Source organism: Pandoraea sp. ISTKB (assembly GCF_001721285.1).
Taxonomy (GTDB): domain Bacteria; phylum Pseudomonadota; class Gammaproteobacteria; order Burkholderiales; family Burkholderiaceae; genus Pandoraea; species Pandoraea capi.
The window spans coordinates 1-191930 of sequence record NZ_MAOS01000083.1; the positions used below are offsets into that span (position 1 = coordinate 1).

Annotated in this window: 149 protein-coding genes, 2 tRNA genes, 1 pseudogene and 3 riboswitches; of the genes and pseudogenes, 75 read left to right on the plus strand and 77 right to left on the minus strand. The window is 64.0% G+C overall.

Annotated elements, in window-relative coordinates:
- Positions 1 to 101: 101 nt before the first annotated feature.
- The 3 genes from A9762_RS25155 to A9762_RS25165 form a co-directional block, all read right to left on the minus strand.
- Positions 102 to 1886 carry a penicillin-binding protein 2 gene (locus tag A9762_RS25155; protein WP_069344712.1) on the minus strand — a complete coding sequence of 595 codons (1785 nt, stop codon included), beginning with the start codon at positions 1884 to 1886 and terminating at the stop codon, positions 102 to 104.
- Positions 1887 to 2118: 232 nt separating this feature from the next.
- A complete protein-coding gene (locus A9762_RS25160; RefSeq protein ID WP_240493712.1) occupies positions 2119 to 2970 on the minus strand; it encodes a DUF3047 domain-containing protein in 852 nt (283 codons plus the stop codon).
- 95 nt (positions 2971 to 3065) lie between these two features.
- Positions 3066 to 3692 (minus strand): LysE family translocator, encoded by a 627-nt coding sequence (locus tag A9762_RS25165; protein ID WP_069344713.1) that lies wholly within the window; start codon positions 3690 to 3692, stop codon positions 3066 to 3068.
- A gap of 209 nt (positions 3693 to 3901) precedes the next feature.
- Here A9762_RS25165 and A9762_RS25170 point away from each other — a divergent pair, with 209 nt between their 5' ends.
- Positions 3902 to 5257: a hypothetical protein gene (locus A9762_RS25170; protein WP_069344714.1), complete on the plus strand. Its 1356-nt coding sequence runs from the start codon at positions 3902 to 3904 to the stop codon at positions 5255 to 5257.
- 14 nt (positions 5258 to 5271) lie between these two features.
- Here A9762_RS25170 and A9762_RS25175 read toward each other — a convergent pair whose 3' ends face one another.
- Positions 5272 to 5802 (minus strand): chromate transporter, encoded by a 531-nt coding sequence (locus A9762_RS25175; protein ID WP_069344715.1) that lies wholly within the window; start codon positions 5800 to 5802, stop codon positions 5272 to 5274.
- On the minus strand, positions 5799 to 6425 hold the full coding sequence (locus tag A9762_RS25180; RefSeq protein WP_371443348.1) for a chromate transporter: 627 nt from the start codon (positions 6423 to 6425) through the stop codon (positions 5799 to 5801). Before A9762_RS25180 ends, A9762_RS25175 begins: the two co-directional genes overlap by 4 nt.
- Before the next feature lie 158 nt (positions 6426 to 6583).
- Here A9762_RS25180 and A9762_RS25190 point away from each other — a divergent pair, with 158 nt between their 5' ends.
- The gene (locus A9762_RS25190) at positions 6584 to 7528 is read left to right on the plus strand and encodes a LysR family transcriptional regulator (RefSeq protein ID WP_069344718.1); all 945 of its coding nucleotides are present in this window, start codon (positions 6584 to 6586) and stop codon (positions 7526 to 7528) included.
- A gap of 64 nt (positions 7529 to 7592) precedes the next feature.
- On the opposite strand, the gene A9762_RS25195 is transcribed toward A9762_RS25190, so the two are convergent.
- Both A9762_RS25195 and A9762_RS25200 read right to left on the minus strand, forming a co-directional pair.
- Positions 7593 to 8192, minus strand: a complete 600-nt coding sequence (locus tag A9762_RS25195; RefSeq protein ID WP_069344719.1) for a TlpA disulfide reductase family protein — start codon at positions 8190 to 8192, stop codon at positions 7593 to 7595.
- A gap of 67 nt (positions 8193 to 8259) precedes the next feature.
- Positions 8260 to 9405, minus strand: a complete 1146-nt coding sequence (locus A9762_RS25200) for a transglutaminase-like domain-containing protein (RefSeq protein ID WP_069344720.1) — start codon at positions 9403 to 9405, stop codon at positions 8260 to 8262.
- A gap of 213 nt (positions 9406 to 9618) precedes the next feature.
- Here A9762_RS25200 and selD point away from each other — a divergent pair, with 213 nt between their 5' ends.
- Positions 9619 to 10719, plus strand: a complete 1101-nt coding sequence (gene selD / locus A9762_RS25205) for a selenide, water dikinase SelD (protein ID WP_069344721.1) — start codon at positions 9619 to 9621, stop codon at positions 10717 to 10719.
- Between the two features lie 9 nt (positions 10720 to 10728).
- Here the strand turns inward: selD and A9762_RS25210 are convergent, their stop codons facing one another.
- The 4 genes from A9762_RS25210 to A9762_RS25225 form a co-directional block, all read right to left on the minus strand.
- Positions 10729 to 11550 (minus strand): alpha/beta fold hydrolase, encoded by an 822-nt coding sequence (locus A9762_RS25210; RefSeq protein WP_069344722.1) that lies wholly within the window; start codon positions 11548 to 11550, stop codon positions 10729 to 10731.
- A 14-nt stretch (positions 11551 to 11564) separates the two neighbouring features.
- Positions 11565 to 13145: a benzoate-CoA ligase family protein gene (locus A9762_RS25215; protein ID WP_069344723.1), complete on the minus strand. Its 1581-nt coding sequence runs from the start codon at positions 13143 to 13145 to the stop codon at positions 11565 to 11567.
- Between the two features lie 171 nt (positions 13146 to 13316).
- Positions 13317 to 14900, minus strand: coding sequence for a 3,4-dehydroadipyl-CoA semialdehyde dehydrogenase (locus A9762_RS25220; RefSeq protein ID WP_069344724.1), 1584 nt, complete (start codon positions 14898 to 14900; stop codon positions 13317 to 13319).
- A gap of 68 nt (positions 14901 to 14968) precedes the next feature.
- Entirely contained in the window at positions 14969 to 15439 is a 471-nt protein-coding gene (locus tag A9762_RS25225) for a DUF4863 family protein (RefSeq protein ID WP_069344725.1), read from the minus strand.
- Between the two features lie 281 nt (positions 15440 to 15720).
- On the opposite strand from A9762_RS25225, the gene A9762_RS25230 reads away from it, so the two are divergent.
- The 6 genes from A9762_RS25230 (at position 15721) to A9762_RS25255 (ending at position 23879) form a co-directional block, all read left to right on the plus strand.
- The gene (locus A9762_RS25230; protein ID WP_069344726.1) at positions 15721 to 16635 is read left to right on the plus strand and encodes a helix-turn-helix transcriptional regulator; all 915 of its coding nucleotides are present in this window, start codon (positions 15721 to 15723) and stop codon (positions 16633 to 16635) included.
- A 112-nt stretch (positions 16636 to 16747) separates the two neighbouring features.
- A complete protein-coding gene (gene boxC / locus A9762_RS25235) occupies positions 16748 to 18403 on the plus strand; it encodes a 2,3-epoxybenzoyl-CoA dihydrolase (RefSeq protein ID WP_069344727.1) in 1656 nt (551 codons plus the stop codon).
- Positions 18404 to 18518: 115 nt separating this feature from the next.
- Positions 18519 to 19946, plus strand: a complete 1428-nt coding sequence (gene boxB, locus A9762_RS25240; RefSeq protein WP_069344728.1) for a benzoyl-CoA 2,3-epoxidase subunit BoxB — start codon at positions 18519 to 18521, stop codon at positions 19944 to 19946.
- Between the two features lie 37 nt (positions 19947 to 19983).
- Positions 19984 to 21249, plus strand: coding sequence for a benzoyl-CoA 2,3-epoxidase subunit BoxA (gene boxA / locus A9762_RS25245; protein WP_069344729.1), 1266 nt, complete (start codon positions 19984 to 19986; stop codon positions 21247 to 21249).
- A 375-nt stretch (positions 21250 to 21624) separates the two neighbouring features.
- On the plus strand, positions 21625 to 22206 hold the full coding sequence (locus tag A9762_RS25250) for a DJ-1/PfpI family protein (RefSeq protein ID WP_069344730.1): 582 nt from the start codon (positions 21625 to 21627) through the stop codon (positions 22204 to 22206).
- A gap of 161 nt (positions 22207 to 22367) precedes the next feature.
- Positions 22368 to 23879: a hypothetical protein gene (locus A9762_RS25255; protein ID WP_139133397.1), complete on the plus strand. Its 1512-nt coding sequence runs from the start codon at positions 22368 to 22370 to the stop codon at positions 23877 to 23879.
- Between the two features lie 39 nt (positions 23880 to 23918).
- Here A9762_RS25255 and A9762_RS25260 read toward each other — a convergent pair whose 3' ends face one another.
- Positions 23919 to 24833 (minus strand): LysR family transcriptional regulator, encoded by a 915-nt coding sequence (locus A9762_RS25260; protein ID WP_069344732.1) that lies wholly within the window; start codon positions 24831 to 24833, stop codon positions 23919 to 23921.
- A 128-nt stretch (positions 24834 to 24961) separates the two neighbouring features.
- On the opposite strand from A9762_RS25260, the gene A9762_RS25265 reads away from it, so the two are divergent.
- From A9762_RS25265 to A9762_RS25280, 4 genes are all read left to right on the plus strand, one after another.
- The gene (locus A9762_RS25265; RefSeq protein ID WP_069344836.1) at positions 24962 to 25972 is read left to right on the plus strand and encodes an NAD(P)-dependent alcohol dehydrogenase; all 1011 of its coding nucleotides are present in this window, start codon (positions 24962 to 24964) and stop codon (positions 25970 to 25972) included.
- A gap of 31 nt (positions 25973 to 26003) precedes the next feature.
- Positions 26004 to 26111, plus strand: a riboswitch (ZMP/ZTP riboswitch).
- A gap of 98 nt (positions 26112 to 26209) precedes the next feature.
- Positions 26210 to 27457 (plus strand): serine hydroxymethyltransferase, encoded by a 1248-nt coding sequence (gene glyA, locus A9762_RS25270; protein WP_069344733.1) that lies wholly within the window; start codon positions 26210 to 26212, stop codon positions 27455 to 27457.
- A gap of 18 nt (positions 27458 to 27475) precedes the next feature.
- Entirely contained in the window at positions 27476 to 27958 is a 483-nt protein-coding gene (gene nrdR / locus A9762_RS25275) for a transcriptional regulator NrdR (protein ID WP_069344734.1), read from the plus strand.
- A gap of 817 nt (positions 27959 to 28775) precedes the next feature.
- Complete coding sequence (locus A9762_RS25280; RefSeq protein ID WP_170836324.1) at positions 28776 to 32036, plus strand: autotransporter outer membrane beta-barrel domain-containing protein; 3261 nt, start codon at positions 28776 to 28778, stop codon at positions 32034 to 32036.
- A 473-nt stretch (positions 32037 to 32509) separates the two neighbouring features.
- On the opposite strand, the gene A9762_RS29020 is transcribed toward A9762_RS25280, so the two are convergent.
- Positions 32510 to 32698: a hypothetical protein gene (locus tag A9762_RS29020; protein ID WP_170836325.1), complete on the minus strand. Its 189-nt coding sequence runs from the start codon at positions 32696 to 32698 to the stop codon at positions 32510 to 32512.
- 330 nt (positions 32699 to 33028) lie between these two features.
- On the opposite strand from A9762_RS29020, the gene A9762_RS25285 reads away from it, so the two are divergent.
- A complete protein-coding gene (locus A9762_RS25285; protein WP_170836326.1) occupies positions 33029 to 35791 on the plus strand; it encodes an autotransporter outer membrane beta-barrel domain-containing protein in 2763 nt (920 codons plus the stop codon).
- 94 nt (positions 35792 to 35885) lie between these two features.
- On the opposite strand, the gene A9762_RS25290 is transcribed toward A9762_RS25285, so the two are convergent.
- Complete coding sequence (locus A9762_RS25290) at positions 35886 to 36950, minus strand: porin (protein WP_069344737.1); 1065 nt, start codon at positions 36948 to 36950, stop codon at positions 35886 to 35888.
- A gap of 652 nt (positions 36951 to 37602) precedes the next feature.
- Positions 37603 to 38655 (minus strand): LysR family transcriptional regulator, encoded by a 1053-nt coding sequence (locus A9762_RS29255; protein ID WP_240493713.1) that lies wholly within the window; start codon positions 38653 to 38655, stop codon positions 37603 to 37605.
- 288 nt (positions 38656 to 38943) lie between these two features.
- Between A9762_RS29255 and A9762_RS25305 the strand changes: the two genes are divergently transcribed.
- From A9762_RS25305 to A9762_RS25335, 7 genes are all read left to right on the plus strand, one after another.
- A complete protein-coding gene (locus A9762_RS25305; protein WP_069344738.1) occupies positions 38944 to 39843 on the plus strand; it encodes a VOC family protein in 900 nt (299 codons plus the stop codon).
- Positions 39744 to 40847: an NAD(P)-dependent oxidoreductase gene (locus A9762_RS25310; protein ID WP_256388791.1), complete on the plus strand. Its 1104-nt coding sequence runs from the start codon at positions 39744 to 39746 to the stop codon at positions 40845 to 40847. The genes A9762_RS25305 and A9762_RS25310 overlap by 100 nt, the downstream gene beginning before the upstream one ends.
- Positions 40848 to 40964: 117 nt before the next feature.
- Entirely contained in the window at positions 40965 to 42479 is a 1515-nt protein-coding gene (locus A9762_RS25315) for an aldehyde dehydrogenase family protein (protein ID WP_069344740.1), read from the plus strand.
- Between the two features lie 440 nt (positions 42480 to 42919).
- Positions 42920 to 44287, plus strand: coding sequence for a DUF3100 domain-containing protein (locus A9762_RS25320; RefSeq protein WP_139133398.1), 1368 nt, complete (start codon positions 42920 to 42922; stop codon positions 44285 to 44287).
- Positions 44288 to 44526: 239 nt separating this feature from the next.
- The gene (locus tag A9762_RS25325) at positions 44527 to 45222 is read left to right on the plus strand and encodes a GntR family transcriptional regulator (RefSeq protein WP_069344838.1); all 696 of its coding nucleotides are present in this window, start codon (positions 44527 to 44529) and stop codon (positions 45220 to 45222) included.
- Positions 45219 to 45866 carry a polysaccharide deacetylase family protein gene (locus A9762_RS25330; protein ID WP_069344741.1) on the plus strand — a complete coding sequence of 216 codons (648 nt, stop codon included), beginning with the start codon at positions 45219 to 45221 and terminating at the stop codon, positions 45864 to 45866. The genes A9762_RS25325 and A9762_RS25330 overlap by 4 nt, the downstream gene beginning before the upstream one ends.
- Before the next feature lie 143 nt (positions 45867 to 46009).
- A complete protein-coding gene (locus tag A9762_RS25335; RefSeq protein WP_069344742.1) occupies positions 46010 to 46492 on the plus strand; it encodes a cupin domain-containing protein in 483 nt (160 codons plus the stop codon).
- Positions 46493 to 46599: 107 nt separating this feature from the next.
- Here A9762_RS25335 and A9762_RS25340 read toward each other — a convergent pair whose 3' ends face one another.
- The 3 genes from A9762_RS25340 to A9762_RS28305 all read right to left on the minus strand — a co-directional run bounded on the left by A9762_RS25340 (position 46600) and on the right by A9762_RS28305 (position 48049).
- A complete protein-coding gene (locus A9762_RS25340; RefSeq protein WP_069344743.1) occupies positions 46600 to 47196 on the minus strand; it encodes an EF-hand domain-containing protein in 597 nt (198 codons plus the stop codon).
- A gap of 16 nt (positions 47197 to 47212) precedes the next feature.
- A complete protein-coding gene (locus tag A9762_RS25345; RefSeq protein WP_083254285.1) occupies positions 47213 to 47488 on the minus strand; it encodes a glycine zipper 2TM domain-containing protein in 276 nt (91 codons plus the stop codon).
- A 123-nt stretch (positions 47489 to 47611) separates the two neighbouring features.
- Positions 47612 to 48049 carry a hypothetical protein gene (locus A9762_RS28305; RefSeq protein ID WP_139133399.1) on the minus strand — a complete coding sequence of 146 codons (438 nt, stop codon included), beginning with the start codon at positions 48047 to 48049 and terminating at the stop codon, positions 47612 to 47614.
- A gap of 706 nt (positions 48050 to 48755) precedes the next feature.
- On the opposite strand from A9762_RS28305, the gene A9762_RS25350 reads away from it, so the two are divergent.
- Together A9762_RS25350 and A9762_RS25355 are read left to right on the plus strand one after the other, a co-directional pair.
- Positions 48756 to 49403 (plus strand): TetR/AcrR family transcriptional regulator, encoded by a 648-nt coding sequence (locus tag A9762_RS25350; protein WP_069344744.1) that lies wholly within the window; start codon positions 48756 to 48758, stop codon positions 49401 to 49403.
- Between the two features lie 10 nt (positions 49404 to 49413).
- Complete coding sequence (locus A9762_RS25355; RefSeq protein WP_069344745.1) at positions 49414 to 50370, plus strand: LysR substrate-binding domain-containing protein; 957 nt, start codon at positions 49414 to 49416, stop codon at positions 50368 to 50370.
- Between the two features lie 121 nt (positions 50371 to 50491).
- Here A9762_RS25355 and A9762_RS25360 read toward each other — a convergent pair whose 3' ends face one another.
- From A9762_RS25360 to A9762_RS25410, 11 genes are all read right to left on the minus strand, one after another.
- On the minus strand, positions 50492 to 50851 hold the full coding sequence (locus A9762_RS25360) for a DNA-binding transcriptional regulator (protein WP_017234237.1): 360 nt from the start codon (positions 50849 to 50851) through the stop codon (positions 50492 to 50494).
- A gap of 207 nt (positions 50852 to 51058) precedes the next feature.
- Entirely contained in the window at positions 51059 to 51769 is a 711-nt protein-coding gene (locus tag A9762_RS25365) for an ABC transporter ATP-binding protein (protein ID WP_069344746.1), read from the minus strand.
- Positions 51766 to 52536, minus strand: coding sequence for an ABC transporter ATP-binding protein (locus A9762_RS25370; protein ID WP_069344747.1), 771 nt, complete (start codon positions 52534 to 52536; stop codon positions 51766 to 51768). The genes A9762_RS25365 and A9762_RS25370 overlap by 4 nt, the downstream gene beginning before the upstream one ends.
- The gene (locus A9762_RS25375; protein ID WP_069344840.1) at positions 52533 to 53507 is read right to left on the minus strand and encodes a branched-chain amino acid ABC transporter permease; all 975 of its coding nucleotides are present in this window, start codon (positions 53505 to 53507) and stop codon (positions 52533 to 52535) included. The genes A9762_RS25370 and A9762_RS25375 overlap by 4 nt, the downstream gene beginning before the upstream one ends.
- A gap of 29 nt (positions 53508 to 53536) precedes the next feature.
- Positions 53537 to 54457, minus strand: a complete 921-nt coding sequence (locus tag A9762_RS25380; protein WP_069344748.1) for a branched-chain amino acid ABC transporter permease — start codon at positions 54455 to 54457, stop codon at positions 53537 to 53539.
- The gene (locus A9762_RS25385; RefSeq protein ID WP_069344749.1) at positions 54454 to 55326 is read right to left on the minus strand and encodes an alpha/beta hydrolase; all 873 of its coding nucleotides are present in this window, start codon (positions 55324 to 55326) and stop codon (positions 54454 to 54456) included. Before A9762_RS25385 ends, A9762_RS25380 begins: the two co-directional genes overlap by 4 nt.
- A 71-nt stretch (positions 55327 to 55397) precedes the next feature.
- A complete protein-coding gene (locus tag A9762_RS25390) occupies positions 55398 to 56591 on the minus strand; it encodes an ABC transporter substrate-binding protein (RefSeq protein WP_069344750.1) in 1194 nt (397 codons plus the stop codon).
- 213 nt (positions 56592 to 56804) lie between these two features.
- Complete coding sequence (locus tag A9762_RS25395; protein WP_069344841.1) at positions 56805 to 57800, minus strand: amidohydrolase family protein; 996 nt, start codon at positions 57798 to 57800, stop codon at positions 56805 to 56807.
- 64 nt (positions 57801 to 57864) lie between these two features.
- Complete coding sequence (locus tag A9762_RS25400; RefSeq protein WP_069344751.1) at positions 57865 to 58413, minus strand: 3-hydroxyanthranilate 3,4-dioxygenase; 549 nt, start codon at positions 58411 to 58413, stop codon at positions 57865 to 57867.
- Positions 58414 to 58497: 84 nt separating this feature from the next.
- On the minus strand, positions 58498 to 58938 hold the full coding sequence (locus tag A9762_RS25405; RefSeq protein ID WP_069344752.1) for a RidA family protein: 441 nt from the start codon (positions 58936 to 58938) through the stop codon (positions 58498 to 58500).
- A gap of 3 nt (positions 58939 to 58941) precedes the next feature.
- Positions 58942 to 60414: a 2-hydroxymuconic semialdehyde dehydrogenase gene (locus tag A9762_RS25410; protein ID WP_069344753.1), complete on the minus strand. Its 1473-nt coding sequence runs from the start codon at positions 60412 to 60414 to the stop codon at positions 58942 to 58944.
- Positions 60415 to 60765: 351 nt separating this feature from the next.
- Here A9762_RS25410 and A9762_RS25415 point away from each other — a divergent pair, with 351 nt between their 5' ends.
- Positions 60766 to 61761, plus strand: a complete 996-nt coding sequence (locus tag A9762_RS25415; RefSeq protein WP_069344754.1) for a hypothetical protein — start codon at positions 60766 to 60768, stop codon at positions 61759 to 61761.
- A gap of 104 nt (positions 61762 to 61865) precedes the next feature.
- On the opposite strand, the gene A9762_RS25420 is transcribed toward A9762_RS25415, so the two are convergent.
- Positions 61866 to 62432: an SRPBCC family protein gene (locus A9762_RS25420; RefSeq protein WP_069344755.1), complete on the minus strand. Its 567-nt coding sequence runs from the start codon at positions 62430 to 62432 to the stop codon at positions 61866 to 61868.
- Between the two features lie 221 nt (positions 62433 to 62653).
- On the opposite strand from A9762_RS25420, the gene A9762_RS25425 reads away from it, so the two are divergent.
- The 8 genes from A9762_RS25425 to A9762_RS25460 all read left to right on the plus strand — a co-directional run bounded on the left by A9762_RS25425 (position 62654) and on the right by A9762_RS25460 (position 71116).
- Complete coding sequence (locus A9762_RS25425) at positions 62654 to 63583, plus strand: hypothetical protein (protein ID WP_139133400.1); 930 nt, start codon at positions 62654 to 62656, stop codon at positions 63581 to 63583.
- 284 nt (positions 63584 to 63867) lie between these two features.
- Positions 63868 to 64851 carry a hypothetical protein gene (locus tag A9762_RS25430; protein ID WP_069344757.1) on the plus strand — a complete coding sequence of 328 codons (984 nt, stop codon included), beginning with the start codon at positions 63868 to 63870 and terminating at the stop codon, positions 64849 to 64851.
- Between the two features lie 311 nt (positions 64852 to 65162).
- Positions 65163 to 66215 carry a LacI family DNA-binding transcriptional regulator gene (locus A9762_RS25435; protein WP_069344758.1) on the plus strand — a complete coding sequence of 351 codons (1053 nt, stop codon included), beginning with the start codon at positions 65163 to 65165 and terminating at the stop codon, positions 66213 to 66215.
- A 265-nt stretch (positions 66216 to 66480) separates the two neighbouring features.
- Positions 66481 to 67494, plus strand: a complete 1014-nt coding sequence (locus tag A9762_RS25440) for an extracellular solute-binding protein (RefSeq protein WP_069344759.1) — start codon at positions 66481 to 66483, stop codon at positions 67492 to 67494.
- A gap of 49 nt (positions 67495 to 67543) precedes the next feature.
- A complete protein-coding gene (locus tag A9762_RS25445; protein ID WP_069344760.1) occupies positions 67544 to 68368 on the plus strand; it encodes an ABC transporter permease in 825 nt (274 codons plus the stop codon).
- A gap of 5 nt (positions 68369 to 68373) precedes the next feature.
- The gene (locus tag A9762_RS25450; RefSeq protein ID WP_069344761.1) at positions 68374 to 69177 is read left to right on the plus strand and encodes an ABC transporter permease; all 804 of its coding nucleotides are present in this window, start codon (positions 68374 to 68376) and stop codon (positions 69175 to 69177) included.
- 60 nt (positions 69178 to 69237) lie between these two features.
- The gene (locus A9762_RS25455) at positions 69238 to 70281 is read left to right on the plus strand and encodes an ABC transporter ATP-binding protein (RefSeq protein ID WP_069344762.1); all 1044 of its coding nucleotides are present in this window, start codon (positions 69238 to 69240) and stop codon (positions 70279 to 70281) included.
- A gap of 7 nt (positions 70282 to 70288) precedes the next feature.
- Complete coding sequence (locus A9762_RS25460) at positions 70289 to 71116, plus strand: phosphodiesterase (RefSeq protein ID WP_069344763.1); 828 nt, start codon at positions 70289 to 70291, stop codon at positions 71114 to 71116.
- Positions 71117 to 71222: 106 nt separating this feature from the next.
- Here A9762_RS25460 and A9762_RS25465 read toward each other — a convergent pair whose 3' ends face one another.
- The 3 genes from A9762_RS25465 to A9762_RS25475 form a co-directional block, all read right to left on the minus strand.
- Entirely contained in the window at positions 71223 to 72425 is a 1203-nt protein-coding gene (locus A9762_RS25465; RefSeq protein ID WP_069344764.1) for a globin domain-containing protein, read from the minus strand.
- Between the two features lie 199 nt (positions 72426 to 72624).
- The gene (locus tag A9762_RS25470; protein ID WP_139133401.1) at positions 72625 to 74475 is read right to left on the minus strand and encodes a hypothetical protein; all 1851 of its coding nucleotides are present in this window, start codon (positions 74473 to 74475) and stop codon (positions 72625 to 72627) included.
- Positions 74476 to 74668: 193 nt separating this feature from the next.
- Complete coding sequence (locus tag A9762_RS25475) at positions 74669 to 75841, minus strand: hypothetical protein (protein WP_139133402.1); 1173 nt, start codon at positions 75839 to 75841, stop codon at positions 74669 to 74671.
- 226 nt (positions 75842 to 76067) lie between these two features.
- Here A9762_RS25475 and A9762_RS25480 point away from each other — a divergent pair, with 226 nt between their 5' ends.
- On the plus strand, positions 76068 to 76691 hold the full coding sequence (locus A9762_RS25480; RefSeq protein ID WP_069344842.1) for a DUF1415 domain-containing protein: 624 nt from the start codon (positions 76068 to 76070) through the stop codon (positions 76689 to 76691).
- A 224-nt stretch (positions 76692 to 76915) separates the two neighbouring features.
- Here the strand turns inward: A9762_RS25480 and A9762_RS25485 are convergent.
- From A9762_RS25485 to A9762_RS25495, 3 genes are all read right to left on the minus strand, one after another.
- Positions 76916 to 76991, minus strand: a tRNA-Thr gene (locus A9762_RS25485).
- Between the two features lie 177 nt (positions 76992 to 77168).
- Positions 77169 to 78182, minus strand: a complete 1014-nt coding sequence (locus A9762_RS25490) for a class 1 fructose-bisphosphatase (RefSeq protein WP_069344767.1) — start codon at positions 78180 to 78182, stop codon at positions 77169 to 77171.
- A 153-nt stretch (positions 78183 to 78335) separates the two neighbouring features.
- A complete protein-coding gene (locus A9762_RS25495) occupies positions 78336 to 79619 on the minus strand; it encodes an aspartate carbamoyltransferase (protein ID WP_039402605.1) in 1284 nt (427 codons plus the stop codon).
- A 135-nt stretch (positions 79620 to 79754) separates the two neighbouring features.
- On the opposite strand from A9762_RS25495, the gene A9762_RS25500 reads away from it, so the two are divergent.
- From A9762_RS25500 to A9762_RS25520, 5 genes are all read left to right on the plus strand, one after another.
- Entirely contained in the window at positions 79755 to 80726 is a 972-nt protein-coding gene (locus tag A9762_RS25500; protein ID WP_069344768.1) for a LysR family transcriptional regulator, read from the plus strand.
- A gap of 158 nt (positions 80727 to 80884) precedes the next feature.
- Positions 80885 to 82843: an aconitase family protein gene (locus A9762_RS25505; protein WP_069344769.1), complete on the plus strand. Its 1959-nt coding sequence runs from the start codon at positions 80885 to 80887 to the stop codon at positions 82841 to 82843.
- A gap of 271 nt (positions 82844 to 83114) precedes the next feature.
- Positions 83115 to 84554, plus strand: coding sequence for an MFS transporter (locus tag A9762_RS25510; RefSeq protein WP_083254299.1), 1440 nt, complete (start codon positions 83115 to 83117; stop codon positions 84552 to 84554).
- A 64-nt stretch (positions 84555 to 84618) separates the two neighbouring features.
- Positions 84619 to 85212 carry a bifunctional 2-polyprenyl-6-hydroxyphenol methylase/3-demethylubiquinol 3-O-methyltransferase UbiG gene (locus tag A9762_RS25515; RefSeq protein WP_069344771.1) on the plus strand — a complete coding sequence of 198 codons (594 nt, stop codon included), beginning with the start codon at positions 84619 to 84621 and terminating at the stop codon, positions 85210 to 85212.
- Between the two features lie 328 nt (positions 85213 to 85540).
- The gene (locus A9762_RS25520) at positions 85541 to 86137 is read left to right on the plus strand and encodes a hypothetical protein (protein WP_069344772.1); all 597 of its coding nucleotides are present in this window, start codon (positions 85541 to 85543) and stop codon (positions 86135 to 86137) included.
- 64 nt (positions 86138 to 86201) lie between these two features.
- On the opposite strand, the gene pepN is transcribed toward A9762_RS25520, so the two are convergent.
- Complete coding sequence (pepN, locus tag A9762_RS25525) at positions 86202 to 88913, minus strand: aminopeptidase N (RefSeq protein ID WP_069344773.1); 2712 nt, start codon at positions 88911 to 88913, stop codon at positions 86202 to 86204.
- 224 nt (positions 88914 to 89137) lie between these two features.
- On the opposite strand from pepN, the gene A9762_RS25530 reads away from it, so the two are divergent.
- Complete coding sequence (locus A9762_RS25530) at positions 89138 to 89746, plus strand: DUF4136 domain-containing protein (RefSeq protein ID WP_083254287.1); 609 nt, start codon at positions 89138 to 89140, stop codon at positions 89744 to 89746.
- 134 nt (positions 89747 to 89880) lie between these two features.
- On the opposite strand, the gene A9762_RS25535 is transcribed toward A9762_RS25530, so the two are convergent.
- From A9762_RS25535 to xdhA, 7 genes are all read right to left on the minus strand, one after another.
- A complete protein-coding gene (locus tag A9762_RS25535; protein WP_240493714.1) occupies positions 89881 to 90438 on the minus strand; it encodes a TMEM165/GDT1 family protein in 558 nt (185 codons plus the stop codon).
- A gap of 14 nt (positions 90439 to 90452) precedes the next feature.
- Positions 90453 to 90636, minus strand: a riboswitch (yybP-ykoY riboswitch).
- Between the two features lie 208 nt (positions 90637 to 90844).
- Positions 90845 to 92191 (minus strand): guanine deaminase, encoded by a 1347-nt coding sequence (gene guaD, locus A9762_RS25540; protein ID WP_083254289.1) that lies wholly within the window; start codon positions 92189 to 92191, stop codon positions 90845 to 90847.
- A gap of 19 nt (positions 92192 to 92210) precedes the next feature.
- Positions 92211 to 93677: an NCS2 family permease gene (locus A9762_RS25545; protein WP_240493715.1), complete on the minus strand. Its 1467-nt coding sequence runs from the start codon at positions 93675 to 93677 to the stop codon at positions 92211 to 92213.
- 254 nt (positions 93678 to 93931) lie between these two features.
- Positions 93932 to 94981: an adenosine deaminase gene (locus A9762_RS25550; RefSeq protein WP_069344775.1), complete on the minus strand. Its 1050-nt coding sequence runs from the start codon at positions 94979 to 94981 to the stop codon at positions 93932 to 93934.
- A gap of 106 nt (positions 94982 to 95087) precedes the next feature.
- Positions 95088 to 96176: a xanthine dehydrogenase accessory protein XdhC gene (xdhC, locus tag A9762_RS25555; RefSeq protein WP_069344776.1), complete on the minus strand. Its 1089-nt coding sequence runs from the start codon at positions 96174 to 96176 to the stop codon at positions 95088 to 95090.
- A complete protein-coding gene (xdhB, locus tag A9762_RS25560; RefSeq protein WP_069344777.1) occupies positions 96176 to 98515 on the minus strand; it encodes a xanthine dehydrogenase molybdopterin binding subunit in 2340 nt (779 codons plus the stop codon). Before xdhB ends, xdhC begins: the two co-directional genes overlap by 1 nt.
- 12 nt (positions 98516 to 98527) lie before the next feature.
- Positions 98528 to 100000: a xanthine dehydrogenase small subunit gene (xdhA, locus tag A9762_RS25565; protein ID WP_069344778.1), complete on the minus strand. Its 1473-nt coding sequence runs from the start codon at positions 99998 to 100000 to the stop codon at positions 98528 to 98530.
- 258 nt (positions 100001 to 100258) lie between these two features.
- Between xdhA and A9762_RS25570 the strand changes: the two genes are divergently transcribed.
- Positions 100259 to 101233, plus strand: a complete 975-nt coding sequence (locus A9762_RS25570; RefSeq protein WP_069344779.1) for a LysR substrate-binding domain-containing protein — start codon at positions 100259 to 100261, stop codon at positions 101231 to 101233.
- Positions 101234 to 101360: 127 nt separating this feature from the next.
- Here the strand turns inward: A9762_RS25570 and A9762_RS25575 are convergent, their stop codons facing one another.
- From A9762_RS25575 to A9762_RS25590, 4 genes are all read right to left on the minus strand, one after another.
- Positions 101361 to 101873: a disulfide bond formation protein B gene (locus tag A9762_RS25575; protein WP_069344780.1), complete on the minus strand. Its 513-nt coding sequence runs from the start codon at positions 101871 to 101873 to the stop codon at positions 101361 to 101363.
- A gap of 253 nt (positions 101874 to 102126) precedes the next feature.
- Positions 102127 to 103512 (minus strand): amidase, encoded by a 1386-nt coding sequence (locus A9762_RS25580; protein ID WP_069344781.1) that lies wholly within the window; start codon positions 103510 to 103512, stop codon positions 102127 to 102129.
- 2 nt (positions 103513 to 103514) lie between these two features.
- Positions 103515 to 104243, minus strand: a complete 729-nt coding sequence (locus A9762_RS25585; RefSeq protein WP_083254290.1) for a GntR family transcriptional regulator — start codon at positions 104241 to 104243, stop codon at positions 103515 to 103517.
- A gap of 13 nt (positions 104244 to 104256) precedes the next feature.
- On the minus strand, positions 104257 to 104943 hold the full coding sequence (locus A9762_RS25590) for a DUF2848 domain-containing protein (RefSeq protein ID WP_069344782.1): 687 nt from the start codon (positions 104941 to 104943) through the stop codon (positions 104257 to 104259).
- Between the two features lie 530 nt (positions 104944 to 105473).
- Between A9762_RS25590 and A9762_RS25595 the strand changes: the two genes are divergently transcribed.
- Complete coding sequence (locus A9762_RS25595) at positions 105474 to 107258, plus strand: cation:proton antiporter (RefSeq protein ID WP_069344783.1); 1785 nt, start codon at positions 105474 to 105476, stop codon at positions 107256 to 107258.
- A 151-nt stretch (positions 107259 to 107409) separates the two neighbouring features.
- Here the strand turns inward: A9762_RS25595 and A9762_RS25600 are convergent, their stop codons facing one another.
- The 3 genes from A9762_RS25600 to A9762_RS25610 form a co-directional block, all read right to left on the minus strand.
- Positions 107410 to 107988, minus strand: coding sequence for a PaaI family thioesterase (locus tag A9762_RS25600; RefSeq protein WP_069344784.1), 579 nt, complete (start codon positions 107986 to 107988; stop codon positions 107410 to 107412).
- 367 nt (positions 107989 to 108355) lie between these two features.
- The gene (gene ribB / locus A9762_RS25605; RefSeq protein WP_240493716.1) at positions 108356 to 109072 is read right to left on the minus strand and encodes a 3,4-dihydroxy-2-butanone-4-phosphate synthase; all 717 of its coding nucleotides are present in this window, start codon (positions 109070 to 109072) and stop codon (positions 108356 to 108358) included.
- Positions 109073 to 109168: 96 nt separating this feature from the next.
- A riboswitch (FMN riboswitch) is annotated at positions 109169 to 109345 on the minus strand.
- Positions 109346 to 109592: 247 nt separating this feature from the next.
- Positions 109593 to 109793, minus strand: a complete 201-nt coding sequence (locus A9762_RS25610; protein ID WP_069344848.1) for a heavy-metal-associated domain-containing protein — start codon at positions 109791 to 109793, stop codon at positions 109593 to 109595.
- Positions 109794 to 110070: 277 nt separating this feature from the next.
- Here A9762_RS25610 and A9762_RS25615 point away from each other — a divergent pair, with 277 nt between their 5' ends.
- From A9762_RS25615 to A9762_RS25630, 5 genes and pseudogenes are all read left to right on the plus strand, one after another.
- Complete coding sequence (locus A9762_RS25615) at positions 110071 to 112629, plus strand: heavy metal translocating P-type ATPase (protein WP_069344785.1); 2559 nt, start codon at positions 110071 to 110073, stop codon at positions 112627 to 112629.
- Between the two features lie 175 nt (positions 112630 to 112804).
- Positions 112805 to 113611, plus strand: a complete 807-nt coding sequence (locus A9762_RS25620; RefSeq protein ID WP_083254300.1) for an endonuclease/exonuclease/phosphatase family protein — start codon at positions 112805 to 112807, stop codon at positions 113609 to 113611.
- A 7-nt stretch (positions 113612 to 113618) separates the two neighbouring features.
- A pseudogene (gene cueR / locus A9762_RS25625) lies at positions 113619 to 114008 on the plus strand (Cu(I)-responsive transcriptional regulator); the annotation flags it as partial.
- Between the two features lie 498 nt (positions 114009 to 114506).
- On the plus strand, positions 114507 to 114647 hold the full coding sequence (locus tag A9762_RS28310) for a DUF3563 family protein (RefSeq protein ID WP_072617503.1): 141 nt from the start codon (positions 114507 to 114509) through the stop codon (positions 114645 to 114647).
- A 628-nt stretch (positions 114648 to 115275) separates the two neighbouring features.
- A complete protein-coding gene (locus A9762_RS25630; protein ID WP_069344787.1) occupies positions 115276 to 117492 on the plus strand; it encodes a TonB-dependent siderophore receptor in 2217 nt (738 codons plus the stop codon).
- Between the two features lie 218 nt (positions 117493 to 117710).
- Here the strand turns inward: A9762_RS25630 and A9762_RS25635 are convergent, their stop codons facing one another.
- From A9762_RS25635 to A9762_RS25655, 5 genes are all read right to left on the minus strand, one after another.
- Positions 117711 to 118295, minus strand: a complete 585-nt coding sequence (locus tag A9762_RS25635) for a DUF995 domain-containing protein (protein ID WP_069344788.1) — start codon at positions 118293 to 118295, stop codon at positions 117711 to 117713.
- 347 nt (positions 118296 to 118642) lie between these two features.
- Positions 118643 to 119308 carry a DUF799 domain-containing protein gene (locus A9762_RS25640; RefSeq protein ID WP_069344789.1) on the minus strand — a complete coding sequence of 222 codons (666 nt, stop codon included), beginning with the start codon at positions 119306 to 119308 and terminating at the stop codon, positions 118643 to 118645.
- Entirely contained in the window at positions 119305 to 119754 is a 450-nt protein-coding gene (locus A9762_RS25645; RefSeq protein ID WP_083254301.1) for a DUF4810 domain-containing protein, read from the minus strand. The genes A9762_RS25640 and A9762_RS25645 overlap by 4 nt, the downstream gene beginning before the upstream one ends.
- Before the next feature lie 138 nt (positions 119755 to 119892).
- The gene (locus A9762_RS25650) at positions 119893 to 120534 is read right to left on the minus strand and encodes a CsgG/HfaB family protein (protein ID WP_069344850.1); all 642 of its coding nucleotides are present in this window, start codon (positions 120532 to 120534) and stop codon (positions 119893 to 119895) included.
- 249 nt (positions 120535 to 120783) lie between these two features.
- The gene (locus A9762_RS25655; RefSeq protein ID WP_069344790.1) at positions 120784 to 122094 is read right to left on the minus strand and encodes an Nramp family divalent metal transporter; all 1311 of its coding nucleotides are present in this window, start codon (positions 122092 to 122094) and stop codon (positions 120784 to 120786) included.
- Positions 122095 to 122281: 187 nt separating this feature from the next.
- Here A9762_RS25655 and imuA point away from each other — a divergent pair, with 187 nt between their 5' ends.
- Genes imuA through A9762_RS25670 form a run of 3 tightly spaced genes read left to right on the plus strand, consistent with a single transcriptional unit; the run spans position 122282 to position 128391 of the window.
- On the plus strand, positions 122282 to 123160 hold the full coding sequence (gene imuA, locus A9762_RS25660; RefSeq protein ID WP_069344791.1) for a translesion DNA synthesis-associated protein ImuA: 879 nt from the start codon (positions 122282 to 122284) through the stop codon (positions 123158 to 123160).
- Complete coding sequence (locus tag A9762_RS25665) at positions 123117 to 124895, plus strand: DNA polymerase Y family protein (protein ID WP_069344792.1); 1779 nt, start codon at positions 123117 to 123119, stop codon at positions 124893 to 124895. The genes imuA and A9762_RS25665 overlap by 44 nt, the downstream gene beginning before the upstream one ends.
- 31 nt (positions 124896 to 124926) lie before the next feature.
- Positions 124927 to 128391 carry an error-prone DNA polymerase gene (locus tag A9762_RS25670; protein ID WP_083254292.1) on the plus strand — a complete coding sequence of 1155 codons (3465 nt, stop codon included), beginning with the start codon at positions 124927 to 124929 and terminating at the stop codon, positions 128389 to 128391.
- Between the two features lie 191 nt (positions 128392 to 128582).
- Here A9762_RS25670 and A9762_RS29025 read toward each other — a convergent pair whose 3' ends face one another.
- On the minus strand, positions 128583 to 128936 hold the full coding sequence (locus A9762_RS29025) for a hypothetical protein (RefSeq protein WP_170836327.1): 354 nt from the start codon (positions 128934 to 128936) through the stop codon (positions 128583 to 128585).
- A gap of 4 nt (positions 128937 to 128940) precedes the next feature.
- Here A9762_RS29025 and A9762_RS25680 point away from each other — a divergent pair, with 4 nt between their 5' ends.
- Positions 128941 to 129906 (plus strand): hypothetical protein, encoded by a 966-nt coding sequence (locus A9762_RS25680; protein WP_170836328.1) that lies wholly within the window; start codon positions 128941 to 128943, stop codon positions 129904 to 129906.
- A 58-nt stretch (positions 129907 to 129964) separates the two neighbouring features.
- Here the strand turns inward: A9762_RS25680 and A9762_RS25685 are convergent, their stop codons facing one another.
- From A9762_RS25685 to A9762_RS25710, 6 genes are all read right to left on the minus strand, one after another.
- On the minus strand, positions 129965 to 131335 hold the full coding sequence (locus A9762_RS25685) for a nucleobase:cation symporter-2 family protein (RefSeq protein WP_069344795.1): 1371 nt from the start codon (positions 131333 to 131335) through the stop codon (positions 129965 to 129967).
- Positions 131336 to 131831: 496 nt separating this feature from the next.
- Positions 131832 to 133331, minus strand: coding sequence for an HDOD domain-containing protein (locus tag A9762_RS25690; RefSeq protein WP_069344796.1), 1500 nt, complete (start codon positions 133329 to 133331; stop codon positions 131832 to 131834).
- 18 nt (positions 133332 to 133349) lie between these two features.
- Entirely contained in the window at positions 133350 to 135092 is a 1743-nt protein-coding gene (locus A9762_RS25695; RefSeq protein WP_206093622.1) for a bifunctional diguanylate cyclase/phosphodiesterase, read from the minus strand.
- 559 nt (positions 135093 to 135651) lie between these two features.
- Entirely contained in the window at positions 135652 to 136380 is a 729-nt protein-coding gene (locus A9762_RS25700) for an aspartate/glutamate racemase family protein (RefSeq protein ID WP_069344797.1), read from the minus strand.
- An 85-nt stretch (positions 136381 to 136465) separates the two neighbouring features.
- Positions 136466 to 137368, minus strand: a complete 903-nt coding sequence (locus A9762_RS25705) for a transporter substrate-binding domain-containing protein (protein WP_069344798.1) — start codon at positions 137366 to 137368, stop codon at positions 136466 to 136468.
- 160 nt (positions 137369 to 137528) lie between these two features.
- Positions 137529 to 138794 (minus strand): D-amino acid dehydrogenase, encoded by a 1266-nt coding sequence (locus tag A9762_RS25710; protein ID WP_069344799.1) that lies wholly within the window; start codon positions 138792 to 138794, stop codon positions 137529 to 137531.
- 170 nt (positions 138795 to 138964) lie between these two features.
- On the opposite strand from A9762_RS25710, the gene A9762_RS25715 reads away from it, so the two are divergent.
- The gene (locus tag A9762_RS25715; RefSeq protein WP_069344800.1) at positions 138965 to 139993 is read left to right on the plus strand and encodes a LysR family transcriptional regulator; all 1029 of its coding nucleotides are present in this window, start codon (positions 138965 to 138967) and stop codon (positions 139991 to 139993) included.
- Between the two features lie 93 nt (positions 139994 to 140086).
- Here the strand turns inward: A9762_RS25715 and A9762_RS25720 are convergent, their stop codons facing one another.
- Positions 140087 to 140689, minus strand: coding sequence for a hypothetical protein (locus A9762_RS25720; RefSeq protein ID WP_069344801.1), 603 nt, complete (start codon positions 140687 to 140689; stop codon positions 140087 to 140089).
- An 86-nt stretch (positions 140690 to 140775) separates the two neighbouring features.
- Positions 140776 to 142218 carry an ATP-dependent RNA helicase DbpA gene (gene dbpA, locus A9762_RS25725; RefSeq protein WP_069344802.1) on the minus strand — a complete coding sequence of 481 codons (1443 nt, stop codon included), beginning with the start codon at positions 142216 to 142218 and terminating at the stop codon, positions 140776 to 140778.
- A gap of 283 nt (positions 142219 to 142501) precedes the next feature.
- Here dbpA and A9762_RS25730 point away from each other — a divergent pair, with 283 nt between their 5' ends.
- Positions 142502 to 147571, plus strand: coding sequence for an NAD-glutamate dehydrogenase (locus A9762_RS25730; RefSeq protein ID WP_069344803.1), 5070 nt, complete (start codon positions 142502 to 142504; stop codon positions 147569 to 147571).
- Positions 147572 to 147816: 245 nt separating this feature from the next.
- Positions 147817 to 149061, plus strand: coding sequence for an MFS transporter (locus tag A9762_RS25735; protein WP_069344804.1), 1245 nt, complete (start codon positions 147817 to 147819; stop codon positions 149059 to 149061).
- Here the strand turns inward: A9762_RS25735 and A9762_RS28735 are convergent.
- Both A9762_RS28735 and A9762_RS25745 read right to left on the minus strand, forming a co-directional pair.
- Positions 149010 to 149423 carry a hypothetical protein gene (locus tag A9762_RS28735; protein WP_139133405.1) on the minus strand — a complete coding sequence of 138 codons (414 nt, stop codon included), beginning with the start codon at positions 149421 to 149423 and terminating at the stop codon, positions 149010 to 149012. The two genes, A9762_RS25735 and A9762_RS28735, sit on opposite strands and share 52 nt — an antisense overlap.
- 38 nt (positions 149424 to 149461) lie before the next feature.
- The gene (locus A9762_RS25745; RefSeq protein ID WP_069344806.1) at positions 149462 to 151042 is read right to left on the minus strand and encodes a PLP-dependent aminotransferase family protein; all 1581 of its coding nucleotides are present in this window, start codon (positions 151040 to 151042) and stop codon (positions 149462 to 149464) included.
- 103 nt (positions 151043 to 151145) lie between these two features.
- Here A9762_RS25745 and A9762_RS25750 point away from each other — a divergent pair, with 103 nt between their 5' ends.
- A complete protein-coding gene (locus A9762_RS25750; protein WP_069344807.1) occupies positions 151146 to 151871 on the plus strand; it encodes a GNAT family N-acetyltransferase in 726 nt (241 codons plus the stop codon).
- A gap of 144 nt (positions 151872 to 152015) precedes the next feature.
- Here the strand turns inward: A9762_RS25750 and A9762_RS25755 are convergent, their stop codons facing one another.
- The 3 genes from A9762_RS25755 to A9762_RS25765 form a co-directional block, all read right to left on the minus strand.
- Positions 152016 to 153308: an NCS2 family permease gene (locus A9762_RS25755; RefSeq protein WP_069344808.1), complete on the minus strand. Its 1293-nt coding sequence runs from the start codon at positions 153306 to 153308 to the stop codon at positions 152016 to 152018.
- A gap of 104 nt (positions 153309 to 153412) precedes the next feature.
- Positions 153413 to 154453: a porin gene (locus A9762_RS25760; protein WP_069344809.1), complete on the minus strand. Its 1041-nt coding sequence runs from the start codon at positions 154451 to 154453 to the stop codon at positions 153413 to 153415.
- A 430-nt stretch (positions 154454 to 154883) separates the two neighbouring features.
- Positions 154884 to 155723, minus strand: a complete 840-nt coding sequence (locus A9762_RS25765; RefSeq protein WP_069344853.1) for a metal-dependent hydrolase — start codon at positions 155721 to 155723, stop codon at positions 154884 to 154886.
- A gap of 177 nt (positions 155724 to 155900) precedes the next feature.
- Between A9762_RS25765 and A9762_RS25770 the strand changes: the two genes are divergently transcribed.
- The 4 genes from A9762_RS25770 to A9762_RS25785 all read left to right on the plus strand — a co-directional run bounded on the left by A9762_RS25770 (position 155901) and on the right by A9762_RS25785 (position 161622).
- Entirely contained in the window at positions 155901 to 156506 is a 606-nt protein-coding gene (locus A9762_RS25770; RefSeq protein WP_240493717.1) for a TetR/AcrR family transcriptional regulator, read from the plus strand.
- Positions 156507 to 156649: 143 nt separating this feature from the next.
- Positions 156650 to 158257, plus strand: a complete 1608-nt coding sequence (locus A9762_RS25775) for a Na/Pi cotransporter family protein (RefSeq protein ID WP_069344811.1) — start codon at positions 156650 to 156652, stop codon at positions 158255 to 158257.
- Positions 158258 to 158718: 461 nt separating this feature from the next.
- Positions 158719 to 159921 carry an arabinose transporter gene (locus tag A9762_RS25780; protein ID WP_069344812.1) on the plus strand — a complete coding sequence of 401 codons (1203 nt, stop codon included), beginning with the start codon at positions 158719 to 158721 and terminating at the stop codon, positions 159919 to 159921.
- Positions 159922 to 160311: 390 nt separating this feature from the next.
- Complete coding sequence (locus A9762_RS25785) at positions 160312 to 161622, plus strand: MFS transporter (RefSeq protein ID WP_069344813.1); 1311 nt, start codon at positions 160312 to 160314, stop codon at positions 161620 to 161622.
- Positions 161623 to 161772: 150 nt separating this feature from the next.
- Here A9762_RS25785 and A9762_RS25790 read toward each other — a convergent pair whose 3' ends face one another.
- The 5 genes from A9762_RS25790 to A9762_RS25810 form a co-directional block, all read right to left on the minus strand.
- On the minus strand, positions 161773 to 164013 hold the full coding sequence (locus A9762_RS25790; protein WP_069344814.1) for an NADP-dependent isocitrate dehydrogenase: 2241 nt from the start codon (positions 164011 to 164013) through the stop codon (positions 161773 to 161775).
- A 564-nt stretch (positions 164014 to 164577) separates the two neighbouring features.
- Positions 164578 to 164652, minus strand: a tRNA-Val gene (locus A9762_RS25795).
- Positions 164653 to 164918: 266 nt separating this feature from the next.
- Positions 164919 to 165659, minus strand: coding sequence for a DNA polymerase III subunit epsilon (gene dnaQ / locus A9762_RS25800; protein ID WP_069344815.1), 741 nt, complete (start codon positions 165657 to 165659; stop codon positions 164919 to 164921).
- Between the two features lie 176 nt (positions 165660 to 165835).
- The gene (gene rnhA, locus A9762_RS25805; protein ID WP_069344816.1) at positions 165836 to 166282 is read right to left on the minus strand and encodes a ribonuclease HI; all 447 of its coding nucleotides are present in this window, start codon (positions 166280 to 166282) and stop codon (positions 165836 to 165838) included.
- 11 nt (positions 166283 to 166293) lie between these two features.
- Positions 166294 to 167154 (minus strand): methyltransferase domain-containing protein, encoded by an 861-nt coding sequence (locus A9762_RS25810; protein WP_069344817.1) that lies wholly within the window; start codon positions 167152 to 167154, stop codon positions 166294 to 166296.
- A gap of 14 nt (positions 167155 to 167168) precedes the next feature.
- Between A9762_RS25810 and gloB the strand changes: the two genes are divergently transcribed.
- The 8 genes from gloB to mdtD all read left to right on the plus strand — a co-directional run bounded on the left by gloB (position 167169) and on the right by mdtD (position 178723).
- Positions 167169 to 167996 (plus strand): hydroxyacylglutathione hydrolase, encoded by an 828-nt coding sequence (gloB, locus tag A9762_RS25815; RefSeq protein WP_069344818.1) that lies wholly within the window; start codon positions 167169 to 167171, stop codon positions 167994 to 167996.
- A 360-nt stretch (positions 167997 to 168356) separates the two neighbouring features.
- Positions 168357 to 170042 (plus strand): transglycosylase SLT domain-containing protein, encoded by a 1686-nt coding sequence (locus A9762_RS25820; RefSeq protein ID WP_069344819.1) that lies wholly within the window; start codon positions 168357 to 168359, stop codon positions 170040 to 170042.
- Between the two features lie 245 nt (positions 170043 to 170287).
- Positions 170288 to 170470, plus strand: a complete 183-nt coding sequence (locus A9762_RS25825; RefSeq protein WP_069344820.1) for a hypothetical protein — start codon at positions 170288 to 170290, stop codon at positions 170468 to 170470.
- Between the two features lie 13 nt (positions 170471 to 170483).
- Entirely contained in the window at positions 170484 to 171224 is a 741-nt protein-coding gene (locus tag A9762_RS25830; RefSeq protein ID WP_170836329.1) for a lasso peptide biosynthesis B2 protein, read from the plus strand.
- 31 nt (positions 171225 to 171255) lie between these two features.
- Entirely contained in the window at positions 171256 to 173061 is a 1806-nt protein-coding gene (locus tag A9762_RS25835) for an asparagine synthase-related protein (RefSeq protein ID WP_069344822.1), read from the plus strand.
- Positions 173058 to 174956, plus strand: a complete 1899-nt coding sequence (locus tag A9762_RS25840) for an ABC transporter ATP-binding protein (RefSeq protein WP_170836330.1) — start codon at positions 173058 to 173060, stop codon at positions 174954 to 174956. The genes A9762_RS25835 and A9762_RS25840 overlap by 4 nt, the downstream gene beginning before the upstream one ends.
- A 170-nt stretch (positions 174957 to 175126) precedes the next feature.
- Entirely contained in the window at positions 175127 to 177028 is a 1902-nt protein-coding gene (locus tag A9762_RS25845; RefSeq protein ID WP_069344824.1) for a propionate--CoA ligase, read from the plus strand.
- A gap of 237 nt (positions 177029 to 177265) precedes the next feature.
- Complete coding sequence (mdtD, locus tag A9762_RS25850) at positions 177266 to 178723, plus strand: multidrug transporter subunit MdtD (protein ID WP_083254296.1); 1458 nt, start codon at positions 177266 to 177268, stop codon at positions 178721 to 178723.
- Between the two features lie 36 nt (positions 178724 to 178759).
- Here the strand turns inward: mdtD and A9762_RS25855 are convergent, their stop codons facing one another.
- A complete protein-coding gene (locus tag A9762_RS25855; protein ID WP_069344826.1) occupies positions 178760 to 179677 on the minus strand; it encodes a LysR family transcriptional regulator in 918 nt (305 codons plus the stop codon).
- 243 nt (positions 179678 to 179920) lie between these two features.
- Between A9762_RS25855 and A9762_RS25860 the strand changes: the two genes are divergently transcribed.
- Positions 179921 to 181318 (plus strand): M20 family metallopeptidase, encoded by a 1398-nt coding sequence (locus A9762_RS25860; RefSeq protein WP_069344827.1) that lies wholly within the window; start codon positions 179921 to 179923, stop codon positions 181316 to 181318.
- Complete coding sequence (locus A9762_RS25865; protein WP_240493718.1) at positions 181315 to 182676, plus strand: MFS transporter; 1362 nt, start codon at positions 181315 to 181317, stop codon at positions 182674 to 182676. The genes A9762_RS25860 and A9762_RS25865 overlap by 4 nt, the downstream gene beginning before the upstream one ends.
- Positions 182677 to 182706: 30 nt before the next feature.
- Here A9762_RS25865 and A9762_RS25870 read toward each other — a convergent pair whose 3' ends face one another.
- Entirely contained in the window at positions 182707 to 183021 is a 315-nt protein-coding gene (locus A9762_RS25870; protein ID WP_069344828.1) for a DUF5076 domain-containing protein, read from the minus strand.
- Between the two features lie 382 nt (positions 183022 to 183403).
- Between A9762_RS25870 and A9762_RS25875 the strand changes: the two genes are divergently transcribed.
- From A9762_RS25875 to A9762_RS25905, 7 genes are all read left to right on the plus strand, one after another.
- Positions 183404 to 185746 (plus strand): bifunctional salicylyl-CoA 5-hydroxylase/oxidoreductase, encoded by a 2343-nt coding sequence (locus tag A9762_RS25875; protein WP_069344829.1) that lies wholly within the window; start codon positions 183404 to 183406, stop codon positions 185744 to 185746.
- A 9-nt stretch (positions 185747 to 185755) separates the two neighbouring features.
- Positions 185756 to 186568, plus strand: coding sequence for an SDR family NAD(P)-dependent oxidoreductase (locus A9762_RS25880; protein WP_069344830.1), 813 nt, complete (start codon positions 185756 to 185758; stop codon positions 186566 to 186568).
- A 160-nt stretch (positions 186569 to 186728) separates the two neighbouring features.
- Positions 186729 to 187592, plus strand: coding sequence for an enoyl-CoA hydratase family protein (locus tag A9762_RS25885; protein ID WP_069344831.1), 864 nt, complete (start codon positions 186729 to 186731; stop codon positions 187590 to 187592).
- A 4-nt stretch (positions 187593 to 187596) separates the two neighbouring features.
- The gene (locus A9762_RS25890) at positions 187597 to 188781 is read left to right on the plus strand and encodes an acyl-CoA dehydrogenase family protein (protein ID WP_069344832.1); all 1185 of its coding nucleotides are present in this window, start codon (positions 187597 to 187599) and stop codon (positions 188779 to 188781) included.
- A 221-nt stretch (positions 188782 to 189002) separates the two neighbouring features.
- Positions 189003 to 190646, plus strand: coding sequence for an AMP-binding protein (locus A9762_RS25895; RefSeq protein WP_069344833.1), 1644 nt, complete (start codon positions 189003 to 189005; stop codon positions 190644 to 190646).
- Positions 190647 to 190714: 68 nt separating this feature from the next.
- Positions 190715 to 191185 carry a thioesterase family protein gene (locus A9762_RS25900; RefSeq protein WP_069344834.1) on the plus strand — a complete coding sequence of 157 codons (471 nt, stop codon included), beginning with the start codon at positions 190715 to 190717 and terminating at the stop codon, positions 191183 to 191185.
- 2 nt (positions 191186 to 191187) lie between these two features.
- A complete protein-coding gene (locus A9762_RS25905) occupies positions 191188 to 191595 on the plus strand; it encodes a RidA family protein (RefSeq protein ID WP_069344855.1) in 408 nt (135 codons plus the stop codon).
- The last annotated feature ends 335 nt before the right edge of the window (positions 191596 to 191930 follow it).

Genomic DNA, 191930 nt, shown 5'->3' on the forward strand with positions numbered 1-191930 from the left:
GCGGTGCGACTTAACAGGCATTGGAGCGCCGCGGGCGGCCCCCACCCCGATCTGCCGCTAACGCTGGACGTGGGTGAGGCCCTTTTTAAGGCACTGCGGTATCAACCGTGTGACCCCTTGTCATCCGGCGGCGTGTCCGAAGTCGGCGCCGCCAGAATCACGCCAGGACGTACCGGCAGATCTGGTCGAATCCCCAGCAACGGCAACGCTTGCGACGCAATCTCCGCAAACGCCGGACCTGCCGCCTGACCGCCAAAGTGCTGCGACGCCTTCGGCTCGTCCACCGACACCGCAATCACCAGACGCGGTGACGACAACGGCGCAATCCCCACGAACGACGCCCGATACTTCGAGTGGTCGTAGCCGTGAGCGCCTGCCTTGTAGGCCGTCCCTGTCTTCCCGCCAATGCTGTATCCGGCCACCTGCGCTGTCGTGGCCGTTCCGCCCGTATCCACCACGCCAGCCAGCATCTTGCGCATTTCGGCCGCCGTACGCGCATCGATGACACGCACGCCCTCAGGCTGCACCGGTGTGTCCGGCTTGATGATCGAGATGGGCACGAGTACGCCGTCGTTCGCGAAGATCGTGTAGGCGCGCGCCAGTTGGAAGAGCGACGCCGAAATGCCATACCCATACGCCATCGTGGCCTGCTCGATGCGTCGCCACGATTTGTACGGACGCAAACGCCCGGACACCGCGCCCGGGAAGCCCAGCTTCGGCTGCTGACCCAGCCCGATTTCAGTGAACATGTCCCACATTTCTTCGGCACGCAGCATCGTCGACACTTTGGTCATGCCGATGTTGCTCGACTTCTGAATCACACCCGCCGCCGTCAGCACGCCGTTCGCCGAGTCGTCAGAAATGGTCGCGCCTTCGAAGACGTATCGGCCCGGGCCGGTGTCGATGGTCGTGGTCGGTGTCAGACGGTGCAGATCCAGCGCCAGCGCCATCGTGAACGGCTTGAGAATGGAACCCGGCTCGAAGACGTCGGTGAACACTCGGTTGCGCAATTGCTCGCCCGTCAGATGCTCGCGATCGTTCGGGTTGTAGGTCGGCAAGTTGGCCAGTGCCAGCACCTGGCCGCTCTTGGCGTCGATGACGACCGCCATGGCCGCCTTCGCACCGGTGCGGTCCACCGCATTCTTCAAGGCTTCATAGGCGATGTACTGCACGCGAGTGTCGAGCGTCAGACGAATGTCCTTGCCGTCGCGCGGCGGGCTGGAATCGTCGAGATCCTGAATGGTGCGCCCGATACGGTCCTTGATGACGCGCCGCACGCCGGCCGTCCCTTCAAGCAGCGGCTCTTCGCCCAGCTCCATGCCTTCCTGACCCTTGTCCTCGACGTTCGTGAACCCCACGACGTGCGCGGCCACTTCGCCTTCGGGGTAGAAGCGCTTGAATTCGCTGCTCTCATAAACGCCGGGAATGCCCAGCGCCTCGACCTGCTTGCCGATCTCCGGCGACACCTGACGCTTCACATAGACGAATTTCTTCTCGCCGATGAGCTTGGTGCGCAATTCCTTGGTGGGGATGTCGAGCAGTTTGCTCGCTTTCTGGATGTCGCTATCGGACAGGTCGTCCGGGACTTCGGCAGGCACGGCCCAGACGGTACGCATCGGCAGACTGGTGGCGAGCACACGGCCGTCGCGGTCTTCGATCTTGCCGCGCACGCCCGGCATGACGATGGCGTGCTCATAACGCTTTTCGCCCTGCGCGATGTAGAAGCTGTTGCCCGGTCCGGCAATCCAGAACGCCCGCACCACGAGACCGATGAAGGCCAGCGTAATGACGATGACGACGAGCTTGGAGCGCCACAACGACATGCGCGATTGCAAGACAGGACTGGCGGCGAACGTGACGTCCTTGGGCTGGCGATTCTTTTGCATGGCGCTCGCGGGGCGTTGAGAGACTCGATACAGCCAATCGCCAGCAACGGATCGCAATGTATCCGTGCACTGACTCTGGCTCAAATTCTAGGCGAGATAGCGTAGCACGCAAGCGACTGTTGTAATAGCGCGAAAGCCCCGTCAGACGGGGCTTTCAGGGTTTATTTCGATGTATTGGATGCGACTTTTCGTATGGGTGTCGGCTGGTGAAACCGGAAGTCAATCCCGGACACTATTTGCCTGCATCGAAACGCACGTCGCCATACCAGGCATGTGCACTCGCATGGGTGTTGTCGCTGTCGGTGAAGACACCGTAACCGAGCAGCTTGCCCGGCTTTTCTTTGTAGACACGCTCGTAATCGGCGGCAAGGTTGCGCGAGAACGTCTGCCATTTGCCGAGCGACGCATCGCCTCCCGCCACCACGAGCATCTGGACCCGATCGGTGTGCGGGTTCTGAATGACACCGCCTACGGGCGCATCGTTGGACCAGATGTACATGAGCGTGGCGTACGGCAGGTCTTCGCCCCCCGCCTTGGCCAGCGTCATGGCCGCCCGGTCACCGAACGAGAGCTGCGACTTGTCGCCGTCGAAGAAGAAAACCAGCCGCGCGGGCGCATCTTCTTTGTCGCTCGCCCGGTTGTCGGCGCCGGGAATGGCCTTGTCGACCTTCCAGCGCCATGCGACGACCGGCGTCGCGTTCAGGTCGATGCCATCCCCCTTGGCCATGAGCGCCGACGCTGAATCGGTCGAGTTCGCTTCGATGACGTTGCGCTTGCCGTCGGCCACCACGGTGTAGACCGTGAGCTTTTTGCCGCTCACGACCGGCAGGTTCTGCCAGCCCGTGGGCAAGGCGCTACCCGGACTGGCTTTGGAAAAGGGCACGGCGGGACCCGCTGCCGACGCAGTACCGGTCGCCGGATCTGCCGCAAAGGCCTGCGAGACCGAAAGCCATGTCACCGCCAGACAGACGGTCATCGCGACGGCCGCGACCGTCAGACGGGCGTGAGACCGGTGACGCCGGTGAGGTTGATGACCCTGATAGAGAAAAGCGCGTGAACGAAGCGTCGAGACAATGCGTTGCATGGCGAACGACTCCTGCGTTGGGACACGACTGACGACGAGGGATGACTGCGGGGCTAACTGCGAGGGACGGCTGCGACGCCACCGTCCAGACCGGCTCAGCGCTGCTGCATGGCGACGCGCAGGCCCAGACCGATGAAGATGGTGCCGATGATTTTCCCCTGCCAGCGCAGCAGCCAGGTGAAGCGTCCTACGAACTTGCCGAGCGGACGCACCGACAAGGCGATAGCCGCCGTGTAAAGCGCGCTCATCGCCACGAACACCAGGCCCAATACGAGGAACTGCACGAAGACGTTGCCCTCGCTGGCGTGCACGAACTGCGGCATGAAGGCGAGGAAGAACAGCGCCGTTTTCGGATTGAGCACTTCGGTCGCCACGGCCTGCGCAAACGCACGACCCGGCGAGACCTGAGGCGCGACAGGCAACTGCGGATCGGACGGCCGCTCGCGCAACGCCTTGATCCCGAGGTAAATCAGGTAAGCCGCGCCGACGTATTTGACGACATCGAAAGCCAGCGCCGAAGTCATCAGCACCGCCGACAGTCCGACCGCCGCGAACAGCGTGTGGATCAGATCGCCGAACGCAATCCCCATGCCGGTCATGACGCCAGCGCGGCGTCCGCCCTGCACGGTACGCGTGATGGTGAGCAACACCGCCGGTCCCGGAATCAGAAAGAGCCCGAGAACGACGGCGACGAACGTGGCAAGCGTGGCAAAAGTCGGCATAAGGGCTCCGGTCGGATGGGGACGGGATCAGGACGGTCAGGTGACGGCTAAAGGGCGGTCAGGGCGACGCTATGGCGACATCATCCCAGATTCTGCGAGAGGACGCCCGAAAGGGCCGCGAGCGAATCCTGAAGCCGCTGTTACCGCGGTAGCAGACCATGCCCGCTGCTTCGACTTCCGTCGATGTCCCTTTCCAAGGAGCTTGCGCCATGTCATTCGCGTCCGATGCGATCGTCACCTCTCTTTCCTCACGCACGCCCCCGAGCGTCGATACGCTGTTTCAGCTCGGGAAAGCGGCCGTGAACTGCGCCTTCGAGGGCTTCCGGGGCGATTTCTCCGGCGCGGCCGCATGCCTGCGCGAGAACGGCCTGCGCGATTGGCTTGCCGACGCCTGGCATCAGGCGTCGCAGCGCTTCGCTCGGCATGCGGCGTCGCACCCGGGCGCGGTGGACGTCGGTTTCGCCTGCGCGCTGAGCGCACTGACCGTCGGTGCCACCTGCACGTATCTCTGGCCGGAACTCAAGGCGCTGGAGCAAGCCATCGGCGCGGGCGACGAGGCGCAGCGCCAGTGGGCCTTGCAGACGGATTCGCAATTACGCCGACGAACGCTGGCGGACGTGACGGCCATGCGCCAGTGTCTGGCCGTCTTCGATGCCACGCTCGACGCTGCGAGGGCGCAGCGCGATGGCGCCACGCTGCCGCGTCATGCGCTGGCGGAAATGCGCATCGCCGAAGCGCTGCTGCTCCACCTCGCCGACACCCCACAATCCGATCTTGCGCGCAGCGATCGCGTGGCCGGGCTTTGCCAGCTCATGTCGCACGGACTGGGGTTCAGGTTGCCCAGGGCCATGCGCGAGGCCCTGCACATCTGCGATGAACGCCCCTCGCTGATTCGCGACGACAACGCCTTTGCATTGCTTCAATCGCGGCTGGAGCCCGACTGGCGTCGTGACGAAGCGGGGTCGCCGACGTTCACGGTCCATCCCATCGACGTGCAGATCTTCGATCCTGCCGAGACGACCGACGACCTGTCCGCGAAAACGCGACACGAGCGCCGTTTGCTCACGGATGCCAAGGCGCTGCGTCGGGTACGCGCCCGCGTCGTCGAGCTATTCGCCGCCAGCGTGCGGCACGATTGCGGCGGCACGGGCGACTGGCGTCACCTCTCGGAGCGCGCCCTGACGGCGGCGGCTCAGCATGGCATGACGTGCGAGCAGGTGCTCACGGCGCTGGGCGTTGCCACGCGTGCAGGCGTCAGCGCGCGTTACGCCTGGCGGTGGTCCGACGAACCGGTGCCGCGCCCCGGCGAGACAGTCCGCCCCACGATTGCGCTGGATGTCGCCAAATGGATCGCGCGAATCATGATCGTGGCAGGCAGGCCGGAAGCGACGGGGCGCGACGCGCAGTGCCCGCCACGGCTCGCCGCACTGGTGCGCGGCGACACGCCGCCTTCGCTGAAAATTGGCAGCGACGACTGGATGCATCTCATCGATGGGATCGACGTACTTCGACGCGACCATTGGCACACCTCATTCGCGCAGGTCTGTGAGGCCGGCAAACGCTGAAGATGGGGAATCGCTTACAGGTACGCGCCGCCGAGCAGCCCGGCGACGCTGCCCGCCGCGAGCCACCACAAGGGATGCACCTTGGTACGGATGGCCAGCACCGCAACGCTCGCGGTGATACCGGCGAGCAACCACGAGGTTGCTGAGGCTTCGGCAATCAGTGCAGCACTCGCTGCGACAAGCCCGGCGGTCATCGGCATCAGACCGGCCTGTACGATGCGTCGCCACGGCCGGTCCTTGAAGCGTTCCCACAAATGCAGGACGCCGACCGTGATGAGCGACGACGGCCCGAATTTCGCGATCGACGTGACGAGCATGCCCTGCCAGCCGGCCACGTGCCAGCCGACGAGCGTCACGATCATGAGATTCGGCCCCGGTGCGGCTTGCCCAAGTGCGAACAGCGCACTGAATTCTTCCGACGTCATCCAGTGATGCAGATCGACGACCTGACGCTCCATCTCCGGCAGGATGGTGTTGCCGCCACCGAAGGCGAGCACCGACAACTGCGTGAAGATGAGCGCGAGCGAGATGAGCGTGCCGGTCATTGCGACACCCGCCACGTGGCATAGATGGAGATCGGTGTCATGACGAGCATGGTGAGCACGAGCGGCACGCGCAGCACGGCAATCGCAATGAAACACGCGAGCGCCACACCGCCGAGCGCGAGCGATTTGCGCAGCGGCCACGACACTTTCCATGCCATCTGAATCAGCAAGCCAGCCGCCGCTGCGGCCAACCCGGCGAAGAGATGCTTCACGTGCGGATCGTTCTGGAAATGCTGGTAGATCGTGCCCAGCACGATGACCACGGCAGACGGTGCCGCAATCAACCCGAGAATCGACGCCAGCGCGCCGCGCCAGCCATGAAAGCGCATGCCGAGCGCAACCGACAGATTGATGATGTTGCCGCCCGGCAGAAACTGACACAGACCGAGCAAGTCGGTGAATTCGGCAGACGTGACCCAGCGACGCTTCTCGACGATCATGCGCCGCGCCAGCGGCAAGGCCCCGCCGAACGCGGTCATCCCGAGACCGAGAAAGCCGAGGAAGAGGGCGCGCACGCTTGGGGTATCGGTCGCAGGCGTGTTGGGAATCACGGGGACATCGGAGGCAACCGGGGCCATGGGCGTGGCGGCAGTCGCGGACGTGGGTGGAGCCGGTGTGTTCATGGCGGACAAGTTCAGCAAAATCGGTATTGCGGTGGGGCCGCCCGGCAGGAAGTGTCATGAGGGAGAGGGCACGGATGCCGCGCGGGACCCCTTGAGAGTAGGCCGATTGCGCTATATTGTCCAATATATGGAAGTGGCTTGAATCATATCGAACTCATATGGCAAACATCGACGTGCGCTTGCTGCGCTATTTCATTGCGGTGGCCGAAGCCGGACACATGACGCGTGCGGCCGAGCGTCTGGGTATCGGGCAGCCGCCGCTCTCGCAACAGATCCGGGTGCTGGAAACGCAGTTGGGCGTCACGCTGTTCGAACGGCTGCCGCGCGGCATGGCGCTTACCGACGCCGGTCAGGCGTTTCTCGCCGATGCCTATGAGGTCGTGCGCAAGCTCGATCAGGCGGTGGACGACGTGCGGCGCGTTGCCGCCGGTGTTAAAGGCCGCCTGTCGGTCGGCTTCACCAGCTCGGCCGCGTTGCATCCGTTCGTGCCCACGGTGATCCGCGCGTTTCGCAGCGACGCGCCGTCGGTCTCACTGATGCTCGACGAGGCGAGCACCGGCGAGTTGCTCGACGGCTTGCGTGACGGACACATCGACGTCGCGTTCATCCGGCAGCCACAGGGCAACACCGGAGAGGTCACCGTCTTGCAGGTGCTGGAAGAACCGATGGTGCTCGCCGTGCCGTCCGCGCATCCGCTGGCGCGCACCGGGAAGTCGGGGAAATCCGGCAAAGCCGCCGCCGTCCCCATGACCGCCATCGCGGCCGAGAAGCTGATTCTCTATCGTCGACGCGCAGGGCAGGGACTCTACGACGCCATCATCGCCGCCTGTCACGGCGCAGGTTTCAGCCCGGCCATCGAGCAGGAAGCGCCGCGCCTGCTCACCACGCTGTCGCTCGTTGCCGCAGGACTTGGGGTATCGGTGGTGCCGGCGTCGCTCATGCGCATGCAGATCGAAGGGATCGTCTACCGGCCGCTCGCACCGCCACCGCGCGCGCCGCTGTGCTGTGCCTACCGGGAGGGCGTGCTCGCCGGGCCGATGGCCAAGCTGATGGCACATGTTCGTGCCGCCACTGAGGAGAATGCGAAGGAAGGTGCCGCTTGAACTGACGCTGCGCACCGGGCAGGCTGTGCTGCCCGGTCAGTGGACGTTCGTTCAGGCGAAACGCTCAGGCCGTTGCGCCGCCCTTTTGCGCAATCAGGGCTTCGATGTGCCCGTGCAACCCGACATCGCTCCAGTCGAGTTCGCCCATGCGCCAGAAACGTGCATTGCCCGCGCGGTCGACGAGATACGTCGCAGGCAGGCCGAGCGAACCGAAGCGCTTGTAGACAGCGCCGTCGGTGTCGAGCAGGACGGTGCCGTCGATGGGCAACTTGTCGACGAAGGGCTTCACCGTCGCCAGCGGCTCCTTGTAGTTCACGGCGAGCAGGTCGAGCCCGCGCTGACGGTACTGCCGAACTACCGCCCCCATCGCGGGAATCTCTTCACGGCACGGGCCGCACCACGTCGCCCAGAAGTTCAGGATGACCACGCGTCCGCGATATTCCGACAACGCGTGTGTCTTGCCGTCCAGGCTCTGTAGCGAAAAAGCCGGTGTCGCGCCGCGCCATGCCGACAGCGTGCCGCCGGACGTGCCGGCCAGCGCGCTGTCGTCGACTTCTGCGCCACCCTTCGTCGGTCCCGCAGCCCACGCCGGCGCACCGGTTCCGCTCAGCGCGCCCGCGGCGCCAAGCGCCCCGAGAGTATGAAGAAAGTGACGACGTTGCATGGCGATGCGCTCCTTCGTGAAGGGTTCCGGAGAGGTGAATGACGATGTTTCAGCGGTATCGGGGAGATCAGGTCGTGATTTCCCGTGCGTTCATGCGATAGCGGAAGGTGTCCGGATCGAGGCTGTCGAGTCGGGCGTTCGCCACTTCGCCGTTCGGGTACATGAGGAACGGCACCGTGGTCTTCGGCGCGCCTTGCGCACCCGGCAGCGGAATGTCCGCCCCGTGATTGAACGCCACCCAGTTCATTTCCCACTGGCCGAAGAGCATCGCGCGCGCCGCGCGAACGCGCAGATCGTCGACCGGCAGTCCGCCCGGAACCTCTTCGAGCACGACCTTGCGCACGTCCGCCGGGTCGACCGGGATCCATCCGTAGCCCGCTGCGTAGAATTCGGCGCGGCAATGCTGGGCGCGCGTGACGTCCCCCGCTTTGCCCAGACTGTTGAACCCGTGACGCGATGTTGCCACCCGCACGCCGTAAGCGTCGCGCGCCGGAATCCCGACCGAGCGCGCCAGTGCCGTGAAGAGGGCGTTGATGTCGGCACACTTGCCCGCGAGGTCGCCCGTGGTGAGCATGTAGCGCACGTCGCCGGTGCCGCAACCGCGCACCGATCCTTCGCGACGACAGTTCTCCACGATCCATTGATAGATCGCACGGGCTTTCTCGACGTCGCCCTTCTCGCCGCGCGTGATCTTCTCGGCGGTTTCGCGCACCAGACCGTCGGTCGGTTGCAGTTCAGTCGGACGCAGGTACTGACGCAGCACCGCTTCGGACTCGCGCGGTGCCTGCGCCGACGGCGGCTGCGACAGGTCGACGCGGCGGTCGCGCGTGGCGAACGTGTTCGTGAGCGTGACGGTGCGCGCGCCCGGTGTGGCTCCCTCGGGCCATGCCACGGCCAGCATCGGCACCCCGATGCCGGACGCCCCGCGCACCATGCGCAACTCGGCCTTGGCGCCGGGCGCTTCCCAGTGGGTGCCCAGGGCGGTCTGATATGCCCCGGACGGCGACGTCGCGACCGGCAGCCAGACGTTCGCCGGACCGCTTCCCGCAGGCAGCTCGACCTGAGTGGTCAGTTCAAACGTGCGCCAGCCATCGGCGGCGCTCGGCGCTGGCGTCGTCGATGCGGCGCGCGCGGCGGCAGGCACCAGCGAGGAAGAGAGCAGGGAGGCGGGCAGGGCGTAAGCGCCCAGAGACAGGAAGCGGCGGCGTTGCATGGTGGTCCCCTTGTGCGTCAGCGCTCACGGCGCATGGTGGGTAGGGTGAATCGACGACGTCCCGCAATGCAGGGACGATGTGAAACGGTAGCATGGCGGTGTCGACCATCGTGAGGCCGTCATTTCGAGACATGGCTGGACATGGCCGGACGTCGCGACACGCCAAAGCTGCTTCATAATACGTCGACTTACGGAAAACGAACACTGACGACCATGACCGCAAACGATGGAAATCAAGCGGGCGCTTCACCCGCTGCCACTGGCACCCCGGCGGCTGCGCCGCGTCTGACTTCGCTCTCTCACGGTGGCGGCTGCGGCTGCAAGATCGCCCCGGGCGTGCTGTCCGAACTGCTCGCGCGCAACGACGCGCCGCTGCCTGCCCCGGCCGCCCTGCTCGTGGGCACGGAGACGTCCGACGATGCCGCCGTCTACCAGCTCAACGACGAGCAGGCCATCATCGCGACGACTGACTTCTTCATGCCCATCGTCGACGATCCGTTCGACTTCGGCCGTATCGCGGCGACCAACGCGCTCTCCGACATCTACGCGATGGGCGGCAAGCCGATCTTCGCGCTGGCCATCGTCGGCATGCCGATCAACGTGCTGCCACGCGAAACGATTCGCGAGATCCTGCGTGGCGGCGAGTCGGTCTGCGCCGAGGCGGGCATTCCGATTGCGGGCGGTCATAGCATCGACTCCGTCGAGCCGATCTACGGTCTGGCGGCGCTGGGTGTGGTGCATCCGAAGCGTCTCAAGCGCAACGCCGATGCGGTGGCGGGCGACGTGCTCGTGCTCGGCAAGCCGCTGGGTGTCGGCGTCATGTCGGCCGCCCTCAAGAAGAATCAGCTCGACGATGCCGGGTATCGCCGCATGATCGATGCGACCACGCGCCTGAACCGCGTTGGCCCGGCGCTCGCGGCGCTGCCCGGTGTGCACGCGCTGACCGACGTGACCGGCTTCGGTTTGCTCGGCCACACGCTGGAGATGTGCCGTGGTGCGAACCTCGCGGCCTATCTGCGTATGTCCGATGTGCCGCTGTTCGACGGCGTACGCGAGTTGGCGGACAAGGGATGCATTACCGGTGCGTCCGGCCGCAATTGGGCGTCTTATGGATCGTCCGTGGAATTGGGCGAGCGTCTCACGGAGCGTGACCGCGATTTGCTGTGCGATCCGCAAACGGCAGGTGGCTTGCTGGTGTCGTGCGCACCCGGCGCGGTCGACGACGTGCTCGCCGTCTTCCGTGCCGATGGTTTCATCGAAGCCGCCATCGTCGGTGCGATGCGTCCGGGTACGCCGGGCGTGCGCGTGATCTGACGCCCGGAATCAAGCGGCCTGCCGCCGCGCATGCGCACCGATAAACGCGACGATGGCTTCGCCGAGCGGTGCGGGCGCATCGCGATGCGGCGAGTGCCCGCAGTCGGGCAGCTTCACCACCTTCGCGTGCGGCACGTGCGCGGCAATGCTGTCCATTTGCGCCATCGTGCCGTACTCGTCGTCCTCGCCCTGAATCGCGAGCAGCGGCGTCTCGATCGTGGCGACGGCACCGACCAGATTCCAGTCGCGAAACGCCGGGTTCAGCCAGATGTCGTTCCAGCCCCAGAAGGCTGAATCGACATCGTCGTGATAGCGGCCGAGCTTGGCGCGCAGGTCGGTCGTCTCGTAGACGGTCTTCGTCTTCGCGATGCTCTCGACCGACACGTCCTCGACGAACAGGTGCGGTGCAAGCACCACCGCACCGGCGAGCCGGTCGGGAAACGCGGCCGAGAACAGCAACGCGATGGAGCCGCCGTCGCTGTGTCCGACGAGCCAGACGCGGTCTGCCTGATCGGCGCCGACACCGACCGCGTCGAGAAACGCGGGCAGCACCTCGCGCGCCTGGCGGTGCATGAAGTCGACGGGCCACTTCTCGTCATGCGGGCGTGGCGTCGAGCGGCCGTAGCCGTTGCGCGAATACACGAGGCCACGGTAGCCGCCAGCGTCGCACAACTGCTGCGGCCAGTCTTTCCACATGGCGATGGAGCCGAGTCCTTCGTGCAGGAAAACCAGCAGCGGCGCGCTGGTGCGCTCGCGGTTGATCCATCGATATTCCAGCGAGAGCGCGCCGTGCGAGGGCGTCTCGATGCTGGCGAACTGTACGTCTGACATGCTTCGGTTGTCTCCTAAAGCAACTCGCGCAGCTTGAAGCGTTGCACCTTGCCCGTGGCCGTCTTCGGCAGATCGTCGACGAACACCAGCTCGCGCGGATATTTGTGTGGCGCCAGACGCGCCTTGACGAAGGCCTTCAACTCGCTGGCCATCTCGTCGGTGGCGACGATTCCCGGCTTGAGGACGACGAACGCCTGTGTCTTGGTCAGGCCGTTGTCGTCGCGTCCCACGACCCCCGCCTCGAGCACTGCATCGTGCTGCATCAACACCATCTCGACTTCGATGGGCGAGACGTACTGGCCGCTGACCTTGAGCATATCGTCACTGCGTCCCGCATAGACGTAATACCCACTGGGCAGACGCTGGTACTTGTCGCCGCTCTTGAGCCAGTCGCCGAGGAACGTCGAGCGCGACTTTTCCCGATTGCACCAGTACATGAGCGCCGCGCTCGGCCCCTTGATGTACAGGTCGCCGATCTCGCCATCGGGCACCGGCTGGCCGTTTTCGTCGCGCAACTCCACCGCGTAGCCGGGCACCGGTTCGCCGGTCGTGCCGTAGGCCACCTGTCCCGAGCGGTTCGACAGGAAGATGTGAAGCATCTCGGTCGAGCCGATGCCGTCGAGAATTTCCGCGCCGAAGTGCTTCGTGAAACGCTCGCCGATCTCGCGCGGCAACGCTTCGCCGGCCGACGTGCACAGACGCAGCGACACCTCCTCGCGCGCCGGCAGATGCGGCGAGGCGAGCAGCGTGGCGTAGAGCGTGGGCACGCCGTAGAAGATCGTCGGTCGATGCCGGCGAAGGCGCTGGGCCACGGCTTCCGCCGTGGGGCGCTCGGCCATCAGCACGACGGTGGCGCCGACCGACAGCGGGAACGTCAGCCCGTTGCCGAGACCGTAGGCGAAGAAGAGCTTGGCGGCGGAGAAGACGATATCGTCCTCGCGAATGCCGAGCACGTTGCGACCGTAGGTTTCCGCTGTCCAGTACAGGTTGGCGTGCGTGTGTACGGTGCCCTTGGGCTTGCCGGTCGAGCCGGACGAGTAAAGCCAGAACGCGATGTCGTCGGCAGCGGTGTCGGCAGGTAGCGCGCTCGGCGGGCCGTCGAGCAGGGCGTCGAACGTAGCCTGTGCGGCAGACGCCGCGTCGGTCTCGCCCGCGACCGGCTGCGAGACGATGCACGGCGGCGGCGCGGCGCCCGTCGTTTGAGCGACCTTGGCGAGTGCGGCCTGCACTGTCGGCATGAGCGCGCCCGACGCGATCACGAGCTGCGCCTTGCTGTGCGAGATCATGTACGCGTAGTCGTCGGCCGTGAGCAGCGTGTTGACGACCACCGGGACGACCCCGGCGTACAACGCGCCGAGAAACGCCACCGGCAAATCGACGGTGTCGAGCATGACCAGCAAGATGCGCTCTTCGCGATGCACGCCCGCGCGCGCAAGACCCGTGGCAAAGCGTCGGCTTTGCTCGGCCAGTTCGCCGTAGGTGAGGGCTCGCGTGTCGTCGAGATAAGCAGTCTTGGCAGTGCGCTCGCGACCGAGCGCCTCCAGATGCGCGGCGAAGTTGAAGTTCGCCGGCGGTGGGGTGAGTACGGCTTCCATGTTGCCTCCGGTGGATCACCACGCGTGCCTCGTCCACCAACGGGCGGGCATGCGTGGCGTGAGTTCTTTTCAGCGCTCTGATGGCGCCTGTCTGAATCACCTTGACTGCGACGGCTTGCGGCTACTGCTGGATCAAACGTTGGATACGGTGTTGTGCGGGTGCTGCGGACTTCACTTCGGCAGTTCGACGGCATCCTGCGTCAGCGCTTCGACGAGCGCGGTCGGTCCCTGCACGGCGGCGCGCACGTGATAGAAGCGCAGTGCGCGCAGGCCGCCGAGTTCCTCGCCGCCGCCCGCGCGGCCCGGGCCGCCGTGCAGCGACTGCGGCATGACGTTGCCGTGGCCTGTCTGTGTTTTCGCGACCGACGGATCGACAGCGTGCACGCGGCCATGGGCGTCTGCCAGCGCCAGCGCAGGCACGCGCATGGCAACGGCATCGTTGCTATAGAGGGAGACGACGAGCGAGCCTTGCCCACGCCTGGCGAGCGCTACCGCCTCAATGAGATCGCGATAGCCGACGAGCGTGGCGACGGGGCCGAAGACTTCCGTGTCGTGCACGCGCTGGCCCGCTGCACCATCGCGCAGGCCGAGCAGCACGGGCGCGACGCACGCACTGTTGGCGTCGGCATCGACGAACGTCGCATCCACATTGCCGTCATAGAGCGTCTCGGCTTCCGTCTGCAATTGCGCGATGCCTTCGAGCACGGCGCGCTTTTGCACGAGATTCACGAGCGATCCCATCTTCACGGATTCGTTGCGCGGATTGCCGACCACCGTCTTCGCCAGACGCTCGGCAATCGCGACGGCGGCCGCGTCGAAGTGCTCGACGGGCACCATCGCGCGACGAATCGCGGTGCATTTCTGCCCCGACTTCACGGTCATCTCGCGCGCCACTTCCCGCACGAACTGATCGAAGGCCGGTGTGCCCGGTGCAGCATCGGGTAGCAGGATGGCGCTGTTCAGGCTGTCCGCTTCCACGTTGATGCGTGCGGAGCGCTCGGTGAACGCGGCATGAGCGCGCAGCGTCGCAGCCGTGTCGGCAGAACCGGTGAAGGAGACGACATCGAACGGCCCGATGTGATCGAGCAAACCGGCGGCGCTGCCGCAGATCACCGACAGACTGCCCGGCGGCAGTATCCCGGCCGCGACGACATCGGCGACCATGCGTTGCGTGAGCCACGCGGTGGACGTTGCCGGCTTGACGATGACAGGCACACCGGCGAGCAAGGCGCCGGCGGCCTTCTCCCACAGCCCCCACGAGGGGAAGTTGAAAGCGTTGATGAACAGCGCGACTCCCGGTGTGGGGCGGAAAACGTGACGCACGGCAAACGAGGCATCTTTGGCGAGCGGGACTGCTGCGCCATCGAGCAACGTGTGCGCGTCGCCCAGCGATGCGCCGAGCTTGGCGTACGTGGACAGCGTGTAGATCGCCCCGTCGATATCGACGGCGGAGTCGATGGCGACCGTTCCCGAATTCGCCGTGGCGATAGCGTAGTAGTTATCGCGATTCGCCTGCAACGTCGCAACGATTTGCGAGAGGCGTTGCGCGCGTTCGCCATAAGACAAGGCGCGCAGGGCCGGACCGGCCGTCTCGCGCGCAAAGGTGAAGGCGGCGTCGAGATCGAGCCCGGCGCTCGACACGTAAGCCAGCGTGTCGCCCGTGACGGGGTCGATCAGTGCGGTGCGTTCTCCGTTGCCGGCGACCCATTGGCCGGCGATGTAGTTTTCCAGCAAGGCAGGGGTAGTCATGTCCATCAACCGAGGGGGAGTCGAACTAAAGTCGAACGTAAGTCATGCAAGTCAGGCCGAAGGCGACGCGCGCGTCAGGCGCTGCGCGTGAACTCGATCGCGCCTTCTGGCAACAGGTACAGCACGAGGGCACGACCGCTCGCGACCGTCGGACGATGCGCGCTGCCCGGGCCATACACGCACCAACCGGCGGGGTGACCGTCGAAGGTCGCCCCCGGCGTGAGCGGCATGATCAGATCGATTTCGCCATTGGGATGCACGTGGTGCGGTCCGGCCAGATCGGCCATGTCCACGACGTCGACGGAAAAGCCGTGCGTGTCGGGCGTGGGTTTGATGACGCGTCCGTAACGAATGCCGCCGCCTTCGCGGTTGCACAGCCAGCCCTCGGCCACGCCGGTGCGGCAGGCGTCGGCCAGCGTCTCGAAACCCGGGGAGCCCGCGCCGTAATGCGCGTTGAGCCAGTCGGCGAGCGATGCGTCGAGTGGGCGACCGTCAAGCTGACGTGTCACGTCGGCGATCAGCGCCTGAAATTGGGGCACATCCATCCATGTCTCCTGGGGACGTCGCAGTCGCTGCACCGTGCGCGCCGACACGAAACACCTGAATTCGTCCAGGTTGGCATCGTCAGTGCAATGCCGTATTTCATCGTGTCGCTGGCGCGCCGTCGGGTCTGCGCACTGTCTGTTGATATGACGTCGATCAATAACGGTGCACAGCGTGTCTGGCCCGCGTTTGCTTTTTTACCGACGCATGGTGAAAATTAGAGCATGCAAATTTGGCTGTCAAGCAATATATTACATGTTACCTGCTTCGAGGATCTCGTCCGATGAATAAGAGTGCGCAAGCCGATGGGGTGCCGACGGCGCGAGGCGCCGGTGATAAAGACCCGTTCCTGGTCGCGCTGGGCGAGCGGGTTCGGACGCTACGTGCGCGTCGCGGCTTGACACGCAAGGCGCTGGCGCTCGATGCGGGCGTGTCGGAGCGTCACGTGGCCAATCTGGAGTCGGGCGTCGGCAACGCGTCCGTGCTGTTCCTGCGCCAGCTGGCACAGGCACTAAATTGCACATTGGCGGAAATCGTCGGCGACGAAACGACGTCGTCTGCCGAATGGCTGCTGATCCGTGAAATCCTGCACGGTCGCGACGGCGAGGCGCTCACCCGGGCGCGTCAGGCGCTCAGCGAGTTGTTCGCGGGCAGCGAGCGTGATCCGGACCGGCGCGGGCGTATCGCGCTCATCGGCCTGCGCGGCGCGGGCAAGTCGACGCTGGGTCGCATGCTTGCCGACGACATGCACGTTCCGTTCGTGGAACTCAACCGCGTGATCGAGCAACTGGCCGGCTGCCCGCCGTCGGAGATCTATTCGCTGTACGGTGCGACGGCCTACCGCCGTTACGAGCTGCGCGCGCTGGAAGCCGTGGTGGCCGAGCATCCGCGGGCGGTGATCGCCTCGCCGGGCGGTATCGTCAGCGACGCCGCTACGTTCAACTTCCTGCTCACCCACTGCTATACGGTGTGGCTGCAAGCCTCGCCCGAAGAGCATATGAAGCGTGTCGTGGCGCAGGGCGATCTGCGTCCCATGTCGGGCAACGCGGAAGCCATGGACGACCTCAAGCGCATTCTGGCAGGCCGCACGGACTTCTACGCCAAGGCCGACATGAGCTTCGACACCGGCGGACGGGCGCTTGCCGACGCCTATCTGCAACTGCGTGGACGCCTGGCAGTGCAGTTGTCGTCGGACTGAGTGTCGTCATTCTGCAAAATAATTCATTTTTCTTTGGGTAAACGGTTGACGGTGGGTTTTTGCTGCACTATATTGCAATTCAACAAGATCATTATTCGAGTTGGAGGCAATCATGTTCGGCAAACCCCACGTCGACTACCGTACGGACCCTACGCAGTACAAGCACTGGAAGCTGAGCTTCGACGGCTCGGTCGCAACGCTCGCCATCGATATCGCGGAAGACGGCGGCATTCGCGAGGGCTACAAGCTCAAGCTCAATTCGTACGATCTCGGCGTGGACATCGAACTGCACGATGCCGTCCAGCGCATCCGCTTCGAGCATCCCGAAGTCAAGACGGTGGTGGTCACGAGCGCCAAGGACCGCGTGTTCTGCTCGGGCGCGAACATCTTCATGCTCGGCCTCTCCTCGCATGCGTGGAAGGTCAACTTCTGCAAATTCACCAACGAAACGCGTAACGGTCTCGAAGACTCCAGCCGTCACTCCGGCCTGAAGTTCATTGCCGCCGTCAACGGCGCCTGCGCAGGCGGGGGATATGAACTCGCGCTGGCTTGCGACGAGATCTATCTGGTGGACGACCGTTCGTCGTCGGTCGCGCTGCCGGAAGTGCCGCTGCTGGGCGTGTTGCCGGGCACGGGCGGCCTGACGCGTCTGACCGACAAGCGCCACGTGCGCAACGATCGCGCCGACATCTTCTGCACCATCGTCGAAGGCATTCGCGGCGAGCGCGCCAAGCAGTGGCGTCTCGTGGATGAAGTGGTCAAGCCGGCGCAATTCGCGCAGTCCGTGGCGGCACGTGCGCAGGAACTGGCACAGGGCAGCGACCGTCCGGGCGGCAAGGGCGTGACGCTCACGCGTATCGAGCGCACCGATGAACCGGACGCCATTCGCTATGAATTCGTCGACGTCGAAATCGATCGTGCCAACCGCACCGCCAGCCTGACCGTGAAGGCGCCGAAGTCCGCGCCTCCGGCAGACATCGCGGGCATCGAAGCCGCCGGTATCAACTGGTGGCCGCTGAAGATGGCGCGCGAACTCGACGACGCCATCCTCAATCTCCGTACCAACGAACTCGACATCGGCACGTGGCTGCTGCGCACGGAAGGCGACGCAAAGCATGTGCTCGCGGCCGACGCCTCGCTGCTCGCGCATCAGGATCACTGGTTCGTGCGCGAAACCCTCGGCATGCTGCGCCGCACGTTCGCCCGTATCGATGTGTCGTCGCGCTCGCTGTTCGCGCTGATCGAACCGGATTCGTGCTTCACCGGCACGCTCGCCGAATTCGCGTTTGCCGCTGACCGTACGTATATGGCGGCACTGCCCGCGAGCGAGGAAGACGAACCGGCGATCACGCTGAGCGAAGTCAACTTCGGCTTGCTGCCGATGGTCACCGATCAGTCGCGTCTGGCACGTCGTTTCTATGAAGACACTGCCGAGCTGGAGGCCGTACGCGCCACTATCGGCCGCCCGGTGCGTCCGGACGAAGCGGAGCGTCTCGGTCTGGTGACCGCTGCCGTCGACGATCTCGACTGGCCTGACGAAATCCGTATCGCCATCGAAGAGCGCGCCGCCATGTCGCCCGATGCGCTGACCGGCATGGAAGCCAACCTGCGCTTCAACGGTAAAGAAACGATGAATACGCGCATCTTCGGCCGTCTGTCTGCATGGCAGAACTGGATCTTCATTCGTCCGAACGCCGTGGGCGAGAAGGGCGCACTGAAGGTCTACGGCAAGGGCAACAAGGCGCAGTTCGATCTGAACCGCGTCTGACGAATACAACGCGCTGCCGCCCCCGAGCCAACACGGGCGGCGCGCGCGGCACCCACCGGACGAGACGTCTTACACAAGCGACGCACGAGATTCATAAGACACGAGGATTCCCACGATGGCTTCGATCAATTACAGCGAGAAGATCCCCAATAACGTCAACCTGTCGGACGACCGCACGCTGCAACGCGCGCTCGAACAGTGGCAGCCGAACTTCCTGTCCTGGTGGGGCGACATGGGCCCGGAAGGCTCGCATGGGTTTGACGTCTATCTGCGTACGGCGGTGAGCGTCGATCCGAGTGGCTGGGCGCACTTCGATCACGTGAAGATGCCGGACTATCGTTGGGGCATCTTCCTCACGCCGGGCGAAGCCGATCGCAAGATTCACTTTGGCGAGCACAAGGGCGAGGCCGCATGGCAGGACGTGCCGGGCGAGCATCGTGCGAACCTGCGCCGCATCATCGTCACGCAAGGCGACACGGAACCGGCATCGGTCGAGCAACAGCGTCACCTCGGGCTGACCGCGCCGTCGATGTACGACCTGCGTAACCTGTTCCAGGTGAACGTGGAAGAAGGCCGCCACCTGTGGGCGATGGTCTATCTGCTGCATCGCTACTTCGGTCGCGACGGTCGGGAAGAAGCCGAAGCGCTGCTCGGCCGCCGCTCGGGCGACGACGACAATCCCCGCATTCTCGGCGCGTTCAACGAGAAGACGCCGGACTGGCTCGCGTTCTACATGTTCACGTACTTCACGGATCGCGACGGCAAGTTCCAGTTGTCCGCGCTGGCCGAGTCGGGCTTCGATCCGCTCGCACGCACCACGAAGTTCATGCTGACCGAAGAAGCGCATCACATGTTCGTGGGCGAGTCGGGGGTATCGCGTGTGATCGCCCGTACGGCGCAGGTGATGAACGAACTGAAGACCGACGACGTCTCGAAGCTGCGCGCTGCCGGTGTGATCGATCTGCCGACGATCCAGCGTTACATCAACTTCCACTACTCCGTGACGATCGATCTGTTCGGTGCGGACCAGTCGTCCAACGCGGCGATCTTCTACAGCTCGGGTCTGAAGGGCCGCTACGAAGAGAGCAAGCGCGACGACGACCATCAATTGAACGGCCAGATGTATCGCCTGCTGGACGTGGACAACGGCAAGCTTGTCGAGCGCGAAGTGCCGATGCTCAACGCGATGAACGAAGTGCTACGCGACGACTACATCAAGGACTCCGTGGCCGGGGTGAACCGCTGGAACAAGGTGCTGGAGAAGGCGGGTATCGACTTCCGTCTGACGGTGCCGCACAAGGCGTTCAATCGTCAGATCGGTACGTTTGCCGGTGTGCGTGTCTCGCCGGACGGCCGTGTCGTGAGCGAGACGGAATGGGCCGCGCATGAGCGTGAGTGGCTGCCGTCGTCGGAAGACCGTGCGTATGTGGCGTCGCTCATGGGCCGCGTGACGGAGCCGGGCAAGTTCGCGAACTGGATTGCGCCGCCTCCGTTGGGTATCAATCGCCAGCCGATCGATTTCGAGTACGTGCGTTTCAACTGAGCGGCCGCAAGAGCCATCCCCACAAGGAGACAGCATCATGAACGGCCCCGTTCCGGTCGAAGTTCTGAAGCAGCATCTGATCGATCCGGAGATCTGCATTCGCTGCAATACCTGCGAGGAGACGTGCCCGATCGACGCGATCACGCACGACGAGAACAACTACGTTGTGCGCGCGGACACGTGCAATGGGTGCATGGCGTGTATCTCGCCGTGCCCGACGGGGGCTATCGACAACTGGCGCGACGTGCTCAGGGCCGAGGCCTACCCCGTCGACGAGCAGCTCACGTGGGACGAACTGCCCGTGCAGGACGATGCGCTGGCCGGGCAGGGTTCGATCGGTGAGGCGACTGAGGGCGCTGCCGGCGGCGGGGCGGCGGGGGCTACCGAGTCTGCTGAGCCGGTGATCGGGGGTTCGGACCTTGTGCGCGGGTCGGTCGTCCCGCCGTGGTCGGCCGCCAAGCCGTACGTCAATCTGTACAACCACAAGGCCCCGGTGCAGGCCACGGTGGTCGGCAACTATCGCGTGACGGACGCGAGCACCGAGAGCGACATCCATCACATCGTGCTCGACTTCGGCAAGCAGCCGTTCCCGGTGCTCGAAGGGCAATCCATCGGCATCATTCCACCGGGCACCATGGCCGACGGGCGGGCGCATCATGCGCGTCAGTACTCGATCGCGTCGCCGCGCGACGGCGAGCGCCCCGGGTATAACAACCTGGCGCTCACGGTCAAACGCGTGACGAAAGATCATCACGAGCAGGCGGTCGGCGGGGTGTGCTCGAATTACCTTTGCGACCTGAAGAAGGGGGATGTGGTGAACGTGATGGGGCCGTTCGGCAGCACGTTCCTCATGCCCAATCATGCCGATTCGCATCTGCTGATGATCTGCACCGGCACGGGCGCGGCGCCGATGCGCGCGATGACGGAGTATCGCCGTCGCCGCCGCATGAAGGGCGCGACCGGCAAGCTGATGCTGTTCTTCGGTGCGCGCACGCAAGGCGAGTTGCCGTACTTCGGGCCGCTGCTCAATCTGCCGAAGGACTTCATCGACACCAATCTCGCGTTCTCGCGCACCCCGGGGCAGCCCAAGCGTTACGTGCAGGACGCGATGCGCGAGCGGGCGGCCGATGTGGCGGCACTGCTGCGTCACGATCACACGTACATCTACGTGTGCGGGCTGAAGGGCATGGAGGACGGCGTGCTGCAAGTGTTGCAGACCATCGCAGGCGAGGCCGGACTCGACTGGCCATCACTCTGGCAACGGATGAAGACGGAAGGGCGTCTGCATCTGGAGACTTATTGATGTTCGGCGTGTGTGCCGGGTGTGGGGATGGAAGGGCGGCGTTGAATCACATGGCGCAGTGCCTGACGATGGAAGGACGGCGTTGAATTTTTAAGTCTTAGAAGGGCTGCGTTGGATCGCATGACGCAGTGCCTGACGATGGAAGGGCGGCGTTGAATTTTTAAGTCTTAGAGGGACGGCGTTGGACCACATGACGCAGTGCCTGACGATTGACCGACGGCGTTTTGCGCCGACTTGACACCGCGTGCTTCGGCACGCGGTTTTTTTTGTCCGGATGTTTGAGTGTGCTGTTACCCCTGTCCCGGAGACGTCACTGGAATTGAGTAATATGGAGGGGCTGTTTCCCTTCCATTTTTTCTCTGAACGGAGAGTCACATGGGCAAGAAGCGGATTCTGGTGCTGGCGGGCGATTACGTCGAAGACTACGAACTGATGGTGCCGGTGCAGGCACTGATGGCCGTGGGACATCGCGTGGAAGTCGTCTGTCCCGGCAAGAAAGCGGGCGATAAGGTGCGCACCGCGATTCACGATTTCGAAGGCGATCAGACGTACAGCGAAAAGCGCGGTCACGATTTTACGCTGAATGCCACGTTCGACGGCCTGTCGCCGTCCGACTTCGACGCGCTGGTCATCCCCGGCGGACGCGCGCCGGAGTACCTGCGTCTGAACGAAGCGGTGCTCGCCGCCGTTCGTCACTTTGCCGAAAACGACAAGCCGATCGCCGCCATCTGCCATGGCGCGCAGTTGCTCGCGGCCGCGGGCGTGATCGAAGGGCGCGAATGCTCGGCGTACCCGGCATGTGCGCCGGAAGTGCGGCTGGCCGGCGGCAAGTACATGGAAATCGCCATCGACGATGCCCATACCGACGGCAAACTCGTCACCGCACCAGCGTGGCCGGCGCATCCCGCATGGATCGCGCAGTTCCTCGCGGTGCTGGGCACGAAGATCGAGTTGTAAGACGTAGCGCCTCGACACGCAGGGCGTTGAGGCGGAATTATCCGATGTTGCCCTATTTTCGAAAGCTGGCCGTTCGGTACCGCAGCAAGATTTGCCGATCTTAATCGGGAGACCGCTGCCGCATATGCGCACCGGTCTCCGTGCTACGACCAAGGAGCGTCGTGATGCACGTCAATGCGGGTATCGGTCAGGGACACACACGGTTCGACTGGAGGAGAGACGACATCGGGCAGCGCGCCGACGCGCTACCCGAAGCCGGCACGTTCGGCGTATTCGGCGCGGTCGTCGGACACGATGGTAGCGGGGCGCCGTTGCCGGACATCGGTCCCTACGATTTTTCATCGGCGACACGGGTGTGCGCCGCTGCGCCCATGGGAAGTGCCGGGTCCGCCATCCGCATGTCGCTTTCGACGCACGGCGTGTCGGCGGCATCCCTTTCACACACATCCCCCACCTCGCACCTTGCGCAGGCGGGCGCACCGCACTACGTCGTGAAGGCGTGTCCGAGCGCGGGGCATGCGGCGCAGGCCTGGCTGGCATCGCGGCTTTTCGGTGCGCTCGGGCTCGCCACACCGACGGCCATTCTGGTGCGGGGCTGTTCACAGGCGTTCGATGGCACGCAGGCCCCCGAACGTCTCTATCTGGCGACGACGTTTCTCGAGACGTACCGCAATCTCGGCGACTGGCTCGAGAGCGACGATGCGTGGCGCGTCATCGGCGGTGCACATCCTCCCGATGTCGAGACACTGCAACACGCAAGGGGACAGGCGCGCGCCGCAGGGCAACGCATGGCGCAGGCGGTGGAGACGGCGGGCGGTCTACCGTTCTATCACCTCGACGGTGAAATGGCGCAGGTTCATGCCGAAGCACTCGGGCACCGTATTGCCATGCGTCGCCTGCTTTGCCACGCACTCCCGGACGTCTACCAATGTGCACTGGAGCGTCATTACATTGCAGCGCTCTGGCTCGGTAACTGGGATCTCTGCAACGTGTTCATGGAGAACATCGGAGTCTGGCGCGACAAGAACGACCTGCCTTACGTGATGTCGCTGGATTTCGATGCATGCCTCGATCTGGCGTTTCAGCACACGCGCAAGGTCGACGGGTACGACGTGGCGGTCAACCAGCGCAAGACGTTGACGTCGCTCCCGCCGCTGACGTCGACGTTTCGCCGGGAGGCGGCGAGCTTCGCGGCCACGCTACCTGATGATGCACTGGCCGATCTCACGCAATTCCCCTATGGAGAACATTACGCGCCCTTTGTGCGGCGACTTGCCGGGCTGCGCGGCGGGGCGTGCGATGTGACGGGCAAAGCGATGTCGGAGGCGTTGCGGAACCCCAACGGCGTACGCGCACTGGCTGCGGAAATGGCGTATCGGCTCGGGCGGATTTCGTCGCAGGAAATGCGGCGATGGGCGACACGTGCCCATGAGGTGGCATACGTGTCGCAGAGTGCGCAAACGTCTCAGGCAACGGGCCAGACGTCGTGCGACACGATGATGGAACTTCGCGATCCGGAGGCGCTGGTCGTGCATCTCCTGACGCGGCGAGACAGCCTCGTGCGATTGCTGGGTGGCACGTGGGCCGCGCAGACATGGGCGCGCATGTATCCGATGCGCGCGCAGGCGATCGATGCGCAGCAGGAGCCGTTTGGTTGTCCGCGAGGTGTCTGACTATCGACGAATATCAGAGGACGTCGATGGATTCGCCGGTCACGTCCACGTCGGCGCCGAGGCCAACAGTGCGTCGATGGCCGCGCGCAGTTTGGGGGACGGGTGCCGCGTGTCGGGCCAGACCAGATGCAATGGCGTGCCCGGGGCATAGGTCTGCGGCAGGAGATGCACGAGCGTTCCCGCATCCAGTGATTGCATCGCGACCCAGCGAGGAACGTAGGCGATACCGAGGCCCTGCTCGGCCGCGGTCACGAGCGCGACGAGATCGTCGAGGACGAAGCGCGGTGCACGCGGCGTGAGCTCGGGCGGCATCGCGAGTGCGGGCCATTGATAGAGATTGCCGCCGCGTCCGTACATCAGACGTTCATGGCGGGCGAGATCGGCCGTCGTCTGCGGTGTGCCATGTTCGGCGAGATAGGCGGGCGACGCACACAACAGCATCATCTGTTCGGCAAGCGGGCGCGCCTTGAGCCCGGGGGTGTCGTCGAGACGTCCACTGCGCACGGCCAGATCGTAGCCCTCTTCGATCAGATCGACGCGACGGTCGCTGAACGACATCTCCAGCCGCAACTGCGAATGCGCTTTCGCGAGCGTCAGCAGCACCGGCGCGATGCATTGCCGCCCGATCTGCACCGGCATCGTCACACGCAGCTTGCCCATCGGTGTTTGCGATCCGGCGCTTAACTCATCTTCCGCCTCGGACAGTTCCGAGAGCACCTTCGTGCAACGCTGATAAAACGTCTGCCCTTCGTCAGTCAGGTGCTGGCTGCGGGTGGTGCGATGGAACAGCCGGACACCCAGTCGTGCCTCCAGTCGGGCGATCCGTTTGGCGACCGCCGAACGGGTCAGATGCAATCGCTCGGCCGCACCGGCGAAGCTGCCCGCGTCGACCGCCGCCACGAACGCCGAAATGCCGGAGAGGCGATCTGGCGTGTAGGTGTCATTGGTTCTCATATGTCGCCAATCAGTGGATAAATTGCCATCACTGCCGCGAAGTATTCTCCAATAAGCTAACCCTGTCCACCCGGCCTGCCGGGATCTCCGATTGAGAAACCATGAACAGAGGTATAGCAATGACGACGATGCAACAGTGGCAAATGGCAACGCTTGGCGACGCGGCACTCGATCTCGCGACGGTGGCCGTGCCGACACCCGGTCCGGGGGAAGTGCTGGTCAGGGTGAACGCGGTGGCGCTCAATTACCGCGATGCGCTCATGATCGACACCGGCATGGGCTTGCCGGTGAAATTCCCGTTCGTGCCCGGTTCCGACATGGCCGGGGAGGTCGTGGCGGTGGGCGACGGGGTCACGCGCGTGGCGGTGGGTGAGCGCGTCGTCAATACGTTCTGGGACCGCTGGGTCGATGGCGAACAGGCGCCGGCCGGGCTCAAAGTGTTTGGTGGCACGTTGCAGGGCGTGCTTCGTGAATATGCGGTGTTCGACGAGGCGTCGCTGGTGCGTGCGCCGTTCACCCTCGACGATGTGGCGGCGTCGACGCTGACCTGCGCCGGGCTGACGGCCTGGCACGCGCTGTTCGGCACGGGCCGCAAGCTCGTACCGGGCGAGACGGTTCTGATGATCGGGACGGGTGGGGTCGCGCTGTTCGGGGCGCAACTGGCCACGGCGCACGGTGCAAAGTCCATCGTCGTGAGCGGGAGCGAAGACAAGCTGCGCCGGGCGGCGGCGCTCGGTGTCACGCATGGTGTCCTACGCCGGGAAGGTTGGGCGGACGAAGTCCGCCAGTTGACCGAAGGGCGCGGCGTCGAGCAGGTGCTGGAACTGGCCGGGGGCGACATGCGCGAGACGCTGGCGGCGCTCGCGCCGGGCGGGAAGGTGTCGGTCATTGGCACGCTGGGCGGGGACACCCTGCAAGTCCCGGTGTACCCGGTGCTGCTCAAGCGGGTGCATGTGCAGGGTATCGGTGTGGGCCATCGGCAGGGGCTGGAGGCATTGGTGACGGCTGTCGACCGGCATGGGATCGTGCCTCAGGTGGATGCCGTCTACGATTTCGCGGACTTCCGGCAGGCGTTGTCCCACCTGCGCCGCGGGGCGTTCGGCAAGGTCGTGGTACGAGTTTCCGGGCCGGTTGCCTAACGTCTCAACCTCGCATAAACTGTCGACGCCACAAACCCCGCGTGACTGGCGATTAGGGCGCACAGCCTTGTGTGCCCGAGGTGGAGCAACCCACCGGGAAGCGCCGGGGTCTTATTTGCCGTTCGCCTGGGCAGCCGTGATGGTTGGTGCTGCCCTGTCTATCGTCTTCCGAAGCACAAAGGAAGGCGCGCCGCAGCATCCCCTCCCGGAAAACCTGTTCAATTCAACGGAACCGCCATGTTCGACAAATCGAAATCTACCGTTGCCTCCGTCGATCCCGACGTCTGGGCCGCGATTCAGAAGGAAAACCAGCGTCAGGAAGATCACATCGAACTGATCGCTTCGGAAAACTACACCAGCCCGGCCGTGATGGAAGCGCAGGGCTCGCAACTGACCAACAAGTATGCGGAAGGTTATCCGGGCAAGCGCTATTACGGCGGTTGCGAGTACGTCGACATTGTCGAACAACTGGCGATCGACCGTGTGAAGGCACTGTTCGGTGCAGAAGCCGCCAACGTGCAGCCGAACTCCGGTTCGCAGGCTAACCAGGGCGTGTACTTCGCCATGCTCAAGCCGGGCGACACGATCATGGGCATGAGCCTCGCGCACGGTGGTCACCTGACGCACGGTTCGCCGGTCAACATGTCGGGCAAGTGGTTCAATGTCGTGAGCTACGGCCTGAACGAAGCCGAAGACATCGATTACGACGCCGCCCAGAAGCTGGCAGAGCAACACAAGCCGAAGATGATCGTGGCTGGCGCCTCGGCCTTCGCGCTGAAGATCGATTTCGAGCGCATGTCGCAGATCGCCAAGTCGGTCGGCGCCTATTTCATGGTCGACATGGCGCACTACGCCGGTCTGATCGCCGCAGGCGTGTACCCGAACCCGGTGCCGCATGCCGACTTCGTCACCACGACCACGCACAAGAGCCTGCGCGGCCCGCGCGGCGGCGTGATCCTGATGAAGGCGGAATTCGAGAAGGCCATCAACTCGGCGATTTTCCCGGGTATCCAGGGCGGCCCGCTCATGCACGTGATCGCCGGCAAGGCCGTCGCGTTCAAGGAAGCCGCATCGCCGGAATTCAAGGAATACCAACAGCAAGTCGCGAAGAACGCCCGCGTGATGGCCGAGACGCTGGTCAAGCGAGGTCTGCGCATCGTGTCGGGCCGTACGGAATCGCACGTGATGCTGGTCGACCTGCGTGCCAAGAACATCACCGGTAAGGCCGCTGAGGCCGCACTGGGCGAAGCGCACATCACCGTCAACAAGAACGCCATTCCGAACGATCCGGAAAAGCCGTTCGTGACGAGCGGCGTGCGTCTGGGCTCGCCGGCCATGACCACGCGTGGTTTCAAGGAAGCCGAAGCCGAACTGGTCGGCAACCTGATCGCCGACGTGCTCGAGAATCCGGAAGACGCAGAAAACCTGGCCCGCGTGCGCGCACAAGTGGCCGAGTTGACCAAGCGTTTCCCGGTCTACGGCTAAGCCACAGGCGTCGCACGCATGCGCTGCCCGTTCTGCCGGCACGACGACACGCAGGTCATCGACTCGCGTGAAGCGGAAGACGGCGCTGCCATTCGGCGGCGCCGGAAATGCCCGTCGTGCGATAAGCGATTCACCACGTACGAGCGTGTCGAACTCACCATGCCGGCCGTCGTCAAGAAAGACGGCAGCCGCGCCGAGTACGACCGTGCGAAAGTGCGCGCCAGCATGCAGCTGGCGATTCGCAAGCGCCCCGTCAGCGCCGAAGCGATGGATGCCGCCATTGCGCGCATCGAGTACAAGCTACTGGCGGGGGCCGAGCGCGAAGTGATGAGCCAGCGCGTCGGTGAACTGGTGATGCGCGAGCTGAAGCGGCTGGACAAGATCGCCTATATCCGCTTCGCCTCGGTGTATCGAAGCTTCGAGGACATTGCGGAATTCCGCGACGTGCTCGAAGAAATCGACAGCACCGATATCAAGCCCAAGCGCAAGCCGGTGGCGTGATGTCGCGTAGCGCGTCAGCGCGCATGTGATGACTGTGTGCACGGCTGTGGTGGTCTGAGGGCCGCCACAGTCGTGAGAATGACGGAAAACCCGTCGCACCCGAAAGGGGGCGGCGGGTTTTTTTATGGCCTTGCGAGCCGCCGAGGACGTGCGGACACGTCGGGCAGGGGAGCGCTCGCCGTCGCAATCGCAGCTCGCGACGTCAGAAATATCGCGGTGGGATGTGACTGAAAGGCACTGATGCGGCGTTGCGCGGGCGCCGCACGTATCCATGACTTTGGGTGAATAAGAAGAGTTATCTTTATTATTTTGGGATGATCCTTCAAATCAATAACTTAATGCTTTATGGATCATCCTAATCTTCGATTTTGATGTAATTGTGGGGTAAGTACCAAAAGCTCCGGGTTTTGATTAGATTTCGATAGGTCGTCTCTAGAATTCGCAGCCTTGACGGTGGCAAGTATGCCGCTGTTGTGGTGACGGTGAATGAATTCCATCGTCTATTGCGTATTCAATTGAGATTTATCGAATGCAAAAGATTAGTCCGAACTCGAAAGTCCTGCGTCAGACCACGATCTGCATGGCCGCTGCGGCGGTCGTCGCGACAGCTGCGTTGCCCATGAATGTGATGGCGTCGGCAGTCCCCCAGCCGACCGCTCAGTGGGAAAATGACCGAAATTCCAGAATTGCCGAGATTAAAAACGAAATTAAAGCGATCGCGCCGAATTTGGAGAAGCTGGTTGCAACACGGCAATTTGCAGAAACGGTGGATGAGCATAAAGCTTCCATTCTGGCGGCAATCTCTAATCAGGCTAATTTGGAAAAAGATGATAGCGATGCACTGCTTCTTCTTCTCAATGCGACGTTCGGCGAAATTCTGAATATCGACGACCAGAAGTTGTCGTCCGCGGGTGTCGCAAAGAAAAAATCGCTCGAAGGCCTGAAAAAGAAACTCGATGCGGCGGCGGCTGCGACCAGCAAGGACGATAAGGCGCTGACAAAGGCGCTGGGTGATTTGGGCAAGGAGGTCGGGAACCACGCGTCCTTTGTCGGGGAAAGTCAGGCGGCGCTGGCTCCCGTTCAGCGTCAGGCCGACCGGCTGGCGATGAAGGAAGCGCGCGTGACCGGTGCGAAATCAAAAAGTGCGCTTGCAGCGCTCAAGGCCACTCGCCAGCTCGATGCGACCACGCCGAACGCCACGAAGCACGACGGCGCGCTGACCTGGAGCGACAAGCATCTGACGAACTTCATGGGCGCAGAAGCGGTTTCCGATACGCACGCCGTCATCACGAAGGACACCACGCTGGAACTGACCTCGGCCTCGGGCGATCGGTCCGACGCGCTGGCCGGCGCTACGGGCAAAAAGCGTGAGATTGGCACCCTTCGCGCGTTGGACGATGCCGCGCATCTGGTGACGGTGACCGACGGGACGCTCAACGTGCATCAGGGCATCGAAGGTCAGGGGGAACTGACCATTGCCGTCAGTACCGACGGTCAACTGAATTTCAAGGGGGGCGCAGGCATTGCCCATGACATGGAAACGGTGTCGCTGAGCGCGGGCCGAGGTGTCGGCAATACCGGTAAGGGCGGAGAGATCGTGTTTGGCGAGGGCACCAACGCCGGGCATGCCGTGATCGACGTGTTCGACCACGGGAAACTGACTTTCGCAAAGGGCGCCAACGCGGGACGCAGTGATATTGGCGTGCGCGACGGGGGCGAAGTGCGTTTCGACGAAGCGGACGCCGCCGTATCGAATGTTTCCAATCAAGGAGGAACGGTCGAGTTCAAGAACTCGAAGCTCGCGCAGGCCGAAATTGCCAACGATCGCACGTCGCTAGTCGGTTTCGTCGATTCCGCACTGGACACCTCGGAAGTCGTCAACCTCGGGACCGCTGTCATCAACGGTTCGCGAGGGGGGGAGGCACACATCATCAACGGCGCCGGCGGAAAACTTTACATCAAGGACAGCGAGCTTGAAGCACTGTCCCTGGTGAACGTCGGGACGGCCGAAATGTCGGGCAATACCACGGCGCATTCCGCGAAGATCGACATGTTCGGCGGTACGCTGGATATCTCGAAGGTCACGGCTGCCGCGCCGGGACGCAAGGCGGAAAAGACGCTGTCCATCGGCGCGTTGTCAGGGGTCGGCGATGTGGTGACCGGCGACACGAAGCTCGTGCTCGGTGAGCGCAACGAAGACGACCGCTTCGAAGGCTCGATCAAGCGTGATGCCGTCGCGTCGAATACCGCGTCGAAGGCCTCCGGCATCCTTCGTGCGAACCCGACGGCGCCGCAGGTCGGCGCGAAGCCAGCCGGCTCGGAAGTGGTCAAGGTCGGCGTCGGTAATCTGACGCTGGCGGGTGACCAGCGTGGCATCACGAGCCTGCGCGTCGAGGGTGGTACGGTGTCCGCTGCTCACGTCAATGCGCTCGGCACCGGTACGGTCACTGTTGCTGAGAAGGGCGCGGTCTCGCTGTTGTCCGGCGTCGCGGGCGTCGGCCATTTCGATAACGCTGGCAAGGTGGATCTCGGCACGCACAAGCTCGCCGTGGAGAAGTACACGTCGAAGCCCGGGGCGAAAATCCAGTCGCGGGTGGAAAAGGTGGGCGGTCAGGTGACCGGCGGTGCGATTCAGGTGTCCCAGGACAGCGATTTCACGCAGACGGAAATCAAGGTGAGCGTGGCTGACGACATCGCACTCGCCGACGTTCAGGACAAGCTCGGTGTCGTGAGCGTTGCCGAAGGCAAAACGGCGACGCTGGGCAAGGTCACCGTGGGTAGCATCACCGGCGGCAAGACAACCAAGCCGACCGATCCCGATGGCCCGGACACGAACAACCCGGACGATCCGAACAATCCCGACACGACGAAGCCCGTCGATCCGAACAATCCAACGGGACTCATCACCAGTGAGAACGTCGTGCGCTATCTGGCGGCGGATGCCGGCTACCGTGCCAACGAAAAAGCGGTGCTCGCTTCGGTCGACGGCGTCACGGTGGGCGAGCTGACCTCCGGCAAGATCGGCGGCAAGGTGCTTTCCGAGATGGCGCTGCAAACGGCGGGCTCCGCGGAGCAACGTCGCTCGGCCAGCCTGCTGTCGGGCGAGTCGCTACTGAACAACGCCACCGCGGCGCAGGGGGCCACCACGGCATTCCAGCGCGGCATGCAGTCGCGCATGGTCGCCGGGGGCGCGATGCTCGACGACAAGACGGCTAACGGCGTGCGTACGGACGACTCGGGTATCGCTGGCTGGGCATCGTTCGCCGGTGGCAATGCGACGCAACGTGGCGACGCGCTGTCGTTCGACGTTCGCGGTATCGATGGCGCCATCGGTGTCGACAAGCGTGTCGGTCGCGGCACCGTCGTCGGGGCATCCATCGGCATGGGCAACCAGAACGTGAAGGCTGACGGCATGCCGGGCGAATCGAAGATCAACAGCGTCAGCGTGGGTCTGTACGGCTCGCATCTGAACGATGCCAATCTGTTCGTGAACGGCGGTGTTTCGTACACGAATCACAGTGTCACGACCGACCGTACCGTCGCGGCGCGCAATGCCTCGGCGCGTCTGTCGGGCAAGACCGGCGGCAACACGTTCGGTGCATTCGGCGAGATCGGCAAGCGCTTCGACGTGGCGGGGTTCCGTGTCGATCCGTCGGTGGGCATGCGTATCGCGTCGACGAAGCTGAATGCGTTCGACGAGACGAATCGCGACGGCACTGCCGGCAACGATGGCCTGAAGGTCGGCGCACAGTCGCAGACGTCGGCCCGCAGCGTGCTGGGCGTGCGCTTCTCGCGTGACGTGTTCAATTTCGATGGCGGCAAGCTCACGCCGTCGCTGCGTCTGGCCTACGAGCACGAGTTCGGTAACACGCAAAGCAGTCTGACCAACACGATCTACGGCGCACCGCGCGCGTTCAACGTGAAGGGCCCGAAGCTGGGCCGCGAAGTCTTCACGGCCGATTTCGGCGTCGATCTCCAGCTCAAGAAGCGGCTCGACGTGCATCTGGGCGGCAACGTCAGCGTGCGTAAGGGGGAGAGCGCCCTGGCCGGTGGCATTTCAGCGAAGTACCGCTTCTAAGCGTTGCTGATCGGTTTGCGTGGGTCACAGGCTCACGCGACCGACACGGATGGGAAAGGAAACCCGTCACGTCCGCAGGGGCGTGGCGGGTTTTTTGTTCAAAAAATGCACGAGGGAAATACCTCCTTTTTCGCCGGAACGTGTGGCGTCAGGACATCACATGCGCATGAATTTGGGTGCTTGAAGTATTGATTCGGTGTGACGGTGAGCGATTGTTGGAAAATAAAATGAATTAAATTGGGATTTGACGTTTATTCGATGAATATCGTGATCTTGGGTTAAGTATCAAACCCGTAGAGTAGTCAGCCGATTCGGAGAAATCGACTCCTAGAATTTGCCGGAACGATGGCGGCCACCAAGCCACTGTCTGAAGCGTGATGAGGGAAATCATCATTTGAGGCGAATTGAAAAGGAGTTGTCGAATGCGAGGGAATCGTCCGAAGTCTAATGCGCGTGGTCAGACAAGGGTTTGCTTAGCGGTGGCGGCCGCCTTGGTTGCAATGGGCGGCGTGCCATCGGCGTTTGCGGCGAGCCCGGCCGGCAATAGCGTGAAAGAAGATCGCATCAAAGAATTGACGGCGCTGGCGGAGAAAGCAAAAGACGATCTCGATAAGAAAGTCGGCGCTGAAGCGGATGATAGATTTGTTGCAGATGCGGGTCATTCATTGCACACACCGTTAAAAGACATTACGGATATCAAGGACGTCGATAAGTTAAAAAGTGCGCTGAATAAATCGGCGACGGAAATTCAGGGGGAGATCGACAAGATTAAAGCCAGTGTTCCGCCATCGGGAATCACGCCATCGCAGCAATTCCGGCTGGACGCACTGACGGCGCTGAAAAAAGACGTCGAGGCGCTTGAGGCGTTGGCGAACCCCATAGACCCGACCTCTCAGGAACGACAAGCGCTGGATAAACGCCTGGAAGGTGCGATCAGGAAGTGGATCTCCTCATTGCAGGACCTCAATCAGGCGCAGCGGTTGGATGAGTCAGTGCACTACAAAAAGGCCCGATGGGAGCAGGCGGCCGAGGGGGCTGAAGCCGAACGGTTGGCGAAGACGCGTGAATTAGCCCCGCGCGTCGCGTCGGACGATCCGGCCAAGCCTGTCACATGGAACGATCAACACCTGATCGATTTCATGTCCGACACAGACCGGCCGGCTGCCGGCGAGACGCTCATCACCAAAGACACGACGCTGGAAATATCGCAGCGCTCCGGGTTGGTGTCTGATGCGATCGAAGGGGCCAACAATCGCGAGCGCGACGTCGGCCTGATTCGCGCCATGGATGGCGCGAATCACACGGTGCTGGTCAATAAGGGCACGTTGGGCGTCCATGAAGGCATCGATGGTCCGGGGCGGCTCGATGTGGATGTCGGCAGCGACGGCGTTCTGAAATTCGTGAGCGGCCCCGGTATCGACAACACGTCCAAGCACATCAGCCTTGTTGCAGGAGTCTCGCAGGGCGCGCAGCCGGATGAGGCGGGTGGTGTCATCGAGTTCGATGCCGGTACGGGCGCCGGTGGGGCGACGATCGATATCAAGGACAAAGGGCAATTGCGGTTCCTCAAGGACACCCACGCCGGTTCGAGCTACATCATGATCGAGCAGGGTGGTCAGGGGCTTTTCGACAAAGGGTCGAGCGCCGAGAAGGCGACGATTCGCAACAGCGGTCATCTGGAATTCATTGGCGCCAAAGGCGGTGACGCCCATCTGGAAAACACGTCCAAAGTCGCGGTGTCGATGGAAGACACGCAACTGGAACGGATGAGCATCGTCAATAGCGGCATGCTCGACCTGAGCGGTCAGACGACGGCGGATGCGGCCTCGATCGAGCTGAACGGCGGTTATCTCAACCTGACGGAAATCAAGGCTGAGAGCGTGAAAGATGGGGTGAAAGACGGTGAGAAAGCGGGCACGGATGCCCCCACGCTGACGATCGGCTCCTTGAGCGGAAATGGCCATGTCGGTACCGGAGATACGCATCTCAAACTGGGTGCGCTCGGACGAGACGAATCGTTCGCGGGGGAAATCGGCAAAGACGTGTTGGGATCGCACGGCGCTCACGTCACCAAGGTTGGCACCGGGCATCTCACGTTCAGCGGCGACCAAAGCGGCATCGAAACACTGAACGTTGAAAACGGCACACTGCTTGCGGCGCATCGCAACGCCCTGGGCACGGGCTTGCTGACCATCTCCGAGCCCGGGACCATTGCGCTCGCCAACGACGTCTACGACGTCAAGAAATTCGAGAACGCCGGTACGCTCAAGCTGCACGGCTACCGGCTTGTGATCGACTCCTACGAGTCGAAGGGCGACAAGGCGAAAATCGAGTCGGACGCGAAGAAAGACGCCGACGGCATCCATCGCGGCACGCTCGAAGTGAACAAGGACGGCGATTTCACCAAGACCAAGGTCGTGCTGCGCCCCATCGACAATTCCGTCTCGCCCAGGGAACTGCTCGAGAAGAAGATTCAGGTCATCGTGCCCGGCCCCAACGCCAAGGTGAAACTCGGCGAGGTCGAGTACGGCAGCATCCCGACCAACCCCGACGACGGTGGCGACGACGGCTCGGTCATCATCGATCCCAACAAGGGCATTGCGTTCCTCGACCCCAACGCGCCGTATTCGGGCAACGAGCAGGGCGTGCTGGCATCGCTCCAGGGGGTGACGCTCGACGACATCGTGTCGGGCCGCGTCGGCGGCAGCGTGCTCGGTCAACTGGTGCTGTTGCCCGCCGGTTCGGCGGAGCAGCGCCGCGCCGCGCGCATGCTCTCCGGCGAGTCGCTCGCGAACAATGCCGCCGCAGCGTACAGCGCGGCCGACACGTTCCGCAGCAGCATGCAGACCCGCATGCTCGCCGGCGGCTCATTGCCCGACTGCAATGCGACGAACGGTCAGCGTGCAGGGGAAAACGGAACGGCCGTCTGGGGTTCGTTCAAAGGGACGGGGGCGAGACAGGAGAGCGACGACATGAGCTTTTCCACGAAGGGGATCGACGGCGCGTTCGGGGTCGACAGACGCTTCAATCGCAACGCCCTGGTGGGCGCGGCGTTCGGTATCGGCACCCGCTCCTCGGTGGCCAGCGACCTGCCGGGTTCGTCCGACGTCAGAAGCGCCAGTGTCGGCCTCTACGGCTCGTATCTGAGCGATACGCGCTGGTTTGCCAATGGCGGCGTGTTCTACACCAATCACAACGTGTCGACCGAGCGAACCGTCGCGGCCCGCGACGTGTCGGCGCGCGTCTCGGGCAAGACCGGCGGTCGCACGCTCGGCTTGTTCGGCGAAGTCGGCCAGCGGGTGCTGGCGGGGGGCGTGAACGTCGATCCGTTCCTCGGTATACGAATCGCCAACACGCGCCTGAACGGCTATGACGAAACGGATCGCGATGCCGGTCAGGGCAACAACGGGCTGCACGTCGGCCCGCAAACCAGCAACTCGCGGCGCGTCATCGCCGGGGTGCGACTCTGGCGCGAACTGGTCAACACGGCAGGCGGCAGCGTGATCCCGTCGTTGCGTCTGGCTTACGAGCACGAGTTCGGCGACACGCAGGGCAGCCTGACGAACGCGATCTTCGGTGCGCCGCGCTCGTTCACCGTCAGCGGTGTGAAGCTCGGGCGCGACATCTTCACCGCCGACCTCGGCGCCGACATCCGCGTCACCCGACAACTCAACGTGCATGTCGGTGGCGATCTCAGCCTGCGTGCCGGCGAGAAGGCGGTGGCCGGTGGCGTGAGTGCGAAGTACCGCTTCTGACAGACGCTAACCCGCAACGTGTTAACGGCAAAGCCCCCGGCCAGTGACGTCACTGGCCGGGGGCTTTGTGCTTGCGGCGAAACGTCGTGCGACGTCAGAACGAGTGCGAGATCCCGAAGTAGGCACCGGTCTGGCTCTTGCCCGCCGGCGGATTGTCGAGCGAATCGCTCGGAATCGCGGCGACCGAGAAGCTCTGGTTCGCGCTGTTCTTCACGTACGCGATGGTGCCGTACAGGAACGTGCGCTTCGAGAGGTTGTAGGTCGTGCCCAGTTCGAACATCGTCGCGTGTCCGAACCCCCCCGGCACGTTCACGTGATAGACCGCAGCGTTTGCCGCCCACACGGGCGTCGCCTGATACTTCACGCCCGCCCAGTAATGATCGGCGCGGGTGGCGAAGTCGGGCGCCGGGGCGTCGGGGGCCGACATGTGCGTGTAGCCCAGCGAAATCGTGAAGCGGTTCAGGAAGACGTTGGCGCCGGCGAAGTATTCGCGCGAAGTGGCGAACACGTCGGTGAAGCGTCCGTTGGTGTCGCGGATTTCGTCGTACAACGCGCGCAACTGGAAGCGGTCGTGCGTGTAGGTCAATTGCGCGCCCATGCCTCGCCCGTTGTTGAACTGGCCGGCGATGTTGGAGAAAGCGTACTGACCCGCGACGTCGAAGCCGTACCAGTTCGGACTCTGATAGTTGACGGTGTTGCTCGCCTGCGGCCAGTTACGACCCCGCACGAGCGACGCCGACGAGAAGGCCTGCTGCTGGAACGGATCGAAGTCCCAGACCCCGTTGCTGATGAACAGGTTGCGCCCGAGCGTGAGTTGCCCCCACGAGCGCGAGTTGAAACCGACCAGCGCGCGACGGTCGAAGATCGATCCCGAGCCGTTGTTGTTGAAGCCGTTCATCAACTGGAATCCGCCTTCCAGATTGAATACCGCATGCAATCCCTGCCCAAGATCCTCGTAGCCGCGCAGGCCGAACAGGCTCGTGCCGTAATCGCCGCCCTGCGCACTCCAGCGCGAGGCGGTGCCGCCGTTGCCGTCCTGCAAATTGTTCATGAACTGAAAGCCGCCATCGACGCGGCCGTAGAGTTGCACGCTAGTTTGCGCGTGCGCGAACGTACCGATGCCGCACAGCAGGCTGGCTGCAATGAGCTTCTTTTTCATGATCTGCTCCCCAGGTTGCGATATTGCGTTGCGCCCCGCACCTCTTTCGCGTGGTTATGACCGTCGTCGTCGTAGCGCGCCCGAGCGGGAGCGGTCTGCGACATCGTCGGAAAAGCCTGAAATTTCGTTACGAGTGACGAGAAATCGGCAATCGGGAACGCCTGGGCAACGGGCGCCGCATGGGGGAACGCGGCCGGTTGCGAGTGATGCCGGTACGACAGTCACGCTCTGGTTTTCACAGGTCGTCGTCATGGCGGTCCACTGGCGTAAGGTCGGCGGCAACGCGCACACGCGCATTGCCATGCGACCGGAATGAGTGGCGGGAACGGGCGGACTTTTTTGTCTCGTAGTGCGACGTAAGTACGACGCCACTCGTACGACACGATTCGTACGACGTCATCCGGATGACGAAGACGCACCCGTTTCCCTGATTGGCTTCTTTATATCCGAATTTTCCGGTACGCAATATAAGGGAAAGGCTTAGGGCGTCGAGTGTTGCGTGCCAGCAACCGAAACGGCGTTGCGCATTCCTTTGCGTATCGAAAGATTCGGTCGGACGCTTTCAGTCAGCCGTTTCATGTCGTTGATGCATGGCTATGACGCATGCCCTTGCCCCATGCCTCTGCCATACGGCGTCGGCGCGCTTCGTGCGTCAACCCGGAGCGCCGAAGGCTTCCATCTTGCTCGCGAGGTGGGTGAGCAGGCGGTTGGCCGCGCCGGACAGGCGGCGCCCGGCACGCGTGATCAGGTGAGCCTCGGCGCTGTTGAGAATCGGATGGTCGATAGGCACGGCGCACAGCACCCCCGCCTCGATCTCCTGCGAGACGGCGAACGTCGGCAGAAAGGTCGCGCCCAGCCCTGCGCGCACGAAGTGCTTGAGTACGGAAATCGAGTTCGTGGTGACCGTGGGCGTGAGCCGGTGCTTTTCGGACTGTTCGGCCAACTCCATCAACTGCCGCGTGCCGTAGGCGCCGTGCATGAGCGCGAGCGGCACATCGTAGAGGGCGTCGAGCGTGAGGGCGCCGGGCTGGTGTCTCCCGTTTGCATGGGCGGTGTCTGCTGCCTGGATGGCCTTGGTGGCTTTCGTCGCTCCCGTCGCCTTCGTCGCCCCCGTCGCCCTCATCGCTTCGGCGGCCTGGGTCGCGGCGGCGTTCGCCGCTTGCGCGATCAGCGGGGAGCCGGGCGCGACGATAGCGTGCACCGGCTGCGCCATCTGGGCGCGCGAGACGATCTTGGGTTCGGCGGGCGGGTTGTAGACCAGTCCGATATCGGCGTCGTCTTCGGCGACCAGACGCATGACCTCGTTGGTGCCGGCCAGATCCAGCGTGAGCGTGATGTCCGGATAACGTTTGCAGAAATATTGCAGCGGCGCCCCCATCAGGTCGCTGACGAAGCCTTCGCCGACCGCCAGCCGGATGTGCCCGCGCCGCAACCCGCGCACTTCCTGAAGCTTGGCCAGCAGGTCCTCCTGGTGCGCGCGCTGCTCCCGGTAGTACTCCATGAGCAGACGGCCGGCCTGCGTCAGATGCACGCCGCGTTTGTGACGCTCGATGAGCGGCAGGGCCAGTTCGGCTTCCAGTAAGGCAATCTGACGGCTGACGGCGGAGGGGGCGATGTCGAGTCTGTCGGCGGCGGCGCGCACCGTGCCGCACTGGACGGCCTCGTACAGATAGGACAAACGGCTTTCGTTGATGGCAGGTGTCATACCCTAAAGACTAATAATTAGAACAAAAATCTTCAAGCGTTGTCATTGAGCGTCATTTTTTTTCAATCCACACTGCGACTCATGCGGATCGGCCCCGACGCCGGGCAACGAACCCAGGCGAGGCCCGGTGTCGGCGGCCCGATTCCGCGCCAGTTTCGATGTGATTGGATGTGACGACATAGTCGGGTGTCAGGGTGAGCGATCCTGCGGGATGACGCGCGGCCCCGGCCCGGTATCACTCACAAACGGTCGCGCCGCGTGAGCCCCCGAGCCCTTCGGAGACACTTGATGATTCCTCCGCGCAATACGCGATTCGGCATCGATCATCCGCTGGTCACTGTGCATGACCACCCGCGGCGGCTGGCGCATTACGCGCGCATGGGCTTCGCCCCGTCACCGGTGTCGTATCACCCGTGGGGCACCGTCACGTCGCTCATGATGTTCGGCGACAACTTCATCGAGCTGATCGGCGTGGACAACGCCAGCAAGTTCGGCACGAATGCCGTAGGCGATTTCTGCTTCGGACGCTATCTCGGCGACTTCCTCGTACGCGAAGAAGGCGTATCGCTCGTCGCACTTCACAGCAAGGACGCCCGCGCCGACCACTCCCGGCTGGCGCAGGCGGGGCTCGAATCGCAGGGCATGCTCGATTTCCGCCGCGCGATGCGCAAACCCGATGGCACGCCCGACGAGGTCGTGGTCACGCTGGGGCTGTTCATCGACGACGCGCTCGGCGACGTCTCCAATTTCATCTGTCACCAGCATCGCCCGGAGTTGATCTGGGTGCCGGAGTGGCAGAACCACGCGAACGGGGTGACAAACATCGTTGGTGTCACTTATGTGACGCCCGACGCGGTGTCGCTGCGCACGCTCGCCACGCGCTGGCAGCGCATGTACGGCGCGCGGCACGTCGATCTCTATGAGGGCGGGGCGGTCGCCGACACCGGCTGCGGTCATCTGCGCGCCATGTCGCCACAGCGGGCCGAGGCGCGTTACGCAGCGGTCGGGTTGCCGATGGCGCAGGGCGTGCGCACCCATGCCGTTGCGATCACGCTGCTCACGCCGGACCTGGCCCACGTCGAAGCGCTGTGGCGCGAGAACGGCGTGCCCTACGGCTACAACGAGCACGGGCTGGTGGTGGAGCCCGAGTTCGCCGGCAACGTCGTGCTGGAGTTCGTGAACCACTAGCGCGGCGGTTTCCTGCCGCTTTCTATCCGTTTTCCAAGCGTCGGCCGGAGATCCCGGCGGGCGGAGCAACGCGGCGCGGCCCGTGCGGGCGGCGTCATCTTCGCAGTCAATCTGGAGTCAACATGAAAATCATCGGAGTGGTCGGACTGGGCAATATGGGACGCGGCATGGCGCTGTCGTTGCAGCGCGGCGGTTTCACGGTGCTCGGTTTCGATCCGTCGCCGGCAGCCGGTGCCGCGCTGGCCGACGCAGGCATTGGCCTGCGCGCTTCGGTCGCGGAACTGGCACGCGAGGCCGACGCGCTCGTGCTGTCGCTGCCGACGTCGCAAGTCGTCGAAGCCGTGGTGAACGGTGCCGACGGCATTGCCGCGAACGGGCGCGAAGGCCTGATCGTGGTCGACACGTCGACAGCCGATCCGGAAAGCACCCGCAAGCTGGCCGTCACGCTGCGCGAGAAGGGCATCGCTCTGGTCGACGCACCGGTCTCCGGCGGCCCGAAGGGCGCGTTGAACGGCGCACTCACGATGGTGCTGGGCGGCTCGGCGGACGACATCGCCCGGATCGAGCCGGCGCTCGCCGCCATGTCGGCCAAGCGCGTGCATATCGGTGATGTGGGTGCCGGTCACGTGACCAAGCTCATCAATAACCTGATGTGCGCGGCGCATCTGGTCGTGGCGGGCGAGGCGATGCGTCTGGCGAAGGCCGCCGGTGTGGCCCCGGAACAGGTGCTCGAAGGCCTGAATGCCGGCTCGGGCCGCAGCGGCATCACGCAAACCAACTACCCGACGTGGATCCTCAACGACGCCTTCGACTCGGGCTTCACGATGAAGCTCATGCGCAAGGACGTGCGTCTGGCCATGGCGCTGGCCGAGCAGACGGGCACGCTCGCCACCGGGCCGCTGTCGGCCGAAGTGGGGCGTCTGTGGGCGGCGAGTGCCGCGACCGTGGGCGACGACGAGGATTTCAACCGCATCGTGCAGTTCATCGAGCCGGGCCGCGCCTAATCGATGGTCTTGCCGCTGTCATCGACGGCTGTCATCGCCCCTGTCAGCGGCCCCTGAGAGTCTTATTTCTATTTGACGACACGATGCGCGTCCGAGCGCATCGCACGGAGTTTTCACATGCCAGACCAACAAGCCGCCGCTTTGCTCGGCGCATTCGCCAAGTTCTTCCCTAACGCCGGCACCATCGGTTCGTTCGTCAACGGCGAACTGCTCGAAGGCCGTGGCGAGACCACCATCGACATCGTCAACCCGGCGACCGGCCAGACGGTGCTCACCTATCGCGACGCCGGTGCCGATGTCGTGGCGCAAGCGGCCGCCGCCGCACAGGCCGCACAAAAGACCTGGTGGGCCCTCACGCACGCTGCCCGCGGTCGTGTGATGCAGGCCGTCGGCGCGAAGATTCGCGAAAATGCCGAAGCCCTCGCACAACTCGAATCCATCGGCGCCGGCAAGCCGATCCGCGACTGTCGTGGCGAAGTCGGCAAAGTGGCCGAGATGTTCGAGTACTACGCCGGCTGGACGGACAAGTTCTTCGGCGACGTCATCCCGGTGCCGAGCACGCACCTGAACTACACCCGCCGCGAAGCCATGGGCGTGGTGTTGCAGATCACGCCGTGGAATGCACCGGTCTTCACCTGCGGCTGGCAACTCGCCCCGGCCATCGCCATGGGCAACGGGGTGCTGCTCAAGCCGTCGGAACTCACGCCGGCCAGCTCGCTTGTGGTCGCCGCACTCGCCGAGCAGGCCGGTGTGCCGCGCGGTCTGATCAACGTGCTCGCCGGTTTCGGTCACACGACAGGGCAAGCCGCCATTTCGCATCCGGTCATCAAGAAGGTCGTGTTCGTCGGCTCGCCGGCGACCGGCAGCAAGATCGCCACGGCCGCTGCGCAGCGCCTGCTGCCGAGCGTGCTGGAGCTGGGCGGCAAGTCCGCCAACATCGTGTTCGACGATGCGGATCTCAAGCGCGCCTGCCTTGGCGCACAGGCCGCGATCTTCTCGAGCGCCGGACAAAGCTGCGTGGCAGGCTCGCGTCTGCTGGTGCAGCGCGGCGTGTACGACCAGATGGTCGAGATGCTGGCGCGCGGCGCCGAAAAGATTCGCGTGGGCGAGCCGCTGGACGATACGACCGAAGTCGGCCCGATCTGCAATCGCACGCAGTATCAGCACGTGATGAACATGATCGACGCGGGCGTCGAAGGCGGGGCGCGTCTGGCGGCCGGTTCGCAGCAGCGTAGCGACGGCGGCTTCTTCGTGCGTCCGACGGTGCTGGCCGACGCGAACAACACCATGGGCGTGGCCCGCACGGAAATCTTCGGCCCGGTGGTCGTGGCGATCCCGTTCGACACGGAAGAAGAAGCGCTCGCGATCGCCAACGACAGCGAGTTCGGTCTGGCCGGTGCGGTCTGGACGCAGGATGTCGCGCGCGCGCACCGTGTGGCTTCGCAGGTCAACGCCGGCACGTTCTGGATCAACGGCTACAAGACGATCAACGTCGCCTCGCCGTTCGGCGGCTACAACCATAGCGGTTACGGCCGTTCCAGCGGTGTGGAAGCGCTCTACGAGTACACGCAGACGAAGAGCGTCTGGGTCGAGACGGCGGCCAACCCGGCCACGCCGTTCGGCTACGTCTGATCCGGGTGTGACGGTTTGCCGGTCGGCATGAGGCCGGCAAGCCGTGAGGTCGTGCTGTCATCGTGCGTTCACTTACCGGCAATGGGGTGCGAACGCGACGTAAAAGTGCAGAAAGTGTGCCGGGCGCCGGTCGTGAGACGTCGTCCGGTATGCGACCGTTTCAGCCTGCGGGACACGGGGCCGAAACGGGGTTTTTGACCGCGTATAATGCCGCCCTCGGGCGGTTCGGCGCGGGAACGCTGTTGCTGTCACCAAGGCGTGCCAACATGGCGGGCGTTCACGCACCGCCATGCCGAAAAGTCCGCCGGTTTTGCGACCGGACGGGCGGCGTGCCGAACGTCCTTAATCACCGACATGTTCGTCGACCCGCCGCATCGTCGCCAAAAGCGACGGGCGAACGGCACCGGACCGGTTCAATAGCAAGTGCAGTGGAGACCCAGATGGCAGTCATGGAACAAAACGCGGCAAAGCCGCAGGGAGGCGCCTTCAGCGATGGCGTGCGCCTGTATGTGTGGGCAATCGTGATCCTCGTGATCGCGGAGCTGATCGGTGCGATCAGTATCACTGCCGGTCACGGCAAGATCGTGTTGTTGCCGATGGTCTGGGCGTTGCTGCTCGGCGCGGCGTTGGGCCTGTCGCAATCGCGTTTGCCGCGTTTCGCGCAGATCGATCTGTCGATGCAACACAAGGCAGCGGCCATTCTGCAACCGGCGCTGCTGCTGTTCGTCGCCAAGCTGGGCCTGCTCGTGGGCGGCTCGCTGCCCAAGCTCGTGGCTGCCGGCTGGGCGCTGGTGTTCCAGGAGTTCGGCCACTTCGTGGGCACGATCATTCTGGGCCTGCCGGTCGCGCTGATGCTCGGTATCAAGCGCGAAGCCATCGGTGCGACCTTCTCGGTCGGCCGTGAGCCGAGCCTCGCCATCATCGGCGAAAAGTACGGCTTCGACTCGCCGGAAGGCCGTGGCGTGCTGGCCGAATACCTGACGGGTACGATCTTCGGTGCCGTGTTCATCTCGCTGTTCGCGGGCTTCGTCGCCAGCCTGAACCTGTTCCATCCGCACTCGCTCGCCATGGGCGCCGGTGTGGGCTCGGGTTCGATGATGGCCGCCGCTGCCGGTGCCATCGCTGCCCAGCAGACGCCGGAAGTCGCCAAGGAAGTGGCGACGTTCGCTGCGGCGTCGAACCTGATCACGACGACCATCGGTACGTACTTCACCCTGTTCATCTCGCTGCCGCTCGCCGTGTGGGGCTACCGCGTGATGGAGCCGGTGCTGGGCCGCATGAGCAAGCGCGGTCGTGCCAATGCCGAAGCCGCTGCCGTGGCCGACGCAGACGCCGCCAAGGAACTGAAGCAAGCCAGCAAGGCCCACACCGTCGAGATGAACTTCGGTGCGCGTCTGTTTGCGTGGGTCTTCTCGGGGGCGCTGGCGCTGGTCGGTAACAGCATGGCCTTCAAGACGCCGTTCCTCGACGGCGTGCCGGGCATGCTGATCATCATCGCTGCCGTGATCGTCGGCGAAGCGCTGTACTTCATCACGCGCCGCAAGGTGCCGGCCGTGTGCTGGGTGTCGCTGATCGCGATGTTCCTGACCTCGCCTGCCTTCCCGTTCGCGCCGGTCGTCGAGCAGTTCACGGGCAAGATCAACTTCCTGTCGCTCGTCACGCCGATGCTGACGTACGCGGGTCTGTCGGTCGCCAAGGACGTGCCTGCCTTCCGTCGTCTGGGCTGGCGCATCGTGGTTGTGTCGTTCCTCGCGAACGCCGGCACGTTCCTCGGTGCCGCGATCATTGCCGAATTCTTCCACGTGTAATGCGTGATCGCGGCGGCGTGACGGTGACAGGTCGCGCACGCTGCGGAGATCGGTGTCGAAACGTAGGTGAATGACGCCCGCCGGACCGGCGGGAGGCTGAAAAACGAAGGGCTGGATCCTGTAACGAACAGGCTCCGGCCCTTTTCGTTTGTGCGATTGCCTTTCCATAAAGCCGCGCGGTAATGTCCACAAAAGTCGAAAAAGTCGACATTTCAGAGTTCGCCACCTCGCTGTCATTTATGATCCAGATTGCCCCGCCCGCCCAGAAGAGTCAGAGTCTGACCGTCGCCATTGCGGTGCGGGAAGACATTCTCGAGGCCCGACTCGAACCGGGCAGCCGGTTGCATGTGGCGTCGCTCGTCGAGCGGTTCGGGGTCAGTCAGGGCGCGGTGCGCGAAGCGTTGTCCCGGTTGGTGGCCGACGGTCTGGCCGTGGCCCTCGATCAGAAGGGGTTTCGTGTCGCCGACGTTTCCATCGAAGACCTGCGCGATCTCACCGAGGCGCGCATCGAACTTGAAGTCGTGGCGCTGCGCCGTGCGATTGCGCGCGGCGACGCCGCCTGGGAGGGCCGCATTCTGGCGGCTTATCACGAGTTGTCGAAAGCCACGCCGGCGGCAGTCGAACAATTGCGCGGCGAGATGGTGGCGTGGGGCGTGTTGCACCGCCGCTTTCACGATGCGCTGGTCAGTGCCGCCGGATCGGACTGGCTCGCGCGTTTTCGCGAGACGCTGGCCGCGCAGTCGGAGCGCTATCGCAAACTGGCGGTGGTGCGCCCTGACGGGCCGCGCGATGTCGATGGGGAGCATCGGGGACTGATGGACGCTGTGCTCGCGCGTGACGCCGATCGCTGCGCCGTCCTCATCGAGGCGCACTTCCGTGCCACGACGCAGACCGTGACGCTGGCGTTCGAAAAGCGCGAGGGCGCGGCGACGTGAATCCCATCACACTGACCTTCGATAACGGTCCGACGAAGGACGTCACGCCGTACGTGCTCGATGTGCTCGCCCGGTACGACATCCGCAGCACGTTCTTCGTGCTCGGGCGAAACCTGATGGATGCACCGAGCCGGGCGTTGATGCAGCGCGCGGCAGACGAGGGGCACTGGATCGGCAATCACACGTACATGCACGACGTGCCGCTCGGGCTGAGCACGGATCCGGACGCGCCCGAGCGTGAGATCGGCCGCACGCAGGCGTTGATCGGCGACGCGGCGCATCCGGACAGGTTCTTCCGCCCGTTCGGCGGTGGCGGTGAGTTGGGCCCGTTGCTGCTCAACCCGCTGGCGGTCGACTACCTGCGTCGGCATCGATACTCCTGCGTGCTGTGGAACTCGATTCCGCGTGACTGGGACGATCCGGACGGTTGGGTCGCGACCGCGCTGCGGCAGTGTGCGCAGGAAGACTGGGCGCTCACTGTGCTGCACGACATTGCGTCGGGGGCGATGCGTCGTCTCGAGACCTTCATTCAGAAAGCGCTGGACGCCGGTCACACGTTCCGACAGGAATTTCCACGCGCGTGTGTCCCGATGCTTCGGGGCACCCCCGTGCGCTCCATGCGCGCCTTGATTTCGCCGTCGTAGCGTCGTGGGGCGAGACCCCCCCCTTCGCTTGCCATGACGTCTTAACGTCATCGAGGAATCGCTATCCCCATCCCTCTGCCTGGGATCCGCTGGCCGCGCAGCACGCGGCGAACACGCAGCACAGACATCACGGAAATACGTCAATGACCCCGCATCAAGCCAACCCGCAAGGCGTTATCGTGACGCCCGATGAGGCCAAGGCCATCAAGCCCTTCGGACTCGACATGCAGATCCTGCTGAGTTCCGAGGCGACCGCCGGCAAGCTCTCCGTCATCATTGCCTGTCACAAACCCGGCGAAGGCCCGCCGCCTCATCTGCACCACAGTCAGGACGAATGCTTCTACATCGTGGAGGGCACTTACGAACTGAGCGCCGGGGACGTGACCCGCACGGTGGGCGCGGGCACGGTCGTCTACCTGCCGCGCGGCGTGGTCCACAGCTTCCGGAACGTGGGCGAGACCACGGGCCGGATGCTCGACTGGACGCTGCCGGGCGGTCAAGATCGCTACTTTGAAGAGATTGCCGCGCTGGCCGGGACGAGCTTCACCGGGGAGCAGGTCAAGGCGATCAGCGAGCGGCATGACACGAATTTCCCGGCGGCAGCGTCGGGCGCCGGTGGTCATTGACGATGGGGTGAAGGACGAGCCTTACCGTCAATAGGAAAGCCCCCGCGGCGGTATCGACCGGCGCGGGGGCTTTTTCGTGGTGGTGAAGGTCGTGACGACGCGACTGCTTACGGTTTCGTTGTGGCGGCGTCGGCCTGCGCACGGTCGTGGTAGTACCGGCGGAAGAAGCTGCGAATTTCGGCCGGCGAGAGCTTGCCGTCGTGGTTGACGTCGATTTCGTCGAAATGCTGGTAGAGGAACGGCTCCGACGCGGCGGCTTCATCGCGGCTCAGGTAGCCGTCGCCGTCCTTGTCGGCTGCCTTGAAGTAGCGCTCAAACGTAGCGCGACGCGCCTGCAACTGGCTGCGTTGATAGGCCGACCATTCGTTGCGGTCGATCTTGCCGTCGTGGTTGGTGTCGATGGCGTCGAACGAACGTTGCAGGTACAGGCCCAGCGCGGCGTTCTGATCGGCGGCGTCGCCGTAATCGGGACCATTCGCGGGACCATTCGCGGGACCACCAACGGGCGGTGGCGGCGGCGCTGGCGTTGTCGGCACGACGCCATTGATGGGGGGAGGCGCCGACTGCGCAAAGCTGGGCATGGCGGCCAGCGACAGCACGGCGGCGCCGGCGCACAGCGCCACGGCGGCGAGGGCCCGGCGTGCATGGCGTCGCGTCTTGAGGGTATGAAGCGTTCGTTGGCGAACGATGTCTCGGGATGTCATGTCTCGCGTCTCCTTATCAGCGGCGACGGCGGTCGTCGGTGATCACGTTACCGATCACGCCGCCGACGACGGCACCGCCGACGGTCGTACCGAGGTCGCCACCGGAAATCAGGGCGCCGCCGAGTGCGCCGACACCGGCACCCACAGCGGTATTACGCGATTCGCGCGGTGTCATGCCGCCGCATCCGGCAAGCGTGCCGATGAGCGCGGCACCGACCAGTATCGGGGCCGCCGAGCGCGAAAGGCGCGAAAGGCGGGAAACACGCGAGACCCATCGTTGTGTGGTTTTCATGACGTATGGCTCCTTCAACGGGGCGAGGCACCCCAGGTGTCGGCAGGCCGTCAGGTACCTCGTGGCATCGCAGTTGCGGGGCACGTGGGACGACAGCGGTCTGCCGTTTCGTTAATCGTTCGTTCAATGGGCCGTTGCCGACCCGTTTTCCGGCACCCCTACCCCGGTGGCAGGGTTCGACTCGCGATAAGCCGGGGGTGGGGGAGGCGGCGGATACGGACGACCCTGTGCATCGGTCGGATAGGGGCGGCCATACGCGTCGGTCGGCGGATAGGGGCGCCCGTAAGCATCCGTGTTCGGCACAGGCGCCGGCGGCGCTGCGTAGGGACTGCATGCCGAACCCGGCGCATAAGGCGGCGGCCCGCAGTTCGGTTGGTACGCAGGGTTGGTACTCTCCGGTCCTCGATACGGCAGGCGAGGTTGCGGCGGCGCTTCGTACGCACAGCCGGCCAGCGTGAGGACGACGGCTGCCAGTCCGATTGCCGAGGACACCTTCGCAATGCGTGTCTTCGAGACGTGTACCGACATTGCGTCAAGCGCTTGTTCAACGTTTCTTCTCATCATGACCTCCTTGCGAGAGCGGTGTTGATCCCCGCCCGTCGTCATCATGGATTGACGGTAGTTGGACGCAATTTGCGGTATTTGGATCGGTCGATCTTGTAAATCTTTGTAATTGCTTTTGGATGCACCGTATCGCGGGCGTTTGCGGTCGATGCGTATCGAACATGTCATCGAATCAATGCGATGGAGTCCGAATCAATGTAGGAATTCGCTGACGGATGTCACCTACACGACCTCGCTATCGATGAGGCGAGGAGACATTGCGATCCCACAATCGGGGCGGAAGGTTTTCATGGATGCAGGTACGCATAGTGCGTACTCGCGAATGGGGGAGCACGCATGCGTCCCGGTATTCGCGCGCATATACGACGGTGGCTACGATGCGGAACACGTTGCAGCACCGGAAAAACATGACATCAAGATTGTTCGATTTTGAAATATCTTGCCGCTAACCCCTTGATAGAAGGTGTCGCGCACCGTTGTGCGTGGAATCTGCGCCGGGACGGCGCATTACGCGATGTCTGTCATCGCAGATCACGTTGCGTGCGTTGAAATATCGGGAAAGTCCGGGGGAGTGTTTGCGCTTAGTTTTCGCCGCAAGCTGCGTTTGCGCTGGCATACTGTGCGCGCTGACACTCGGTATCGGCGCTGGTAGCAGTTGAGAATTTACGATCGAGGTGCCCGGCCTATCCGGGCAGGCTCACATATGCCACAAGTCAAGAAAGAAGACATCCGTCTCGCCATTCTCGAAGCATCGCATGCCCTGTTTCTCGAAAAAGGGTATGTCGACACCACAATGGTGCAGATCGCCAAGCGCGCCGGCATTTCGCACGCGAACATCTACAGCTACTTCACCGCGAAGCTGCAAGTCTTCTTCTGCGTCTACGAGAAATGGTTCAAGGCGCGTATCTCCGCACTGGAAACCGAAGTGATGTCGGCGCACGGCGCGCATGCCCGCATGCGGACGCTGCTCGCCGGCCTGCTCGTCGAGACACCGCGACTCGATAACGGTTTTTCACACAATCTGGTGCAGGCGCTGGCGACCGTCAGCCCGGGAGATCCGTACGATCCGTCATTGCTTCAGTGGTTTCGGGAGCGTCTGTCGGCCATGCTGGCGGCCAGCGCGCCGAGTCTCGCGCGTGACAGCGTGCGTCGGGCGCGTCTCATCGACATGCTCGTACTGACCTTCGACGGCTGTCTCGTCAACTATCACGTGAACCCGGCGTCGTTGCCGGACGTCGCCATGCTTGAAGAGTACGTGGCGGCGTTTCTCAGCGCAGAGCCTGCGGAAGCGGCATCGGTGCCGCAGGGGATGGACCCGGTGAGCGCGTCCGGCTCTGCTGCGGCGGCCTGACGGGACGCCGATGCGATCACTCCCCTGGACAGCGCTCAACCTCGGACGAAAGCTCAAGTTTCACCAGCTTCAGGTCTTCGACCGCGTGTTGGAGACGGGGTCGCTCGTGCGCGCCGCGAACGAAACCGGCCTCACCCAGCCAGCGGTGAGCAAGATCGTGCATGAGTTGGAGGCCTGCTTCGAAGGGCCGCTTTTCGTGCGCAGCAATCGCGGTATGCAGCCCACGGAACTCGGCGAGTTGCTCGGCCATCGCGTGAAATCGCTCATGGCCGAATTGCGATACCTGACAGACGAGGTAAATGCGTTCAGCGCAGGCACGAGCGGTCACGTGATCGTCGGCACACTCATCTCGGCGGCCGCCGATCTGCTGCCGCGTACCATTGCTATGCTCAAGGAGCGCACGCCGGGCGTGCTCGTCACCGTGCGCGAGGCCACCACGGCACAACTGTTCCCGGCGCTGGCCAGCGGCGATCTGGATATCGTCGTGGGGCGTTTGCCTGAGCGTTCGCTGCCGGTGGCCAACGCCTTTGCGCTGACGCATGAAATTCTCTTTAACGAATCGCTCAGCGTGATCGGGGGCAAGCGCCACTGGTCGCATTTTCCCGAGCGTGTGCCGCTTGCCGAACTGCGTGAGCAGGCGTGGATTCTGCCGGTGCCGGAATCGCCCTCGCGACTGGCGGCGGAACGACTGTTCCACGACGCCGGTCTCGCGTTGCCCGAAGATGTCGTGGAATCGCTGTCCGTGCTCACGAACATCGGCCTGATGCTCGAGACGCCTCGCGTGGCGCTGATGCCGCGCGCGGCCGCTACGCCGTTCGTGGAGTCGGGGCTGCTGCGGGTGCTGGCCGACACCATGCCGGGCAGCTTTGGCGACGTCGGTTATTCGCTGCGCTCGGACAAGTCGCCGAGCCCGGCCTGTGCCCGATTCGTGGCGTGTCTGCGAGAGGCTTGTGGTCTCAAACCATAACGCCCGACGCACATCTCCATCGATATAAAGAAAGGGGGCGTACCGACGGATCGGTACGCCCCTTTTCAACGTGGCCGGCGCATGAGCCGGGCCACGGTCCTTCCCCCCACCCAAAAGCGATTCAGAGACGCGCCAGCGACGAAACCAACCCCGGGTTCTGTTGCACGAGCCGGATCAGGCAGGCCGCCTGAGCGTTCGGACGCGCGCGCCCTTGCTCCCAGTTCTCCAGCGTGCGGGGATTGGTGCGCAGGTAATGCGCGAAGACATTGCGCGACATGCCGAGGTGCTTTCGCAGGGCGAGCAACTCGTCGGGAAACACTTCCAGTTTGGGAAGTGGCGTGCGCGGCAACTCCTTGATGTTGAGCGGAAGATCCGCAGGAAGACCGTTCTTGACGTGCGCCGGCTCGGCCGGTGGCGGTGCACCGGTGTCCTGTGAAAGCAGCCAGCGGAAGGGATTCGAAGGCGTGTTCGAGTAAGCCATAGTCCTGACCGGTGTCGTGAGTTGTTGATCGGGAGCGCTTGCAAAGTCAATCAAGCGGAGCCGATTGCACCACATAGTTTTGCTGGGTGCTTTCACAAAACACTCCCGATTTTTGCGTCTGACACCTATCGAGCACTACGCACCTCGTGGAGTCGAGGTGCCGTAGAGTGTACGCAGAAATGTGGCTTACGCTGTCTGGCAGGCGAATCAGACGCCCAGATAGGCCTGCAATTCGGGCAGCGACCGGCGCAGCTTCGATGAGTCGCCCTGCCACGCCACACGGCCCTTGTCGACGATGTAGTGCTGGTCGCCAAGCTCCAGCATCGGCGCCAGATTCTTGTCGATGCAGAGAATCGACAGGCCGCTGCCTTTAAGTTGCTTCAGGCACTGCCAGATTTCACCGCGAATGAGCGGCGCGAGGCCTTCCGTCGCTTCGTCGAGAATGAGTAATTTCGGATTCGTCATCAAGGCGCGGCCGATGGCGAGCATTTGCTGCTCGCCGCCGGACAGATTGCTGCCGAGGTTTTTCTCACGCTCGCGCAGGCGCGGGAACAAGCCGTAGATGCGTTCGAGCGTCCACGGTGAACTTGCGCCGTGACGATTCCCCGCCGTGGCGACGAGGTTCTCGCGCACCGTCAGCGTCGGGAAAATCTGCCGCCCCTCGGGCACCAGCCCCATGCCCGCGCGCGCGATGCGATGCGAAGGGCTTGCGTGCACCGGCTGTCCGTCGAACACGATCTCGCCGCGCGCGGGACGCATCAGCCCCGTCATCGATTTGACGGTGGTCGACTTGCCCATGCCATTGCGCCCGAGCAGTGTGACGAACGCGCCGCGCTCGATTTCCAGATGCATGCCGAACAGCGCCTGACTCGCGCCGTAATAGGACTCGACGCCGGATAAAGACAACAAGGTGCTCATGCCGTCGCTCCCAGCATTTCGTTGCGGGTTTCGTCCCCGAGATAGGCTTCGCGCACGCCCGCATCGTTGCGGATGGTGTCGGCGGTGCCGCAGGCGATGGCGCGTCCGTAGACGAGTACGGTGATGCGGTCGGCCAGTGCGAACACGGCGTCCATGTCGTGTTCCACGAGCACGATCGCGTAATCGCCCTTGAGTTCGGCGAGCAGATGCGTCATCTGTTCGGACTCGGCTTGCGACATGCCCGCCATCGGCTCGTCGAGCAGCAGCAGTTTCGGCTGCCCCGCGAGCGCCATCGCGAGTTCCAGTTGACGATGCTCGCCGTGCGCCAGCGCGCTGGCCGGCACGTTCATGCGTGCGGCCAGACCGGTGCGCGCGAGAATCTCCCGCGCGGGCTCGACGAGCGCGGCTTCGCGAATGGCCGGACGCCAGAACCCGAAACTGTGCCCCTGCATTGCCTGCACGGCCACGAGCACGTTCTCCAGCGCGGTGAACTCGCGAAACACCGACGTGATCTGGTACGAGCGCGCCAGCCCCGAGCGGGCGCGTTGCTCGATGGGCATGGACGTGATGTCCTGCCCGTCGAAATGAATGCTGCCTTCGTCGGAGCGAAGCTCGCCGGCCAGTTGGCCGATAAGCGTGCTCTTGCCCGCGCCGTTCGGCCCGATGATGGCGTGCAGCTCACCCGGCGCGACGTCGAGACAGAAGTGATCGGTGGCCGTCAGACCGCCGTAACGTTTGACCAGTTGGTCGACACGAAGCAGGCTCATGCTTTGCCCTCCACGGTGCGCGCACGGCGCGAGAGGCGCACTTGCAGGTCGCCGAGCAGGCCGTAGAGGCCGCGGCGCGAGACGAGCACGGCCACGACGATGAGCGGCCCGAAGACAATCATCCAGTGCTCCGTCATGCCCTTGAGCCATTCCTCGATCAGCAGCATGGCGGTGCTGCCCAGTACCGGCCCGAAGAAGGAGCCCAGCCCGCCGAGCACGACCATCACGATCAGTTCGCCCGATGCCGTCCACGCCATGTAGGCGGGGGAGACGAAGTGCGTCAGGTTGGCGTACAGCATGCCGGCGACGCCGCAGACCATGGCGCTGATGACGTAGGCGACGAGCTTGTAGCGCAGCGTCGGGTAGCCGAGCGCGCGCATGCGACGGTCGTTCTGACGGGCGCCGCGAATCACCATGCCGAAGCGGGCTTCGACCAGTCGGCGACCGGCCCACACGCACAGGCAAAGCACGGCAAAGGCCACGTAGTACAGCACGGCCGGGTCGTCCAGCGAGACGCTGCCGAAGCGGCTGCCCGCCGACACCGGCAGGCCGTCGTCGCCACCGTATTGCTTCAGGCTGACGGCGAGGAAGTAGAACATCTGCGCAAACGCCAGCGTGATCATGATGAAGGCGATGCCGGTCGTGCGCAGCGAAAGCAGGCCCGTGACGGCGCCCACGATCGCACACAGCAGCAGCGTTGCACCGAGATGCAAGAAGCCATTGTCGATGCCGTGAAAGCTCATGATGCCCACGACATAAGCGCCGAGGCCGAGATACAGCGCGTGGCCGAAGCTGACCATACCGCCGTAGCCGAGAATCAGATCGAGCGAGACGGCCGCGATCGCGAACACGACGATGCGCCCGAAGAGCGTGAGGAAGAACGGTTGCTGGGCAAACGTCGCGTAAATGGGCACCAGCGCCAGCAGAACCAGCAGCAGTATCGGCACGGCGGTGCGTAGATTGAGTTTCATTTCCATCGTTTCCATCGTCAGCCGTGTAATCACCCGTGTTTGACCGGGAAGAGCCCTTGCGGACGTACGGCGAGCACTGCCGCCATCACCAGGTAAATCAGCATCGACGCGAGCGCGGGGCCGGCCGTGTCCGCCGTGCTGCGCTCCATCAGGCTGCGCAGCAGCGTGGGCAGTGCGGTGCGGCCCACGGTGTCGACCACGCCCACGATGAGCGCGGCGAGAAACGCCCCGCGTACCGATCCGATGCCGCCGATCACGATCACGACCATCGTCAGAATCAGGATCGGCTCGCCCATGCCCGGCTGCACCGACAGAATCGGGCCCGCCATGAGCCCGGCGATACCGGCGAGAATGGCGCCCAGACCGAACAGCAGCGAGTTGAGCAGCACGATGTTCACGCCGAGCGCGCCGACCATCTGACGATGGGTGGAGCCCGCGCGAATCAACATGCCGATGCGCGTGCGGTGAATCAGCAGATAGCAGCCAAGCGCGACGACGAGGCCCACGACGATGATGAGAAAGCGATACGCCGGGTAATCGAGGCCGAAGAGACTGACGGTGCCGGAGAGCCAGTCGGGCACTTCCATGTAGTACGGCGACGGCCCCCAGATGATGCGGGCCAGCTCGTTGAAGAACAGGATCAGCCCGAAGGTGGCGAGCACCTGATCGAGGTGATCGCGGTCATAGAGCGTCTTGAGGGCGACGAACTCGACGAGTATCCCGAGCACCAGCATCGCGGGAACGATGGCAAGCGCAGCCAGCGCGAACGATCCGGTGTGGTTGTAGACGGTGGCGGCGATGAACGCGCCCATCATGTAGAGCGAGCCGTGCGCGAGGTTCACGAAGTTCATGATGCCGAACACGAGCGTGAGCCCGGCGGCCATCAGGAACAGCAGGACCCCCAGTTGCAGCCCGTTCAGGCACTGCATGATGAAGAGGGTGAGGCTCATGTCGACTCCCCTGCCAGGCCCATCTGACGGAAGATGGCCTGCGTGAGCGGGCGGGACGCATCGTTCAGCGTGAGCACGATGTCGAAGTGATTGGTCCCTGGCATCGGCACATACTCGCCGTCGAAACCTTTTTCACGCCACGCGGCGAGATAGTCGTCGGACTGGCGCTTGAACTCAGCCGTCTCGGTCTCGCCGTAGGACACGACGATCGGGCAGCCCTGTGCCGGCAACTGGAAGTGGGGGCTGTTACGGCGCGCATCGTCGGCGGAGAGCTTCATCCATTCGTTGATGTGCGTGAACGGAATCGGCGTGAGGTCGAACAGGCCGGACAGCGGGGCAGCCCCGGCAATCACGTTCTCGGGCACGCCATACCCGGCATGCCAGCCCGTCGCGAGCAGCATGCCCACGAGATGACCGCCGGCGGAACTGCCGCACACGTGAATGCGGCTCGGGTCGCCGTGATGCTCGCCGATGTGGCGGTGCACCCAGGCCAGCGCACGCCGCGTCTGATCGACGATGGTGTCGAGCGATGCGCCGGGGGCGAGCGAATAGTTGATGGTGACGACCGTGGCGCCGGCCTGCGTGAAAGCGGGCGCCATATTGCTCGAATCGCGCTTGTTCAGGGCGCGCCAGTAGCCGCCGTGAACGAAGAAGAACACCGGGGCGCCGGGCGTGGGCGCGGGGAAGATGTCGAGCGTTTCGTCGGGATGATCCCCGTAGGCGACGTCGAGGACACAGGGCACGGTGGCGCGCGCATGCGCGCTGTGCTCAGCGTATTGCGTCAGGATGTCGAGCACGTTGGGGGTGGTGGCGCGAGCGTTGTACTGAACGTCCAGCTCGGCGTCGTCGAAATTGCGGTAGCGCTTCATAAAACCTCGATGGTGCTCAAAGACAGCGGGGGCAGGCCGCCCCCGCTCGGCAAGTCCGCCGATTGACAACGTTACGAACGGATCTTGCACATCGACGCCAGATTGGCGCGCGTCTTGATATCGATCTTTCCCTTGTTCGCGAACGCAGCACCGCTGCTGTCCTTCACGACGTCCACCCGATAGAACGGGGCGATGGGGAACTGGTTGCTCGCGAACTTGAACGACCCGCGAACCGACTGGAAGTCGGCGGCCTTGAGTGCCGCACGCAGCGCTTCGCGATCGGCCACGCTGCCCTTGGTCTTGGCGAGGGCCGAGTCGATCAGGTTGGCGGCGTCGTACGACTGCGCGGCGTACATCGACGGCACGCGGTTGTACTTCTTCTGGAAGGCCGCGACGAACTGCTTGTTCTGCGCGTTGTCGAGGTCGGGCGAATACGGCGCGCTGGTAATGCTGCCGACCGCCTGTTCCTTCAGGGCGGGCAGGGTCGAGCCGTCGATGGTCGACACGGAGATCAGCGGAATCTTGCCGAGCAGGCCGGCCTGACGGTACTGCTTGACGAAGTTCACGCCCATGCCGCCCGGGTAGAACACGTAGACGGCGTCGGGCTTGGCGGCCTGCAACTGCGCGATTTCGGCCGAGTAGTCCGGCTGGTTGACCTGCGTGTAGACCTCATCGACGATCTGGCCCTTGAAGTCGCGCTTGAAGCCGTTCACGGCGTCGCGTCCGGCCTGATAGTTCGGGGCCATCACGTACATCTTCTTGTAGCCCAGATCGGTCGAGAGCTGACCGCCGGCTTCGTGCAGTTCGTCGTTGTCCCACGACGTGGAGAAGAAGTTCGGCGAGCACTGCTCACCCGCGATCGGTGCCGGGCCGGCGTTCGAGCCGACCATCACCACGCCCGCGTTCGTCACGTTCTTGTGGATGGCCATCATGACGTTCGAGAACGTCACGCCGGTGATGAGCTGCACCTTGTCGCGCTCCACCAGTTTTTGCGCCGCCTGCACGCCGACGTCCGGCTTGAGCTGGTCGTCTTCCTTGATCACCTGCACCGGCACGCCACCGAGCTTGCCGCCCTTTTGCTCGATGGCGAGCATGAAGGCGTCGTACTGATCCTGGCCGAGCGCGCCGCCCGGGCCGGACAGCGTGCCGATGAAGCCGATCTTCACCTGGGCCTGCGCACCGCCCGATGCGAACATCGCCGCTGCGGCGGCGATAGCGCCCAGAACAGCGATGGCTTTGCGTTGCGTGGTCTTCGTTCCCGTCATCATGGTCTCCAAACTATGAATTCAAGCACCGTCTATCTGCGGACTCGCGCCGGGATACCTGACCGCTTCTTCACGTCGGTCATCGTTGGCCAGGCGCGTCAGACTATGTCAAAACCTACAGAATTGTTTAAGCATCAAGTATTTCATCGCCCAGCCTAAACGACGCCTTTTGCGTAGGCAAGCGTTTTTAAAAACACTCCGGGAAAGCACCAGTTACAGGCCGAAGAATTCAATGGCGTTCCCGGCGAGAATGCGGTGCCGGCCGGCGTCGTCCAGCTCCGGCTGATCGGCGACCAGACGGCCGATGTCCTGTTCGCCGAGGGGGAACGGGTGGTCGGAGCCGAGCATGATGCGCTCCACGCCCATCGTGTCGACGAGCAGACGCAGCGCGCGCGGGTCGAACACCGCGCTGTCGACGTAGAACCGGTCCAGATAGTGCGAGGGCGGGTGCGGGCTGTCGGCGCGCACGATGTCGCGGCAATGCCAGGCGTTCTCGGCACGGCCCAGCAGGTACGGGAAGGCGCCGCCGCCGTGGGCGAAGCACAGCTTGAGCGAGCGTGGCAGCCGCTCGAACGCGCCGGAGAGGATCAGCGACAGGATGGAGAGCTGCGTCTCGGCGGGCATGGCGACGAGCCACGGCATCATCCACTTCTTCATGCGACCGTCGGTCATCATGTCCCAGGGGTGCACGAGCACCGGGATATGTTCGTTGCCGCAGTGCCGCAAAAACGCGACGAGTTGTTCGTCATCCAGATCTTTTTCGCCCAGATGGTTGCCGATCTGTACGCCCACATGACCGGTGGCCTTGGCGCGCGACGCCTCGGCGCAGGCCAGATCGAGGTCTTGCAGCGGCACTTGCGCCATGGCTTTCAGACGCGCGGGGGCGTAGGCGCAATGTTCCAGCGCGAGGTCGTTCATGCGCTGTACCCAGTCCATGACGGCGTGGCCGTCGTAGCGGTAGCCGAACATGATCGGCGTGGCGCACACGACTTGCAGGTCCACGCCGTGGCGGTCGAGTTCTTCGACGCGCAGCGCGGGATCCCACAGCGCGCGGTAGACCGGGCGAAAGGCGCGGTTGTCGAGCATGATGTTGCCGGTCTCGCCGCCTTCGTCGATACGCAGCCACGGGGCGGTGGCGGCGTCCAGGCGGGCCGCTTCTTCCTGCGTGATGCGCGGGAAGAAGTGGGCGTGCATGTCGATTTTCTTCATGACGTGACGTGTGATGTGCTGAGTGCTGCTGTGTTTATTGTTCAAGGGCGCGGCTCAGTGTGGATCAGGCCGACGCCGGGGTCCTGGGTTGTGCCGCGCGGCCCGGGTGGATCTCGCCGCAACCGGGACATCGACGCAGCGATTCGTTGCCGTAGAACGCTTCGAACAGCGGCGGCAGATCGGTCACGATGCTCTTCAACTGGACTTCCACGCGATGCACCTGCGTGCCGCAGTTCAGGCAGTACCACTCGAAGCCGTCGAGCAGACCGGCCGGGCGCTGACGCTCGATCACGAGACACAGGCTGCCTTCCTCCGGACGCTGCGGCGAGTGGCGCACGTGCGGCGGCAGCAGGAAGATGTCGCCCTCCTTGAGGTCGACGCGTTCGGCCCGCCCGTCGATCCACAGATTGACCCAGGCGTTGCCCTTGAACTGATAGAAAAACTCTTCGAGCGGATCGTCGTGGTAATCGGTGCGGTGGTTCGGTCCGCCCACGACCGTCACGATGAAGTCGCTGTCCTGCCAGACCTGCTGATTGCCCACGGGCGGTTTGAGCAGATGCGCGTGATCGTCGATCCAGCGCTGGAAATTGAAAGGCTTGCCATACGTCAACATGCTGTCTCCCGGGTCATGCCGATTCAGAGGTATGGGTGTCGGTATCGTTATCGGTATCGATGGCGCGTCGAGCGTCTTGTGACGTTACCGTGCGCGCGGCGCGTAGGCCACGCATTTGATTTCGATGAGCAGCAACGGGTGCGGCAACTGATGCACGGCGACCGTCGTGCGCGTGGGGCCATTCTCGTCGAAGTACTCGCCGTACACCTCGTTATAGCCGCCGAAGTCGTTCATGTTCACAAGGAACGAACCGACTTCGACGACGTCGGCCAGCGTGGCGCCTTCGCTCGCGAGAATGTCGCGAATGTTCTCGATCACGGCGCGCGTCTGCTCGCGGATGTCGAGTTGCGTGACGCCCAGCGCATCGACCTGTGCGCCGGCGTAGGAGTTATCGGGGCGGCGCGAACTGGTGCCCGAGACGAACAGGAAGTCGCCCGCGCGTTTGATGTGCGGAAACTTGCCGCGCGGCTTGGCTTTGCCTTCGACGACCCGGGCCTGCGTGTTCTGGTTTTGCGGAGTGGACATGGTTCAGAGCTTGATGCAGATGTTGGTAATTTCGGAATAGAAGTCGAGCGAGTGACGTCCGCCTTCCCGACCCAGCCCGGAGAGCTTCACGCCGCCGAACGGCGTGCGCAAGTCGCGCAGGAACCACGTATTGACCCACACCAGCCCGGTCTGGAACTGACGCGCCACGCGATGCGCACGTGACAGGTTCGTCGTCCACACGCAGCCCGCCAGACCATAGTCGCTATCGTTCACCCGGCGAATCACTTCGTCTTCGCTGTCGAACGGCGCCACGTGGCACACCGGGCCGAAGATCTCCTCACGCACGCAGCGAGCGGTATCCGGCAGGCCGGTCCACACCGTCGGCTGCACGAAAGCGCCTTCGTCGCGGACATCGCCGAAGCTCGGCACGCCGCCGCCGGTCACCACCGTCGCCCCTTCTTCGACGGCCAGACGATAGTAAGAGAGCACCTTCTCGCGATGCTTGCGGGAAACGAGCGGACCCATTTGCACGCCGTCGGCGTCGGGAGCGTCGATACGCAGGGCGGCGGCTCGCTTGGCCAGCTCGGCGACGAACCGGTCGAAGATCGGACGCTCGACATAAACACGCTCCGAGCACAGGCAGACCTGTCCGGCGTTGGTGAACGACGAGCGCACCACGCCGTCGACAGCCTTCTCGAAATCGGCGTCGGCGAACACCACAGCGGCGTTCTTGCCGCCCAGTTCGAACGAGATTTCCTTCACGCCGTCGGCAACCGCTTTCATGATGGCGCTGCCCGTGCGGGATTCACCGGTGAAAGTGATGGCGGCCACGTCCGGGTGCTTGGTCAGGAATTCGCCGGCGGAGTCCGGGCCGAAGCCGTGCACGAGGTTGAAGACGCCGGGCGGTACGCCGGCGGCGTCCATGACTTCGGCGAGCAGCGTGGCGGACGACGGGGTTTCCTCCGACGGCTTGGCGACCACGCAATTCCCCATCGCCAAAGCCGGAGCGACTTTCCACGTGAAGAGCAGCAGCGGCAGGTTCCACGGCGAGATGATGCCGATCACGCCGAGCGGTTTGCGGGTGACGTAGTTCATGACGTCGCCGCCGTCGGCGGCGCGCATCTCGTACATTTCGCTGCCGGTGGTCTTGATCAGGTCCGCGAACATGCGGAAGTTGGCGATGCCCCGGGCGATGTCCAGCGTACGGGCCTGCTCCACGGGACGGCCGGTATCGGCGACTTCGGCGGCGACGAAGTCGTCGAAGCGCGCCTGAATGCCGTCGGCGATGCGGTGCAGCACCGCGGCGCGCTCGGCAGGCGTGGTCTTGCCCCACGGGCCGTTGTGCAGCGCGCGGCGCGCGGCGCTCACGGCACGGTCGACGGTGGCCGCGTCGGCTTCGCAGACCTTCGCGACGAGCCGCCCGTCCACCGGGCTGAGGTTATCGAACTGACGGTCGGTGGCGACGAAGGCGCCATCCACGTAATGCCGCAGCAGCGGCGCAGTCGCAAGGCTCACGAGGTCTCCTGGAGCTGAATGTCTTGTGGGGCGGCAGAGGTCAGTGGCGGCGAACGCCACGGCATGACCGCCGGATGTCCACAAGTCTAGGCATCCGTCGATATAAAAAATAATGAAATGTGCGGGATCGTGTATTCCGGAATGGAATAGCGGTGTTGGCGAGTCGGCGACGCAGGCTTAGGCGAGCCGTTTCGCGGTGCGCGTTTCGGGGAATATCTCGCCCGATGACTGGGACTACGCCATGACTGACATCGACTGTGATTCGAAATCCGAAAGATGGCCGACGTCTCTTAAAGTGATGTGCCGCATTGCGACCAAGATGGAATCTCCCTTACCCGATGGAGAGCCATCATGATTGAGAGTTCAACGTATGCCCCGATAGTCACCGCACCGGTCGATCCGACGCTACCGACGGCGCAGGCTCAGGACAATCGTCCGGGACACTTCGCGAGCACCTTCGACGGTGCACGACTTCAGGCGCCGCCGCAGGTGTCGACGCGCAACGCATGGCAGGATTTCGACGAAAACTGGTTGCCGTCGGATGACATCAAATGGGACGATCGTCTCGCCAGCGCGCCGTCGGGCCCTGCGCAGTGGCAGAACAGCACGCGCGCGACGTTTTCAGTGCAAGGGAACGCGACGCTCGCCTTCGAGCTCCGGACTGACGGGGCACGTTCGGGGGCGTATCCATCGTCTCTCAATGGTGTGCCTGGCGCGAGGGTGGCCCCCGCGCCGACGGCCCCGGGCGTTTCCTATGCGGCAGGTACGGGCGTTCGATCAGAGCAACTGCCATCATGGCAACGGCCGGTCCAAAGGTTGGATGGAGGCGACCCATTCAGAGCCCGCCTGTCCAAAGTCGACCTGAAGTCGCAGCCGCCGCAAACGCGTAGTATTTTCGACAGCATTCTCAATCAGATCATCGGCGGGGCAACCAAGGGCAAGCTGATCGTGAAGGACGGCATGCTGCAAGGCGCGCGTCAGGCGACGATCCCGGCGGCGGGCATGCTGGAATCCGTGCCCTCACGCGGCAACCTGATCGATGAGTGGTCAAGGACCGCACAGAATGGCGACGCCGACTGGAATGTCTTCATGAATGAGAAAGTCGCGGCGGCCCTCGACTCGGTGAAAACTTATGTCATCGCTGGTCTCATGTCGGAATTCGTCGGGAAACTGCGCTTACTGCCCGACGCCGACAAACTGCCGGCCCTCAAGTGCATTCTTAGAGACCCGGCGCGCAACGGTGTCGACGCGGTGCAGGGCTGGGCGGACGAGATCGAATCGTTCTTCCCGGAAGACCAGCGAGACGCGTTGAAGTCGTTGCTTCGTGACTACAAGATCATCGCGTGATATCGAGATCGCCGTGGCGTGATGCGGCAACGTCAGCGCAGGGGCGGTTGACATCGTCCATGCGCTGGCCGTTAGTGCCGCATTTGTGTCGTGTCAGTGCCGCATTAGTGCCGCGGATCGTGACTGACCCGGGCTCTGGCTTCGCGCAGTTCGCGCGGGTCGCGTTCCTTGCCGATGGCGGCGGGCGGCAGGTCCGTGTCGAGGCACTCGACCAGATGGGCATTGAGCGTCGCGGCCAGACCTTCGCCGCCCCGACGCATCACATAGTTGTGATTCCAGCGGAACAGTGGGCGGGCGAGCGGCGCGAGCTTGTTCATCCATTCCCGTTTGGTGTGGACGTCCCACGCATAGCGAACGACAGTAATCGAGCCTTCTGTATCGAAACGCCAGACACCGGTGCCTTCGGCTTCGCCGGTGGCGACGGTGCGCACTTCGCGCATCGGGTCGACGTGCGTGACGCGGGTCTCGATGGTGAGCGAGTAGGGGAGCGCGCCGTGCCACGTCAGTTGGCGCACGGCGCCGACGCCGTCGGCGTCGCCGGGATCGAGCGTACGGACGTCTCGCACGCACGGCCACCAGCGCGCCCAGTGGTCGACATCGCGCAGGGTGTCCCAGACTTCATCGAGCGGCGCCGTGAGCCGCCACAAGGTGAGGAAGTGATAGTCGTTCATGGCCTTTCCCGGTCGTGAATGGAAGGGGCTGCCGTGATATCCCCCGTTAGAGCCGTTGCGAGGGGGAATTTCAGTATAGGCGGCATCCTGCCGGTTCGTTGGGATGACGCTTAACCTTTCCGGGCCACGTTCCGAAAGCCGAAGCGGCGCGGCCGTCTATTAAAGTGGTGTGACGTATCGCGACCAAGATGGGGCCTCCACCCACCCGATGGAGAGCCTTCATGATCTCGAATCAAGCACTTCATGCCGTTGTTACCCCGGCATCGACTGCCCCAGCCCAACCGTCGCAGCCGCAACCAGAGAATCCGCGCGGTGAATTTGCCGACACCTTTGAGGGGGCGGGCCATAGCCCCACATCGGGGCAAAGACCGAGTGGCACGCGTGTGGCGTTGACTGTGAACGGCGATGCAACCGTGAATATTGTGTTGACGACCGGCTCAGATGACTCTCGCATGTGGGAGTTGCGTTCCGGCGCGCCTGCTCAGGTTGTGAACGACCCGGGGCGCTTGACGACCTGTGATCCCAATGCCGTACCCAACTGCGCCACCGGTACTGCCACTGCCAATGCCAAGGCCGATACGCAGCGCCTGCAAAGTCCGATCGACAAAATCGGAGAAGGGGTGCCGTTGCGCATTAGCTCGTTATCCAAACAGGAAGTGAAGTCCCTGCCACCGCAAACGCTCAGCGTTCTGGATTGGTTGGGCAGCGAGATGATCGGATCGGCATGCGGGGATGAGATCGTCGTGAAAGCCGGTACGATCGTGAAGCGAGGCAAGGGGCCTGCCGATGAAAAAATGCCCGAAACTCTGCTCAAAGCCGCGCATCCCGATACCGATTTGATCAAACCATTGGCGGCAATGGCAAAAATGGGCCCTGCGCCGTGGAACGCGACCTTCAATCACTATGTGACCAACATTATCAATGCGCTGAAGCCGTACATTGAAGCGCAGGTCATGTCGGCGTATGTCGGCATGCTGGGGGCGCTGCGCGATGAAGACAAGCTCCTGACGCTGAGGAGCATTCTGAGCGACGAGCAGCACGGTGGCATGAAAATGGTCCGATATTGTACGGACGAGCTGGAAGCCATTTTTCCGGAGCATCAGCAAGGTGATTTAAAGCAGTTGCTGCGCGAGTGCAAAGTCATCGAGTAAGCCTTTGGGGCGACGCCACGCGCATGGCTCGCGCACCGCCCGTTTGATTGCGTCAGCGGTGCGAGTCGTGGCTGACCCTGGCCCGCGCTTCCCTCAGTTCGCGCGGGTCGCGTTCCGTGCCGCTGGCGACGGTGCGCTATAGGCGGCATCCTGCCCGTTCGTTGGGATGACGCTTCACCTGCCAGGGCCACGTTCCGAAAGCCGAAGCGGCGCGGCTGTCTATTAAAGTGGTGTGACGTATCGCGACCAAGATGGAATCTCCACCCACCCGATGGAGAGCCATCATGATGAAGATTGATTCCCCCACGATTCAAACGCCGCCGCTGGTTGTCGAAACACCCCCGCAAGCGCAAGCATCGAATCCGGAAGGTTTCGCGCATACGTTTTCCAGCGCCGAGCAACGTGCAGCAGAGCCTGAGATGTGTCCGTACGACGACTTCGACGAATTCATGCAGTGGTTCGGAGGCGGTGATGACTACGTCGATCCCGACGAGCTCGGCTATCCCTATGCCGCGCGAGCTGGCGCAATTCACGGCGATCAGGCGGTCCGAGGCGTATTCACAGTGCAAGGCAATGCAACGCTGCGTCTGGAACTCACTTCGGGCGCACCGCAGCCCCGTCGACTCCACAATCGCAACTTCGGTCAACCCGTGACAATGGCTGCGGCAGCGCCCGTTGGCCATTCCTATACCGCGGGTAGCGGCGCCCTGCGCAACGCGCGCTCGCAGCACGTCGCGTTTCAGACGCCAGCCGCCGGTCAAGTCCGGCGGGCTCCGGCCGTTCCTGAGATGGCGAGTGCATGGAGGCAGGCCGTATCCGCGGGCGACGACGCATGGCGAACCTTCGTCAACGACTATGTCGTCGAGGTCGCAAAAGACAACAATTTGGCCGATCTGGACTACGTCAAGCAGGCGGTACTGGGACAGTTCATCACGAGCTTGTCATGCCTCAGGTCAGAGGAGGTCGTGCCGGCGTTGCGATGCATCCTGAATGACAAGCCTTACGGTGTCGCTATCGTTCAGGACTACGCGTCGATAATCGATCAATTCGTCCCAAGCGAACGCGTCGGTGAAGTCAGGGTTCTGCTATTGGAGTACGACGTCACCGATTCTGAGTTACGTACGGCGCGAGCCTCCGTCGGCGGGTCCGTACGCCGGGCGCCATCGGCGCCGGCCGGCAACACGGTCACCGCATTGAAACCCGGAAGCCTACCCGGCAAGCCGGCGGATAAGACCGCAGCGTCTTCTCAACAACCCCCGGCCGTGTAATCGCGGGTATCCGTCGGGGGGGATAGGCTATGCATCGCCAACGCCCCCCGACGGCGCCATCTCGCTTACCCCCATCCAATTCATCGCCGGATATCGGCCGATTCAGCGAACCTCGCGCCTGTGAGGGGGCGGTGCACCTGCGTCCCGCCTTATCCCGTCGACCGTTGTGCGTGCGCATCGACGAGTTTCCTGTCACGAATTCATCACAAAGCCTCCATACAATCCCTAAATGAAAACGTTTTCGTAAACGTTTACATTTGCGTAAAATCCGTCAACGTCAAAAATGACGGTCCAGACAAGAGGAGTGGGGTGTGGCTGATATTCGGGATGTGGCACAGCGTGCAGGATGTTCGATCGCGACCGTGTCGCGCGCGCTCAATTCGCCGCATCTCGTGCGCCCCGAGACGCTTGCCAAGGTGCATGCGGCGGCCGCCGAGCTGAAATTCCGTCCCAACGCCCTCGGCCGTCAACTGCGCGGCGAACGCACCGGCCTGATCGGCGTCATGCTGCCCACGCTCGGCAACCCGGTGTTTGCCGACTGCCTCGAAGGCATCGAGGCGGCCATCGACGGGACCGGGCACCGCCTGCTGCTCGTCACCACCCAATACGATCCCGAGCGCGAGCGCAACGCCATCGAAACCCTGCTGCAACAGCGGGTGGACGGTCTGCTGCTCACCCTCGCCGACGCCGAACACAGCGCGCTCATCGACGATCTCGCCGCTGAAGGGGTGGCCTGCCAACTCGTCTACAACGACGCGCCGGACCGTCCATGCGTCTCCGTCGATAACCGTGCTGCGGCAGCGCAGGGCGTTGCCATGCTGATCGAGGCTGGGCATCGCGACATCGTCATGGTGACGGGGGCGCTGCACGCGTCGGACCGTGCCAAGCGTCGCTATCTCGGCTATGGGGACGCCATGCAAGCCGCCGGCCTCACGCCGCTGCCGGCCTTCGAAATCGATTTCAACAGTGGAGCACGCGGTGAGCGGGTTCGCGAGTGGCTGGCGCAGCGCGAGCGCGACGGCGCGCGTCCCACGGCCCTGTTCTGCTCCAACGATCTGCTCGCCCTCGGCGTGATGCGCGCGCTGCGCGAAGCCGGCCTGCGCGTGCCGGACGATATCTCTGTGCTCGGCTTCGACGGCCTCGCCGTGGGCGAACTGCTCTCGCCCACGCTCGCCACGGTCGTGCAACCGAGCGTGGACATCGGACGTCACGCCGCGCAACGTCTGCTCGCGCAGATCGACGGACGGGTGGGTGCCGCTGGCGTGAGCGCCCCGCATGACGCGGCGCTCAGCCACGCCCTGATCCTGCCGCACGAAGTGCGCCGGGGCGGCACGGTGGCGTCGCCGCCGGGCAAGCGCGGGTGACGCCGTCGCAAGACGCAGGCGGCAGCGCAGTGCCGCAACGATTTTGAAGCATCGAAGTAAATAGCAAGAAAGCAGCACGAAATAGCAGCAAGAAAGCAAGGAAGCGGCCGACGACTGACTCCGTCAAGAGAGCGCAGCGACGGCCAAGGCAATCAGGCATCCGGCCGCAAGGCCCGTATCAGACAGTCGGACCGTCCCGGACTGTAGAGAACGCAACCTGAGGCAGCCATGTGCTGCCCACGCTCAGACTTTCAGGAGCCCAGAAATGAAGCTTTGGATCACCCGCGCCGCTCGCACGCTGGCGTTGTTCACCTTGCTCGGCGCTGGCGCCGCGCATGCCCAGCAGACCGCGATCTGCTACAACTGCCCGCCGGAATGGGCGGACTGGGCCGGTCAGGTCAAGTCGATTGCGCAGGACACCGGTATCCGCGTGCCGCTCGACAACAAGAACTCGGGCCAGGCGGTCGCACAATTGATCGCCGAACAGAAGGCGCCGGTCGCCGATATCGTCTATCTGGGCATCACGTCGGCCATCGAAGCCGCGAAGAAGGGCCTGCTCGCCCCGTACAAGCCGGCTAACTGGGATCAGGTGCCGGCCAACCTGAAGGATCCGAACGGCATGTGGACGACCATCCACTCGGGCACGGTCGGCTTCTTCGTGAACCGCGACGCCCTGGAAGGCAAGCCGGTGCCGCGTTCGTGGGCCGACCTGCTCAAGCCGGAATACAAGGGCATGGTGGGTTATCTGGACCCGAGCAGCGCGTTCGCCGGCTACGCCGCCGCGATTGCCGCCAACCAGGCGCTCGGCGGTTCGATGGAGAACTTCGGCCCGGCCATCAGCTTCTTCCAGAAGCTCAAGGCCAACGCCCCGATCGTGCCGAAGCAAACGGCCTACGCGCGCGTGCTCTCGGGTGAGATTCCTATCCTGATCGACTTCGATTTCAACGCCTACCGCGCCATCTACAAGGACCGCGCCAACGTGCAGTTCGTGATTCCGATGGAAGGCACGGTGTCGCTGCCGTACGTGATCGCGCTCGTGAAGAACGCACCGCATAGCGACAACGGCAAGAAGGTGATCGACTACACGCTGTCCGACAAGGGGCAGGCTCACTGGGCGCAAGCATTCCTGCGTCCGGTGCGTGCCAGCACCATGCCGGCTGACGTGGCTGCCAAGTTCCTGCCGTCGACCGACTACGCTCGCGTGAAGCCCGTCGACCTGCAAAAGCTCGCCGCGCAGCAGGACGCGTTCGGTCAGCAGTATCTGAAGAACGTGCGCTAAGACATCTGCGTACGGTAACGACCAACGAGGAAGAGGAGCAAAGCAAGCGATGCGTGACCTGACTTTGCCGCGCGGCTGGCGCGTGGCACTTCTGCTACCGGCACTGGCGGTCTTTCTGGCGTTCTGGCTGTTGCCGATGGCCGCACTTGTGCAGGTCAGCGGCGACGGTCACGCGTTCGAGACTTATCGCGCGATTCTCACCAACGCGCGTTATCTCGACAGCCTCTGGCAGACCGTGGTGCTTTCGGCACTCGTCACTCTGGCCACTCTGGCGCTATCGCTTGTGGCGGGCCTCTTCCTCACCCGTCATGACTTTCCGGGGAAATCGGCACTCGTGTCGATGCTTACCCTGCCGCTGGCGTTCCCCGGCGTGGTGGTCGGTTTCATGGTCATCATGCTCGCGGGACGCCAGGGTCTGATCGGCGATCTGACGTTGAAGCTCGTCGGTCACAAGCTCGTGTTTGCGTACTCGCTCGCCGGGCTGTTTCTGGGTTACCTGTATTTCTCGATTCCGCGTGTGATTCTGGCCGTGATGGCCGCAGCGGAATCGCTCGATCATTCGCTCACGGAAGCGGCGGCCTCGCTGGGCGCCGGTCCGTTTGCCATCGCGCGCGACGTCACGCTGCCCGCGCTCGCCCCCGCGCTGATCGCCTCGGGCGCGATGTGTTTCGCGACCTCGGTCGGTGCGTTCGGCACGGCCTTTACGCTGGCCACCGACATCGACGTGCTGCCGATGACCATCTACACCGAGTTCACGCTCAACGCCAATGTGGCGACGGCGGCGGCACTCTCGGTGATTCTCGGCATCGTCACCTGGGCGGTGCTGATGCTGGCCCGCAATTTCACTGGGCAGGCTGTCGCCGCCGGAGGTTGATCCGCATGCTCAAGAAAACCCTTTTCACGCTGCAACTGCTGCTCACGCTGCTGATGTGCGCGTTCCTGCTGATTCCGGTCGGGATGTCGATTCTCGCCGGCCTGTCGGTGAATTATTTCCGTGGTCCGTCTGCCGGCCTCACGTTCAAGTGGGTGATTCAGGTCTGGCAGGACTATCACGACGCGATTCTGAATTCGCTCTACGTCGGCGCCGCCACGCTGGTGCTCGTCGCGTTGCTCGGTGTACCCGCCGGTTACGTGCTCGCCCGCTGGCAGAGCCGTTTCGCGCGCTGGATCGAAGAACTGCTTACGCTGCCCATCGCGCTGCCGGGGCTGGCGAGTGCGCTGGCGCTGATCAGCGTGTATGGCGGCATGCGCGGCTTTCGCGAAAGTCTGGCGTTCATCATCGTCGGCCACGTGATCTTCACGCTGCCGTTCATGGTGCGTGCCGTGGCGGCTGCCTGCGCCGACTCGCGCATCAAGCTGATGGAGGAGGGCGCCGCGAGTCTCGGCGCGAGCTTCCTGCGACGCTTCATGACCGTGGTGCTGCCCAACATCCGCAGCGAGATCGTTGCCGCTGCGCTCATCGTCGTGACGCTCTCGCTCGGCGAATTCAACCTCACGTGGATGTTGCACACGCCCGACACCAAGACGCTGCCGGTTGGACTGGCCGACGCTTACGCGTCGCTGCGTCTGGAGATCGGCAGCGCCTACACGGCGGTGTTCTTCGTATTGATCGTGCCGCTGCTCATCGTCATGCAGATGACGGCGCAACGCGCGAAAGTTCGCAACGCGCGCGGGCGCACCTGAGCCGAGTGCTCCTGACTTAGCGATTGCGCCGCGCGCACACCGAATGCCAAGGATTTGACGATGAAACTGACTTCCATCCCCATTCACCTCGAACGCTGTGCCAAGACGTTTCACGGCAACACCGTTCTGCAACCGCTCGATCTGACGATCGGCGCGGGCGAGACGCTGGTGCTGCTCGGCCCGTCGGGTTGCGGCAAGACCACGACGCTGCGCATGATCGCGGGCCTTGAGCGCCCGGACGCTGGCGGTCGCGTTCGCTTCGGCGACGAAGACGTCACGCGTCTGCCGATCGAGAAGCGTCGTGTCGGCATGGTCTTCCAGAACTACGCCCTGTTTCCGAACTTCACCGTGCGCGGCAACGTCGCGTACGGTCTCAAGTTGCGCGGTCTGCCCTCGGCGCAGATCGACAAGCGTGTGGACGAGTTGCTCGATCTGGTGCATCTCACGCCTTACGCAGACCGCGCCATCGCACAACTCTCCGGCGGTCAGAAGCAGCGTGTGGCGCTGGCCCGCGCGCTTGCGCCGGAGCCGCGTGTGCTGCTGCTCGACGAACCGCTCACGGCGCTGGACGCCAAGTTGCGCGAGACTGTGCGCGCCGATATGGACCGCCTGCTGCGGGGGCTCGGCGTGACGACGGTGTACGTCACGCACGATCAGGACGAAGCGATGGCGCTGGGCGACCGTATCGTGGTGATGAGCGCCGGTCGTATCGAACAGATCGGTGCGCCGCGCGATATCTACTATCAACCGGCGTCGCGTCATGTGGCGAACTTCGTCGGCACGCTCAATCGTCTGGCCGGTGTGTGGCGCGACGGTCACTTCCATCTGGAAGGCGGTCACCTGGCGTGTCCGAATGTACGCGCCGACGTCGAGGAGCTTTACTTCCGCCCGGAAGACGCCATCGTGGTGCCTGCCGGCGATGCCGCGCTCACGGGCCAGATCGAGGAAGTGCAGTTCCTTGGCGACCGCACGCGCCTGACGCTCAGCGGCGTGTCTGCCGCCGGCTCGGTGCTGGTCGAAGTTTCCAGCCGCCGCGAGTGCCGCGTCGGCGACAAGGTGGGCCTGTCGCTGCCCGCCGCCCATGTCTTTTCGCTTCACGGATAATTCGCTCATGCTGTTCGCGCAAATCAGCGACCTTCACATCAAACGCCCCGGCAAGCTGGCCTATCGTCGTGTCGATACCGCCGCTTATCTCGAACGCTGCGTGGCGCGTCTCAATACGCTGGAGCCGCGTCCCGACTTCGTGGTGCTCACGGGCGATCTCGTCGATTTCGGCGCGCGCGAGGAGTACGAGCACCTGCGACGTCTGCTCACGCCGCTGCAAATCCCGTACTACCTCGTCATCGGCAATCACGACGGACGCGACGCCTTGCGAGAAGTGTTCCCGGAGCATACGTACCTCGGCAAGCCGGGTGACTTCGTTCAGTACACGGCGATGTTCGGGCCGATGCGACTCGTCGCGCTCGATACGCAGGATCCGCCCAATGGCGGCGGCAAGTTGTGCGACGAGCGTCTCGACTGGCTCGAAGCGACGCTGGCCAGCGATACCGGAACGCCGACGGTGATTGCGATGCACCATCCGCCGTTTGCGTGCGGCATCGAACACATGGACATTCAGGCGCTCGATCCGGCGGCGGCCGTCAAGCTGGCCGCCATCGTGAAGCGTTTCGACAATGTGGAGCGAGTGATCTGCGGTCACGTGCATCGTCCGATTCACACGCGCTTCGCGGGCACCGTGGCGAGCGTGTGTCCGTCGCCTGCGCACCAGGTTGCCCTCGATCTGCGTGAGGGCGGGCCGTCCGCCTGGGTGCTCGATCCCCCCGCGTTCCAGTTGCATCGTTTCACGCCGCAGACGGGCCTCGTCTCCCATCTCGCGTTTGTCGACGATGCGGGCGGCTCGCATCCGTTCTACGACGCTACTGGTGCGCTGATCGACTGATCCGGTTCGTGGCGGTGGCGGCAGCGCAAGCCGCACGGCAAGCACAGACAGCACAAGGCCTCCGAGGGTGACTCGGGGGCCTTGTGCGTTTACCAGGATCGGGTGATTACAGCAGGTGATCCAGTGCGTCCGGGCCGAAGACTTCGCGATGCATGCGCTCGGCGGGTACGCCCGCGTCGCGCAGCGCGCGCCATTGCGTCTGCATGAACGGCGACGGGCCGCACATCAGGTAGTCGGCATCGACGGGCAGGGTGAGACGCGAGAGGTCCATGCGTCCGGCAAACGTGTAATCCACGCCCTCACGCTCGGTCGGCAGCGGCGTTTCGAAGAACGTTGCCACGCGCAAGTGCGGCAATTGCGTCTTTGCGAACGCCAGTTGTCGGCGCAGGGCGACGTGCGAGCCGTTGCGACCGGCATGTGCGAACAGAATTTCGCGACGCGACCCCTGCGCTGCCAGGGCGGCCACCATCGACACCATCGGCGTGATCCCCACGCCCGCGCTGAGCAGCACCAGCGCTCGTGTGTCGTGCTGCGGCAGCGTGAACTCACCGTATGCCGGGCCGACCCGCAGACGGTCGCCCGCCTTCACGTTGGCATGCAACCAGTTCGAGACCTGACCGGCGGGCTTCGCATCGCCCGCGTCTTCGCGCTTGACGGTGATGCGCCAGTGCGGGGCTTCGGGGGCATCGGAGAGGCTGTACTGGCGGCGCTGTTGCAGACCGTCCGGCAGCGTGACGCCGACACTCACATACTGACCCGGCACGAACTCGCCCGGCGAGCCGCCCTCGGGCGTGCGCAGGTAGTACGACACGACATGTTCGGTTTCACGGTCGACGTCGGTCACGATCAACTCGCGCAGCGTGCCTAACGGCGCGCGGGATTTCTCGGACAGACGCGCTTCCGCCGCGATCAACTCGCCAGCCAGCAACCAGTAGGCTTCGTCCCAGGCGGCGATCAGCTCGGGCGTGGCGGCGTCACCCAGCACGTCCTTGATGGCGCCGAGCAGATGGCGTCCGACGATCGGGTAGTGCGCCGGCGTGATGCCGACCGACACGTGCTTGTGAACGATACGTTCGAGCACCGGCGTGAGGGCTGCGGCGTTGTCGATGTTCGCGGCGTACGCGAACACGGCCGAGGCGAGCGATTGTTGTTGTGCGCCGCTCGCCTGATTGCCCATGTTGAACAGATTGCGCAGCTCGGGATGCGCCTCGAACATGCTCGCGTAGAAGTGACGCGTGATCGCGAGACCGTGTTCGCGCAGGACCGGAACGCTGGCGTCGATATACGGGCGGGAAGCGGCGGAAAGCATGGCAAGACTCCTGAATTTATAAGATGCAAACAAAATGCATCTTTTTGGTCGTACTTGTGGGTGTTTCTCGAGCCCCGTGGCATCTCGTTACGAAAGTGTCACGGCGCGGCATTCGGTCGCCGGTCCCCCGAGGCTCAAATCACGACAACAACATTCAGGGGGCCGGCGGAGTGATTATAAGATGTAAATAAAATGCATGTTATAGGTCTGCGGCGGAATGTCGCAAGGGCTTCATGGCGGTCAGGGAGGTCGCGGGCGTCTGACGGTCCTGATGGTCCTGACGACTAGCGCTGCTGGCGCGGCTGGCCAGCAGCGTTGCGCGCAGAAGTGGATTGCGACGGTTCTCGACCGTCTGTGCGGAGCGTTTGCGCGTTTGTGTGACGAACGACAGGCCGGCGCGCAGGAAGCGGATACGTTCGGACGTCAGCGAGGTGATCGCCGAATGCCCCGCGTTGTTACAAACGGTCGGATCGCCGCCATAGCGCAGTGCCGTATTGAGCATGTAATCCGCGTAGATGGCGTCGCCCGGATGACGTGTGGCGACGGCCAGGAAGTGCATCAGCGTATTGCCTTCGAACTGGGGCGCGTTGCAGTCCGGCGTCAGCGCGAGCAACACTTCGGCCGCACCGCAGTACCCTCGCAATGCAAGCCACAGGATGGGCGGGGAGCCGTCTTGATGCGACTGGGCGATATCGACGCCTTGCTGCTTCAGTGATGTGGCCAGCAACAGCAGCGAAGCGTGCGGCAGCAGAGGATCTTGCCCGGCATCGCAGAGCCGTTTGGCTTCGGCCATGAGTGCAGCGCTGACGGCGGGCAACGTTCCGTTCGTTTCCTCGGCCGACTTCGGTCTCGGATTGGCGATGACGTGCAAGGCTCGTTCGCGTGCCTGGATGTTCATCTTCTGGCTTAGTCGAACGTATTGCGACAGGCTGTCCGGAAGCAGTGAAATAGCCTTGACGCCCGTATCGTTGGGCAAGTCGGGATCGCCGCCGTAACGCAAGGCGAGAATGAAGAGGAAGAAGGCCGTGAATGAATAATTCTTGTGCTGTGTGGCCGAGGCAAGCTGATGCATCAGCGTGTTTCCGCCCCGGTTGGTCGAAGCGGTGTTGCATGTCGCCCCCAGTCCGAGCAGGACTTCGGCGGCGGCACAGTAACCATTGAGCGCGAGCAGCATGATCGGCGGTGAGCCGCTGTGGGACGGCGCGGTGAGGCTGGCGCCGAGGGCATGGAGTGTCTTGCCAAGACGGTAAAGCGATTCATGGGCAATCAGCAGATCGTGCCCCTGCGCGTGAAGGCGGTCGGCCTGCGCCGCCATGGCCGATGCGATGAGCGGCACACCGCTTGCCGTCACTTGATTGGGGTTCGCGCCGAACTTCAGCAACGATGGCAACCATTGCCAGGCGACGTGGCCGCACAGGTGCGAGAGCGGCAACTGAACGTCGCCGGGCATCTCGGAGATGGGCACGTCGTTGGTGGTGTCCCTTCCGCAGGCGATCAGTACGCGCAAGGCCCGGGCGATCGCTGGCGGTGGTTCCGCAGCAAAGCTGCCATTCATGATCGCGTCGACGAAGAGGGTCGGGTACGCGGACGGGGATGCGGCATATCGCAACCAGAGCTGGAGTCCCTCATCGCACATCAGGAGCGTGGCGTCTTCGGGGGCGAGTCGCGCGTATCGGGAGCGGTCGATGAAGATGCCGGCGTTGTCCAGATCGGAGAGCGTACGACGCCGCTCGGGCGTGCTGAACAGCGATGCCATTGAAAAGGCCAGGCCTGCGGCATCCGCCGGATTGGCGATCAGACAACTGTCACGTAGCTCACGACCTGCGACGGTTGCGAGACTCATCAGCGTGTCCCAGGTGGTTTGCGACGAGCAGCGCCCGTCCCGATGTGCGGTGAGAAGATCGTCGAGCGCGATGTCCGATAGCCGGATCTGCGCGAGAGATGGCGTGAGAGATGGCGCGACGCGCAGCCCCGAGGCGCACGGCACGATGGGCGGGGCAAAGCCTGACGCAGGCGTCGGGGCTGGGGCAGGCGCCAATGGAATTGACACAGTCAGGGGCATGGAAGGCATGAAGGCGCGGGCGGTAGACGCCGGGAAAAAAGTGGCTTGAGGCTTGAGGCGTGCGGCGGGCGGTGAGCGCGCCGCCGCGAGGGGGCATGTCCGTCATGAGCATGACGGCGCGCAGAGGCCCAGCGACGTGGTGGCATGGTGGCGTGGCATGCGCTGCGACAGGCGGGCAGACTCAGCAGAGCGCCTTGATTCGCCGGAAGGCCGTTGCACGTACGGTGCCGATAAACGCATCGTCGACGCGCGCATCAAGCGGTAGCGACGCCGGCAACCATTCCCGCGCCGTATGCCCATTGCCGTTCACACGGGTGAGGTCGCCGCCGTACCGCGATGCGACGATCAGCAGGTAATGCGCAAGCCTGGCGTTATCGCTGTGTGTGGGGTCATCTTGCAGACGCGCCGCATGGGTGAGGTGGTGCATCAGCGTATTGCCGTGGGCATCGGCTGCGTTCGGATCGGCGCCTGACGCGAGCAGTGCTTCGGCGGCACCGCATAGTCCGTGGAACGTGAGCAGTGCGACGGCGGGCACGCCACGCCGATTCGGCGCCATCAGATCGCCGCCATACCGTTTGAGCAGGTTGGCCAGCGCGTGCAGCGACGCATGGGCGTGCATGACGTCCTGCCCTCCGTTATGCAGACGCAGTGCTTCGGCGCGCATGGCTGCGACAGTCAGTGGCATGCCGCGCTGGTTACGTTGATTGGGATTGGCGCCGATGTCGAGCAGGCGAGCCAGCCAGTGTGGCGCGACCTGACTGCATAGATGGACGAGCGGGTTGAGCGGGGCGGTCTCGACCATGATGGACGGGGCAGCGTCGGTGCGATCGCGTGCACTTGCCACCAGAACCCGAAGAATCTTGTCGATGCGCGTGTGGTCGTTAGCGCAGGCTGTGCCGAAGATGTCGGCGCCGTCGAAGACATTCAGATAGCCCGTGGGAGTGGCTGCGTAGCGCAGCCAGAGTCCGAGACCTTCGTTGCTCCGTAATAGCGCTGTGTGGTCCGGGCGCAAACTTCTGGCGGGATCGGGGGCGAGAAAGATGCCTGCGTCGGACAGTCGATCCAGTGTGCGATCGCTTTCCGGCATGGTCAGCAACGCCACCATCTCGAGAAACAATGGGCCGTTGCGCGACGCCAGATCGCAGGCGTCTCGCAATTCCCGGCCTGCACAGGTTTGCGCGTTGACAAGCGTGTTCCACATGTCCTGTGGGCGGTAGAACGGCGTGCGTTGGACGTCGAGCAATTCACTTAAAGGCATGGCGGCCAGATGTGCGCTGTCGGCCATCCGGGTCGACGCTGCTGACCCTTCGCTGGTGCTGTGGGCGCAGGTGGTGATGGGCGGGGATCCGGGCATGATGATGAGGCGCCAGGTGGCGCGTTGCGTTGGAAAGGCCGAATGGTTGCGCATTCGCCAACGCTGCGTTTTGGCATTCACCCCCTGAAGCTATCGAGCACGGACCCGCCATCGGGAGCGATCCGGGAACTACAATGCGATATTCATGAATCATCGCTATGTTTTTGGTATGCCGGAGAAAACCCATTCCCCCGTCGCGCCCGTGACCGAATCGTCAACGGCATTGATGCAGACGCAGGACAACGAGGCCGTGATCGCCGCGACGCGCCACTGGCTCACGCGCGCCGTGATCGGACTGAACCTCTGTCCGTTTGCGAAGGCGGTACACGTCAAGGATCAGATTCGTTACGAGGTGAGCGCAGCGCGCGACATGGAGGGTGCGCTGCTCGATCTGGAGAAGGCGTTGCAGTGGCTGGCGCAGGCCGATCCACTGGTCGTCGACACAACGCTGCTGATTTTGCCCGACGCCTTGCTCGACTTTCATGAGTACAACGACGCGCTGTTTTTCGCCGAACGCCTGCTCAAGCAGTTGCATCTCGAAGGCGAACTCCAGATTGCGAGCTTCCATCCGGACTATCAGTTCGAAGGCACGGCGCCGGACGACGTCGAGAACTTCACGAACCGCTCCCCGTATCCGATCCTGCATCTGCTGCGTGAGGCGAGTCTCGACCGCGCTGTGGAGGCTTTCCCCGAAGCCGAGACCATCTACGAACGCAATGAAGCGCTGATGCGCAAGATGGGCGCTGCGGGGTACCACGCATGGATGGCGCAGCCTGCGGAGGATGAGGATGGCGCGAACGATAACGCCATCGGTGACGATGCGAATGACGCGAACGACGGCAAGCGATGACGATGGATCAGGCGAGTGATGCACCGAAGCGGGCATCGCTCCCATTCCAGGAGAAGATGGGGCACGCCGACCCGGCAGCACACGGGCGGGGAGGCGAGACCTCTCTCCGTAATCCAATTCCCGGACGACAAAAACAAAAAAGCCGCACGACTGATTCGGGCGGCTTTTTTGCTGACTGCTTAGACTTCGTCTTGCTTGCATCACCAAGGACTCTGACGAGTCGCTGGTGCCGGAGAGAGGAATCGAACCCCCGACCTTCTCATTACGAATGAGCTGCTCTACCGACTGAGCTACTCCGGCGCTGCGAAGAAGTGAGATATTAGCAGACTTTCCGGATTTGTCACTACCTTTTTTCAAGATTTTTGATGATGCTTGCGTGCATCACGCGTAAATCATTGAAATTCCAGAGATCCTGCGCTTTCGTCGTCGCGAGAATTTTTTGCCGTTAAGCCAGACTGCGACGACGACCTTCCCGACTTACTTCGTGCCGGCTTCGTTGTGATAGCCGGTGACGCGTTCGACTTCGTTCTTCGAGCCGAGGAACACTGCCACGCGCTCATGCAACTTCTGCGGCTGGATGTCCAGAATGCGCTGCGTGCCGTTCGTGGCGGCGCCGCCGGCTTGCTCCACGAGGAAGCTCATCGGGTTGGCTTCGTACATGATGCGCAGCTTGCCCGGCTTGTCCGGATCGCGCTTGTCGGCCGGGTACATGAACACGCCACCGCGCGTCAGAATGCGATGCACGTCTGCCACCATCGACGCAATCCAGCGCATGTTGAAGTCCTTGCCGCGCGCGCCTTCCTTGCCTTGCAGCAGCTCGCCGATGTAACGCTGCACCGGCGGATACCAGTGGCGCTCGTTCGACATGTTGATCGCGAATTCCTTGGTGTCTTCCGGAATGCGCATGCCTTCCTGCGTGAGCACCCACGATCCCATCTCGCGGTCCAGCGTGAAGCAGTTCACGCCATGTCCCGTCGTGAGCACGAGCACCGTTTGCGGACCGTACACCGCATAACCGGCCGCGACCTGTTGCGTACCCGGTTGCAGGAAGTCCTTTTCGGTCGGGTCCGTCACGCCGTCCGGGCAACGCAGCACCGAGAAGATCGTGCCGATCGACACGTTCACGTCGATGTTCGACGAGCCATCGAGCGGATCGAACATCAGCAGGTATTCGCCCTGCGGGTAGCGGTTCGGAATGTGGAAGACGTCTTCCATCTCTTCCGATGCCATGGCCGCCAGATGGCCGCCCCATTCGTTCGCTTCGAGCATGATCTCGTTCGAGATCACGTCGAGCTTCTTCTGCACTTCGCCCTGCACGTTTTCGCTACCGGCGCTGCCCAGCACGCCGCCGAGCGCGCCCTTGGACACGGCATGGCTGATGGACTTGCACGCGCGTGCGACGACTTCGATCAGCAGACGCAACTCGGCGGGAATGTTGTTGTATTCCCGCTGCTGTTCGATGAGATATTGGGTAAGGGTCTTGCGCCGCATGTGGGCCTCCGGAAAAGCGTACCGATTCGAGATGGACGCAATTTTACTCGTAAAGCGACACTGCCCCCGCGAAAAATCCTTGGGGGCAGTGCAGTATCGGACGGGCGCGGTGCGTATCTCGGAAATATCCGAGACCGTCGCCGCGCGGGACGATCAGTCGAGTCCGTCGAACAGCGCGTCGTCCGGACCGATGTGCGACGGCGAGCGCCATGCGGCGTCACGCATGCTGTGCTGGACTTGCTTGTCCACGCCGAGCAGGATCGCGAAGATCGCCATACGCACCGGAATGCCGTTGTCCGTCTGACGGAAGATCGCCAGACGCGGATCGTGATTCAGATCGGTCGACAGATCGTTCGCACCCGGACGGCTGTCGCGCGGCAGCGGGTGCATGATGATGGTGCGGCTGTCGCAGTACTGGTTGATCAGCGCTTCGTTGATCTGGAAGTCCGGCGTGTAACCCTCGATCGCTTCGTCGGCGAAGCGCTCCTTCTGAATGCGCGTCGCGTAGACCACGTCGGCACCGGCCAGATCGGCGAGCGAATTGCTCTGTACGATCACGTGGCCGTTCTGCGAAATCTGATCGAGAATGTACGTCGGCATTTCCAGCGACGGCGGCGAGATCAGCGTGAACTTCAGGCCGCGATACAGCGCGAGCAGCTTGATCAGCGAGTGCACCGTGCGGCCGTAGCGCAGGTCGCCGACCATCGCCACGTGCGCACCGTCGACCAGCTTGCCCAGACGCGAGAACTCGCGGCCGATCGTGTACAGGTCGAGAATGGCCTGGCTCGGGTGTTCGCCCGGGCCGTCGCCGCCGTTGATGACGGGGATGTTCGTGGCGCGAGCGAATTCGGCGACCGACCCCTTTTCCGGGTGGCGCACGACGAGCGCGTCGACATAGCCGCTCATCACGCGGCTCGTGTCGTAGATCGATTCGCCCTTGGCCATCGACGAGAACGTGAAGCCGGTCGTGTCGCACACCGAGCCGCCGAGGCGGCAGAAGGCGGAGCCGAAGCTCACGCGGGTGCGGGTGCTGGCTTCGAAGAACAGATTGCCGAGCACGGCGCCTTCGAGCACGCGGGAAATCTTCTGACGGCGCGCGATCGGTTGCATGATGTCGGCGACGTGGAACAATTCTTCGAGCGAGTCACGCGAGAACTGGTCGACGGAGATCAGGTGCGGCTTGCCGTCGAGACCCATGCGTTCGCGCAACGGCTTGTGTGCGCTTTGCGTAGATTCTGCGGACGGGGCTTCGCGACCGAGGATTTCGCCGACGAATTTCTCCACGATGCTCGGCATCGTGCGATATTCGCTCGAATCCTCCGGCAGCAGCCAGGTGTCGAGGGCGCGCCGGCGAACGCCGATGCGCTCGGCGAAGGTGTCGCGGGTCATGTTCAGGCGACGCATCGCGTCGCGCAGGAAAGTCTGCTGTGCACTCATGGTCGGGTCGGCAGGTCTGTGTACGCGATGCGTATAATAGGCGTCGATTCGTTGTTTGTCCAGCAAAAGACGTGCCCCTCGCGGGGCCGCGCCAGCCGGGCGTTTCCGGCATTTCCGGTGTATTGCCGTACGGGTATGGAAAACCTTCTCCGCAAGCTTGACCTCACTTCTTTGCGTCTTTTCGTGGCTGTCTGCCAGGAGCGGAGCATGGCGCGTGCCGCCGAGCGCGAATTCATCGCGCCGTCGGCCATCAGCCGTCGCATTGCCGACATCGAAGCCATTGTCGGACTCCCGCTCATCCAGCGTCATCAGCGCGGCATCACCGTCACGCCGGTCGGCGAGACGGTGCGCCGCTATGCCGAACGTATTTTAGGCACGATCGAATCGCTGGGCGCCGAGTTGTCCCAATTTCACGAGGGCGCCCGTGGCAGCGTGCGGATTGCGGCGAACCTGTCGGCCATCGTGCAGTTCCTGCCGGAGGATCTGGCCGCCTTCGGGCGGGTGTTCTCGGCTGTGGATGTCGAACTCGACGAGCAGCACAGCAACGAAGTGCTCCAGCGCGTGGCCGAGCGGGCCGTGGATGTGGGCATCTGCAACACTGTCGAAGGGATCGAAGCCTTCACGATGGTGCCGTACCGTCGTGACCGGCTTGCGGTGATTCTGCCCGCAGGGCATCCGCTGGCCGCGCGCACGGGCGAGATTCCGTTCTCGGCCTGTGTCGGGGAGACGCTGGTGGGCCTTCAGGGCAACAGTGCGCTTACGCAGATGTTGCGGCAGCAGGCGAGCGCAGCGGGAGAACAGTTGCGCATCAAGATTCGTGTGTCCAGCCTCGACGCCCTGTGCCGCATGGCGCATGCCGGGCTGGGCATCGCCATCGCGCCCGAGCAGGTCGGGCAGTTGTATGTCGGCAAGCTCGATATCGTCGTGCGTCCGCTCACCGACGAGTGGGCGCACCGGCAACTGTGGCTCGTCTTCCCCTCGCGCGAGCAACTGAGTGCGACGGCGTCTGCGGTCGTGAATTTCCTCGCCCAGGGACAGCAAGGTCAGGCGCACGGCGCGCCCGACGCTCCCCGTGTGCCTGCCTCGCCTCGTCCGACCGACGGCTGAGCCGTCCCCGTGCGCGGGCGGCACGGCAACGTCCTGAGCGCGTGCTTCGCGCACGAGCCTTCACGATCGCCCTTCGCAATCGATCACGCCCGGCTTGCCGAGACGGCACGGCAGGGCGATGACGCGGCCGCTATGCTGTCTTCCGGAGGTAATGCCGCATGGAAGACACCATTCGTTTCGACGGCCGCGTGCTGTTTCTGTCCGACGACCCGGCCATCGTGCGCCGTCAGTTGTCTGGCGAGTCCATCACGCGCGCGCAAGCCGGTGCGCTGCGCGACAACGTTTCGACGGATGAAATCACGCCGGTGACCGTCATGCTCACGTATGACGAGCGACTTGGCCGCTACCCCTACGTCGGTTTCAAAGCGGGAAACGAGATGCCCATCGGCGAGCACGACGTGCGTCGCGGTGGCTTTCAGGTCACCGTGGCAGGCAAGAGATACGGCAAGGGATCGTCGCGTGAATCGAGCCCGCTCGCCGAGTTGTCGGCGGGGATCCGACTGATCGTCGCCGAGAGCTTCGAGCGCATCTATCAGCAGAACTGCGACAACATCGGCATTCTGACGACGACCGACTTCGGTGTGCTCGACCGTATTCTTGCCGGCGAGTCCATTCCGATCACCGAATTTCTCAAGGGGCGCGACGCCCTCACGCAGCAAATCATCCGCAGCGGCGGCCTGCTCGCCTACAGCAAGTTCGCCGAGTGGCCTGCACCGTTGGCCCCCGTCGAGGCAGCCGATGCCACGCCCCGTACGCTCGTCGAGAAGATCATGGCGCGGCGTCTGCATCCGGCCACGCCGGGCACAGCGCATGGCGACGGCGTATTCCTGCGCGTCGACTGGCGCTTCTCGCACGATTACTTCACCGGAATGTGCGCCCATCTGATGCATCGCGCGTTCGGCGAGCCGGCGGCGCTGCACGATCCCGCTCGTATCATCGCGTTTCAGGACCATCTGGTGCTCGCGGCGCAGAGCTTTCCGCACGTCTCGCAAGGCTTGTTGCCGGGCGTGGCCAATCTGACGAGCGGCCATCGCGAATTCGTCGCGCGCTATCCCGTGCTGGCGCATGGGCAACTGGCGCAGGACGGCGAGCCGGGCGCGGCCGGTGCCGACGGCATCTGCCACGCACTGATGGCCGAGCGCTATGCGTTACCGGGGCAGATCGTGATCGGCACCGACTCGCACACGCCGCACGCGGGCGCGCTGGGCTGCCTCGCGTTCGGCGCAGGCGCCACGGACATTGCGAACAGTTGGGTAACGGGCTACGTACGCTGCAAGGTGCCGCAGACGCTGCGCATCGAGATCGACGGCCGACTCGCGCCGGGCGTCACCGCCAAGGACGTCGTGCTGCATCTGCTGCGTCTCGACGCGATTCGCAGTGGCGACGCCATCGGCCTCGTCTTCGAATATGCGGGCAGCGCCGTGCGGGCCATGTCGGTCGACGAGCGTGCCACGCTGACCAATATGGTGGCGGAGTTGGGCGGCTTCACCGGCATCGTCGAACCCGACGAGAAGACGGTGGCGTTCCTCAAGGCACGGCGCGGCATCGACTTCACGCTGGAACCGTGGGTGACGAGCGACCCCGGCGCGAGCTATCGCGACGTGATTCGCATCGACGCCGCGTCGCTCACGCCCATGCTGGCGCGTCCCGGCGACCCGGGCAACGGCGTTGCGCTCGCGGAGCTCGACGCGCCGGTGGCCATCGATATTGCCTACGGCGGCTCGTGCACGGCCGGCAAGCGCGACGACTTCGACGCCTATCACGACGTGCTCGCCTGGGGCGTCGCGAAGGGCCTTCGGGTCGCACAGGGCCGCTCGCTGTTCCTGCAATTCGGCACGATGGATGTGCATGCCTACTGCGAGGCGCAGGGGTATCTGAAGACGTTTGAAGCGGCGGGCGTCACGCTCATCTCGCCGGGATGCGGCGCATGCGCCAACTGCGGGCCGGGACAGTCGACGTCGGCAGAGCAGGTCACGATCAGCGCCATCAACCGCAATTTTCCCGGACGCTCGGGGCCGGGCAGTGTGTGGCTCGCGAGTCCTTACACGGTCGCGGCGAGCGCGCTTGCCGGTCGCATCGTCAGCTTCGACGAATTGAAGGCGACGGTGGCGTCGTAGCGCAGCATCGGGTTTCGACAGGCGCGACGCATGCCGCCGGTCTCGCGCAATCCGCGAGGATGTGCTGCCGGTGGCGAATGTTGTGGCGCACTGTGCTGTTGTTGGTGAACATCGCAATTTTTCGTAGTACGTGGCAAAGGTGACTGGCGCGGTGCTATTCGTGGCACAATTTCGGCCTCGCGCCTGTCGATTCATGGTGTATCCGACGTCCGGAGAGATGTCGGCCAGTGAGCAGTTCGGCCATGACCGAACAGGCCCGGAGACGATTTTCATGCCATCCCCCGACGTATCGATGCCTTCCATGCCCCACGCCGCGCAAGCAACGACTGCGGCCACGCGCCTCACCGCAGGCGACATTTCCGCCCGACTCGACCGATTGCCGCCCACCCGCACCGTCTGGAAGCTGGTGGTGTTGCTCAGTCTCGGTTTCTTCTTCGAACTCTACGATCTGCTCTATACCGGCTATATCGCCCCGGGCCTCGTGAAGAGCGGCATTCTGACGCCCACGACGCCGGGTCTGTTCGGCACCACCGGCGTGGCGAGTTTCATCGCAGCGCTATTCTCGGGGCTGTTCATCGGCACCATCGCGTGCGGTTTTCTCGCCGACCGCTTCGGACGCCGCGCCGTGTTCACGGGCTCGCTGCTCTGGTACACGGTCGCCAACGTCATCATGGCGTTTCAGGAGACGGCCACGGGCGTGAACTTCTGGCGCTTCGTCGTGGGGCTGGGCATCGGTGTCGAACTCGTGACGATCGGCACCTACATCGCGGAACTTGTCCCGAAGCAGATTCGCGGCCGTGCGTTCGCGTGCGAGCAGGCGGTCGGTTTCACGGCGGTGCCGGTTGTCGCGTTGCTCTCGTACTGGCTCGTGCCTCGTGAGTTGTTCGGTCTGGAAGGCTGGCGTTGGGTCGTGCTCATCGGTGCACATGGCGCCGTGTTCGTCTGGTGGATTCGCCGCGCGTTGCCGGAAAGCCCGCGCTGGCTCGCCCAGAAGGGGCGTCTCGACGAAGCCGAGCGCGTGCTCTCGGCGCTCGAAGCGCGTGTCGAGCGCGAATACGGCAAGCCGCTGCCGCCGCCGGGCGTGCCTGAGCCGGTCGCGCCGAAGAGCGCGTTTCGCGACATGTGGGTGCCGCCGTATCGCAAGCGCGCGATCATGATGATTCTCTTCAACATCTTCCAGACGGTGGGCTTTTACGGCTTCGCCAACTGGGTGCCGACGCTGCTCATCAAGCAAGGCATCACGGTGACGACGAGTCTCGCCTATTCGAGCGTGATTGCGCTCGCGGCGCCGGTCGGGCCGCTGATCGGGCTGTGGATGGCCGACAAGGTCGAGCGTAAGCACGCCATCGTGTGGACCGCCGGGATCGGCATCGTGTGCGGGATGGTGTTCTCGCAAGTCACCTCGTCGGTCCTGTTGATTGCGATGGGCATCGGTCTCACGCTCGCGAACAACATCATGTCGTACAGCTACCACGCCTATCAGACGGAACTGTTCCCCACGGGCATTCGTGCGCGCGCGGTGGGCTTCGTCTATTCGTGGAGCCGCTTCTCGGCGATCTTCACGGCGTTTCTGATTGCATCGGTATTGCGCAATTTCGGCGTGACGGGCGTGTTTGCATTCATCTCGTGCGCCATGCTGATCGTGATGCTTTCTATCGGTCTGATGGGGCCGCGCACCCGGGATATCGCGCTCGAGAAGATTTCCCAATAGTTGGTTAAGCTGGAGACTCGCGAAAGCTTTCGAGGGCTTTCGAGCCCTCCCGGAGATTCCCATCATGGCGGACTTGCAGACCGAAGCGGCCTATGAGGCCAATGCCCGGCGTTACGGCGAGGAGTGGCTCAACCAGCCGCCGCCCGACGATATGTACGCACTGCTCGTGCGGCACTTCGTTCCGGGCGGGCGGACCATCGATGTGGGATGCGGCAACGGGCGCGACGCTGCGTGGCTCTCGCAAGAGGGGTTCGACGTCACCGGTTACGACGCCTCCCCCGCACTGGTGGCACTGGCGCGCGAATCCTTCCCGTGGGTGACGTTTCACCTCGACCGGTTGCCGATGCTCGACACCGTGATGGCGCAGTTCGACAACGTGCTGTGCGAGACGGTGCTGATGCATCTGCCCGCCGACGAAGTTGCACAGGCCGCCGACCGCCTCTGGACGCTCGTGCGCCCGGGCGGCGTGCTGTACGTGTCGTGGCGCGTGACCGAGGGTGCCGATCATCGGCATGAAGATGGTCGTCTCTACAGCGCCTTCGAGCCAGCCGTCGTGCGCGCCGCGTTGCATGACGGCATCGTGTTGCACGAAGAAGACGTCACAAGTGCCAGCTCTGGCAAGCGTGTTTGCCGGATCATCGTGCGACGGCCTGCCTGACGAGCGCTGCCCGGTCGACGTCATTGGCCATCCCGGGCCAGACCGGGCGGGCCCGGATGGCTGAATCATTCCCCCGGGTGCTGACACGCATCGGCCGCACCTTTCATCATGGACGCAGAATTCGGGACGGCGCACCTGTCAGGGTTGACAGGTGCGCAAACGCGTTCGGTTGACTAGACTCCGCTGCAAATAGCACGCACACGATCAATCACAAGCAAGCGGCGTGCCTTATGCGAGTTGCGATGCAGTGGTGGGAGCATTGGCAAGGCGGGAAAGCGCACTCGCGGCAACGACTCAGGTTTGTAGAGCAGAAGTCGGGAGGTAGCGCATGGAAGAGTTCGTTCTACTTTCGCGCGGTGATCTCGTGCCGCCAGTTTCCGTCGACACTCGTTATCCACGCGTCACGATCGATGAACAGGGCGCACCGGAACGCGGGGCGTTGCATTACGACGGGTGTATGCGCGCGTGGTGCTACGACGGCGAGGAGAAGAAGCGGTTTCTGCCCGTCGACGTTAAGCTCGAAGCGATCGACGGCTCACCGTTCTGGTGGAGCGTGCGGGGGGAAGTCCGTTCGCCCGTCGCGTCTCATGCCGCCTTCGACGAGGCGCTGCGCCTGACATTTCGCTCCAGTCTGCTCAACGGGACTTACGAGGTGGAGAGTCCGCCGGATGCGCGCGTCATGATGATCTATCAACTGACGTTCCGCGATCCGCCGAACTATCCGGGGCAGGACGTGCATCTGACCATCAGCGCCATGAGCGGAAAGGTCACGCTGTGTAACGATCCTGTGAATCACCTGATGGCAGGGGCGTTCGACGAGGTTGTCATTCCGGTGCCGGCGCTACGGCCGTTGATTGGCGTCGGGCCGCGCTGGCCCTACAAGCTTTACATCAGATGCGGATACTTCGAAGTCATGCAGCCGTGATGACGGGTGTCGTCACGGCTGCATGACCCGCTCGCCCGAAAGCGGCGGGTCTGACGATCTGCGATCAGGCGAGCGCCTTCTCGACGATCTCGCGCACGTCCTTCGACAGCGCCGAGTGCTTTGCCACTTGCTCCAGTGCTTCACGCATGCGCTCGCGCAATGCCGGCGTGTACTTGCGCCAGCGGTCGAGCACGCGTGCCAGTCGCGCCGCGACTTGCGGGTTGAGCGCGTCGAGCGTGAGGACCTGTTCGGCCCAGAACTGGTAACCCGAGCCGTCTGCCGCGTGGAACTGCGCCGGATTGCCGCTACAGAAGCTGAAAATCAGCGAGCGCGCGCGATTCGGGTTCTTCAGCGTGAATGCCGGATGACGCATCAGCGCGCGTACCGCATCGATCACGCAATGGCTACCGTCACCGCGCTGCATCGCTTGCAGGGCAAACCACTTGTCGATGGCGAGCGGCTCGTTCTCGAAGCGCTGATAGAAGTCGACCAGCGCATCGGCGGCATGGTTCTGACCGTGCGCCGCATCGCCTTCACGCGCTGCGCCGCCACGCTGCACGAGCGCCGTGAGCGCTGCGAAACGGTCGGTCATGTTGTCGGCGGTGTCGTATTGCGTATGGGCGGTTTGCGCGATGCCAGCGTCCGACAACTCCATCAGGTACGACAGGGCGAGGTTCTTTAGCGCCCGCTCGCCGCTCGATGCGGCGTCCGGCTGGTACGGGCCTGGCACACGATGGTTGTGATACGCCGCGAGCCACTCGGTGTGCAGCGACGCCGCCAGACGCTGGCGCAGATACTGACGTGCGGCATGAATCGCCGCCGGGTCGATCTCCGTCATCTGTTCGCCGAGATACGATTCGGCCGGCAGCGTGAGCGCCTGCGCACGGAAGGCCGGATCGAGCGTTTCGTCGCGCAGCACTTGCCGGAAGGCTTCGAGCACGTAGCTGTCCACGCTCGGCAACTGGCCCATCTGAATCGATTCGACGAGCGCGAGCAATTGACGCGTGGCCAGTCGCTGACCCGCTTCCCAGCGGTTGAACGGGTCGCTGTCGTGCGCCATCAGGAAGGCGAGTTCGTCGATGGTGTATTCGTGTTCGACGATGACCGGTGCCGAGAAGCCGCGCAGCAGCGAGGGCATGGGCGAGTGTTCCACGTCGACGAAGGTGAAGCTCTGACGCTCCTGCGTGAAGTCGAGCACGCGCGTGGTCGACGCCGGTGCATCGGCGGCTTCGCCTTGCAGGCGCAGCACCATGTCGCGGCCGTCGCGATCGAGCAGGCCGACAGCGAACGGAATATGGAACGGTTGCTTGACGAGCGTTTCGTCCTGCAATTCGACGCCGACCTTCGGGCAGCGCTGCGTGAGTGTGAGCGTGTAGGTGCGCGCCGATTCGTCGTAAGCGGCATCGACCGTCACACGCGGGGTGCCGGCCTGGCTGTACCAGCGGCCGAACTGCGTGAGGTCGCGACCGTTGGCGTCTGCCATGGCGGCGCGGAAGTCGTCGCAGGTCACGGCCTGACCGTCATGGCGCTCGAAATACAGGTCCATGCCGCGACGGAAGCCGTCCCGGCCGAGCAGCGTCTGATACATGCGCACGACTTCGGCGCCTTTCTCGTAGACGGTGACCGTATAGAAGTTGTTGATTTCGACGTAGCTCTCCGGGCGCACCGGATGCGCCATCGGACCGGCGTCTTCGGGGAACTGCGCCTGACGCAGCACGCGCACGTCGTCGATGCGCTTGACCGCGCGGCCCGACTCGGAGCCCATCATGTCGGCGGAGAATTCCTGATCGCGGAACACCGTCAAGCCTTCCTTCAGGCTCAACTGGAACCAGTCGCGGCAGGTCACGCGGTTGCCGGTCCAGTTGTGGAAGTACTCGTGGCCCACGACCGCTTCGATATTGCCGAAGTCGTCGTCGGTGGCCGTGGCGGCATCCGCCAGCACGTACTTCGTGTTGAAGATGTTCAGGCCCTTGTTCTCCATCGCGCCCATGTTGAAGTCGCTCACGGCGACGATCATGAAGCGATCGAGATCGAGCACGCGGCCGAAGCGCTCCTCGTCCCAGCGGATCGAGTTGATGAGCGAGTGCATGGCATGCTCGGTCTTCTCCAGATCCTGCGGCTGCACCCACACCTGAAGCAGCTTCTCGCGGCCGTCGCCGGCCACGATGCGTTCCTCACGGCACACCAGACGGCCTGCAACGAGCGCGAACAGATAGCTGGGTTTCTTGAACGGGTCGTCCCACACGGCGAAATGGCGGCCGTCGGGCAGGTCGCCCTTGTCGATCAGATTGCCGTTGGCCAGCAGCACCGGATACGCTTCGCGGTCGGCGCGCAGCGTGACGGTGTACGTCGCCATGACATCGGGACGATCGAGGAAGTAGGTGATCTTGCGAAAGCCCTCGGCTTCGCACTGGGTGAAGAAGTTGCCGCCGGAGACGTACAGCCCCATGAGCGACGTGTTCTCCTGCGGGCGGCAGCGGGTCACGAGCGTGAGTTCGAACGCTTGCGGCGGCGCCTGCACGGTGAGCGTCTCGTCGCCGGTGCGGTAGCCGGACCACGGCTTGCCGTCGATTTCGAGGCTGACCAGTTGCAGCCCTTGCCCCACGAGTTCAAGGTCGCCGCCTGCGCCGGCCGGGTTGCGGTGCAAGCGCAATCGGCTGGTCACGGTGGTCACATCGGGGGCGAGATCGAAGTCGAGTTGGACGGTGTCGATTAGATACGCCGGCGGCGTATAGTCGGAACGTTGGATGACACCTGCGAGGTCGGTTCTGAGCATGGACGGTAATGTGCGGACGGCCAAGGATTCACAAATTGTAACGGAGTGGCGCAACCTTGGCGTCCAAGCCGCAAATTTGCTGAATTTTCGTTCAACGCTTCCGTCAAATGACTCGGATGTGCGCGAGGCGCCGTCCTATGCTTAAATCGTCGCAGGTTACCGGCCATGGAAGGGCAATTGCCGCACGCCCGGCCGGTCTTGGGTTATCTCGGGAGTTGTGAATCATGTGGAAACGATGGGGAATGGCGACGTTGGCCGTCGCCAGCGTCTTGCTGTCCGGATGTGCCAGCACGGTCACCAGTCAGGTTACCGCGTTCGGCGATTCGCCGGGTTTCGACGGGCCGCGCACTTACGCGCTCACGCGCACGCCCGAGCAGCAGAACAATCAGGAACACGCCACCTACGAGCAGTGGTTGCGTACGCGTTTGTCGGGGGATGGTTTCACTGAGCAAAGTGCGTCGAGTGCGCACTATCTGGTCGGCATGACCTACGGTATTCAGCAGCAGGTGATGCGCGTGACTGAACCGGCCTACGATCCGATGTTCGCGCCCGGCCCTTGGGGGCCGTGGGGCCGTCCGTGGGGCTGGTACGGCTATCCCTACGGGGCGCCGCCTGCCTATGTCCAGCGCGATTATCCCTACGCGCTTGCCGGTTTGCAGTTGCGTTTCACCGATCGTGCCAGCGGCAAGGAGGTGTACCGCGTGCAGGCCGATACGAGCGACGCCGGCACCTCGATGGCTTCCGCGATGCCTTTCCTGATCGACGCGGCACTCAAGCAGTTGCCGTTCCCGAGCGGACGCACGGTCAGCGTGCAGCAGCAGGTCGGCAAGTAAGACGGCATGCGCCGGCGGCGACGTCAGCCGAAACCCGGCAGCGGAACCCCGGCAACGGATCCGGGCGATGCCACAAAAGCGCCGGAGTCAACGCCCGCGTCTGACGACGCATGGCCTGGCTCCGGCGTTTTGCATTACTGCATTAGCGTAATCACGCCGAGCACCAGGAAGATGACGGCGGCCACGGCGTGCACCGCACGCGTGGGCAGGCGTCCCGAGAACTTGTGACCGACGAGCACGGCGGGCACGTTGGCGAGCATCATGCCGAGCGTCGTGCCGGCCACCACACCGAAGAAATCCTGATAGCGTGCCGCGAGCATGACCGTGGCGATCTGCGTCTTGTCGCCCATCTCGGCAATGAAGAACGTGATGACGGTCGACACGAACACCCCGAACTTGCGGCGGGTGTTGGATTCCTCGTCATCGAGCTTGTCGGGCACGAGAATCCAGATCGCCATGCCGATGAACGACGCGACGACGGCCCATTTCATGATGGCGGGACTGATGGCGGTCGACAGCCATTCACCGACGGCGCCGGCGAAGGCGTGGTTGATCAGCGTGGCGACGAAAATGCCGAGAATGATCGGCACGGGCTTCTTGAAGCGCGCAGCGAGCACAAGGGACAACAGTTGGGTTTTATCGCCGATTTCGGCAAGCGCGACCACACCGGTCGATACGAGGAATGGGGACACCTTATTTTTCTCCGCCGGGCCGTGTAATTGCGAGCCAATGACAATGCATCCCGGCCCGGGTGGCGGAAGCATCGTCATCGGTCTCGCCAGGCCCGAGGGCTGCGCACGCCATAGCCGGAACCGGCCAAGTTTGTTGACGTACGCCCCTGCCGAAGACAGATGTCTATGACAGGGCGGCTACTCCCCAATGAATCGAGGCGGATTATAGCATCCGCTCGTTGATGTGCAAAATGCAAAAAAGGGCGGCCGAAGCCGCCCAAGGAGATCCCCGGCCGCATGCCCCTTGCGCGCGGCCGGCGACTGCGGGGAAACGGTCACCGCGCCAAGGCAGCGGCGGCCGTTTCCTCGCAAAGACAGCTGTCGTGTCGTCATCCCGACGCCCCGCAAAGAGGCGTCATCTCACCGCTCAGTGCGCCGCGCGGCGATGCACCGGCTTGCCTGCCGCGTAGGTCGTGGCGATGGCGCGGTCGTCGCCCAGCATCGCGAACGCGAAGAGCAGTTCCTCCAGCGATTCAGCCAGTGCGGTACGACGCGCGAGCAGCGGCGTGGCCTTCGGATCGAGCACCACGAAGTCGGCTTCTGCGCCCACGGCCAGCGTGCCGATCGTGCCGTGCAGGTCCAGCGCGTGCGCCGCGCCCTCGGTGGCGAGATAGAACATGCGTTCGGCCGAGAGGTGATAGCCCGACAGACGCGCCACCTTGTGCGCCTCGTTCATCGTCTGCAACATCGAGAAGGTCGAACCGCCGCCCACGTCCGTGGCGAGCGTGACCGGCATGCGCGTCGCTTCGGCGGCGGCGAAGTCGAACAGCCCGCTGCCGAGGAACTGGTTCGATGTGGGGCAATGCGCCGCGACGGTGCCCGTCTCGAACATGCGTCGGCGATCGTGCTCGTCGAGCCAGATGCAGTGCCCGTACACGGCGCGCTTGCGCAGCAGCTTGTAATGGTCGTAGACGTCGAGATAGCTGCGATGCCCCGGAAACAGCGAGCGCACCCATTCGACCTCGTCGGTGTTCTCCGCCACGTGGCTCTGGATGAACACGTCCTGATACTGCTCGGCGAGTTCACCGCACACGCCGAGCTGGGCTTCGGTCGACGTCGGTGCGAAGCGCGGCGTGAGCGCGTAGAGCTGACGTCCCTTGTTATGCCAGCGCTGGATCAACGTCTCGCTGTCGCGCGCGCCGCTCTCGGCCGTGTCGCGCAGGAAGTCCGGGCAGTTGCGATCCATCATCACCTTGCCCGCGATCATGCGCAGATTGCGCGAGTCGCTTTCCTTGAAGAAGGCGTCTGCCGAACCCGGGTGCACGGTGCAGTACACCAGCGCGCTCGTGGTGCCGCCGCGCAGCAGTTCGTCGAGGAAGAACTGGGCGACGTCGGCCGCGTATTCCGGATTCTCGAAGCGGCGCTCGGTCGGGAACGTGTATTTCTCCAGCCACGGCAGCAGGCCCGGCGCGGGCGACGCGATCATATCCGTTTGCGGATAGTGGATGTGCGTGTCGATGAAGCCCGGGGTGATGACCTTGCCGCGCAGGTCTTCGATGGGCGTGCCCGCCGGGAGCGTCGGCGCCACCTTGGCATAGTCGCCTACGGCGGTGATGCGGCCGTTGGCGAACGCGACGATGCCGTCCGTGTGATGCACGGTGCCGGGCGTGCCGTCGAGATAGGCGCGCGCGGGATCGTGGGTGAAGTAGACCAGTTGGGCACGCACGGCGCGAAGCTCGCCGGTGGCCATCGTGGTGGGGTTTGCGGTGGACATGAGTGGGGTCCTTCTGTCTTTACATTTGCGTGAGCAGCAGCACGGCCAGCGCTGCCACGACCCACATCGCGGGCTTGATCTCCTTCACGCGTCCCGTGAACAGCTTGAGAACGACGAAGGCGAGGAAGCTGTAGGCGATGCCGTCGGTGATCGAATACGAAATCGGAATCATCACGAGCGCGATGAAACTCGGGATGGCTTCATCCATGCGATGCCACTCGATGCGCGCGACCGACTCCATCATAAACACACCGACGAGGATCAGCGCCGGGGCCGTGGCGATCGCCGGCACGAGCGAGAGCATCGGCGAGAGGAACAGGAACGGCAGGAACAGCAGCGCGCAGACCACGGCGGTCAGGCCGGTGCGGCCGCCCTGGGCGATACCGGCGGCCGATTCGATGTAGGCGTTCGCCGGGCTCGTGCCGAGCGGGCCGGAGATGAGCACCGAGAACGAGTCGACGATCATCGCCTGACGCATGTTGCGCGGATTGCCGTCGCGATCCTTCATGTTGCCGGCCTCGGCAATGCTCATGAAGGTCGAGAGGGTATCAAAGAACGCGGTGAAGAGCATCACGAAGATGAACGGCAGGTAAGCCACCTTGAGCGCGCCCATCAGATCCAGTTGACCGATGCCCGAGAAGTCCGGCGCGGCGAAGAATCCCTGGAAGTTCACCAGCGTGGCCGTGGCGATTTCCTTGGGGAAGTAGCCGCTGCCGTCGCCCCAGAGACGCCCGATGGGCACGGCCATGAGCGTGGTGACGACGATACCGATCATCAGCGCGCCGTTCACGCGACGTGCGACGAGCACGGTCGTGAGCGCAAGCCCGATGAGGAACGTGACGGTCGGCGGCGACAGATGCGCGAGACGCACGACCGTGACCGGATCGCTCACCACGAGCTTGGCGTTGACCAGTCCGATCACGGTGATGAACAGGCCGATGCCGCACGAGATGGCGTAACGCAGGTTCGCGGGAATCGCTTCGACGACGAAGCGTCGCACGTTCAGCGCGGCGAGCAAGGCGAACAGAATGCCCGACCAGAACACGCAGCCCAGTGCGGTCTGCCACGGCATGCCGACGCCATGCACCATCGTGAACGCGAACAGCGCGTTCAGGCCCATGCCCGGCGCGACGAGCACCGGATTGCGCGCGTAAAGCCCCATCGCGCAACTGCCGAAGAAGCTGATGAGCACCGTGGCGGTCAGTGCCGCCGGGAAGGCCATGCCGGTCTTGGACAGAATGGCCGGATTCACGACGATGATGTACATCGCCGCGAGGAAAGTCGTGATACCCGCTATCACTTCGGTGCGGAACGTGGAGCCGAGCGCCGTGATACCGAAATAACGATCGAGCGGGGATGCCGGTTGCGCGCCCGCCACGCGCGTGCCGTCGTTCGTCGCAGTCGTTGCCGCCGGCGCCTTGTCGATGGTGGCATCGAGTGCGACGTCAAGCGTATGACTCGCCGGGGGGCTGAGCGATGAGTCCATGGGGTGTTGTCTCCGATATGTTCTATGTGGAGTGCGCCTTGCGTCGAGGGTGTGGGGGCACCTTTGGCACGTATCAGGGCACGCTCGAAAAATAGCATCGGGTCCCGGTGAAAATATTCCTCATGCGGAATGTTCCACATCATCGGCAGGTAATGTGGCGACGCGCGCGGTACCGCCATTACGGATCGCGTGCACATAAAAAAACGCCCGAATGATTCGGGCGTTTGATTGGCCGGGGCGTCAGCGGTGGCGGATTACGCCGAGTGCGCCGTGTGCGCCGCGCGGAATTGCTCAAGTTCACCGACCAGACGGCGCTTCTCGCTGTCATCGATGAACGAGGCTTCGAAGCTATTCCTTGCCATCGTGTAAGCGTCGTCGAGCGTCATGTCGAGTGCGTCGAACGTCGCGAGGAAGTTCTCGTTCAGATAGCCGCCGAAGTAGGCCGGGTCGTCCGAGTTGATCGTCACTGCCAGACCGCGTTTGAGCAACTGGTGCAGCGTGTGCTGTCCCATGTCGTCGAACACTTTGAGACGCACGTTCGACAGCGGGCACACCGTCAGCGCGATTTTCTCGCGCGCGAGACGATCCAGCAGCGCCTCGTCTTCGATGGCGCGCACGCCGTGATCGACGCGCTCCACGCGCAGCATGTCGAGCGCTTCGTGAATGTACTCGGGCGGGCCTTCCTCACCGGCGTGCGCCACGATGCGCAGGCCGAGCGCGCGGCAGCGCTCGAACACCCGTGCGAACTTGTTGGGCGGATGCCCCTGTTCCGATGAGTCGAGCCCCACGCCCACGAGACGATGCCCGTGGCTGTTGAAATACGGCAGCGCCGTTTCCAGCGTTTGCAGGGCGTCTTCCTCGGGAAGATGGCGCAGGAAGCACAGGATCAGACGGCTCGTAATGCCATGCTGTGCCTCGGCTTCGGCGAGCGCGCGTTCGATGCCGTTGACAACTGTGGCCATCGATACGCCGCGCGAGGTGTGCGTTTGCGGATCGAAGAAAATTTCGGTGTGGCGGATGTTGTCGGCGGCGGCGCGCGTCATGTAGGCACGCGTCATGTCGTAGAAATCGTCTTCGGTGAGCAGCACGCTTGCGCCCGCGTAGTAGATGTCCAGGAACGACTGGAGATCGGTGAAGGCGTACGCGTCGCGCAGGGCTTCCACGCTGGGATAGGGCAGCGTGACGCCATTGCGCCCGGCGAGCCGGAAGATCAGCTCAGGCTCCAGTGTGCCCTCGATGTGCAGATGCAGCTCCGCCTTGGGCATGGCGCAAAGGGTCTTGGCGAGTTCTGGCGTGAGTGGCATGGGGTGTCTTGTGTGAGGGGGATGGGCGGGATTCTACCGTCGGAGACCCTCGCCGGTCTCGTGGGCGAGTGCTCGCACGCGATGTCGACGGTATTTCGCGAGATCGTCAGGCCGAAATGCCGGTGTCCTGCATCGCCGTCTGAGCGGTCTGCGCCATCTGATGCATCTGCTGTTCGCGCACGCGCAGCAACTGCGCCGTGACGGCAATCGCAATCGTCGCGGGGGCTTTGCCGCTGATCCCGGCCACGCCGATGGGGCAGATCATCTGTTCGAAACGTTCGGGCGGCACGCCGCGATCGCGAAGGCGGTGCTCGAACTGACGACGCTTGGTCATCGACCCGATCAACCCGAAATAGGCGAAATCGTTGCGCTTGAAGATTTCCTCGCACAGGCGCTGATCCAAAGCATGGTTGTGCGTCATGACGAGGAAATACGCCCCCGGGGGCGCTTCGGTCACCACGGCCTCCGGCGTGTCGGTCGACTCCACGACGGTATTGGGCGGCACCGATTCGGGGAACGTCTCGGTGCGCTCGTCGGCCCATGTGACGCGGCACGGCAGCGTGGCGAGCACTTGCACGATGGCCTGCCCGACGTGGCCCGCGCCGAACAGCACGATATGAAAGTCGCTCGGCGCGAGGCGCTCGGTGAGCCACAGCCAGCCGTCGCTGCCTTGCCAGAACGAGCAGGCGGCATCGTCGGCATCGCGAGTGAGCGTATGCGGTTGGGCGAGCGGTTCGCTGGCGTCGAGTGCCGTCAGCAGTACGGGGCCGCCTTGCTGCTGACTTGCGGCAGCGTCTGCCCCCGGCGCGCCGAACGCCACACTGCGCAGGCTCGCCTGACCGGCGGCCAGACGCTTGTGCAAGGCGCTCACCCACGCCAGATCGGCCAGCGTGAGCACTTCGAAGGCAAGGGTGACGGCGCCGCCGCAGCACTGACCGAGGCTCGGGCCGAGCGCAAAACGCTCGACGTGGCGCGCGCCTTGCTGCCCGTACTGACGCAGCAACTGGCGCGCGACGTCCATCGCCCGCCATTCGAGATGGCCGCCGCCGATCGTCTCCCACACGTGCTCACGCGTGACGAGCAGGTGGGTGCCTGCCTCACGCGGCGCAGAGCCTTCCACGCGCGCGATCGTGACCAGTACGGCCGCTTCGCCGCGCGCGAGCAGCTTGTGGGCGACGTCGACCCAGCGATGCATCAGGCGGCGCTCCGGGTGCGCAACTCGGTGATCGCCATGAGCAGCGCTTCGGAGGTGGCCGGTGCGTTGAGCACCGGCTCGTCGCGATAGTCGTTCACGCTGGCCACCGCGTCGCGCAGGGCGTTGAACACCGAGAACGGCAGCAGCAGCGGCGGCTCGCCCACGGCTTTTGAGCGATGGATCGAGTCCATCACGTTGGTGTTGTCGAACAGCGCCACGCGGAAGTCCGTCGGGCAATCACTGATGCCGGGAATCTTGTACGTGGAGGGGGCGTGCGTCATGAGCTTGCCGTCCTTGTTCCACCACAGTTCTTCCGTCGTCAGCCAGCCCATGCCCTGAATGAACGCGCCTTCGACCTGACCGATGTCGAGCGCCGGGTTGATCGACTTGCCGGCGTCGTGCAGCACGTCGGCGCGCAGCAGACGCCATTCGCCGGTGAGCGTGTCGAGGATCACTTCCGAGACAGCCGCGCCGTAGGCGAAGTAGTAGAACGGGTTGCCGTTCATCGCCTTGGCATCCCACGAGAGTCCCGGCGTGGCGTAGAAGCCGTCCGACCAGAGTTGCACGCGTGCCCAGTACGCCGCTTCCACGAGGTCGGGGAAGGGGATGTCGTTGCCGTTCGCGCTGACGATGTCGTCGGCGAAGCGCACGTCGTCCGCCGAGCCGCCGTACTTCTGCGCGGCGAATGCGGCCAGACGCTGACGAATCTGCCATGCGGCGTTCTGTGCGGCCTTGCCGTTCAGGTCGGCCCCGGTCGATGCGGCCGTGGCCGACGTGTTCGCTACCTTGCTCGTGTCGGTGGCCGTCACCCGCACGTGGGAGAGGTCGACGCCGAGTTCGTGGGCCACCACCTGTGCGACTTTGGTGTTGAGCCCCTGACCCATCTCGGTGCCGCCGTGGTTCACGAGCATCGAGCCGTCACGGTAGACGTGCACCAGCGCGCCGGCCTGGTTGAACGCCTGCACGTTGAACGAGATGCCGAACTTGAGCGGCGTGAGCGCCAGCCCCTTGCGCAGCACCGGGCTCGTGCGGTTGAACGCGCGCACGGCTTCGCGGCGGGCGCGGTAGTCGCTCGTGCGCTCCAGTTCCGCGACCAGCTCGTGGATGATGTTGTCCTTGACGAGCTGTCCGTACGGCGTGACGTTGCGCTCGGTCTTGCCGTAGAAGTTCACGCGACGCACGTCCAGTGCATCCTTGCCCAGACGTCGTGCGATGGCGTCTTGCAGCACTTCCATGATGAGCGCGCCTTGCGGGCCGCCGAAGCCACGGAACGCCGTGTTCGATTGCGTGTTCGTCTTGCCGCACAGGGCGCGCAGATCGGCGTCCGGCACGAAGTAGGCGTTGTCGAAGTGGCAGATGGCGCGCGTGGCGACCGGGCCCGACAGGTCGGCCGAGAAGCCGGCACGCAGCGTCATGTCGACTTTCGCGCCGGTGATGCGGCCGTCGTCGTCGAAACCGACGTCGTACTCGAAGTAGAAGCCGTGACGCTTGCCCGTCATCATGAAGTCGTCGTCACGATCCAGACGCAGCTTCACCGGGCGCTTGAGCTTTGAGGCACACAGCGCCGCGACGCACGCGAACAGGCCCGATTGCGATTCCTTGCCACCGAAACCCCCGCCCATGCGACGGCATTCGACCTGCACCTGATGGCTGTGCCAGCCCAGCGCATGGGAGACGAGCGCCTGCATTTCGCTCGGGTGTTGCGTCGAGCAGTAGACGTGGATGCCGTCGTTTTCCTTGGGGATGGCGTACGAAATCTGGCCTTCGAGGTAGAACTGCTCCTGCCCGTTGCATTCGAACGTGCCGCTCAGGCGGTTCGGCGACGCTTGCAGCGCGGCATCGGCATCGCCCCGGCGCAATTGCATCGGCGGAAGTACGCCGGCGCCCGCGGCCTTGGCGGCCTGCGGCGTGAGAATGGCGGGCAAGTCTTCGTATTCGCCCTTGCCCAGACGGGCGGCGCGACGGGCGGCGTCGTGGGATTCGGCCACCACGGCGAACATCGGCTGGCCGATGTACTGCACGACACCGTCTGCGAAAATCGGGTCGTCGTGAATGACCGGGCCACAATCGTTCACACCGGGAATGTCGGCGGCGGTGAGCACGGCGATCACGCCCGGGGCGCGGCGTACGGCGTCGAGATCGAGCGAGAGGATGCGCGCGTGCGCCTTGGGCGACGGGCCGAGCGCGCAGTGCAGCGTGCCTTGCAGCTCGGGAATGTCATCGGTGTACGTGGCCTCGCCGGCCACGTGAAGCTCGGCCGACTCGTGCGGGCGCGAGCGGCCAACCTGGGCGGCAGTCTGTGCGGTCTGCGTCATGAAGCCTTCGACTTGCGTGTTCATGGGCAACTCCGGTTAGACGTTGGCAAACGCGTTGACTTCATGCGCCGCAAGCGGCGCGTCGGTGCGCGTTTCCAGGAAAAAACGATACAGCAGATTCTGCGCACCGGCCAGACGATACGCGCTCGTCGCGCGCATGTCGGACAGCGGCTGATAGTCCGTCGGCAGGGCGGCCATGGCGGCGCGCACATTGGCTTCCGTCCACGGCTGGCCGTTCAGTGCCGCCTCGATGGCGCTGCCGCGCTTGGGCGTGGCGGCCATGCCGCCGAAGGCGATGCGCGCCGAGCGCACGGTGTCGCCGTCGAGTTCGACGGCAAATGCGGCGCAAACGGCCGAGATGTCCTGATCGAAGCGTTTCGCGAGCTTGTAGGTACGAAAGCGTTGCGCAGTGCCCGGCAGCGGCACGCGAATGCCCTGCACGAACTCGCCCGCTTCGAGGGCGTTCTTCTGATACGCAATGTAGAAGTCTTCGAGCGGCATTTCACGCACCACGCCTTCGCGGTGCAGCACGATGCGGGTGCCGAGCACGATCAGCGCGGGCATCGAGTCCCCGATGGGCGAGCCGTTGGCGACGTTGCCGCCGAGTGTGCCGGCATTGCGGATCGGGAACGAGGCGAAGCGCTGACGCAGTTCGGCCAGATCCGGATAGTGATTGACGAGCGCATCGAACGCATCGTTAAGCAAGGCCCCCGCACCGATGTAGATGCCGTTCGGACCTTCGGAAATCTCGCGCAGTTCCGCCACCTGACCGATGTAGATGAGGTGCTTCAGCTCGCGGAATTGCTTCGTCACCCACAGGCCCACGTCGGTGCTGCCGGCGAGGATGCGGGCGTCCGGATAGGCGGCGCGCAGGCGGCCGAGTTCAGCGAGCGTGCGCGGTGCGTGGAAGACATGGCCGTCGTGTTCATACGAAAGTGTGTCGCCGCGCTGCAACGCCTGAAGCTGCTCGGCGAGCGCCTTCCGGTCGAAATCCTGGCGAGGCAGCTCGAACATCTTCTGTGCGGCGTCGACGATGGGACGGTAGCCCGTGCAGCGGCACAGGTTGCCGGACAGCACGTCGTCGATTTCCCGGCGGCCCGGGCAGCCGGCGTCGGCCGGACGGTTCAGATACATGGCCCACAGCGACATCACGAAGCCCGGCGTGCAGAAACCGCACTGCGAGGCATGGCAGTCCACCAGCGCCTGCTGCACCGGGTGCAGCGTGCCGTCGGCAGCGCGCAGGTCTTCGACCGTGAAGAGCGCCTTGCCGTCGAGTGTGGGCAGGAACTGGATGCACGCATTGACCGCACGCAGCGCCACGTTGCCATCGTCGGCCAACTCGCCGATCACGACCGTGCAGGCGCCGCAATCGCCCTCGGCACAACCTTCCTTGGTGCCGGTGCAATGCAGGTCTTCGCGCGTGTACTGAAGCACGGTGCGGGTCGTGGCTTCGCCAGTGACCTCGTGCACCTTGCCGCGGTAAAAGAAGCGGATGGCTTGTGTCTCCATGGTTCTCAGTGTAGTGCAGTGGGGTTGCAGGGGTGCCGAATCGCTTGTCATCGCCCGGAAGCCCCGGTGGACGGGGCGGGAGCGGTATGGAACAGGCCCGGCGTAGGGATGAGCCGAAGATAGCACCGGCGGACGGGGGAAATATTTCGCCACCATGATGATGGCTATTCGGGCGCCCCGATGAGCCATGCTTGTCATAAACTACCGCTCAACCTGCCGTTTTCCGGTGTTCAACACGCCTTCAGAGCGCCCCCGCCCATGCAAAGACCCCGCGAACAGATCGACGCCTACCTGCTGCGGGTACTCCATACGCTGCTCACCGAGCAAAGCGTCTCGCGCGCCGCGCTCAAGCTGGGTCAGTCGCAGCCGGCCATCAGCAACTCGCTGCGCCGTTTGCGCGAGATCACCGGCGACGCCATTCTGGTGCGCGGCAAGAGCGGCATGGTGGCCACCGAGCGCGGCCGGGAACTGCTGGGCTACGCCACCGACGCGCTCGCCGCCATCGAACGCATTACCCATCCGACGACCGAATTCGCGCCGCAAACCACCACGCGGGCGTTCCGGCTCGGCGCCCCCGACTACCTCGATGCCGTCTTTCTGCCCAACATCGCCGAAGTGCTGCGCCGCGATGCGCCGTCGGCCAGACTGCACGTCCAGCCGATCAATGCCGGCTTCGACTACGCGGGCGCGCTGGAAAACGGCTCGCTCGATGTGGTGATCGGCAACTGGCTGGAACCGCCGCCGCAGTTGCACATGTCGCGCCTGTTCGACGACGAGGTCGTCTGCATGCTCGGCGCGCAACATCCGCTCGCGAACAAGGGGATCTCGCTCAAACACTATCTGGAGTTGCCGCACCTCGCGCCGATGCCTTACGTCGCCGAGCGGCAGAGCTTCATCGACGGCTATCTGGCCGAACAGGGGCTGCGCCGCAATATTCAGATGACGATGCCGTACTTCGGGCTGGTGCCGTACGTGCTGATGCGCACCGATCTGGTGTTCACGACGGGGCGTCAGTTTGCGCAGCATTACGCGCGTTATCTGCCGATTCGTGTGGTGCCGTCGCCGATCCAGTTTCCGCCCATGCGCTTCTATCAACTGTGGCACGAGCGCACGCACGCCGCGCCGGAGGTGACGTGGCTGCGGCGCCGTATCGCGGAAGTGGCGACGGAACTCGATGCGGCGAGTGGAGGTGGCAGCAGCGGGACGGACGCGCCTGCGTTGGCGCGGCCCTGAGGGCGATAGCGTGCCAGCACATGGCTTGCACCCAAAAGCATAACGGCCGTCGCCCCAGGGGCTGACGGCCGTTTTTGCGTATGGCTTCAACGTGCCGCGGCAGCGCGACGCGTCTTGTGCAACAACCTTAGCGCAACGAAATCGCGCGACGCGGGCGATGCAGCGCCAGCGCCAGGAAAATCACCACGAATGCGGCGAGCGACCACATCGGCAGCGTCAGCCCCAGAATCGGCGGGTACATCGTCTGGCACATGCCCTGTACCTGGAAGACTTGCGGCAGCATGCGCGAGGTCGGCAGCGCGTCGACGAACGCTTCGACCACGTCGTAACCACAGCTCACCATCGGATTGGCCTGCACGTAGATCAGATAGGCCGACGCGGCCATGCCGCCGATGGCCGACAGCGCAGCGAGCACGCGCGCGACCTGAATGCCTGCCCATCCCCGCGAGACCGCTCCGACGAGACCGAAGATCGCGATCAGCAGCAGTGCGTAGCGCGCCAGAATGCACAGCGGACACGGGTCTTCGTGAAGCACGTACTGGAAGTACAGTGCGCCTCCCAGCAGGGCGAGGCAAACCACGGTGAGCAGGAGATACAGCAGACGTTCGCGGCGCAGGGCCGGGTCGATTTGAGCGTTCATTTCACTTCGGGCGGTAGGCCATCACAAATCCCGCGAATCCCCGCATGACGCCGGGCAGCAGGCACTTGGGCTGGGATTGTAACCCCAGCCCGGGGCGTGTGTGAGTCGAAAAATTAGGGAACTTTTCGCCCGAAAATCAGACGGTTGCGCGCGTTCCGATGCCGCCCGCTTCGCGAGTTGAGGATTGACCCTGACAGGCGGTGCGATGCGGTTGCGCGCCGCCCGCCCGGGTCTTGCGTCAACGCTTGATGCGTCAACCCCCCAGTCCTGCCGAGCGCAGGGCGCGCTCGATGGCGCGTCCGGTCGGGAAGAGGCGGGCGTCGTCGCCGCGTGCGCCGCTGACCATGAGGCCGATTGGGGCTTCTCCCTTCGCCTGACAAGGCAACGAAAAGGCGCAGCCGTCGATCATGTTGATGGCCGTGGGGTTGCGCAGCACGAGCGCATTGGTCGCGGTGAAGGTCTCGTCGCTGGCTTCGAGCGGGGCGATGGCGGGCGGCGTGAGCGGCACGGTCGGGCACAGCACGGCGTCGAAGCGTTGCCAGACGGGGACGGCGGCCGCGATCAGCGCTGCCCGGGCGTTGAGCAGGTCGATGTAGTCGGCCGCGCCCGCCGGCTCGCCCTTGCGGATGCGCACGAGCACGCGGGGGTCGTAGCCGTCTGCACGCTCGGCGAGCAACTTGCGATGCCAGGCATACGCCTCGATCGGGGAAAAGCCGAAACGGTTGATCGCGGGCAGGTTGTCGAACGGCGTGAACTGGAATTCGACGAGCGTGGCCCCGGCCTGGGCAAGCGCCGAGAGGGCGCGCTCGTAGATGGCGAGAGCGGCCGGTTCTGCGCCGTCGAGCACGAAGTTGGTCAAGACGCCGAAACGCATGCCGCGCACACTGTGCGGCGCGGCCGGGGTTTCGTCCACCGGATTGCCGGCGAGAATCGCGTCGATCCACGCGCAGCAATCCACCGAGCGGCCGATGGGGCCGACCGAGTCGAGCGACGTCGACAGCGGCAGGGCGCCATCGCGCGGAGTGCGCGACGCTGTCGGCTTGAAGCCCGTCAGGCCGCAGAATGCTGCCGGAATGCGGATCGAGCCGCCCGTATCGGTGCCCAGACCCACTGCTGCCATGCCGTCGGCGACCGAGGCGGCGGCCCCCGACGAGGACCCGCCGGCGATGTGGCCGGCTTCACGCTGCCACGGCGAGCGCGGCGTGCCGTAATGCGGATTCAGCCCGAGACCCGAAAACGCGAACTCGGTCATGTTGGTGCGGCCGACGATGACGGCACCCGCCTGACGCAAGCGGGCGACGGCAAGCGCGTCATGCGTGGCGGGGGCGGCGTCGGAGAGTACGGTGGAGCCGGCGCGCGTGACCTGGCCAGCCACGTCGAACAGATCCTTGACCGAGACGGGAACGCCCATGAGCGGCGACAGGCGCGTGCCGGCGCGGCGCAGCGCGTCGAGCCCGTCGGCGGCGTCGCGGGCGGCTTGTGCATCGACCTGCGTGAAGACGACGTTGCCCTGACCGGCCGGATCGGCGATGCGCGCGAGCGCCTGCTCCGTGAGGGCGCGACTGGTGGTGCGGCCCGCGTCGAGCGCGGCGGCGAGTTCGGACAGGGGGCGTTGCAGATCGATGGCGTCAGTGCTCATGTTCAGATCGCTTTCAGAATATGGGTGCGGAATTCTTCGATGTGACGGGCGATGGCCCGCCGGGCGCGCTCGCCGTCATGGGCGGCCAGCGCTTCGTACAGTTCCAGATGCTCTTCATAGACGCCTTCCAGATGACTCGGCGTGGACAGCGCGAGAAACCAGAAGCGCAGCGAGCGCTCGTGCAGACCGCGCAGCAGTTCGGCGAGTGTCTGGTTGCGCGAGGCGCGCGAAATCGCCAGATGGAAGTCGCGGTCGATGCGCATCATGGCCGCGACGTCGCGTGCGGCGATGGCCTCACGCGAACGCGCCAGCACGGCGTGAATGGCCGCGAGGTCGTCCGGCGTGGCGGCACGCGCGGCCAGTTCGACGCAATACGTCTCGTTGACCATGCGCACGTCGATGATCTCGAGCGCATCGTTCAGCGAGACGGGGGCGACCATCGCGCCCTTGCGCGGCAGGATGACCAACAATCCTTCGAGCGCCAGACGGTGCATTGCCTGGTGCACGGGCGTGCGTCCGAGTCCCGTCGACTGCATCAGTTGCGCTTCGTTGAGCGTTTCGCCCGGACGCAGACGCAACGTGATGATGTCGTGCTTGATCGCTTCGTAGGCGCGCTCCGTCAGGCTGCGGCCGTCCGTGGTGGCGGGCGGCGCGAGGGTGGCTGCGGTGGCGTCTGCGGCGTCTGTGGCGACGCGAGAAGCGCGGGACTCGAAAGCGGTGTCGTTGGGCATCGGATGGGGGCGGTCAGTCGGCGATCGCCAGCGCCCGGGTGGCGTAGCAATGCCGGATCGTGCGGCCGAGGACCGGGTCGTGCAGCTCGATCTCGAACTGCTCGCCACCGGCCACGCCGCCAATGGCAGCGAGTGTGCCACAGAACATGGCCGCGCCCGCCGGCAAGCCTTGCGGCCCGAGCTTCGCCATCAATTCCTGCGGCGAGAGCAGGCCATCCACATTGCCTTCCTGATACAGACGCCGCTCGCCGTCCTTCGTCACCCACGAGCGCATCGTCAGACGATCCCAGTGCGCGGCGACATCGGCGAAACGCCATGCCTCGCGAGCCACCGGCTTGGCACAGACCTGTTTGGAGACGGTCACGCCATAGGCCTCGACTTCGCGGTCGGTGTGATCCGAGCCGATGCTCACGAACAGGTCGTCGCCGTGCCGCACGAGGACGCATTCGGCTTCGCCGCTGCTCGTCTGGCCCACGACGTCGATGGCGTCGTCCTGCGAGAGCAGTGCCGGGGCGAGCCGGTAGAAGCAAGGCGTGCTCGACGGCCGGCGTACGCCCAGTGCCGCCAGCTCGGCGATGTGATGCTCGACGGCGTCCTGATCGCGCCCGGCCCAGCCGGCGATGATCAGCGTGTCGACCTGGACATCGACGCGCACGGGGGCGCCGTCGCCGGACACCATCAGTGACAAACGGGAACTCATACGTCCACAACTCCTGAAAAGACCGCTGGATACCCGCTGGATAGCCGATCGCGGCGGTCAGTGAAATTCGATTGATATTTGTGTGATATTTCACAAGGAGCGTCGACAAAAATCAAGAAGAAAAATTTCTGACGATGTGGTGAAAAACGGGAATTTTTTATGAAAAGCCCCGTCAATCTTGGGTTGCGCGCGTGTCAGGGCATCGCGTATATTGATTCGGCGCCAGTAGTCAGCCGAACGATTGACCGAATATTTGCGTGATTTGCCGTTCCGGTGTGCGAACCGGGCGTCCTCTGCGGGGTTGGATGAATGCGGCAAATCACGGGGTTCGGCAGCAGGCTCGTCCGGAACCCGGGCATACGAACGCAACGTCTACCAGGTCGGCAGGGGCAAACCTGACCGGCTTCCCACCTTCATCAAGCATCACGCCTCGTGTCATCGCTGCGGCTTCTCCGAAGACGCGGCGCGTCACCGGCGTGGGGTCAAGAACATCAATATCGGCGCAAGGCGCTGCGGGGAGAACGTATCGGATGCATCACGCCATCGACTTCATTCAGGATCTGGCCGTCATCATGCTGCTGGCAGGCATCGTGACGGTCATCTTCAACCGGTTCCGGCAACCGGTCGTGCTCGGCTACATCGTGGCGGGCGTGATCATCGGGCCGTATACGCCGCCGTTCGCTCTCATACATGACGAGAAGACCATCGGGATCCTTGCCGAACTCGGTGTCGTGTTCCTGATGTTCTCGCTGGGCCTCGAATTCAGTCTGCGCAAGCTCGCGCGCGTGGGGGTGACGGCGTTCGTCGCGGCGCTCACCGAGATCGTGCTGATGCTCTGGCTCGGGTACGAGATCGGCCGCTTCTTCGGCTGGAAGGCGATGGATTCGATCTTCCTCGGCGCCATGCTGGCCGTCTCGTCGACCACCATCATCGTCAAGGCGCTCGACGAACTCGGCATGAAGCGCGAGCGCTTCGCGCAGTTGATTTTCGGCGTGCTGATCGTGGAAGACGTGCTTGCCATCGGCATGATCGCGCTGCTTTCGGGGATCGCCATCAGCGGTCAGGTCGATGCCGGCGAAGCCACCTTCACGCTGGGCAAGCTGCTGCTGTTCATGGTCGTGTCGCTGGTCGTGGGCATCTTGCTGGTGCCGCGGATTCTGGCGTACGTCGCGAAGTTCAAGAGCGACGAGATGCTGCTGGTGGTCGTGCTTGGCCTGTGCTTCGGCTTCTGTCTGCTTGTTATCCAGATGGGTTACAGCGTGGCGCTCGGCGCGTTCCTGATCGGCGCGATCATGGCAGAGGCGCGGGAGTTGCACACGATCGAGCGTCTGGTCGCGCCGCTGCGCGACATGTTCAGCGCAGTGTTCTTCGTGACCATCGGGCTGTTGCTCGACCCGCATGTGCTCGTCACGTACGTCTGGCCGATTCTGGTCATCACGGTGGCGGTGGTCGTGGGCAAGATCGTTTCGTGCGGGTTGGGCTCGTACCTCTCGGGGCAGGACGGCCGCACGTCGATGCGTGTGGGCATGGGGTTGTCGCAGATCGGCGAATTCTCGTTCATCATCGCCTCGCTCGGGCTCTCCCTCAAGGTGACCAGCGACTTCCTGTATCCGATTGCGGTGGCCGTCTCGGTGATCACCACGCTGCTCACGCCGTACCTCATCAAGAGCGCCGATCCGGTGACCGGTTGGCTGGGACGCGCCATGCCGGGGCGTCTGGCCTACGTGCTTGGACAGTACACACAGTGGCTGCAAAGCATTCAACTGACGGGCGACAGCGCGGCGATCGTGACCATCGTGCGACGCATCGTGGTGAGCGTGGCGATCAACCTGGCGCTGGTCGTCACGATCTTCCTCGGCGGCGCGTTCTTCTATCGTCGCCTCGCGGATCTGATGAAGCCGTGGGTGTCGGACCCGAGCCTGCAAAGCGCGGTGGTCTGGGGCGCGGCGCTGGTGCTGTCGCTGCCGTTCCTGATCGCGGTGTATCGCAAGCTCAAGTCGCTGTCGTTGCTGCTCGTGGAGCTGTCGGTGCCGCCGAGCCTGACCGGTCGTTACACGTTCCAGGTGCGACGCGTGGTGGCCGAGATCTTGCCGATTGCCGCCATGGTCGGTGTGATCCTGCTGTTGGCAGCGTTGTCGGCGAGCATTCTGCCGTCGACCGAAATGATTGCGCTGATCGTTGTCGGCACGCTGGTGCTGGCGGTCATCATGCGAAGCTGGTTCGTGCGCATGCACGCCAAGTTGCAGATCGCCCTCAAGGAGACGCTCGAACATCAGCCCGATGGCGAGCATGGCGGCAAGGGGCCGTCGCACTGAGGACGGGCCGAAGCGCCGTCGTACTTCCACAGGTATCGATGGCGCGAGAGCACGATGGCGTGCTGCGTCAGGTCGTAAAAAAGCCCGCCGGGGTCATCCTCCGGCGGGCTTTTTTTATCGCGTGACGGGTTTGGCTCTGTCGTTGACTGGCTTACGCCTTCTTCGGCGGGAAGTCGAAGATCAGGCAGGTCGTCGTGGCGTGTGCATAGAGCGTGCCGTCCGGTCCGACGATGCGGCCTTCGGCAATACCGACCTGACGTCCCGCCTGAATGACCTTGCCTTCGGCGCGCACGAGCGGAACGTCGCGGGTGAGGGCGCGGACCATGTTGGTCTTGAGTTCGAGCGTGGTGTAGCTGCGTCCGGCGGGTAGCGTCGAGTGAATCGCGCAGGCCACGGCCGAGTCGAGCAGCGTGGCAAACCAGCCGCCATGAATGGAGCCGAGCGGGTTGTAATAGGGCAATGCCGGGCGCCCCTGAAAGACGGCGCGGCCATTGGCAACTTCGACGGCAATGAAGCCGAGCGTTTCACTGATCGGCGGCATCGGCAGCTTGCCGTCGAACATGGCGTCGAAGATTTCCTGGCCGGACAGGCCGATGACATCCGACGGCGTGGCCACGCCATAACGTGCGGGACCGTTGCGGGTGATGCGTTCGCGCACGGCGGCTTCGTCGGCTTCCCACTGCGCCAGAACGGCGGTGGCATCCGCGCGGGTGTCCAGTTTGGTATTCATGACGTCTTCCTCGTAACTTTTATCATGCTAGGCAATCGCATTGTCAGGCCGATTATAGGAGTGACCGCGCTCGATTGCTCATTTCGCGTTAGAGGGAAGTGTCGACGGGCAGGAGGCGGAGCGGTGAGGAATGCACGCGGTGCGGGACGCTCCGGCGGGGCCGGGCGCGTTGAGCGTCGTCGGACCGCGATGCAACAGGGGCCGACGACGCGACAGGCTAAGGTGACGCTGCGGCAACGACGGTGCGAGCCGTTGCCGTAAAGGACCGTGTCGATGGGTGACTTATCGACCTATCGACCGATCAACGACGCATCGACCTCGATTTGCCGACTCAACTGACTCAACTGACTCAAGTGACTTAAGCGGCTCAAGCGGCTTGAGCGTGGCTGAGGCGATAAGTAGCCAACTCGTCAATGGTCAGGATCGGCAGATCGTGCAACTTGGCGAAGCGCTCGATATCGGCGCCGCGCGTCATCGTGCCGTCCGGATTCATCAGTTCGCACAGCACGGCGGCCGGCTTCAACCCGGCGAGGATTGCCAGATCGACGGAGCCTTCCGTGTGACCGCGACGCGTGAGCACGCCGCCCGGTTGCGCGCGCAGCGGGAAGACGTGGCCCGGACGCGACAGGTCGGACGGTTGCGCATCGTCGGCAATCGCCGCGCGGATCGTGGTGACGCGGTCGGCGGCCGAAACGCCGGTACTCACGCCCTGGCGGGCTTCGATCGTCACGGTGAACGCCGTGCCGTAACGGCTTTGGTTCTGCTCGACCATCGGCGGCAGATCGAGGCGGCGAAGCGTCTCGTCGGGCAGGCACAGGCAGACGATGCCGCTGCATTCGCGAATCAGCATGGCCATGGTGGCCGGCGTGATTTTCTCGGCGGCGACGATCAGATCGGCTTCGTTCTCGCGGTCGAGATCGTCCATGAGAATGACGGGGCGGCCATCGCGCATGGCGTCGAGCGCGGCGGCCAGACGGACTTCGACCGGCGGAAGATCGACGAATGCCGGGTAGGCATGCAGATCGTCTGCCGTGGTGTTGTCTTGCGATGCAACTTGGGTATTGCGCTGGGTGCTGGTGGACATGAAACGCTCCTCGCGTAAGTCAATTGGCGAAAAACGTTTTCGGGGCACGCGAACGGACGTGACCATGGGATCTCGTCCCATAGCACGTGGGTGTCGACGCATCTTCTCTCATCCGGACTATTACCGTCGGCTCTGGCTTCGCACCAGATCTGCTGACCCTGCCGGTGTCACGAAAGCAACGATGGCAGGCGCTCGCGGGCTCATGACGGCGCAGCGCACTGCGCGGTGTCACATACCGCCGGTGGGGACTTTCACCCCGCCCTGAAGACGTGTATTGCCGCCCGTCAGTCGCTGGCTGTAACGCATCGCGCGGCGTCATGACGTAGTCGGCGAGACAGAGCGTAGCACAAGGTCTTGCCGCTCTGCAGCGAAGGCCGCGTCGAGCGCGTGGGAATGGCGGGGTGAGCCGCGCCTCGTCCATCTCCCGGATTTCGAGTCCGGCCTATTCGGCCATGCCGTGACCGGGTCCGGGCGGGCCGGACGGCGCGGATGGCCGGATTACCGAATGACGGAATGACGCTTAGGCCTGCGTGCCCTTGACCGTATAACCGGCTTCGGTAATGGCGGCGCTGACTTCGGCGGGGGACAGATCGCTCTGCACGTCGACGCGACCGGCGCCCAGATCGACATTGACCTTGGCGTCGGCGTCCAGCTCGGTGATCGCGCGCGTGACGGCCTTGACGCAGTGACCGCAGCTCATACCTTCGACTTGCACTTGCATGATGTTCTCCTTGAAGAGGTTCGATTGCAGGGTGACACGAATGAATGGAACCGATGATAGACCTTCCCATTGCAGGAAGCTCAAGCGCTTTTTTCGGATGAGTCGGGTGACGGCTCGGACGTCCCCCAAACCCGGACGGTGTCGATCGCGTTATCTTGAATGATCGGACGGGCGGTCGATACGATGCGTGACAAGTTGCCGCACAGTGCTTGACCTTCCTGTCATGGCAAGGTCTATGCTTTGACGCATGATGACAGTCCTCGTGGGAGGCCCATAAATGACTCAGAACTGGTCGGTCGGTATCGAAGGCATGACCTGCGCATCGTGTGTGACGCGGGTAGAGAAGGCGTTGCGGCGCACCCCAGGGGTGGCGAGCGCCAATGTGAACCTTGCGACCGAAACGGCGGCTGTCGAAGCCGCGGCCGATGTGAAGCCGGCGGCCCTGCTTGGCGCGATCGAAGCAGCGGTGGCCGACGCCGGGTATCAGGTGGCGGAGCAATCGTTCGAACTCGCCATCGGCGGCATGACGTGCGCCTCGTGCGCAGGGCGCGTCGAAAAGGCGCTGCGCAATGTGCCGGGCGTGGTCGAGGCGAACGTCAATCTGGCGACCGAGCGCGCCGCCGTGCGTGGGGTACGCGGTGCCGTGGACATCGCGGTGCTGACGGCCGCCGTCGAGAAGGCGGGGTATGAGGCGTCGCCCGTGACGGACCCGGCGCAGGCGGCTCAGACCGAAAGCGGCCCGGCGTGGTGGCCGGTGGCCGTCGCAGCGGTGCTCTCGCTGCCGCTGTTGCTGCCCATGCTGCTCGAACCGTTCGGTGTGCATGTGATGCCGCCGCCGTGGGTGCAATGGCTGCTCGCGACGCCGGTGCAGTTCTGGCTCGGCGCGCGGTTTTACCGGGCAGGCTACAAGGCGGTACGCGCGGGCAGCGGCAACATGGATTTGCTCGTGGCGCTGGGCACTTCTGCGGCGTATGGCCTGAGTCTGTATGAATGGTGGCGTGCGCCGGCCGGCAGCATGCCGCATCTCTATTTCGAGGCGGCTGCGGTCGTCATTACGTTGGTTCTGCTGGGCAAGTGGCTCGAAGCGCGTGCGAAGCGGCGTACGGTGGAAGCGATTCGTGCGCTGGCGGCATTGCGGCCCGAGACGGCGCGCGTGTTGCGCGACCCGCATGGTGCAGCGAGTGAGGTTGACGTGCCGCTCTCGCAAGTGAAAGTGGGCGATTGGGTCGTGGTGCGCGCCGGTGAGCGTGTGCCGGTCGACGGCGTGATTCGCGATGGCGCAAGCCAACTCGACGAGTCGTTGCTGACGGGCGAACCATTGCCCATCGACAAGACGAGTGGCGACAAGGTCGTGGGCGGTTCGATCAACGGCGCTGGGACGCTGCGCGTGGAAACGACGGCGGTCGGGGCCGACACGGCGCTCGCTCGCATCATCCGCATGGTCGAAGACGCGCAGGCGGGCAAGGCGCCGATTCAGCGCGCCGTGGATCGTGTCGCGGCGGTGTTCGTGCCCGTAGTGGTACTGATCGCCATCGTCACGGTGATCGCCGGCTGGGCGCTCGGGATCGGGTTGGAGGCGGCGCTGTTGAATGCCGTGGCGGTGCTTGTGATCGCGTGTCCGTGCGCATTGGGGCTCGCAACGCCGGCTGCGATCATGGTCGGCACGGGCGCGGCGGCGCGGCAGGGCATTCTGATCAAGGATGCCGAAGCGCTCGAATTGGCACATCGCATCAACGTCGTGGCGTTCGACAAGACCGGCACGCTGACGGAAGGCAAGCCGCGTCTGGTGGCGCATCTGCCCGCTGAAGGTACGAGCGCAGATACGCTGTTGCGGTGGGCCGCAGCGGTGCAGTCGGGCAGTTCGCATCCGTTGGCCAAGGCGGTCATGGTGGCGGCTGAGGAAGGCGGCCTCACGTCGAAGGTGCCCGTGGCGTCGGACATCGCGGCGCTGCCTGGGCGCGGCATGCGTGCCAGCATTCTGGAGACGTCGGATGCTGCTAATCCAGGCCGCCGCCATGCGCTTCAGTTGGGCAATGCCAGATTGCTCGATGAGCTCGGGGTTTCGCAAGGCGCATTGGCGCAAGAGGCGACGCGTCTGGCGGGCGAGGGACGCACCGTCTCGTGGTTGGTCGAGACTGGCGATGCCGGCGTCGATGGCGTTGGTGACGTTGGTGGCACGACGGCAACGGCACGGCTGCTCGGTCTGCTGGCGTTCGGCGACACGCTCAAGGCCAGTGCGAAGCCTGCCATCGACCGGTTGCACGCACTCGGCGTGCGTTGCGTGATGGTGACGGGCGACAACGCGGGCAGTGCGAGAGCCGTTGCGAACGCGCTGGGCCTCGACGACGTGCATGCGGACGTGTTGCCCGAACACAAAGCCGAAGTCATTGCGCAACTCAAGCGTGACGGTGCCGTCGTAGCGATGGTCGGTGACGGCATCAACGACGCCCCGGCGCTGGCGGCCGCCGATGTCGGCATCGCCATGGGCTCGGGGACCGATGTGGCGATGCAGACGGCGGGCATTACGCTCATGAGTAGCGATCCGCTGCGGGTGGCCGATGCCATCGACGTGTCGCGTCGCACCTGGTCGAAGATCCGTCAAAACCTGTTCTGGGCATTTGCGTACAACGTGGTTGGGATTCCGCTGGCGGCGTTCGGGCTGCTGAGTCCCGTGATTGCCGGTGCGGCCATGGCGCTGAGCAGTGTCAGTGTCGTGAGTAACGCGCTGCTGCTGCGTCGGTGGCGACCTGCGGATCAGCCCTCGACCGTAGGCACGGCAGAGGGTGCCGACGGGGCTGCGAAACACGTCGGTGAGGCCCGTCGGGCGGGCATCTGAGGGCGGTTTGCCCGGGCACAAGGTGATCGGCGCATAATGAAACCAGCAGAGGCAACGTACCGACGGTGAATCGTCAGTACGTTGCCCAGATTTTCACTTGCCTTGAAATTCGCCGAAAGCGGCATCATCTAGGTGATATCGTCTGTCTTCCGGCACGGAGTCAATGCTGCCGAATATGAATAGTCTGCATATCGCAAGTTACAACATCCACAAGGGCTTTTCCGCGTTCAACCGACTGCGTGTTCACGAATTGCGCGCAGGGCTGGAGGGGCTGGCGCCCGATCTCGTCTTCCTGCAGGAAGTGCAGGGCATGCATCAGCGGCACGCCGTGCGCCACAGTAATTGGCCGGTGCAGCCGCAGCACGAGTTTCTGGCGGGCGCCATGTGGCGTGACCACGCGTATGGCCGGAATGTCGTTTATGAGCATGGGCACCACGGCAACGCAATTTTGAGCCGTTATCCGATCGTCAAATCGGACAATCACGACATCACGACCTATAGTTTTGAGAAGCGTGGCATGCTTCATTGCGAAATCGCCGTGCCGGGGCTGGAGCAACCGTTGCATTGCCTGTGCGTGCACCTGTCGCTGGCCGGCCAGGGCCGACGTCGCCAGTTTGAGATGCTGACGGAGCGGGTGGCGGATGCCATTCCTTCGGATGCACCGCTGATCATCGCCGGCGACTTTAACGACTGGAGTAATCAGGCGGACCGTCTGCTGGCCGAGAAATTGGCGCTGACGGAAGTGTTTCAGAATAGCGCTGGTCGTCCGGCGCGCAGTTTTCCGAGCGGATTGCCGCTTTTACGACTTGACCGTATTTACGCACGCGGCTTTCATATCGAAGGGGCGCAAGTGTTGCATGGGCGTCCCTGGTCACGGATCTCCGATCATGCGCCGATCAGTGCCCGACTCGTGCCGTCGGATACCGGGAAGGCCGTGAACGGATCCTCTCTCCCGTCGTTCAACCCTCGTTCCCCCCAGTGAGGTCGCCATGAACATCGGACAAGCGGCGCAGGCCAGTGGCGTTACGGCCAAGATGATCCGGTACTACGAGAGTATCGGCCTGATGCCCCCGAGCCCCCGCTCCGAGGCAGGTTACCGGCGGTACGGCGAACAGGATCTGCATTTGCTGCGGTTCATTCGTCAGGCGCGTCGGTTGGGTTTCGGTATTGACCAGATTCGTCAGTTGCTGGCGCTCTGGCAGGATCGCGGCCGCTCTAGCGCACAGGTGAAGGCACTGGCGCAATCTCACGTCGACGAACTCAATCAGCGTATCGGCGAGCTCGTCGCCATGCGCGACACGCTGTCTCATCTCGCCGTGCATTGCCATGGCGACGACCGGCCGGACTGCCCGATTCTGGAAGGGCTGGCGGCCGCCGAACTGCCCGGTAGTCTCGGTGCGAACAAGGCGCAGGCCGATTGCGGCACGATGGGTGCCGCGTGCGGCGGTGCGGCACAACCCGCGGCGGCGCCGTCGGCGAGTGCAGCCAACGCTCCTGCGGGCGGCCCGGTGGTCGACAGCGATGTGCAGGGCGCGCGCCATGCGCCGCAAGGCTGACGACGATGGCGTGACGTGATATGCGTGTCACATTCGACGCGTAATCTACCCCGTGACGCGCCGCAGCAGCGGCGCTTTTTTTGTCATTCGAATTTTGATCACGCCAGTGCGACAGCGGGTTGCAGCGTATTTTTTGATGAGGTTTTGTTTTTATATGTTGTTGATTTTTAATTGAATTTTATGGAATCGACTCCATTCGAAGTGATGCTCTAGCAGATTTTGTTGGTTTTTCCCATATAGGGGCTAACCCTTAACGGGAAAACCCTATATAATGCGAAGCACTGCTGCGATGCAGCACACTAATTGAATTGGAGAAACGTCATGTTTGCCGCCCTGTTTGAAGTCGTGAACACTTGGTTTGAAACTGCTGAACGTCGTCGTCGTGAAGCGTTCCTGGCTGAGTCGAAGGACATCATTGAGCTGGAACAACGTATCCGCGCGCTCGAAACCGCCGGTTACTAAGCAAGTCTGAAGTCCTTCCGGACGAACGGTCGTCGCTGGCGCAGCCAGGCAAGTCGATCGTCTCATCGGGCGATTCCCGTCATTGTGTAATGACGTGCGACGGCGCCCAGCCGTGAGTCCGGATGCCGTTCCCGCTGTTCCGGGATCGGTGAAACAAGCCCGCCACTTCGGCGGGCTTTGTCGTTTACGGCGCCCCTATCGGCGCCTCTACGCGACAACGACCGCCCCCCCCAGGATCCCTAGTAAAAGTAGTAGGTCTCGCTCAACGGTTCGATGAGCGAGTGCGACTGTCGGTTCACAACACTCTCCGTACCGACGTTCCCTCCCCAATGATTGGCTAGTCGTGCGTGGTATTTTTGTTAATGCAATTGATAATCATTGCTATTATTACTAAACTTTTGCCCAATTGAGATGTCGCGCCGTGAGCGCGAGTCTCTTGACGGTGCCGTTGTCGTACGCAGCTTTCCTTTCTTGTGGCTTGAGGGCAGGGGGTGATTTCCGACCGGCGAATCTCTTCCTCGTCCAGGCGATGCGTGATTGCCGGGGCGTTTCCTCGAAGTTGTTCCTTATGTCGCTCGCTTCCCGTTCTTCCCGTATTGCCCGAGCCCCTCGTTCCGCTAATGCCGGTATGGCTGCGCCTGTCGCCGGCCACTGGCTGTCGTTGCGCCCGATCGTTGCCGCTTCGGTGCTGGCATTCGGTTCGTCTGTCTTTAGTGCCGGTGCGATCGCACAAACCACGCAGCCGGGTAATGCGGGGCAGGCAGGTCAGGCGGGAGCGCAGAATGATGTCGCTCTGCCGGCCGTGACGGTGCAGGGCGCGCGCGAAGCGTCGCCAAACGATACGCCGCCGGCCTACGTAGGCGGCCAAATCGCGCGAGGCATGAGCTTTGGCGTGCTCGGTAACCAAAGCACGCTCGACGTGCCGTTCAGCATGAGCGCGTACACGTCGAAAATGATCGAAGATCAGCAGGCGCGTACGCTGGCGGACGTGCTCGACAACGATCCGTCGGTGCGTATGTCGCGCGGATTCGGTAACTTCGCGCAAACGTTTGTGATTCGCGGTTTTACGCTGGCGGGCGACGACATTTCGCTTAACGGTCTTTATGGCATTACGCCGCGTCAACTCGTGTCGACCGAAGCGCTGGAGCGTGTCGAGTTGTTCAAGGGGGCGAATGCCTTCCTGAATGGCGCGTCGCCCGGCGGCTCGGCCATTGGCGGCGGCGTCAATCTGCAACTCAAGCGTGCGGACGATGCTCCGCTCAACCGGGTCACGCTCGAAGGTAGCGGCTCGGGCGAATTCGGCGCGCATGTGGATGTGGGCCGCCGCTTCGGCAGCGAAGGGCAATTCGGTATTCGCGTGAATCAGGCGGTGCGCGACGGTGAGACGTCGGTTGATCGCGAACATCAGAACTCGAAGACCACGGCTGTGGCGCTCGACTGGCGCGGTGACAAGCTGCGCCTGTCGGCTGATTTCCTCTATCAGAAGCAACACATCGGCTCGGGGCAGGCGCTGTACAACTTCTCGGGCACGGTGCTGCCCCAGCCGCCGGCCGCAACGTCGAATTACGCGCAGTCGTGGAGCTACACCACGTTGGAGGACAACGTCGGCATTCTGCGTGCCGAGTATGATTTCCTGCCTCACTGGACGGCCTACGTGACGGGCGGTATTCGTCATACGAACGAGAACGGCGAGTATTCGAATCCGACGTGGAAGGGCTCGCCCAGCACGATTACCGCAACGCGTCTGAACGCACCGCACCAGGAAGATGCGCTCTCCGGTGAGGTCGGCGTGCGCGGTCGCTTCACGACCGGTCCGGTGACGCATTTCGTGACGGCGGGTGCGTCGGGCACGCGTCTGGACTCGCAGTCGGCATTCACGTTCGCGCCGGCGTTCTCGACGAGCTTCGTCAACCCGCCGCAAGTCCCTTATCCGGCAGCTACGTCGCAGGGCGGGAATCTGAACGATCCGCAAACGACGGCGCTCACCTTGTTGCGTAGCGTGTCGGCGTCGGACACGCTGGGCTTCTTCAACGATCGTGTGCTGGCGACGGTCGGTGTGCGCCATCAGTCGATCGGAGTGAACAACTACGGCTATACCGGTGCGCAGACGCTCGCGTACAACGATGCCATCACCACGCCGCTGTTCGGCCTCGTGTTCAAGCCGTGGCAGAACGTCTCGCTCTTCGCGAACCGCAGCGAGGGGCTGGCAGCGGGCACCACTGCACCGCAAGGCACGCTCAACTACGGTCAGTCGCTGCCGCCGTTCCGCTCCAAGCAGATCGAATTCGGTGCGAAGTACGATACGGCCCGATTCGGCGCGTCGATCGCGTTCTATCAGATCGAGAAGCCGTCGGCGTACACGAACGCCTCCAACGTCTACGTGGCAGACGGGCTTGAGCGTCACCGTGGCGTCGAAGCGTCGGTGTATGGCAGCCCGGTCAAGGACGTTCGCGTGATCGCCGGGGTGTCGTACATCAATGGCACGTTGCTCAACCAGTCGAGCGCGGCGACGAACGGCAATCGTCCGGTCGGCGTGCCGACGTTCTCATACAACCTCGGTGCGGAATACGACATTCCGTGGGTGCCGGGACTGACGCTTAACGCCCGCTGGATTCACACGGGTCGCGAGTACGCCAACATTGCCAACACGGCGTCGATCCCGGCATGGGACCGCTTCGATCTTGGCGCGCGTTACGCCACGCAGATTTACGGCAAGCCGACGACCTTCCGTGTGAGCGTGCTGAACGTGACCAACAAGGCCTACTGGTCGAGCGTATCGTCGAGCAATTACCTGACGCTCGGCGCACCACGCACGTTCCTCTTGTCCATGACGACCGACTTCTGAGTCGCTGGCGCGCGTTAGCCCTCCGTCCCTCGCGGGGCGCGGCTACCGAGCGCCATAGCCCCAACTGCCTCGCTGACGACAGAAACGCAGCTTGCAGTCGCGCCCCGGTGCTGTTCGCAGCCCGGGGTGCTTTTTTTGGGCAACGCAAAGTGGCATCTCATGCCGTCGCCAAGTGTGCGTCGATGGGCTCGGGCTGCGCGGTGAGTTCGGCGCCCCCTCTACTTCTCGATGCTGAATTCGGTCGCGATGGCGGCGCCGTTGGCCAGTGAGGTCACGCCGTAGTACTTGTCGCCGACCTTGAACATGAAGCGGCACCAGTTCTCGGTCAGCGCGCGCCACTCCAGATTGACGCAATACGATCCGTTGTCGTTGACCGACCAGGTGCCGGTGGCGTGTGCGACCTGCACGCTGCGGCCGCCGGACCCTATATTCCCCTTGTTGTCGCTCGTGGCATTGAGCGAGCCGTTGGTGTCGTTGACCCATTTGCGCGTGCTGCCATTCGGCACGGTGTTGGTGATGTGCGCGCCGGGCATCAGCGAACGCAAGTCGTCGACGCTCAGTTGCTGGCCGTTGGCGTCCTTGATGTCGGAGAGGTGCATCGGGTCGGCGTAGGCGAGCGCGGGGCCGACAAGGAGGGTGAGCCCGATGAGCGACCTGAGTGCGCCAAGCGCCTTAGGAAGCTTGGGCGACTTGCGCGCCGCGAGTGGTTTTGCCGCAGCCGCGTGCGATCCGGGACGTCTGCGTGACGCCATGGCGGGATGGGGGCGGGGATGGGCGAGCGATGGAGCGAAGCGATAGACCATGATGACTCCCGGACGAAACCTGCCGACGCAAAGCGTGGGGCGGGTCAGCCGACGAATGGGCGTGAAAGCCATGTCGGCATGCATAGACACCGGCACACGCGCAAGCGACGGCGCGCGTCGTCAGGCATTTCTGTCCCCGTGCTGCGACGGGGTCGGCTATCGGTCCAGGTGAAGCGGGATACCACACGTTCCGCAGGACGCGCCGGACCGTTGCGATCCGGCGGCATCATGCGCTACCACTATAGGCGACGGGGCCGACGATCCCCAATCTTTCCGTCACCCGACATCGCCGTGGCACCGAACCGGCCGGTAAGCGTGAGGCTCACGGTGGGTTCGGCGTCGCGACATCAGTCCGTGCCGTACTTCGGCGAGCGCGGACCGTAGAGCATGCCGTTGGGGCGTCCGGCGGAGAGCAGACGTGCGTTGGCGGTGCCCGCGACCGTGTAGCCCGCGTTCGACACGCTGTTGACGATCTGCTTGATGGCTGCCGTGACGAGCATGCCGATCAGCCCGCCGCCACCGCTGTTGTTCCCCTCGTTGTTCGACGCGCTGGCCACGCCGCTCCACAGCTTTGCACCGTTGCGCAGATCGATGAGATCAGCCGTGACGGTCACCACCGTGGCGCTGTCGAGCACCATGTACTTCGTGCCGTACTGGGTGATCTTGATGTAGAGCGCGGCGTCTGCACCGAAGATCTCGCGCAGCTTGGCCGGGCTGACCTGATGAATGTCACCGGCAACGGTAAGACCGTTCTGACGGAAAGACTCGTCGACCAGCGCGACGGGCATCACGTAGTAGCCGGCTTCGCCCAGCGGTACCGTGACCTGTGAGAGCACGCTGTAGGTGGCGTCGATATCGGGCGATTCGTTCAGCGGCGGCAGCACCAGAATCGACTTCGGTTTGCTTTCCTTGAACGCCGTGTAGTCATACGGTTTGGCCTGATGCATGGCGCAGCCGGTCATCACGGCGGCCAGTGCCGCAACCGTCATCCATTTGCAGAGTCGGGCGATCATTGCTTGGCCTCCGTGGTCTTGTTCTTGAGCAGGAAGTCGATGTAATTGGCGGATTCGGGGAACAACTGCTTCTCGATCTGGAATTCCTCGACCATCTTGTCGGACTTGCCGACCGATGCGTAGAGCAGGCCCAGGTGCGCGTGATAGCCCGGCGGCGCTGCATTGTTCGACGCCTTGATCTTCTCCAGATCACGCTCGAGCGCAATGATCTGCGCTTCCTTCGATTCGCCCTTGAAATACTCGTAGACCTGCGGCTGGTAGCTTTCCCAGTCGTACAGAGGTTTTTGCGGCGTAGCGCAACCCGACAGCGTGACGATGATGGCGCCCGCGATGGTCGCTACGCCCAGACGGCCGGCCTGACCGATAGCGCCGGGACGGCGTAATGAGAGCGTAGGTGAGCGCGCAGGTGAGCGCGTAGGTGAGAGTGTCGGAAATGTGCGATTCATGACGATAGAGATCCTGACAGGCATGCCGCAGCCTGTGCGTCCTTCGTGGCAGGCGCGGCTCGCACCCGATTGACGCGCGCGAACGAGCGCGTGACGAATCACGCGCTGCGGCATGCTGCAAAAAGGGATGCGGTCGGCTTACTTGCCGGGCTTCCAGGCGCCGCTTTCGATGCCGGCGACGAGGTTGTTGACGGCTTCGCGCATGGCGAGGTCGAGGACCTTGCCGTTGAGCGTGGAGTCGTAGCCCGCTGTGCCGCCGAAACCGATGACCTCGCGGTTGGACAGGGCGAATTCGCCGGCGCCGCCGCTCGAATACACGACTTCCGACGTCGAGATATCGACCACGTTCAGATTGACCTTGGCGTACGCGATCTGCTCGCGGCCGCGGCCCAGAATGCCGAAGAGTTGTTTGTCGCCCACTTCCTTGCGACCGAACTCGACGACGTCGCCGGTGATCACGTAGTCCGCACCCTTGAGCGTCTGCTGGGTCTTCTTGATGTCGGCTTCCTGACGGATCTCGGCCATGTTGTCGCGGTCGAGCACGTTGAAGCGATTCGTTTGCTGAAGATGCGTGATCAGAATCGTCTTGGCCTGACTGCCGAGGCGGTCGACATTATCGGAAAAGACGCCACGCATGTATGCGGAACGGTTGTCGAACTTGCCGACGGCGATCGGTGTACGCACGCCGACGTAGGCGCGGCTGGCGCTCTCGACCTTGGCGACTTCTACGGTACGCGAGCTTTCGGTAGCGCAACCGCCGAGCGTTGCCATCGCGAGCATGGCGGCGCTGAACAGCGCAATGCCGGACTTGCTTTTCTGCACGTTGATACCCCTCAGTGTGTTTTAGCGCCCGCCGGACGATGCGCGATCGCATCGATCCGTTGCGAGTCATCTGGTCCCTTATTTTCCTGACGCTTTTTTGTTCTGCGGATTCATAAGGGGTGCTGATGGTAGCACGTGCGATTGCCGCGTTCGCGTTGCGTACGGGAATGTCGGGCGTCGCCCTTGCGTGCTTTCACGCCCGGATCGTCAGCTCAGTCCGAAAATCAGCAGCAGATTGGTGCCGGTGATGACCACGAACAGACACCACGCGAAGATCTGCGTGGGACGTCCGATCGTGTTGCCTTTCATCACGCGCGGGTCGCTGACCGAACGAATGAGCGGCCACATGGCGAACGGTAGTTGCAGGCTGAGCAACACCTGACTCCAGACCAGCAGCTTGCCCACAGCGCCGTCGCCGAGCCACAGCACGCCGATGAGGGCGGGCACCAGAGCGAGGCCGCGCGTGATCAGGCGTCGCTGATAGCACGGGATCTTCATGTGCAGAAAGCCGTCCATGATGACTTGCCCGGCGATGGTGCCCGTGAGTGTCGAGCTTTGTCCGGACGCCAGCAGGGCAATGCCGAACATGAAAGCGGCGGCCCCGCCTGCAATCGGCGTGATCAACTGATACGCCTGCTCGATATCGGTGACGTTGGTCTGCCCGCTCGCGTGAAAGACCGACCCCGCAAGAATCAGAATGGCCGCATTCACACACATGGCGATCAGCAGCGAGCCCCAGGTGTCGATACGCACCAATGCGAGCGTGTCGTGCACGTCGCCACGCTTGCCGCCGACGACGCGTCGGGTTTGCACGACGGAAGAGTGCAGGTACAGGTTGTGCGGCATGATCGTCGCGCCGACGATGCCCAGCGCCAGCACGATGGCGTCGCGCCGGTCATGGCTGGGCGCGCCGGGGACGAGACCTGCGGCCACGGCATGCCAGTCGGGCGGCGCCATGGCGACTTGTGCGATGAAGCAGAACGCCATCGTGCCGATCAATCCGAAAACGATCGCTTCGATCTGACGGAAACCTTTGCCTTGCAGGCCGAGCACGATCATCGTGTCGAGCGCGGTCAGCACGATCCCCCACGAGATGGGCACCCCCAGCAGCAGCTTGAAGGCCAGTGCGCAGCCGAGCACTTCGGCGATATCGCACGCGATGATGGAAATCTCCGCCGTGATCCACTGCACCAGACGTCCCGTGCGGCCGTAGCGTTCGTAGCTGGCTTGTGCGAGGTCACGTCCGGCCACCAGCCCGAGACGGGCGGCGAGCATCTGCAAGAAGATGGCCGCGAGGCTCGATAACGCCACGACCCACAGCAGCGAGTAGCCGAATTGCGAGCCGGCCTGAATGTCCGTCGCCCAATTGCCGGGATCCATGTAACCGATGGCGACGAGCAGTCCGGGGCCGGCGAAGCGTTTGAGTTTGGTCCAGCGCGATTGGCGCGCGTCGATGACGATGCTGCCCTTGACCTCGGAGGGGCAGAAAGGCGCGGTGGCGGTAGTCGGGAGCGGCATGAGGGTGGGATGACTGGCAATGACGCTCACGTTAGCCGGGCCGGCGTTTGCCCGCAAGCGCGATCGTCGGGAAAGCACGGACAAATTGCGCCAGGTGCGATGGATGGGGAGCCACTGGAATGCCGTCGAAAGTCGATGAACTGCTATACTGTACATTCATACAGTATTCGGGTGCTTGATTCTCCAGATGACCCTGCCGCTTTCCTCCCTGCCTGCCGGGCTATGGCGTGCCAGCGAACTGGCGCATTGCCACCGCGCGGGCCACACCACCGGTTTTGCCGCGCTCGACGCCGAGTTGCCCGGCGCCGGGTGGCCGCATGGCGCGGTGACGGAGCTGCTGTGCGAGCGCCCGGGGATCGGGGAGTGGCGGTTGCTGGCGCCGACGTTGCGCGACCTGACGCAGGCTGGCAAGCCGGTGATGGTCATTGCGCCGCCGATGCTGCCGTATGCACCGGCACTGGCGGGATGGGGGATCGATTTGCGCTGGCTGAGCGTAGTGATGCGTCCGGCGTCTGCGGTGTCCGGAGTGTCTCGGGGGCGTCGCGGGGCTGGTGAGCGTGCGGGGCGGGGGATGAAAGCCGAGGACCGCGACATGCTCTGGTGCGCCGAGCAGGCGCTCAAAAGCGCTTGCTGCGGGGCGGTGCTGACGTGGCTGCCCGCGGCAACGCCGGAGCAACTCCGGCGGCTTCAGGTCGCGGCGGGCGGTGGCGAGACGCTGACCTGGGTGGTGCGTGCGCCGGCGGCGGTCTCGACGGCTTCGGCCGCGCCGCTGCGGCTCGGGCTGACCGTCGGGGAGGGCAGTCGGCTAGGGGTGCAGTTTCACAAGCGTCGCGGACCGCCCCGCCTCGATCCGCTCTGGTTGACGTTGCCTGCGCCTTATACGCGTGCACCGCAACCGGTGACGGGGACCCGGGACGATGCGATGCCATGGCATGTCCGGCTCGATCCGACACCGCCGCCCGTTCCGTCCACCTCGTCCACCCCGTCCACTGCTTCTTTCGTTTCTGCTTCCGGAGTCTCGCATGGCCTGCTGGATCGCCCTGCATCTGCCATCTCTGGCGCTTGAGGTCGCCTCGCCGCGTATGCGTGCGCACGGGGACGCGGGCGCGCAGGCCGACACGACGGTCGTGTTGGCGCAGTCGCGTGTCTGGCAGGCGAGCGAGGCGGCGCAGACGGCCGGGGTGCAGCCGGGGATGCGTCGTGGCGGCGTACTGGCGCTGTTGCCGCAAGCTCGGTTTCACGATCGCGACGAGGGGGCCGAGTCGCTGGCGCTCGAAGCCCTGGCGCTGGCCTTGCTGCGCTTCGGGCCCGATGTCGCGATTGCCACGCCGCAGTGTGTGGTGATCGACGTTGCGCCGAGCCTGCGCCTGTTCGGCGGTCTGGCGTCGTTGGCCGTGCAGGTGCTGGAGAGTGCCGAAGCGCTTGGGCATCGCGCATCGTTGGGGATGGCCGCGACGGCCAGCGCTGCGGTATTGCTCGCGCGTGCCGCAGAAGTGGCCTCGCCACCTGTCGATTCGCATGCGCCGACGCCGGAACAGATGCAGGCGGCGATGAAGTCGCGCGCGTCGCGTCGCTCGATTGTGCCGATGAACGTGCCGGTGAACGTGGCGTCAGCGGTATCGAAGTCCGGAGAGACGTCGTCGTCAATCTCGTCGGCATGGTATGGCGAGTCCGGTGAGCCCGGAGAGCCGTTGTTGCCGCCTCCCCTGGCCGTGCTGCCGGTGCAACTCGACCCGCTATCGGTCGCGTTGCTGCCCGAAGCGCAGCCATGGCTCGATTGGCTCGCACAAATCGGTTGTGCGACGTTGGGAGCGCTACGAGCGCTGCCTGCGGCGGGTGTCAGGCGTCGCTGCGGCGCAGCGTTGATGGCCTCGCTTTCCCGCGCTTATGGCGATACGCCGGAAGCCCCGGCGTGGTATCGCGCTCCGCCGCATTTCGAAGCGGTCTTGCCGTTGCCGTCGCTGACTCACGACGTCGAAGTGCTGCTCTTCGGTTTGCGCCGCTTGCTGGCGCAACTGACGGGATGGCTGGCCGCCGGCCAACTGGCGACGCGCTCGCTGACACTGATACTCGAACACGAACCGCTCGGCAGACAGACGCTGGCGCCGACGCGTTTCGATATCCGTCTGGCCGAGGCCAGTGCCGCCCCGGCGCACTTGCTGTCGCTGTGCAAGGAGCGGCTCGCGCGTGCGCCGCTGGTCGCACCGGTGCTGACGCTACGGCTCGACGTGACTCAGACCGCACCGCACGTTCCGCAAAACGGGTCGTTACTGCCGGAGCCCGGGCGCGAGCGTCAGGACTTCGTGCAATTGATGGAGCGTGTGGCGGCGCGTCTGGGGGATGAGCATGTGCGACGTTTGCAGGTGCGTGGCGATCATCGTCCCGAGGCGGCGTTCGTCAGTGTGCCTTATGGGGCGGGCGGGGGCGCAGAGGCTTGCAACGGTTCAGGTGCAAACCCAGGCACGAGCGTGGGTACCCGTACCACGCATGGCGCGCGAGGGCCGAGCGCCGGGACGTCGCGTCATTTGCCGGAGACTGCGCAGGCATTGCCCCCACGTCCGGCATGGCTGCTCGATGCCCCGCAACGGTTGCGCGTGCAGCAGGAGCGTCCGTGGCGACAGGGGCCGTTGCAACTGGTGAGTGGCCCCGAGCGGATCGAGGCGGGATGGTGGGAGCCGGGCACGGTCACGCGCGATTACTTCATCGCCGCCGATGCCTCGGGGGCGCTGCTGTGGGTGTTTCGTGAGCGTCCGGTGAAAGGGGCCGACGCCGCGTGGTATCTGCACGGCCTGTTCGGCTGATGCCGGTGAACGCCGACCGATAAGTCGCCTTATGAATTTCGACGATTTTCTCCCCTGGCAAGGGTCGACCGACGGGTTGGCCGCCAACGACGACGGTGCCGACACCCCCGAAGACGCCCCTGCTCGGCCGCACGGGGGGGATGAAGGTGGTCTGCCTGCGTATGCCGAGTTGCATTGCCTGTCGAATTTTGCGTTTCAGCGCGGCGCGTCGCACCCGGAGGAGTTGGTCGCACGGGCGGCACATCTGGGGTACACCGCGTTGGCCATTACCGATGAGTGTTCGCTGGCCGGTGTCGTACGGGCGCTCGCGGAAGTGGTCAAGTATCCGGCCGTGAAGCTGATCGTCGGCAGCGAGTTTCGTCTGACGCCCGAGTGTGCCTCATCACAAGTACCGCAATCGACGGGAGCGTCGAAGACCCGGCCGCCGTCTCCGTCTCCATCGCCATCGCCATCGCCATCGTCACACGACACATCATCCGAACAGCGCGGGTTGACGGGAATCGAGCAGAGCGTGCTGGCGAGCCACGATCCCCTCGATCTCCCTGACACACTCGGCACCGTGCATCTGGTTGCGCTGGCGCAGCACCGTGATGGCTACGGCAATCTGTCGGAGATGATCACGCTCGGACGCATGCGTGGTCCGAATCGCAGCTATCGGTTGCACCCGGGAGATTTCAGTGCGCCGACCGGGGAGTACGCGCATCTGCGCGGTCTGAAGGGCTGTCTGCTCATTCTGGTGCCGGACCCCGACGCGAGCGCCGAACTGACGCTGGCGCAGACGCGTTGGGCCGCCCGGACGTTCGGTGAAGGGCGGATCTGGCTCGCGCTGGAACGTCGTCACCGTGCGGACGACGAGGCGCAGTTGGCGCGTCTGCGTGCGATCTCCGTCGAATGCGGCGTGCCGCTCGTCGCGACGGGGCATGTCCTCATGCACGTGCGTTCGCGCAAACCGTTGCAAGACACCCTCACGGCCATCGGACGGGGCGTGCCGGTGCAGGCGTGCGGTTTGTCGCTCACGGCGAATGCGGAGCAACATTTGCGTCCCCGGCTACGGCTTTCGTGGCTTTATCCGAAAGAGGCGTTGGCCGAGACGGTGGCGATCGCTTCGCGATGTCATTTCGATCTGAGGACACTGCGTTACGAATATCCGGAAGAACTCGTGCCCGCAGGCCATACGCCGGAATCGTATCTGCGCCAGGAGGTCGACAAGGGAGCGGCGTGGCGCTATCCCGACGGTGTGCCACCGAAAGTCGTGAAGCTCCTCAAGGCGGAGCTTGAGCTCATTCGCGAGCTTGAGTACGAACCGTACTTCCTGACGGTCTACGACATCGTGAGCTATGCCCGCAGCCAGAAGATCCTGTGTCAGGGGCGCGGCTCGGCGGCGAACTCGGCGGTGTGCTATTGCCTGGGCATCACTGCGGTGAACCCCGACGAAGCGCAAGTGCTGTTCGGCCGTTTTCTGTCGAGGGAGCGCAAGGAGCCGCCCGATATCGACGTCGACTTCGAGCACCAGAAGCGCGAGATCGTCATCCAGTACATCTATCGGAAGTACGGTAAAGACCGGGCGGCGCTGGCGGCAACGGTCATCAGCTATCGCATGCGCAGCGCCGTGCGCGATACGGGGCGGGCGCTGGGGATCGATCTGTCCATCGTCGAGCAGGTGGCGCAGAGTCAGCAGTGGTGGGATGGCAGGGAGAACCTGCTCGCCCGCATGGCTGCGCAGGGGCTATCGCCCGATGCGCCGACGACGCGGCTATGGGCCGATCTGGTGGCGCGGCTGATCGGATTTCCACGGCATCTGTCGCAGCACGTCGGCGGCTTCGTGATTTCGCGCGACAAGCTCTCGCGTCTCGTGCCGATCGCGCCGGCCGCGATGGAGAACCGTTACGTCATTCAGTGGGACAAGGACGATATCGAGACGCTCAGACTGCTCAAGGTCGACGTGCTGGCGCTCGGCATGCTGAGTGCGTTGCGTCGCACGCTCGATTTGCTGGGCGAATGGCAGGGCAAGCCGATCGAACTGGCCGAGATTCCACGCGATGACCCGGCCACTTACGGCATGATCCGACGCGCCGATACCGTGGGCGTGTTTCAGATCGAGTCGCGAGCGCAGATGAGCATGTTGCCGCGTCTGAAACCGGTCAAGTTCTACGATCTGGTCGTGCAGGTCGCGATCGTGCGTCCCGGGCCGATTCAGGGCGGCATGGTGCACCCCTATCTGAAGCGGCGCAAGTTGAAACCGGAAGAGGTCGACTACCCGTGCGACGCCATCAGACCGGCACTGGAACGCACATTGGGCGTGCCGATTTTTCAGGAGCAGGTCATGCAGATCGCGATGATCGCCGCTGACTTCTCTGCGGGCGATGCCGACGAGTTGCGTCGTTCGATGGCGGCATGGAAGCGCAAAGGCGGTCTTGAGAAATTCCAGACCCGGATCGTCGATGGCATGTTGAAGAATGGTTATCCGCTCGAGTTTGCCGAGGCGATCTGTCGTCAGATCGAGGGGTTCGGCGAGTATGGCTTCCCTGAGAGTCATGCGGCGAGCTTCGCCTCGCTGGCATACGCCAGTGCGTGGCTCAAGTGTCACGCGCCGGAGATGTTCCTGTGCGGGTTGCTCAACAGTTTGCCGATGGGGTTCTATTCGGCCTCGCAACTGGTGCAGGATGCGCGACGGCATCGCGTGGAGGTTCGCGCGGTGGACGTGTGCGTGAGCGATGTCGAGTCGCGTCCCGAGGCGAGGGTCGGTCGGTATGGGGATGCGCGTCGACCAGCGGTGCGCCTCGGCCTGTCGCTGGTCAAGGGCCTGTCTGTCGAGGGCGCGCAGGCCATCGAGCGTGCGCGTCGGCAGCGGCCGTTTACCGACATCGACGATCTGACGTCGCGCGCTGCGTTGTCGCGTCGCGATCTCGACGCGCTGGCGGCAGCGGACGCCTTGTCGGCCCTCCTGGGCGGACGGCGTCAGGCACGCTGGACAGTGGCCGCCTGGCAGCCGCCCACGCCGTTGCTGGGGGCCACTGTCCTGCGTGACGCCGCGCCGGGCAGTGCGGATGAGCAGGTGGCCTTGCCGCCGATGGCCGAGGGACAGGACATCGTGGCCGACTATGCGAGTACGGGGCTGACGTTGCGGCGTCATCCGTTACTGCTGTTGCGCGAGAAGCTGACGAAAATGCGCGTGCGCACGGCGAAGGACTTGCAGTCCGACGGCGTGCACGGGCGACGTGTGCGTGCCGTCGGCATTGTGACGGGGCGTCAGCGTCCGGGCACGGCCAACGGCACGGTCTTCGTGTCGCTGGAAGACGAGACGGGCGTCATCAACGTGATCGTCTGGCCCGATCTGGTCGAGGCGCAGCGCAAGGAGTTGCTGGCGTCGTCGCTATTGGGCGTGGAAGGGATATGGCAGCGCGAGGAACGCGTTACCCATCTGGTCGCGCATCGCCTGATCGATCTTTCGCCGATGCTGGGCGAACTCACGATTTCGAGCCGGAATTTCCATTGAGGCTTATTTCACGGCGCTGTGGTGCCGTGGCGCTGCGATGTCACGGCGCCGGGCCGTCGGTGCGGGGGGAAATAGCTCGCAGGCGTTGGATCGATTGTTGAAAGTGCCTCGGCGATATCAGGGCAACGATGGCGCAACGTCGGTGAGGGCGAACGTGCATGTCTTGCCCATCCTGGCGGATTGGGATCGCCTCAGACGATCCGCCACGTCAGACTTCCGGAGCCCATCATGGAAATCAACTCGTCATCGTCAGGACTGGGGATGCCCACCGTCCGATCCGATATCGCGAACCATTCCGCGCAATCCTCACAATCCTCATCGATATCGGAAAACACCCGAATCCCCCAAGGCGATGACGCAGTGTCGTCGTCGATCGCTGCAAGGGCGACGCCATCGATCTCGGCAGACGCCGTGAAGTTGTCGAACGAGGTGGCGTCTCTCGGGGAATTCACGCAGGCGCTCGACGCCGGACTGAACGCATTGCCATGGGAGATATTCTCCCTCTTCGATCTCCCGGACGACATGCATCCGAGAGACACGCTCATCGGCGTGGTGCTTCCCTCGGGGGAGGCCGCATCGCAAGCCGCGCAGCAACCGTCGCAGTACAAGGTGGTCGGGTCGGCAGGAAAACTGATCGCTGACATCGTGAGCGGTACCGGCCATTGGTCGAAGGCGGACTACGACCAGTGGGTTTGCGTGAAGCATGGCCAGGATCCGGATACCTTCCGGCCGGCGAGACCGGCCATCGATGCCGCTGTAACCTGGGTGCGTCAGGATTTGCCGGTGGATCATGCACGTGCAACAGCCCGGTCGATTGCCGATGCGGTGCTCACCGATACCTCGGCGCGCAAAACGATCGCGCAATGGAATCGCGATGGGCTTGCCGCGCGCATCAAGGTTGAAATCGACGAAACGAAATCGGCGCAGCGGTTGATTGCCTCCCTTTTGGATGCCATCTGCGAGCATCCCACTGTCGAAGGTCGTTTTGACAGCCAGGGTGCCCGCGTTTTTGCTTACACCGTGCAGATCGGCATTGCTCGCAATGGTGCGACGAGTATCGACCGCCTGACAGTCCCGGGGATGGTGGTCGTTTCGAAAGCGGTCAGCGGCGCTGCTGATCGAAAAACGAAAGCGGCGGTGCTTTACTGCGCAGGCATGGAGAAATCGTTCAAGGCGACAGCATTCGGCAGCATGGAGAAGTCAGTTGCCGAGTTTGACGGGAATGCGAGTGTGAAGCCGCTATCGGCATTCCCGAGCGAAACGTTGTCGTTGGGCGAGATGCTGCCCTATTACCTGAAGCTGATGGTGCCGGACTTTTCGGAGGCGTCGGACAAGGTCGTCTCCGCTGAACTGGTGCCATACGACGACGACATTTTCGACAAAATGACGACGGATGCCGCTCGTGTCGTCGATGTGGGCGCGAGGGCGTCAATGGCGCGGGACTTCGCATCGGAAAGTACGACGCGCCGTCTGTGGCGCGTCTGGCTCGGAGGGCGCCCCGGCGCAGCTCAATAAGCCGCAATAAAGCACGGCGTAGCGACTTCCACGCCGTGCCCCGGGTGCGGCGCCAATCTCAATGCGCCGCATCTGCCTGCTTGCCGGCCTCCTGCGCCAGCGCGCTCGCCTCTTCCTCGCTGCGCAACCCGTTGAAGTGCGCGTTGAGCAGCACGGCACTGATCGACGCGAGCAGAATGCCGCTGTGGAAGAACGGGGCGAGGGCGTGCGGCAGTTTCATGAAGAACTTGTCCGACGCCACCGGAATCATCCCAACGCCGATACTGATCGCGATGATGTACAGGTTGTAGCGGTTCTTCGACAGATCCACCGTCGAGAGAATCTTGATGCCGGTGGCCGTCACCATGCCGAACATCACGATGCCCGCGCCGCCCAGCACGAATTGCGGCACCGACGCTACCACATGCGCCACTTTCGGAAACAACCCCAGCACGATCAGAATCAAGCCGCCCATGGCGCATACCCAGCGGCTCTTGACGCCCGTCACGCCGACCAGTCCCACGTTCTGCGAGAACGACGTGTACGGGAACGTGTTGAAAATGCCGCCGATCATTGTGCCCAGTCCGTCCACACGCAAGCCGCGCACCAGCGTCTTCTGATCGACAGGACGTCCCACGATGTCGCCCACCGCGAGGAACATGCCGGTCGACTCGATGAAGGTGACAAGCATCACCAGCGTCATCGTGGCGATGGCGATCGGGTCGAAGCGCGGCACGCCGAAGTGAAACGGCATGACGAAGCCGAACCACGGGGCTTCCGACACGCCTGCGAACGACACTTTGCCGAGTGCGATCGCCACGATCGTGCCGAACAGAATGCCCAGCAATACCGCAATGTTCGAGAAGAAGCCGCGCACATACTTCGTGATGAACAGGATGCACAGCAAGACCGCGAACGACACGCCCAGATACAGCGGGTTGCCGTAGTCGGGATTGCCGAAGCCGCCCGCCGCCCAGTTAATGCCGACGCCCATGAGCGAGATGCCGATCACCGTAATGACCGTGCCCGTCACGACGGGGGGAAAGAGCCGAAGCAGTTTGCCGATGAACGGCGCGATGAGAATGCCGATAATGCCGGCGGCAATCGTCGCGCCGTAGATGTCGAGCAGGCCGAGATCCGGATTCGTGCCGATGGCGATCATCGGTGTCACGGCGGTAAACGTCACGCCCATCATGATCGGCAGACGCAGGCCGAAGATCCACAGACCGAGCGTCTGGATCAGCGTGGCGATACCGCACGCGAAAAGGTCGGCGTTGATGAGGAACGCGATTTGATCGACCGACATCTTGAGCGCGCCGCCGATGATCAGCGGCACCGCGACGGCGCCTGCGTACATCACCAGCACGTGTTGCAATCCCAGCGTGAACAACTTGGGGAGCGGCAGGCGCTCGTCGACCGGATGCACCGGTGCAGCAGCAGATTGCGTCATGTCTTCTCCTGATCCGACGGTACGATTTGATTTACATGGCCTGACGGGTGAGGCGAAACCGAGCGTAAATTTTTTACCGGGGTGCAGCGAGTCGCGTCAAAAAACATCGAAGGAGATTGCGGACGATGCGCGGCCGACGACTGACGCGCAGTCGTGGAGAAAAACTGCGGTCTGGCGACATAGTACGCCTGCGTGCGGGGAGATCGCCCAAACGGGCTGACGCCTTACGCCACGCGGGGAACAGCGCCTGAGCGCGTGACATTGCGCCGCCATGGCGGACGGCGGCACGTGTGCGAAATATCCAGTGCATGGCCGACGTCGCAGGACGAGCGCCGCGGACTATATCGAATCCGCGATACCAAAGATTGCATTGGCGATATGAATTGCCGAGACACCGCTACGATCGGAGCGGACAAACAAAAACGCCCGTCGACGGTTGTCGGACGGGCGCGGCTTCGCGTGATGGCGAGATGAACCGGCGTGGCCTTGACTTAACTTAACGGCCGCCAGTCGTGCCTGACGGCTTGCGGGCGAGCGAATCGGTGGTGTTGCCTGTGGCCGCATTTTGCTGAGCGACGCTCTCGAGCTTGCTCGAAATCTCGTCCCCCATGTGATGCAGGAACTCCATTTCCTTCGCGCCGATGCCGCCCGCGCACAAGGCGCCGCCCCAATCGCCGTAGAGCAACGCCACCGTCTGATTCCGCTGACGAACCGGCAGCAGGAAGAACGACTTCACGTGCGAGAAGTGCTGACGGTGCCACAGCGGAATGCGCGGCACGATGCGTGGCTCGCGGGCGTTGTCGATCAGGATCGCACGGCCGTTGGTCAGGGCGAGATGGAAGACGTCCGGCTCGAACGCTTCCGGGAAGGTCAGACCGAGCAACGGCTGCACGTCGCGCCCGATGCCGAAACGCATCTCGAAGAACTTGCCCGCCGGTGCGCGCACGAACGCGGCGCAATTGACGAAGCCCAGCGATTGCAGGATGGCTTCGAGCGTGAGGTTGAGCAGCCCGACCGCATCGGTCTCACCGGTGGCGGCACGCACTTCCGAAAGCCCGTCGGCCAGACGTCGCGCCGAATCCAGCGGCTTGCCCGCCGGCGGCTGACGCGTGTTCGAGGCACCGGTGCTGATCGCAATGAATTCCTGATGGCTCGTGTCGCGCGCCATCTCCTCACCGACGGAGACCACTTCGCTGATGTCCAGCGCGAGGCGATCGGCATAACGCTCGGCCAGTTCGGCCAGACGTGCCGCATCGGCGCCGCGTGTGAGCTCCGTCACCATCTCGTTGGACATGTTCGCGACAGCGCACAGCCAGTCGGCGTGCGAGAGCGGCGCGTCGCCATCGAGATCGATCGGGCGCATGCTCGTCGCAATCGATTCCGGCAGGCCCCATTTGCGCGCCGCCGCTTCGGCCAGCTCCGGGAACGAGATGCCCAGCACCTGCTCGCAGGCGTCGCTGTCGCTGATGCCTTGCTCGGCCGCGATTTCCTGAATCTCGACCCATTCGTTCGGGAAGCAATACGTCACCAGCAGACGTGCCACGTGATGCAGCAACGTGCAGACGACGGCTTCTTCACCGTCGCGGATCCCGTTCTTGGAAGTGATGTCGCGGGCGAAAGCGCCTGCGAGCGTGGCGCGGGCCAGCTCGCGTGCCATGTCGTCGCGACGCGCGGCGACCTCGCCGAAGCCTTCGAGCAGTTTCAGGCTGAGGGCCAGGTGACCGATCGTGTCGACCCCCAGAATCATGATCGCGCGCGAGACCGTCGTCACGTTGCAGCCGAACGGCGCATACATGGCGGAGTTGGCCAGACGAATCACTTTCTGGGTGAGGGCAAAATCCGAGAGCACCGACGACGCGAGGTCGGCCGTGCTCGTGTTCTCGCTTTGCATGGCAGACACGATGCCCGTGACCGAGCGTTGCAGCGACGGAAAGTCGCCGCGCTCAGCCATGCGCTGCCACAACAATTCGAGCGTTTTTTCTTTGGTAAGGCTCATGGTAGCGGGGTTGTCCGGTCAGTGGCCGGCATCCACGTTGAGACGCCCGCTCGCAAAGGCCGCCTCCAGTTCTCCCGCAGGCAAGGCCTTCGACACCAGCCAGCCCTGGATGGAATGGCAGCCGCGATCGATCAGCATCTGCCGTTGTTCTTCCGTCTCGACCCCTTCGGCGACTGCCGACAGACCCAGCTCGCGTGCCAGTCCCAGAACTGCCGTGACGATCGTACGGTCGTTCGGTGACGTGGGCATGTCTTTGACGAAGCTGCGGTCGATCTTGAGCGCCGAGAGCGGGAAACGCTTGAGGTATCCCAGACTCGAATAGCCCGCACCGAAGTCGTCGACGGCGAAACGCACGCCCAGCGTCTGCAACTCGCGCAGCACCAGATTGGCCTGCTCCGGGTCGCGCATGAGCACGCTTTCGGTAATTTCGAGCACCAGCCGGTGACCTTCCACGCCGGAGTCGGCGATCGCCTGCCACACGAGGCTCGGGAAAGACGGATGGTGAAACTGTTGTGCCGAGACGTTGACCGACATGTAGATCCCGTCGAGCCGGGTGCGATCCCAGCGCGCGAGCTGCATGCATGCGGCGCGTAACGCCCAGCCGCCCAGCAAATTGATCAGACCGTTGGCCTCGGCCAGCGGAATGAATTCGGCCGGTGAGACCGGACCGAGTGCCGGATGCCAGCGCATCAGCGCCTCGACACCCTTCACGTTCAGCGAAATCGGATCGCAGATCGGCTGGTAATGCAGGCTGAATTCACCGTTGTGAATGGCCTCGAACATCGCCGATTCCAGCGAAAACGCCTTGCGGTGCAAATCGCCCAGATCGTCCGTGTAGACGAACAGACCGTTGCGGCCGCGATCCTTGGCGCAGTACATGGCGGCGTCGGCGTGCTTGATCAGCAGGCCGGCGGAGTCGCCGTGCTGCGGGTAGAACGACACGCCGATGCTCGTCGTCAGGTGCAGCAGTTGATCGCCGACCTGAAACGGCTGTTGAACCGCCGAGAGCAGTCGCTTCATGATGCCGCCGAGCGCCTGTTCGTTATCGCAACCGGGCAGTACCAGGACAAATTCGTCGCCGCCCATGCGCGCGGCCATGTCCGTCTCGCGAATCTGCGCGATCAGGCGTTGGCCGGCGTCGCGCAGCAACTGGTCGCCCACGTCGTGACCGAGCGAGTCGTTGACCTTCTTGAAGCCGTCCAGATCGAGCAGGGCGACGGCGAAGTTCGGGCCGCCTTCACGCGCGTGCTGAATCGTCTCGACGATGCACTGCTGAATATATTGACGATTCCCGAGACCCGTTACCGCATCGCGCACCGCCAGGTCGGACAGACGCGCTTCGTTTTCCTTGAACGCGGTGATGTCTTCGCCGTGCACGAGGAACGTGGCGCTGGAGGCGCTGCCGATGCGGGGGGTGTACTGGGCAATGCGAAGGCGCATCCAGACACGGTCGGTCAGACCGCGCAGCAGGCGTACCGTGCACTGCTGGGGACCGAGGGTCTGGGCGGCGGAAAACGCATCCTGCAACAAGGGAACGTCTTCGATGCCAGTCAGCTCGAAGAGCGTGGCATGGTCGATGTACTCACGCGAGTACTCAAGCAGACGCAGGGAGGCTTCGGCAATGAAAAGGAAACGGCCATCGGCTGCAACATGTGCCGAAAGTCCGCCGGTCAGCTCGACCAGCGCCCGGGACAATGCCGGGGCCGGCGCCGTGGCGTTGGCCTCGGCGATTGCCGATGCCAGGGTCGAAGGCTCGACCAAAGGCACACCGGCTGGGAGTCGATCTGAACTCATTGTTGTTGTCTGTGCATGCATCACGTCGAGCGCGCTGCCGCTCATGTGCTTCCCCGTTAAGGCAAACGCGCTCATGGCCGGACCGTGGTCCGGCAGGTGTCCGATGGATTGTGGGCCATTATAGCTAAAGACGCCAGCGATTTTGATGGCCTCAATCCCCGTTTCACGCCGCTTTCCAACGGATTTCCCGTGTTGGATTTTTTCCTACAAGACAATCGGGATTTTTTCCTGCATGGCCGGTGGCGTTTGACCGAAGTTCGGTCAACATCGTCCGCCCGGAACACCTCCATGCCGCCGGTATTTTCACCGGCGCGATCAACTTGCGTGCGCCAGTCTACCCAAGCCGGAGCGACTTGAGGGGGCAGCAATCGTGGATTTTGTCATTGCGATGCAACATCGCAACATTCATGGTCGGCCGACGCTGCCGCGCGCTGCCCTTGGGGGCCGGCGATTCGCGGCAGATGAGAGAGGTGTCGGGAAAATGAGAAATCAGGAAATTGAGGATTCGCGCGTGGCGAGTTCCCGCTCAGCCGTGTGTCTGCACTTCATGTGCGAGCGACCAGGCGATGCAGGCGCGGGCCAGCGCGGCGGACGCATCCAGACCGAAGCGCGCGAGCGGTGAATCGAGCGTCGCCAGCGCGACCGGGATTTCCGTGCAGCCGAGGATTACGCGCTGCGCACCGGCGGCAAGGAGTTGTTCCAGCGCCATTGCGAGGGCTTCACCGCCGCGGCGAATTTCTCCGGCCTTGGTCAGGCGAATGCCTTCGTTGACGAGCGCCTGGTGGGCCAGCGGCTCGCTCGGGCTGACGAAACGGTAGCCCAGCGCTTCGAGCCGGGGCCGGTAGACGTTGGCGTGATGCGTGCCCTCCGTGGCCATCAGACCAATCGGGGCGCCGGGCGCGACGCAGGTCGACAGTTCGCCGGCGACCGCTTCGACCACGTCGAGCATGGGCAGACGGGTGCGATGACGCAGTGCGTCGAGCCACGCGTGAGCGGTATTGCAGGCAATCGCGATGCAGCCTACGCCGGATTGCTCCAGCGCATGCACGCCATCGAGCATGCCGTCGAGGGGCGAAGCGCCGTCGCGCAGCAGCGCTTCGGTGCGGTCGGGAATCTGCGGGACCGAATACAGGATGAACGGGATGTGATCCTGATCGCGGTTGGCGGGGTGCTGGTCGACGATCTTGCGGCAGAGGTCGATGCCAGCGGCGGGGCCCATGCCGCCGAGGATGCCGAGCGTGGCGTGCGAGTTCATGAGGGGGGAATCTGAGGAAACGGCAAAAAACGGGATCGTCCGGTGCAGGGACCGTGGTCCCCGCACAACGGTCAGTCCGTCAGGATCAGTCGTAAGCCTTCGTGATCGGGTCCTTGAACATGGCGCGCATTTCCGGCGTCATCGGATAGTTCATGTTCTGATTCTTCGGCGGCACCGGCTGCGTGAACCACTTGTTGTACAGCTTCTCCATCTCGCCCGACTTCTCCATGTCGGCGATGACCGTGTCCACGACCTTCGTGAATGCCGGGTCATCTTTGCGCATCATGCAGGCGTAGTTTTCGAACTGGAGGTTCGGGCCGACGATTTCATAGCCCTTGGCGTCGTCTGCCGACAAGGCGGCGCGCTGACCGTAGAGCAGCGGCTCGTCCATCACGAACGCGACGGCACGGCCCTGCTTGACGGTCAGGAAGCCGTCCGAGTGTTCCTTCGTCTGAATCAGGTTGAAGCCGACTTCACCCTTCTTGCCCGAGAGAATGCGGTCGGCGGTAGTGCCGGCCGTCGTCGCGATGGTCTTGCCCTTCAGGCTGTTCAGGTCGGTGATGCCCGAGCCCGTCTTGGCGATCATCTTGATCGAGTAGAGGAAGATGTTGTGCGAGAAGCCGACCTGCTTGGCGCGATCGAACGTGTGGGTGGTCGAGCCGCATTCCAGATCGATCGTGCCGTTCTGCATGAGCACGATGCGGTTTTGCGACGTGATCGGCGTTTCCGTCACTTTGAGGTTCGGCGTCTTCAGCTCTTTCTTGACGGCATCGACGATCTTCAGCGCGATTTCCTGCGAGTAGCCGATGGTCTTTCCGCCGTTATCGGAGTACGAGAACGGAATCGAGGACTCGCGCACGCCGAGGGCGATCACGCCGGTGTCCTTGATCTTCTTGAGCGTGCCGGTCAGTTCCTCTGCACTCGCGGCTTGCGCGAACAGGGCGGCGGCGGCGCTGACGAGCAGCAGGGGAGCAAACAGCTTCTTCATGGTCTCTTGTCCTATCGGAGGTGAATGTAAAACACTGATACAACCCGACACGCCCCATCGTTCCCCGTGGGCGTCGTGCCACTGATGCCTCGCGTGCGGCCCGGCGTCTCGCAACGCCGACCGTGTGCCCGAGTGCCCCGACATGGTCGAATGCCGACGCTTACGCGGCCAGACGGGCAAACCCTGTCAGATCGACGGCGGGACGCTTGCCGTCGATGGCGTCGGCGATGGCGCGTGCAGCCCCCATCGACAACGTGAAACCCAAACCGCCGTGGCCGACGTTCAGCCACAGATTCCCCAGCTTGTCCGCGCGCCCCAGCACCGGCCGCCCATGCGGCGTTGACGGGCGCATGCCGGTCCATTCGAGCGGCGCCGGCGTGCCGCGCAACGACGGAAACAGTCCGGCGGACAGCGTACGCAGCGCGCTGATGCGGTGCGCCGCGATGCCCTTTTCGTACCCGACCAGATCGGCAATGCCCGCCACGCGCAGACGGTCGCCGAGACTCGCGTAGACGACCTTGTTGTCGGCATCCGTCACGGAAACCTGCGGGCGGGCGTCCGACGGCGCGTCGCGATACGTCAGGCTGTAACCCTTGAGCGGGTACATCGACACCGGCTCGCCAACGTCACGCAACAACGGCACGGCGCCCAGACCGTTGGCGACGACGCAGGCGTCCACCGGGATGTCGCCAGTGCGTGTGCGAACCGCCTGCACGGTGTTGCCGCGCACGTCGAACCCGGTCACTTCCTGTTCGAGGCGCAGCGTGCCGCGTCCAGACGCGGTGACGATGCGCGCCAGCTCGTTACAAAGCATCTGGCAGTCGCCGGTGCCTTCGCCCGGGGTGTAGATGCCGCCGGCCAGCTCGCCTGCAATCTTGCCCAGCGCGGGTTCGAGCGTGGCGCACGTCGCCGCGTCGACCCGGCGCTGCGGGTAGCCGAGCCCGTTGGCAAGCTCCAGCGAGCGCTCGGCCGCAGCGAGCTTGGCGGCGTCGCGATACACCACCAGCTTGCCGCTCAGACGGTACGCGAACGCGGCCGACGCCTGAGATTCCTGCGCCAGAAATTCCAGCATCACCTCGCGGCTGTGCAGCCCGAGCGAGAGCAGACGCAGCGTGGAACTGGCATTCGCGCCGGCATTGCAGTGCTTGACGAACTCGACCGACCAGCGCCAGAAATCCGGGTCGAGCGACGGCTTGATGCGCAACGGTCCCGTGCGTGAGAACAGCAGCGACGGCAGTTGCGAGAGCACGCCAGGGGCGGCGAGCGGCGACACGTAGCCGTAGCTCAACTGGCCGCCGTTGGCGAAGCTGGTGCCGAGGCCGGGACCGCGTCCGGCGTCGATCACCGTGACGTCATGACCCGCGCGAATCAGCTGATACGCGCTGGCAAGGCCGACGATGCCCGCGCCGATAACTCCAATGTGCATGAGATAGATAACAACGAAAAACGCAAGGGAACGCAAGGCAGGAAAAAATTTGCGGAGGGCGGTGGCTGCCGTCCCTTCTGTGGTCCCTTCCAAGGTCCTTTTTCTCCCGCCCTTTGCTACGCAGTGTAGGGGGAGAAAATTCGGCAACCTATGCAGATTTGAGGCAGCATATGTCTTTTGGCTATAGGATCGGCCGTGCTGCCGATCCGGGCATCGAAGACAGGGAGATCACGTCAGGCATGAAATTGCGGCATATCGAGACATTTCGCGCGGTGGTGCTGACCGGTTCGGCCAGCGGCGCGGCGCAATTGCTCAACGTCTCGCAACCGGTCGTCTCCCGCGTGTTGCAGCATGCCGAGCAGCAGCTCGGCTTCAAGCTCTTCGATCGCATCAAGGGACGTCTCGTGCCCACGGCGGAAGCCCGGCGCCTGTACCCCGACGTCGAGCGTATCTTCACGGATCTGGAGCGGTTGCGGACCACGTCGCGCAATCTGCGTCAGCACGGTGTGGGTCATCTGCGCATCGCCGTCACGCCGAGTCTTGCGCAGAGCCTGCTGCCGGCGGCCATCGAACGCATGCGCCGGGCGCATCCCGACGTGGTCTTCGAACTCATCACCCATCACACGAGCGAGACGATCACCGCGATCCTGACGTCCTCGGTCGACGTCGGTATCGTGTCTGCGCCGCCAATGGCGGCCGGTATCGTGAGCCGCCCCGTGGCGCAGGGGCACATCGTGCTCGCCGTGCCCGCCTCGTGGCCCAAGCTTTCGCGGCGCGGGCCCGCCAGCGCCGACGCGCTTGTCGGTCGCGATCTCATCAAGCTGCACGACGACACGCCGCTGGGCGCATTGATCAACGAGCGTCTGGATCAGACGGAACTGCTGCAAGACGCCGAGCTGATGGTGCAGACGTATTCGCTCGCGGCGGCGCTCGTCGAGCATGGGCTGGGCTACGCACTACTCGATCAGTTCACCGCAGCGAGTGCGCATGTGCAGGCGCAGCGTTTGTACCGGGTCTCGCCGGCCATCGAGTTTACGGTCGAGATGCTGCGCCCGGCGCACGCCCCGGAGTCGGTGCTGGCCGATACGCTGCGGCGTCATTTGTCCGACGTCGCGAACGAACTGAGCGAACGCGCCGACACCTTGTGCGAGGGGCGCGAGATCGTGCTCACGCCGAGCGACGAGGCGCAGGCGGGTTGAACCCGGACGGACTCCCGATGGGCCGGCTTTCGCCTCGCATGCCGTGATGCCGCGCCGGCGGCGCTCATCGGCGTGAGCCAGGGCATCCGGGACTTACCGGCAACCCGGTTCGCTCTTCACTTCGTAATACGTGAACGGCTGTGGCTGGAGCTTGTCGGCGAGCGACGGATAGTTCGCCTGCACGAAGCGGCGCGCGCCCGCCATGTCGAACTCGGTGCGCAGCCAGAGTTTGCCGTCGCGACTGTCGAGCACGAGCGTGCCCGCGTAGATCACATCCCCGCGCTTGACCTGAACCGTCGGCACCTTGCGCCCCTTGCAATAGCGGAAGCGATAGCTGTTGTCGGGCGGCGTGAACTCCATCGGACCGAAGCGCTCGTTGCGCATGAGCGGCGAGACACGCATGGCGAGATAGCCGCGCGTGGGCGGATTGCTGTTGAGGGTTCGGGTGATCTTGCCGCCGATGATGCCGTTGACCGTCTGGTTGAAGTCCGAGAAATTCCACGGACCCCAGGTGCTTTGCAATGGCGTATCGAGGCCGACGATGACGATGGCGTACTCGTCGAGCGTGTCTTCGGTGAGGGCGGGGTTGGGCGCGACGCCCTTGGTGCTGCAAGCGGCCAGTGCGATGGCCGCCGCGCCGATCAGTGCCCGGCGCCACGCCGCAGGGAAGAACAACAGGGTACGCAGTGACCTCATTGCAGCCTCCTAGTGGCGCATGGCGCTCAGGGGGACATCCGGCAGGGATGGGGTGGGCTCGGCGCGGCTCGCGCGAGCCCCGGCAATCAATCCTGAAGGAATCTTACCTTGACCTTGCGGCCCTTGACGCGTCCATCTGACAACTTGCGCAACGCCACCGGGGCGATGTCGCGATCCACGGCAATATACGTGAAGTTTTCCATCACGTTGATCTTGCCGATCTGCGCGGCGGCGAACCCGGCTTCGCCCGTGAGCGCGCCGAGCACGTCGCCCGGACGAATCTTGTCCTTCTTGCCGCCCAGCATCTGAATCGTCACCATCGGCGGGAGCAGGTGGCCGCTGCCCGAGGGCGTCAGCTCGGCGAGCTTGTGCCATTGGACTTCGCCGCCCATGGCTGCTTCGATGTTGCCGACGCGGCCCATCTCGTCCATCGTCGCCAGGCTGAACGCCCAGCCGTCTTCGTCGGCACGGCCCGTGCGGCCGATGCGGTGCACGTACACCTCGGGGTCGGGCGTGACGTCCACGTTGATGACCGCTTCGAGCTGCGCGATGTCGAGCCCGCGCGCGGCCACGTCCGTGGCCACCAGCACCGAGCAACTGCGGTTCGCGAACTGGATCAGCACCATGTCGCGCTCGCGTTGCTCCAGATCGCCGTGCAGCGTCAGCGCGTGGAAACCTTCGGCACGCAGCACGTCGGTCAGGTCGTTGCACTGTGCGCGCGTGTTGCAGAACGCGATGGTGCTCACCGGGCGGAAATGATCGAGCAACTGCCCCACGGCGTGCAGGCGTTCTTCGTCGCGGACTTCATAGAAGCGCTGGCGAATCTTGCTGGCGTCGTGCTTCTCTTCCAGACGGATTTCACGCGGCGTTTTCAGCAGGCGCTGTGCTAGCTTGCCGATGCCTTCGGGGTACGTGGCGGAGAACAGCAGCGTCTGGCGCGACGCGGGCGTCTGGCGGGCGACGGTGGCGATGTCGTCGAAAAAGCCCATGTCGAGCATGCGATCGGCCTCGTCGAGCACCAGCGTCTTGATGCCGGTGAGCGAGAGCGTGCCGCGATCGAGGTGATCCATGATGCGCCCGGGCGTGCCCACGATCACGTGGGCGCCGTGCGCAAGGCTCTCGGCCTGCGGTCGCAGCGGGGCGCCGCCGCACAGCGTGAGGACCTTGATGTTGTCCTCGGCGCGCGCGATGCGGCGCACTTCCTGCGCGACCTGCTCGGCGAGTTCGCGGGTGGGGCAGAGCACGGCGGCCTGAACGGCGAAATCGCGGGCGTCGACACGCTGGAGCAGGCCCAGCGAGAACGCGGCGGTCTTGCCGCTGCCGGTCTTGGCCTGCGCGATGATGTCGTGACCGTTGAGAATGTCCGGGAGCGACGCCTGCTGGATGGGCGTCATCGAGACGTAACCGAGCCGTGCGAGGTTCTCCTGCATGGCAGGCGAGAGCGGCAGGTTCGAGAAGGGCGTCGTCGTGGTCGCAGCGGAGGACGACGGGGCGCTGTCGTTGCGCGAATCGGTGGCTTTTGAGTTCATGCGCGATTATACCGGGTATGTCCAGTGGCTCCGGTGGCTCCAGCGGCGCCGGTGGACGGGTTTCGGGCGGAGGGCGCATATCGGTACGGTCTCGGCACGGTCGGACGCCGGTACGCTCGGACGGCCCAGCATACCCGATCTCAGGGATTGCGCCGTTGCCAGTCCGGGGCCGCCGGGCGTAGCATGGCTCTGCTTGCCGCTTGCACGTCTTTTGCCTGTCCTTTCTCATCGACGGGCCGGTCGTCGGCCGGTCGCCGTCTCGTCCATTTCCGCAGAGGTGCCCATGCCCGCGAACCCGGAAGAGAAAGTCCGCCAGCACATGGCGGAAGTCGTCACGATGGCCCGTGAGCGCGCGCCCGGCGTGGCCGCCCTGTTCGAGCCCTTCGTCCAGCATTACTACGGTCTGGCCGACGCCGAGGATGTCGTGTCGCGCAGTGTTGCCGATCTTTATGGCGCGGCGATGGCGCACTGGCAACTCGGCCAGAAGTTCGTCTCCGGCGAGCCGCGTATCCGAATCTACAACCCCACCCTCGATCAGCACGGCTGGCATTGCAGCCATACCGTGGTCGAGATCGTCAACGACGACATGCCGTTCCTCGTCGATTCGGTGACGATGGAAATCAACCGGCAAGGGCTGGCGCTGCATTCGGCGTTCCATCCGGTCTATCGCGTGCGACGCGATGCGGCAGGCAAGCGCCTGAGCGTTGCGCCCGGCAGCAGCAACGTCGGTAATGGAAATGGTGGCGGAAATGGTGCCGAAAGCGGTGCCGAAAACGGTAGTGTGAACGGCAGCGCTACGGCACAAGAGCGCCCGGCGCCCGCTGACGACGGCAGCCGCTTCGAATCGTATATCCACATCGAAGTCGACCGGTTTTCGGAGCCCGAGCGCATACAGGCGCTGGTCGACGGCCTGCAACGCGTGCTCGGCGACGTACGGGCCGCCGTCGAGGACTGGCGCGCGATGCAGGCCGCCGCGCACGCTGCCATCGAGTCGCTCACCCAGCGCGCCGCGCAAAAAGGCGTGACCACGCAGGAGCGCGAAGAGATCGACGAAGCGCAGGCGTTCCTCGACTGGATGCTCGCCCGCCACTTCACGTTCCTGGGGTATCGCGATTACGAACTGGTCGAGCGCGACGGGGCGCATTACCTGCAAGGGGTCAACGGCACCGGCCTCGGTGTGCTGAGGGAATCCCGGCGCGACGCCAGCACGCCCGATGTGACGCGCCTCTCGCCGGGCGCCATCGGCATCGTTCAGGCGAGCGCGCCGATCTTCCTGACGAAGGCGAACTCGCGCGCGAGCGTCCATCGCCCCGGCTATCTCGACTACGTCGGCGTCAAACGCTTCGACGCGCAAGGCAACGTCTGCGGCGAGCGGCGTTTTCTCGGGCTGTATACGTCTACCGTCTACATGGTGCCGGCCGACGAGATTCCGCTGGTGCGCCGCAAGGTGGCCGAGGTGATCGGCCATACCGGCTTCCTGCCGAACGGGCATCTGGCCAAGACGCTCGTCACTATCCTCGAACAATATCCGCGCGACGAACTTTTCCAGATCGACGCCCATCAGCTCGCCGATATCGCGCTGGGCATTCTGCGCTTGCAGGAACGCCAACGCACGCGGCTGTTCGTGCGACGCGATCGCTTCGACCGCTATGTGTCGTGCCTCGTGTTCGTGCCGCGCGAGAAATTCAACACCGATCTGCGCATTCGCGTGCAGAACCTGCTGCTCGCCGCCTATCACGGCACCAGCGTCGAATTCACGCCGTTGCTGTCGGAATCGATGCTCGCGCGCATTCACATCACCGTGCGCACCGAACCGGGTCATGTGCCCGATGTCGACGTCACCGAACTCGAAGCGCGGATCGTCGAGACGGCGCGGCGCTGGCAGGACGATCTGTCCGACGCGCTACGCGAACAACTGGGAGAGGAACGCGGTACGCGGGCACTACGCCGCTACGCACAGGCGTTCCCTGCGGGGTATCGCGAGGATTACGCAGCACGCGTGGCCGTGCGTGACGTCGAACTCATCGAGCCGTTGCTGAGCGCGGCAGGACAAACGCCGCAGGCGGCGACGTCAGGCACCGCCGGGCCTTCGGAGGCGACGGCGCTTGCCATGCAACTTTATCGCCCGCTGGAAGCGGCCCTCGGCACGTTGCGTTTCAAGATTTATCAGGCAGGCGAGCCGATTGCCCTCTCACGCAGTCTGCCGATGCTCGAACATCTCGGCGTGCGCGTGAACGATGAGCGTCCCTACCGCATCGAGCCGGCCGACACCGGCGTGGTGTGGATGCACGACTTCGGCATGACGAGCCTCGACGGGGCGGACGTCGATCTGGAGCACGCACGCTCGCGCTTCGAAGACGCCTTCGCGCGAATCTGGGCCGGCGACGTCGAGAACGACGATCTCAACCGTCTCGTGCTGCAAGCCGGCCTGACTTGGCGCGAGGTACGCATTCTGCGAGCGTACGCAAAGTACATACGGCAAGTCGGTTCGACCTTCAGCAATGCGTACATCGAGAACGCGCTGACGGGGAACCCCGCGATTGCGGGCATGCTCGTGCGGCTTTTCCTCGCGCGCTTCGATCCCTCGCTGGCTGCGGACGTCCGTGAGTCGCGTGCCGATCAGTTACGTACGCAAATCCACGCCGCACTCGAAGACGTTCCCAATCTCGACGAAGACCGCATCCTGCGTCAATTCCTCGGCGTGTTCGAGGCGACGCTGCGAACCAACTATTTCCAGACGGCAAAGGACGTCGCTTCCAAGGATGGCGCCACGCAGCCTTCGCAGAAGACGTATCTGTCGTTCAAGTTCGATCCGTCGAAGGTGCCGGGGCTGCCCGAGCCGAAACCGATGTTCGAGATCTGGGTGTACTCGCCGCGCGTCGAGGGCGTGCACCTGCGCGGGGGACGGGTCGCGCGCGGCGGCCTGCGCTGGTCTGACCGTCGCGAGGACTTCCGTACCGAAGTGCTGGGGCTGGTGAAGGCGCAGATGGTCAAGAACACGGTGATCGTGCCGGTCGGTTCGAAGGGCGGCTTCGTGGTCAAGCAGCCGCCGTCGCCGGCAGATCGCGATGCCTATCTGGCCGAGGGCGTGGCGTGCTACCAGACGTTCCTGCGCGGGTTGCTGGATCTGACGGACAACTACGTCGACGGTCGGCTGGTGCCCCCGCCGCAGACCGTGCGCATCGATGGCGACGATCCGTATCTGGTCGTCGCCGCCGACAAGGGCACGGCCACTTTTTCGGACTACGCCAACGCGATCTCCGCAGAGTACGGGTTCTGGTTGGGCGACGCCTTCGCGTCAGGCGGCTCCGTCGGCTACGACCACAAGAAGATGGCGATCACGGCGCGTGGTGCGTGGGAATCGGTCAAGCGGCATTTCAGCGAGATGGGCGTCGATACGCAAACGCAGGACTTCACGGTCGTGGGTGTCGGCGACATGTCGGGGGACGTGTTCGGCAACGGCATGCTGTTGTCGAAGCACATCCGGCTCCTGGCGGCCTTCGATCATCGTCACATCTTCCTGGATCCGACGCCGGACGCGGCAACGTCGTTCGCGGAGCGCGAGCGTCTGTTCCAGTTGCCCCGTTCGAGCTGGGCCGACTACGACGCCAAACTGATTTCGCCCGGCGGCGGCATTTTTCCGCGTACGGCAAAGGCCATTGCGCTGTCGCCGCAGATCCGCGAATGGCTCGGCGTGGACGCCAGCGAGATGGCGCCGACCGACCTGCTGCGTGCGCTGCTCACGGCCCCCGTCGACCTGCTGTACAACGGCGGCATCGGCACCTATGTGAAGGCGAGTACCGAGACGCATGCGCAAGTTGGGGACCGCGCGAACGACGGCCTGCGCGTGAACGGCGCAGAGTTGCGTTGCAAAGTCGTGGCGGAGGGCGGCAACCTAGGACTGACGCAGCTCGGGCGCATCGAGTACGCGCAGCACGGTGGTCGCATCAATACGGACGCCATCGATAACTCGGCCGGCGTCGATTGTTCCGATCACGAAGTGAACATCAAGATTCTGCTGGGACTGGTCGTCACCGATGGCGAGATGACGCTCAAGCAGCGCAATACGTTGCTCGCGGAAATGACGGAGGAAGTCGGCACGCTGGTCCTGCGCGACAACTATCTGCAAACCCAGGCCTTGTCGCTGGGACGTCTGCGCTCGGCAGCGGCGCTCGACGGCGACGCGCGCTTCATGCGGTATCTGGAACGCGCGCAGCGGCTGTCGCGGGCCATCGAATTCCTGCCCGACGACGAAGGACTCGATGCCCGTCGCGCGGCGGGCACGGGGCTGACGTCGCCCGAGCGCGCGGTGCTCATGGCGTATAGCAAGATGTGGCTCTACGACGTGCTGCTCGCCAGCGATTTGCCCGACGCCGAGTTCGTTGCCGACGGATTGCCGTCGTACTTCCCTACGCCGTTGGCGAGCCGGTGCGGCGCGGCGATGTTGCGTCACCCGCTCAAGCGGGAAATCCTCGCGACGATGCACGCCAACGCGCTCGTCAACCGGGCGGGGGTGACGTTCGTGCATCGGCTGAGCGAGGAGACCGGGGCTGAGGCGGCGGACGTGGTGCGCGCGAGTCTCGCGGCGCGCGGAGCCTATGGGCTCGACGCGCTGTGGCTCGAGATCGACGCGCTCGACGCGCGGGTCTCGCATGAGACGCAGGCGTCGCTTTTCGCGGCAGTGGCGCAGTGGCACGAGCAAGCGACGCTGTGGTTCCTGCGGCGCCGTCTGACCGACGTGCCGCAGACGGTCGAGCGTCTGCGCAATGTGCTCGATCCGCTCCTGCCCACGCTCGATACGTTGGTCAGTGGTGAAGCGTTGGAAGCGGCCAGCACCCAGAGCCAGACCATGATCGACGCGGGGGTGCCACCGCAGTTGGCGCAAACGGCGGCGGGGATCGGGGCGCGGGTCGCGTTGCTCGACATTGCCGAGGTCGCGAGCACGACCGGGTGCGAACCGGCGCTGGCCGCACAGGTGTACTTTGCGCTGGACGCGCCGCTCGGCTACGGCTGGTTGCAGACCGGCGTGCTCGGTTTGCCGATGCAGACGCACTGGCAGCGGCTGGCACGCGCCACGCTGCTCGAAGAGTTGTCGGTGTTGCGGCGACGGCTGACGGCGAGCGTGCTCGAAGACGGCCGGGCAGGGAGGAAGGCGGAGAAGGGCCCGGCCGGCGATGTGGCTGACAGCGACGGCATGCGCCCGGCGGACCGGCTGGTCGCGAACTGGCAGAAGACGCATACGGAAGCCCTTGCACGTTATCACCGCGTGCTGGCCGATCAGGTGGCGGCGGGTAACGCCGACCTTGCCATGTTGTCAGTCAGCCTCAAATCGCTCGCCGAGGTCGGCCGCTGAACTCGTCTGTCTGCGGTGAATCGTCCGCCGGGCGGGGCTCGGCGGCGATTTTCCCGGCAAGATGACAGCCATCTCCCGATGTCGCTCGATGTGACTTGTCCGACATCTTTTAAGCGTTTACACAAAACGCGCAAAACGGCGTATGATCCGGGAAAACCCTAGGATTGAGTCAGCCCGCACGCATGCTTGCCCGTCGTGCGGGTTGTCGCGTCCTGGGGTTTCGTCGATTCCTGATCTCCTGCGCAATGCCTACCGACACCCGCCCCGCGAACGGCCAGTTCGCCACGACGTTGCAGATCGTCTCCACCGTGTTCTTCACGTTTCTCTGCTATCTGACGATCGGTCTGCCGCTCGCCGTGCTGCCGTCGTTCGTCCACGTGGATCTGGCGTACAGCTCCGTGATCGCCGGTCTGGCGATCAGCGTGCAATATCTCGCGACGTTGCTCTCGCGTCCCTATGCCGGACGCACCGCCGACGCCTGGGGGCCGAAGCGCACGGTCCTTTGCGGATTGGTGGCATGCGGCGCTTCCGGGTTGCTCGTGGCACTCGGTGGCGTGTTCTCCGGTGTGCCCTGGCTGGCGTTGCTCGCGTTGATCGCGGGGCGTCTGGTGCTGGGCTTCGGTGAGAGCTGGGTGTCGACGGGCGCGATCATGTGGGGCATCGGGCAAGTCGGACCGTCGCACACGGCGCGGGTCATCTCGTGGAACGGTGTGGCGACGTATGGCGCGCTTGCGCTCGGCGCACCGCTGGGTGTGGCGCTCAGCAACGCGTACGGTATCGAGGCCGTCGGTGGCGCAGTGGCGTTGGCAGGCATCGTCGGATTGCTGCTCGCCCGCCTGAAGCGTGCGACGCCCGTGATTCACGGTGAGCGTCTGGCGTTTCGCGCGGTGCTCGGCCGGGTGTTGCCGTTCGGCATGGGGCTGGCCCTCGGCTCCATCGGTTTCGGCGCCATCTCGACCTTCATCACGCTCTACTACGCCAGCCATCATTGGGACAACGCCGCACTGGCGCTGACCGCGTTCGGTCTGTGCTTCATGGGCGTGCGTCTGCTGCTGGGCAGCAGCATCGGCCGTTTCGGCGGCTACCGTGTCGCCATGACGTCGTTCGCCCTCGAAGCGTTCGGCCTGATCGTGCTCGGCATTGCGCCGACCGGCTTCACCGCACTCCTCGGCGCGGCGCTCTCGGGGGCGGGCTTCTCGCTGGTGTTCCCGTCGCTGGGTGTGGCGGCCGTCAATCTCGTGCCGGCGCAAAATCGCGGCGCAGCACTGGGTGCCTACTCGGTGTTTCTCGATGTTGCGCTGGGCGTGACCGGCCCCGTCGCCGGACTGATCGTCGGTGCGTATGGTTACGCCGAGGTGTATCTGTGCGCCGCCATGGCCGCGATTACCGCTGTCCTGCTGACGTTCTGGATGTCACGCAACGCGCCCGTCGCGCACGCTCACGACAGCGAGTCGTCGGGCAAACCGGCACGCCCCGCAACGTCTTCCTGACGCATGGCTTCCTTCGCGCGACCGGCCGAACGGCGCCGTCGCGCGATGTCTTTGGGGAAAGTTCCCTCATCGGCGGCGCGTGAACCATTCCTGAAAGTGGCTTCTCTCCGGCAGGTCTTAAATCGACTTGCAGTATGAAGTGAATGAACGCTGTGCGAGACATGACTCGCGCAGGGATCGGAAACCTTTCTGGAGTCTGCAATGAAGATGAGTTGGATGATGCGAGCCGGGTGGATCTCGGCGACGTCGTTAGTGCTCTTGTCCCCGGTGGCAATGGTCAAGGCAGCCGAATCTACGCCGGTGCCGCGCGTCGTGCCGGCCAAGTGCGAAAGTCCGCCGCCGGGATGTTTCTGCTCGGACACGGGCGCGACGATTTGTCTGCTGTCGCGGAACCCTTAACTCAATCCGATGATGTCGATCGGGCCGCCGCGACAATCGCCGCGAGCCGCTTGATCAGACCGGGGATGCGGGACGCATCCGTATCCCCGTAGCCGATCACCAGCCCGTTATCGGCGGGTTGCGGATCGAGCGCAAAGCTCGACAGCGCGCGAGGGCCAATGCCTTCGCGCTGCGCCGCCGCCACGATCGCCTTGTCCGGAAACGCGGGATCGAGCCGCACGGTCAGATGCAGCCCGCAACGCTCGCCGATCACTGCGTACGCGGGGTCGAAATGCGCGGCCAGCGCATCGCGCAACGCCGCCTGACGCTCCCGGTACAACCGTCGCATCCGTCCGAGATGGCGTGCGAACTGCCCGCTGCGAATGAAGTCCGCCAGCGCGAGTTGCTCGAAGCGATGACCGCCGCGCAGCAGTTCGTCGAGTGCGTCGCGCGCCTGCGTGGCGAGCGCGGTCGGCAGAATCAGAAAACCCAGACGCAGCGCCGGGAACATTGTTTTGCTGAACGTGCCGACGTAGACCACGGGCGCATCCGGCACCATCCCTTGCATGGCCGCAATCGGCTCGCCCTGATGCCGGAATTCGCTGTCGTAATCGTCTTCCAGAATCCACGCGCCGTGACGCCCCGCCTGCGCGATCAGATCGAGTCGGCGCGACGCGGACAGCACGCTGCCGAGCGGATACTGATGCGATGGCGTTACGTACACCAGTTTCGGGGGCGAGCGCTCCCAGAGACCCTCGGGAATCACGATGCCTTCGTCATCGACGCGCAGCGCGTGCAGACGCACATCGCTCGAATGAAAGGCCGCCTTCGCGCCACGGTAACCGGGGTCTTCCATCCACACGGTGTCGCCCGGGTCCGTGAGCAACCGCACGCACAGGATCAACGCTTCGTGCGCACCTTCCGTAATGACGACCTGCGACGCATCGCACCGCACGCCGCGCGAGATACGCAGATGGCCGGCAATCGCTTCGCGCAACGCCGGCTCGCCGAGCGGATCGCCGTAGTGATAGTGACGCGGCTGCGCTTCACGCATCACGCGTTCGAGCGTGCGCCGCCATGTGCTCGCGGGAAAGCGCGTGAGTGCGGGCACGCCGGGCGTGAAGGGCAGCGGCGTCTCGTCGGCGCGTGCTGCATGGCGCGTGGCGGGCAGACGCTGGATACGACGAGAGGCGAGCGGTGGGCTGACATCCTCTGCTGCGGCCGCTGCTGCCGCTTCGGCCAGCGCCTTCTGCCCGAGGGCCTTCGCGGCCTGTGCGGCAATGTGTGGATCGAGCGACAACTGCGCGACACGCGTGCCCAACCGATGCGGGACGATGAAGCCCTCGGCAGCGAGCTGGTCGTAGACGATGGACACCGTGTTGCGGGAGACGGCGAGATCTTCCGCGAGCGTGCGAGAGGCCGGCAGTCGTGCGCCGGCGGGCAGACGCCCTTCGAGAATGGCGTGCTTCAGGCGCGAGAGCAGTTGCTTCTGGAGCGAGGTGTTGCGCCCGGGACCGGTGGCGAGCGGTGTGTCGAACAGGGCGGCAACGTTTTCGGAGGCGGGCGCGACGGCCTCGGAACGGGCAGGGGGCTGGGATGTCATGGCACCAAGAGATTTGCCGGTGATGGTGCTTTTAATCGTACCACTGACACGATAACTTGAGCATCAGCACAATACCCAGTCACTTGCCGGAGATGAGACAGACATGACGGACGCCCCGCATTTCAACGAATTCGACCAGCCGGTCGGCCCGCCGCTGCCTGACTGGACGCCGCGTTCGCAGCCGCCGCGCACGCCGATCGCCGGGCGTTACTGCCGCCTGGAACCGGTCGACGTCGAGCGTCACGCGAAGGATCTCTTCGAGGCGTATGCCTTGGCTGCCGAAGGTCGCGACTGGACCTACATGGGCGGCGGCCCGTTCCCGGACTTCGACAGCTATTACGCGTATGCGACGAAGCTCGCGGCATCGACCGACCCGTTGCATCACGCAGTGATCGATCTGGAGACGGGCAAGGCGGTGGGCACGCTCTCGCTCATGCGTATCGATCCCGCGAACGGCGTCGTCGAGGTGGGGCACGTGGCCTACTCGCCGTTGCTCAAGCGCACGCGCGCGGGCACCGAGGCGCAGTATCTGCTGATGCGTCGCGCGTTCGACGAGTTGGGCTATCGCCGCTACGAGTGGAAGTGCGATGCGCTGAACGCGCCGTCGCGCCGTGCGGCAGCCCGCTATGGCTTCACGTTCGAGGGCATCTTCCGTCAGGCCATCGTCTACAAGGGCCGTAGCCGCGATACCGCGTGGTTCTCGATCATCGACAGCGAATGGCCTGCCATCAGCCGTGGCTTCGAGCAATGGCTCTCGCCGGATAACTTCGACGTCGAGGGCAAGCATCGCGCCAGTCTGGCGGCGCTGATCTCGGCGGCGAAGTCATGATCGCGAGATAGCGGCGCAGTCATCGGTCCCAATCGCATTGGACGGTGTCAACGAAAAGGCCCGCCGGGAAATTCCCCGGCGGGCCTTTTTGTCGCGCATATCACACAGGTGATGTCTCTACCGGCCGCAACCGGTAACGAACGATCAGCCCGGGAAGAAGATGTACTTCAACACGAAGAGCACTGCGATCACCCATGCTGCCGGATGCACGTCCTTCGCGCGGCCCGTGAACAACTTCAGCACGGCGTACGAGATGAAGCCGAACGCCAGACCCGTGGCGATCGAGTACGTGAACGGCATGGCCAGCGCGGTCAGTGCAGCCGGGGTGGCTTCCGTGATGTCGTCCCATTCGACGTCGAGCAGTTCGCGCAGCATCAGGCCGGCGACATACAACAGCGCCGGTGCAGCGGCGTACGCCGGGACCGAGCCTGCCAGCGGGGCGATGAACAGCGCGAGGATGAACAGCGCGGCAATCGTCAGCGCCGTGAGGCCGGTGCGGCCGCCGGCCTGCACGCCCGAAGCGCTTTCGACGTAGGCCGTGGTGCTGCTCGTGCCCAACAGCGAACCGATGAAGATGGCGATCGAATCGGCGAAGAGCGCACGGCCCAGCCCCTTGTAGTGCGTGCCTTCGAGCAGACCGGCGCGCTTGGCCACTCCCATGAGGGTGCCCGTCGCGTCGAACACTTCGACCAGCACGAACGCCAGGATCACGTGAACGAAACCGGCGTGCAGGGCACCCGGAATATCGAGTTGCAGGAACGTCGGCGCGAGGCTCGGCGGCATGGCGAACACGCCCTGGAACTGGTTCAGGCCCAGCACCATCGAGAGCACCGTCACCACCAGAATCCCGATCAGGATGGCGCCGCGAACCCGCAGCGCGTCGAGCACGGCAATCAGGAAGAAGCCGAAGATCGCCAGCAGTGCCTGCGGCGAGTGGAGGTCGCCCAGACCGATCTTGGTGGCCGGATTGGCCACGACCACGCCGGCGTTACCCAGCGCGATGATCGCGAGGAACAGGCCGATACCTGCGGCGATGGCGCATCGTAACGATTTGGGTACCCCGGCAATCAGCCAGGATCGCACCCCCGTGACCGTCAGGATGATGAACAGACAGCCGGAAATGAACACCGCCCCCAGCGCCTGTTGCCACGTGTAGCCCATCGCGCCCACGACCGTGAAGGCGAAGAAGGCGTTCAGCCCCATGCCCGGCGCCATACCGATCGGGTAGTTGGCGACGAAGGCCATCACCACCGAGCCGATGGCGGCCGCAAGACAGGTCGCCACGAACACGGCGCTCTTGTCCATGCCCGTCGTGCCGAGAATGTTGGGGTTGACGAAGATGATGTACGACATGGTCAGGAAGGTCGTGAGACCCGCCACCATTTCCGTTCGTACATTGGAGCCATGCTCCTCGAGTTTGAAGAATTTGGTCAGCAACGTGCTCTCCTTGTGGCTTTGTTATGCCATTGTCCGTGTGCAGCGGGCGCGCGCGCATTGTACTGCGCGCGAGCCCTTGCCACCGAGTTTGTGAGGCGAGTTTGTCAGAACTTCATGCGCATGCCCACCCCGAAAGTATTCCCGGCGTCGAGCCCGGAAACCTTGTCGTTCAGGTAGGCGGTGTACACATCGGTGCGCTTGGACAGGCTGTAGTCGTAGCCGACGGCCCAGGTATTGCGGCTACGGTTGTCGGCGCCCGAATTCTTCGTATAAGCATAGGACGCCATCACGTTGCCGCCGCCCAAAGGCACGGTAAAACCGAGCTGGCCGCCGTTGGACGTCAGATTGCCGCCCGTGATCGTGTTCTTGATGTACTGATACTGACCGAAGAACTTGACCACCTTGAAGTCGTACGTCAGACCCGCTTGCAGGGCCTGCTGATTACGAAAGCCGGCGATACCGGCCTGATCGTTGGGCGTCGAATCGAATTTGACCTGCTGATATGCGAGGGTGGCCGCGAGCGGGCCGTGGAAGTACATTGCCGCCGCACTCCACTTGTTCTGTCCGCCTTCGCCGGCCTTGTTGCCGAACGCGTACGAGACGCTCGCGCCGAGACCCTTGTAGTCGGGGGTGGCGTACATCACCGCGTTGTTCCAGCCGGAGTCGCCGACGATCCCCTGACCCGCGAGGCCGAGGAACGTGTGATAGACCATCGGGCTGAACGTATAGGAGTCGACGAACGGGTTGAACAGAATCGTCGAGACGAAATACGACGTGGTGAGCCGGCCCATCGTGACGGTGCCGAGCGTGTTCGATTGCAGACCGACGTAGGCGTTGCGCGAGAAGAAACTGTCGCCCGTGAAGCGGCCGTAGTTGCCGTTTTGCGGCAGGAAGAAGTCTTCCAGCGTGAAGATGGCCTTGAGGCCGTCGCCGAGATCCTCCGAGCCTTTGATCCCCCAGTACGAGGTCGACATGCCGCCGCCGCCCTGCGTCCATGCACGATCGCCGCCCGGGGCTTTGGTCGCGCCGACCCAGGCGTCGACCTGACCGTAGAGCGATACGTTCGATTGTGCGTTGGCGACGCCCGCCGCGCCGCAGACCGCGAGGGCGAGCGCGCCCCGCAGCCAACCTGCTGCCTTGCTCATGAATGTGTCTCCGTCTCGTTTTAGTTTGTGCGTGCCTCTGGATTTCTCTTTTCACCGAAGAGTGCAAGGGGCCCGCCTGAGTCATTGACACACTGACTTCGCATCGCGCGGTTATCGGTGCTGCGTTGAGGATGAGGCGTGATCATTATTATCAACAGGCGGCAAACGACATATCACGCCGCGTTGATACTCGGTATTCCGTTGTTACCGTCACACTTCGCGGGTTAACACGGGCGGTTTGCCTCTTGCGTTGCCTCGCTTGAACGACTTGCGTAGGGGGAGGGAACGGCGTTGCGCAGCAGCGATGGGAGCGATGCCGGGGCGCGTGAATGAGAGGAGATCGATGAGACGGAGGAGATGGAGGAGACGGAGGAGAGGGGTGGCGCTGGCCGTGAGAGCCAGCGCGATGACGACCGGAGATGACTGCGAATCAGCGTACGGCGCGCCAACTCGCGTTGTGGGCTTCGAGCCAGTTCTGCGCCAGCGACGGATCGCCGTGACGATTCGGATGGAACGACGGCAGCAGGTATTTGAGCATCGGCCCGGTGGTGCGCCAGATGACGCCGTCGCGCCCGAAAAACATCGTGGCGAATCCCCACCACGTTTTCGGTTTGAAGAGCGTGCCGTCGTGCCAGAGGTTGTTGATCGTCTGTGCATGACTCTCGAGGCCGAACATGAGCAGCACGTAAAGATACGTCAGCACGCGTTGCCTCTCGCTGCCGCCCAACGCCCGATACAGATCGAACGCCACGGCCTTGTGCTCGGTTTCCTCCGCGGCGTGCCAGCGCCACATCAGACGCATTTTCGGCTCCGCCTTCGCGAGCCAGCGGTCGTAACGCAATGCGCCGTCGCCGAATATGGCCGTGCAGTGTTCATACGCGGCGGTGATCGCGAGCATGTACATCGGGGAGAGCTTGCGGCGTCGCGCCCAACTGATACGTGTGGTCGCCCAGTTTTCCCAGTGATTCACCAGCCCCTGCCGGGCGAGTTGCGCGTTGTACTGGCCATGGAGATGGCGATGCGTCGCTTCCTGACCGATGAACTGCGCGATGTCGGCGCGCAACTGGTCGTAGCGCGCGTCGTCCGGCAAACGGTCCATCGTGTCGCGCACCGAGTCGATGAACGACTGCTCGCCGACGGGAAAACTCATCGACAGCGCGTTGTAGTACATGGTGCGGTACGCGTCGCCGCTGTGCCAATGGCGGTCGAAGCCGCTGGCCAGATCGACGGTCAGCTTACGTACGGTCAGGGCGGAAATGTCGTTGCTCATGATGGCGGACCTCGCTTCAAAGTGACGCTTGTGACGCCAATAGCGCCGTCTCTTGAATTTCGTCGTGAATGTGAGCATTATTCATTTTCCAGGCGTCATGCCGCAACTCGCTTCCCGCTCAGATTTTTCGCTATGTCCACACCGAAGCCACCCGCCACGCCGAATGCCGCGTCCACTATGAGAAAGCGGCCGATGCAGGCGCGCGCGCAGCACACCGTCGAGACGATTTTCGAGGCCACCGCTCAGGTTCTCGACGAAGAAGGCGAGGCGGCGCTCACGACCAATCGCATCGCCAAGAAGGCCGGCTTTTCCATCGGCACGCTGTATCAGTATTTCCCGACCAAAGAGGCGATTCTGCTGGCGATGATTGCGCGCGAGCGCCGTCGCGTGATGGACGAGCAGAACGAACGGCTCGCGCTGGCCGCTGAAGAGGGCGCCGATCCTGAGCGCGTCATCCGTGAGCGCATTCGCCTGCTGGTCGAAGCGTTTGCATCGGGCGGGCGCGTGAAGCGTTCGCTCATCAAGATGGCGTGGCAGATGGATCACCACGAGAACATCATGCAGGCGATGCGCGAGGCGGCCGAGCACATTGCGGTGGCGATGGCGCGCCGCGATGCGCCGGAGATGCGCAAACCCACGTCGGCGACGGTGTTCGTGCTCACGCGCGCCTTCATGGGCACGTTGCGCTCGGCGGTGCTCGAAGACTCGCCGTTGCTTGGCACTCCGGAATTCGAAGACGAGCTTTACCGGTTATGCTGGGGGCTGCTGCGCGCTGACGGCTGAGTGCCGGTCTTTTGAGTGCGCAACGCAGGCATTGCGCACAGTCAGAAATGACCGGACTTGCGACGGTGCTGCGGCAGGACTTACGAAGTTCGATCCACGTCCGATTTACGTCCGATCCACGTTCGTACCGGGGAACGCGTCGCATGGGTGAAATCGTCAAGGCGGTCAGTATTCTGGCAGGGGGCGTCGGCATCTTCCTCATCGGTATGGCGATGATGACCGACGGTCTCAAGCTCGCCGCAGGCCCAGCGCTGGAGCGCATTCTGGCCGGGGCGACGCGTACGCGCTGGCAGGCGTTTGCCTCAGGCGTGCTGGTCACGGCCATCACGCAAAGCTCGTCCGTCGTGACGATTGCGACCATCGGCTTCGTCAACGCCGGCCTGCTCAAACTCGGCGGGGCGCTCTGGCTGATGTTCGGCTCCAACCTCGGTTCTACCATGATGGGGTGGATCGTCGCGGTCATCGGCCTGAAGTTCAATATCGACGCTTTCGCGCTACCGATGATTGCGGTCGGTGTGGCGATGCGTCTGACAGGCGCGGGCACCCGGCGCGGCGCCATCGGCAATGCGCTCGCGGGCTTCGGCCTGCTTTTCTTCGGCATTTCGCTGCTGCAATCGGCGTTCATCGACATGGCCGGCATGATCCGTCTGCCCGATGGCGATGGTCCGCTCGATGTGCTGCTGCAAGTGGTCGTCGGCTTCGTGCTCACGTGCATCGTGCAGTCGTCGGCGGCGGCCATGGCGATTACGCTCACGGCCGCACAGAACGGTCTGCTGAGCGCGCAGGGGGCGGCGGCGGTCGTGATCGGCGCGAACGTCGGCACGACCGTCACGGCGGTGATCGCTGCCATCGGCGCCACGCCCAACGCGCGGCGCGCGTCGATGGCGCACGTCGCGTTCAACGTGGTGGCTGCGGTCGTCGCGCTACTGCTGTTGCCGTGGATGATCCGCGCCATTGCTACCGGCATGTCGTGGATGGGCTATGCCGCCGATCCCGCCATCAAGCTCGCCATCTTCCATACGACGTTCAACGTGCTCGGTGTGCTGCTGATGATTCCGCTCGCCACGCCGCTGTTGCATTGGTTACAGCGACGCTTCCGGACACGCGAAGAGGACGAAGGCGCACCGCAGTTTCTCGACGACAACGTGCTGCAAGTGCCGCAACTGGCCGTGGATGCGCTCAAGCGCGAAGTCGAGCGACTTGGGGTGATGAGCCGCCATATGGTGCGTGGCGCGCTCATGGGCACGAGTCCCGGCGTGCTGGCGCAGGCGCATGCGTCCGTGATGCGCCTGGGCAGCGTCTGTCAGTCGTTTGCCGAGCGCATGAGTCGCGTGGCAATGGAGGCGGTGGCCGCCGAACAACTGGCCGATACCTTGCGACGTTTGCGTTACTTCGAGAGCGCAGCGGAGCAGGCGGTCGCCGCCGCGGCATTGCAGGATCAGACGAGCACCGCCACCGGGCTGACGGACGTCTACAACGCGTTCGTGCGCGAGTCGACGGCATTGCTCGACCATGTGGAGAGCGACCTGTTGCCGGCCGACGGCGGGGAGTCGCTGGGCACCTATGCTTCGGCGATGGAGGCCGCCTACGGGGGGCTGAAGGCGAAGCTGCTCGCGGACGGTGCCGCCGGCTCGGTACGCATTGCCGTCATGGAAGAGGCGCTGCGTCGTTACAGCGCGCTGCGCCGAGCGTTGCAGCAGACGCTCAAGGCGAGCATCCGCCGGGCAAAAGGCACCGATCCGATCGACTGAGCCGCATGGCTGGCTCGCCGTTGCCTTGCTTCATGCGGCCGGCGTCGATGCCGTGACGCTCGCCATGCGTCGAAACGAGGACCTTGGATGACGCCGGTTTCACGCCCTGTGTACGTCTCTTGCGCAACGCAACATGCGTGGCTAGAATGGTTGCAGATTTTTGGCATCGGCAGAAAGTTCGCTGGTGTCACGTAAGCGTTCACGTGAAACAACGCATTCTCCGCGACAGCGGCCGGACGATCCGGCACGTCGGTCGAGGGGCGTGCGTTCGCCGGTGAACGACCGGGCAGCCCATTCAGCGCTGCGCCGGATTCTCTGAGCGCCACAAGCGCCGTCTCCCCGATTTGTACGTTTCGATACCGATGCCCGGTTGCGGTTGTTCGTCCGCCGGTTGGCGTCTGGTGTCCGCCATTTGTCGTTCGTTGTCCAGCGTCTCCCGGCAACCCATGGAGTCTTCTCGCATGTCGTCCTCAGCTGCATCGGCCAATCACGTGGCCACCGCGCCGCCCAACGCTACGGCGTTGCTCGTGCGCTTTTCGTTAAACGTTTTTCTCGCGTGCCTGACCATTGGCATGTCGCTCTCCGTCGTGCCGCTGTTCGTGCACAACACCTTGGGGTATCACAACGTCGTCGTCGGTTTTGCGGTGGGCGTGCAGTCACTCGCGACGGTGCTCACCCGCAAGTTTGCGGGACGCACCGCCGACCAGCTCGGCGCGCGCGTCGCACTGGTGCGTGGCTTGTCGTTCGTCGGGCTGTCCGGCGTTGCGCTGCTCGCCACGAGCTGGCTGTCGATCGCACCCGAGCCGCGTCTGGCCGTGCTGACGGTGGCGCGTCTGCTGCTCGGCGTGGGCGAAAGCCTTTGCATTACCGGCACCTTGACGTGGGCCATTGCCAGCCTCGGCGCACAACAGTCGGGCCGGGTGATGTCGTGGACAGGCGCTGCCGTTTTCGGCGGATTCGCCGTGGGCGCGCCGCTGGGACTCGCGCTGTACGGTCCGACGGCGCTGACCGGCGTGGCGATCGCGATCTGTTTGCTGCCGCTGGCGGGTTGGGCTGTCATTTCGCGGATTCCTGCGGTCGCACCGGCGCATCAGGCGGGGGGCGGGCTACCGTACTCGCAGGTGCTGCGTATCGTCTTCCTGCCGGGGCTGGCGCTCGCGATGCAGGGCGTCGGATTCGCGGTGGTCGGCGCGTTTGTGGTGTTGTACTTCGAGGCGTCGCGCTGGACGGGGGCAGCCATCGCGCTGTCGGCATTCGGTCTGGCGTTCGTGCTGATGCGACTCATCGGCGGTCGCTGGCCGGAGCGCTTCGGTAACCTGCGTGTCGCGCAAGTGTCGCTGGTGGTGGAAGCCATCGGCTTGCTGGTCGTCTGGCAAGCGCCGGTGGCGTGGTTGGCGTTGCTCGGCACGGCATTGGCCGGTGCGGGCGCGTCGCTGATTTTCCCGTCGCTGGGGATCGAAGTGGTCAAGCGTGCGCCGGCCGCGAGTCGCGGCACTAGTCTGGGCACGTATGCCGCGTTTCAGGACATCGCGATTCTGACGACCGGGCCGCTCGCCGGTGCGGTCGCCAACCCTTTCGGCTATCGCGCCGTGTTCCTGTGTGGCGCGGTGGCGGCGGTCGTGGGGGTATTCGTCGTCGTCGCCTTACGTGCACGTCGGCGCTGATCCCGTCGTCGGCGGCAGCGTCGAGCGGATTGCGCGCGTCACGGTGATGGCGGAGGGGTGCCCCTTCGCCACGCCCTGGCTTTCGTCATTCGCCCAAAGACTGAGGAAGCGTTCCAGATCGAGCGGTGTCCTATGGTTTACAATCCGCGTCGGCCTCCCAACAACAAGAGGGGATGGCAGGGTGAGAAACGTTGCGTCAAGGCTTGCGGGCCGCGCGCGACGTCCGGAGACAATGCCTCCGGACCCCGCGGGATCGATTCTCGTACGACGGGAATCGTGAGGTCTTCAGAGCGGTCGAGTCGGTAAGGCAGCGTGATCGGTGCGAGTGGTCCGGGTGCAGCGTTGCAGTCAATTCAGGCTGCCTGGCAGCCGAGGTTCGAAGTGGAGACCATGAGTACTATCGCTAGCGGTATCAAAGCCAACGCGCATACGCGCGAGATCGAGGCGCAAGCCTACGCAAAAGCGACCTGGCGTTTGTTGCCGTTCCTTTTCCTGTGTTACGTCGCGGCCTATCTGGACCGTGTGAATGTCGGCTTCGCCAAGCTGCAAATGCTGAACGACCTCCAGTTCAGCGAGACCGTGTACGGTCTGGGCGCCGGCATCTTCTTCATCGGTTACTTCTTCTTCGAAGTGCCGAGCAACATCATCATGCACAAGGTCGGTGCGCGCCGCTGGATCGCGCGCATCATGATCTCGTGGGCGGTGCTTTCGGCAGCGACGCTGCTCGTCAAGACACCCACGCAGTTCTATCTCGTGCGTTTCTTCCTCGGCGTGGCCGAAGCCGGCTTCTTCCCGGGCATCGTGCTGTATCTGACCTACTGGTTCCCGGCGCAGCGTCGCGGCCGCATGAACGCGCTGTTCATGATCGGCATTCCTATCGCCGGTGTGTTCGGCGGCCCGCTCTCGGGCTGGATTCTGGCGGCATTCAACGGCGTGGGCGGCTGGGCGGCCTGGCAATGGCTGTTCTTCATCGAAGCCATTCCGTCGGTGATTCTGGGCGTCGTGACGCTGATGTATCTGCCGAACGGCATTCGCGCCGCGAAGTGGCTGACCGAGGACGAGAAGGCGATTCTCGAACACAACATCGCGCAGGACAGCGCGGGCAAGGCGCCGCAAACGGTGGCGTCGGTGTTCTCGAACGGCCGCGTCTGGCTCATGGCCCTGATCTATTTCTGCTGCATGATGGGCCTCTACGGCATTGGTTTCTACCTGCCGACGCTCATCAAGGCCAGCGGCGTGAAGAGCGCATTGGACGTCGGTCTGCTGACCGCCATTCCCTATGCGTGCGCCGTCGTCAGCATGATCACCGTGGCGCGTAGCTCGGACCGCACGCGTGAGCGTCGCTGGCACTTCGCGGTGGTGTCGTTCGCTGGTGCCGTCGGTCTGTACCTGAGCACGGTGTGGGGCAACAATGTGCCGCTCGCCATGGTGGCGCTGTCGGTCGGTACGGCGGGCATGCTCGCGACGATGCCGGTGTTCTGGACGTACCCGAGCGCGCTGCTCGTCGGTGGCTCGGCGGCTGCGGCCATCGGCATGATCAACTCGATCGGCAACCTCGCGGGCTTCGTTAGCCCGTTCGTCATCGGCTGGCTCAAGGACGTGACGCAGAGCACCAACGCGGGCATGTACTGCGTGTCGGCGGCGCTCGCCCTGGGCGCTGTGCTGGCGCTCACGCAATCGAAGGAACAGGTCAACCGCTAACGCTAAGGGCTGACGCAAAAAACGCCGCTTCGATTGGTGTCGAAGCGGCGTTTTTATTTGCCTTTCGCAACGTGACCGACTTCCGTCTGCCTCATTGCGACCGGGCGGTCACGAAGACTGCCCGGCGATGCGGTGCGATGACCTGATGACTCAGGCCTTCGCGACGCTGGCCAGTGCAGCGTTGAACGTCTTGCTCGGACGCATGACTTGTTCGAGCTTGGCGAAGTCCGGCTTGTAGTAGCCGCCGATGTCGGTCGGCTTGCCTTGCACGTCGGTGAGTTCGCCGACGATAGCCTTCTCGTTCTCGGCCAGTTGCTTGGCGAGCGGTGCGAAGAGCTTGGCCAGTTCGGCATCGTCCTTCTGATCGGCCAGTTCCTGCGCCCAGTACATCGACAGATAGAACTGGCTGCCGCGGTTGTCCAGCTCACCGGTCTTCGGCGACGGACCCTTGTTGTTGTCGAGCAGCTTGCCCGTGGCAGCGTCGAGCGTCTTGGCGAGGATCTTGGCGCGGGCGTTGCCCGTCTTGATGCCGAGGTCTTCCAGCGAAACGGCCAGTGCCAGGAATTCACCGAGCGAGTCCCAGCGCAGGTGGTTTTCTTCCACCAGTTGCTTGACGTGCTTCGGTGCCGAGCCGCCGGCACCCGTTTCGTACATGCCGCCACCGGCCATCAGCGGCACGATCGAGAGCATCTTGGCGCTGGTGCCCAGTTCCATGATCGGGAACAGGTCGGTCAGGTAGTCGCGCAGAATGTTGCCGGTCACCGAGATGGTGTCCAGACCGCGGATCACGCGCTCCAGGGTGTAACGCATGGCGCGCACTTGCGACATGATCTGGATATCGAGACCGTTGGTGTCGTAATCTTTCAGGTACGTTTCGACCTTCTTGATCAGTTCGGCTTCGTGCGGACGGTACGGGTCGAGCCAGAACACGGCCGGCATGCCCGAGTTACGCACGCGATTGACGGCGAGCTTCACCCAGTCACGGATCGGGGCGTCCTTGACCTGGCACATACGCCAGATGTCGCCGGCTTCCACGTTCTGCGAGAGCAGCACTTCGCCCGTGGCGATGTCGACGATGTTCGCCACGCCGTCTTCGGCGATTTCGAACGTCTTGTCGTGCGAGCCGTATTCCTCAGCCTTCTGCGCCATCAGGCCGACGTTCGGCACCGTACCCATGGTGGTCGGGTCGAACGCGCCGTTCGTCTTGCAGAAGTTGATGATTTCCTGATAGATGCGGGCGAACGTGCTTTCCGGGATCACGGCCTTCGTGTCCTTCGGACGACCGTCGGCACCCCACATCTTGCCGCCGATGCGGATCATGGCCGGCATCGAGGCGTCGACGATGACGTCGTTCGGTGCGTGCAGGTTCGAGATGCCCTTGGCCGAGTCGACCATCGCCAGTTCCGGGCGGTGTTCGTGGCAGGCGTGCAGATCGCGGATGATTTCTTCGCGTTGCGTGCTCGGCAGCGATTCGATCTTCTCGTACAGGTTCACGAGACCGTTGTTGACGTTCACGCCCAGTTCGTCGAACAGCTTGCCGTGCTTCTCGAAGGCTTCCTTGTAGAAGATCTTCACGGCGTGGCCGAACACGATCGGGTGCGAGACCTTCATCATCGTGGCCTTCACGTGCAGCGAGAACATGACGCCGGTCTTGCGTGCGTCTTCCATCTGTTCTTCATAGAACTCGCACAGCGCCTTCTTGCTCATGAACATGCTGTCGATGATTTCGCCGTCGAGCAGCGAGACCTTCGGCTTGAGCACGATCGTCTTGCCGCTGTTCGTGACGAGTTCCATCTTCACGTCGCGGGCCTTGTCGATCGTCATCGACTTTTCGCCGTGGTAGAAGTCGCCATGCTTCATGTGCGCGACGTGCGTGCGCGAAGCCATGCTCCACTCGCCCATGCTGTGCGGGTGCTTCTTGGCGTAGTTCTTGACGGCCAGCGGTGCGCGGCGATCCGAGTTGCCTTCGCGCAGGACCGGGTTCACGGCCGAGCCGAGGCACTTCGAGTAGCGCTTCTGGATGGCCTTCTCTTCATCGGACTTCGGGTCTTCCGGATAGTCCGGCACCTTGTAGCCCTTCGACTGGAGTTCCTTGATGGCGCTCTGGAGCTGGAACACCGAAGCGCTGATGTTCGGCAGCTTGATGATGTTCGTGTCCGGGTCTTGGGTCAGACGGCCGAGTTCGGCGAGGTTGTCCGGCACGCGCTGTTCTTCGGTGAGGAATTCGGGGAATTCACCGAGGATACGGCCCGAGACCGAGATGTCGCTCGTCTCGACCGCAACGCCGGCCGGAGCGGCGAACGTGCGGATGATCGGCAGGAAGGAGGCGGTGGCCAGAAGCGGCGCTTCGTCGGTCAGGGTGTAGATGATGCTGGGTTGCTGCGTACTCATCGCTGGTCTCGGATTCAAGAATCAGGAAAAGGTGGGGGAACGCCGCCGACTGGGGTGACAGTCCGCTAGCCATGACTAATTTCCCCGATTGTGACACGGGTCGGGGGCAAAACTGAAATGCCTTTTCGTAATGTGAATGCTTGGGTCTTATATAAGACTGCCGTGGAAGTGCCCATAACTTCGATGAAAACCCCGCAGGGTGGGGCGGGGCTGCGGGGGATAGGGGTGCAGTCGTGGGTGTGGATGCTGGTTTTTACGATCGCTGAAAAATTTCTATAAACAAAATCTATAGAGGAGCGCGAGCGAATTTCCGATGCGAGGCTGCGTTTCGTGAACGTCGACGAATTTTTTGGAGAGGGCTGATGTGAGACGCGTGATGCTAATGCGGAAGCGTGGAGGTGCTATAGCGATCCAAGTCCGGGAAGGGGCGAGGCAAAGTATCGGCTTCGAATTCTGGAGGCGACAGGATGAGGTGATGGCGGCTGATGGTGGCGTCCGATACGCTTACTGCAAAAGCGACCGCCGAATGCAAAAAGGGCCGACGCATCGTCGGCCCTTCGAATCTGGTGGGTGGTACAGGGATTGAACCTGTGACCCCTGCCGTGTGAAGGCAGTGCTCTACCGCTGAGCTAACCACCCAAATCATTAACTAAATCAATGACTTAGTGTTGATTGCTGAAGTTCTTCTTTCGCAATCAGGAGCAGAACTTTAACTGTTTTCGTAGAAGTCTGCAACCTTTCTTTTGTTCTATTTTGCTGCCGCCGTGACGATATCTCTCGATCACTTCACGCCGTTTCTTGCGATGTCTCGCAAGCAGCAAAGACAGCGATTATAGGGGCGTTTTCTTCGTTTGGGAAGCGCTTCGTGCGATTTTTTCGCAACGTCGTTCGTATCCTTCCGAGAATCACGCAGCGGGTGCTGCTTCTCCTTCCGGCGGCGCAGGTTCCTTGCGCCACACGCACGTCCCCTTCATGCCTTTGTCGATGCCGTTGAGTACGCCGTCGTGCTGCTCGATTTCTTCCGTCGCCGCGAGGATCACCGGCAGATCGAACTGGCGCAGCGAAATCTTCTCGCGCGGCACGCCGTCGTTGCTCTCGTCACTTTCGCCTTCATCGATGACGAGGCTTTCCTGACCGCGCGTCATCGCAAGATAGACGTCCGCGAGCAGTTCCGCGTCGAGCAATGCGCCGTGCAATGTCCGATGCGCGTTATTCACGCCAAGGCGTTCGCACAACGCGTCGAGCGAGTTGCGTCGCCCCGGGAACATTTCGCGCGCACGCATCAGCGTATCGATCAGGCCGGAACAGTGCTGCATGAACGGCGGCCAGCCGAGGCGGCCGAACTCCATATCCAGGAAGCCCAGGTCGAACGCCGCGTTGTGGATGATGATTTCCGCGTCGCGGCAGTACTCGCGCAACTGTTCGGCAATCTCGGCGAACTTGGGTTTGTCGGAGAGGAATTCGGTCGTCAGGCCGTGCACCGCCAGTGCGCCCGGATCGCTGTCGCGCTCGGGGTTGATGTAGAAGTGCAGGTTGTTGCCGGTCAGGCGGCGATTGACCAGTTCGACGCAACCGATTTCCAGCAGACGGTCACCCGTTTTCGCATTCAGGCCGGTGGTTTCGGTATCGAGGATCAGTTGTCGCATGATGTTCGGTCAGATGTCGTGGCTTTCGGAATTTGCGCGCTGCGGGCCACGGGCCTCACGCAGTGCGCGGATCGTGCTGATGTTGATGCAAGCGCATATGGCGGGCGAGGGTGCGCCAACCGTCGCTATTGATATTGCGTCGTCAGGCGCTGACTGCCCTTTGTGCCCCCGCTAGGCTAGCCGCGTCGCAGGCTCTCGACGCCGCGATTGGCCAACTGGTCGGCGGCTTCGTTGCCCTCGTGACCCGCGTGGCCTTTCACCCAGCGCCAGTCGATGTCGTGCTTTTGCGAGACGGCGTCCAGCGTCTGCCAGAGGTCCGCATTCTTCACCGGCTCCTTGGCGGCCGTCTTCCAGCCACGCGCCTTCCAGCCATGGATCCACTCGCTGATGCCCTTCTGAACATATTGCGAGTCGGTGTGCAGCACGACATGACAGGGCTTGTTCAGGGCTTCGAGCGCGCGAATGACGGCCAGCAGCTCCATGCGGTTGTTCGTGGTGTTGGGCTCGCCCCCGAACATTTCCTTGCGGTGTTTGCCCGCGACGAGCAGGGCGCCCCAGCCGCCGGGGCCGGGATTGCCTTTGCAGGCTCCGTCGGTATAAATCTCAACTTGCGGCAAGGTCATCTCTCAAACAATCAATCGGACGCGTCGGTCGCTTCTGCCATCTGGCGGTGCGTAGTATTCGGTGTGGCCACCGGTGCCGCCGCCGGCTGGAGGCCGAGTATACGCTTGCGGACTTTGCCGACCAAGCGCGTGCCCTTGACGCGCTTGACCGCGCGCACCGCGTAAAGGGCGCCGAAGATCGGCCACCAGCGATCGCCTGCGGGCTCCATGAACTCGAAGCGTTGCAGCCAGTGCTCGCCGCGCAACGGTGGTCGATAGCAGCCGAAGCGGCCGCGATCGATGTCGAACGACAGTAGCTTGAGCCAGTCTTTCAGACGCGTGAAAGCGATCAGGTCGGCACCCGGCGGCAGGAACGGCGCCCCCGCGAGCCGGCCCAGTTCCTCGCGGGCGCCCCACAGACTCAGATTGTTGAATCCGGTGATGATCACTTGCCCTTCCGGCACGAGAATGCGCTCGACCTCACGCAGAATGTCGTGCGGGTTCTCGGCAAATTCGAGCACGTGCGGCAGCACCACCAGATCGGTGCTGGCCGTGGCGATCGGCAGTTCGTCGAAACGGCTCACGAGGATGTCGCGCGCCACCATGTCGACGGTGCCTGCGTCGGCCGACGGCACGCCGCTGGTCGTATCGCTGGCCGCTTTGGTCATGAGCACAGGGGCTTCCGGGCCACGCGCGGCGGGAAGGATGAGGCCCCGGTAAGGCATGCGGTTTTCGCGCAGCGTATCTAGCTCGGGACGGCCCAGCTGCAACGCGTGATAGCCGAACAGATCCCCGACCCATTGGTCGAAGAGGGCCTGTTCCCATGCGAGCGCGTAGCGGCCTGGCGGTGAGACGAGCCAGACGGGCCAGTCTATAATCGGACGTTCTGACATGGTGGCGAGTATATATGGATGCGCACGCAGATGCGGTGAGTAAGCAGTCGGCCGAAACACTGACCGTCTTTCCCGTCCCCGCGTTCCAGGACAATTATCTCTGGGTGATCGATAACGGCAAAGATGCCGTCGTGGTCGACCCGGGCGACGCGGCACCGGTGCTCGCCTATCTTGAGTCGCGCGGCCTCACGCTGCGCGCCATCCTCGTCACGCACAAGCATCCCGATCACATCGGCGGCGTCGACACGTTGCTCGAACGCTTCGACGTGCCGGTCCACGGTCCCGCGCACGAAGCGATCGCTTGCGTCGACCATCCGCACAATGGCGGCGAGACGGTACACATCGACGCGCCGGCCATGGCGCTTCAGGTGATCGACGTTCCCGGACACACGGCCGGTCACATCGCCTACTTCCTCGGTGCGGGCGCAGCGGGCGCGCCGCGCCTGTTCTGCGGCGACACCCTGTTCTCGTGCGGATGCGGCCGTCTGTTCGAAGGCACCCCTGCGCAGATGCTCGCCTCGCTCGATACCCTCGCTGCGCTGCCGCCGGCCACGCGGGTGCATTGCGCCCACGAATACACGTTGTCGAACATTCGCTTCGCGCTTGCCGTCGACCCGGATAACCCGGCGCTCAACGCCTGGCATCAGGAAGCGAGCGCGTTGCGTGCTGCCGGACGCCCCACGTTGCCCACCACGCTCGCGCAGGAACGTGTGACGAATCCCTTCCTGCGCAGCGACGCGCCGGCAGTGATTGCCGCCGCCGAGGCGCATGCCGGAAGGACGTCGCTTTCGCGCGAGGGCGTTTTCGCCGCCGTGCGCGGCTGGAAAGATACCTTCCGATAAATTCGGCACTAGCCGTGAGCACGTCACGCTGTCAACAGCATGGCGTGCGATGGACCTTGTCGCCCGGCGGACGTTGACAGTTTTATCACCACCTGCTCCGCCCTGATGCCTCGCCTCCGATGTGAAGTTTCGGTGTCATATCGATGGCATCGTATACGGAGAGCGTGGCGTAAAGCGCGTCAAAAACGCGTGTCGCTCCAACCACATTTTGTGAATTCTCCCTCGGGGATAACCCCTATTTTTAGGGCGTTTTGGCGTAAATTTTGCAAAAAAATTAGGCAGAATGGTTGACGCATCTGAAGGGTTTCCTTACCATCCTTGCCAATTTCATGAAGATGTAACCCAAATCGAGCCCGATCAATGCGACTTATCGTTAGCTTGCTCCTGACGCTGCTATTGGCAGCGTGTGCCAGCACAGCGCCGACCACAGGTGCATCGAATTCTTCTCCCGATGCGCAGAGCAAGTCGCCTGTCGCTTCGACCGCAAAAGGCAAGCAGCGCGTCTCCAGCGACCAGCCCATCGACCTCGACAACGACTCGATCAACGATCTGGCTTACGGCAGCGACGACGCCGATCTCTGGTCGCGCATCCGCCACGGTTTCTCCATCCCTGACCTCGACACCGACCTCGCACAGGATCGCACGCAGTGGTACGCGCAGCGTCCCGAGTATGTCGAGCGGATGATCCAGCGTTCCGAGAAGTATCTGTTCCATATCGTCGAAGAGCTTGAGCGCCGTCATATGCCGACGGAACTCGCACTGCTGCCGTTCGTGGAAAGCGCGTACAACCCGCAAGCGCTCTCCACGGCCAAGGCGGCCGGCATGTGGCAGTTCATCCCGAGCACGGGCAAGACGTACAACCTCAAGCAGAACATGTTCCAGGACGAGCGCCGCGACGTGCTCGCCTCGACGACCGCCGCCCTCGATTACCTCTCGAAGCTGTATGCGATGTTTGGCGACTGGCATCTCGCGCTGGCCGCTTATAACTGGGGCGAGGGCAACGTGCAGCGCGCCATCGACCGTAATCAGGCGCAGGGGCTGCCGACCGATTACCTGAGCCTGCGTATGCCGACCGAAACCCGGTATTACGTGCCGAAGCTTCAGGCCATCAAGAACATCATTGCGCATCCGGACATTTACAGCGTCAAGTTGCCGGAGATTCCGAACCACCCGTACTTCGTTAGCGTGACCACGAAGCGCGATATCGACGTGGCGCTGGCTGCCAAGCTGGCCGATCTGCCGCTCGACGAATTCCGCGCACTGAACCCGTCGTTCCGCAAGCCCGTGATTCTGGGCGCTGCGCAAACGCAGATTCTGCTGCCGTTTGACAGCGCCGAAGTGTTCCAGCGCCGTCTGAAGAGCTACGACAAGCCGCTGTCGAGCTGGACGACGTACACGTCGGCATCGCGTGAGCGTCCGGAAGACGTGGCGCGCAAGCTCGGTGTGGATGCTGCCGTCATTCGCTCGGTCAACAACATCGCACCGCGCATGCGCCTGAAGGCGGGCTCGACGCTGCTCGTGCCGCGCTCGGACGACATCGATCAGGACATCAGCGCGTCGGTCGCGACGAACGCCGTGCTGGCGCTGGAACCGGATCTGCCCGATACCCGCAAGGTGATGGTGCGTGCGCGCAAGCACGACACGCTCGCCGGTGTGGCGTCGCGTAGCGGTGTGAGCGTCGCCCAGATCAAGAGCTGGAACCGTCTGCGTCGCGATACGCTGACGTCGGGCCAACTGCTCGTGCTGCATGTGCCGGTCAAGGATGCCTCGCGCGTGCTGGCCGCCTCGGCGCCGGAACCGGTGGCGGCCAAGGATGACGATGACGCACCGCGCACGCGTATGGTGCGCGGCAAGAACGGCAAGATGATTCGGGTGGTCGACCATCGCCCGGCCGCCAGCCCGGCCAAGTCGACCAAGGCGGTCGCGAGCAAGTCGGCACCCGCCGCCAAGGTCGCTGCAAAGGCCCCGGCCAAGGCGCCCGCGAAGACGGTTGCCAAGGCGGCCGCGAAGCCGGCCACGAAGGTCACCAAGACGGCACAGCGGTAAGCGACGCGCTCGCGACGCCCGGTCGCCGCAGTTCCCCAAAACGCCCGTGAGGTCAGTCCTCACGGGCGTTTTGCTTTTTGGGATGCGGTGGCGCGATTTCCCTCGGACGTTCCCCGGACGACCCACAAGTGCCTGCACGCGGTTCACGTGCTGCTTCGGAAAATTCCCATAAATGCACCGGCGTGTATTTCCTATGATGAAGACGCGGACGATTCCGTTCGTATTCACTCAAGAAGGAGTCCTAAATGAAGAAGGAAATGGGAACCGCGAAAGAAGTGACCGAACTCGACGTACTCGCCTCGGTGGATGCCGCGCACGCCACGCGCGGTGTCATCGGCAACGATGCCGAAGGCATCACCGTGCTGCCGCTGTGCTTCCGCCCGGTGTGCATCCCGACGCTGCCGCCGGTGACCGGAGGTCATGCCTGAGGTGGCAGATTCGATGCGAATCGGAACCGGCGCGTGTGCGGACGCGCCGGTTTTCCGTCATCTGGCGCCCGATGTTCATGTCGTCGGCATCGACGACCACGTGGTCGTGCTCAAGCTCGCTCACGACCGCTACTTCAATCTGTCTTACGCGCACTCGCAGGCACTACGTCGACTGATCGGATGGCGTCATGACCCGCAGGTCGTCTCCGGCACGCTGCCGGCGATGCAGGCCATGTTCGACGCAGAGGGACTGCTCGCCCCGGCGTCGCGCGACACGCCGGATACGCGCCATGCGACGCGAGACATGTCGCCCCGGCTCGGCTTCGATGCCTGGCTCGTCATGCCCGGCGATCTGGCGGGTGCGGCACGCAAGCGCGACGTGATTCGCGCGAGCTACTGGCTCTGGCAGGCGCAGCGCGTCACCCGCAAGGCGCGCATGGCGGGCGTGATCGACCGGGTGAGTCATGCGCAGCAAGCGCGTCCCACGCATTACGGTCTGCCGGGCGACTACGCGCCCTATGTCGCGGCCATGCACCGTGCCGCGTTGTGCTACCCGCAGTGCACGCCATGCCTGCCCTGGTACGCCGCATTGGCGATGTGGTGTGCTCACGACGGCCTGCGTCTGCAACTGGTCGTCGGTGTGCAGCGCCAGCCGTTCTACGCCCACGCATGGGCCGAAGCGCAAGGGCGGGTGATCGGTGACGACCCGCGCCGCCGCGAACAACTGGCTGTCATCTACGAAACGCCCGCGTGACCCAACGCCCCCCGCCCAAACGGAGCCCGTCATGAAACTTGCCCGCCTGAGACCAGGACCGGCCGAGCGTCATGTGCCGCTGCCCGGCGCTGTCGTATTGCGCGGGCTGGACGGCCAGCCTGCCGCCAGAATTCGCCCGGAGGGCAGCGGCGAGCGTTGTCACGTCAGCGACCAGAGCGAATTGCTGGCGTGGTACGTCAGCGGTCGCGTGTTTCGAAAGGACGACGGCCGCGAGGTGTCGCCGGGGCTGGAGCTTGCGCGTCTCGCGCTGGAGTCGCCTGAGCGCTTCGTCGAACGGTATTGGGGGCATTACCGGATCATCGTGCACGACCGCTGGTGCGGCGCTACGCTCGTGCTGTGCGATCCGTGCGGTCACTGCCCCACGTACTACCGCTTCTGTCGCGATGGTGCCGTCCACGTGGCGGCTGACCCGGCGGCGCTCGTCGGCGACGAACCGACCTTCGACAGCGCGGCGCTCAAATCCTTCCTCGTGCATGGCGACGTTGGCAACGTCCAGTGCGCACTGTATGACGTGGAGCGTCTGCCGCTCGGTCATGCGCTGTGGATTCCGGAGCGCGGCGCGCCCAGGACGCGCATCGTCTGGTGGCCGTCGTGGCGCCCGGAAGGGGGCGCGCGGGAAGCTCAGGAGATGGCGTCCGGCACGGGCCTGCTTGGCGTGCTGCGTCGTTCCACGGAGCGCTGCCTTGGGGATCGTCGTGCTGTGCTGGAGTTGTCGGGCGGTGTCGAGTCGACATCACTGGCGTTGGCGCTGGCGCAATCCGGCGTTGCCGGGCATTGCACCGCCGTGAATCATCGCGATCCGGGTTCGCCGTCGAGTGACGAATCGCACCATGCGAGCCAGGTTGCGCGACATGTGCGCATGGCATTCGAGCGGTTCGACATCGAATGCGCGGCGTTCTCGCCACCGTCGGTGATCCCCCGTCTGGCGAGACCGGCCATGCACTTGTGCATGCTGGCCCAGCTCGACGCGGTGCGCGAACGACTCGCACCTTACCGCGATCATCGCGTGGTCAACGGCCACGGCGGCGATGCGATCTTCCTTGCGCCGCCGCCCGACGGCGCCTTTCTCGACGCTTTCGCCGACGGTCAATGGCGGCGAGCCTTCGGCGCGTGGCGCGATCTCGCGATGATGCAGCGTCTGCCGTTGCTGTGGGTGGCGCAGGGTGCGTTCGCTCAGTTGCGACAGCGGCAGGCCAATCCTTTGGCTGCACTGCAGGACGGATTGCTCACGGCGGCTGCCTTTGCCGGCGGCATGGGAAGCCTGGGTGACGGCAAGGCATCGCGCGGCACGGAGCCGCTTGCACAGGCGTGGCTGGCGCATTGGCCGCTTCGGATGCGTCCTGGCAAACGGGCGCAGGTGCTCGGCACGCTGGGGAATCTTCGCGACATCGAAGTGCATCCGGCCCTTGCCGACGGGGGCACCGTGTTTCCGTTCCTCACGCAGCCTGTCGTGGAAGCGGGCTTCGCCATGCCCACGTATCGGCTCTTCAGCGCGATGCATAACCGCTTGCCGTTACGGCGTGCGGCGTATCTTGCCAGCGGTTTGCCGAACCTCTGGCGGCGCGACAAGGGCATGATGACCGGCATCGTGGGGGCAGGCGTGGCCGCGAATCTGTCGCATGTCGAAGAGGTCTGCCTGGAGGGGTATTGCGCCGCATCGGGATGGATCGATCGTGACGCCTGCCGTCGAGCCATCGGCCGGCTCGCACATCATCATCTCGAGTCGATGACGACGATTCGCCGCTTGTATGCGGTCGAGATGTTCGTGCGCGGATGGCGGCAAGGGGCTGGCGCCAGCGGCGGGGCGGCGGCATGACACGACAAGCGGGCTGGAACGCGCTGTGTTTCGTGCTGCGCACGCTGTGGGCGCGGGAGACGGCGTCGTCGCGACATCGCGTGTGGCTTGCCGGTGCGGCGAGTGCTGCGGGCCTTATGCTCGCGCTACGCCTCGTCGCGCCCTGGGTGCTGGGGCTGGCGGTGGATGCACTGGCAGGCGAGCGTCCCGGCACGCTGGCAATGCCGCTCGCGATCGCCTACGTGGTGCTGTGGTCGGGCGCGGCCATCGGTGAGCGGGGCAAGGATCTGCTCATTCAGCGCGTGATGGAGGACCTGCGGCGTCGCACCGGGCTCGGTTATCTCACGCGATTGATCGAGCTGCCAGCCCATCGCGCGCGGGACGTCAACGCCGGACAAGTGCTCGATTGTCTGTTCCGTGTCGAAGTGGCGCTGCCGGTGATCGTCACGGGGCTGGTGTTCGGGCTGCTGCCGCTGGCGGTGCAGGTGGTCGCCACAGGTGTCATCCTGATGCTCAACTTCGGTGTGCTGTACGGCGTGATTCTCGGCGGGACGGTGCTCGCTTATGTCCTGACGCTACGCCCCTCGCTGGCGCGCGTCACCCGTCGCGAGTCGCAGGCCAACGAGGTGTCGCGCGCCACGACCGGTGCGCTTGCCGACACCCTGAGCCAACTGGAGTGTGTGAAGACGTTTGCGCAGGAGCCGGCGGAGGTCGGGCGTCTCTCACAACGACTGCGCGCGCGTTACGTGGCGGCGCTGGCGACGGCAACCACGGCGCAGGTGACGAGTGCGTTGCAGATGGCGATCATGGCGGCGGGCGTCTCGGCGATGACCTTGCTCGCCGTGAGCGACGTCGCGCGCGGTGCCGAGCCGGTCGGCACGCTGGTGCAGGTCAATGCCTACCTGCTCCAGTTCGCGTTGCCGGCGGCGATGCTGGGCGCGCTGGTCTCGCAGGTCGCGAGAGCGCTGGTCAGTGTCGACGAGCATCTGCGTGACGGTGCCGCTGGTCCGGCGGCTGTCGCGGCGCTGGCTCAGAGCGAACGCGTGGACGGCGGTAAGAGCAGCCCAATCGACGCGCGCAATGCTGTCGCGACACTTGCCGACGCGCAACGGCCTTTCGTTTCCGCTGCGCCGGTCATCGAACTCGACAGCGTGAGCGTAATGCCTCACAACGCGCCCCACGACGCGCCCCACGACGCACAAGCGATCGTATCCGACGTCAGCCTGCGAATCGGCTCGGGCGAGTGCGTGGCGCTGGTCGGTCCTTCAGGCGCGGGCAAGTCGACGTTGTTGCGGCTCGTGGCGGGCATGGTCTTGCCGTCGCACGGCGCGGTGTACGTCGACGAGCTTCGACTGTGTCGGGAGCATGCCGATGCGATGCGACGCGTCACCGGATTCGTCACGCAGGACTCCCGACTGTTCGACCGGCCGCTATTCGACAACGTGGCTTACCGCGCGGGCCTGAGCGGCGCAATGTCGCAAGACGATGGTCCGGTTCGGTCGGAGTTTCAGCGCGTGACCGCGCTGTCGGAAGTGCCCGACGCGACGTCGGTGGCGGGGCTGTCCGGCGGGGAGCGTCAGCGCGTGAACATTGCGCGGGCGCTTTGGGGACGTCCCCCATTACTGCTGCTCGACGAGCCGACCGCCGCGCTCGATGCGCTCACCGAAGCGCGCATTCTCGAGAGACTCGCACGCGAGCGGGCGGGCGCGACATGTCTCGTGGTGGCGCATCGGCTGGCCGCGATCCGTCACGCGGATCGTATCGTCGTGATGGACGCCGGGCGTATCGTCGAGACCGGGGACCACGTGACGCTGCTACGCCACGGCGGACTTTACGCGCGCATGTGGCACGCACAGCAGGCCGAACGCATCGACGCACCGATGGACACCCGAACACCTGCGACCGATCTCGTCTGAATCCCTGCGAGATTCCTTTGATTTCGCGCAAATATCGCGAAATTTGCGCGATTTTCCCCAGTAATCTCCGCGTAATCCCCTATCGTTTCGGGGATGGCGCGGGGCATCCGGTAAGCCTTCCGTAAGCGTCAACGCGCACACTGAACGCACAATAAGTGGAAGGAGACACCATGACTTCGTATGCGTCGTTTCACGCTCGTTCGATTGCGCCGGACTCGCGTGCGGCCTTTTGGGAGGAGCAGGCCAGACTGATCGATTGGGAGACGCCGTTCGATCAGGTGCTCGAATACGACAAGCCGCCGTTCGCGCGCTGGTTCGTCGGCGGACGGACCAACATCTGCCACAACGCTGTCGATCGTCACCTGCCGTCACGCGGCACGCAAAACGCGCTGGTGTGGGTGTCGACCGAGACGGAGCAGGAGCGTGTCTACACGTACGACGAACTTTCCGCTGAGGTCAATCGCATGGCGGCGTCGCTGCAATCGTTGGGCGTGGCGCGCGGCGAGCGGGTGTTGATCTACATGCCGATGGTGCCCGAAGCGCTGTTCGCGATGCTCGCCTGCACCCGGCTCGGGGCGATTCACTCGGTGGTGTTCGGCGGTTTCGCGTCGGTGAACCTCGCCGCGCGCATCGACGACGCGCGTCCGAAGGTCATCGTGTCCGCCGATGCCGGTTCGCGCAACGGCAAGGTCGTGCCGTACAAGCCGCTGCTCGACGAGGGCATTGCGCTCGCGCAGCACAAGCCGTCGAGCGTGTTGCTGGTCGATCGCGGACTCGCACCCATGACGCGCGTGGCGGGCCGTGACGTCGACTATGCCCCGCTGCGCGAGCAGCATCTCGACGCGTTCGTGCCCTGCGAATGGATGGAATCCAGCGATCCGTCCTACGTGCTGTACACCTCCGGCACCACGGGCAAGCCGAAGGGCGTGCAGCGCGACACCGGGGGCTATGCGGTTGCGCTGGCCTCGTCGATGCAGCACATCTTCTGCGCGAAGCCGGGCGATACGATGTTCTGCGCGTCCGACATCGGCTGGGTGGTCGGGCACAGCTATATCGTCTACGCGCCGCTGCTCGCGGGCATTGCGACGGTCATGTACGAAGGCACGCCGATTCGTCCCGACGGCGGTATCTGGTGGCGTATCGTCGAGAAGTACAAGGTGACGCAGCTGTTCACCGCGCCGACGGCAATTCGTGTGCTCAAGAAGCAGGACCCCGCCTATCTGACGCAATACGACCTGTCGTCGCTGCGCCTCATCTTCCTTGCCGGCGAACCGCTGGACGAACCGACGGCGCGATGGCTGACGGAAGGCGTCGGCAAGCCGGTCGTCGACAACTACTGGCAGACGGAGACGGGCTGGCCGATTCTGGGCATGGCACGAGGTGTGGAAGTTCTCCCGAGCAAGCTCGGATCGCCCGGCAAACCGGTGTACGGCTACGACGTGAAGCTTGTCAACGAAGCGACCGGCGAGGACTGCGGCCCGAACGAGAAGGGCGTGCTGGCCATCGAAGGGCCGATGCCGCCGGGATGTCTGAGCACGCTGTGGGGCGACGACGAGCGCTTCATCAAGACGTACTGGCAGACGGTGCCGGGGCGCATGCTGTATTCGAGCTTCGACTGGGGCGTGCGCGACGAGGATGGCTACTACTTCATTCTCGGGCGCACCGACGACGTCATCAACGTGGCCGGGCACCGGCTCGGTTCGCGCGAGATCGAGGAGAGCATCGCCAGCCATCCGGCAGTGGCCGAAGTCGCCGTGATCGGCGTGCAGGACGCGCTCAAGGGCCAGGTGGCGATGGCCTTCGCGGTGCTGCGTCGGCCGGAGGAGGTGGACACGACGCAGGCGCGTCTGGCGCTCGAAGGCGACGTCATGAAGACGGTGGACAAGCAATTGGGGGCGGTGGCGCGTCCGGCCCGCGTGTTCTTCGTCTCGATGCTACCCAAGACACGCTCCGGCAAGTTGCTTCGCCGCGCCATTCAGGCGATCTGCGAGGGGCGCGAGACCGGCGATCTGATCACGATCGAGGATCCGGCCGCGCTGGAGCAGGTGCGCGACGCGGTGAAGGGCACCTGACGCATGACGGTAGGACGCACACGCTACGTGTAGCGCGTGACGATGTAATTCAGTCAGACGACGGGACCGACGACTGAGGACGTCAAGCTGCGGCGCAGCCGATTTTTCGGACTGCGCCGCAGTGCATTTGGATGGCGAATGTGTTTCGATATCGATAACCGGCGTCGCATTGCGACAGCGCGCCGGGCAACACCGGTATGATGCCCAGGTGCTCATGCCCGCTCATCACTCATCGACATGACATCTTCCCATCCGGCCGCCTGGCGGCAGAAAGCCATGCTTCTCGTGGTCTCCGTCGGCTTCTTCATGCAGACGCTCGATTCGACCATCGTCAACACGGCGCTGCCCGCGATGGCGCGCGACCTCGGTCAATCCCCGCTGCACATGCAGGCCGTTGTGATCGCCTATGCGCTCACGATGGCGGTGACGATTCCCTTGTCCGGCTGGCTCGCGGATCGACTGGGCACGCGCGTCGTGTTCTCCAGTGCGTTGACGATTTTCTCCATCGGCTCGGCGATGTGTGCTTATTCCGGCACGCTGGAGGCGCTGGTCGTGTGGCGCATCGTGCAGGGATTCGGCGGGGCGATGCTGTTGCCGGTCGGGCGTCTCGCCGTGTTGCGCACGTTCCCGCGCGAACAGTACTTGCAGGCGCTGGCGTTCGTGGCCGTGCCGGGCATGATCGGACCGCTGATCGGGCCGACGCTGGGCGGGTGGCTCGTCAAGGTGGCGTCGTGGCATTGGGTGTTTCTGATCAACGTGCCGGTGGGCGTGGCGGGATGCGTTGCCGCGCACTTCTTTCTGGCCAATGCGCGTGCGCCGCATCGAACGTCGTTCGACATCAAAGGGTATTTGCTGCTGTCGGTGGGCATGGTGGCGACGTCGCTGGCGCTCGATCGCCATGCGGACATTGCGGGTGCGCATGCGTTGATGCTGGTGTTGCTGGTGCTGGGTTTCGCGGGGTTCGTCGCTTACGGACTGTACGCGAATCGCGCGCCGCAGCCGTTGTTCTCGCTGGCGATGTTCAAGGTGCACACGTTCAGCGTCGGGTTGCTCGGCAATCTCTTTGCGCGTATCGGGATCGCGGCCGTGCCGTATCTCGTGCCGTTACTGTTGCAGGTGAGTCTCGGCTACTCGGCGTTCGAGGCGGGGCTGTTGATGCTGCCGATCACGATCACGGGCATCTTTGCCAAGCGCCTCGCAACGTATCTGGTCGTGCGTTACGGGTATCGGCCGGTACTGGTCTGGAACACGATCCTTGCCGGTTGCGTGATCGCCAGCTTCTCGCTCGTCACACCGACCTATCCGGTGCCGCTGCTCATCGTTCAGTTGGGCATTCTCGGGGGCATCAACTCGATTCAGTTCACTGCTATGAACACGCTCACGCTGAAGGATCTGAATCCCGACGACGCGAGCGGCGGCAACAGTCTGTTCTCGCTCGTGCAGATGCTGGCCATGAGTTTTGGCCTGACGGTCGGCGGTGCGCTGCTGGTGACGTTCACCGGCGCATTCGGTGAGGCGGCCGGGGTGGGCGCGCTCCCCGCTTTCCGTGCGACGTTCGGGTGCGTGGGGCTGATCACGTGCTGCTCGTCCTGGATCTTTGCGCAGCTAACGGATCGGGAGCAGATGGGGAGCGAGGATGGCGATGCACACGCGCAGGCTGCGGCTGCGTCGCCTGCGGCCCCCGAACACCAATGAGCGGTTTGCCGGACGGTTGCGTGAGCCTGCGCGAAACTATGCGAATGGCTTGTCGAGAATCTCCGGCGCGCGAATCGCGTCGATGAGCAGGCCCAGAAACGCTTCGACAGGGGCTGGCAGGGTGCGTCCGGCCATCGTTTGGACTTGCAGCGATCGCTGGTGCAGGGCGGGGTTGCGGATGGGGATAGCGACGAGCCCTTCCGGCGTCAGACGGCTGCGCACCGTCAGCAGGCCGGTGAGCGTGACGGCATTGCCCGAGCGCACGAAGCTGTGCAGTGCCGCGTGGTAGTTGCTGATGAAGACGGGTTCGAACAGCAGGCCTTCCAGGGTGCAGCATAGGTCGAACATCTGGCGAATCGTCACGCCCGCGTTCGACAGTGCCAGCGGATACGGCAGGAGATCGGCGAGTGCGATGTCGCGTCGTTTGGCGAGCGGGTGCGCTTTGGCCATCAGTGCGTAAATCGGTGCCGGTTGCGTGTGCACGACCTGAACGCCTTTTTCCGGTGCCACGCTGAAACACACAGCGATATCGGCTTCGCCGTCGCGTACGCGCTCAGTGGCAACGAACGGTGAGACGACGTCCAACAGAAAATGCGCGCCGGGATAGGTTTCGCGAAAGCGGGCGAAGACCTGCGGCAGGAAGTCGCGCGCCACGCCCTCCGCACTGGCGACACGAATCGTGGCGCGTCCCACTTCCGTCAGCCCACGAATTTCCGAGGTGACGCGTTCTGCATCGAGCAACACGCGACGTGCGTGATCGGCGAGCAGCTCGCCTGCCTCACTCAGCACCATGCCGCGCGGGCGCCGCTCGAACAGCGGCGTGCCCAGATCCTCCTCCAGCTTGGCAATCTGTCGGCTCAGCGCCGACACCGCGACATGCAGCCGTTCCGACGCGCGACTGAGCGATCCGGTCCGGGCGACTTCGAGAAAGTAACGCAGGGCGTGAGTTTGCATGACTAGCGAGAAATGAGTGACGGAGACGAGGCCTAAGCGTCGCGCAAGGGCGCGAAAGGGCATTTCAGTCGACAGTTTTGCTTTGCCGAAACGGCAAAGAAACCTTCGAAATATTATCATTGTTGTCAAAAATATCGACTCCTAGAATGGCCTGAACGGTTGTGCCGCAGCGTGCTACCGACACGCGTCGCAGCGATGTGCGAGATCGGCCGCCGTGCCCACATAGCCATCTGGAGACAAGCAGTGACCCGTAGCGCAGCCATTACTCAAGCCACCGCCCATTTCGATTCGGGCGCGTTCCTCGATACCCTCAATCGTCGCGTCGCTTACAAGACCGAGAGTCAGGAAGCGGATAGCGGCGACATCCTTAATGCGTACCTCTCCGACGAGATGACCCCTGCGCTTGCCGCGCTGGGTTTCACGTCGCGAATCGTGGCGAATCCCGTGCCCGGCGGCGGGCCGTTTCTCATTGCGGAGCGCCGTGAAGGGGACGGATTGCCGACGGTGCTGACCTACGGGCACGGCGATGTCGTGCGCGGTTACGACGCGCAGTGGCGCGATGGCCTCAAGCCGTGGGACATCGTCGTCGAAGGCGATCGCTGGTACGGCCGCGGTACTGCCGACAACAAGGGGCAGCACACGATCAATCTGGCGGCGCTGGCCGAGGTGCTCGCGGCGCGTGGCGGCAAGCTTGGCTACAACGTGAAGATGATCGTGGAGATGGGCGAGGAAATGGGATCGCCGGGCTTGCATGCGATTTGCGAGCAATTGCGCGACGAACTCAGCGCCGACGTGTTGATTGCGTCGGACGGCCCGCGTCTGTCGGCGGCACGTCCGACGGTGTTCCTTGGCTCGCGCGGTCTCGTCAACTTCAAGCTCAGTCTCAACCTGCGCGAGGGCGGTCATCACTCGGGCAACTGGGGCGGCTTGCTGCGCAATCCGGGCGTCGTGCTGGCCAATGCGATCGCGTCGATGGTCGATGGCAACGGCAAGATTCTCGTCGAGGGACTGCGTCCGCCGGCGCTGCCTGAATCCGTCCGACGCGCGCTGGCCGGGCTGGAAGTCGGCGGCGGTCCGAACGATCCGACGGTCGACGTCGACTATGGCGAGCCGGGGCTCACGCCGACCGAGCGCGTGATCGGCTGGAACAACATCGAGGTGCTGGCGTTCAAGACGGGCAATCCGGAGAAGCCTGTCAACGCGATTCCGCCTTACGCCTATGCGCACATGCAGATCCGGTTCGTGGTCGGCACGGATTGGGAGCGTCTGGGCGACATCGTTCGTGCGCACCTCGACGCGCATGGCTTCCCGATGGTGGACGTCGAGGTCGAGCGTGGGGTGATGGCGACGCGTCTCGACCCGGAAGATCCGTGGGTGCTGTGGGCGCTGGGGTCGATGCGTGAGACGACCGGCAAGCCGCCGGTGCTGTTGCCGAACCTTGGCGGCACGTTGCCGAACGACGTTTTCGCGGACGTGCTCGGCCTGCCGACGCTGTGGGTGCCGCACTCCTATCCGGCGTGTTCGCAGCACGCGCCGGACGAGCATTTGCTGGGATCGGTCGCGCGTGAAGCGTTGCAGATCATGGCGGGGTTGTTCTGGGATCTGGGGGATGTGAACCTGAACGAGGGGAAACCGCGATGAACAGTACTGCTGCTGCGGGGGCGGATCAGGTACATGAGGCTTCGGGCGACGCGAAGGCCGGGGTGCGCAGCGAGGTGCCCGTCTACAAGCTGATCGTCGCGACGTCGATTGGCAATGCGCTGGAATGGTACGACCTGATCGTCTACGGGTACTTTGCCGTGACGATCTCGAAGCTGTTTTTTCCGGCGCATGACGAGACCGTGTCGTTGCTGATGGCGCTGGGCACTTTTGCGCTGTCGTATCTGGCGCGTCCGTTGGGCGCGTTCGTGCTTGGCGCGTATGCCGATCGCCATGGTCGACGGGCGTCGCTGATGTTGTCGATTGCGATGATGACGGTGGGCACCGGGTTGATTGCCTTTATGCCGACGTATGCCGCGATTGGCGTGTGGGCGCCCATCGGCATCTTTCTGTCGCGTCTGATGCAGGGCTTTTCGGCGGGCGGCGAGTTCGGGAGTTCGACGGCGTTTCTCGTCGAGCATGTGCCGAACCGGCCGGGCTTCATGTCGAGCTGGCAGTTCGCGAGTCAGGGCGCGAGCACGTTGCTGGCGTCGGCGTTCGGTGCTGTGCTGACCGGCGCGCTGACGCAGCCGCAACTCGAATCCTGGGGATGGCGTCTTCCGTTCCTCTTCGGGATGCTGGTCGGGCCGATTGGGTTGTACATCCGCAAGTATGTCGACGAGACGCCGGCGTTCGCAAAGGATGTTGCACGAAAGCAGGCGGCGCAGACGGTAGCCGGGGATGGGGCGGCGCCGGACAAGTCGCCGGTGTGGGAGGTGCTGGCTACGCAGAAGTCGCGTCTGCTGGTGTCCATTGGCGCGTTGATTCTGACGACGACGGCGAACTACATGATTCTGTATATGCCGACGTATGCCACGAAGCAACTCGGTTTGCCGCCGTCGCAGGGCTTTATCGCGACACTGGTCACGGGGTTCGTGATTATGACGCTCACGCCGTTCGTCGGGCACTGGTCGGACAAGGTCGGGCGCATTCGCATCATGCTGGTGGCGGGCGTGCTGTTCCTGTGTACGGTGTATCCGGCGTTTGCTTTCATGAACGCACATGCCTCGCTGGCGACGATGATGGTGGTGATGTTGTGGGTCGGCACGTTGAAGGCGGTGTACTTCGCGCCGATCCCGGCCCTGATGTCATCGCTGTTTCCGACGCGAACGCGCGCCACTGGCATGGCGGTGGGCTACAACCTCGGGACGACGATCTTCGGCGGCTTCACCCCGTTGGCCGTCGCCTGGCTGATCGCGGCGACGGGCAACAAGCTGGCCCCCGGGCTCTATCTGATGGTGGGGGCAGCGATCAGCCTGACAACGTTGCTGATTGCGCGCACGCGGATGGGGGCGCGCTGAACTTGACGTAACGTCGAGGCAAGATGCGCTTCAGTGACGTTGCTGAGGCGCATCTTCCGTACTCTGGACGGAGGGTGCGCGCAATTCGTTGAGGAAATGGTCCCGCACCATGGCAAGCGAGTCGGCTTGCGTACCGGGGGAAGCGCGTTGTAATGCGTCCGAGACTTGTCTGGCAACGTCCGCAAGGATTACGCCCCAGACAGCCTCCTCCGAAATCTGGCGGGTTTCCTGATACATCCCGACCTTCATCGAGCAGTACATGGCCTTCTCGGCCGTCCAGACACGCAGCATTTCTACGGCGTCATTGTCGGCCAACACGGCGTCGGGGATGGGGCATGCGTGCATCGAATTCCTCTCTGATGGTTGATCGGCTCATCCAAGCCTTCGGTCGTTTCCGTGAGCGTGCCACGCGGGGTGGCGCGTACTCTGTACGCTGACGCCTCGCAGCGCAGCACCGGGAGCAATGATGACGCGGCGCATTGCGCGAACCCATCGGGTAACGGCCGTAGATTGCTTTGGTCTTCGTCTGATAAACCAAGGCGCGACGAGCGCAGTCTCCCTGTATTCCCCCATCTAAGGACTTTCCCTCCCCAAGCGGCACCATCTGCCGCCGACCTTGCCGTCGCTAATTTTTTTCGCTAGTATTTTAGGCATAAACTATTTACGATTTAACAAAGATCGGACGCTTGGGTAGGTGCGACGCGATCGGTGAATCCGGAGGCTGGAGATGAATATCGTCTGTATCGGTGGCGGGCCCGCAGGTCTGTATTTCGGGTTGTTGATGAAGCTTCGCGAACCTTCCCATCGTGTAGTGGTGGTGGAGCGCAACCGTCCCTACGACACGTTCGGCTGGGGCGTTGTGTTCTCCGACGCCACGATGGACAACCTCCAGGTCGCCGATCCGGAAAGCGCCGCGCAAATCAACGCCGCCTTCAACCATTGGGACGATATCGATATCCATTTCGAGGGTCGCACGATCACCTCGGGCGGGCACGGTTTCATCGGCATCGGCCGCAAGAAGCTGCTCAACATCCTGCAAGCCCGCTGTGAAGCGCTCGGCGTCGAACTCGTGTTCGAGACCGACGTCTCTGACGATCAGGAAATCGCCCGCCGTTATCAGGCCGATCTGGTGATCGCCTCCGATGGCCTCAACAGCCGCATCCGTACCCGCTACGCCGACACGTATCGTCCGGATATCGACACCCGTCAGAACCGCTTCGTGTGGCTCGGCACCCATCAGCGCTTCGACGCCTTCACGTTCGCCTTCGAAAAGACGGAACACGGCTGGTTCCAGGCGCACGCCTATCAGTTCGATGCCGATACGTCGACGTTCATCGTCGAGACGCCCGAGTCGGTCTGGCGCGCCCATGGCATCGACCAGATGAGCCAGGAAGAGGGTGTGAAGTTCTGCGAAAACCTCTTCGCCAAGTACCTCGGCGGTCACGAGTTGATGAGCAACGCCAAGCACCTGCGCGGCTCCGCCATCTGGATTCAATTCCCCCGCGTGATCTGCGAACACTGGGTCCATTGGGCCAACGTCGACAGCAAGCTCGTGCCCGTCGTACTGATGGGCGACGCGGCGCACACCGCGCACTTCTCCATCGGCTCGGGCACCAAGCTCGCCCTCGAAGACGCCATCGCACTGGCCGACGGCCTCGGTACGCAGGGCATCGATGCGCTGCCACGCGTGCTGGCCGACTACGAAGCCGTGCGCAGCATCGAAGTGCTCAAGATCCAGAACGCCGCGCGCAATTCGACGGAATGGTTCGAGACTGTCGATCGTTACGCCCGCTTCGAACCCGAGCAATTCGCCTATTCGCTGCTCACGCGCTCACAACGCATTTCGCACGAAAACCTGCGGGTGCGCGACGCCGCGTACGTCGAAGGCTTCGAAGACTGGCTCGCTGCGCACGCCGGTGTGAAACGCGCCGATGGCCAGCACGCGATTCCGCCGATGTTCACGCCGTTCCGTGCCCGCGAACTCACGCTCAAGAACCGTATCGTGATGTCGCCGATGGCGATGTACTCGGCCGTCGACGGCGTGCCCGGCGACTTCCACCTCGTTCACCTCGGCAGTCGCGCTCTCGGCGGCGCGGGCATGATCGTCGCGGAGATGACCTGCGTGTCGCCCGACGCGCGCATCACGCCCGGATGCCCCGGTCTGTGGAACGACGCACAACGCGACGCGTGGAAGCGCATCGTCGACTTCGTGCACTCGGGCAGCGACGCCAAGATCGCCATGCAGATCGGTCACGCCGGACGCAAGGGCTCGACGCGCCTCGCGTGGGACGGCATCGATCAGCCCCTCAAGGACGGCAACTGGCCGCTGATCTCGGCCTCCGCGCTGCCTTATATGGACGGCGTGTCGCAAACGCCGCGTGAGATGACGCGCGCCGACATGGACCGCGTCAAGGACGATTTCGTGCAAGCTGCCCGCCGCGCCGCCGAAGCCGGTTTCGACTGGTTGGAGCTGCACTGCGCGCACGGCTATCTGCTGTCGAGTTTCATCTCGCCGCTCACGAACCATCGGCAGGACGAATACGGCGGCTCGCTGGAAAACCGTCTGCGCTATCCGCTGGAAGTCTTCCACGCCGTGCGCGACGTCTGGCCCGCTGCGAAACCGATGTCGGTGCGTATCTCGGCCCATGACTGGGTCGAGGGCGGCATCACGCCGGACGACGCCGTCGCGATTGCGCGTGCCTTCAAGGACGCCGGCACCGATCTCATCGATTGCTCGTCGGGACAGGTCAGCAAGGAAGAAAAGCCGGTCTACGGCCGTATGTTCCAGACGCCCTTTGCCGATCGTGTGCGCAACGAGGCCGGTGTGCCGACGATTGCCGTCGGTGCGATCTTCGAGGCGGATCACGTGAACAGCATCATCGCGTCCGGTCGTGCCGACCTGTGTGCGCTGGCGCGTCCGCATCTGGCCGATCCGTTCTGGACGCTGCATGAAGCCGCGAAGATCGGCTACAAGGACTTGCCGTGGCCGTCGCAGTACTATGCCGGCAAACGTCAGTACGAGACCAATCTGGAGCGTGCTGCCGCCTACGCTCAACAGATCGGTAAATAAGGACAGTTCATGACGTCTACGACAAGCGCCACCGCTACGGCACCGGCATCACTCAAAGGCGTGCACGCGCTCGTGACGGGCGGCGCGCGCGGCATCGGCGAAGCCGTGGCCCGCTCGCTGCTCGCGCAGGGCGCGCGTGTGACGTTGCTGGGGCGCAGCGAAGCCAAGCTCGCCGAAGGCGTGAGCGCACTGGCGTCGCACGGTGAGGTCGCGTGGGTGAGCGCCGACATCTCCGATGCCACCGCCGTGGAAGCGGCATTCGCCCGTGCCGCCGGGCGCTTCGGCCCGGTGCAGGTGCTCGTCAATAACGCCGGACAGGCCGTGAGCGCCCCGTTCGGCAAGACGGACGCCCAGCTCTGGCAGCAGATGATCGACGTCAATCTGACGGGAACGTATCACTGCATTTCGGCGGCGCTGCCCGCCATGCTCACGGCAGGATGGGGACGCATCGTGAACGTGGCGAGCACGGCGGGTCTGATCGGCTACCCGTATGTCACGGCTTATTGCGCGGCCAAGCACGGCGTGGTCGGTCTGACGCGCGCGCTGGCGCTCGAAGTGGCGAAGAAGGGCGTGACGGTGAATGCCGTCTGTCCGGGCTACACGGAGACGGATATCGTGCGCGACGCCGTGGCGAACATCGTCGCGAAGACGGGCCGCAGTGAAGACGAAGCGCGCGCGGAACTGGCCAAGCGCAATCCGCAGGCACGTCTCGTGCAGCCGCAAGAGGTTGCCGACGCCGTGCTGTGGCTCTGTCAGCCGGGTGCAGCGTCGATGACGGGGCAGTCGATTGCGGTTGCCGGCGGGGAAGTGACGGTCGGCTAAGGCTGACGATGAACGATTCATGACGCCGGGCCGGGATGAGGCCGTCCGTCGTCATTTTTATTAAGCGGGACTGCCCGGCATGCAAGCGTTGTCCACGCGCGCAATGAAGCCCGGCGATCCGAGAGCAAGTCAAAGGCAAGCTGCCAAAGGAGATTGGCCCATGAGTGACGTGAAACTGACGATGGCGCATCACAAGCGTCCCTTCGCGAACTACGAAGCCAAGCATTTTCTGTGGTCGGTGTCGAACGACGCGCAAGGGCGTCCGAGCATCGGCACGATCACGCTGAACCGTCCCGACAAGAAGAATCCGCTGACGTTCGACTCGTATGCGGAACTGCGCGACCTCTTCCGCGGGCTGGTCTATGCGACGGACATCAAGACGGTCGTCGTGACCGGTGCGGGCGGCAATTTCTGTTCGGGCGGCGACGTCCACGAAATCATCGGTCCGCTCACGCAGATGAGCATGCCGGAACTGCTGGATTTCACGCGCATGACGGGCGATCTCGTCAAGGCGATGCGCGCCTGCCCGCAGCCGATCATCAGCGCGATCGACGGCATTTGCGCCGGCGCGGGCGCGATGGTGGCGCTGGCGTCGGACATGCGTCTGGGCACGCCGCAAACGAAGACGGCGTTCCTCTTCGTGCGCGTGGGACTGGCCGGCGCCGACATGGGCGCATGCACGTTGCTGCCGCGCATGATCGGGCAGGGACGTGCCTCGGAACTGCTCTACACCGGTCGCGTGATGACGGCCGAAGAGGGCGCGCAATGGGGCTTCTTCAACGCGTTGCATGACGGCGGCGCGGTGCTCTCGGCTGCGCAGACGCTGGCCGATCAGATCGCCTGCGGCCCGACTTTCGCGCACGGCGTGACGAAGAAGTTGCTGCATCAGGAATGGAACATGGGCGTGGACGAGGCCATCGAGGCGGAAGCCGAAGCGCAGGCCATCTGCATGCAGACGAAGGATTTCCGCCGGGCTTACGACGCTTTCGTCGCCAAGCAAAAGCCGGTCTTCAAGGGCGACTGACGTCATGAGCGCAATCACTCCTCACAACGCCCGCAATGCCGATTTTCTCGCGTGGCCGTTTTTTGAAGACGCGCACCGTCATCTGGGCACAACGCTCGACGCGTGGTGCACGCGCGAGCTGACGGTCGATCATCACGCCGATACGGATGCGACGTGCGTATCGCTGGTGCGCCAGTTGGGCCGCGCGGGATGGCTGAAGTATTGCGTGCCCGCCAGCCACGGCGGTGCGCTGGAGAAGCTCGATTCACGAGCGCTTTGCGTGCTGCGCGAAACGCTGGCGCGGCACGACGGTCTCGCGGACTTCGCGTTCGCGATGCAGGGGCTCGGCAGCGGCGCGATCACGCTTGCGGGCAGCGACGCGCTCAAGCAGCGCTATCTGCCGCGCGTGGCTTCGGGCGAGGCGATTGCCGCTTTCGCGTTGTCGGAGCCGGACGCCGGTTCAGATGTCGCCGCCATGGCCTGTTCGGCGACCTCGGACGGCGACGCCTACGTGCTGAACGGCGAGAAGACGTGGATTTCGAACGGCGGCATTGCAGACTTTTACTGTGTGTTCGTGCGTACGGGCGAAGCGCCGGGCGCACGCGGCATCAGCGCGTTCGTGGTCGATGCCGACACGCCGGGGCTGACGATTGCCGAGCGCATCGACGTGAGCGCGCCGCACCCGCTGGCGCGTCTGAAGTTCGAGAACTGCCGCGTGCCCGCGTCGCAACGTCTGGGTGAGGCAGGGCAGGGCTTCAAGGTCGCGATGATGACGCTGGATATTTTCCGCGCATCGGTGGCCGCAGCCGCGCTGGGTTTTGCGCGTCGTGCGCTGGACGAAGGGTTGGCGCGCGCAAAGTCGCGCAAGATGTTCGGTCAGACGCTGGCCGACTTCCAACTGACGCAGGCGGCGCTGGGCGATATGGCCACGTCGGTGGACGCCGCCGCGTTGCTGACATACCGCGCCGCATGGCAGCGCGACGTGCTGGGGCAGCGCACGACGCGCGAAGCGGCGATGGCGAAGATGTTCTCGACGGAGTCTGCGCAGCAGGTCATCGACCGGGCATTGCAGATGTTCGGCGGTGCGGGCGTGGTGTCGGGCGCGGTGGTGGAACGTCTGTATCGCGAGATCCGCTCGCTGCGGATTTACGAAGGGGCAACGGAAGTGCAAAAACTGATCATCGCGCGCGAGTTGCTCAAGGACGACTGATCTTTGGCGTTCGACGTGCGGGACGTGGAAGTCGCGCCGTATAGCGGCACAGGCAGCGGCACAGGCTGGAACGTGGTTTGGCAGGACTTGTGATGTGCGCAGTGGCAACCCACGGAGACAGGGATGGCATGGCGTCTTGCAATAACACTTGGAAGCACTAGGACTGGGTCTGACGCGTAGCGTCGGCGTCATGCTGGATTACCGGGGGCAAGGAGAAGCACATGGAACGATCTGGACATCTCGACACTTTCGCGCGCGACAATCTGCCGCCTGCGGATCAGTGGCCCGAGTTTCTGCTCGACAATCCGGACGTGGCATATCCGGCGCGCATCAATTGCGCCGCCGAACTGCTGGACCGCACGATCGCACAGGGACGCGGTGACGCGCCGGCGATTTATTCGGTCGAAAATGGAAAGCCGACGACCACGACTTATCTCGGCCTGCGCGAGATGGTCGATCGCATCGCCCATGTGCTGCGTAACGATATGGCGCTGGTGCCGGGCAACCGTGTGCTGCTGCGCGGCCCGAACAATCTGTTCATGGCCGCCGCCTGGCTTGCCGTGATCAAGGCCGGACTCGTCGGCGTGCCCACGATGCCGCTGCTGCGCGCGAAGGAACTCAAGCAGATCGTCGACAAGGCGGAAGTGAGTGCCGCGCTGTGTGACGGTCGTCTCAAGGAAGAGCTGGAGTTCAATCGTCAGCCGGGGCATGAGTATTACTGCCCGGTGCTGTCGAAGGTGGTCTATTTTCACGACGTTGGTGAGGACTCACTGGAGGCCCGCATGGCCCGTCAGCCGGCGAGCTTCGACGCCTGCGACACGGCGGTGGACGACGTCTGTCTGATCGCCTTCACGAGCGGCACGACGGGGCAGCCGAAGGGCACGATGCATTTCCATCGCGACGTGCTGGCGATGTGCGATCTGTTCCCGCGCCACGTGCTCAAGCCAGGGCCGGACGATGTCTTCTGCGGCACTCCCCCGTTAGCGTTCACTTTCGGCACAGGCGGCTTGCTGACGTTCCCGTTGCGCGTCGGCGCAGCGACGGTGCTGCTGGAAAAGCTCACACCGGACAGTCTGCTGCAAGCCATCGCCGACTATCGCGCGACGATCTGTTTCACGGCGCCGACGTTCTATCGCCAGATGGCCGCACTCGTCGGCAAGTACGATCTGTCGAGTCTGAGGAAGACGGTGTCGGCGGGCGAGGCGCTGCCTGACGCCACCCGACAGCTATGGAAGCAGGCGTCGGGCATCGAGATGATCGATGGCATCGGCGGCACGGAGATGATCCACATCTTTATCTCGGCAGCGAACGGCGACGTCGTGCCGGGTGCGATCGGCAAGCCGGTCCCCGGCTATATCGCGATGATCGTGGACGAGAACATGCAACCGCTCCCGCCGGGGAAGGTGGGCAAGCTGGCGGTGAAAGGGCCGACGGGGTGCCGCTATCTCGCGGACTCGCGTCAGACGAATTACGTGAAGCAGGGCTGGAACCTGCCGGGCGACACGTTCATGTGCGACGAAGCGGGCAATTACTACTATCAGGCCCGCTCGGACGACATGATCGTCTCCGCAGGCTATAACATCGCGGGCCCGGAAGTGGAGTCGGCACTGTTGCAGCATCCGGCCGTGGCGGAGTGCGGTGTGGTCGGTGCGAACGACGACGCTCGCGGCCAGATCGTGAAGGCCTATGTGGTGCTCAAGGCCGGGCAGCCCCACGACGACGCGATGGTGAAAGCGCTTCAGGAGTATGTGAAGGCTAACATCGCACCGTACAAGTACCCGCGCGCAATCGAGTTCGTGGACACGCTGCCGCGCACGGAGACCGGCAAACTGCAACGCTTCAAGCTCCGGCAAATGGCGCAATAAGCCGAAGCCGATTGATGAAGTGGGGGCTCCAGTGGGCACCCACTGACTTTTGTGAAAGGGGAGGAATGATGGCGCAGGCGAACGTGGCGGAACACGCTTTCGTGAAGCCGTTGCTGGTCCGGTTCAAACACTGTGACCCGGCAGGCATCGTGTTTTATCCGCGCTACTTCGAGATGATCAACGATCTGGTCGAGGACTGGTGCGCGGAAGGACTCAACCTGTCGTTCGGCGAGATGCACCTGCGCGACGGCATGGGCGTGCCCACGGCCAACATCGAATGCCGTTTCAGTGCCCCAAGTTTTCTGGGCGAGACGCTGGTGCGCTCGCTCGAAGTAACCCGCCTCGGCCGCTCGTCGATGACTCTGCGTATCCGGTTCGCCGGCGCTAACGACGAGACGCGCCTGCAAGCTACGCTGGTGCTGGTCTGGGTGGCGAAAGGCGAAGGCGGTCGACCCGCCCCGATCGCCGTGCCCCCCGCCCAGCGCAATGCGATTGTGCGCTTTGCCGCACCCGATTCTGTGATTGAAGGAGTGTCCTGATGCTGCAAGTTCTCCAACCGCCCGAATGGGCGAAACCGCGCGGCTATGCCAATGGCATGGCCTTCGAGATGACGGCAGGCAGCCGCATCGTGTTTGTGGGCGGTCAGATCGGCTGGAACGCGCAGCAACGCTTTGAGACGGATGATTTCGCACTTCAAGTGCGTCAGACGCTCGAGAATATTGTCGCGATTCTCGCCGAAGGGAAGGCCAAGCCGGAACATATCGTCCGTATGACCTGGTACGTGAAGGATAAACGCGAGTACGTGGCGAATTATCCCGCCATCGGGGAACACTACCGCGCCGTCATCGGTCGGCACTTTCCTGCGATGACCGCCGTCGAAGTGGCGGATCTCGTCGAGGACGAAGCCAAGGTCGAGATCGAAGTGACTGCGGTTGTTCCTGCTGACTGATTTTTCTTTACGTTTGTTAGTGCTTGCTAAGGCGGGTTAACACCCCCCGCCTGACGGGCCGGAGCCCCTTTCCGCCGCTCAGACATAAACCCAACTCGCTGCAGAAAGGGGCCCCGGCCCGTCTCCCTCCCCGCCCTCAGTACCTCCACCGAAACCGCCCGCTTCCCGCGCGCTGTTTCCACCCCCCTCGTTGCGTCGACACCGCTCTTCTCCAGCGCCAACGCGACGCCACAACCACCACGCACGTGCTCCGCAACTGCTGCGCGGCGGTCGTGCCGTCGCTCACACCTCCGCGGTACCTCTTTATGCCCCGCCTACGCTGCCTTTTGCTTACC

What these genes read in the sequence shown, in the direction of transcription:
- A9762_RS25425 (WP_139133400.1), top strand. Translation starts at nt 62,654, where the DNA reads ATGATCTCGAATCAAGCACTTCATGCCGTTGTTACCCCGGCATCGACT.
- A9762_RS25855 (WP_069344826.1), bottom strand. Translation starts at nt 179,677, where the DNA reads ATGCAAACTCACGCCCTGCGTTACTTTCTCGAAGTCGCCCGGACCGGA.
- A9762_RS25195 (WP_069344719.1), bottom strand. Translation starts at nt 8,192, where the DNA reads ATGCAACGTCGTCACTTTCTTCATACTCTCGGGGCGCTTGGCGCCGCG.
- A9762_RS29020 (WP_170836325.1), bottom strand. Translation starts at nt 32,698, where the DNA reads ATGACCCGCATCTGCAACAAATCTATCATCCGCTTCAGCGCCGACTTT.
- A9762_RS25575 (WP_069344780.1), bottom strand. Translation starts at nt 101,873, where the DNA reads ATGAACGCTCAAATCGACCCGGCCCTGCGCCGCGAACGTCTGCTGTAT.
- A9762_RS25655 (WP_069344790.1), bottom strand. Translation starts at nt 122,094, where the DNA reads ATGCCGCTCCCGACTACCGCCACCGCGCCTTTCTGCCCCTCCGAGGTC.
- A9762_RS25265 (WP_069344836.1), top strand. Translation starts at nt 24,962, where the DNA reads ATGCAACAGTGGCAAATGGCAACGCTTGGCGACGCGGCACTCGATCTC.
- A9762_RS25900 (WP_069344834.1), top strand. Translation starts at nt 190,715, where the DNA reads ATGGCGCAGGCGAACGTGGCGGAACACGCTTTCGTGAAGCCGTTGCTG.
- pepN (WP_069344773.1), bottom strand. Translation starts at nt 88,913, where the DNA reads ATGCTCAGAACCGACCTCGCAGGTGTCATCCAACGTTCCGACTATACG.
- A9762_RS25645 (WP_083254301.1), bottom strand. Translation starts at nt 119,754, where the DNA reads ATGAATCGCACATTTCCGACACTCTCACCTACGCGCTCACCTGCGCGC.
- A9762_RS25455 (WP_069344762.1), top strand. Translation starts at nt 69,238, where the DNA reads ATGAAACTGACTTCCATCCCCATTCACCTCGAACGCTGTGCCAAGACG.
- imuA (WP_069344791.1), top strand. Translation starts at nt 122,282, where the DNA reads ATGACCCTGCCGCTTTCCTCCCTGCCTGCCGGGCTATGGCGTGCCAGC.
- boxB (WP_069344728.1), top strand. Translation starts at nt 18,519, where the DNA reads ATGGCTTCGATCAATTACAGCGAGAAGATCCCCAATAACGTCAACCTG.
- A9762_RS25610 (WP_069344848.1), bottom strand. Translation starts at nt 109,793, where the DNA reads ATGCAAGTGCAAGTCGAAGGTATGAGCTGCGGTCACTGCGTCAAGGCC.
- A9762_RS25685 (WP_069344795.1), bottom strand. Translation starts at nt 131,335, where the DNA reads ATGACGCAATCTGCTGCTGCACCGGTGCATCCGGTCGACGAGCGCCTG.
- A9762_RS25390 (WP_069344750.1), bottom strand. Translation starts at nt 56,591, where the DNA reads ATGACGGGAACGAAGACCACGCAACGCAAAGCCATCGCTGTTCTGGGC.
- mdtD (WP_083254296.1), top strand. Translation starts at nt 177,266, where the DNA reads ATGACATCTTCCCATCCGGCCGCCTGGCGGCAGAAAGCCATGCTTCTC.
- A9762_RS25820 (WP_069344819.1), top strand. Translation starts at nt 168,357, where the DNA reads ATGCGACTTATCGTTAGCTTGCTCCTGACGCTGCTATTGGCAGCGTGT.
- A9762_RS25450 (WP_069344761.1), top strand. Translation starts at nt 68,374, where the DNA reads ATGCTCAAGAAAACCCTTTTCACGCTGCAACTGCTGCTCACGCTGCTG.
- A9762_RS25400 (WP_069344751.1), bottom strand. Translation starts at nt 58,413, where the DNA reads ATGTTGACGTATGGCAAGCCTTTCAATTTCCAGCGCTGGATCGACGAT.
- A9762_RS25430 (WP_069344757.1), top strand. Translation starts at nt 63,868, where the DNA reads ATGATGAAGATTGATTCCCCCACGATTCAAACGCCGCCGCTGGTTGTC.
- A9762_RS25895 (WP_069344833.1), top strand. Translation starts at nt 189,003, where the DNA reads ATGGAACGATCTGGACATCTCGACACTTTCGCGCGCGACAATCTGCCG.
- A9762_RS25890 (WP_069344832.1), top strand. Translation starts at nt 187,597, where the DNA reads ATGAGCGCAATCACTCCTCACAACGCCCGCAATGCCGATTTTCTCGCG.
- rnhA (WP_069344816.1), bottom strand. Translation starts at nt 166,282, where the DNA reads ATGACCTTGCCGCAAGTTGAGATTTATACCGACGGAGCCTGCAAAGGC.
- A9762_RS25495 (WP_039402605.1), bottom strand. Translation starts at nt 79,619, where the DNA reads ATGAGTGCACAGCAGACTTTCCTGCGCGACGCGATGCGTCGCCTGAAC.
- A9762_RS25465 (WP_069344764.1), bottom strand. Translation starts at nt 72,425, where the DNA reads ATGCTTTCCGCCGCTTCCCGCCCGTATATCGACGCCAGCGTTCCGGTC.
- A9762_RS25585 (WP_083254290.1), bottom strand. Translation starts at nt 104,243, where the DNA reads ATGCCCAACGACACCGCTTTCGAGTCCCGCGCTTCTCGCGTCGCCACA.
- A9762_RS25670 (WP_083254292.1), top strand. Translation starts at nt 124,927, where the DNA reads ATGAATTTCGACGATTTTCTCCCCTGGCAAGGGTCGACCGACGGGTTG.
- A9762_RS25825 (WP_069344820.1), top strand. Translation starts at nt 170,288, where the DNA reads ATGAAGAAGGAAATGGGAACCGCGAAAGAAGTGACCGAACTCGACGTA.
- A9762_RS25690 (WP_069344796.1), bottom strand. Translation starts at nt 133,331, where the DNA reads ATGAGCCTTACCAAAGAAAAAACGCTCGAATTGTTGTGGCAGCGCATG.
- A9762_RS25355 (WP_069344745.1), top strand. Translation starts at nt 49,414, where the DNA reads ATGCGATCACTCCCCTGGACAGCGCTCAACCTCGGACGAAAGCTCAAG.
- A9762_RS28305 (WP_139133399.1), bottom strand. Translation starts at nt 48,049, where the DNA reads ATGAGAAGAAACGTTGAACAAGCGCTTGACGCAATGTCGGTACACGTC.
- A9762_RS25340 (WP_069344743.1), bottom strand. Translation starts at nt 47,196, where the DNA reads ATGACATCCCGAGACATCGTTCGCCAACGAACGCTTCATACCCTCAAG.
- A9762_RS29025 (WP_170836327.1), bottom strand. Translation starts at nt 128,936, where the DNA reads ATGAGCGTGTCTCTCGGATGCATGTCGTCCGGGAGATCGAAGAGGGAG.
- A9762_RS25320 (WP_139133398.1), top strand. Translation starts at nt 42,920, where the DNA reads ATGGCAGTCATGGAACAAAACGCGGCAAAGCCGCAGGGAGGCGCCTTC.
- A9762_RS25720 (WP_069344801.1), bottom strand. Translation starts at nt 140,689, where the DNA reads ATGAGGTCACTGCGTACCCTGTTGTTCTTCCCTGCGGCGTGGCGCCGG.
- boxA (WP_069344729.1), top strand. Translation starts at nt 19,984, where the DNA reads ATGAACGGCCCCGTTCCGGTCGAAGTTCTGAAGCAGCATCTGATCGAT.
- A9762_RS25370 (WP_069344747.1), bottom strand. Translation starts at nt 52,536, where the DNA reads ATGAGCCTGCTTCGTGTCGACCAACTGGTCAAACGTTACGGCGGTCTG.
- A9762_RS25620 (WP_083254300.1), top strand. Translation starts at nt 112,805, where the DNA reads ATGAATAGTCTGCATATCGCAAGTTACAACATCCACAAGGGCTTTTCC.
- A9762_RS25760 (WP_069344809.1), bottom strand. Translation starts at nt 154,453, where the DNA reads ATGAGCAAGGCAGCAGGTTGGCTGCGGGGCGCGCTCGCCCTCGCGGTC.
- A9762_RS28310 (WP_072617503.1), top strand. Translation starts at nt 114,507, where the DNA reads ATGTTTGCCGCCCTGTTTGAAGTCGTGAACACTTGGTTTGAAACTGCT.
- A9762_RS25220 (WP_069344724.1), bottom strand. Translation starts at nt 14,900, where the DNA reads ATGGACATGACTACCCCTGCCTTGCTGGAAAACTACATCGCCGGCCAA.
- A9762_RS25500 (WP_069344768.1), top strand. Translation starts at nt 79,755, where the DNA reads ATGGAAAACCTTCTCCGCAAGCTTGACCTCACTTCTTTGCGTCTTTTC.
- A9762_RS25665 (WP_069344792.1), top strand. Translation starts at nt 123,117, where the DNA reads ATGGCCTGCTGGATCGCCCTGCATCTGCCATCTCTGGCGCTTGAGGTC.
- A9762_RS25175 (WP_069344715.1), bottom strand. Translation starts at nt 5,802, where the DNA reads ATGACCGGCACGCTCATCTCGCTCGCGCTCATCTTCACGCAGTTGTCG.
- A9762_RS25600 (WP_069344784.1), bottom strand. Translation starts at nt 107,988, where the DNA reads ATGAATACCAAACTGGACACCCGCGCGGATGCCACCGCCGTTCTGGCG.
- A9762_RS25360 (WP_017234237.1), bottom strand. Translation starts at nt 50,851, where the DNA reads ATGGCTTACTCGAACACGCCTTCGAATCCCTTCCGCTGGCTGCTTTCA.
- A9762_RS25885 (WP_069344831.1), top strand. Translation starts at nt 186,729, where the DNA reads ATGAGTGACGTGAAACTGACGATGGCGCATCACAAGCGTCCCTTCGCG.
- gloB (WP_069344818.1), top strand. Translation starts at nt 167,169, where the DNA reads ATGGATGCGCACGCAGATGCGGTGAGTAAGCAGTCGGCCGAAACACTG.
- A9762_RS25170 (WP_069344714.1), top strand. Translation starts at nt 3,902, where the DNA reads ATGTCATTCGCGTCCGATGCGATCGTCACCTCTCTTTCCTCACGCACG.
- A9762_RS25705 (WP_069344798.1), bottom strand. Translation starts at nt 137,368, where the DNA reads ATGAAGAAGCTGTTTGCTCCCCTGCTGCTCGTCAGCGCCGCCGCCGCC.
- A9762_RS25225 (WP_069344725.1), bottom strand. Translation starts at nt 15,439, where the DNA reads ATGGATGTGCCCCAATTTCAGGCGCTGATCGCCGACGTGACACGTCAG.
- A9762_RS25460 (WP_069344763.1), top strand. Translation starts at nt 70,289, where the DNA reads ATGCTGTTCGCGCAAATCAGCGACCTTCACATCAAACGCCCCGGCAAG.
- A9762_RS25420 (WP_069344755.1), bottom strand. Translation starts at nt 62,432, where the DNA reads ATGAACGACTATCACTTCCTCACCTTGTGGCGGCTCACGGCGCCGCTC.
- A9762_RS25305 (WP_069344738.1), top strand. Translation starts at nt 38,944, where the DNA reads ATGATTCCTCCGCGCAATACGCGATTCGGCATCGATCATCCGCTGGTC.
- A9762_RS25875 (WP_069344829.1), top strand. Translation starts at nt 183,404, where the DNA reads ATGAATATCGTCTGTATCGGTGGCGGGCCCGCAGGTCTGTATTTCGGG.
- nrdR (WP_069344734.1), top strand. Translation starts at nt 27,476, where the DNA reads ATGCGCTGCCCGTTCTGCCGGCACGACGACACGCAGGTCATCGACTCG.
- xdhC (WP_069344776.1), bottom strand. Translation starts at nt 96,176, where the DNA reads ATGCATCGCTGGGTCGACGTCGCCCACAAGCTGCTCGCGCGCGGCGAA.
- A9762_RS25365 (WP_069344746.1), bottom strand. Translation starts at nt 51,769, where the DNA reads ATGAGCACCTTGTTGTCTTTATCCGGCGTCGAGTCCTATTACGGCGCG.
- A9762_RS25530 (WP_083254287.1), top strand. Translation starts at nt 89,138, where the DNA reads ATGTGGAAACGATGGGGAATGGCGACGTTGGCCGTCGCCAGCGTCTTG.
- A9762_RS25750 (WP_069344807.1), top strand. Translation starts at nt 151,146, where the DNA reads ATGACGGACGCCCCGCATTTCAACGAATTCGACCAGCCGGTCGGCCCG.
- A9762_RS25290 (WP_069344737.1), bottom strand. Translation starts at nt 36,950, where the DNA reads ATGAAAAAGAAGCTCATTGCAGCCAGCCTGCTGTGCGGCATCGGTACG.
- A9762_RS25865 (WP_240493718.1), top strand. Translation starts at nt 181,315, where the DNA reads ATGAACAGTACTGCTGCTGCGGGGGCGGATCAGGTACATGAGGCTTCG.
- A9762_RS25505 (WP_069344769.1), top strand. Translation starts at nt 80,885, where the DNA reads ATGGAAGACACCATTCGTTTCGACGGCCGCGTGCTGTTTCTGTCCGAC.
- A9762_RS25200 (WP_069344720.1), bottom strand. Translation starts at nt 9,405, where the DNA reads ATGCAACGCCGCCGCTTCCTGTCTCTGGGCGCTTACGCCCTGCCCGCC.
- A9762_RS25335 (WP_069344742.1), top strand. Translation starts at nt 46,010, where the DNA reads ATGACCCCGCATCAAGCCAACCCGCAAGGCGTTATCGTGACGCCCGAT.
- A9762_RS25615 (WP_069344785.1), top strand. Translation starts at nt 110,071, where the DNA reads ATGACTCAGAACTGGTCGGTCGGTATCGAAGGCATGACCTGCGCATCG.
- dbpA (WP_069344802.1), bottom strand. Translation starts at nt 142,218, where the DNA reads ATGAACTCAAAAGCCACCGATTCGCGCAACGACAGCGCCCCGTCGTCC.
- A9762_RS25835 (WP_069344822.1), top strand. Translation starts at nt 171,256, where the DNA reads ATGAAACTTGCCCGCCTGAGACCAGGACCGGCCGAGCGTCATGTGCCG.
- A9762_RS25350 (WP_069344744.1), top strand. Translation starts at nt 48,756, where the DNA reads ATGCCACAAGTCAAGAAAGAAGACATCCGTCTCGCCATTCTCGAAGCA.
- A9762_RS25325 (WP_069344838.1), top strand. Translation starts at nt 44,527, where the DNA reads ATGATCCAGATTGCCCCGCCCGCCCAGAAGAGTCAGAGTCTGACCGTC.
- A9762_RS25785 (WP_069344813.1), top strand. Translation starts at nt 160,312, where the DNA reads ATGAGTACTATCGCTAGCGGTATCAAAGCCAACGCGCATACGCGCGAG.
- A9762_RS25475 (WP_139133402.1), bottom strand. Translation starts at nt 75,841, where the DNA reads ATGCCCGGATCCCCGCCCATCACCACCTGCGCCCACAGCACCAGCGAA.
- A9762_RS25405 (WP_069344752.1), bottom strand. Translation starts at nt 58,938, where the DNA reads ATGTCCACTCCGCAAAACCAGAACACGCAGGCCCGGGTCGTCGAAGGC.
- A9762_RS25590 (WP_069344782.1), bottom strand. Translation starts at nt 104,943, where the DNA reads ATGAGTTCCCGTTTGTCACTGATGGTGTCCGGCGACGGCGCCCCCGTG.
- A9762_RS25395 (WP_069344841.1), bottom strand. Translation starts at nt 57,800, where the DNA reads ATGAAGAAAATCGACATGCACGCCCACTTCTTCCCGCGCATCACGCAG.
- A9762_RS25385 (WP_069344749.1), bottom strand. Translation starts at nt 55,326, where the DNA reads ATGAAGCGCTACCGCAATTTCGACGACGCCGAGCTGGACGTTCAGTAC.
- A9762_RS25710 (WP_069344799.1), bottom strand. Translation starts at nt 138,794, where the DNA reads ATGCACATTGGAGTTATCGGCGCGGGCATCGTCGGCCTTGCCAGCGCG.
- A9762_RS25445 (WP_069344760.1), top strand. Translation starts at nt 67,544, where the DNA reads ATGCGTGACCTGACTTTGCCGCGCGGCTGGCGCGTGGCACTTCTGCTA.
- A9762_RS25810 (WP_069344817.1), bottom strand. Translation starts at nt 167,154, where the DNA reads ATGTCAGAACGTCCGATTATAGACTGGCCCGTCTGGCTCGTCTCACCG.
- A9762_RS25640 (WP_069344789.1), bottom strand. Translation starts at nt 119,308, where the DNA reads ATGATCGCCCGACTCTGCAAATGGATGACGGTTGCGGCACTGGCCGCC.
- A9762_RS25580 (WP_069344781.1), bottom strand. Translation starts at nt 103,512, where the DNA reads ATGAGCACTGACGCCATCGATCTGCAACGCCCCCTGTCCGAACTCGCC.
- A9762_RS25840 (WP_170836330.1), top strand. Translation starts at nt 173,058, where the DNA reads ATGACACGACAAGCGGGCTGGAACGCGCTGTGTTTCGTGCTGCGCACG.
- A9762_RS25735 (WP_069344804.1), top strand. Translation starts at nt 147,817, where the DNA reads ATGCCTACCGACACCCGCCCCGCGAACGGCCAGTTCGCCACGACGTTG.
- A9762_RS25870 (WP_069344828.1), bottom strand. Translation starts at nt 183,021, where the DNA reads ATGCACGCATGCCCCATCCCCGACGCCGTGTTGGCCGACAATGACGCC.
- boxC (WP_069344727.1), top strand. Translation starts at nt 16,748, where the DNA reads ATGTTCGGCAAACCCCACGTCGACTACCGTACGGACCCTACGCAGTAC.
- A9762_RS25550 (WP_069344775.1), bottom strand. Translation starts at nt 94,981, where the DNA reads ATGCCACTCACGCCAGAACTCGCCAAGACCCTTTGCGCCATGCCCAAG.
- selD (WP_069344721.1), top strand. Translation starts at nt 9,619, where the DNA reads ATGACCGCAAACGATGGAAATCAAGCGGGCGCTTCACCCGCTGCCACT.
- glyA (WP_069344733.1), top strand. Translation starts at nt 26,210, where the DNA reads ATGTTCGACAAATCGAAATCTACCGTTGCCTCCGTCGATCCCGACGTC.
- ribB (WP_240493716.1), bottom strand. Translation starts at nt 109,072, where the DNA reads ATGTCCACCAGCACCCAGCGCAATACCCAAGTTGCATCGCAAGACAAC.
- A9762_RS25210 (WP_069344722.1), bottom strand. Translation starts at nt 11,550, where the DNA reads ATGTCAGACGTACAGTTCGCCAGCATCGAGACGCCCTCGCACGGCGCG.
- A9762_RS25315 (WP_069344740.1), top strand. Translation starts at nt 40,965, where the DNA reads ATGCCAGACCAACAAGCCGCCGCTTTGCTCGGCGCATTCGCCAAGTTC.
- A9762_RS25780 (WP_069344812.1), top strand. Translation starts at nt 158,719, where the DNA reads ATGTCGTCCTCAGCTGCATCGGCCAATCACGTGGCCACCGCGCCGCCC.
- A9762_RS25520 (WP_069344772.1), top strand. Translation starts at nt 85,541, where the DNA reads ATGGAAGAGTTCGTTCTACTTTCGCGCGGTGATCTCGTGCCGCCAGTT.
- A9762_RS25595 (WP_069344783.1), top strand. Translation starts at nt 105,474, where the DNA reads ATGCATCACGCCATCGACTTCATTCAGGATCTGGCCGTCATCATGCTG.
- A9762_RS25480 (WP_069344842.1), top strand. Translation starts at nt 76,068, where the DNA reads ATGCAGACGCAGGACAACGAGGCCGTGATCGCCGCGACGCGCCACTGG.
- A9762_RS25515 (WP_069344771.1), top strand. Translation starts at nt 84,619, where the DNA reads ATGGCGGACTTGCAGACCGAAGCGGCCTATGAGGCCAATGCCCGGCGT.
- A9762_RS25745 (WP_069344806.1), bottom strand. Translation starts at nt 151,042, where the DNA reads ATGACATCCCAGCCCCCTGCCCGTTCCGAGGCCGTCGCGCCCGCCTCC.
- A9762_RS25630 (WP_069344787.1), top strand. Translation starts at nt 115,276, where the DNA reads ATGGCTGCGCCTGTCGCCGGCCACTGGCTGTCGTTGCGCCCGATCGTT.
- A9762_RS25730 (WP_069344803.1), top strand. Translation starts at nt 142,502, where the DNA reads ATGCCCGCGAACCCGGAAGAGAAAGTCCGCCAGCACATGGCGGAAGTC.
- A9762_RS25775 (WP_069344811.1), top strand. Translation starts at nt 156,650, where the DNA reads ATGGGTGAAATCGTCAAGGCGGTCAGTATTCTGGCAGGGGGCGTCGGC.
- A9762_RS25770 (WP_240493717.1), top strand. Translation starts at nt 155,901, where the DNA reads ATGAGAAAGCGGCCGATGCAGGCGCGCGCGCAGCACACCGTCGAGACG.
- guaD (WP_083254289.1), bottom strand. Translation starts at nt 92,191, where the DNA reads ATGTCCACCGCAAACCCCACCACGATGGCCACCGGCGAGCTTCGCGCC.
- A9762_RS25190 (WP_069344718.1), top strand. Translation starts at nt 6,584, where the DNA reads ATGGCAAACATCGACGTGCGCTTGCTGCGCTATTTCATTGCGGTGGCC.
- A9762_RS25215 (WP_069344723.1), bottom strand. Translation starts at nt 13,145, where the DNA reads ATGGAAGCCGTACTCACCCCACCGCCGGCGAACTTCAACTTCGCCGCG.
- A9762_RS25440 (WP_069344759.1), top strand. Translation starts at nt 66,481, where the DNA reads ATGAAGCTTTGGATCACCCGCGCCGCTCGCACGCTGGCGTTGTTCACC.
- A9762_RS25650 (WP_069344850.1), bottom strand. Translation starts at nt 120,534, where the DNA reads ATGCTCGCGATGGCAACGCTCGGCGGTTGCGCTACCGAAAGCTCGCGT.
- A9762_RS25260 (WP_069344732.1), bottom strand. Translation starts at nt 24,833, where the DNA reads ATGAGAACCAATGACACCTACACGCCAGATCGCCTCTCCGGCATTTCG.
- A9762_RS25880 (WP_069344830.1), top strand. Translation starts at nt 185,756, where the DNA reads ATGACGTCTACGACAAGCGCCACCGCTACGGCACCGGCATCACTCAAA.
- A9762_RS25345 (WP_083254285.1), bottom strand. Translation starts at nt 47,488, where the DNA reads ATGAAAACCACACAACGATGGGTCTCGCGTGTTTCCCGCCTTTCGCGC.
- A9762_RS25790 (WP_069344814.1), bottom strand. Translation starts at nt 164,013, where the DNA reads ATGAGTACGCAGCAACCCAGCATCATCTACACCCTGACCGACGAAGCG.
- A9762_RS25160 (WP_240493712.1), bottom strand. Translation starts at nt 2,970, where the DNA reads ATGCAACGCATTGTCTCGACGCTTCGTTCACGCGCTTTTCTCTATCAG.
- dnaQ (WP_069344815.1), bottom strand. Translation starts at nt 165,659, where the DNA reads ATGCGACAACTGATCCTCGATACCGAAACCACCGGCCTGAATGCGAAA.
- xdhA (WP_069344778.1), bottom strand. Translation starts at nt 100,000, where the DNA reads ATGGAGACACAAGCCATCCGCTTCTTTTACCGCGGCAAGGTGCACGAG.
- xdhB (WP_069344777.1), bottom strand. Translation starts at nt 98,515, where the DNA reads ATGAACACGCAAGTCGAAGGCTTCATGACGCAGACCGCACAGACTGCC.
- A9762_RS25715 (WP_069344800.1), top strand. Translation starts at nt 138,965, where the DNA reads ATGTCTTTTGGCTATAGGATCGGCCGTGCTGCCGATCCGGGCATCGAA.
- A9762_RS25635 (WP_069344788.1), bottom strand. Translation starts at nt 118,295, where the DNA reads ATGGTCTATCGCTTCGCTCCATCGCTCGCCCATCCCCGCCCCCATCCC.
- A9762_RS25845 (WP_069344824.1), top strand. Translation starts at nt 175,127, where the DNA reads ATGACTTCGTATGCGTCGTTTCACGCTCGTTCGATTGCGCCGGACTCG.
- A9762_RS25230 (WP_069344726.1), top strand. Translation starts at nt 15,721, where the DNA reads ATGAATAAGAGTGCGCAAGCCGATGGGGTGCCGACGGCGCGAGGCGCC.
- A9762_RS25510 (WP_083254299.1), top strand. Translation starts at nt 83,115, where the DNA reads ATGCCATCCCCCGACGTATCGATGCCTTCCATGCCCCACGCCGCGCAA.
- A9762_RS25375 (WP_069344840.1), bottom strand. Translation starts at nt 53,507, where the DNA reads ATGAAACTCAATCTACGCACCGCCGTGCCGATACTGCTGCTGGTTCTG.
- A9762_RS25415 (WP_069344754.1), top strand. Translation starts at nt 60,766, where the DNA reads ATGATTGAGAGTTCAACGTATGCCCCGATAGTCACCGCACCGGTCGAT.
- A9762_RS25250 (WP_069344730.1), top strand. Translation starts at nt 21,625, where the DNA reads ATGGGCAAGAAGCGGATTCTGGTGCTGGCGGGCGATTACGTCGAAGAC.
- A9762_RS25490 (WP_069344767.1), bottom strand. Translation starts at nt 78,182, where the DNA reads ATGCGGCGCAAGACCCTTACCCAATATCTCATCGAACAGCAGCGGGAA.
- A9762_RS25380 (WP_069344748.1), bottom strand. Translation starts at nt 54,457, where the DNA reads ATGAGCCTCACCCTCTTCATCATGCAGTGCCTGAACGGGCTGCAACTG.
- A9762_RS25545 (WP_240493715.1), bottom strand. Translation starts at nt 93,677, where the DNA reads ATGGACTCATCGCTCAGCCCCCCGGCGAGTCATACGCTTGACGTCGCA.
- A9762_RS29255 (WP_240493713.1), bottom strand. Translation starts at nt 38,655, where the DNA reads ATGACACCTGCCATCAACGAAAGCCGTTTGTCCTATCTGTACGAGGCC.
- A9762_RS25165 (WP_069344713.1), bottom strand. Translation starts at nt 3,692, where the DNA reads ATGCCGACTTTTGCCACGCTTGCCACGTTCGTCGCCGTCGTTCTCGGG.
- A9762_RS25765 (WP_069344853.1), bottom strand. Translation starts at nt 155,723, where the DNA reads ATGAGCAACGACATTTCCGCCCTGACCGTACGTAAGCTGACCGTCGAT.
- A9762_RS25570 (WP_069344779.1), top strand. Translation starts at nt 100,259, where the DNA reads ATGCAAAGACCCCGCGAACAGATCGACGCCTACCTGCTGCGGGTACTC.
- A9762_RS25155 (WP_069344712.1), bottom strand. Translation starts at nt 1,886, where the DNA reads ATGCAAAAGAATCGCCAGCCCAAGGACGTCACGTTCGCCGCCAGTCCT.
- A9762_RS25830 (WP_170836329.1), top strand. Translation starts at nt 170,484, where the DNA reads ATGCGAATCGGAACCGGCGCGTGTGCGGACGCGCCGGTTTTCCGTCAT.
- A9762_RS25700 (WP_069344797.1), bottom strand. Translation starts at nt 136,380, where the DNA reads ATGAACTCGCACGCCACGCTCGGCATCCTCGGCGGCATGGGCCCCGCC.
- A9762_RS25180 (WP_371443348.1), bottom strand. Translation starts at nt 6,425, where the DNA reads ATGAACACACCGGCTCCACCCACGTCCGCGACTGCCGCCACGCCCATG.